This is a genomic window from Granulicella sp. L60 (genome assembly GCF_009765825.1).
GTDB lineage: Bacteria > Acidobacteriota > Terriglobia > Terriglobales > Acidobacteriaceae > Edaphobacter.
Genome location: NZ_LMUR01000018.1, coordinates 574,666 through 755,154, shown reverse-complemented (window position 1 = coordinate 755,154; position 180,489 = coordinate 574,666). Strand labels below are relative to the sequence as shown.

The following is a 180,489-nucleotide window of genomic DNA, read 5'->3' as shown; positions in this document are numbered from 1 at the left end:
TCGTATGTCTGGCCCTGCCGTTCCCGAATCGCATGCATGGCAAACGTGGCGATGAATTCTGCATACGTGATGATCGGAAACGGAAAGAGCTTCTGAAATTCCGCATCAAGTTCAAACTTGAGAAGGTGCGACGGTATCCGCGGAATGATCTTCGTCAGCCAGATATAGAACCTCAGAAAGCTGAACATCGGGTCCGTAGGCGATGTGAACTCGTACGACGGAAGGAATTCGGCTGCGATGTTGGCGTATCCATCCAACTCGTCGTAGACGACGACATGCTTCTTGTAAAGCAACTCACCCGCCTTCAGCATCAGTTCGCCGAACTGATTGTTTTGCGGCCCCTTTTCGGGATCTTCAGGAACGGGATGTTCCGGCAGCAAACGCACTGTCTCGGCTGCAAGATAACGCAATTGCCCATTGAAGAACGGTAGTCGACCCTCGTGGTGGATCCACCAATTGACGTGAGGGACCATCGCTGAAGGAAAGACAATCGGCATGTGCAAATCCACGACCTGATCGGAGGGTACAGTGCACGCATCAGGCCCATAGCCGAAGCCGACGCTCAACTTCGTACAGGCAATCAAGATGCTGGATTTCGGGTACTTCGCGAGCTGCTCTTGAAACTGCTCTTTCGTGATGCGCGGACTGTTCGTAAGTTCTGACCACGTCATCCACATTTTCATTTTCGGCGGCGGCACGATCTCTCCAGTCGGACAAACCATTCAATAGAAATATCTTATGCGCTCTCAGGCTGAGCAAGACTAGATTTAATGAATGAGCCCTGCCACCCAGAGTCATACAATTCCACCAACACCGGACGATATCGCGATGCGCACATTCGCTAGTCTTACGAGCATGATGCAATTCGACCAGCAGGAAGTTCGCGGCATCGTGCGCAACCTCATCGCACCAACCGAGTTTGTTAGCAAGCCCGTTAGGAGGATTCGTTCATCGCTTGCTCGAGCATCGCAACAAAACCCGGCACATTGACCCTCAATTTAGAAAACAGGAACGGCAGTGTCTGCCCGATCGCTGCCGCCTGGCGCTCTAATGTCTGCATCACGCGAGGCGGATCAAGCTCGTAGAGGTTTTTGAGAAACGTAGACGGACCTTGAGCGACGATCGAATAAGGACTCAAGGATGCTCGTGGGAAATCCTTGAGATTGTAGGTGACGATGACCTCGGAGCGCGCCCGCACAGCGGCGGCCAGTACATGACGATCTTTCTGCTCGTTCGTCATCACCGGAATCAGCTCTTCGTATCCGTCTACCCAGGCTTCGGGGAAGTATCGACGGATCTCGCTCTCCCAGTACTGTGCTTTCTCTGGACTGAGGCCAAAGTTCTCCTGCAGATTGCGGCTTACTTCTGCCATGATCTGATCGGTCCACTTCGGCGAATACAGACGCGGCGCAGACGCCAGGCGCAGAAGTGTATCTGCGAGGGGCATCGGGATCAGAACGCAAGCGTCGAGGAGAACCGGAAAGTAGCCTTTCACTCGTCAGAGCCACCTTCGGGGATTGCGGTACTTTCATACAGACCGGCGCTAAATGCTTCTTGCGATAACCGATCAAGAGCTATTTGACGCTCCTGATCCCTCTTTTTCGCAAACTCGAGGACGTCTCGCAGGTAGACTCGCCGCTGATTTCCAACTCGGTGATGGGCCATGGCGCCAGTCTCTAATAGTTTAATGAAGTACGGACGTGACATTCCCAATAGATCTGCGGCCCTCTGTGTCGTCACGACTTGCTTATCCGGCACGAGTGTAACGGACTCGCCGTGCGCCATCAGCTCGACAACTCTCGTCAAAATCTCGTACACCGTGCTCGGAAGGTTGAAACGTTCACCAGAAGGACCGACAAGCGCTGGTATCCCCAGGTGGAGTATCCGCTCCAGGTCCTGAACCTGTTGCTGCTCTGTCAGCGGAAGTGTTATCGGTTCCTGCGAAGCAAAATTCATAATATTGTGAGCTTATCAGTTACTCGAAATACTCGCAATAGGCGAAATACTCGAATGCTAGTGCAATCGGTCAGTTCCCCTAGAATGGTCCAGCGCGCTACCCTTCCATCGGCACACCGACGCGATCGAGCCGCTGTCGCTCGACGAGGCGTATCTCGACGTAACCGAGAATAAACTCGGCTTGCCGACGGCGACTCTTATTGCGAAGGGATTTCTTCATGAGATGCGCGAACAACTCAACCTCACCATTGCGGTCTTGGCATGTTGCAGGGGCGCCCCCGCCGAATGTTGCATTGCTCCTTCCGGTCAGCCAGGGGGGAGACTTCTCGCACAAGACTGTAGGGCTTGTTTGGGACACTGTAAGGGTTTTCAGGTCTTGCGTCGCCTGAACGACCGATTTCTTTCGGTAACCTTGAAATCATCCTCTATGGAAACCCGCCCTGAAACCCGCATCGTATACGTGGAGAGGCTGGGTGGTGGCGTGGTGATTGGATTTGATAACGGAAAAACCGCGCTCTATTCAGCGACTCTCCTCAACTCTATGTATGAAAACGCCCAGGAACTGCTGGACCCAGCGGAAGACGATTGAGTTCGGCAAGTGTAGTAGTAAACTCGGAGATTGATTCATGGCCACCTACACCCGAACCTCGGGACTGACCTCGATCTGAATCGAGCGAAGCCTATTCCCAATGAGCTTTGATCAAATGAAGTGTGGGGAAACCCCTTGCGCCGCCCGGGGCACGCCCTCGTGGAGATTTGATTCCATTCGTACGCGTCAGCACACAAGGCTCTAAGGGGACCTGCCGGCGGGAGCAGGCCCACTGGGTGGCGGCGGAAAACACAGGGCGGCCGCAGAGGGCGAAGGCTATCTCCTTTCAGAGACAGCTAGAGTAGGCTTTAGCAAGACTCACGGTGTCTAATTCATACTTAGACCATCCAGCCGATCGAATTCCCCGGGTATTGAGTGAGCACCTTCTTTCAGCAAGAGGCTTCCGCGACAGAACGCACAATCAGAATTTTTGGACCTGGCGAGATGGCGGAACGGACCCGCAATTTTGACTGGAGCCGGAGTTCGCTTGGACCTATGGAAGAGTGGCCGGAGTCGCTCCTCATCACCGTCAATACACTGTTGGAATCTCCCCATCCCATGTTTCTCTGGTGGGGCAAGAACCTCGTCCAGTTCTATAATGACGCCTATCGGCCCAGCCTTGGAGATGACAAACATCCGGTTGCACTTGGCCAGAACGGCAGAGAATGCTGGCCCGAGATATGGCCCGTAATCGGCCCCCAAATTGAACAGGTCATGACCACGGGCCTACCCACGGCGAGTGAGGATCAACTGATTCCGATCTACCGTGACGGCAAACTCGAAGATGTGTATTGGACCTATGCATACAGCCCGGTGAGAGACTCGACAGGCAAGATTTGTGGAACGCTTGTGACTGCACTGAGACGACCCAACGTCAGATTACGGAACAGGCTCTGCGGCAAGAACTGAAACGGCTGGCTGATCTGTTTGCGCAAGCCCCGGCGTTCTTTACTGTATTGCGTGGCCCGCAACACATCTTTGAGCGAATCAACCCCTTGTATCAGCAACTCCTTGGACCGCGAAGCCTTATAGGCAAGTCCGTGCGCGAGGCAGTTCCAGAGGTCGAAGAACAGGGGTTCATCGCACTCTTAGACCGCGTCTATCAAACGGGCGAGCCATTCATCGGTCGTGACACTCCCATCCGACTCGCTCGGCACGGCTCCGACGAATTGGAAGAACGCACCCTTGATTTCGTTTACCAGCCGATGCGGGAGGCGGACGGAAGCGTTTCCGGCATCATCGCTCTGGGCATCGATGTCACGGAAGCCAAGCGAGCAGAGAAGGTCTTACTGCAAACTGAGAAGCTCGCGGCGGTAGGACGGCTTGCAAGTTCCATCGCCCACGAAATTAACAATCCCCTCGAATCGGTCACCAACCTGATCTATCTTGCGAAAGGGTCCGCCATCAATGCTGAGACAAAAGAGTATCTGGGGTCCGCTGAGATTGAGTTGCGACGCGTAGCAGCCATCACCAATCAAACGCTTCGATTTCATCGGCAGTCTACTGCTCCACAACTCACGGGTGCTCCTTCCCTGGTTGACAGCACGCTCGCGATCTACCAAGGCCGACTCTCGAACACTGGAGTCACCGTCTTGAGGCGAGACCGGGCCGAACAGTCAATTTATTGTTTCGAAGGTGAGATTCGACAAGTGATGAGTAATCTCATTGGAAATGCGATCGACGCTATGCACGGAACTGGCGGGAAACTTATCGTGCGGACTCGAGAAGCAACCCTCTGGAGCGTAGGCAAGAGAGGGGTCCTAGTCACGGTTGCCGACACAGGGCATGGCATGAGCAATGACACGGCCTCACGAGTCTTCGAGCCGTTTTTTACGACCAAAGGTATGAACGGCACAGGTCTGGGGCTTTGGGTGAGCGAAGACATCGTTAAACGGCATCATGGGCGGCTAAAGTTGAGAACCAGCCGGATCTCAAATCGCTCAGGGACAGTTTTCACGATGTTCCTGCCGTTCGACGCCATTATCCAGCGGGCGCAGGTCTTGGAATGATGGAAGTCTGGGCTGGTGGCCGGTCTCACGGAGAGCGACCACCGAAAGCAGTTCCGACGTTCCGGCGGCGCCATTCTTCCTGATCGATCGGACTGGCAGGTGCTGTGCGGGGCCGGACCTCGCGTCTCGAAGACGCTGAGCAGCACTAATTTTTTCTGTCTATATGGCGCAACTTTGGATTGCATTTTGCGTCAAATCTGGCCGGAAGTTGAATTTCTCATGGAGGTGACAGGCCATGAAAGCACTGTCGAAATTGAACAACTTGAAATACTCCGCAACGCAAATCAAGGCGTTTGGCTGGCTGAAGAAAATCTTTCCTTACGCCCTTCTCATCCTGGGTCTCTCGCCCATTGCGTTGGCCCAATCTGTTCCTTTGACTCCGCCGCAACTTGATCAATTGGTCTCGCGGATTGCTCTGTATCCAGACCCTCTGCTGGCTCAGACTCTGACGGCCTCGACGTTCTGGGGGGAGATACCCGAAGCCGCAACCTGGGCAAACCAACACACCTATCTCACCGGCGATGCTTTGGCACACGCTATCCAGGACGATCATCTCCAGTGGGACCCGAGCGTGCTGGGACTTCTGCCTTTTCCCTCTGTGCTCGACATGATGGCTCATGATCCGGCATGGACCCAGCAACTTGGCAACGCTGTTCTTAATCAGCGCCCGGAGGTGATGGATGCGGTGCAGAGGATGCGGCGTCAGGCGCGGAACTACGGATATCTGGTTCCGAATGGCTACGTCAACGTGGTTGATACCGGTGGCTACCTTGAAATCCTGCCGCTGAATCCTGCGGTATTCTATGTCCCTTACTATGACCCTGTGGTGGTCTTCGCTCGTCCGCGGCCTGGCTTTGTAGTTGGCACTGCCATCCGATTTGGACCGGCGGTCACGATCTCTGCCACCTTCGGGACATGGGGTTGGTGGACGGGACCTGCGTTCTTCTGGCCAGCCCATACCATCGTCATCGGCGGACATCCGTGGGAGCGCGGTTGGGTCAACAGAGGGGTCTACGTTCACCCGTATGCGCATCCCTGGGCTCGTCCGATCGGACCGAGAGTGGAGATCCATCACCACAGATAAGTGACGCACATTAAATCAGTTATCGTACTGGACTGACTGAAGGCCTGCCTGAATATTGGCAGGCCTTTTTTGCGTTGGTGACGCGATCCAGGTCGCCAAGATGTGAGTGTTTTTCTGTCAAATTTCTTGCAACCTTTTTTGCGCGGCTGCGTCATAATTGGCGTGAAGGCAAGACCTTCACAACACTATTGAGGAAGTTATAAGGAGAGTGCTATGACGACCATGACTCGCTTTGTCCCGTTCCGTTCGCCGCTGGAGGGCGTTGCGGTACTCCAGAATCGGTTGAACTCAATCTTCAACGACTTCGCCAGCTCTAACGGCGAACAGCAGAATGAAACCCTCAGTGCCGGCAACTTTATTCCTCCAGTGGATATCTACGAGGACGCGCACAAGCTGGTGCTCAGGCTGGAGGTTCCGGGGATTCCGCAGGAGGATCTGCAGATTAATCTGGAGAACCAGACCTTGACGATCAAAGGCGAACGCAGGTTCGTGAAGGATGAAAAGGAAGAGAACTTCCACCGGATCGAACGCCGCTATGGCAGCTTTGTCCGCAGCTTTACTCTGCCCGCGACAATCGAGACGAACTCGGCTCAGGCGAACTACGAGGACGGCGTTCTCTCGGTCACGCTGCAGAAGAAGGAAGCAGCCAAGCCGAAGCAGGTGAAGATCGAGATCGGCTCCGGCAGCAACTCGAAGCCGGCTCCGAAGCAGGTGGAAGCGTCGCACGCGGCTTGAAAGGCGTAGAGCAGTAACACCAAAATAAAACACAAACTAAACCTTGCGCGGGGAGGGTGTGCTCCTGGGAGCGCGCCCTCCTGTGCGGCGGTACTGAAAGGAGCAGTACCTAAGGAGGACGTCATGAAAAGACTCGCCAATATTGATATACAAAACCGCTGGGGAACGTTTTCGATCTACGAAAAGTTCGAACATCTGATCATTACGCTGCTGACCGCCATCATCGCAGCGATCGTCGGGGCGGCGACGTGGCAGCTCATCCTTCACACCTTCGATCTGGTCCGTAGCCACTTGGTCGATCCCAGAGACTCTCAGGTTTTCCAGACCGTGTTCGGGATGGTCCTTACCGTCCTGATCGCGATGGAGTTCAAGCACTCCTTGCTGGTGGTGCTGCATCAGCAGCGCGATATCGTTCAGATCCGCTCAGTTGTTCTGATTGCCTTGCTTGCGATGGTTCGCAAGTTCATCATCCTCGACATCTATCAAACCCAGCCCGCCGTGGTCTTTGCCCTGGCTGCCGCTTCGCTGTCCCTCGGCATCGTGTTCTGGCTCGTACGCGATCAGGATGAATCTGGACGGCCAACAGAGAGCGCGTCGGAAACAGAGACGCGGGTCGATCGGGGAATCCCGATGGACGCAATCCGCGGCCAGTGATGCAGCACAAGAAAGATAGAAGAACGCTTATAGAAAGGAAGTCATGACCATGCTGACACGAAACCAATTTGTAAAAGTATTGCCACTCTTTCTATGGACCGCTTTGGCTTCCGCTCAATCCCTGCCGACAGGAACCTCTTATCATCGACAGGTTCAAGTCCCCAATCGCCCAGCCGCCCTCTTCACTGGCGAGCAGGGCAAACAACGGACGGAGATCCACTTTGACCCGGCTACGTCCGCTGTCACGATGAAGCTCCTGGTGCAGGACCCGGCAGGCTACTTTATTCCCGACCTTCATCGCGACAACTTTGCCGTTTATGAGAACGGCATCCGACAGCAGAACGCCACCGTGGAGATAGAACATGCCCCGATCACTCTGGGCATCGTCATGGAACATGGAGGCCGCTTTAAAGGCTTCAACAGAACCTCTTCCGACGAAGTCCTCAGAGCGGGCCAGCAAATTCTCGACGAACTCGGACGGGAAGATAAAGTTGCGATCTGGCAGTATGCCGACAGCGTAAATCAGGTTGCCGATTTCACAACCGCTCACGACCGCCTCGATCGGTTCTTTATGACCTCTGGGGTGCCAGATTCATCTGAGACAAACTTTTACGATGCGCTTGTTTCAACTTCAGAGGTCATGAAGGCGGTGACCGGTCGCAAGGCTTTGATCGTCATTACCTCGGGAGTCGATACTTTTAGCAAGGCCAACTATGCCGAGGCTGTGACTGCCGTCCGCGCCTCCGGCACACCGGTCTACATCATCAACCTCGGTCCCGATCTGCGCGAGGCTGCTAAGAATTACGCGAATACCGGTCCCTACGCGCACCTGGACTGGAAAAAGGCCGAAGATCAACTTCGGGATATCGCCAGGGTATCTGGAGGCCGGATGTACGCCGAAAGCAGCACCATTAACCTCACCGGAGTGTATGACGACCTGATGGAAAATCTGAGAGTCCGCTATGTGATTAGCTATCGGTCCACGGGCAGCGCATCATTAGATGCCAAGAGAACTGTCCGGGTCGAACTGGTTGATTCCAAGACGAATGGACCACTAGAGATCGTTGACGCGAACGGCAAGGTCATTCGGTCGACGGTGATCGTAGAGAACAGTTACATGCCCAACGCTGCGACCTAAGCCAGTACATGGAAGTCGAGGAGAACACCTTTGACGTGGCACTGTCGTTCCATCCTAGGGAAGCCGAACGGTCCATTGGGATTGCCGCTAAGAGCCCTCAAATTACGCAACCAAGCCTTTGGTCGTTGATTCACTTTTGACCCTCGGCGGATGGGCATTTGAGCGGCAATCCCGGACCTCAGGTTGCAGAGACACTCGATGCTCTTGATTCGGAGCTGGCAAATACTGGAGGCGGGCTTAGCCACTCATGCGAAGATGCAATCGTTCAATCAGGCAACCATCGATCAGAAGTCTCAGCTTTACTACGCGACGTGTCTGACTCAAAGGGGCAACGCTACGAGAATTCTGCCGCATCTCTGATTTTATGAAAACTCTTGTTCAACAGATACAGGAAATTATGGAATGTGCAGAACAGCATGTTCAGGTTGTTGAGGTGCGACCGGTTCCCTCAGCAGTTGGAGATCAACAAGACTTCCAAAGCGAGCAAACTGGCAGCATCGTGGCCACCGAAGAAGTTCGGCCGAATTGAGCAGACTTATATCTCAGCAGCACGCAGCGCCTTTCCGGACGGGACGAATTTAAGAAGAGAGGACATGAACGATGATTGCGCCTCCGACAAATGGATACAGGATTCTGATCTATGGTCGAGATTCAACTTTGCTGGAAACCCGCAGGTTGCTTTTGGCGAGTGGGGGATTTCGAGTCAATACCGTCTCAAATTTAATGCAATTCCGAAAATCTGTAGAACAAGAACGCCCAGGATATGAACTATTTATCCTATGTCACACCGTGTCGGATGAGGACCGTCGAATCATTGAGGATATCGCTTCTCGCACGGACGCGGGGTTATATCAGCTAGAACGGATGGAAAGTCCACCTCGATTCGTCGAGAGAACCTCCGAGATGCTCTGCCTATCTTAATAGATCAAGCTACGGCTCCCATCTCATGGGCAGGCAGCTTTCGTAAACATGTCTGATCGGGATGGTCTTCACAAGTGCCCAAACATTTGACATGCAATAAGTCACAGCTATAAGAGAGTAGCTTCACCAGTCTGCAAGGAGAGCTCGGCGCATGCTATCTTCCTGCTGACCTGCGTGATGATTGCTTGCCGTTTGTCCCGATCTCCCAGTCGACATTAAGCATAAGGCGCAGCATGTAGTGTTCATAACCGTCGTGGCCCCGCTAGGTTGGTTTTTTCGGCTGCGTGTATGTCGCTCAGGATCTCCTACTGCGTAAAATACGATCTTTCCGTCGCCGGCGACATCCGAGCGAGACGAGTTCATACGCAATTTCAACTATTTCGAGGCATAGCGATTGCATTTGTGGTCGTTCTGATAATGACTGTCTCCGATCAGCCTGCTTGTCGTCACGTCGTTACCGATCTCATCTCTTGGCTTCCATATGGTTAGCCTCAGGGCCGCCCCTGCACCTATTTGCTGAAGCCGGGCAACTCGACGCGGCGGACGACGTGATCCTGGATCCAGTGGGCGTCCCACCACTCTTTGGGATCGATCTGGACACCATCGAGCTGCATCGCGAAGTGAACGTGGTCTCCACCGGCCATCCCGGTCATCCCGCTCAGTCCCATGATCTGCGAGCGCTTGACCATATCCCCCTCATGTACGTCGATCCGGCTCATATGGCCGTAGATGGTCTGCAGGCCATATCCGTGGTCCACCACGATGCAGTTGCCATAGATGCCAAGGGGTGCAGCCCAGACGACACGGCCGTCATTCGAGGCTTCGACGCCGACATGCTGCGTAACGGCGAGATCGTAGCCGAGGTGCACCTGCTGATCGATCTTTTGGCCATGATAGATATAGCTGCGCACGTCAGCAAAGGTGGCCTCGGCCTGGGCATGCGACTGACGCGTGAAGGGTTGATTCCACAGGAAGTGATCGGCAGTCTTGAGACGCAGGTCGGCCAGAGTCTTGTTATTGGCCTGGCGCATCTCGGTATTGATCTTAACGAAGCGCGCGACGGGATCACCAGAGCCGTTGGGATCAAGCTCGCCCAGCACCTTCTGCATGAACTGATCGGAGATCTGTATCTCATGCTGCGTGTACACGGGCTGCTCCCTCTTTGGGAAGATGACGGTCAGCGGAGTAGTCACGTCGTTTCCAGCCGCGTTCGAAGCATAGGCCAGCGGCGTCGTGCCGGGAGGCATATTCCAGGCAAAGGCGAACAAAGAGAAGAGACCGGGCTTACCGCCTGGCATCGGCCATGCACGGAAGGTCTGGTTGCCGACCCGGATCCCTGCGGAGGTGTAGCTGCCGGTGACGTTCATGGTGGCCAGATCGGCCATGCCGAGGTAGAGGTAGTGCTGGTCGGAGTCCGCGCTGACGACAGGCGGTTGCGTGACCACGTTGACGTCATGCTCCCAGCGGGTGGTGCCATGGAACAGGCTGCCAGACGTGGCTTCAAGAATCAGGTGGGCAGGGCCGTCATGCAGTTGGGGCGTCGTCTTGACGCCGATCTCGAAGTTGAAGGTGGTGTCGGCGTTTTTCGATACAGCGGGAGCCTGCCATACCTGGTATTGCGCGCCGTTCTGCGTCAACGTGGCGGTGAACTTGCTCACTCCGTGAGGATCGTGGACGTGGACAGCGATGGGAGTTGCCTGCCCAATGCTGGTCAGAGATGGGACCACATCCAAAGAGGGCTTACTGCAGCCGGACACGGTCAGCAATAACGGCAACAGAAGGATTCTTGCATTGATGATCGGAGTTCTCACACGTCGATTCTAGCCCCACAGTCCATGGGACTCTACTGGACAAATCACTGGGTAGGATCTTGCAGCGAAGCAGCGACCGTGCCTGCGAGGATGAGTATCCGCTCAACTCGTTCCACCCTTCCGCGATATATCCAGCTTTATGGTTCGGGATACCACCCCTTCTCCCTTGAATGCCATTCGATCACGCCAGCGATTCGAGCTAATGCGTGGATCGTTGAAGCCAAGCACTTTCAGTAGGACGTCCGGGAATAGAGATCGAATGTTTGGGAGCTCAGTGATTTTGATCGATCTCACTTCGCCGCCAACCTCTGTGTGATAGGTGGCATGGAGCTCTCCCCGGTGAAAGAGGGCGTTCCTACATTGCGCAAACTGCCTCGCTTCGTCCTCGCTCACGGTAAACCCAAGGGAGTCAAGAAACGTCTTCATAATCCAGCTCAGCGATTGATGTCTAGTTGGCTTCAACTTCATCCGGGCAAGAAGCTCTAAGCCTGTAAATACGAGGGAAAACGTGACATCGATCGGAGCCGCTCCCATCTTCACAACCTCGACATGACGAAAGAATGCGGATCGAAAACCGGTTTCCGCCTGAAACTCAGCGCTGCCTAGCCTTTCAATAGCGAGGTTCAGAAAGCGAACTCGCATGTCCGGCAGGAAGGCATCAAATTGCAATCGGTGACCTGAAGTGGGGCGCGCCGGCCTTCGAGAGATTAAATTGCTTCCCGTGATGACAAGATCTATGTCCTGTTTCAATTGATGTGGAACCGAGGAGAGAAGCATTTCCACGGGATCTTCTCCTGGAAGCACTTCAGAACAGTTCGATAGCGCGACATGTTGCTGCTCACAGAAGGTGAGCGCCGCTTCCAGGTCAAAGAATGTATCTCTGCGCGCTCGGAATGCGAACAATGAGTTCACGGGGACGTGCAGCAACCCTGTGAGGTGAAACGAGTCCTTATCACGCGCCATCTTGACTGCTTCTGTGTGGGTTTCGTACAGAGGCTCGAAAGACATGTCGCCCACGTCAAAGGGGCGCGTAAACCTTGACCGGCACCAACGTGGGTGCCACAACCTCGCACTCAACGCCCAGTTCCGCGAGCTGCCAGTACACGACGTAACCAGTCGGTCCCGCCTCATAACAGGCTCTCAACTTGGCTGCCGGACCAAGCTTCTTGATCAACTTGCGGATAGATTCAGCACGGTTGGGAATCGTTCCCAGGCTCCGCACTTCACCTTCCGGCTCCGCGACCGCTACGGCGATCGTCTCAGCATGGACATCCAAACCTAGAAATCGTACCTTCTCCTTCATGACCGGCTCCCTTCCGCTTGTGGCTCTGAACTGTGCCTCCGTAAGGACGCTCACAGCCTAACCCACGGTCGGCGCATCGGCGCCGGTCACTCCATACTGACTGTTGGCAACAGTTGACCATGTCCATGAGCCAGCCGAAGCCAGAGCCCTTCATGATTTTTCCGGTGGGTCTGCCTGCAACGAGGCCGATCACTATCCAGCCTAGGATGCGGTAGGCCATGAGATTCTCCTGCGAGGTCCTGCTTCAGGAGGTCAAGGTATTGGAGAGGTAGGATGGTCGCCCTGCGCGGACGGCGAGGGTTTTGGTGAACGATGTCATGGGTGAGGCACCAGCCCGCCTCAAATCAACAACTTGTTCTTGCGACTCTGGTTGAAGCGTGCGATGGTGGTAGGCGATCAATATTGACAATAAAAGAAAAGCTGAGCCTAACGGAGACCTACAGTGGAGCAAAACGAGACCTCTCTGCCAGAAAAGCGCGATTACATCGCGGAGATTTTTGCATTATGTTCGACGCTTTCGGATGAGGCGCTTTTCTCAGCGGAAGCAAAAGGAAGGGCAAATGGGTTTGATCTGGATCGCGGCGACATAACATATAGGGAAATCCAGATCAATTTTGTCTCGGGCAGGGACATCATCGAGAATGCGATACGGGATGAAAAGCTAATTCAACTCCCAATCACTGTTCAGAAGCGTCTTCTTTCTAATCTCGAAGCCATTTCGAAGGCGCTTCAAGGATTTATGTCTGATACAGATCAGACCGTTAATCTCGACGCCGCCGTCGAATCTCTCAACGCTTCGATTTGGCAGTATGGTTTGAACCATCTTTCAGACCAAATCTTGGGCTATCAGAAGAAACTGAATCAGCTAAAGCAACAAGAGGTCAAAATAGCTGGGCTTATAGCTCTGCTGGAAAGGGGGAAGCCGAGTGCAGAGGCTATAGCTGTTCTTCGCGAAGAAACCCAATCAAGCAAGGATGCGATAGAAGCGGCAAAGAAAGATGTCGACGAGAATGCCGCCGCCGTGCTGGTTGCTAGGACAAAGAGCGAGGAAGACGCGGAATCGATTTCAGCGAGGTCAACTGCAACACAAAATTCAGAGCGAGATGCTGCTGAGGTCGCCTCAGCGCTCAGAGCGTCACTTGCAAACGTCTCGCCTTTAGAGGAAGACATCAAATCCTTCTTCCAAGAGATCGAGACTTATAGGAAAGCAATGGAGCAGTCTAATGAGGAAGTAGCTAAGTTCTTGACGTCCTCGGAGGCCACGCTAACCTCGAATTTAGCGGAGCATGCGCAGGAGATTTCGCACGAATTAGCGACCCTCTCAGAGACCACTACGACCGCTGGGGAGAAACACGCGGAGGACCTGGCCGCTCGGCTCGGATCGAATAAGTTGGAGATAGAGGAGTTGGTCGCCGCCTTCAATAAGAGCGAAGCACTGCGATTGAAGGCCGCAAAGGCCGAGTCCGACGAAATGCTTGAGGTTGAAACTGCTAAGCATAAGGAACTTGTTGAAACAGTAGGGACCAGGATTGCGGAGCTCGAGACGGAGTTGACCAAACAGACGGACGATTCGCTCGCAAGGAGCAGAGAAGCGGTCGCGGAGCACGTCAAGGAATTAGAGGAACTAAAGGAGAGAGTAAAGGAGCAGGTCGCGCACGCCACCGGGGTGGGCCAATTTGGAGCTTTCAACGCCCGGCAAAAAAGCATCTCCAAGGACAAATATCTTTGGGTTGGCGCGATCACCGTATTAGTGATTGTAGTCGTTGGTTTAACTTATATGATTGCTCTGCATGCGGGACAGGGAGATCTGCACAGTGCTGCTTTTTGGATCAAACTATCGATGAACGTGCCCCTAGGGTTTCTCATCAGCTTTTGCACCATTCAGTACAACCGAGAGCGCCGACTAGAGGAAGAATATGCTTTCAAGGCTAGCATTTCCGTATCTCTTACACCCTATCGAGATTTGATTTACCAGATCCTCGAGAAGGACGATGCGATCAAGGACGGTAGTTACACAACCTTTGTAATTGACAGCGTGCGCAACATTTTCTCGTCGCCGACAGAGAAGATTTTCGACTCCCCTAAACGTTTTGAAGGTGTTTCAGAGAAGTCGTTAAAGGCGGCGGCTGAATTGATCGGAACGGCTGTCAAAGCAGCAAAATAGCCTCAGATTGTGGGCCCGTGCAACCGTCATCATGTCCCTTATTTCTGCGCTAACAGAGATTACCCATAAGACTCTGAACGTCCGAAGTTCACAGCTTAGCGGAAGTCTTCTCGCATCACCAAGATCACCCAGGTAATTAGTGCACTTACCTAAGCCAAACAACCCATAATGTGGCCACATTATGGGTTGCTTGATACGGGCGTAGTTTGAAGTGAGAATCACAGGCGCATCGGCATCACCACATAGCACTGATCGAAGTCCGAGTTCATGCGCTCAGGCTTGATCATGGCCGCCGATTTTGAGTCTTTGAGAGATAGGCGGACCTCGCCCTCCGCTCCGATGGTCTTCAGGAACTCAACGAGGTAATTTCCATTGAAGGCAATGGTAACCTCCGGGAAGGCATAGATGACAGGCAGGGTGTCCTCGGATTCGCCGCTATCCTTGGACGATGCGCTGATCGTCATGGCGTTTGCCGACAGGTGCACCTTCACACCGCTCGAACGTTCCTCCGCAAATTCCAAAACGCGCTGGACGGAGGTCATCAGGTCCAGAGCGCGAACGATGGTGAAATTCGTGTTGTCCCGCGGAAGGATCTGTTCGTACTGGGGAAACTGGCCGATGAGTTTACGAGCGGTCAGTTGGCGCGATCCAATCCGAAAGTAGATGTTCGTTTCGTCCTGGCTGAACTCAATCGACTCGTCTTTACTCGCATTGAGCAGGGACAGCAGGTCCGCCATGCACTCCTTCGGCAAGAGTGTCTTCAGCGTTCCGTCGAACAGCACGTCCTCTTCGAGCACCTCAACGTGGGACAATCGATTGCCATCCGTGGCGACCATTGCCATCCGGTCGACATGCAGGACGAACAAGGCTGCGTTGAAGAGAAACCGGGCTTCCGTGTTGGCTACGGCGAAGAGACTCTGCCGTAACAGCGTCCTCACCCCCCGTCTGCTCAGGCGAATCGTCTCCTTGGCTGGAGACAGCGTGGCAGGAAACTCCGAGGCTGAGCGGCTCGGGATTCTGGTGTTCGAGCGTCCGGACCGAATCTGGATGTGGTCGTTCTCAAGCATTTTCACGCTGACACGCCCCTTGGGCAGGAGCCTGATGTAGTTGAAGAACTTGAGTGCCGGAATAGCAACGGCGCCAGCCACCTTCACGTCCGCCGCAAACTCCGTTCGTAGAGTCTGCTTGAGATCTCTGGCAGTAAGGGTGACGGTGCCGTCCTTCCCTGCTTCGAACAACAGGTGCGTGAGAATGGGAACCGTCGTCTTCGTCTCAGCCACGCGAACAACGGCAGTCAACTCAGTGAGCAATGTCTCCTGCTCGAAGATCAGCTCCATCAGTTTTGCTTCGGCTTTCGCCTCTGCCTTTTTCGCGGCGGGAACGAGCTTGGGGCGGGGACGACGACGGGTTCTTGAACAACAACTTGAGCGGGGGCAGCCATAGTCAGTAACTTCCTTTCGGTCGGAGTAAGGGTGATGTACGGAGATATTCGGTACTCGAATCGGAGGCGGACCACCTTCTGCACGCAGAGCTCTTGACGGAATTGGTGGCCTATACTGGCAATGCCGGAAACGGGTACGAACCTGCCGGCAAGGCTTTCAAAGCGAGACAAGAGGTCGCCGCAGTGATTCTCAAGATCTGTGAAGTTGGCAATCCCGTGCTACGCAAGGTTGCGCGTCATTTATCAGCGGAGGAGATCCGCAGCAACGACATCCAGAATCTGATTGGTTACATGCGCGACACGATGCGCGACGCTCCGGGGGTGGGACTGGCTGCCGCACAGATTGGAGTATCGCTTCAAATTGCGGTGATCGAAGATAAAGCCGGGTACCACAAGACCCTCACGACGGAACAATTGAACGAGCGTCAGCGTGTCCCCATCGATTTCCACGTAATCATCAATCCGCAGATTCAACTTCTCGCCCCTGCCGAGCATTCTTTCCATGAAGGCTGCCTCAGCATTCCGCGCCTGATGGCGATGGTTGCGAGGTCGTCCTTAGTCCGGGTGACCTGTCTGGATGAACATGGTGAACAGCGAGTCATCGACGCCAAAGGTTGGTATGCGCGGATTCTCCAGCACGAGATTGACCACCTTCAAGGACGCCTCTATACCGACGTGATGCAACCGGAGACGCTGACTACGATTGAAAATCACCAGAAACGGATCGCAGCGGCCATCCAGGAGAAAGGGTGACAACGCGAGAGGTCCCGTTTGGCTGCAGTTTGTGGGGGGCATGACGCTAGGCGCCGCTGCCGGACCTTCCCTGGCCTCACATAGCTTCGCGGAAGATTGCCCCGACCAATAGAAGGACGAGGCTTGCGAGTCCGGCAATAACCCGAATGACATGAAACCTCATCCAACGATCGCGAAGGCTTTGCCAGTCCGGCGGAAGCGTGGATACGGTCCATGTCACGATCTCTTCGACGATGGGGACCTCAACCAATATCGTGACGAGAAGAGCGACGATAAATAGCGCAACTACTGTCGCGTTTAGATAGAAGGTAAGTGGTTGATTGCGATACGAGAGGATCAGCACCGGAACGATCGACAAGAGCGTGGCAGGCATTAGGACCGTCATGACTAGAGCCATGTTGCGGTTCATCCGGTCTACGATCGCGAGAAAGACATCTGGCGAGAAGGTACGCATAGATCGACTCAAAGCGATCCAAGGCCCATGGAACATCCCCGCCACCAACGCCGAGAGAACGATGCTTATCAGCTGCCAGCTCTTCACAGTGATACCCATTTTGTAGATCTATCTCAAATTCCAGTTCTCTTGCGCGTTCTGATATCACCCGCGCATGATGACCAACCTCGGACACTCATCCTTATGCCCGTAATGCTAAAGACAGACTGCCCCATGATGCGGAGCGAGGGCATTACGCAATCCTCTTCGCAGCATTCGTCCGATGCGTCATGACGCGTCTGGCGTTTGCCTCGATGTACGAAGTCAGCGCTTCCATTCGTGCCGCAATCTCTCTCCCTAAATCGGTCAAACTGTACTCGACCTTGGGAGGTTTCGTCGCATGAACGGTGCGTAGAACGAATCCATCTTCTTCGAGCGCCCTAAGGGTCTGCGCCAGCATCTTTTCACTCACGCCACCAATCAGGTAAGCAAGTTCGCTGAATCGGTAGCAGGTTTCTCGCAGAAGGAGCACCAGCACAAGCGACCCCCAGCGCGAGGTGACATCGTCGAGTATGTTGCGCGTCGGACAGTCGGCGGAAAACAGGTTTCCCTTTTTGATACGAATCGTCTTCGTACTCTTTGGCCACGGCATACAGACAGCTTACCTTGAGGTATGTACTTACGTAAAGTAAGTCAAAAGGCTACGCTGGTCTTGCTGTCAGATTTGACAGCCAAGGAGAATTGTCATGATCGCCATCACCGGAGCCACGGGCCAGCTTGGAACATTGGTCGTCGAAGGCTTGCTTCAGAAGGTTCCCGCAAACCAGATTATCGCCGTAGTTCGCACGCCGTCCAAGGCCAAGGCGCTCGCGGCTAACGGAGTGCAGGTTCGCGAAGCCGACTACTCTCGCCCCGATACCCTCACCAACGCCTTTCGAGGGGCAACGAAGGTTCTGCTGATATCGAGCAATGAAGTCGGACGGCGGGTACCGCAGCATCAAGCTGTGATCGACGCCGCAAAAACTGCCGGTGTCAGTCTATTGGCTTATACAAGTCTTCTACGTGCAGATACCTCGAAACTCTTGCTCGCGGCGGAGCATCTCTCCACTGAGAAGTACCTTCGAGCGAGTGGCATCGGATTCGTGCTCTTGCGCAACGGCTGGTATGTCGAGAATCTCATCCCTGGCATTGCGCCAGCGTTGCAGCAGGGGGCGTTTATCGGGGCCTCAAATGGCGGGGGCTTTGCCGCCGCGACCAGGGCTGAGTATGCCGCTGCGGCCGTGGCTGTACTCACCGAAGAGGGCCACGAGAACAAGGTATATGAGCTAGGCGGCGACACGCCATTCACCCGCGCAGAACTCGCCGCGGAGGTCAGCAAGCAAACTGGGCAGACCATCGGATATCACGATCTGCCGGAAGCTGAATACGAAAAGATACTGGCGAGCTTTCTTCCCCCGGAGGTTGCACGGATTATCGCGGATGCCGAGATGCATGCCGCTCACGGTGCTCTCGATGACCAGTCGCACACCCTGAGCCGGCTTATCGGACACAGTACGATGCCACTTGGACAAGTAGTTGCGGACGCTTTGCGGGCCTCGTAAACTTTCACCCGGCTCTTGGCGGAGCAGTGGGTGCATTGCTGCTTCGCCAGGCCTGGGTTCACTCAGGTTGAAGTGATCTCAGGCTCTAGTACCGGGTGTGTCATTCCGAGCATAATGTGGCCACATGGCCAGGTTATGCTGCGATTCAGGAGACTCATGCCAGATTCAACGTTCAACGAATGGTCTGGCATGAGCCTAAATTTTAGAGATCGCCTGCATATGATGCGATCCGCTTAGGGACCTTTCGGCCCCGAGTGGGCTGTGATAGATAACATTGTCATCGTCGACTATGACAAACTTCATACCCATCTAAGCGAATCGTCTTGCAAAGCTCAAAACTTTTGGCCGTGCGCCATCTGATAACCGTAAACCCAACCCGAATCTAAAAATCTCGGGCATGTAATATTCGCCATGCAGTTCGGCTACAACTCCTACGCTTTGTAGAAAACGGATATCTTCTGAGGTCAGATTTGCGTCGGTAGCATCGAAGGGAATGCGTAGATCGGCAACACTCTGTAGTTTCAAAAAGATGGCTTTCAGTTGAGGTATTTCTTGTTCAATTTCCTCAATTTTTCTCAAACTGCATGGCTTAATAGCGTTCCTAATGGCGCCCGGACTGAGCACCCTATCCATGTTCGCGCTCTCAATGCTTCCCTCGGCTGCGAAGTGCAGAAAGCGTACAAGATCCCGCGCTTGAATCTGCCCTTTGAAGTCGCTAAGAGCGGCGATAACCCACTCTGCGGACCTCGCTTCGCGAGACTTTTCTGTTCCTAGTTTTCGTCCCCAGACAGCAAGGAGACTTTCCTTGGCTTCTTCGACCGAAAGAAGTTCCGGAGGATTCTGAAGATGGTCTGGACGTTTAACACCCGCTGAATCAGCCAGCCACACAGCTAGGCGGAGAGCTTCTTCTTCGCTCCACTGTAAAGCGAATGCGTCATAAAGCCTTGAGAATTGACCATAATTTTGGGGCACCGCAGCACGCGCCAAGTCCGCCCTCACGAAAATAAGAACTCCTAGGGGACTATCAGGTACAGATTTCAAATAGGACGGTACTCCTTGAATCAATGCTCGGAGTGCCAATTGCTCTGTGTGATTCGTTGCCAGTTCGGGAAACAGATCCTCCAGACCATCAATCATCAATACGAGTTGCTGACCCAATTTCCTAAGATAGTCGACGATCATACCTGCTGCAGCATTGAAAGGCTCGATTGGAAGTCCCATTGATGCTGCGAATATTTCGAACCACTTGTGTCGCCACCATGTCTCGTCCGCCTCTGTTTCCCGAAGCGCGTTTCTAATCAAATCACTGATTTCGAGAAGATTGAGATCTAAAGTAATGCCAAGATTGTTTGCGGTCGCTGTCCGCGCCGTCTCGACGACCTGCATGGCTAAGCTATCGAGGTTTCTAGAGTTCAACACAGGCCATAAAGCAGTTCCCTGAGGTACGGTCTCTCCGTTGACTTTGGTGATAAAGGCGGACCAACTGCCAGCACGCAAGATCTGTAAGTAGGTGTACGTCTTGCCCGCCCCCTTGGCGCCTATGATTACGGCAGTGGGGGGGATTCCTGAATACTGACGGGCTAAGGCTCTCAACGGGGCTATCCGCAGGAATCCGTCGCCTTTTCCGCTTTCGGCATATTCGAGTTCTTTTGCATTTTGCGTCAGTCGCCTGCGAGTGTCATCAATAGCCGTTGGATCAGCGACAATCTCAGATGTTTTAGATGGAAGATCAAATTCGACGAGATCGCTCATCTTTCGAACTAAAGGACTTGTCCCAAGTTTGGTCAATGCCTCACTAAATGAATCTAAGTACAGCAATTCCTGCGAGAACGGTGTAGTCAGAGTCTGAACGCTCGGCCAACTTTCATCTATCTCCAACTCCGGATAGTTCTGTTGGAGCCGCGTGACGATGTTTCGAATGAACTCGCTATCGGACAATTCGGCGAGAACGAAACTCAATATAACAGTTGGATCTGATGCCCCTGACCCCTTTGCCCTTCTTGCGATCTTCCCAAGCTGCTGCAGGATGGTAATTGTCCCATCGACAGACTGAATGGAAGGTGTGGTCACGAGCATCTTTTTGATGCGAGGGTCAAAGAGGAATGGGCTGGATAGCTCGGAATAGCCTGCGCGCAGATCCAAAAGGATCACGTCTACGTCTAGACTCTTCGCCAGTCGCACGAGGAAGGCCCGCAACGACCACTCCTGGCCAGGCCGATTTGTTAAATGCTCGGGTCGGATATCAAGCCGCATTGCCTGCTCTTCTGATCGAAAAGCCGGAATGAAATAATGTTTGGCATCTCCTTCCTGTAATGATGTTGTGAGCACTTGGCGTCGGGTGAGGTGGGTAGCCAAATTCAGAGAATCGTTCGCTTCCGCACTTGGATCACTCTGAATCAAAGCAAGGAGATCAATGAATGACAGACTCGCCGCAGGGACAGAAATCTCGTGGCTCAGCAGTGAAGTTATCCCGGGAGCTTCGAGATCAGCATCAATGACAAGGGCAGAACGTTTCTCTCTTGCGGAAGAAAGTGCCTGTAGGTATGCGAGCAAGTGAGTTGTTCTCCCCACTCCTCCTTTAAACGAATAGAAAGCTATGATTTGCGGACTATCATCTGATGATGAGTCCGGCAGACAGAGCTGGCCTCCTGAGTCTGGAAGAGCGGCGACTCGACGGAATGACGGAGGTGCAGTAATTCCGACTTGAGCCCGTTTTTCAGAATCGTCCACTTCGTTGACATGAACGATTACAAGACGGCCTTGGTCAGGCCCGCTATCAAGGGCGATGGTTCGATCTGGGAGATAGCGAACTCCGAATACCTGGTTCAGAAAAGAGTCGACCTGTTCACCATCCGTTCCACGCAGGATTTCTAAATCTACAACGTCTTGATAAACCGTAGAAGCTAGTAGCCAATTAGGAGATCCATTTTCAGCACGGTAACTCTCAAGAATAAACTCCAAATCCAGCCAGGTGAGGATGCTAATTGCCTTCATTGAATTTCCCTTCGATCCACGCAATTATGCTTCTAATCTCCGTAGATGTTTCGGTTTGAAGAGTCGTTGGAATTCCGTAACGCAGGGCTTGGTGTAAATCTTTCGGGGCAACCCTTTGTTGGGGATCTCTTTCGTGGAGCGTCGAGATTTGCAGTTGATTCATTTTGAAGAGCGTGACGGGCGCCCTGAGAAATTTGAGGCCAGCAACGAGATCGTGACCGAACACTGCATCCGATGGCAGTTTGTCCGTTGATTCCACTCGTTGTTGTTGCATAATTAGGGCCTTCAAACCACATTCGATGCAGTAGAGGGCCAAGAGCTTATATGCGGCGACCGAGAGGTCGATACAGTAGGGTCTGTGGCTCCGGTACGCCTTGGTCAATTCTCGACGTGTTGCTCGCAGCATAGTAGGAAGGATAACCGATCGTCTTCCATCACACACTTAGTAGGCGTTGCCGACACTCGGCGAACCGAATGATCCCTCCGCAACCTCGGTTTTCCCATGAGCTTCCTGATTAACCATTACCGATCGCTGTTACAGCAGGTCCTTCGGTGGCGAGAGGATCTCAAGTTTGGGGAAGTACGTCTGAAAGCGCGCTGCGTCTCGCGTAAGCAATGCCAGATGTTCGATCGCAGCGTGTGCACCAATGTAGAAATCTGGCATCGGGGTGTTTCGCGAGCCTCCGCGTCTGCGATAGGCCAGGAAGCACTTGCCGGCCAGAAACCCCGCCTCCCAGGGGAGCGATTCCCTTTGGTAGACGTTACTCGGGAGTGCCGAATTCAATGCTTCGATGGTCGTATAGCCGATAGAAACTTCGGCGTAGATGATCGGATTGATAACCAATGCCGTCTGCTCGGCACACTCTGAGAGCGCACTTCCCGACCATTCGCCCCACTTCGGATCGTTAGTGGCGATGTCCAGGATAATGTTGCTGTCCACCAGAACCCCTTGGCAGTTGCGAAGACGTGCCACCAAACCGGTGAAAACCGGCTTCACTTGCCCTTCCTGTCGTGGTCAGACTCGTTGCGGGTCAACGCCATGATCTCGTCGGTGCTCATGCGCGTGTTGGCCGTCCCTCGGAGTGCTTCGAGTGCTCTCTTCCCCCTCATCCCCGCACCATGAGTTGGCTTGGCCTTCCGAATCCGGGCGTGATCCCCAGCCAACTCGAACTCGACTTCGGTGTGGGGCAGCAGTCCAAGCCTGGTGCGGACGTTCAGAGGAATGGTCACCTGTCCCTTGCTCGTGATTTGCATAGTAATACTCCTACCAGTAAGTGTAATGATTGCATCTTTCGGGCGCAAGATGTAGCGACATCGCTCTGGGGGCGAGGTTCTCAATCCGGATCGCACCGAAAGGGTGGAAACTGGGATAGTGCCGGAGCGACGAGGTTTTTTCTGCCAGTCCCTGGACTATGGCTTCGCTTCGGCTCCAACGTCGATTCTGCGGCTCATCAACGCGAATAGCAGGTGATGGACTGTAAGGAAGGCCAGCAGAATGCTCTTTTCGGATAAATCGTTCTGATTTACGACGCCGTGCCCCACAGTATGCCTCGAAACTCCGGCTGGATTATCCCAATCGAATCCAGCGAAGATCACCCTTTCAAGGTAGGTGACGAAACGGTCGTTCCTTAGGAGTGAAGTAGCAGACCTAGTTGCGAATTCGGGCGGAAAGGCCGTGCTTAGCAACGTGGCTTGCCCCGGCTTTGCAGTGGCGCTAGATAGTTTGTAGAAAGTGCGAAGCATGCCCTCGATGCGTGGATAGAGAACGCTGCCTGCACTGATGCAGTCGCTCTCCAGAAAACGTTCAAGCGCAATCTGGATGAAGCCCGAATGAGCTTTAAAATCCGGGTTTTTCTGTGCAAGGTCAGTGGCGCTGCGACCAATCATCTCAATCTGAGAAACAATCTCAGGCAGGAGTTTGTCGATTTCAATGTCCGTGCGGAGGAAATCGATCATTCTGTGGACGGTCTGATCATTGAGCCCGATAAATGGGAACCAACCTTTGGCAATCAGTTGCTCCCATTCAACGTCGTTTAAAGCGAACCGTTCACTCGCGAGAACGAAGGCGAACGAAGCGCCCAAGGCGCGATTCAAATCAAAGTTACGGATTACACCAGGCTGCGTAGGAGAAAAGTCGAACAGCAACCCTTTTCGCCACCCGACCGAAAAGATATAAAGAAAGCCACAGTCTTTCGGAATTTCAATTCCAAGATCAAGTTCGCGGATATCAGCCAGGTCTGTCTTGTTCACTGGCTGTCCTGCGGTGGTGGAGACCTTCGATTGAACAAGCAAGGTCGGTCTAATCTCGTTGAGATAGATAGTCGCTTCGTTAGCCTGGTTGACGATAACTAAGAGATTGTCCACATGAGATGGTGAAATAGCCACCGCTGATAGAAATTCACCCGTGAGCGATTCCAAAATCCTGAAGAATGTTTCCCCTTCTGAAGAAGAGTGGAATCCCCCTGTTTCAATTGGGACACTTTCGCCCATCACGGCGGAGCTCAGGCATACACCCGCTGTGCGCAACGATAACTTTATCTTCTTCGGCATAGTGGAATATTACCGTGCGATTTGGCTTTCGCTAGTCGCCCATCAGTTTCTCGAAACTGCGTGGCCTGTCCGAAAGAGATCCACGGCAACACGCACTTTCCAATGTCAGGTCTAAACAACATTCAGATTGCTGACCAGCTATCGCAGTTCCTTCTGGACAAGAAGCTGGACCAGTCGGCCTGAGAGGACTCACTCTCAGGCTCTCCCGGTCATTAGTCCTGCGATGTCGGCATAGCGGAAGTGATCGCAGTTCGTTTTGGCCACATGTGGCCAACTTATGCTCGGAATGACAGGGTGGAAGCTTAGGCTGCGATATTATCTTCTTCTGCCTCGCTATCCTCCTCATCGTTGGCTGCGATCTCAGCGATGATCTCCTCTTCTGCCTCCTCTTCCCTGCTTTCGGACGCGTCAGGCTGAACCGGAGGGGCTGCGGGAGGGGCTACAGCGTCCGCAGGCTCGCCAGCCATCGCCATCTCAAAGAGACTCGGCGTCCTCGGTTCGATCGGCTTCTTCTCTTCGACGGTCTTTGTCGAGGTGGCCGTGCCCTTCTTCGTGTCCGTCTTCGGTGTCTCGGTCTTGGATGTCCCCTTCTTGGCCTCTGCCTTTGCGGCCTTCGCTGCGGCAGCCATCTCTTCTTTCGCCTCATCGAGCGTGTTCTTGAGCCCGATATGCGCGGCCACGTACTCGGCGAGGGTCGACGGAAGCTGGGCATCCAGATCTTCGGCGGTTCCCGTGATACTCACTTCGGTGGTCAGCGCCTTGTTTTCGCTGTCGGCCAGCTTCTTTGGAACGACGTTGACGCGGATGCTGTCCGGATTGACGCAGCTAATCGTCATCGTCACAGCACGCTGCAGCAGCAGCGGAGCCAGTTCTTTGAACATGGTCTACCTTTCTGGGGGTACTGAGATATAGGAGGGCGGCTAAACTTCGGGATCGTCCCAGCGCTCGGTGTAGCGCAAGCCGAACGCGACGGACTTCAGATAAGCAGAGCTGTCGTTGGCTCTCTGCCAGAGCAGCGAGTAGACCTTGTTGACCGCCGATTTTATAATCTTCTTCATCTCTTCGTCAGAGATGCGAGAGTACTCGCCGTTCTCTGCGCAGACGGGACACGGCTTCCCGGCGTGCAGTTCCTCGATGAATCCGTTACGGAATGCGAGGGCAACGATTGCCTTGGCTTCGAGCGAGAGTGCGAGGTCGATCTTCGCGGTCATGGAACACCTGTGTGAAGCACATTATGACAAGTTTTGGCGTACCTGGGATAAATGTTTCCGGGAACGCTTCCGAGTCTTGCTCCAAAGCTCAGGATCGACCGGCAGACTGGTCATACGGCCGGTCGAGCCGTTGTAGAAGGCTCCGTGGTGCGTCAATGTTCCATATCGAATGAGGCGCGTCAGCATCACCAGTGCGCTTTGTGCAAGCACCTGATTGATGAATGGCTCCTGCCTATGTAAAGCCTCGGCAGCACTGCAACTGGGTAAAGCATCTTCGCCCACCCCCGGGTCGGCGATCTCAGGGTAGAGTTCCGCCACCGTTCTGAGTCGCTCCTTCTTGCGGGAATTCTGCGAATTCAGCGGTTGTCCCAACACATACTGTCCGCTATCGGCGTTGTTGCCGATGTCGAGCCAATAGACGGCACTGCTGTGGCTTGACGCCACTCCGTTCGCGATGTTTGCTCGCGCTGCGCGCGTGTCGACGCAACCGACAACGATGTGCGGGTTTGCCTGTTCGTTGAGAGAGTCTTTATGGAGATGCTGGGGATACGCCCTCCACGTCACCCCCCAGAACAGATTGACGCGGTTCACTAAGACGACCGCTTTGTTGAGCCCTATATCGGAGGTTGCGAAGGGCTGTCGGACACAGTTGGTGGCTGAGACCGCATCTCCATCAGCAAGCATCACCTCAAGGCCCCGGTGCCCCCAAACCCGCATGGCCTGGTGGAGATACGGAAGTCCAAGCATGATCGCACTGCCGGTTCCTCCAGCGCCAACGACCAGGATTCGAATGGCCTGCTGAGGCCGGAGGAGCGTGTCGTGAAGCTTATGTTCTATCGCCATCGCATCACCTTGTGCCAGAGAGAAACTCTTCCACTGTTTCGGGCAGGTCAATGAGCATCTCGATTGGAAACTCATCCTTACCCACCAAACTCTTCCACAGCCCCTCGAAACCACTCTCGTAGCGGGTCACACGACCCACGTTCCCATGGGTGAATGCACTGTCAAAGAATCCCTGCTCCCATTTGTCGATGGAGGCCACCGTAGAGGCGCCAGGCGCGCGCATGGAACCGAGACATACGCTGCCGTCTGCATATGTATTCCAGTAGGGCGCGACGGAGACCTTAGAGTCAGCGTCCGGTCTTCTACTTTCCTTCAGCGCCCTGACCTCGAGAGCACCTTCACTTGCCATCCAGAGAAGAGCCGGTTGAGGAAAGCTCTTTCCGCTGATTCCGGTCATGCCGCCCTGGGTGTCTCCGAAGTGCATGACGCGCTTCTGCGGTTCGGTCCACCATGCGATGACCTCTCCCGTACGAGCGATCACATTTGCCGGGAGGTACTCCACTTCAACGTGCTCTCCCAGCCCTTTAACCAAAGACTGGACAAACTCGACTGTCAGCGGTGTCGCTGGGCCCAGCACTGGCGAACCTTTGCCGGGCGCCTGATGAATCGCATGGTGCGTGACGAAGGAGGTCTCCCGGCTACTGTATGGGTCGTGCTTCGACCGGTAGATCAACAGAGCCTCTTTGAGTTGGTAGTGCTGGCTGTGCCCGATGCTTACGCTGACGTGCATCTTCCTCCTCATGGTTGTTCAGCAGCTTGATCAGTTCAGCGAGCTCCCGGGTGAGCTTGAGAAAAGTAGCCGAAGTCCGGAGTGCATCGTTGCAGTCTTCTTTGTCTTCGGGAAGAAAGCAGATGGCGCACGTGGGCTCATTGTCTCCCTGGTTGAAGCTGTCTGACTCCTGATCAAAGCAAGCATGGATCGCATCATTCTCACGAAACACGACGAGCAAAAGAGGAAGCGGAGGATAGTCATACTCTCCTTCGAACTGCATCAGACGACGGTTGCTGCGCGAAAGACGATGAATGGCAAGTACCTTCTCGATCCACCCGCCGCAAGGTCCGTTGCGATGTCTTCTGAGAAGCATCCGCATCTCTTTGGCGGTCCAGCCCTCGGACTTCTCCAACGTCTGCACGCACTCGGGAATGGCTTCGTCGAGCCTTGGGAACTCGTATGAGTCCCGATTTTGGGGGTCGTCGCACTCTGCCCACTCATGCAGGGTTTCGTCATACATCTCGGCGTCGTGATGGGTATAGATTCGCGCCCAACGATAGAGAGACTGGCAGAGCAACAGATAGAAGGAGGCGCCAAGAAACCGTTCCTGCTCTTCGAGCGTTCTGATCGCTGCCCCAACCGCCACGTAGCCATACTGCTCTGCTTCGAACAGTACGGCAAGGTGGCCGTCGCCGATTGGCGATCCTCTCCACCTTCCGGTCCCAAGGTTATCGCGGATCTCGCATGAGATCGAGAGTGTGTCCTTGTGGGACTCGCCACAGATCTTGTCGATAAGACCATGAGCTATCGTCTGAACAAAGCCTGCCGGTGCTTCGCCTACCTCCTGCCAAAGCTTCTCATCTCCAAGGCCAAGGGTCACCAGAGCATGACAAAGCGTATAGAGTCGCTTTCCATTTACCTCGTGGACGTACTTTCCTCTCACGCGCCGCATACTTGGAAACTCAAGTCCGGGGTTTTGAGCCAGCAAACTTATGCCAGGGGCGGCAGCAAAGCGCTCGGAACTCGCAGACGAGATTTGCGGCCGTACGACGAGACTCTGATCGCCTCGGAGAGCATGTCGGACAGTTTTTGTGAGGTTGCGCATTTGAGATGTCTCGCTATGAGTCGATTCGCTTTGTTCGGAGGCGCGCTTTCGAGCGCCCGGAGCCGGTCGGTCAGGGTTGACTCTCCGGTCTTGTTCCTGCTCTGCTTGCTCATGGGTCACCATTGCGCCGCCGTAGGATAATGGGTTGGTAATGATCTGCGAGTCACGTGCTATGCGAACCTGCCGCGCAGGCATTCTGTGCGCGGCAGGCCGTATAAACCGCTTTAGCCTTTGGTCCCGATCGCTCGCGTGAACGTATGGCGCATGGCCGTCCCTGTATCTTCCGGCCCTTCGAGCTTTGCGGTCGCGATCTCGGGATAGGTGGTCGTCAACACATCGCGGACCTGTTCGACAGACAAGTCGGGCGAAGGGTCAGGGATGCGCGTGCCGTTGAAGTAAAACTCACGCGGTAGTGCGGTGGCGGTAAGGGTGGCCATCTTGTATCCTCCGAAAAACAGGTTGGGTTATGGGTTGGAACTGCCGGGTAGGGCGGACTGCAATCGACGCTGAAGCCCGGCCCGCGAGCGCAGGACCATCGGACTTAGAGGTCATCCGGGTGAGGCCTGGATTCAGCCAGCGCACTCCAGATGAGATCGGCCAGATGTGTCCCCATGCTACGACGCAGAATCTGCAGCGTCTCCGCTTCGTCGAACACATAGACGAAGAAGTTCTTTCCCTCTCGCAACGATCGCGCGGCGCGATGATTGCCGTCGATGATCGGCTCTCCACAACCTCCGGGCAAAGTTACCTTTAAACCTGGGCCGACGTTGAGCGGAACATGAGTGACGTGTTGAGGGTCGATGCGAGTGTGTTCAAGCCATCGCTTTAAGGCACCCGGTTCTACCCTGACAGGGGTTCGCCCATTCACCATCTCGCGAGCGATATTGATGTTTAAGCGCATCCACTTGAGGTTGTAGTATTCGTCGCTCGGAATATCCTCCGCGCCGAGGACCGGGCACCGCGGGCAGTTATTGTGATAACGCGAGAACGGTCGGGACATGAAGTCTCCAGAAAAATGCCCGACCAAGTGGCCGGGCATGGGATTGAAGTGTGGGGGAGTTAGAAGAGGCTCTGCTGGACTGCTTCGGAGAGAGGGTGACGCTTGGTTTGTCGCTCCGCCACGAAATCAGTCGACGCCGGATGAATCGCGATCTCGGCATCTGTTGCCGGTGGGGCGGGCTTCCGGTACTTCCCTTCCAGGCGTTCGAGCAGGGCCATCTCGGCCGACCGCAGCTCTTCTTCGGATCTCATCCGGTACAGCTCGAGGTAGTTGCGCTTGCGTACCTCAACCTGAATCGCAGCCTCGACATCGCAAAACGTGTGCTCCGGCTGTCCATAACAGGGCCACGCAAGAGTATGGCGAATAAACTCGAAGCGATGCTTCTCGCAGGTGAACCATGTCGCAATGAATCCATTGCGATCAAAGTGAGCAATGTGCCCGAAGCAGTTCGATAGCCGGGTATAGAAGGACTTCGTGAAGAGGCTGTCTTTCCAATCAGAAGCGATGAAGTGCAGGAAGATATTTCCGAATTTTGCTTTCTCTTCCGCGGTCGAGAACCTGGTCGGAATGAAGCTCTGTGCTTCAAACGGTCCTTTAGACATGGGAGTTCTCCGTCCAAAGAAAACGGCCAGCCGAAGCTGACCGTGATCTTTGCCTTTGATGCGAGCTCTGCTTGATAGCAGCCTCGCCGGAACTATTCTCCCTCACGTCACTTTAATAGCTTTCGAACATGAGAGCGACAAGAATCTTTAGCAATACTTCAGATCGTGATGGAGTTCCTATGACGTTCCAGTGACCAGCACTCGGTCTCCCGGTTCGTAGTTGAGCTTGCAACGCACTCCACACTGAGTGCATGCGCCGATCTGAGAGACTTCGGCCGTTCCGTCGCAATCGTCATTTACTCTCCGGTTGCTTACTGCACGGTAAGTCTGACGGTATTCGTCTTCTGTAGCGACCCGCTTGTTGCGGTCACCGTCAACGTGTAAGTCTGGGGTTGTTCGAGAGAGAAGCCGCTACCGGAACCGCAACCCGTGATTGTAGCTAGTCCCACCATGAGCACGACCAACATCAATAGTCCTGTACCCAGCCTCCGCCGCATTTTGTTGTTGACGACGAGCGGCAGTAGCAGCAGAGACAGCATGGCTGGAACCCTGCCGCTGCCCAGCGGACTGGAGTGCATCCGGTTGTTGGCCGTCACAGCTGGTGTCTGAACGGCCATCGTCACTGTCTGTGCGCCTCCGCTGGCTAGAATAGTCGACGGGTTGAAGCTGGCTGTCGCTCCCGGCGGTAGGCCCACGACGCTGAACGTCACCGGACCTGCGTAGTTCACAGAGTTTGGTGAGATGGAGAATGTATACGCCGCCACGCTGCCAGGCGACACTGTCAGCGCATTCGCTCCAGTGCCGGCGAAGGTGAATTGCGGCGCTCCCACGGCTACGGTCACTCCTGTGGCAGAAGTCGAACTCGCGACGAAGTTGGTATCGCCGGAGTAACTGGCCGTAAGGATATGCGTTGTCCCCGGCGAAAGCGTTGGATTGGCAGAGGCGACTCCACCACTGAGTGTCACCGTCTGTAACGCCGCGCCGTTGTCAAAGAAGGTCACACCACCCGTCGGCGTGCCACTGGTCGTGGAAAGCACCGTCACTGTCAGTGTGACGGCCTGGTTTGCGTTGACGGACGGACTACTCGCTGTGATGACGGTTGTTGTGGGTGCCTGTGTAACTGTCAGCGCTCCATCCACCGTCGTCACTACGTAGTCACCCACGTTAGCACCAGAAACCGTGGGAACGATCCCGTAGCTACCGACTGGTGATGTGGGTGTTGCTGTCGTCGCGAAGCCCTCGCTGAACATGTCACCAGACTTCGCGCCCAGTATCGTTCCCGTGAAGACCGGGTTCGCTGCACCATAGAGCCTTGTCGCGTTGTTCGCTGTTACCTGCAATCCTGTTGCGGAAACAATGAAGCTCGCGGTTTTGGTACCGGTGGTGTAGTTGACGTCGGCGGCCTCGGACGCCTGCAACGTCACGGTACCGATACCCGTTAGCGTCAAAGTCGAGCCCCAGAGAATTGCTGGGCCACTCGTCACGGTATAGGTAAACACCCCGGTCGAGTTCGAGCTGGCACTCACACTGAACGCAGCGGCGCCATAGCTCTGGTTCGGTACGGTGAAGCCAATCGTGGGTGTCACCATGGTTACCGTGAAACTCGTGCTCACCGGTGTCGCTGCGGCAAACGTGGCGTTGCCTGCTTGTGTGGCCTGGATAGTGCATGTACCTGCCGAGACCAGATTCACCGTCGATCCGGAGACAGTGCAAACCATTGGAGTCATTGAAGCGAGGGTTACCGTCAGCCCAGAACTCGCGGTTCCGCTCACGTTAAACGCGGCAGTTCCAAAGGGCTGATTCGGGAGCGGTCCAAATGTAATCGTCTGCGCCTGCTCCATAATGTCGATCGCGGCACTCGCGGTCAGCGCGGCTGGTTGAATAGTGGCTCCAACCGCAGTGATAGGCAGACTCACCGAGAGCGTGTTGTTACCCGCCGATGTAATGATGAGGCTGTTGAAGCTCGCGCCCAATCCACTGACAGTGGGCGTAGGCCCCAGCCCATTGACCGTGTTCGAGGCTCCACTGAAGAGAAGCGTAATCAGTACGCCGCCGATACTCTGGCCGTTTTCGGTCAATGAGACCACTGGGGCGGGATTTACCACCTGGTTCTGCACCCCGCTATACCCACCGCCAGGGACGTTCAAGAACTCAATTGACTGATAGTTGGTCTGGACCGCGCCCGCATCCACGCAAACCGTCGGTGTCCCACCAATAGAGTAGCTGGTCGTGCGCGCAAAACCACGCTGATCCGTCGTCAAACCGGTAGCAAGCGCAGCAGACCCGGCACAGATCGTCGAACTCCCCGGCTGCGGCAACATCGTCTGCGTCGGACCGCCATAGTTGCCCAGCAGAGCCAACATCGGGTCGGCGTCGACAGCCTGTATGTTGCTCGTGCAGGAAGCACAGTCGTCTTCTGCGCCCCCGGTATCAAGATTGTTGAAGAACACGTTATCGCTGAGGTTGGCGGTGGAGTCAGCGCCGCTCGTTGCAACGCCCGCTCCAACCCGGGCGGAATTGCCTACGAAGATGTTATTGGTTGCGGTCACCGCCCCGCCAAAGACAAAAATGGCCCCCCCTCCTGCGAAGCCGGAGGAGTTGGCGCTGAAGGTGCTATTGCTGATCGTCGCCGTACCATCCGAGTTACAAATGGCGCCCCCATTGTTGGAGAAATTGGCGCTGAAGGTGCTGTCGTCGACCGTGAGCACGCCACTGTTGTTGATTGCGCCGCCAACACCGGTGTCGCCCGAGCTGGCCGAATTACCGCTAAAGCTGCTCGCGCTCACCACCAGGGTGCCGGAGTTGTTAATTGCCCCACCTTCGTCGCCTGGCGAGGAATTGTCGTTGAAGCTGCTGTTGGTCACCGTCAGCACGCCGTTGTTCGAGATGCCCCCGCCAGGTTCATTGCTATTGCCATTCGCGATCGTCAACCCCGAGATACTCGCGTTCGTCCCCGCACCATTGACGACAAAGACAGCAACCTGATTCGCTCCGGAGATCGTCAAGTTGCCCGCGCCCGGCCCCTGAATCGTCACATTCTGGTTGATCATCAGTGTGCTCGCCAGCGTAATCGTACCCGTAAGCCCCGGGCTGAAGACAATCGTGTCACTCGAATTGGCGGCGGCGAGGGTAGCACGTAGTGATCCCGTTCCGCTGTCGGCCAGTGTAGTCACCGTATCGGTGGAGGCGAACGCACTCGCGCCGAACAGAAGTATCATTCCCGCCGCGATGGCTGGCAGAAGGCCTTGGCGATAGCGGCGCAGTACCAGGCTGGCAAACAAGGCAAAGCTCAGAAGCGAGTTCTGAGCTGGAGTCGAACGTAATGTGGTCACGATGATGGAATCCTCAGCAGAAACGAACGGAGTGCAATGTAAGTCGATGTGCATCAGTAACTTCTGGCCAATAGGGCGCTACGTACAATTGTTCACAGAATCGAACATTTGACCATCCCCCGGAGGATGAATTTACCGAATGCAAATGTCGCCTTCACCTGCGACAGCAGCTCCGTGCCTTAGCCTTCGGATTACTGGCTATTCTTCGGCCGCGCTACGGATGCTCCCGTTCTCAAGCCGCTGGGAGAGCTCGTGATGCAAATCAGAAAGCTGGTCGACCGTATCGGAGCCGCAGACCGGTTCCTGGTCCGATTTGCCGAGCCACGGAAATCGCTGCTCAAGAAGGGCTAACACTTCATCGAGAAAGGCTTGAGGCTTGCTCTCTTCCAGCGTCATAACGACTCCTTCAATTGGGTTTGGTGGGGGAGAGCGGATGCAGACTCTGCATCCGCTCTCGAAGTGAGGAGCAGCGGGATCATCCCGGGGGAATGCGGCGATGGAACACGAGCCTCAACCAAAGAGGCTGAGCTGCTCTCTGGGTTCGACGGCCGCTCTCTCCGAGGATGGCTTCTTTCGCTTCTTGACCGCAGCAGTTGGCGCCACAAGGTGGATTCCGAAGGTGACCGGAATCTGCGAAGGAATAGCCAGAGGAGGTTGCTCCATCTCCGGGACCGAAGTCTCAGTGTCTGGGACCTCCGAACTGTCCTCCACGGCTGTGTGAGGCTGCGTCCGCTCACGTTCGCGGTCGAGGTCTCGCCAGACCGCATCGGCCGATTGACCAACATTCACCTTCTCGACAAGCTCGCGAGCCAGAGCGCTCATGAGATCGTCGTCAATGTCGAACGATTGCAGACCCTCTCCCGAGAACTTGCCTTCCATCATCAACGCGACGAGCATCTTCTTGCCCATCAGCCTAAGGCAGCTCTCCTGCATGGTGCCCTTGTAGACGATGAACTTGACACGGACTGGGAAGCGTTGACCGATACGCCATGATCGGCGACTTGCCTGACGCAGCGTATGGAGCGAGTAGCCCGTTTCGTAGAAGTAGAGAGTGGGAAAGGCCAGTAGGTCCAGCCCTGTTTCCACCAGTTTGGGATGGCAGATGACAACCTCGACTCCCGCCTTGATCTGCCGCTCGTACCAATCCTCACGTTTATCAGTGGGAACGGAGGAGCGGAGGACGGCGACGCGGAAGCCGGCCTGTCGAAGGACGGTCTCGAGCCTGAGATTGACATCCTTTTCCCCGGTAAAGGTCGCGTATACCTGGCAGCGCCTGCCTTGCCGGAGTTCTTCGCGGATGTCGTCGATCAGGGCACGCTCTTTTGCGTAGAGGAAGTCACGCGGCAGGTTCTCCGGCTCCGCGACCACGAACCGCTCGATCTCGTTCGTCTCCGCATTCAGAGCTTTGGCCCAGATCTCCTCGTAGTCGTACGGATGGTCCGGATAGAGGAGAAGCGTGTTGAGCAGGATGCTCATCAGACTTTTATTGCCGCGATGCGCCTTAATCGCATCGTGAATATCCTCTTCAAGCACCTCATATGCGGAGCGAAGCTGGTCGTCCATGTCGACCGAGATCACGCTCTCGTCGTATCGCGGCAGATTGGCCGAGATATCTTCGAGTGCAAGGAAGGCCGTGGTGGTCATCAGGAACTTGCCGAAGAGCAATCGCGAAGCCCCAGGCTTCTTCACAACGCGAACAGTCTTCGTCGTAGCCTTCGAGCAGGCGTTATCCGTGTCACGTACTGTTTCGATTGTTTCGAGGACGCCGTATTGTTCCTGGAAATCGCGGCGCCCCTGACCGCCATAGGCGAACCCCTCGCGCACCATCGTGCGCGACTCCATGCGGTAGAAGATGTTGAAGAGATCGTCCGCATAACCGCCCATCAGAGTTCCGGTCAGAGCGATCAGTTTTCTGGCGGCGCGGGCGAGAACGCCGAGAGCATTGCCTTGCGCCGTATCGCCGGCAAGTTGATGCAGTTCGTCCGCGACGGCCACGTCAAACCAATCAGACATGTATCGGCCGATATACTCGATCGGCGCCATCCGCTGGATGCGGTTACGGTCCGCTTGCCAGAGCGGAGAGAAGCGTGTGCTCCCTCCTTTGGAGGACAGCACCAGTTCTGCGACTTTGATCTTTTCGCGGAAATCGAGCTCGGTAAGCTTCTCCTTCTCGGAGTCGACCACGGCCTCGCCGGTATCGGGATTGATTAGACCGCCAAGGTTCGGCCCCGATTTCGCGTGGAGTTTGGAGACATCGCTGTTTCACAATGCATGGACGAAACTGACCAACTAATTGAAGAGGTAAAGCATGCGCAACGCTCCTAGCAAAAACAGAATTTTCCATAAACTGTCTCGCGAGATGAGTTTTGATCCGCGGTTTCCATCTCCCTCACCCCGATTCATTGCAGAGAGAGAGGCACACTCCCAGATGAGCGAGGAAACTGGCCAGGATGGAACCTCAAGCAATCTTGAAGACGTGGCATTCCTGCGTCTGGCCGGAGTCAAGGAGATGACAGGACTTTCGAAATCCTGCCTGTACCTGTTAATCCGCGAAAACAGCTTCCCAGCCCCCGTACGAATCGGGAACCGCGCAGTAGCGTGGGTGAGATCCGAGGTTAGAGATTGGGCGCTGGAGCGAATTGCCGCGCCCAGGTAAACAAGCGTTACCTAAGACACGGTCAAATCGCCCCGGCGCTTTCACTGGCAGAACTTCATGCGGCCAGCGACCGTCGCCCCAGCGCAAGCTGGCCATCAAGATGGTCAGCCCACCACTGCATCAACATCGTGCGTTGTTTGAGATATTTCGCATGATTGTAGGCGGCAGCGACTTTATTCCGCTTCAGATGGGCAAGTTGCATCTCTACATGCGCCTCGTCGAAGTCATTCTCGTTCAGAATCGTTGATGCCAGTCCACGAAAACCGTGGCCCGTCATGCGATCTTTGTACCCGAGACGGTACAGCGCTCCCAGGATTGTGTTGTTGCTCATTGGCTTGGTCTTATCCATCGCTCCAGGAAAGAGCAGACGCCCGTTTCCGGTTAGCAACTTGAGCGCTCGTAGTACTTCGACTGCCTGCCGAGACAATGGCACGATATGCATCGTACCCATCTTCATGCGTTCGGCTGGAATCACCCACAGGGCGTTGTCCAGGTCGAACTCTGGCCAGGGCGCCTCGATGAGCTCGCTGGTACGCACAAAGGTGTATGCGACAAGCTTCAGGGCAAAGCGGGTGATCGCGTCCCCCCAATAATCGTCCATTTTCGCCAATAGCTCCGGCAAATCTTTCACATCCACGCGTGCAAAGTTTTCGCTCTTAACCTGCAGAAGGATGTCTCTGGGTTTGAAATCGGCAGCCGGATTGCGGGTCGCCTTTCCGTGGGCTATGGCGTACCGGAAGATTTGCCCGGTCGTCTCATGGATGCGTCTGGCAACGTCTCTCGACCCTCGCCCTTCGACTCCCAGCATCACATCCCGGATGTCCGAGGGGGTCACTGTTTCCATGTCTTTGTGGCCGTAGGCCGGGAATACATCGGCCTCCAGACGAAGGATGACAGTTTCTGCATGACGCGGAGACTTGCCAACCTTCCACCACGCCCACCAGGCCCGGGCGACTGATTCAAAGCTGTTCTCGACCTTACGCTGCTCCTCCCGCTCTTTGTTTAGCTTCGCATCGGCAGCCGCTTTGCGTTCGGCGAGCGGATCGATCCCGCTGGACCATAGCTTGCGTGCTTCAGTAAGGCGTTCCCGGGCTTCCTTGAGGCCAACCTCGGGATACTCTCCCAACGACATCATTTTTTCGATGCCCTCGAAGCGATAGCGCCAACGCCAGTACTTCGCCCCTGAAGGCATCACGAGAAGGCAAAGTCCTTTGCCGTCTGCCAGTTTGTACTGCTTGCTTGTCGGTTTTGCAGTTTCGATTTCCCTGACCGTCAGTTCCATAGCGATCTCCCTCAAAAGGGTGGGTAATTTCGTTACCCACATTTTCGGGAAGCTATACCCACATTGTTACCCACACAAACGTTTCGCTCGGGTGGGACTGCAATGGACCTCTTTGGACGCAAAATCAGCTAACTTACTGAAAATAAGCAGTTAGCTGAGTGCGAGGAGGTGCTGGGAAGTGCCGGAAAATACATGATTGGTTGCCCCCCAGGGATTCGAACCCCGATTGATCGGTTCAGAGCCGACTGTTCTACCATTGAACTAGGGGGCAAACTGCTGTGCGCGGTGCGCTTTGCGTCGCGAACTGGTGCTCGCTGGCTGCCTTTTAGAGTGTACGAGGTGGTGAGGATTCGGTCAAACGCAGAGGTAGTACTGCCGTCTTCCGGGACAATAAGGACGAGATAGAATCTCGGGTCATGGAAGCGCCATCAGCGCCATATTTCCGGAGTACTCCTGTCGCCGGCTAGATTAGCTGACGGACGATCTGCGGAGTTGCATGGGCATGCTGTCAGATGAGCAGGTGTGGGAACGGCATGGGGAGCACGAAACGCTGTCTGCAACTTAATACTGCATCCGTGCGGGAAACGCGCAGCAGTGGGTGATCCACGGGGTGGCGGCGAGGCGGATGCGCGCGCACGGGACTTGGAGTTTTCTACACGTAGCGGAGTGAACGGCGCAGAGTTAATGGCGCTGTTTGTGAAGACGAAGGCGGCGGCAAAGGAGGTCATCCGAGCCGTGAGTCAGGAGAGGCTGGCGGAGACTACGGGTCCGCATGACGGCACGGTGGCGGTGATGGAGGCAATTCTTGCGATCAAGTTGTGGGATCAAGGCAGATCGCCCAATGATCCTTCTGATCTTCCTTCCCTTACGGTGAATTTTGGTCGCGATGTGGTGTCTCCATTGCGAATTGTTCGTAGCTTGATGTAACTAAATTCATAGAGTTACATCCCACCTGCAACCGCTTAGTGAAGGTTTCGCAGGTTGCGTAAATTTGTTGTGTCCGGAGAAAACAGATGGATCGTCGAAGCTTTATTGCAACAGGTGGAAGTTTGCTTGCCATAGCCAGCAGCGCCCCCTCTTGTCTTTCACAGGGTTTGTTCGAAGAACGCCGAGGTTCTAAGAGAGGAAAAGCTATGTCAAAGAGTTTAGGAGTTCCGCTAACCACCATTCATCGCATTGAAGCCGATGGGATAAATGTGTTCTATCGTGAGGCTGGTCCGGCGAATGCGCCCGTATTGCTTCTGTTGCATGGCTTCCCCGCCTCTTCGTTTCAGTATCGCGCGTTGATTCCCCGGCTGGCGGATAAATACCGTGTGATCGCACCGGATCTTCCAGGGTTTGGATTTACTGAGGTGCCGGATGCGCGCCAATACAAGTACACCTTCGATGGATTGTCGAAGACGATGCTTGCGTTTACCGACGCGCTTGGTTTGAAGCGGTATGCGTTGTATTTGTTCGATTATGGAGCGCCTACTGGGCTTCGTATGGCGATGGCGCATCCGGAGCGGGTGACGGCGATGATCTCGCAGAATGGGAACGCTTATGACGAAGGGCTTGGCGATGCGTGGGCACCGATTCGGAAGTACTGGAACGACCCTTCGGCGGCCAATCGCGAGGCGGTGCACAACGCTGCCGTAAGCTTCGAAGGGATCAAGTTTCAGTATGAGCATGGGGTGGCGAATCCCGAGGCGGTGGGACCGGAGGCTTACTGGCTGGATTATGCCTTGGTGAGCCGACCAGGGAATACGGATATTCAGCTCGATCTGTTCTTCGATTATCAAAATAACGTAAAGCTGTATCCGAAGTTTCAGCAGTATCTCAGGACATCGAAGCCACCGCTGCTGGCGATCTGGGGGAAGAACGATCCGTTCTTTATTCCTCCAGGGGCTGAGGCTTTCAAGAGAGATATTCCAAATGCTACCGTACAGTTTTTAGATACTGGACACTTTGCGCTGGAGACGCATGTAGAAGAGATTGCGTTAGCGGTGAGGAAGTTGCTTGGCAAGAGTGTCGGATAAGGGTTTCGCTGGTATTGCAGCCAACTACTGAGGAGAATCTACCGGAGAAAACGCGGTTTAAAACGGGTTGCCTCCCATTATCTACAATGCCTTCGGAGAGTTGGGCAACGAGATCAAATGGTGCCTCCGGTGCATCAATAAACGTATAGCCTGAGCTAATCAAGGGTTATACGACCAACTGCAATCGTTCGCCAGGTTGCATAGACCTCCATCCACCCCAATCGTCACGGTTATAAGGCTTACGAGTTGGCCACGATTGTGTGTGGAACCCATCTTGTCCCTTCTGCGCATTTTGCTGAGATTCGAAGAGGGGTAGACGAAAAAATATTCCGCGGCATAGTAAGGTCCGCAAGATTGCGGGGATACACGTTGCCCTGCGCTATTCGACGGGAAGTTTGGCGTTGTAGCCGTCGCGAGCTATGACGGAGTATTTTTGCGGCTTGCCTTTTTCGTCCTGCATACGGAGGGGGTGACCTTCGTTATCGACGAGTAGAACCTTAACCTTACGATAGCTACCGTCATTTTTGTTGTTCGTGGGGCGGTAGGTGAGGATGTATTCGTTGCGGATCGAATCGTTGATGGTGGCAAAGATGTCAGGGAGTTCTCCTTCGAAGATGGGAGCGAAGTAGAGGCCGCCGGTCATAGAGGCGAAGGTCTTGAGCTGATTCTGAGCCTGGAGATAATCGAGCTCTCGGGGACCCCCTCCGCCGCGTAGCTCATTGCGGAAGGCTCCGGTACCGATGGTAAAGATGGTGACGTTGGGTGTGGCTTTGACCTTGGCAAGGATCTTGTCGAGAGTGAGCTTCGAGAAGGTGTCGCGGCCGGAGCCGATGAGGATGATGTACTTGCGGCCTTCGATGCGGCTAGTGCGGTCGAGGGTCTCGTAGAGGGCGTCGAAGACGTTGGTGTCGGAGAAGCCCGGGATCATAAGGGACTGAAGGGACTGGGCGATGAGGTCTTTGTTATTGGTGAAGTCGGTGAGGATGTGAGTGCGGAGATCATAGGTGACGACGGCGACATAATCGTCTTTGCGCAAGGAGCGGAAGAAGCTATAGGAGGCGTTCTGCATGTCGCGGATGAGGAAGTAGCTGTTGGCAGCGAACTCAAGCAGCATGACGGCGGTGATGGGGGTCTGGGTGGTCCTGACGCTGGTGATGGTCTGGGGAACACCGTCTTCGAGGATGAGGAAGTTTTCGGGCTTGAGGCCAGGAACGAACTGGTGGGTCTTGTCAAGGATGACGCTGGCGTCGATGTTGACGATGGGGACGTCGATGCGGAGGGAGTAGGTCGCGTTGTCGGGGTTCTTGACCTTGGGGGCTTCGGGCGCGGGTGGAGGCGGTGGCTCGTCGGCTTCCTTTTTCTTCTTAAGAACGATGGAGCCGTTGTCGGTCTGGGGGCCGGCATCGTCAGGCGCGGGCGGCGTGGGCTTGGTCTGTTGCTGGGCGGGGGGAGCGTCCTGCGCAAGTGCCGAAGGAAGCGCGGGGAGGATGGCGCATAGGAAGAGGAGGAGCAGGGACCGATGGTGAGAAAGGTTTGGCATCATCTGAAACTTTACTCCGAAAATTTAGACGGCTTGACTGTGCAGTGGTGAGGGGTGTGCTTCGGGTTACGTTTGCGATGCTCTAGTAGTCTGGTAGACGTGATCACTGCGGTAAAGATTCGGCGGTGGATGGTCGTCCTGGGGTTGGGTGGGACGCTTGCGGGTGGGGTTCGTGAGGCTTGGGCGCAGGTGCCGGGGGTAAGTGCCGTGGTTGCGGGCGGGGCTGGCTCTTGGGTTCCGGCTGCTATGCCAGCGGCGGCTCCGACGGTGACGAAGTTTTTCCCGCTTAATGAGGTAAAGCGGGGGATGCGGGGGGTGGCGTACACGGTATTCGAGGGGGTGAACCCGGAGCCGATGGAGGTGGAGATTCTGGGGGTGCTGCGGGATGCGCTGGGGCCAGGACAGGACATGATTCTGGCGCGGCTGCGGGGGACGAAGCCGGAGTATACCGGGGTGGTGGCGGGGATGAGCGGTAGCCCAGTGTATATCGACGGGCGGCTGGTGGGAGCGTTGAGTTACAGGATCGGGCAATTTACGAAGGAGCCGATTGCGGGGATCACGCCGATTGAGTCGATGCTGCAGGTTCGGGATGGTGGCGGCACGGTAGGAATGGAACGCGCGGGTGTGGAGGGACAGCCGGAGATGCGTGCGATGGAGACACCGCTGGTGTTCGGCGGGTACAGCCCGGAGACGGTGGAACGGTTTGGGGACAGGTTTCGCGCGATGGGTTTGACGCCGGTGGCTGGGCTGGGCGGGGAGGACTCTGGTGCGGTGCAGCCTGAGCCTCTGGTGCCGGGAAGCGCAGTGAGTGCGGTTCTGGTGCGAGGGGACCTGTCGATGGCGGGAACGTGCACGGTGACGTATATCGATCCGAAACGGTTGCTGGCGTGCGGGCATCCGATTACGCAGTATGGGCCGGTGGATATGCCGATGACGAAGGCTGTGGTGTTAGCTTCGCTGGCGTCGCCTCTGAATGCGTTCAAGATTATCAATACGACAGAGACGGTGGGGGCGTTTACGGAGGACCGGGCTTCGGCGATCATGGGCCAGTTCGGCGTGCGGGCGCGGATGATTCCGGTGGAGGTGGAGGTGGTGCCCCCGGCTGGCGTGGAGAAGACTGGTTCGGCGAAGACATTTCACTTTGAGGTGCTGGATAACCGGCAACTGACTCCTTCAACGATGCTTGTGTCGATATATCAGAGCCTGCAGGTGAACAATACCGCGGCGGAAGAGGTTAGCTACCGGGTGACGGGCGAGATTGGCGTGAAGGGCCTGCCTGCGGTACGGCTGCAAGGAATGATTGCGAAGAGCGATCTGTACCCGGCGACGATCAACGCGGCGCTGCTGGTGAACGACCGCTTCAGCAAGGTGTACGAGAATGCAATGGAGCAGCCGGAGATTACGGGACTTAAGTTGAAGGCGGAGGCAATTCCAGCGAGGATGACGGCGGTGCTGGAGTCGGCACGTCTGAGCACGATGGAGGCCCGGGCAGGAGACGAGATCGAGGTGGAGGCCACGCTGCATCCCTATCAGGCGGAGGCACGGGTGGTGAGGATGAAGGTAAAGCTGCCGTCAGATTTAAGTTCTGGGTCGATGCGTGTGCTGGTGAGCGATGGCGCAACGGTAGACAGGCTGACGACACGGACAGGGGCGGAGCATCCGCTTGGGCTGGCCGATACGGTCTCGGAGCTGAATCGGATGCATGACAACAACCGCATATATGTGACGCTGCTGGACCATGCGGCGCAGGCTGTGCTGGATGGTGAGACGTTACCGGGTGTGCCGATCTCAATGGCAAATGTACTGCAGCCGCTGAAGGAGACGCAGAAGATGCAGTTGACGGGCGAAAGCATGGTGGAGGCGGGTTCGGCTGAGACCGGATATGCAGTGACAGGGTCACAGGTGTTGAACGTGTTGATCCGGTAGCCTGGAAGTCGGGTAAGTCTTGCATGAGCTAGTGTTGCTGGGTTGTGCCGACAGAACAGCCAGAGTAGCGGCGATTTTTTTGCTCGTTGCGGTGTTGTAGCATCAAAGAGCAGCAGCACAGATATACGTCAAACAATGAAACAGGTATGTTGGAGCAGCGGAACAGATACGTTTCGGCGTAGAAGGAAAGATTTCGAATGAGTGAAATACATGGTCTTGCCGTGCATGCGGCCGGTGCACAACTACTGCCATACAAGTTTGATCCGGGGGAGTTGCAGCCTCACGATGTCGAGATCAAGATCTCGCACTGCGGTGTCTGCCACAGCGATGTCCACCTAATCGATAACGATTGGGGGATCAGTAAGTACCCGTTTATTCCGGGTCATGAGATTGTGGGTACGGTAGTTGGGGTGGGCTCGGATGTGACGGACCGCACGATAGGTGAGCGCGTGGGGGTGGGCTGGCAGGCTGATAGCTGCGGGATCTGCGATTGGTGCAGGCGGGGTGAGGAACATCTGTGCGCGAAGTCGCAGCCTACGTGCGTGGGACGGAATGGCGGATTCGCCGATAAGATTCGCGTGAACTCTCGGTTTGCGATTCCGGTGCCGTCGGTGCTGGAGAGTGAGCAGGTAGCTCCACTGATGTGCGCGGGAATTACGGTATATGCGCCGATGCGGAATCATGGGGTGCGGCCCTCCTCGCGGGTGGGCGTGATTGGAATTGGCGGACTTGGACATATTGGAATTCAGTTTGCGAAGGCGTTTGGCGCGGAGGTGACGGCCTTCTCTACCTCGAAGGATAAAGAGGCAGAGGCAAAAGAGCTAGGCGCGCACCACTTCGTGAATACGCGGGATACCGGCGCACTGAAGAAGGTGGCCGGGGCATTCGACTTTTTGCTGTCCACGGTGAGTGCGGACCAGGATTGGCAGGCGTATGTTAATGCACTGCGGCCAAAGGGTATGTTGTGCCTGGTGGGCGCTGCGCCCTCGCCGATGCAGATTCAGGGAGCATCGCTGGTGCTGACGCAGAAGGCAATCTCGGGTAGTCCAACGGGAAGCCCTGGGGATTTGAGCGAGATGCTGGATGTGGCGGCGCGACATGGGGTGAAGGCAATTACCGAGAGATTTGCGATGTCCAAGGCGAATGACGCCGTAACGAAGGTAAAGAAGAATCAGGTTCGATATCGGGCAGTTTTAACGAACTAGTCTTGGCAGGTATGTGAAGTGGGCGAGGGCTTAGGCTCTCGCCCTTTTTGTTGTTGTGCATATGTTCTGTCTTGACGGACGAGGTAGCCGTGCGCGGGTGACGCTCTGCGGTTTTTAACTTGTTTACAAAGATCAGTAGCTGTTGCTCTCTGGCAAGTCGGGATTGAGGTTCTTACTATTGGCGAAAACTGCTTTAGACTCAGGATCAGAATGATACGACGAGTGTTGGTTGCGGTGTTGGTAGTAGGAAGTGGGCTGCTGCCAGGGTTGGCGAGCGCGCAGGGGACGAAGCTTTGGAGCGTGGGGCGCTACGACGAGATGGAACGAGGCACGGCCGAGAGCGTTGCGATTCGCAGCGATGGGCGGCTGGAGGCCGGACCGGCAACGTCGCTGCTCTATGCGACCGGGAAGAGCTATGTGTGGTCGCTGACGAGCGATAGCGCTGGCGATGCCTATGCAGGCTTGGGTGGGACGGCCGCAGGTTCGGCAGTGGTGATGAAGGTGACGCCGGATGGAAGGGCTGCGCAGGTCTTCGAGGGCAAGGAGCTGGCGGTACAGGCGATGCGGGTGGCGGTGGATGGGAACGTGCTGGCAGCGACGTCGCCGGACGGGAAGGTGTATCGGATTCCAAAGGATGGCGGGTCTGCTACGGTGGTGTTCGATCCGGCGTTGACGGAGGAGAAGCCGAAGTATCTGTGGGACCTGGCAGTGGGCAAGGCAGGGGAGGTGTACGTAGCAGCGGGTGCGCCGGCGGTGGTGTATCGCGTGCCTGCGGAGGGAGGCAAGGCGGAGGTTCTCTTCAATACGGCGGACCAGCATATCCGCTGTCTGCTGATGGGGCCGGATGGAACACTGTGGGCAGGGTCGGATGGGTCGGGCGTGATCTACCGGTTCGCGACGGGAACGGCAGGTGCGAAGCCGTTTGCGGCGTATGCGGCGGCCCGGAGGGAGATTACAGCGCTGGCAATGGACGCTGTAGGGAATGTGTATGCCGCAGGAGTGGGAACGAAGGGGCATTCGACGCTGCCACCGCTGCCGGTGACGGGAAATGTGGGTGTGTCGATCACGTTTGTGCAGCCGGGGTCTTCGGCGGCGGCGGGAACGAATGGGCTAGTGCCGGATGGGTCGGAGATATACCGGATTAGTGCGGATGGAAGCCCGGAGAAGCTGCTGACGCTGAAGGACGATGTGGTGTACGCGCTGGCGGTGCGGAGTGGGAGTCTGCTGGCGGCTACGGGGAATCGTGGACGCGTCTATCGAGTGGACACGGACGGGAGCGGACGGTTCAGCGACGTGGCGCACCTGGATGCCTCACAAGGGATGGCGTTTGCGGCGTTGAAGGATGGGCTGCTGGTGGCGACGAGCAATAGTGGGAAGGTGTTTCGACTGGGGGATGCGTTTGCTTCGGCAGCGACGTATACGAGCGAGGTCTTCGATGCACTGAGCTATGCGCAGTGGGGACGCGCCGAGGTGAGAGCAGGGGCTGCGACTGGGTTCGACCTATATGTGCGGAGTGGGAATGTGGAGAATCCGCTGATAGGTTGGAGCGATTGGGTGCAGGTTGGAACGGATGGCGCGGTTACAGTGTCGGCGGGACGGCTTGCGCAGTGGAAGGCGGTGCTGCGGGCAGGTGGTTCAGTGGACGAGGTGGGGTTTAACTACCTGCAAAAGAATCTGGCTCCGGTGGTAGATGAGATTGTGGTGCAGCCGGGAGCGCGGGTGATGGCTGCTCCGATGGCTGCGAATAGCGCAACGGTCCAGGTGGTCTTCCCTGCTCCCTCTGCGCCAGCGGTGAGCTTTGCTACAGATCCCGGAGCGGGACCTTTGACGGCTCAGAAGGATAAGACAGCGGTGACGGTTCGTTGGCAGGCGCATGACGATAACGGCGACGATCTGATGTTTGCGCTGTGGTATCGAGGAGTGGGCGAGCGGAACTGGAGACTATTGAAGGACAAGATCTTGGAGAAGGTCTATAGCTTCGATTCGGCACTGCTGCCGGACGGGAGTTATGAGCTGAAGCTAGTGGCGAGCGATGCTCCAGTGCATACGGATGCAGAGGCGCTGACGGGGAATCGGGTAAGTGAGGTGTTTGTGGTGGATACGACACCGCCGATGCCTGGGATGCTGAAGGCTGAAATGGCGACAGGACCGGGTAGCGGATTGGCGGCAAAGATTCGTGCAACGCTAGAGGCGCGGGATGCTACTTCGCCGATTGCGCACGCGGAATATTCGGTGGATGCGGGACCGTGGCAGTATCTCGAGCCTGTGGGGAAGGTCTCGGATTCGCTGACGGAGCGGTATGACTTTACGGTTGCTGTACCGACGGCTACTGCTGATGCTTCCGTCGCCGATGCGAAAGAGCATGTGCTGGCGGTGAGGGTATACGACCGATATGAGAATGTGGTGGCGGTGAAGGCGGTGGTACGGTGACGGGAGGCTGGACCGCGGTGAAGGTTCGGTTTCCAAAGTACAACCAGGATCTGTTGTTGCTGGTGGTCGATCTGATCGGGACGTTTGTGTTTGCGGCGGAAGGGGCTTTGGCTGGTATCAACGCTGAGCTTGATGTATTCGGGCTGCTGGTGCTGTCGTTTGTAACGGCGTTGGGCGGGGGGACGATTCGCGATCTACTGATTGGAGCGATTCCGCCGAACAGTATTCGCGACTGGAGGTATGGAGCGACTGCGTTTGCGGGCGGCGGCGCGGTATTTTTCTTTCACCCTTTGTTTCAGCGGGTGCCTGCGCATCTGATGATCTCGCTGGATGCCGCAGGGCTGGCTTTGTTTGCTGTGGCAGGGGTGGGAAAGGCGTTGGAGTTTGGAATTACTCCGCTGCTGGCGATCATGATGGGTGCGGTAACGGGAGCTGGAGGCGGCACGGTACGTGATGTGTTGCTGGCGCAGGTTCCGGGAGTGCTGCATTCGGACGTCTATGCGGCGGCAGCTTTGGCGGGTGCCACTGTGGTCGTTGTCGGTTTGAAGATGAAGATGCCGCGCGGTATGGCGATGAGTCTTGGAGCAGGGGCCTGTTTTGCGTTGCGGATGGTGGCGGCCTGGCAGCATTGGAATCTTCCGAAGGTGATTGTGCATTGAAGTGACCGCGGCCCGTTTTTCAGGGGACGATAGTAAGCTTGGACTCGATGCGATTTGAATTTTTTATTGCGGCGCGTTACCTGCGGGCGAAGCGGCGGCAGGCTGTGGTCGGGGTGATTACGGCTATCTCGGTGATTGGCGTGGCGGCGGGAGTGGCGTCACTGATTATTGCGTTGGCGATTACAAATGGGATGCGGAGGGATCTGCAAGAGCGACTGGTGGGGTCGACCTCGCATGTAGATCTGATGCGTGTAGCCGGAGATGGGATACGGGATTGGAGGCCGCTGTTGGAACGGTTGCGCGAGGTTCCGCACGTAGTGGCGGCGGCTCCGGGGCTGTATGGACAGGTGCTGATCTCGAAGGGTGCGCGGAGTGGCGGGGGGCTGATCAAGGGAGTGATCCCAGAGGATGAGAAGACCGTTGGGGATCTCCTGCAAAGTGTGAGTCAGGGTTCCGCAGCGACGCTGGAGCCGGTGGCTTCCACTACGGCTCCTTGCGGGAGCGGGACGAGTGCGCAGAACGATTGCGGGGAAGATGTGCCGCGCATAATTCCGCCGATTGTGATTGGGCAAGATATGGCGGAGACACTTGGCGCGAAGGTGGGCGATGGGGTGCTGGTAACAAGTCCGCAGGGAGAGCTGACTCCGTTGGGGCTGGTGCCGAAGTATGAGCGGTTCGAGGTGGTGGGAATCTTTCGATCGGGGTTTTATCAGTACGACTCGAGCTATGCGTTCACGCGCTTGGCGGATGCGCAGAGGTTGTTCAGCGAGCCGGACCTGATCTCGGTGATCAGCTTCAAGGTGGACGATCTCTACCACGCGGACAAGGTAGGACGGGCGATTGAGGACGCCGCGGGCAAGGGGTTCCAAGCGACCAACTGGATGGAGCAGAATCATGAGTTGTTCAGCGCGCTGAAGCTGGAGCAGGTGGTGACGTTTATTGTGCTGGCACTGATTCTTTGCGTCGCGGCGCTGAATATTCTGATTGCGCTGACCATGATGGTGATGGAGAAGACGCGGGATATTGCAGTGCTGATGAGCTTCGGCGTACGCGCGGACCAGGTGCGGCGGATCTTTTTGATGCAGGGGCTACTGATATCGGCTATTGGAACGGTGCTGGGGATAATTGTGGGATATGGACTGAGCTGGCTGGGAGGACACTATCGTTTCCCGCCGCTGGATCCGGCGGTCTACTCGATCGATCATCTGCCGTTCGCGCCGAAGCTCTGGCATGCGGTGATTGTGGCGGCGGTGAGTCTGGGCGTTAGCTTGATTGCTACGCTTTATCCGAGTGGGAGTGCGGCGAAGGTTTTACCGGCGGAGGCTTTGCGGTATGAGTAACCCGAGATTGAAATATGGGCAGTTGGCGCCAGAGGGCTTGGCGCGGATGCAAGAGTTGGAGCACTACCTGAATACGGGAACGGGGCTTGAGGCTTCGCTGATGGGGTTGGTGAGACTTAAGGTTTCGTTGATGAATGGGTGTGAGTATTGCGTTCGTGTCCACACGTCTGAATTGAAGAAAGAGAATGAGACTGCGGAGCGGGTTGCGGTGGTTGGGAGTTGGCGGGGGTCGGAGGCTTATACGAAGCGGGAACGGGCGGCGCTGGCTTGGGCAGAAGCGGTTACGGATATTCAGGTGGGGCATGCTCCGGATGTGGTGTATGACGAGGTCAGGGCGCACTTCGATGAGGTGGAGACGGTGAACCTCACGCTGGTGATTACGACGATCAATGCATGGAATAGGATCGCCATCTCGCTGGGAGCTTTTCCCGGCCACGGGGACGAGGTGAAGGCTTGATTGATCCATTGGATGGGGACGTGGAGTTTGAGAACGAGGGCACGCTGGAGCCGCTGCCTGTGGTTCGGGAGCGGACGGTAGTGATGCGGGCTGTGGGTCTGACGAAGATTTATGCGGCGGTCTCGGCGGGTGCGGGTGCGGGTTCGGGTTCGGAGCGTCCGGCGCTGGAGCTGTTTCGCGGACTCGACCTGAGGGTACATGCGGGAGAGATGGTTGCGATCGTGGGGGAGAGCGGCGCGGGCAAGAGTTCCCTGCTCCATCTGCTCGCCGCGTTGGATACACCCACGGCGGGTGAGGTGTGGTGCGGGGAGAGCCGAGTGGGTTCGTTTACGCAGAAGCAGGCTGCGGAGTATCGCAACCGGGATGTAGGGTATGTGTGGCAGTTTCACTACCTGCTACCGGAGTTTTCTGCGCTGGAGAATGTGGCGATGCCGTTGCTGGCTCGTGGGATGAGACGAGGGCCCGCGTTGGAGCAGGCTCGAGTGTGGCTGGACGAGGTTGGGCTGGGGGATCGGGCAGAGCATCGTTCGGGAGAGTTGAGCGGAGGAGAACAGCAGAGGGTGAGTCTGGCGCGGGCGCTGGTGACGGAACCGAGGCTTTTGCTGGCGGACGAGCCGACTGGCGACCTGGACGGCAAGACGGCGGAGGCTGTGTTTGGACTGATTCAGCGACTGCATGAGGCGCATGGCCTGACGAGCGTGCTGGTGACACATAATCTTGAGTTCGCGGAGAGGTGTGACCGAGTTTTGCGGCTGCGGGATGGGAAGCTCGTGAACGCTCGGGCTGCGGCATAGCGTCATCCGGGATCACTATTTGAATGTGAGATCTGCGGCGCATAGCATCTTTTGGAACGAAGGATTGCCTCTGGGATGGAACGCACTGCATCCAACGCCGAATCTTATTCGTATCGAAATCATCAGGTACGTAGGTCGTGTTTGGGTGAGTTGCACCTAATTTGGTGCTGGTTTTGCACAGGCTACGTCAAACAAGGGTGCTAAGTTATGCATAACTTTCGAGGGATTTCGAATATTTGGTGCGGACGACTACACTGATAGGAGTGGGATGGGCGCTTTGCAGCTTGGAGTAGCCTGATTTGTCTCCGGGAGCGAGCGGCACGGGGACGGTTGTTGGGACCAACGGCGCTATGGGGCCTTCGGGCTTGCGTGGTGGCTGGCTTGAAGGGGATAACATGTTCGAACGCTATACGGAGAAGGCGCGACGGGTAATCTTTTTCGCCCGTTATGAGGCTAGTCAGTTTGGGTCGCCTTACATCGAAACCGAGCATCTGCTGCTTGGGTTGCTGCGGGAGGACAAGGCGCTGACGAATCGCTTTTTACGGTCACACGCGTCAGTGGAGTCGATACGCAAGCAGATCGAAGGACATACGACGATCCGGGAGAAGGTGTCGACTTCAGTCGATCTCCCTCTATCGAATGAGTGCAAACGGGTGCTGGCCTATGCCGCAGAAGAGGCGGAGCGGTTGTCGCACAAACATATTGGAACGGAACATCTTCTGTTGGGGCTGCTGCGCGAGGAGAAGTGCTTTGCGGCGGAGATTCTGCAGGAGCGCGGGTTGAGGCTGCCTGCGATCCGGGAAGAGCTGCAGCGGACGACGCAGGAGAAGACTCCTTCGTCGCAGGGCGGCAAGGGACAACGCGGCGAACAGAGTATGTTGGCGGAATTTTCGCGCGATCTGACGCAGTCGGCTATGGACCAGCAATTGGATCCGTTGGTTGGGCGCGATACGGAGGTGGATCGGGTGATCCAGATTCTATGCCGCCGGACGAAGAATAATCCAGTACTGATCGGTGAGCCGGGTGTGGGTAAGACGGCGATCGTCGAAGGCCTGGCGCAGAAGATTGCCGATGGCGAGGTGCCGAGCTTTCTTGCGGACAAGCGAGTGCTAGCGTTGGATCTTTCGTTGATCGTTGCGGGTACGAAGTATCGCGGACAGTTTGAAGAACGCCTGAAGACGATCATGAAGGAGCTGATGGAGAATCAGAACTCCATCGTGTTCATCGACGAGCTGCATACGCTGGTGGGAGCTGGGTCGGCGGAGGGATCGCTGGACGCGGCGAACATTCTCAAGCCGGCGTTGAGTCGAGGCGAGATTCAGTGCATTGGCGCGACGACCCCGGCGGAGTATCGGAAGTCGATTGAGAAGGACCGCTCGCTCGAACGGCGTTTTCAGGCGGTGAAGGTTCCGCCGCCGAACGAAGAAGACGCGATCAAGATCATCATGGGGATCAAGGAGAAGTACGAGAAATTCCACGCGGTGAGCTATACCGACGACGCGATTACGTTCTCGGTATCGCACTCGAGCAGATATATTCCGGATCGCTTCCTGCCGGATAAGGCGATCGATCTGATCGACGAGGCGGGGGCAAGGGTGAAGCTGCGCCAGACCTCAATGCCCGAAGAGTTGATCGAAGTACAGAAGCGGATCAAGTTCATCGTGCACAGGATGGAGAACGCGATTGCGAATCACGAGTTCGAGAAGGCACGGTTCTACTCGGATGAGGAGCGCAAGGAGCGTGAGAATCTGCGGGCGCTGCGGGATAAGTATCATCTGGATGATTCTTCGGCGGGAATTGTGACGCGCGGAGATATCGAAGATGTGGTGAGCCGCTGGACGGGTGTGCCGATTACTTCTCTGAAGGAAGAGGAAACGCAACGGCTACTGCGGGTTGAAGAAGAGCTGCACAAGCGCGTGATCTCGCAGGAGAAGGCGATCTCGGCGCTGGCGCGGGCAATTAGACGGTCGCGTGCTGGGCTGAAGAATCCAGCCCGTCCGATCGGCAGCTTCCTGTTTCTCGGGCCTACGGGCGTGGGTAAGACGGAGATGGCGCGAACATTGGCGCAGTTCCTCTTTGGCAGCGAGAAGGCGCTCATTCGCTTCGATATGTCGGAGTTCATGGAAAAGCACTCCGTGAGCAAGTTGATCGGTTCGCCTCCGGGCTATGTTGGCTATGAGGAGGGCGGGCAGCTTACGGAGCGCGTGAAGCGCAATCCATACTGCGTGGTGTTGCTCGATGAGATCGAGAAAGCGCATCCAGACGTATTCAATCTGCTGCTGCAGGTCTTTGAAGATGGGCAGTTGACGGATGGACTGGGCAACACGGTCGACTACAAGAACTGCATCATCATCATGACGTCGAACATTGGAGCGAAGCATCTGCAGAAGAGGCAGGGGCTGGGTTTTCAGAGTGAGAAGGAAGACATGGTGTTGGACAAGATGGAGGAGTTGGTGCGTGGCGAAGTGAAACGCACCTTCAATCCCGAGTTCCTGAATCGTCTGGACGAGATCATCATCTTCACGTCTCTCTCTGACTCCGATCTGATGCAGATTCTCGAGCTACTGGTACAGCAATTGAACGTCAACCTGGTGCATAAGGCGATCACGATCTCAGTGACCGACGATGCGAAGAGGTGGATCATCGAGAAGACTGTTTCGGACCGGAGTTACGGTGCAAGACCTCTGCGCCGTGCGTTGCAGCGGTTTGTTGAGGATCCTCTGTCGGAGGCGCTGATCGGCGGCGGAATCGTGCAGCGGCCGGCGTTTCTTGAGGTGTACATGGAAAACAACATGCTCTTCTACAGACCAATTGCCTCTGATGGGGAAGAAAAGGTTGCTGGATTAGCATTGACGACCGTTTAATCTCATTTGACTAAATGGAATGGGTGCCCCGGTAGAAGCTGCCGGAGCACTTTGTTCTAGGGCGTTGTGAGAGTATTCGTCGCAATCGGGACTCGTTCAAAATAAAGATCCCGGCTTGATTGCCGGGATCTTTGTTCAAAACTCGAAGTTGCTCAGACGAGGGACTGAGCCGACTTTACTGCACTGTTCACCACGTCGCCTGCTTTGTCTACAGCGTAATCAACTTGACTCTTTGTGCGCTTGATGGCCTTATGGGTCTCATCGCTGAGACGCTCTGCCTGGGCTTTGAGATAGTTGCCTGCATCTTCGAGGTAATCTCCTGCTTCCTCGACTCCCTTCCGGAGTTGCTTGCGCGTCCTGACCCCGGTCTGTGGAGCATAGAGTAGAGCGATTGCCGCTCCTGCGCTGACGCCGATGCCGAAGGCGAACCAATAATTCTTTGCGCTCATTTTTTAATACCTCGTGCGTGATTTTCCTTCTCTTTCTAATCTGATTCCATCGGATGGTGATTGGTTGGTTATTTCTTTGATTAGGCAACTGTATCGACCACAGCCACGGAGGGATCATGACAGGTAATGGCTGCCTAGTTCACTGCCGATTGAATGTTCCCGGTCAGCAGGAGGCGCGAGCTAGAGTAAGGGTGAGGTGAAGTGTGAAAGATCTTCTGACTGCGATTCTCTTTGGCGCCATGATCGTGGGACCGGCGTTTGCAGTATTGAATGTGTTTGCAGATAGAAATCGCCTTTAGACAGCAAGACCGGCGAGTTCCCTGGCGCGTAGAAAGATTCGCGCAAACATGGGGCGATTCAGGCGTCCGGTGTTGGTATTGCGTAGCGATGGGTGGTAGCTGCTAAGAAGGTGCAAGCCGTTGGGAAGCTGATAGTACGCTCCGTGTGAGAACTGGTAGTCCGATTTGCGGGTGATGACGCCGGTGTGGAGAAGGTATGCGAGATAACCGTCAAAGGCGATCTTCCCCAGGCAGACAACGACGCGGACGCGTGGCAGAGCCTCGATCTCGGCAGCAAGATGACTGGAGCAGTTGCGGATCTCCGCGGGGAGAGGCTTGTCGCCAGGCGGGGCGCAGCGTACTACCGAGGCGATCCAAGCATGGCGAAGCCTCAGACCATCGTCGCGGCTGACGGCGTCAGGTTTGGTGGCAAGACCAAGGTCGTGCAGGACGGGATACATGAAGTTGCCGGCTCCGTCGCCGGTGAAGGGGCGACCGGTGCGGTTGGCACCGTGTACACCGGGAGCGAGGCCAAGGATGAGGATGCGGGCACGGTGATCGCCAAAGCCCGAGACGGGACGGGCCCAGTAGGTGTGTTCGAGGTAAGCGCGGCGTTTGGTCTCGCCGATTCCGCGGCAGTAGTCGCGCAGGCGGGGGCAGCGTTCGCATTTTGTGATGGTTTCACTAATCTGCAGAAGAAGTGGAGACGTACTGTGTGTAGAGGCAGTCACTGCATCTAATGATAGAGGTTGCGATAGCAGATGCGCACGGAGTTGAAACATTGTCCGGCGTGGTGGATACCATAAAATAATTTTTGCTACGGAATGTGGAATAGGCGGCGAGTTGGAAGATCCGAGATTGAGCAGGATGTACTGGGCGCTTCTAAAACAGGGGTTTGCCGCACGTCGTCGTAAGTTATGGCACGCTGCGTTAATGCGGTCTGGTCTGCTGACGATCGTGTTTCTGATGGTGGTGGTGTCAGTGTTGGCGGTGGGATGGCACGAGCACATCCTGGGACACTTTGCGGAGCTGAAGCATGAACTGAATAAGCGCCCGGAGCCTGAGGCGGTGGCGGTGCGGCCAGGTGGGCAGGACGTGGTGCGGCTGGAGCGTTCCGCGATTGCGGGAGATCCCAACCCCGAGTTCCTATCGGCAACGCTGCTACCTGGCCGCGGAATGAACGTATTTCAGATCACGGCTACGCTACCGTTGAGGGGCGAGGTGAATCTGCTGGATTCCCCCTCTCTGGAAGACGCTGGCCGTCTACTGACGGGGACAGGAGCGGATTCGACCGGATCTCGAAGTCTAAATATGGGCGGGGCTATCGAGGTGCCGTGGGCAGGACGCGTCTCGGGTTCGCCTGCAGCGGAGGGCCAGAATCTAAGCGTGATGTGGCACGGCACGCGGTTGATGCTCCCAGCGGATACGAAGGACAGCTACGATGGCGGGGGGACGATGGCAGCAGGTGGCCTATTGCTGAAGATGCCTTCGGACACCGTGACCAGCAATGTGATGCCGGATGGTGGCCAGGCGCAGGCGGTTTTCCACGCAGGCAACTTCGATGGGCATTGGCCGTCGCATACAGAAATCACGACGACGGTGGAGCTAAGTGGCCGGGCGATCGAGATGAGGGTGATGGCGCGGAATACAGGAACCACCGCAGAGCCGATGGGCATAGGCTGGCATCCGCGCTTCGCAATTCTGAATGGGCATCGCGGCCAGATGATGCTGAGGCTACCATCCGCAATGCGCGTGGACGTAAAGGACCGGCGCAACGGCGATTTAAGCGGGAGGCTAGTGCCGGTAGAAGGGACCGAGTATGACTTCACCCAGCCGAAGGGTGCGAAGCTGGGGGCGCTGAACCTCGACGACAGCTTCGTTCGACTAAAGCGGGGGATGATGGATAACGGTCCGATGGTGGAACTGCGCGATCCGGAGAACGACTATGGACTACGGATCACGGCGGTGACCCCGACGATCAAGGCGATACGGGTATATGCTCCGCTGGATGGCTCGTACATCTCGATCGAGCCTCAGTTCAACTACGACGACCCGTTCGGGCGGCAGTGGGCGAAGGGCGAGGATACCGGAATGGTGGTACTGCAACCGGGAGAGTCGACGCAATGGAAGATCCGGCTGGAGATATTTTCGTTGAGCTCCAACCAGACGGAACACCTATAAGCGGCTGGTTTGCATGGAAGAGGCCGGGCGAGGCTCGAGACGAGGTTTGACCCCCTCTATCGAACCCTCGTACAGTAGTAGAGAGGCGTGGATCGCGCTCGCTCTGCAGATCAGCGAGCGGCGCGGCATATAGAAGCGCTATTTGGAAGGCATGGATTTGACCCCGACTGAGATGACTGAGACGAATGAGACTGCCGAGCTGCAGTCCGAGCTAGCGAATACGGATGAACACCATGAGCATAACGACGCTCACAACCATGTGCATAATCACGCACCTTCGCTGAACCCTGAACTGACTCGAGAGATTGAAGTGGAAGCACCGGCGGAGGAGGTTTCGAAGAGCTTCCGGTCGGTGGTGAAGCGGTATCAGAAGCTGGCCCGTATTCCGGGCTTCCGCGCAGGCAAGGTGCCGGAGTCGCTGGTGCGGACGAAGTTTGCGAAGGAAGTTCGGCAGGAGGTTCTGGAGAGCCTTGTGTCGGATCGGTTCCGTAAGGCGATTGACGAGCAGAAGCTTCGGCCTGTCTCCGAACCACAACTGACTGAGTTGGTACTCTTCGATGGACAGCCGATGAAGTTCAAGGCAGCGTTCGAGGTTGCGCCTGAGATCGACATTGCAGGTTACGACACAGTGCATGTGGCCAAGCCAGATGCCGCTCTGACCGATGACGAGTATCAGGCAGAGCTCGCCCGGGTACTGGACAGTCACGCGACGGTGGAACCTGTGGAACAAGACCGTCCGCTGGTCGATGGAGATTGGGCCGAGATCCAGTTCCGCGGCGAAATGAAGGACCTGGCACAGACAGTGTCTGAGGATGGCTTGGAGAATGTCTCGAACTCCGAACCGATCACCGGCGAGGATGTACTGATCGAGATTGGCGGAAAGAATACGCTGGCGGCCTTCAACGATGCACTGCGCGGAACCAAAGCTGGTCAGGAACTCAAGTTTGAGGTCGACTACCCCGCGGACTTTGGTGAAAAGCGGCTGGCAGGGCAGACCGTGAGCTATAACGTGACCGTGAAGGGTGTCAAACACAAGAGCTATCCCGAGCGTGATGCAGAGTTTGCAAAGCAGCTTGGCAACTATGAGAGCTGGGAGGAGTTCGAGAGCAAACTGCGCGAACATACCTCTGACCGCAAGAAGACGGCGCTCGATAATGGTGCTAAAGATAAGTTGCTGGGCGAGTTGATCGAGCGGTATCAGTTCCCTGTTCCCGAGTCGTTTGTGCAGCAGCAGATCGAAGCTCGCCTGGATCGTGGACTGCGTGCGCTGGCGCAACAGGGGATGAAGGTCGAAGACATGCGTAAGCTGGACTTTGTACAACTGCGTGCCTCTCAGCGCGACCAGGCTGTCAACGAGGTGAAGGCTTCTATGCTTCTGGACCGTATAGCCGAAGCCGAAGGTATTTCGGTCCCGGAGGAAGACGTCGACCGCGAGTTGTTGATGCTTTCAATTCAGTCGCGGGAGCCGCTGGAGACGCTGCGTGAAAGGCTTTCGAACGACGGTGGACTGGACAGGATTCGCGAGCAGATGCGGCGCGAGAAGACTGGAAGCGTGCTCTACGAGAAGCTTGCATCGTAGAGTGAAGTTGTCGGGTTGCTAACGGACAGAAGAAAGAGAGTGTTATGGGATTAGTACCGATGGTGATCGAGCAGACGAGCCGGGGCGAACGCGCCTACGACATCTATAGCCGTCTGCTGCGGGACAACATCATTTTTCTGGGCACACCGATCGATGACAACATCGCCAATGTGATCATTGCGCAGATGCTGTTTTTGAGCCAGGAAGACCCAGAGAAGGATATTCAGCTCTACATCAACTCGCCAGGCGGATCGATCACAGCCGGTCTGGCGATCTATGACACGATGCAGTACCTCAAGAATGACGTCGTGACGTTCTGCATCGGGCAGGCTGCGAGCATGGGTGCTTTCCTTTTGATGGCGGGAAAGAAGGGCAAGCGGTTTGCCCTGCCTAACTCACGGATCCTGATCCACCAGCCTTCGATGGGCGGGCTGAGCGGGCAGGCGACCGATATCGACATTCATGCTCGCGAGATTCTGCGCATTCGTGAGATCACGAACAAGCTGATGAGCGCAAGTACAGGTCAGACACTGGAGCGCATTGAACGGGATGTGGAGCGCGACTTCATCATGACGGCCGCGCAGTCGAAGGAATACGGGATCATCGACGACATCATCGATCGGCCTCGCACGTAGTTGCGAGTATCGCGTAGCTGAGAAGCTCGGACCCACGGTCCGGGCTTCTCGCGCATCCGGTTACTGACGGGGGATTACTTCTGTGTCCATGACCAGATCGGGGTATAGCAGCAAGCACCCGCCCACTGCTTCCAAGGTGAAACAGGTGTAAACTTAACCTATAGACTTTGCTGCGCGGAACACTCAGGAGTTGTCGCACCTATGAAAACGTCACGGGGCTCAGACGAATCTCTTCGTTGCTCGTTCTGCCACAAATCGCAGGATGCCGTTGCCAAACTCATCTCATCTCCTTCGGACTATCCGCGGGCCTACATCTGCGATGAGTGCGTTGCGGTGTGCAACTCGATCCTCGAAGATGACCGCACCGAAGCACAACCAGGAGCCGCGCCTGCCCATCTGCCGAAGCCGCAGGAGGTCAAGGCATTTCTGGATGAGTATGTGATTGGACAGGATCAGACGAAGAAGAAACTTGCCGTGGCGGTGTACAACCACTACAAGCGAATCCAGATGAACAAGACGCGCGGCAACGATGTGGAGCTGGCAAAGTCGAACATTTTACTGGTGGGACCGACGGGATCAGGCAAGACGCTTCTGGCGCAAACCATGGCGAAGATGCTCGACGTGCCGTTTGCGATCGTGGATGCGACGACGCTGACCGAGGCTGGATACGTGGGTGAGGATGTCGAGAACATCATCCTGAAACTGCTGCAGGCTGCGGACGGCGACGTACAGCGTGCGCAGAGCGGGATCATCTACATCGACGAGATCGACAAGATTGGACGCAAAGACGAGAACCCTTCGATCACACGCGATGTGTCTGGCGAGGGCGTGCAGCAGGCGCTTCTAAAGCTCCTTGAGGGCACAGTTGCCAATGTTCCACCGCAGGGTGGGCGCAAGCATCCTCATCAGGAGTTCACTGCGGTAGACACGACGAATATCCTCTTCATCTGTGGTGGGGCATTTGTGGGCCTCGAAAAGGTGATTGGACGACGTATCGGCAAGAAGGCGCTTGGATTCAAGACAGTTGCCGATCCGGATGTGAAGGATGGTGACGTAACGCCGATCCGGGCTCAGCGAGATGCGGAGCTGCTGCGACAGGCGGAGCCACAGGATCTGCTGAAGTATGGGCTGATTCCGGAGTTTGTCGGCCGGCTTCCTGTATTGGGCATCCTGGATGAGCTAGATGAGACGGCATTGATCGAGATTCTGACAAAGCCTCGTAACGCGATTCTGAAGCAGTATGCAAAACTCTTCGAGTACGAGGGTGTGAAGGTAACCTTCACCGACGAGGCGGCAAGGGAGATTGCGCGCGAGGCGCTGCAGCGGAAGGTTGGCGCACGCGGCCTGCGGATGATTTTGGAAGAGTTGATGCTTGATCTTATGTACTACGTTCCGGGCAACAAGAAAGTCAAAGAACTTTCCATCACGGCTGAGATGGTGAAAAAGCACAGTTTGACACTGCCAATGTTGCTCGAAAAGGCAGGCTAGGACGCGGATCGCGGAATAGCGCGTGTAGCTTCTTTGCGCTTTCTTCTCATCCTCTACAGCAGTTATAAGAGCTTTCGCGATCCATATCGACGAACGGTACGAAAGCGTTTTGATTCGCTGAAGTTTGCCGAGCACGTGATAGGTTAGACGATTTACAATGACCTCGAGCCGCTACATCGATGCATCATTCTCGATGTTTTAACGTCTAATTGGAGAGCGATGACAAACCAACCCCATAAAACGCTGAGCGGCGACGTTCGCAAGCTTCCTATGATGCCCATTCGAGACATGGTCATCTTTCCCCACATGATGACGCCGTTTGTTGTTGGACGCGAGTCAAGCGTACGTGCTCTTGAAGAGGCGTTGTCGGGCGACCGGAAGATCTTTCTTGCGACGCAGCATGATGCCTCAGTGGACGAGCCGAATGCGGACGACATCTACGAGACCGGCACGATAGGCAATATCGTCCAAAGCGTGAAGATGCCGGACGGAAACATTAAAGTCCTGGTTGAAGGTGTGGAGCGGGCCCGGGCTACTGAGGTCAATGACGTTGACGGCTTTTTTGTTGCGACCGTCCAGACGGGGCAGACTCAGCTCGATCTGACCCCGCAGGTAGAGCAGTTAATGCAGCGCGTCCACTCGCTGTTTGAGCAGTATGTGAAGTTGCAGCAGAGCTTGAACTACGAGACGATGGCGGCGAGCGTTCGCGCGGATGAGCCTGCCAAGTTGGCGGACACGATCTCTGCCAATCTGCAGCTCTCGATCGAGGAGAAGCAGCAGCTTCTCGAGGTATTCGATCCAGAGAGTCGGCTGTCCAAGGTCGCTGATGTGTTGGATGTGGCGATTGAGAAACTGAATATGGACCGAACCATTCAGTCGCGGGTGAAGCGGCAGATGGAGAAGGCGCAGAAAGAGTACTACCTCAATGAGAAGATTAAGGCTATCCAGAAGGAACTTGGACGTGGGGAGAAGTCCGAGTTCGATGAGCTGAAGAAGAAGATTGAAGCGGCGGCGATGCCGAAAGATGTGATGGAGAAGTCGCTGCAGGAGCTGAAGAAGCTGGAGGCGATGCCGCCGATGTCGGCGGAGTCTACGGTGTCGCGGAACTATCTGGACTGGCTGCTGGCTGTGCCGTGGAAGAAGCGTTCGAAGGAGATTCGTTCGATCGAGCATGCGGAGCAGATCTTGAACGAAGATCACTATGGTCTGGAGAAGATCAAGGAGCGGATTCTTGAGTTTCTCGCGGTTCGGCAGCTGGTGAAGAATCCGAAGGGTTCGATTTTGTGCTTCGTCGGGCCGCCGGGTGTGGGTAAGACGTCGCTGGGTATGTCGATCGCGAAGGCTACAGGACGGAAGTTCGTGCGGATGTCGCTGGGCGGCGTGCGGGATGAGGCGGAGATTCGCGGACATCGCCGGACGTATATCGGCGCGCTGCCGGGCCAGATTATCCAGTCCATGAAGAAGGCTGGGACGAAGAACCCAGTGTTCATGCTGGACGAGATCGACAAGATGGCGTCGGACTTCCGTGGCGATCCGGCGAGCGCGTTGCTCGAGGTTCTGGATCCGGAGCAGAATGGCTCGTTCCAGGATCACTATCTAGACGTCGAGTACGACCTTTCGCAGGTACTGTTTGTCGCTACGGCGAACGTGCTGCATACGATTCCGGGGCCGTTGCAGGACCGCATGGAGATCCTGCGGCTGCATGGTTATACCGAGATCGAGAAGCTGGAGATCGCCAAGCAGTATCTGGTGAAGAAGCAGCGTGAAGGCACTGGACTGACCGAAGAGCAGATCGTCTTTGAGGACGATGCACTGAAGCAGATCATTCGCGGATACACGCGCGAGGCCGGTGTCAGAAATCTTGAGCGCGAGATCGGCAATGTCTGCCGCAAGGTGGCCCGGCGTGTGGTCAAGAACGGCCCGGAGCATAAGGAGCTGATCACGGGCGAGAATATCGGCGATATTCTTGGCGTGGCGAAGTTCCGCGACTCGCAGGTACATGAGAAGAGCGAGGTTGGTCTGGTTACGGGCCTTGCGTGGACGGAGATGGGCGGAACGATTCTCCAGACTGAGGTCCAGGTTCTCGACGGCAAGGGCAAGATGACGGCGACCGGGCAGCTGGGCGACGTGATGCAGGAGTCGGCACAGGCTGCACTTACCTATATTCGTTCGCGTTCGCATCATCTTGGACTGGCGAAGGACTTTTACAAGAACGTCGACATCCACGTACACGTGCCCGAGGGAGCGATTCCGAAGGACGGACCGTCGGCTGGTATTACGCTGGCTACGGGTCTGGCGAGCGCGCTTACGAAGATCAAGGTGCGGCGCGATATCGCCATGACGGGCGAGATCACGCTGCGGGGCAAGGTGCTTCCGATCGGCGGCCTGAAGGAGAAGCTGCTGGCCGCGCACCGTGCGGGCATCTTCGAGGCGATTCTGCCCGAGGAGAACCGCAAGGATCTGGCCGATCTTCCGGAGCTACTGAAGAGCACCATGAAGCTGCACTTCGTGGAGGAGATGGACCAGGTGCTGAAGCTTGCGCTGGAGGGCAATCTTCCAGAGCTGCAGGAGGAGACGCCGGAGGCTTTGGCTTCCGTGCTGCCGCCTACCGGGCTTGAGATTCCTCAGCCTGTGGCTCACCAGTAAATTTTCCACCGCATAATATGAAAGAGGCCGAACCCAAAGGGTTCGGCCTCTTTCTTTGCGCGGACTCGGGCCTATCTCGGGGTACCCCACCCCCTAGGGGTACTATAGGCTAAGTTACTTCTTTGCAACGAGATAAGAAAAACGATCCTTGTAAATATTTCTAAATAAACGGGTTACGGGTAAATATTTCTTTCGAAACGAGTTACGGGTTTTCTTGGGCAAAATACCTTCTTTAGCAGAGACAAAAGCCCCGGTGGATGACCGGGGCTTTTGAATTTGTTCTCTATATCAAGTATAGCGGGTGGGAGATAACTTCTACGCAACGTGAATCTCCTGGATTGGCGCGGGGATTCGTTGCTTAGGGGGTTGACAGGTTTTGATGGCGGATGCGGGAGTTGCCCTGCCCCTTTATGTCGAACAGCAGATTCCTTCGCTGCGCTGCGGAATGACAAATAAAAGAGCGAGCAACAACAAGAGCAACGGCAACCGCAGATTCCTCCGCTGCGCTGCGGAATGACAAATAAAAGAGCGGACAACGGCAAGAACAAAGGCTAGAACAAGAACAAAGGCTAGAACAAGAACAAATGCAAGAGCAAGAACAAATGCAAGAGCAAGAACAAAGGCAAACAAGAATGAGGCAAGGACAAAGCAAAGGCTGTTGGAATGTGAGGTAAGAGGAGCGGGATGGTGAGCGCGGAGTGGCCCTGGTGTGGTGCGATGAGGCCTTTTGGTGGTGAACCGGTGGTGATTTCGCTGTCGTTTTATGGTGCTCGGCGTATCGATTTCCAGACGGCGAAATGGCCGCGTCACATCAAATGTGACGCAGCCATTTAGAGAGAGCAAGGCAGTTTGGTTCTAGACGGCTCGTCTGCCGCTGACGAAGTTCATGATGATGGAGATGACGGCAAAGATGAGCAGCAGGTGGATGAGGAAGCTGCTGACGTGAAGGACAAAGAACCCGCCCAGCCAAAGCAGAACAAGTACAACCGCGAGAATGAGAAACATGTCGATCCTTCTTTCTTGAAGTAAATTGGCGCGACTCGTGCGAATGTTTACAGAACATAAGAGCGGAGATGTGGCGGATTCGTTGCTCCGTGCCTGGATTTTGATGGGAGTGGGGTGGAAAGGGTCTTTTGTGGGGGGGTGCCTGGATAGATCTAGTGGAGGCTGGGGCGGAGATTCCTTCGCTGCGCTTCGGAATGGGGATGGGGAGCGGGCAACGGCAAGAACAACGGCAAAAGGAAAGGCAGCAGCAACCGCAACCGCCAGAAGCAACCACAACAGCAGATTCCTCCGCTACGCTGCGGAATGACAAACAAACGGACAGTCGTTGCGACAGCGGAGACAGAAGCAGCAGAGGGAGCAGTAGCAGGAAGGATGCAACGGCTTGCCGGTGAACGTCAACGGGAGGGTGTGCGCGGCAGCAAAACGTGGTGCTGTGTTTGGTTGCTGCCGACGCAGTGAGTGGCTAGGTGGTATCGACCTATAGCACGATGTGGAACTGGTCCAGATGTGGTGCGAGATATGGAGAAGGTATTGGCACGTTGAGCGAAACGCAGGTCCTTCGACTTCGCCTCTCGCGATGAAACTGCGAGAGGCTTCGCTCAGGATGACAATTTCAATATCAATCCATCCCATCACTTCCGCTCAGGATGACACTCACAGACGCTTAGGACGATACTTTCTATCCATCACTTACCGCTAAGGCTGTATGTTCGCATACTGCCTAGAGGGATCCGCCGGCGATGGAGGGGATGAGCATGACCTCGTCGCCGTCCTGGAAGGCGTAGGTCTCGCCGCCGAGGAAGCGGATGTCTTCGTCGTTGACGTAGATGTTGATGAAGCGGCGGAGCTTGCCTTCTTCGTCCTTGATCTGGGTGGAGAGGGCGGGAAAGGTCTGGTCGATGTCGGCGATGAGGCCGGGGAGGTTGTGGGCGGCGGAGTCGAAGTGCTTGCGGCCATCGGTGTGGCGGATGAAGGCGGTGGGGAGGGTGACTTTGATGGACATTTATCGTGCTCCTGCGGTGGCGAGATCTGGTTCTGCGATGCCGTCGAGCTCGCGTAGGTAGGCATCGAAGTCTGCCAGGCGCGGGCGGACGGCGCGTTCCTGCTGGTAGCGTCCGGCGAGGGCGTCGGTGGTCTTGAGGCCGTTGCCGGTGATGCAGGTTACGGTGATCTGGTCAGGCGAGATGCGACCGTCGGCGTAGAGGCGGGCGGTGACGGCGGTGGTGACGCCGCCTGCGGTCTCGGTGAAGATGCCTTCGGTCTCGGCGAGCTCCTGGATGCCGGAGACGATCTCGACGTCGGAGACATCTTCGGCCCAGCCGCCGGTGTCGCGGATCATCTTGGAGGCTGCGGGGCCGTCGGCGGGGTTGCCGATGGCGAGGGAGCGGGCGATGGTGTTGGGGCGCTGCGGCTCGATGAAGTCGGCACCGGATTTGACTGCGACGGAGATGGGGGAGCAGCCGGTGGCCTGGGCTCCGAAGAAGCGGACGGGCTTGGCTTCGACGAGGCCGAGGTGGATGAGTTCGTTGAAGGCTTTGCGGATCTTGCGGATGAGCGAGCCGCCGGCCATGGGGACGACGACGTTATCGGGCAGACGCCAGCCGAGCTGCTCGGCGATCTCGTAGCCGACGGTCTTGGAGCCTTCGGCGTAGTAGGGGCGGAGGTTGACGTTGACGAGGCCCCAGGAGTATTCGTCGGCGATCTGGGTACAGAGGCGGTTGACGTGGTCGTAGTTGCCGTCGATGCGGATGAGGCGCGCGCCGTAGACGAGGGTGTTGAGGATCTTGGCGGGCTCGAGATCGGCGGGGACGAGGATGGTGGCCTTGAGGCCGAGGCGGGCGGCCTGCGCGGCGACGGAGTTGGCGAGGTTGCCGGTGGAGGAGCAGCCGACGATCTCAAAGCCGAACTTCTGCGCGTTGGCGAGGGCGACGGAGACGACGCGATCTTTGAAGCTGAGGGTTGGGAAGCAGACGGCGTCGTTCTTGATGTAGAGATTGGACGCGCCGATGCGCTTGCCGAGGTTCTTTGCGCGGACGAGCGGGGTGAAGCCTACGGGGAGGTCGGGCTGGAAGCCGTCTGGGATGGGGAGGAGAGCGGCGTAACGCCAGATGTTGGCTGGACCGGCAGAGATGTTTTCTTTGGTGAAGATGCCGCGTACGGCTTCGAGGTCGTAGGCGATTTCTAAGGGGGCGAGGCAGTCCGGGCAGGCGGAGAGGGGTTGGTTGCCGAACCGCTTGCTGCACTCGTTACACTTCAGCTCATACCGGCTACAGGAGTAGTTCATCTTGCTCTTTCCGAGGGGAAAGGGTGTGAACTCTTTGCGCTTACTCTCTGTGGGGATGGCCAGATACGGCCGGGAAGGTGAAATGCGGGGTGCAGGCCTTAATTTTGGACTGCGTGCTCCGAATCTCATGTTCCCTGTAGCAGCCCATAGGGCTCCCAGGAGAGAGTTGACACCGGTACGCGTTTGTTCTGTCCGGTTGTCGTGGCGTCAAAGGGCTCGTCCCTCAACCACTCTGCATGAAATTCAAATCTGCCGAAGCAGACTGGAATACTTCGTTTGTATCACAGGCTTTGCGCGGCTGCAACTTGGGTTCTGCCGGACGGGCCGCCTGCTCGGCGGGAGGTCACTTCGTGACTTGTGTATTCCCTTCGGGTGCGGCTCTCGTTGGTCGCTTGGTGAGGCTTGCGGGCTAGGCTTGCGGTTGGACGATGTCGCGTACGCCCTGGGCGAAGGCGGCGGGGTCGAACTCGGTGCGGAGGATCTCGTCCGGGCAGTCGGTGAGGTTGGCGACGCGCCAGTTGCAGACGAAGGCGATGATCTGCTCGGGCTGCGCGGTCTTGATCTCGGAGCACATGTGTTCCGCGGCGGGGACGCGGCCCTCGCCTTCGACGTCGATGAGGACGAGGTCGTAGTGGCTGGCCCAGAAGAGGCCCAGGCCTTCTTCGTAGCTGAGGGTGGAGTCTACCTCGAAGCCGGAGAGGGTGAGGATGCGGTCGCGAAGGGGGCGGATGGTCTCGCGGGTGCAGATGTGAAGGATCTTTCGTTTGTCGTTCAGCGGCGTGCTCATAGTCTGCCTGACTTTCGTTCGATCGTTGCCCAGGTTCTCAGATCCGCTACCTACTACTGAGTGGGTGCAGAGAGTTTTACCATGTTCGTTTGCCGGTGGCCAAGTACTTTCGACTGGCCGGACTGAGATGGCCTGCCACTGCGCTTCGGCGACTGGATACCTGCCTGAGCGTGGCTGGCGTTGCGATACTTTCGATGTTCGCTAGGCGAGGATTCCGGCCTCGTCTTTGTCCGATTGCACGACGTCGGGAAGCGTGGATGTGATGACCAGCAGATCCTCTTTGCGCATGACGAGGTTGGTGGCGTTGAGAGTGGCGAGCTCGAAGCCGTGACCGTGGGTGATGGCATCGGTGGGGCAGGCTTCGACGCAGTAGCCGCAGAAGATGCAGCGGTTGTAGTCGATGTTGTAGACCTTGGCGTAGCGGTCGGCGCTGGAGATGCGGACCTCGTCGGTGTTGTCCGCGGCCTCGATGTAGATGCAGTTGGAGGGACAGGCGGCGGCGCAGAGGAAGCAGGCGACACACTTTTCCAGGCCGTTCTCGTCGCGCTGGAGCTGGTGCTTGCCACGAAAGCGTTCTTCGAACTTGGCTCCGCGCATGGGACCTTTGCCGTCGGGATAGTTTTCGACTTCGGTCGGCTGGAAGGCCTGCTTCAGCGTGATGCTCATTCCCTTGGCGATGGCGGCGGCGTCGCGGACGATAGACATGCCTTGAGTATACGACGGGGGCGCGATAGGCTGAAAGCCATGAAGAGAGCCTGGTTTTTTCCCTGCTGTCTGGCTGGGTTGTCGGTAGTGATGCTGGGGCCGTTGGGTGTCCGTGCGCAGGATCAGACGATGGCACCGATGACGGAGCATGCGCATGCTCCTACGGTGCCTTCTACCAGCCTGACGCTGGCGGTGGATGGTAAGGCGACGACGCCGACGGTGGCCGAGCTGGAGGCGATGCCGCAGAAGACGGTGACGGTGCATAACGAGCATACGAAACTGGAGGAGACTTACTCCGGCGTGGCGCTGGGCGAGCTGCTGGCGAAGTACGGCTTCCCTGTCGACAAGACGACGCACCGGAAGATGCTGCGGAGCTATATCGTCGCTGAGGGTATGGATAAGTATTGGGTGCTGTACTCGGTGACGGAGGTGGAGGCGTCGGAGCACAACGGGGATGTGATCGTTGCGACGAGCATGGGCGGCAAGCCGCTGGGCGAGGATGGTGCGCTGAAGCTGGTGGATAGCGGCGATAAGAGGCCGGAGCGGTGGGTGCGGAATCTGAGCGCGATTACGGTGAAGAGCGCGGAGTAGCTATTCGGTTGCAGTGTGGATGATGGCCCAGGTGGCGATGACGCTGGCGGCAGTGGTGAGGCCGCCGTACTTTGCATAGATCTGGGCGGCGGTCTTTGCGGCTTCGGTGATGCTGTTGGTCGGGTTTGGAATCTGCGGGTCGGATGCGTTGCGGACGGCGTGCCAGGAGAGATTGGGGATTCCCTGGAGGGCACTGGCGACCATGGCATCGCCCATGTCGCAGGCCTTCCCCAGGCCTTGCAGCTTGTAGTGATCGGTGGAGTCGTCGAAGGAGAAGAAGTCGGTGGTGACGATGGCGTCGCTGGCGGCGCTCCAGATCTTGGGTGTGGTTCTTGCGTTGGGGATGCGAGAGGCGTTCGGCTGGGTGAGTGCAGGAGTGATTGCGGTGAGTACTCCGGCGGGCAGCGTCGATGGGGTAAAGACGGCGTTGTGCCAGGGCTCGGTCTTGAACTGTTCGGTGCAGTCGAAGCGCACGCTTCCGGCGATGACAACGTCGCCGAGGAGAACGTCTGAGCCGATTCCTCCGCCTGTGCCGGTTGTGATGAAAAGCTTGGGAGTGACGGTCTGGGCGATCTCGGTCATCAGTTTCTTGACTGGGGTGGCGGGGCCGTCGTAGTCCAGGTGGAGGCCGCTTTTTATGAGGAGAACCTTCGCGTTGCCGATGCGGCAGGGCAGGTAGAGCGCGAGGGTGTGGTAGTAGCGCGACATAGAGGGGGTGTCGTCGTTGAAAGGCGAATCCTTGCCGGTGACGAGGGGGATATATTCTGCGACGTTGTAGCGGTACGGATACCAGGTGGAGATCGCGTAGCCCGGCGAGAGGAGGGTGGCTAGTGCGGCAGCCTCGGCGGCGGTCCAGGTGACGACGACTGCATCGTAGCCTTTGAAGCGCGAGAGGTCATCGGTGTCGGCGGGCGGAGGAGTGAGTGGAGCGGCTGTGGGAGCGGCACCGGAGGGCCATGGAATCGCGGTGGGAAGCTGTGCGGCGGGATCGAGGAAGGCGGCTTCGAGTCCGGCGTCGCGGAAGCGCTGCTGCGGAGCGGAGGGGTCGTAGTTGAGCCTTACATCTTCTGGCTTGAACGATGCCGACATCTTTTCTTAGCCTCCTGAAGTTGGGACTGGTGAGATTAAGACTCGTCTATAGCGAGCGCGACAAGGTTTGATCCGGCTAGTCGATGCCTAGTTTTTTCCAGATGGCGTCGACTTTGGTTTTTACTTCCTGATCCATGGTGAGCATGGGGGGCCAGGGGCGAGTGAAGCCCTCGGCGGCCCACTTGCGGGTGGCGTCGATGCCCATCTTGCTGCCGTAGTTGGGGAGCCGCGAGGCGTGGTCGAGGGAGTCCACGGGGCCGAGGGTGAACTGGATGTCGCGCTCGGGGTCGATGTTGTTGGCGGTGCGGAGGGTGACCTCGGCGAGGTCCTGCACGTCGCAGTCTTCATCGACGACGATGATGCACTTGGTGAACATGGCCTGGCCCATGGCCCAGATGCCGTTCATGATCTTGCGGGCGTGGCCGGCGTAGGACTTTTTGATGGAGACGATCATGAGGTTGTGGAAGACACCCTCGGCGGGGAGGTTGACGTCGACGATCTCGGGGAGGGTGAGCTGCATAAGGGGGAGGAAGATGCGTTCGACGGCTTTGCCCATCCAGGCGTCCTCCATCGGGGGCTTGCCGACGATGGTGGCCGTGTAGATGGGGTCTTTGCGGTGGGTGATGCAGGTGAGGTGGAAGACGGGGTATTCGTCCTGCATGGTGTAGAAGCCGGTGTGGTCGCCGAAGGGGCCTTCGGTGCGGAGTTCGCCGAGGTTGACGTAGCCTTCGAGGATGTACTCGGCGTGGGCCGGGACTTCGAGGTCTACGGTCTCGGCTTTGACGAGTTCGAGGGGTTTCTGGCGGAGGAAGCCGGCGATTAGATATTCTTCGACGTCAGGGGGGGCGGGGACGATGGCGCTGAAGGTGGTGGCGGGGTCGGTGCCGATGGCGACGGCGACCTCCATGCGGTCGCCGCGGATGCGGGTGACGGTGGAGGTGTTGAGGGTGTCGAGCGAGGAGGCTGCGGTGGTGCCGCCGGCGGTGAGGGCCATGAGGTCGACGCGGGCGGCGGAGTCGGGTGAGGCTTCGCGAAGGCGCTCGCGCATGTGCTCGGCGGCGACCTTCTGGCGCTGCCAGTGCATGCCGGTGGTCTGGCCGTCGTAGACCTGCATGCGGTACATGCCGACGTTGCGCTTGCCGGATTTGGGGTCACGCGTGATGACGCAGGGGAGGGTGATGAAGCGGCCTCCGTCTTGCGGCCAAGTCTTGAGGATGGGGAGTTCGAGGAGATTGACGTCTTCGCCGCGATGGATGACCTGCTTACAGGGGGCTTCCTTGGCGGGGATGACCTTGGGGAAGAAGCTGCCGACCTCGGCGAGCATGGGGAGCATCTTGAGCTTGTCTACAAAGCTTGTAGGTGTCTGCGGTTTCAGCAGGGTGCGGATGCGGTCGGCGATGGCGTCGAGGGAGTCGGTTTCTAGGGCGAGGCGCATGCGGCGTTCGCTGCCGAACTGGTTCATGAGGACGCGGGCGCCGGGATGGCCGGTGACGTTTTCGAAGAGGAGAGCGGGGCCGCCGGCTTTGGATGTGCTGCGGCCTGATTTGGCGGCGCGGTCGGCGATCTCGGCCATCTCGAGGATGGGTGAGACGGGAGCGGTGATGCGTTTGAGTTCGCCGGCTTTTTCGAGCTGCCTGATCCAGTCGCGTAGGTCGTTGTAGGGCAATTCCCTCTCCTGATTCTTTGGGATGGACGGTGTACTCCCCATCCCCATGAAACTGCGCAAAGTCTTCGAACGAGATACTTTAGGTCTGGACTTCAAGGTCGAACGGATGTTGAGCGCCAGACTGCTCTCTCAGTTTAGTCCTTGTGGGAGGGCTGTGCTGTGTCAAGCGTGCGGCGGGAACATCTGGGAGTGCTGGGTGTCTAACGTTGTACGGACGCACTCCTCGCTGGTTGCGCACCTGGATCCGATCTTTGGAGGGTGCTTCTATGTTTGAGGACAGTCTTGTGGAGTCGCGTGTGGGCCAGATGCCTGCGCGTCAACGGTGGACGGCTTTGGCGTCGGTGGGGTTGCAGTTTGGCGTGGTGGCGCTGGTGATTGCGCTTCCGCTGATGCATCCGGAGGCGATGCCGTTTCATGTGGATATGCCGAAGGTGCTGTTGCCGGTGCCGCCTAGGCCTCCGGTGCGGGTGGAGCGGGCTGCGGCTGCTGCTTCGAGTGCGGAGTCTGTTAGTCCTGCTGTCAGCTTGGTGCGGCAGGTGACGGCTGCTTCTTTGCTGTTTGGGAAAAACACGAGCGAGAACGATGCGCCTGCGGCGATTATGACGGGGGTGGTTGGGATGGGTGCGGGTCTGCCGGATGGGGTTGGCGTTGGCGTTGGGGCTGGGCCTGCGGTGTCGGTGGCTCCGGCGCGGACGGCTGCAAGGCCTGTGCCGGTGTCTTCGGGGGTGTCGCAAGGAATGCTGCTTGCGCCGATTGTGCCGGTGTATCCGGCGATTGCGCGGGCGGCGCATGTGGAGGGGACGGTGGTGGTGGAGGCGGTGATCTCAAGGGCGGGGACGATTGAGAGTTTGCGGGTGGTGAGCGGTCCGGCGATGCTGCAGAGTGCGGCGCTGGAGGCGATACGTGGGGCACGGTACAGGCCGTTTCTGTTGAATGGAGAGGCGACGGAGGTGCAGACGCGCATCACGGTGAACTTTCGGATGGGTGGGTGATGAAGTGCGCTCTACGCGGGCGGCGCCCACTTCGTGGGGTGTATACCTCTTCGCGTGGGCCTCCCGTTGGTCGACGGAAAATTTATCAGGCGACCATCGGGAGCGGCGACCGGAGGGGTATGTAAATCACGAAGTGATCGCTGCCCGCGCAGGGCGCATTTATTTCTTTAGTGCGTTGTGACGGCGGTGTTGGCAGTGGTGGCGGGAAGGATCTTCTCCACAACGTCGCTGGAGGGAGTCTCGGTGACGTAGTCGATCAGCGGATAGCCCGCATCCTTCCAGCCGTCGAAGCCTCCGCGCAGAGGACGCACGCGGTAGACGCCCATCTTGTGGAGTTGCAGGGCGAGCTTGGCGGAGGTCTCCTCGCTGGGGCAGGTGCAGTAGAGGATGACGTCGCGGTCGCGCGGGATAATCTCGCTGTGGAGCTTCAGCTCGTTCGGCCCGATGCGGAGCGCGCCGGGGATGACGCGGGGATCGGGCAGGTAGTCGAGCGGATGGCGGAGGTCCACGATGAAGGGCGGGGTGTGGCCGGCGGCGGTGGCGTCATCGAGCATCTCCTTCAGTTCGGCGGGTTCGAGACGCATCTCGCGTACCTGCTGGAGGAACTTGCGCTGCTTGAAGATGCGATAGGCGAGGAAGCCCATGACCATCAAGACGAAGATCACGAAGGCGAAGTGGCCGAGCCAATGGAAGAAGGGCGCGCTCTTTTTGGCGACGTCGCCGAAGAAGCGGCCGGCGAGGATGAAGGTCTCGCCCCAGATGAGCGAACCGGCGAGATCCCACATGAGGAACTTGCCGTAGGGCATGCCGGTCTGGCCGGCGATGGGCGCGGCGACGGTGCTGAGGCCGGGGACGAACTTTGCGAAGAGCAGGGTGACGGAACCGCGGCGGGTGAAGTATCCCTCGGTCTTGCTGACGCAGGTGGAGGCTTCGAAGGAGAGGCGGCAGAGGAGCTTGAGGACGCTGTTGCCGTAGCGGCGGCCGAGGGAGAACCAGATGGTGTCGGCGACGAGGCAGGCGCAGAGGACAGCCATGACGACGTAGAGGTGCGAGACCCGGTGGGTGGCCGAGAGAGTGCCCGCGGTGAGGAGCACCGGGATGCTTGGAATGGGGATGCCGATCTGCTCCACCAGCACCCAGAGGAAGATGATCAGGTAGGCGTAGTGAACGAAGAATACGAGTGCGATTGGCATAAGGGAACCGTAAAAGTTTGGATGAAGCGAGTGGGCCGTTGGATGCGTGTTGGTGTTAAAGATAACAGCCCGGCCGTTGGAGCGGCTGGGCTGCTGTTTGCTGCTGGCTTTTGTGCGGGTGATTGTCCTGCCGGACGGGCCGCCTGCTCGGCGGGAGGTCACTGCGTGACTTTTATACCTTTTAAAAACTTCTTATTTTTCCAGGATCAGGGGCATCTCGACGAGGTGCTGGCCGATGAACCAGGACTGCAGTTCGTTGGGACGGAGGATGTCGCTGACGACGAGGTCGTTGGTGCCCTGATCGCCCGCCTTGTCGGCTGCTTCGGAGATATCGAGGCAGCTCTGAATGATGATCTTGTGAGCTTCCAGCAGACGCGAGATCTGGACGGGAACCTCTTCCCTGCCGCGCGGCGGACGCTGGATGCGGGTGACCTCCGCTACGTCGCCGCCCATGGCGATGGTGACGCCGCCGAGGAGTTGAACGCGCTCCGCGATGGTATCGACCATCTCGACCTGCTCGTCGAAGTGCTTATCGAAGAGGAGGTGAAGCTGGTAGAACGTCGGGCCGGAGACCTGCCAGTGGTGCTTCTTGTACATGTCGCGCAGGACGATGGAGTCCGCCAGAAGCTGGTTCAACTTGGCGACCATGTCGGCGCGCACCTTGGCATCGAGAGGGTGCGGCATGTCCTGAATGACGGAGCCGTACTTCTGGATCTCTTTGGCGTGGGCGTGCCAGTGGGGCGCAACGTTTGCGTCGCCGGTGTTCACTTTTTTCATTGCAACGGCCATATCAAATCTCCCTTTTTGCTTCACTCTTCTGATGCCCGGGAGTGGTTGTCGGTTTCCCGCTTAATTCTTGACGGTGACGTCGGGTGTGACCGACATGCCGGGGCGTAGGGCGTAGTCGCCGTTCTCCTGTTGCACGTTGGTGAAGTCGATGCGGACGGGGATGCGCTGGACGACCTTGACGTAGTTTCCGGTGGCGTTCTCCGGCGGGAAGAGCGAGAGCATGGAGCCAGTGGCGCCGCCGATCTGGGTGACTTTGCCGTGGAACTTGCGTCCGCCGAGGGCGTCGACCTTCAGGGTGACCTCCTGGCCGGGCTTCATCCGGGAGAGCTGCGTCTCCTTGAAGTTAGCGGTGACCCAGAGGTTGGTGAGCGGAATGATGGTGAGGACGTTCTGACCTATGCTGAGGTTGGCACCGATCTGTACGTTCTTCTTGTTCACGATGCCGGTGGTGGGCGCTGTGATGTGGGTGTAGCTGAGGTTAAGCTCGGCTTGATCGACCTTGGCCTGGGCCTGCTTGACGTCGGCGAGGGCAGAGTTGGCGCGGGCCTGCTGGACGCGAACCTGGTCGGGCGCGGTGCGGATGGATTGAGCAGCCTGGAAGCGCGATTGGGCGAGCTTCTGGATGGCCTGGGTGACGGCGGCCTCCTGGGCGATGACGGTGGCTTCGGCCTCGAGCACGGCGGCGGTGTTGGAGGCGTCGGTGGCTACGGCTGCGTCGAACTGCTGCTTGGAGATGACGTCCTTCTGGACGAGCGGGGTGTAGCGCTCGACGTCGAGACGGGACTTGACGGCGTTGGCTTTGGCAGCCGCGACACGGGCCTCGGCGGCCTGGGCCTGCTTCTTGGCCTGATCGACAGCGGCCGTGGATCCCTGAACGTCAGAGCCGGTGGTGCTTACGCTGGTATTAACGTTGACGTTGGTGATGGGAACGTTGACGGTGGCCTGAAGTGCGGAGGCCTGCGAGCTGGCGAGGTTAGCCTGCGCCTGCTCGAGGGCGACCTGGTAGTCGCGGGGATCGATCTCGGCGATGGGTGCGCCGACCTGTACCTGCTGGTTGTCCTCGACGTAGACCTTGATGACCTGGCCGGTGACGCGGGAGCTTACCTGATAGAGGTCACCGTCGACCTGAGCGTCGTCGGTGTCTTCGGAGAAGGTGGAGCGCCAGTAGAAGATGCCTGCGCCGATGACGAGCAGGATGATGACCGCGATGACGACGAACTTGCGACCGGACTTCTTCTGCGTGGCATCATCGTCGTCGTGGCTGTGGTCTTCTGGAGCGCCTTGTCTATCGCCGCCGTTCTGCTGCTTGATCTGGACGGTGCCGCTGATCTGCGCGGTCTGGCCGCCCTGCTGCTGCTCTGATTGGTCTGGCAAGGTTACTTTCCTCCGAGGTAGTCTTTGTAGTTTGTCTGCGCGACGCCGAGGGCACGGGCTAGCGAAAGCTTCGCAATGTTGTGCTGGTAGAGCGCGCTGATGTACTGATCGTTCGCCTGCTCGGTCTGCGATTGAGCCTGCGAGACGGGTAAATTGTCCGAGATGCCGGCATGGAAGCGCTGCTGCGCCTCGCTGAGGGCCTCGTTGGCCAGATCCACGTTGGAGTGGGTGGATTCGACGAGCTTGGCGGCGGTCTCGATGTCGAGGAGGCTGTCGCGCACGTCCTGGTTGACCTGCTGGACCTGGTCGGAGAGCTTGTCGCGGGCCTGTTCGAACTGGGCCTCGGCGACCTGCTCCTGACCGTGGGTCTTCGCTAACTGGAGGACGGGAACGCTGACCTGGCCGGTGGCGGTGAAGGTTCCGTGGGAGTGTGCGGCGGTGGTGCCCTGGTCGCCATAGTCTCCCGAGAAGCTGACGACGGGAAGCTGATAGGCCCAGGCGGAGGTCTTCTCGTCGTTTGCGCCTTTGACGGTCTCGGCGGCGGCCTGAAGGTCTTTGCGGGACTTCAGCGCCTGCTGGAAGGCAGTCTGGGGATCAACGTGGTTGAGGGGCTGGAAGGGCTCGAGGTCGGTGAGGCGGAACTGCTGGTCGAGCGGCAGGCCGATGGTGCGGGCGAGCGCGAGCTTATCCTTCTCAAGATTGTTTTTGGCGGAGATGAGGCTCTGCTCTTCGTTCTGGTAGTCGACCTGGGCGCGGAGGACGTCGAGCTTGGGACTGGTGCCGGCATCGTGGGCGGCGACGGCCTGATCGAGCGAGACCTTAGAGGTGGCGAGCTCGGCGGTGACGGCTTCGATGCGGGCGCCGTCGGCGATGCAGAGCAGATAGGCATTGCCTACGGTGAGGACGACGAGGTCGCGGGCGTCTTCGGCGGTGAGCTTGGCGCCTTCGAAGTTGTGCTTGGCGGAGAGGTAGTTCTTCAGGGCGGAGACGTTGAAGAGGTTCTGGGTGAGGTAGGCGCGGAAGTCGACGACCTGGAATGGCCCAAAGATGGAGGGGACGCCGGGAAACTTCAGTCCGTAGGCGGCGATGTTGATCTGCTCGACCTCGATGCTGGCGTTGGCGGTGACGGTGGGGAGCAGGGCTTGAAGCTCTTCGAGACGCTGGCCGTTGGAGTACTTCTGGGCCGAGGTCTGGAGGATGAGGCCGAGGTTCTGACGGAGGCCGCGCTGGATGGCGTCGTCGAGGGAGAGATCGAACACGCCGCTGGTGGCGGTGCCGGTCATGATACTGCCCTTGAAGGAGTCCTGGGTGACTTTAGCGCCGTTGTCGCCAGAGGCTCCGTAGAGATTCTGCTGCGCGCTGGCGACGGCGGAGCTGCTATTACCGGTGCTGGGGCCGCTGGCAGGGCTGGAAGCCTGCTGCCCTCCGGGAGACTGAGCCTGTGCCTGAACGGCAACCACAACTGCGCAGAGGCCAAGGAGACGCAGCACGTCCTTGGCGTTTTGCATCATTTTGCTTTCAGTCATATGTCTAATCTTAACCTGCATCATGGGTTGCGAATGGATTAGTTTGTGTATACCGCTTTGAATCTTTATCAATCCGTGTAACCAATTTGATGCAGTTAGTTTCAGCAGATCTTCAAAAATAACGTTCGAAAATGTTCGCTACACTCGAACCATTAGAATTGTGCGAGGTTTTTGCGGGATGCTTCTAGGAATTGATGTTGGAACGGGTGGGACGCGGGCGGTACTGATCGACCGTGCGGGGAAAGTAAAGGCTTCCTTTGCGAGTGAACACGCCGGGATTCGCTCCGAGCACATCGGCTGGGCCGAGCAGGAGCCGGAGGACTGGTGGCGGGCGGCGCGGGAGGCGATCGCCGGGGCCATGGCCCAGACGGGGGTGACTGGGAGCGAGATCGAAGCGGTAGGGCTGACCGGGCAGATGCATGGGTGTGTGATGCTGGACGCCGACGGTGCGGTTCTGAGGCCGGCGCTGATTTGGGCGGACCAGAGGACGCAGCCGCAGTGCGACTGGCTGACCGAGAAGATCGGGTTCGAGCGGCTGATTGAGCTGACCTGCAACCCGGCGCTGCCGAACTTTACGCTGACCAAGCTGCTTTGGGTACGGGAGCATCAGCCGGAGATCTTTGCGAAGATCGCCCATGTACTCTGCCCGAAGGACTACGTTCGCTACCGGATGACGGGCGAGTTCGCGATGGATATGCAGGAGGCGAGCGGGACGCTGCTGCTGGATGTGGCGAATCGGCGCTGGTCGGCGGAGGTGGCCGAGGCTGCGGGGATTCCGATGTCCTGGCTGCCACGGCTGTTTGAAGGGCCGGAGATCTGTGCGCGGATCAGTGCGGCTGGGGCAGGCGCTACGGGGCTGGCGGCGGGGACGCCGGTGGCGGCGGGTGCGGGCGATCAGGGCGCGGGCGCTGTGGGGATGGGGATTCTTGCGCCGGGGTCGGTCTCGGCGACGATTGGGACGAGTGGCGTGGTGTTTGCCGCGACCGATGCGCCTACAAAGGATCGGCTGGGCAGGCTGCATACGTTCTGCCATGCTGCTCCGGGACGGTGGCATGTGATGGGAGTGACGAACGGAGCAGGGCTGAGCCTTCGCTACTTCCGCGATACGTTTGCGAAGGAGAGCAGCTACGACGAGCTGAGTGCGCGGGCGGCGGAGGCTCCGGCGGGATGCAATGGGCTGATGTGGGCTCCTTATCTATTTGGAGAGCGGACGCCGCATCTCGATCCTGAGGCTCGTGCGGCGTTTGTGGGGATTACGGCTTCGCATGGACAGCCGCATTTTGTTCGTGCGGTACTTGAAGGTGTAGCGTTCAGCTTGCAGGATACATTCACTTTATTCGCGGAACTTGGTGTTCCAGTGCGGGGTATTCGGCTGGGCGGCGGCGGGGCGCGGGGTCCGTTGTGGAGGCAGATTCAGGCAGATGTGTACGGTCATCCGGTGGATCTGCTGGAGGCGGAAGAGGGTGGCGCATTCGGTGCGGCGCTGCTGGCTGGAACCGGCGTGAAGGTCTGGGAGAGTGTAGAGGCTGCGTGTGCGGCGACGGTGCGGGTGGCGGAGACGATTGCTCCCCGCGATGCGGATGTGATGAAGGATGCTTATGCGCGGTACCGGAGGATCTATCCGGCGCTGCGCGAGATTGCGGGGAGATGAGCGTGAGTGAGATTGGGGTTGCTGTTATCGGATTTGGGCTGGCGGGGCAGGTCTTTCATGCGCCGTTTGTGAGTGCGGTTCCAGGGCTGAAGCTGGAGGCGATTGTGCAGCGCAAGGGCGATGAGGCTGCGAAGGCCTACCCGGCGGTGCGGATTCTTCGCTCGGTGGACGAGGCTCTGCAGGATGCGAAGGTGCAGCTTGTGGTGGTGGGTACTCCTAACGAGACGCACTACGAGATGGCGAAGCAGGCGCTGCTGGCGGGCAAGCATGTGGTGATCGATAAGCCGTTTGCTGCTACCGGTGCGGAGGCAGCCGAGTTGAAGGCGCTGGCGGAGAAGCAGGGGTTGGTGCTTGCGCCGTTTCATAATCGCCGGTGGGATGGGGATTTTCTGACGGTGAAGAGGTTGCTGGCGGAGCAGGCGGTGGGGCGGCTGGTGACGTTTGAGTCGCACTTCGACCGGTTTCGGCCGATGCCGAGGGAGAATACGTGGAAGGAGGGTGCGGGTGCGGCGAATGGGCTGCTGATGGATCTTGGACCGCACCTGGTGGATCAGGCGTTGGCGCTGTTTGGAGTGCCGCAGGGGATCACGGCCAGCGTTCGCAGAGACCGCGATCTGACCGACATTGAGGACGCGTTCGACATTACGCTGGAGTATCCGAGACTACGTGCGCACTGCCGGTCGAGCATGGTGGCTTGCGATGCGGCGCCGAGGTTTTTGCTGCATGGGACTGAGGGCAGCTTTAAGAAGTATGGGCTCGATCCGCAGGAGCCGGCGCTGGTGGGTGGGGCGAAGGTTCCACGCATGGGCGAGGGCGAGTGGCTGGGTGAGGCGGAGGATCTGTGGGGGGCGTTGACGGTGGCGCCGAACCCAGCTGATCCGGCGAGGTTGGTGCGTACTCGGGTGAAGACGGAGTTTGGAGATTACCGGAGGTATTATGCCAATGTTCGCGATGCGATCAACGGGACGGCGAAGCTGGCGGTGACGCCGGAGGATGGGTATCGGGTGATCAAGCTGCTGGAGATGGCTCGGATCAGTAGTGAGCAGGGGCGGACTTTGCCGGTGGAGTTCTAAGGTATATTGGACCGGATATAAAGAGGGGCCATGATCCGTTTGCCGATCAGCAAAGTCCTAGCAACAGCGTCTATCGCGATACTGATCGCTATATTTGTTTTGCATGACTACGCAAGATGGGCGCAGCGAGGGCGGGATGCGTTCCTTAACTATCAGGCCGGGCGTTTTGACCGCTATATCGCCGCGCCCAGTATGACGACAACCTTTCTAGCCGCGCTCCTTGGTGCAGCCATCATCGTCATTGGGTATGAACTTCTTGCGAAGGCATTTTCGAAGGTCCTTCCATCGGGCAAAGCCTAACAACTGAACATCCTTCGACGATTATTGGCCGTAGGTGGCGGCGGCTCCGTGCTTGCGGAAGTAGTGGCGATCGAGAAGGGCCTGCGAGACTCCGGTGTGGTTAGAGACGAGGGTGAGGGTGTTGTAAGCCATCTTGGCTACGGCTTCGAGAACGACGGCGTTGTGGGCTGCGTCGTGGGCGTTGCGGCCCCAGGCGAAGGGAGCGTGGCCGTTGACGAGGCAGGCGGGAACGGCGAGGGGGTCGATTCCGTGCTGCTTGAAGTGGTTGACGATGGCGAGGCCGGTCTCGTGGACGTAGCGGCCAGCGATGGCCTCATCATGCAGGGGCGCAGTGCATGGGACAGCCCCGTAGAAGTAGTCGGCGTGGGTGGTGCCGAGAGGGGGGATGGCGAGGCCAGCCTGGGCAAAGCTGGTGGCGAACTCGGAGTGGGTGTGGACGACGGCGCCGATGGTGAGGAACTCGCGATAGAGGAGGGTGTGGGTGTCGAGGTCGGAGGAGGGCTTGAGGTTGCCGTCGACGATGGTGCCGTGGAGGTCGGTGACGACCATGTGCTCGGGGCGGAGCTGGTCGTAGTCGACGCCGGAGGGCTTGATGACGATGAGGCCCTGGTCGCGGTCGATGCCGCTGGCGTTGCCGAAGGTGTAGAGGACGAGGCCGCGCTTGACGAGTTCGAGGTTGGCTTCGAGGACTTCGGTTCGCAGATCTTTGAGCAGCATGATTTGGTTCTCCGTGGAGATAGAGTAAACGTTTTATAAAGGATGGGAAAGATAATGTCCTGCCGGACGGGCCGCCTGCTCAGCAGGAGGTCACTTCGTGACTTTTATACCCCTTTGGGTGGTCCTCCCGTTGGTCGGAGTCATGATTGTGCCGACCAGCGGGAGGACTTATGGTGTTCGTGGGCGCCACGACCGGTATACGCGTCACGAAGTGACCTCCCGCTGAGTAGGCGGCCCGTCCGGCAGGACTAGCCTTGATAGAGTAAAGAGCATGGAAGATGAACAGATAGCAAAGCCTGAGGCACTGCCGCGTGGGTTCGTATGGGGCGCGGTCAAGGCAGGGATCAAGGCCAGCGGCAAGCTCGATCTGGCGGCGGCGGTGCCGGTGAAGGGTGCGACGGCAGCGGCGATGTTTACCAAAAACCAGCTGGTCGCGGCTCCGGTGACGGTGGGCAGAAAACATCTGCTGGCAACTGGTGGACGCGTTGGCGCGGTGCTGGTGAACGCGGGCAATGCAAACTGCGCGACCGGACAGCCGGGCATCGATGCGTGTACGCAGACGTGCGTGGCGGCGGCGGAGAGATTTCACTGCATCTTCGACGAGGTCTTCCCTTCTTCGACCGGGATTATCGGCGTGCCGTTTCCAGCGGAGAAGGTAGTGGCTGCGATGCCGGCGCTGCAGGCTGCGCTGGGAGATACGCCGGCACATGCGGAGTTGTTTGCGCGGGCCATTATGACCACGGACACGAAGATGAAGGTGATGCGTGCGGTGGTGGATGTGGATGGTGCGGAGGTGAGGATCTTCGGCGCGGCGAAGGGTGCGGGGATGATTCATCCGCAGTTGGGTGCGCCGGTTGGGCCTCCACATGCGACGATGCTGGTCTATTTATTCACCGATGTGGTTGCAGAGAGCGCTGAGTTGCGCGCGCTGTTGGAGCCGGCGGTGGAGATGAGCTTCAATTCGATCTCGATCGATGGGGATACGTCGACCAACGATACGGTGTTGCTGCTGGCGAGTGGGGCGAGTGGGGTGAAGCTGACGGAGCGCAGCAGCGAGGCGTTTGCCAGTGCGCTGAAGCTGGTGTGCGGTTCGTTGGCGCACCAGATTGTGGACGATGGCGAGGGTGTGGGGCATGTGGTGACGCTGCATGTGATGAGTGCGCGGACGGAGGCGGAAGCGAAGCAGGTGGCGAAGGCGATTGCGCACTCGCCGCTGTGCAAGACGGCGTGGTCGAGCGGGGACCCGAACTGGGGTCGGCTGCTCGCGGCTGCGGGGTATAGCGGGGTGGCGTTCGATCCGGCGCTGGTGAAGATCAGGATTGGCGAGCAGCCGGTGTTTGAGCTGGGGGTGCGGGCGGCGGAGTTTGATAAGGATGCGGCGCATGCGGTGATGATGGAGCGGGAGTACACGATTACGCTGGAGATGGGGCTGGGCGAGGCAGAGTGCAGGTTTCTGACTTGCGATCTGACTGAGGAGTATGTGCGGATTAATGCGGACTACTCGACTTAGAGGATATGTCCTGCCGGACGGGCCGCCTGCTCGTGGAGAGGTCACTTCGTGACTTGTATACCACTTCGGGTGGCCCTCCCGTTGGTCGGGATGATGATGGATTCCGACCATCGGGAAGACTTATGTTGGTTGCGCGGGCGTGACAGGTATACGCGTCACGAAGTGACCTCCCGCTGAGCAGGCGGCCCGTCCGGCAGGACAGGATCTTTCCAGGCAGATGACGTTTTCACGCAACCCTTATATCGTTATAAGCGGGGACGGCGAGCGCCAGCCCCGACAGGGGTATTGACGACACTATGACCACGAAACTGGAAGACGCGACGAAGCAGGACTTTTCGGCAGAGGTATCGGAGTGGATTGAGGCGTTTGACGACGTCGTTGCGGCAGACTGGGAGCAGGGCACAGAGTTGCTGGAGGCTCTGCGGCAGCGTGCGCGCGAGGCCGGGGTGCCGACGCCTAGCGAGCTGACGACGCCGTATCACAACACGATCCCGAAGCACGACGAGATTGCGTATCCGGGCGATCGGGCGCTGGAGCAGCGGGTGGAGAGCCTGATCCGGTGGAACGCGATGGCCATGGTGCATGGTCAGAATAAGAAGGACGCCGGGATCGGTGGGCATATCTCGACGTACTCGTCGCTGGCGACGCTGCTGGAGGTTGGCTTCAATCACTTCTTCCACGCGAAGTACGCCGGTGCGGATGGCGTGGAGCAGCCGGGTGACTTTATTTACTTTCAGGGCCACGCATCGCCAGGGGTTTATGCGCGGGCTTATCTGGAAGGTCGTTTCGATGACGATAGACTGAAGAACTTTCGCCATGAGCTGCGCGAGACGCCGGGACTGAGCTCCTATCCGCACCCGTGGCTGATGCCGGAGTTTTGGAACTTCCCGACGGTGTCGATGGGAATTGGGCCGCTGAATGCGATTTATCAGGCGCGGTTTATGCGGTATCTGGAGAATCGGAAGCTGATTCCGGCGAACGAGCGCAAGGTGTGGGCGTTTGTGGGCGACGGGGAGACGGACGAGGTCGACAGCCTGGGCGCGATCTCGGTAGCGTCGCGTGAGAAGCTGGACAACCTGATCTTCGTGGTGAACTGCAATCTGCAGCGGCTGGATGGGCCGGTGCGCGGGAACAAGCGGATCATCGATGAGCTGGAGGGTGTGTTCCGCGGTGCGGGATGGAACGTCATCAAGGTGATCTGGGGTGGAGACTGGGATGCGTTGTTTGAGCGCGACCACACCGGGCTGCTGCTGCGCCGCATGGAAGAGTGCGTGGACGGCGAGTACCAGACCTTCAAGGCGAAGGGCGGGGCTTACCTGCGCGAACACTTCTTCGGCAAGTATCCGGAGCTGCTGGAGCTGGTGAAGGATATGTCCGATGAGCAGCTTGGGGAGCTGCACCGCGGCGGGCACGATCCTGCAAAGATCTACAACGCGTACAAGCGGGCGATCGATCACAAGGGCGGACCGACGGTGATTCTGGCAAAGACCGTGAAGGGTCATGGGCTGGCGTCGGCGCAGGCACGCAATGCAACCCACTCGGAGAAGAAGCTGACCGACGAGGGTCTGGTGGCGTTTGTGAAGCGATTCGACATTCCTGTGCCGGAGGAGGCTGCGAAGCACGGTGAGTTTTATCGGCCTGCGCAGGACGCTCCCGAGATTGCGTACATGCAGGAGCGGCGGCGTTCGTTGGGCGGCTACCTGCCGTCGCGCGAGGTTGCGAAGCTGAACTTCAAAGCGCCTGAGCTGGAGTTGTTCAAGGACTGGCTGGGCGGTTCGAAGGGGCGCGCTGTCTCGACGACGATGGGCTTTGTGAATATGCTGAATGGCCTGTTGAAGAATCCGGCGATCGGGAAGCTGATCGTTCCGATTGTTCCGGATGAGGGGCGCACGTTCGGATTCGAGTCGGTGATGAAGGCAGTCGGGATCTACGCGCCGGAAGGGCAGAAGTACACGCCGCACGACGCGGACATGCTGCTGCGCTACTCGGAGTCGACGGACGGGCAGATTCTGGAGGAAGGAATTACGGAGGCGGGGGCGATGGCCTCGTTTACCGCGGCGGGCACGGCGTATGTGAACTACAAGGTGCCGACAATTCCCTTCTACATGTACTACTCGATGTTTGGATTCCAGCGCATTGGAGATATGGCCTGGGCGTTTGCGGACTCGCGCGGCAAGGGCTTCATGATGGGCGGCACGGCGGGACGGACGACGATGCTGGGCGAGGGGCTGCAGCACCAGGACGGCCACTCGATTGTGCTTTCGAGCACGGTTCCGACGTGTATCACTTATGACCCGGCGTTTGTGTATGAGCTTGCGGTGGTGGTGCAGGACGGCATCAAGCGGATGTATGAGAACGGCGAGGACTGCTTCTACTACATCACGATGTACAACGAAGACTATCCGATGCCCGCGATGCCGGAGGGCTCTGCCGAGGGCATTCTGCGTGGCATGTATAAGGTGAAGCCTGCGGCCGGCGAGGCGACGGTGCAGTTGTTCGGCAGCGGCCCGATCCTGAACGAGGTGCTGCGGGCGCAGGAGATTCTTGCGACCAAGTACGGCGTGGATGCGAATGTGTGGAGCGTGACCAGCTACACCGAACTGCGGCGCGATGCGCTGGCGGTGGAACGTTGGAACAGGCTGCATCCGGCGGAGAAGGAGCGTGTGCCTTACCTGCTGACGGCGCTGGGCGATGCGAAGGGACCGATTATTGCGACGAGCGATTATATGAAGTCGGTGCCGGATCTGCTGTCGCCGTGGCTGCCTACGCGGCTGGTGACGCTGGGAACGGATGGCTTTGGGCGGAGCGACAATCGCGAACATCTGCGGCGGCACTTCGAGGTGAGCGCGGAGTCGGTGGTTGGGGCTACGCTGTCGAAGCTGGCGCGGGATGGGAAGTTCAAGCCAAAGGCCGCGCAGAAGGCGATGGTCGAGCTTGGGCTGGATGTGGAAGCGAAAGATCCCGCGCGCGCTTGAGTTAGATTCGAATGATGTGATGGCGAGAGGGTTCCATGCGGGACCCTCTCGTTTTGTTAATGCGGATTTGGATGGAGGATAGGTTGGGCGAGGCAGAGTTGCACGAGAATCCACTGGTACCGAACAAGAAGCTGCGCCAGATGTATGTGGCCATGGCCGAGATGCGTTTGCTCGATGAGCATGTCGCGAGATTGCAGGCTCGACGGAGGGCGCGGCGAAGGCTGGATTCTACGCATGGGCAGGAGGCGTGCCGCGTGAGCACGGCGATCGACCTTGGGCCGGGCGACCTGGTGAGCGACTCGCGGCCAGGTGTGGCGACGGAGTTTGTGCTGGGAGCGAAGATCGATTCCCTGCTGCGGCGCGTGGTGGAGCTGGGCGCGGAGCCAAAGGAGAAGACGCTGTGGCCGATCGCGAATGGTCTTGCGGGACGGCCGATGCCGTGGGTGAAGGACGCGGGTGATGGTCTGAAGCTGGCCGTGGGCGCGGCGCTTTCTTTCAAGACGTTGAAGCGGCCTAATGTTGTGGTGGCCTACGTTCGCGAGGGCGAGGTTGCGAAGAGCGTGTGGCGCGAGGTGCTGGAGCTGGCGGCGAAGCTGGAGCTGCCGATGATCTTCGTGATTCTGCCGGGCACGGCGAGAAAGAAGAAAGGCAAGGAGATAAGGCTGAGCGCGAGGTCGAGGGCGTACGGCGTGCCGGGAATTCCCGTGGATGCGAGCGATGCCGTTGCACTGTACCGCGTGGCGCAGGAGTCGATGGGGCGGACGCGCGGAGGTGGCGGACCGGTGCTGATCGAGGGCGTGACGCTTCGCGGCGTGGGCGCGGTGACTGACCCTCTGGAGCAGATGCAGACCTTCCTGCTGAGTCGAAAGGTCTGCACCAAGGCGTGGTTGGCGAAGGCTGGGGATTCGCTTCGCCGGCGGATTGAAGCAGTAAAGCTGTAAGGTGCTACGTGGACGACCAGTGGCTATCTGGATTAGCTATCGGATCAGATAGCTAATTCAGATAGCCGATCTAGTTCCACCCAACTAATCCAGGCAGCTCTTGAAGTAGTCGAGGGACTTTTCGAGTCCCTGGCGCAGGCTGATCTTCGGCTCCCAGCCGAGCAGCGTCTTGGCCTTGGTGATGTCGGGGCGGCGGCGCATGGGGTCGTCTTGCGGCAGCGGCTGGAAGAGTACATCGGTCTTCGAGCCGACGAGCGAGAGCACCTCGCGGGCGCACTCGAGGATGGTCCACTCGGTCGGGTTACCGATGTTCACGGGCAGATGCTCGTCGGACTTCGAGAGGCGCCGGATGCCGTCGAGGAGATCGGAGACATAACAGAAGCTGCGTGTCTGGGAGCCGTCGCCGTAGACGGTGAGGGTCTCGCCACGCAGCGCCTGCATCATGAAGTTGGAGATGACGCGCCCGTCGCCTGCCTGCAGCCGCGGGCCGTAGGTGTTGAAGATGCGGACGAGGTGGGTGTTGACGTTGTAGTAGCGGTTGTAGGCGACGACAGCCGCCTCGGAGAAGCGCTTGGCCTCGTCGTAGACCGAGCGCGGTCCGATGGGATTGACGTTGCCCCAGTAGGTCTCCACCTGGGGATGAACGGTGGGGTCGCCGTAGCACTCCGACGTAGAGGCGTGCAGGTATCCGGCGCCGTGCTTGCGTGCGATCTCGAGCGTGTTGATGGTGCCGGCGGAGCCTACGAGTAGGGTTTCAACGCCGAGGCGCGCGTAGTCGACCGGGCTGGCGGGTGAGGCGAAGTTGAAGACATACTCTACTTTGCCGGGATCGAAGGGCTTGCAGATGTCGTGCTCGAGCAGGCGGAAGCGGGACTCGCCGGCGAGGTGCTTGAGATTGTCGGTGTTGCCAGTGCAGAGGTTATCGACGCCGATGACAGAGTTACCTTCGGCTAGCAGCAAGTCGCACAGGTGAGAGCCGAGAAATCCTGCTGCTCCAGTGACAAGAATGGTGTCAGACATCGTGGTTTGTGCCTTTCTTCAAGAGTTCAAGAGGTGCCGCCGCAGGAGGGGGAGGTAGGCGCGCCGCGGGCATACGGCGCGCCGTGTTGTGGTGCGTTCTAACGAGAAGTGGCTACCGCAGTAAGGTCTCGTACGGGGTTGGCTGCGGGCCGTCCGACACTGAGATAGGTGAAGCCCTCCTCCGCCATCACATGAGGATCGTAGAGGTTACGGCCGTCGATCACGATGGGATAGCGCAGGCCCTTGTAGAGACGCTTGAGGTCGAGCTTGGCGAACTCCGGCCAATCCGTGAGGATGAGCAGAGCGTCCGCGTCGTCGGCTGCAGTGTAGGCGTCGTTCACATAGCGAAGATTCGGGCCGGAGGGCAGAACCTCTTCCGTCCTTACCGTCGCCGCCGGATCGAACGCCGCGATGGAGCAGCCCTCGCCGAGCAGCATCTCCACAATGTCGATTGCTGGCGACTCGCGGATGTCGTCGGTATCTCCCTTGAAGGCGAGGCCGAGGACGCCGAGACGCTTGCCGCGCAGGGTCCACAAGGCGGAGCGCACCTTGTTGATGAAACGCTTCTTCTGGTGGGTGTTGATCTTTTCGACTTCGGTGAGGAGGTTGAAGTCGATGCCAAGCTGCTCGGCCACGGAACGGAAGGCGGCGACGTCCTTGGGAAAGCAGGAGCCTCCGTAGCCGATGCCGGGACGCAGGAACTTGGGTCCGATGCGGCTGTCGAGTCCCATGCCGCGCGCCACCTGTTCCACGTTGGCGTCGGTCGCCTCGCAGAGGTTGGAGACGGCGTTGATGAAGGAGATCTTCAGCGCGAGGAAGGCGTTTGAGGCGTGCTTGATGATCTCAGCGCTCTTGGTGGAGGTGAGCAGAAGCGGAGGCGGCTCCTGTACGCTGCATCCGCCGGCGATGAAGCCGTCGCGTTCGTAGTACTCGCCACTGGTGAGGGGCAGGTAGATACGGTTCAGCACGGCGGCGGCGCGGTCGCTGTCGGCGCCGACGACGATGCGGTCGGGATGCAGAAAGTCGGCGACTGCGGTTCCTTCGCGGAGGAACTCAGGGTTGGAGACGACGTCGAAGAGGTGATGCGCGACTCCGTTGCGTTCCATCGAGCGCCTGACCCACTCGTTGGTGTAGACGGGAACCGTGCTCTTTTCGACGATGACTTTATAGGTTGTGAGCGAGCGGGCGATCTCGCAGGCGACAGCTTCGACGTAGGAGAGATCTGCGTCGCCGGTTTCGCTCTGCGGAGTTCCCACTGCGATAAAGATGGCCTCGGACTCACGCGTGGCCTCGGCAAGGTCTGTCATAAAGCGGACCTTGGTGTTGCGATATCGCTCCAGAAGCTCTGGAAGCGAGTTCTCGTGGATAAGCGTATCTCCACCCTGTAAGGCGGCGACTTTACGCTCATCGTTGTCGACGCAAATGACCTCATGCCCCATCTCGGCGAAGCAGACAGCTGCAACGAGACCTACATAGCCTGAACCCACGACGGCAATTTTCACACTTTGGCTGCTCATGCTTTGATGTTATCTCCGACTCATCAGGAATAATCAAATTTTTAAATATTTAAAGCTTGTAACTCGCGGTACTGCATCTTTTGATGCAGAAACCGGCACCATCTAATTCTTTCTTCTTACAGGTACAGTCGGTTAGACTATGAGTAATGGGTTCACAAAACACGCTGCCGCCACATGTGGGCGTTCCGGATTCAAGTCAGACTGGATTCAGCACGACGGTTACAGATACAACACTGTCCGAAGCGCTGATCACGCTGCGGAAGCGGAAGACGGTACTCATTACTGCGCTTATCCTTGGACTGGCCTATGGGATCTTCCAGGCCGAGTCTCAGCCGAAGCTATATGACGCGTACTCGCGTATCCAGGTGCGCTCCGGCTCGTCCAATGAATATCGCGTAAGCGCGGTGCAGGGATATACCAGCGATTCGGCGCAGAAGATGTTGACCGAGATCGAGATCCTGAAGAGCGATACGCTGATGCTCTCGGTGGCTCGCGAGATGGATCTCTCGAACAACGCAGACTTCCTCGAAAAGTCGAAGCCTGTTCCCCACACCTCGATCGACGATCCGGAGACGCGACAGAAGACGGTTCACCGCCTGCAGAGCAATCTGCACATCGCTCTGGTTCCGAAGACGGATATCATTCGCATCAGCTACGCCAGCCTGGACCCGAAGCTCTCCGCGGACATCGTCAACCGGGTCGTCAACGATTACATCCAGCGCAGTTACAAATCAAGATTCGAATCCTCGCAGCGTGTGTCCGACTGGCTCTCCGGCACCTTGAACGACCTGAAGCAGCAGGTGGAGACGTCGCAGGAACAGATGATGGACCTGCAACGGAGGCTTGGAATTCTGGGCTTCGATCCGGCGCACAACCAGATCGCAAGCTCACTCGACGACCTGGCCAAGGCTGCGGGCGAGGCAAAGCTGGCTCGCATCATCGCGGAGGCGCGCTTCCGTGTTTTGAGCGGCATGGACCCGAACAACATCGAAGGCTCCATCGAGACCACTCCCGGAACCTCGGTGGGCGAGTTGCAGATGCTGCGCGGACAGCTTGATAACGCACGCGCAAACTATGCACAACTGACTTCGACGCTTGGACCGAAGCATCCGCAGGCTTTGGCACTGAAGGCGCAGATCGACCAGTTCGTAAAAGAGATCGATGCCGAGCAGACCCGGCTGATGATTCAGGCGAAGCAGAACTTTGTGATCGCCCAGGCCAACGAGGCCCAGACCACCGCGGCGCTCGAGACGCAGAAGACCGACGCCTACAAGCTGCGCGATCAGTTGGTCGAGTACAACCTCCGCCAACGCGAGTTCGAGGCCAACCGAACCCTGTACGACAGCCTGCAGGAGCGTCTGCGCACTGCGAGCGTTCAGTCGGGGCTGGAGTCACTCGAGATCGACGTCGTCGACAAGGCGCTTCCTCCGGCGGAGCCTCTGCTCCGGCCGCAGTCGACGGTCATCCTTACCGCGCTGGTCTTCAGTCTGATCGGCGGCATCGTGGTGGCCTTCGTGATGGAGAGCCTCGACACCGGACTGCGCAGCATCGCGGAGATCGAGAGCATCACCGAGCTTCCGTCGCTTGCGATCATTCCGCGTGCGCGCCGCTCCTCGGTCGACCAGGCCACGCTGACCACGGCGCAGCGAAATATCGGTATCCTCACCCAGCCAAAGTCGCAGTTCGCCGAGGCGTTCCGCTCCCTGCGGACCTCGCTTCTGCTCTCGACCACGGGGCATCCGCCGAAGTACATCGTGCTGACCAGCGCTACGCCCTCCGAAGGCAAGACGACCGCGGCTAGCAATCTCGCGGCGATCCTGGCACAGAAAGATACGCGCGTCCTGTTGATCGACGGCGACCTGCGCAGGCCGAACATTCATCATCGGTTTGGATTGAACGGAAAAATAGGCCTGACGACTGTGCTAACCGGCGCCACTACGCTCGAGGCAACGGTGCAGAGCGTCCCCGAGATTCCGAACCTCGACATCCTTCCCAGCGGACCGGTTCCGCCCTTCCCCACCGAGATGTTGAGCTCCGGCGCGATGGACGAGATTCTGCGCCGGTGCGGAGAGATCTATAACTACATCGTCATCGACTCGCCGCCGATCCTCTCCGTCACCGACGGCGTGATCCTCGCCCGTCAAGCGGATGCGGTGGTGCTGGTCGTGCGTCACGGCAAGTCGAGCAAGCACGTCGTACGTCGCGCCCGCGATCTTCTGCTGCGCTCGGGTGCAACGATCACAGGAATTGTGTTGAATGCAGTGGATCTCAGCTCACCCGAGTACTACGGCTACTACGGCTACTCAGGTTACTCGTACGCCAGCGTGGACTCGGATAGCTGGGAGGCACAGACGACCTCGGGAAGCGAGAAGCGCAAGTCTGGGGAGACAGAGCGATGAGACAGGAACACCAACCTCTGAAGACAACAGCAGCCGCGGCACAGCCCCCCGCTCGACGTCCGTGGCTCGCGATGACGCTCTGTGTTGCGGCGATCGCACTCTGCAGCTCCGCACAGGCTCAGTTCAACGGCCCATCGCTTGGAATCAACACGCCGGTCAATCCGCCCGTGACGATTACGACCGACCCGGCGATTCTGCATCCCGGCCCTCGGGACTTCTATCTCGGCACCGGCGACCTCCTCACCATCCACCTATTCGGCAACGTCGACTACCTGCCGAGCGTGCGCGTGAGCCTCGACGGTTCGGTACAGCTTCCACTCATCGGCACCCTGCATGTGGCCGGCCTTACGCTGGCGCAGGCGCAGGAGCTGATCGCCGCGAAGCTCGTCGCTGCGGGCATGTACCGCGATCCCCAGGTCTCGATTCAGGTGACGGAGTCTCCCAATCAGATCGCCACAGTCATCGGAGAGGTGCACGGCGTCGTGCCGATCATCGGAGAGCGGCGTCTGCTGGACGTGCTGGCCGCGGTAGGAGGCGGCGGCGGACTTGCATCGGGCGGCCCCACCACTGTAGTCGTCGGCGGCGGCGGACTTCCCACGACCGCGAGCCACGTCATCACCATCAACCGTCCCGGTGTAGACGGGCCGATCAGCGTGGACCTCGGAACCGATCCAGCCAAGAGCGCACAGGCCGACATCCCAATCTTCCCCGGCGATACCATCATCGTCTCTCGCGTCGGCGTCGTCTATCTGCTCGGCGCGTTCAAGATTCAAGGCGCCATTCCCCTGCAACAAAACTCCCCGATGACGTTGATGAAGGTAGCGGCGCTTGCTGGCGGCCCCGGCTTTGAAGGCAAGTACAATGACCTTCGCATCATCCGCACTACCGGGCTCGATCGTACGGTGGTGAAGATCGATATCAAGAAGGTGATCAACGGCGATCTTCCCGACCCGGTGCTTCAGTCCGAAGACATCGTCTTCCTGCCGAGCAGCCCAATGAAAGCCGCGATCAAAAACGGCGGAATTCCGACCCTGCTTGGCCTCGCCTCTGTCCTGCTGTACGCGGAACAATCGCGCTAGACTCCCGCTCTCGATCCGCCCGACGCAACCAGCTTTATCCTCTCTATCTTTCAGAAGGCACGAATCACCTATGGTCTTATCGTCATCGGAGAGCGGCAGCGGGGGTAAGCCCAAGGTCAAGCTGGCTTATCTCGTAAGCCATCCGATCCAGTATCAGGCGCCGCTGCTGCGTAGAATCGCACAGGAGCCTGATATCGAACTGACCGTATTCTTCGGGTCCGACTTCTCGCTGCGAGCCTACCAGGACGAGGGCTTCGGCGTGAACGTAAAGTGGGATGTGCCGCTGCTGGATGGCTACCGTCACGAATTTCTTCCAGTACTGAAAGACGATGGAACCCAGACCGTGTTTACGCCGTTGAACTACGGCATCTTCAGCGCACTTCGCGGCCGCGCGGGAGAGCCGCCATTCGACGTTTTATGGACGCATGGGTACGCCATGGTCAACGCGATGCACGGCATCGTAGCGGCGAAGGCTCTGGGGATTCCCGTTCTGCTTCGAGCCGATATGTGGCTGCGCGATCGTCCACGCAGCGGCGCGAAACTCCTGGTCAAGAAACTCTTCTTCCAACTGCTGAAGTCGATGGTGAACGGCGTTCTTCCCGTCGGAACTCTGAACCAGGAGTACTGGGAGCATCATCTCGGAGACGATTTTCCTCTCTTTCTGATGCCATATGCGGTGGACAATGAGTACTTTCAGCGGCTAAGCACTGAGGCGCGCACGAGCCGGTCTGAGTTACAAAAAGAACTCGGCCTCGATCCGGAGAGGCCGGTGATTCTCTTCGCGTCGAAGCTACAGCAGCGCAAATACTGCAGCGACCTGTTGCAGGCCTACGAGATTCTATTAGCCAACACAACGGGCAATGCGCCTTATCTGGTGATCGTCGGCAACGGCGAAGAACGCACCGCGCTGGAGGCGCAGGCGAAGGCCGGCGGGTTGGACGGGGTTCGATTCTGCGGCTTTCGTAACCAGTCGGAGCTGCCGCGATTCTTCGACCTCGCAAGCGTCTTCGTACTTCCGGCACGCCACGAGCCCTGGGGCCTGATCGTCAACGAGGTCATGAACGCAGGCCGTCCGGTGATCCTCTCCGACGAGATCGGCTGCCAGCCCGACCTGATCGCCGACGGCGTCGAAGGCTACGTCTTTCCGGCGCGTGATGTGAACGCACTGGCTGCGGCGCTCCAGGCCGTCTTCGCCACACCACAACGCGCAGAGCAGATGGGACAGCGTGCGCTCGAGCGGATCGATCATTGGTCGTTCGAAGAAGATATCGTGGCGCTGCGCAAGGCCATCGCCCACGTAACCCACAAGCTGAGCGCGTAGAGAGACCAGCCATGACCTCTCCCACCCCCAGCGCGCAAAGCAATCCAAGTCGAAGGGTGAAGTTAGCCTATCTGGTGACGCATCCGATCCAGTATCAGGCTCCCCTGCTGCGGCGCATCGCGCAGGAATACGACATCGACCTCACCGTCTTCTTCGGCTCCACTTTTTCCGTGCGCGAGTACAAGGACAGAGGCTTCGGCGTCGGCATGACCTGGGACGTTCCCCTGCTGGAAGGCTATCGCCACGAGACTCTGCCCGCACTTCGCGACCACGGACGAACCGGCTTCGCGCATCCGTTGAACTACGGCATCTTCAGCCGTCTGCGGCGCGAGGACCACGGCCGCGGATTCGACGTGCTGTGGGTGCATGGATACTCCACGCTGAACGCGCTGCAGGGGATGCTCGCGGCGAAGGCGCTGGGATTGCCGGTGCTGCTTCGCGCAGAAGCTCGGCAGGGCACGCAGCAGCGAAGCGTGCTCAAGCGGGCAGCGAGACGCCTCTTCTTCGCAATCCTCAAACACCTGATCGATGGCGTGCTTCCGATCGGGAGCGCGAACGAGGCGTACTGGAGCCATCACCTCGGCGAGGGCGTTCCCCAGTACCTCATGCCGTACGCGGTGGACAACGACTACTTCCAGACCCGCAGCCGCGAAGCAGTCACAGGACGAGCCGAGCTACGCAACGAGCTGAGCCTCGACGCCTCACGACCCGTAATCCTCTTCGCGTCCAAACTACAGCCGCGCAAGTGCTGCGGCAATCTCCTTGAGGCTTACCTCCAGCTCGTACAAGGGATGGCAGCGCCTCCCTATCTCGTCATCGTGGGCGACGGAGAGATGCGCGCGCAGTTGGAACGGCGCGCAGCAGAGAGCGGCCTCGAGAGCATCCGCTTCTGCGGCTTCCGCAATCAATCCGAGATGCCGAGATTCTTCGATATCGCCTCCGTCTTCGTGCTGCCATCGCGGGACGAGCCCTGGGGACTGGTCGTCAATGAGGCGATGAACGCCGGGCGCGCCGTGATCGTTTCCGACGATGTAGGATGTCAGCCGGACCTGATCGAAGACGGCGTCGAGGGCTGCGTCTTCCCGGCCGGAGATATCGCCTCCCTGACCGATGCGCTGCGCCGCGTGCTGGCCACGCCTGCGATCGCGGCGGCGATGGGCGAGCGCGGTCTGTCGCGCATCCAACAGTGGGGATTTGAGCAGGATATTCATGGGCTGCGGCAGGCGATCGCACAGGTCACGAGGAAGGTAACGGCATAGCGTACAAACCCTTGCAGATACGTCGAGAAGGGGCGAATTCTGCTGCTATGCTCAAGAGGAAATCGGAGACTGATGCGAATTCTTCACATAATCGGAACCCTGAACCCGTCAGCCGGTGGACCCACCGAGTCGGTCAGGGTGCTGCTGAGCTACGGCCCCATCGGCTACACCGGCGAGGTCGTCACGCTCGACGATCCGTCGGCTCCCTATCTGAACGACATCGGCTTCCCCGTTCACGCGCTCGGACCCACCAACACCACCTACGGCTTCAACGCCAAACTGCTGCCCTGGCTTCGCGATAATCGCCATCGCTTCGACGGCGTCGTCGTCAACGGACTGTGGCAGTACTGCGGATACGCTGCGTGGCGCACGCTCGCAGGCAACACCCCTTACGTCGTCTTCACGCACGGCATGCTGGACCCCTACTTCAAACACGCGTTCCCCCTGAAGCACATCAAGAAGTGGCTCTACTGGATACCGGCGGAGTACTGGATTCTGCGCGACGCCTATCGCGTCCTCTTCACCTCCAAGGCCGAGAAGCGGCTGGCCGAGCAGAGCTTCTGGATGCACCGCTGGAACGCCTACGTGGTTCCCTACGGGGCCAGCGGACCCACCGGCGATCCTGAGGTGCAGAAGAGAACCTTCTTCGAGATCTGCCCGCAGGCAAAGGGCAAACGGTACCTTCTCTTCCTCGGAAGAATCCATCGCAAGAAGGGCTGCGACATGCTGATCGACGCCTTCGCGAAGGTTGCTGCGACCGATCCCGATCTGTACCTCGTGATGGCCGGCCCCGACCAGCAGCAGTGGAGTGCGAAGCTGAAGGCGACCGCAGAAAAGTCAGGCATCGCGAGTCGCGTCTTCTGGCCCGGCATGGTTCTGGGAGATGCAAAGTGGGGCGCGTTCTTTGGCTCCGAGGCGTTCATTCTGCCCTCGCACCAGGAGAACTTCGGCATCGCCGTCGCGGAGGCCCTCGCATGCGGCAAGCCCGTACTACTCGCCGATAAGGTCAACATCGCCGAAGATATCGCAGCCGACGGCGCGGGCCTGATGGAGCTCGATACCCCGGACGGCACTCTTCGCCTGCTGCAGCGATGGATCTTCATGACCATCGCAGAGCGGCAGCACATGGCGGAGCTCGCATATCAGTGCTTCCACAGCCGCTACGACATGCGGGAGAACGCCAAGGCCATCATCCGGCTATTTGGAACAGCCACAGTTCTTACCCCAAGCATCGTCGATCCGGAGTAGGTGCCACACCGATGCCAAAGCAGATTCACTACAACGCGGCGGAACACATCTCGGCGGACACAGCGGCGGACCCGTACCTTCGCCCCGCATTTTCCGTCAGCAACAGGCTGCACCGCCTGGTTTGGAACCTCTGCTGGGCTGTCTTCTATAAAATGTCACCGCGACCGTTACACTCCTGGCGAGCGTTTCTTCTGCGCTCTTTCGGGGCCAAGATGGGACCGGGCTGTCACTTCTATCCGGGGTCAAAGATCTGGGCTCCGTGGAATCTCGTATGCGCCGACCAGGTAACGGCGGGCGATGGAGCCGAGATCTACAATCCCGCTCCCATCCACCTCGGCTCGCATGCGATTCTCTCGCAGGATGCCTACGTCTGCGCGGCCACCCACGACTACGACGACCCCGCGTTCCCGCTCATCGCCTACGAGATGAGCATCGGTCCCTACGCCTGGATCTGCGCGCGCGCCTCGGTAGCCCCCGGCGTTAATGTAGGGGAAGGCGCTGTGCTTGGACTGGGATCGGTTGCGACCAGGAATCTTGAGCCGTGGACGGTCTATGCAGGGGTTCCGGCCGTAAAGGTGAAGGAAAGAAAACAGCATCCTGTGGAATCGCCAGAATCCCACGATACCGGGCGATCAACAGACTAACGCAGAACACTCGTTCCGCCTCAATCCGCCAATCGCCCTGTGTTGTTGAACGCCGCCAGCGATGGCGGCGGTTACGTTTAGCCGCGGAGCTTCGCCAGCAGATCGGTTGGATGAACCGGCTTGGCGAGAATCTCAAACTCATGGCCCTGTGTGCGCGCCTTCTCCAGCAGGTCGGCGGTCGCAGCCTGTCCCGAGAAGAGAAGAATCTTGCACTTCGGCAGCTTGTTGCGTGTGATGATCGCCGCTTCAATTCCGGTCATGCCGGTCATGATGACATCGCTGATCAACATATCCGGCTGAAAGCTGTCGAGCATCTCGATCGCCTTCTCTCCGCTGAAGACCGCGCGCGCCTCGAAGCCTGCCTGATTGAGAATAATTGCAAGCGTATTTGCAATAACCTGCTCGTCATCGGCAACCAGTACTTTCGGTTTGGATGCGGCGGTGGATGTCGGATCTGCCATGCTCAGTTTTCCCCAAAGGATGAGTCTTTCATCATCGTTTTTATAAATGTAACGTTCACAGGCGTCGCCTTACTATTACTGCCCACACAGTAATGATACGCTGAGCGCAGTGCTGGTTGACGGACAAACTACACAATTTACGGGGAACTTATATCGTATTACTGAAAACCTATGCAGACAGCGATTATCCGTGCCGAACGTGTCGAAAAATACTATGCGCAACCGAGCGAAAATCGAATCCAGGTCATCTCGCCGACCGACCTGTCGATTAGCACCGGAGAGATCGTCGCGCTGCTGGGTCCATCCGGCTCCGGAAAGTCCACTCTGCTGCGCATGCTGACCGGCCTCTCCGCGCCGTCTGCGGGCGAGGTCTACTGGCACGAAAAACCCATCGCAACCGCCGACGTCAATGTTTCTATTGTGTTTCAAAGTTTCGCGCTCTTCCCCTGGCTCACCGTCCTTGAGAATGTGGAAGCGCCCCTGAAGGCTCGCGGCATGGAGCCCGTAGAGCGGCGCAAACAGAGCCTCAAGATCCTCGAAACCGTCGGCCTCGACGGCTTCCAGGCGGCCTACCCCAAGGAGCTCTCCGGCGGCATGCGCCAGCGTGTAGGCTTCGCGCGCGCCCTCGTCGTGCAGCCCGAGGTCCTCTTCATGGATGAGCCCTTCTCCGCGCTCGACGTCCTCACCGCCGAGAACCTGCGCAGCGAACTGCTCGAGCTCTGGCAGAACAACACCATCCCCACCCGGGCCATCTTTCTCGTCACCCACAACATCGAAGAGGCCGTCCTGCTCGCCGACCGAATCATCGTGCTTGGACGCAACCCCGGCCACGTCCGCACCGACTTCAAGGTGGCAATCGAGCACCCGCGCGACCGCAAGGCGACCGCCTTCACCCAGCTCGTCGACTACATCTACAAGGTGCTCACGCAGCCCGACGCCCAGCCCCCCGCGCTCCCGCAGACCTCCACCGGAAAGCCCGTCCGCGACCAGCGCCAGATGCACTACCAGATGCTCCCCCACGCCCGCCCTGGCGGAATCGCCGGACTGCTCGAACTCGTCCTCGACCACAACGGCAAGGACGACATCTACCGTCTCGCCGACGACCTCGCCTTCCAGATCGACGACCTGCTCCCCATCGTCGACGCCGCGCAGCTCCTCGGCTTCCTCACCGTCACCGAGGGCGACGCTGCCATCACCGCCACCGGCACCGAGTACGCCAACTCTGAGATTCTCCGCCAGAAAGAACTCTTCCGCCACGCCGCCGTAGAGAACGTCCTGCTGCTGCGCCAGATCGTCCGCGCCATCCGCTCCAAGAGCGACCGCAGCGTTCCCGAGGACTTCTTCCACGACATGCTCGACGAGCAGTTCAGCGAAGACGAGACCCTGCGCCAACTCGAGACCGCCATCAACTGGGGCCGGTATGCGGAGCTCTTCGACTTTGACGCCTCCCGCCGTCGCTTCATCCAGTCCGAAAAATTCCATCACGACGTCGGCGCACCCTCCTCCACGGAGATCGACGCATGATGAGGTTGCCGCACAGCTTCAGCAACATTCGTGGACGGGAGACCCTTGCGCGGTCGCAGGTGCTGCAGCGCAGCTGGCCGTTCGTGCTCGATCTCTGCATCGCCGCGATCGGCCTCGCCTGTTTCTACGGCGTCGTTCGCATCGCCATGTTCTGGGCAGGCCGCCCCGAGCCCGGCATCGTCGTCTCGCTCAGCCCCCGCGCCCTTCCGCGCTACGCCTTCTACTCCGTGGTGCGCATCGGCCTGGCGTATCTCCTCAGCCTGTTCTTCGCCATCAGCTACGGCTACATCGCTGCCTACAACCGCCGCGCCGAGAAGGTGATGATTGCGATCCTCGACATCCTGCAATCGATCCCTGTCCTCAGTTTTCTGCCGCCCGTCATGCTCGCCATGATCGCGCTCTTCCCCACTCGCCAGCTTGGCGTGGAGATGGGAGCGATCGTCCTCATCTTCACCGGCTCCGTCTGGAACATGGCCTTCAGCTTCTACTCCTCGCTCAAGAGCATCCCCAGAGAACTAATGGAAGCGACGAGCATCTACTGCTTCTCACGCGTCCAGCGTCTACTCCAGCTCGAGCTGCCCTACGCCGCCATCGGACTTATCTGGAACTCCATCATGTCCGTCGCAGGCGCATGGTTCTTCCTCATGGTCTGCGAGATGTTTCACCTCGGCTCGCGCGACTTCCGCCTCCCCGGCCTCGGCTCCTACCTCCAGACCGCCGCCGACGCGGGCAACGGCGTAGCCATCGCCTGGGGACTCGCCGTCATGATCCTCATTATCGTCGCCACCGACCAGCTCGTATGGCGCCCTCTCATCGCCTGGAGCGACAAGTTCAAGTTCGAGCAGGTCGAGAGCAGCAGCCGCGTCACATCGCCCATCCTGCATCTGCTCACCCAGTCGAACGCCCTCCACAGCATTCGCCAGCACACCATCATGCCCCTCACCGAAGGCCTCTACACCCGCCTCGCAGACAGACGTCTGGCAAAGCTGCACCGGCTCACCGTGGTCAAGCCCGCATCCGGTATCCGAACCCTCGCCGTTCGTGTCCTTGCCCTCATCATCGTCGCCGTCGCCGTCCTCTACGCCGCATTTCAAGCCGTCGTCCTGCTTCGGCCTCTCCCGGGAGCGCAGTACCTTCACATCCTTCAGGGCGCGCTTGCGACCTTTCTTCGTGTCAACTTCTCTCTTCTGCTCGCCTCCGCCTGGACGATTCCCGTCGGGGTCGCCATCGGCTCCAACCCACGCCTCGCGCGCATCGCACAGCCCCTCGCGCAGATCGCCGCATCGGTCCCCGCGGCAGCGCTCTTCCCTGTTCTGCTGCTCGCGCTCGTACGCATCGGCGGAGGCATGGGCATCGGCTCCATCGCCCTCATGCTCCTCGGCACGCAGTGGTACATCCTCTTCAACGTCATCGCTGGAGCCATGGCCATCCCCTCCGACCTCAAAGAAGTCGCGACCCTCTTCCGCTTCAACACCGTTCAACGCTGGAAGACAGTCATCCTCCCCGGCATCTTTCCCTTCCTCATCACCGGCCTGGTCACCGCATCCGGCGGCGCCTGGAACGCAAGCATCATCGCCGAATACTTCCCCATCAAGGGACAGATTCTCCAGACCACCGGCCTCGGCGCAATCATCAGCGAAGCCACGGGCGGCGGCCAGTTCCCCGTCCTTCTGCTCGCCACCATCGTCATGGCCCTGATCGTCGTCACCACCAACCGCCTCGTCTGGCGACCGCTCTATCGACTCGCCGAGACCCGCTACAAACTCGGCGCCTAAAACCCGCACACCTAACCGTGAATCCGTTTCAAGAATCTCAGCGCGGACTCAGCGACCGCCGCCGGAGCCTCTCGATGCGGAAAGTGGCCGACGCCTTCCAAAAGAATCCGCTCATAACCATTCGAAAAAGACTTCTCTTGCCCCTCCGAGGACGATGGAAGGTCACAGAAGTCCGACGCACCGTGAATCATGAGTGTCGGAACTTCAATCCGTTCTATCTTCTTCAGTCTCGCTTGGAGCTGGTCGTAGCGCGGATCAAAATTCTCACCAGAGAGATAACGCGAGCGATAGGCATTCAACGTAATCTCTGCCCAGTCAGGATGATCGAAGTGTTTATTGGCGAAGCTGAACTCCTCCTCTTTGAACCATCCCTTCGGGCTCCATGTCTCCCATTGAATGCGAGCGAATCCAACAGGATCACGACGCACCGCCTCCGATCCTGCCGGAGTGCATTGAAAGAACTGGTACCAGAACTGCCTCGACTGCGTGAAGGTTCCTAAGTGAAATTCACCGCGCGGCTGGTACGCCAAAGCCAGAGTGGCGATGCCACGAACGCGATCTGGAAAGAGCGTCGCCACCGTATAGGCAATACGTGCTCCCCAGTCATGCCCTAGTATCGAGAACCGCTCGATCCCCAATCGGTCCGCCAGATCGATCAAGTCCTGCGCCATCGCAACCGCCCCCGCGAATCTAGGCGTGGCCTGAGATAAAAATTCAGTTGGATAAGACCCACGCAGAAAAGGCGCAATCGTCTTATATCCATTGCCTTGCAGCGTCGAAGCTACGCTCTCCCAGGATGCTGGAGCGTCTGGCCATCCGTGGAGCAGAAATACAGGCGGCCCGGACAGCGCGCCGTCCATCTCAAAGGCAATGTTCAAAAGCTCTGTCTGTTCGAAACGCATTAGCAATCACCTCACTGATATTCGATGCGGCCGGGGCGACATAGAAAAACACATGAAGCCATCGTTCAGAGTGGAGGCGCAGGAGGCGTCTGCTTGCGAAACGCAAACACCACCGCCAACAGCGGAGGCGCAAGCAGCACACCCCAAAACGGAATGATGATCCCCAGCACAATCGGCCCCAGGAACGCAGCCCACCACGGAACCTTCGTCGTGCGATGCAGAACGTACGGCCCAATCACCAGGCCCTCCAGAATTACGATCAGCCCGTAGAGCCCGAGCACCAGCCCCAGCCTCCACTCATCGTGCCCGCTGAAGGCCACCGCCAGCACCGGCCCGATCAGCGCGATCATCCCGCCGAACGTAGGAATAATCTGCAGCAGCCCGCCTAGAATCGCCCACATCGGCGCGAACGGAACGTGTATCAGCTCCAGCCCGACCAGCCACAGAACGCCGACGATCAGCGCATCCAGCGTAGCCGCCCGCCACCAGTTCAGCAGCGCACCGCCCGCCGTCTTCAGATTCGCGGTCGTATTGTTGTTTCGAATGTCCATACCAACCTGACCGTCCTCCACCGCATCAGACCTGCTAAAGCAGAACTATAGCTTAGCGCGCCCCTCCTATCTCAAACGTAGCTTCGGGCCAGTGTAGACACACACATCGGAGATTCACCAATGGCAGTCATGATGCAGGCTTTTTACTGGGATGCGCCGAAGGCAGAGAAGCAAGAGGGCAACTGGTGGAACACAATCGCAGAAAAGATTGAGGACCTCAACAAGGCCGGATTCAACGCCCTCTGGCTTCCGCCCGTCTCGAAGGCCTCCGACCACACCTCCGTCGGATACGACCCATACGATTACTTCGACCTCGGCGACTTCGACCAGAAGGGTGGCGTCAAGACGCTCTACGGCAACCGTGCCGAGCTGGAAGCACTGATCGCCAAGGCGCACGAACATACCATCGGGCTCTACGCAGACATGGTCATCAACCACAACTCCGGAGCCGATGAGGAGGAGGTCAATCCCCTCGACGGACAGAAGCGCTGGACCAAGTTCAATCCGAAGTCCGGCAAGTTTCCCCGCGACTGGAACTGCTTCCATCCCAGCCGCTATGAGCAGGTGATGATGGAGGGCGAAAACTTCGCCGGCTTCCCTCATCTCTGCCATCGCAACCCCGCCGTCTACACCGCCATGTTCGAGTACGCCCGCTTCCTGATCGAAGAGCTCGGCTTCGACGGCTTCCGCTTCGACTTCGTCAAGGGATACGGCGCATGGATGATCGGTCTGCTGGCCAAGTATCGCTACGTCAAAGACGACAAGGAGTTCACACCCTACGTCGTCGGAGAGATGTGGTCAGGCGGCGAAGACATCGAGAAGTGGCTCGACAAAGTAAACAAGATGACCGACACCCAGATCGCAGCCTTCGACTTTCCGCTGCGCTACAAACTGAAGGACGTCTGCGACACGCCGAACTACGACCTGCGCAACCTGACCGACGGCGGCGCGGTCGTGATGAAGCGCCCCCTGCACGCCGCCACCTTCGTCGATAACCACGACATGGGCGACAACGCCATCGTGAACGACAAGATGATGGCCTACTCGTTCATCATGGTGCACGAGGGCTACCCCAGCATCTTCTGGTACGACTACTACAACAACAGTCTCGCCCGCCCTGGCACACCCAACGGAATCGACGCCCTCATCACCGCTCACCACAAGTTCGCCGGCGGCGACTCCCAGATCCTCCACGCCGACCCCGACCTCTACATCATGCAGCGCGTTGGATTCAAGGACGACAAGGTCGATCAGCCTGGCCTCATCTACGTACTCAACAACCTCGGTGACAAGTGGTCCGGCACCTCGGTCAAAACCAAGTGGCCGAATCAGAAGTTCACACCTATCGCCTGGGACGGCCACGACACCGCCCACCCGGACGAGCGCACCACCGACGCCGATGGCAACTCCGAGTTCCCCGCCCCTCCCCGAGGCTTCGCCATCTACGCCCCGGCTTAGAAGATGGTCAAAAAATAAACTTCAAAAACCTGTCGTACTTTTAGCCGTTCGCAGACGTGGTGCCAAATCACCACGTCTGCCACGCTAATCACCACAACTCACCAGCAACAAACCATCAGTTTGCATGGTGGAAACGTACAAACCCCCTCTAAAACCGCACCCTCCACCACAACCCGCTTTTTTCTGCAAAACCATACCGATTTCAAGTCTCCATCGCGCAAAATGCTATCCTTAAAGCATGAAATTTGGCGTTCTGGTCTTCCCCGGGTCCAACTGCGACCATGACACCCACCACGTCGTCGAAGCGATCGCCCAGCAGCCTGTAACCTACCTCTGGCACGCCTCTGAAGACCTCCAGGGCTGCGACGCCATCCTCGTCCCCGGCGGCTTCGCCTACGGCGACTACCTGCGTACCGGCGCTATCGCCCGCTTCGCTCCGGTCATGCAATCGGTCAAGAAGTTCGCCGCCAACGGAGGCCTCGTCATGGGCATCTGCAACGGATTTCAGATCCTCTGCGAAGCCGCTCTGCTACCCGGCGCACTGATGCGAAACGCGCATCAACACTACATCTGCAAGCAGACCCACCTCCGCACCGAGACCGCCGACTCCCCCTTCACGCACGCCCTGAAACAAGGGCAGATCCTGCAGATGCCCATCGGTCACATGGAAGGAAACTACTTCTGCGACGCCGACACGCTGGCCACGCTGAAGAAGGAAGACCGCATCGCCTTTCGCTACGCAACCCCGCAGGGCGATATCAACGCATCCGCAAATCCGAACGGCTCGCTCGAAAATATCGCGGGTGTTCTGAACGAGGGCCGCAACGTGCTCGGACTGATGCCGCACCCCGACCGATCGAGCGAAACCCTGCTCGGCTCCGCGGACGGTCTCCTGCTATTCCAGGCCATGGCAGAGTCCCTCACCGCACTCGCTAAGCACTGATACAGCGCCGTGTACGGTGGTAAGCTTGCAACGCTATGATTGATATTCACCACCATCTACTGTGGGGCATGGACGATGGTGCTTCGAGTCTCGATAACTCGGTTGCCATGGCGAAGATGGCTGCGGCTGACGGCATCACGCACGTCGTATGCTCACCCCACGCGAACGGCCAATACGCCTACGAGCCCGGCATCGTCGCCGACAAGATTCAAGAGCTGCGGCAGCTTCTCGACAGCGAAAACGTAGGGCTGAAGCTTGGCCGCGGATGCGACTTTCACATGTCGTACGAGAACATCCAGGAGGCGAAGCTCGATCCGCAACGCTACAGCATCAACGGCCAGGGATACCTACTGGTCGAAGTCCCCGACTACGGACTGCCACGCGGATTGACCGATATCTTCTACCAGCTCCAGCTCGCAGGACTGACGCCGATCCTGACTCACCCGGAACGAAATCCAACGCTGCAGAGCGACCCAGAGCGGCTGATCGACTGGCTGCGCGGCGGGGTGCTGATCCAGGTGACGGCAGGCTCGGTGGTGGGCCGCATGGGCAAGCACGCCGAGCGCATGGCGCAGAGCCTGTTGGAGAAGCGCTGGGTGCACTTCCTCGCGACCGACGCTCATAACACCAGCTCACGGCCACCCAGGATGCAGGAGGCGTTGGACCTTGTGGCGAAGAGATACGGCCCGGACTATGCGCATCTGCTGTGCGTGTCGAATCCGCTGGCGGCGTTTATAGGCAAGCCGCTGCCGCCGCAGATGGAACCGCTCGAACTCTACGAGGATCTGAAACCGAAGAGCTGGTGGCAACGGCTTGTGGGCGGTAAGGACCGCTGAAGATAATGTCCTGCCGGACGGGCCGCTTACTCAGCGGGAGGTCACTTCGTGACGCATATACCTTGTCGTGGCAGGATCATCAGCAAAGTGGCCTCCCGCTGGTCGGCAATAGGCTAATCCCGACCAACGAGAGGAGCAACCGTAGGGGTACAAAAGTCACGAAGTGACCTCCCCACGAGCAGTGGGCCCGTCCAGCAGGACAGAATCTTGAGTGAGTTTTAGAGGCCTAGCCCACCGTCAACGGCCAGAAGCTGACCGGTGATAAAGTGGGGTGCGGTGGCGAAGAAGAGCGCAGCCGCTGCGACATCCTGCGCAGTCCCATTGCGCTGCATCGGAGTCTTGCGAGCGAAGTGCTCATAGGCCTCATCCACCTCGCCCTGAACGATCATGCCGGGAGCCACGCAGTTAACGCTGATCTCCGGCGCCCAGGCCTTCGCCATCGTCTGCGAGAGCATATGCAAAGCCGCCTTAGACGTGCAGTAGTGCGCGTGGGTCGCCCACGGATGGAGGCCGCCAAGAGAGCCAATGTTCAGGATGCGCCCACGTGCAGCGCGAAGATGCGAATGCGCGGCCTTCGCCATCAGGAAGGGCGCACGCGTATTGGTCGTGAACATGGCATCCCACTGATCGGCTGAGATGTTCTCAAGAGCAACGGACTCGAATACCCCGGCGTTGTTAACCAGGAGATCGAGCTGACCAAACTCTTCAACCACGGAGGAGACCGTCTGCACGATGCTCTCGGGGTCGCGAAGATCGCAGCGAACAGCCAGAGCATCGACGTCGAACGATGCCAGAGCGCGGACTGTCTCTTCCGCCTCCGCCTGAGAGCCGAGGTAGGTGATGGCCACGTTGGCGCCGGCCTCTGCAAGCACAAGCGCGATAGCGCGGCCGATGCGTTTGGCCGCTCCGGTGACGAGCACTGTCTTCCCTTTTAGCGGCTTACTATCCATGATTTTGCTGCCTTACCTGTACTCAAGACTTGAAACGTTGAAGCAGATGAGCTACTGCTGCGGTGGGGTGCTGGGAGCAGGAGGCGCAGGGATGGGCTGAGCCGTCGGCGGTGGCGTCCTCGCAGGCTCCTGAACTCCGGGCTTTCTGGTCGTGGTCTTGCCCTCATTGTCCACGTAGTCGGAGACCTGCTCCTTCGGCCGGAGCAGGGAGACTTCGATCTCGCGGCTGGATTCCGTCACCAGATACTCTTCAGCAAAGGTGGCGAAGCCCGTGGCGATGACCTGCACGCGGACGGTGCTGCCAGTGGGGATCACATCGATGGTGGCCTTGCCATCCGGGTCGGTCTTGACCTCGAGATTGCCCTCGTCCTTGCCATCCTTCTTCGAGTCGAAGATGACGGCGGCGTTCATGATGGGCTTGCCATTGAACTTCTTGCGAACGGTGACCTCAATGTGCGAGGTGGCGGGGGGAGCCTTGTATTTGCGGCCACGCTTGACCACGGGCGCGTCCTGGGTAGGGCTGGCATCCTGAGCGTGGGCCGTAAGACCGGAGGCGAAGGCGATACAGCATGTAAGGGCGAGTGAAAGACAGAAGGTGGAACGTGACCGCATCGTTACATTCTACGACTTTTGCAGTGAATATGGGGCACCCGGAGGCGGGTCTGGCTGGAGAGTTGAAGCGCCGAAAGGCTTGCGTGACTTTCACTCACATTTCACGTAGCGGAGTTGACAGAGAGAATCGAGCTGACTATCGTTAGCAATCGGAGGGCTTGAGTGCTAACCGGCTTTGAGGTTTGAGCGGGAGGCCTTGAGTTCTGGTCCTTGCGGCCATGGCGGCAGCTACTCCACAGTTTTGCGGCAGGTTACGGCTTCGCCGGGACTTGCCGCGTGATGTAACCGCGGACGGAGATCCCGTTCGCCAAAAATTGCACCAAGGAGATGTAAAGCAATGGCGACAACATCGTTTACACCGCTGCATGACCGGATTCTGGTTCGGCGTATTGAAGAGGGCGAGAGCATTCGTGGCGGCATCATCATCCCGGACTCCGCAAAAGAGAAGCCACAGCAGGGCGAGGTCATCTCGGTCGGCAAGGGCAAGTCGAACGACGAAGGCAAGGTATTTCCCCTGGATGTGAAGGCTGGCGACAACATCCTCTTCGGCAAGTACTCGGGCACAGAGATCAAGATCGACGGCGAAGAGCTGCTGATCATGCGCGAAGAAGAAGTCCTCGGCATCCTCAAGAAGTAAGTACCGTATACCGCGGCTTTGCCGCATAATCGGCGCTCGGGCACCTCACTCCAACAAAAACTTTGATCAGCTTGCGGGCTGAAAACAGGAGCAACACAATGGCAAAACAGATTCTGCATGGAGAAGATTCACGTCAGGCTATCCTGCGTGGCGTCAACATTCTGGCTGACGCAGTGAAGGTCACGCTGGGTCCCAAGGGACGCAACGTCGTTATTGAGAAGAAGTTCGGTTCGCCGACGATTACCAAGGACGGCGTCACGGTTGCCAAAGAGATCGAACTGCCGAACTCGCTTGAGAACATGGGCGCGCAGATGGTTCGCGAAGTTGCCTCGAAGACCTCGGACGTTGCCGGCGACGGTACCACGACCGCTACGGTTCTCGCCCAGGCGATCTACCGCGAGGGTGTAAAGACGGTTGCCGCCGGTGCAAACCCGATGGCGCTGAAGCGCGGTATCGACAAGGCTGTCGAGGCCATCATCGGCAAGCGCGATGAGCATGGCGTTGTGGTTGGCGGAGCTCTGAGCAAGCTGTCGAAGCCGGTCTCGGGCGACATGATCGCTCAGGTCGGAACGATCTCGGCTAACTCGGACTCGCAGATCGGCGTGATCATCGCCGAGGCGATGAAGAAGGTTGGCAAGGACGGCGTCATCACCGTGGAAGAGTCGCGCACGATGGAGACTCAGCTGGATGTGGTCGAGGGTATGCAGTTCGACCGCGGCTATCTTTCGCCTTACTTCGTGACGGATGCGGAGCGGATGGAAGTTGCGCTTGAGAATCCGTACGTCCTGATCTACGAGAAGAAGATCTCATCGATGAAGGACCTGCTCCCCCTGCTCGAGCAGATTGCACGGACCGCGAAGCCGCTGGTCATCATCGCCGAAGATGTAGACGGCGAGGCGCTGGCAACCCTGGTGGTCAACAAGCTGCGTGGCACGCTGAACGTGGCTGCAGTAAAGGCTCCTGGCTTCGGCGATCGCCGCAAAGCGATGCTCGAAGACATTGCCACCCTCACGGGGGGTAAGGCGATCACGGAAGACCTCGGCATCAAGCTCGAGGGCGTCAAGATCGAGGATCTGGGCACTGCGAAGCGCGTCACGATCGACAAGGACAACACCACCATTGTCGATGGCGGCGGCGAGGGCAGCAAGATCGAAGGCCGCGTGAAGGAGATTCGCGCGCAGGTTGAGAAGACCACCTCCGACTACGACCGTGAGAAGCTGCAGGAGCGCTTGGCCAAGCTGGTTGGCGGCGTTGCAGTGATCAAGGTCGGTGCGGCAACCGAGACCGAGATGAAGGAAAAGAAGGCTCGTGTTGAGGATGCGATGCATGCGACACGCGCGGCTGTTGAGGAAGGTATCGTCCCGGGCGGCGGTGTTGCCCTGGTTCGTTGCACCTCGGCAGTTGAGGCAGTGATCAAGACTCTCGAAGGCGATGAGAAGATCGGTGCCTCGATCATCCGTCGCGCGATCGAAGAGCCGTTGCGCATGATCGTCTCGAACGCTGGCGAAGAGGGCGCGGTTGTGATCGGCAAGATCCACGAGTCGAAGGAGTCCAACTACGGCTACAACGCCGGAACTGGCGCCTACGAGGACCTGGTAAAGGCTGGCGTAATCGACCCGACGAAGGTAACGCGCACTGCACTGCAGAACGCTGCTTCGATCGCCGGTCTGATGCTGACCACCGAAGCGATGATCGCCGATATCCCGGAGAAGAAGGAAGCTGCGGGCGGCGGACATCAGCATGGCGGCGGCGGTATGGACGGCATGTACTAAGAAGCTGTTTTACGAAAAAAGACGAGCCCCGGAGATCCTCCGGGGCTTTGCTCTTTAAGCATTGGGTTAGGATGGCTGCAGCAGTTTGAAGAGAGGTGACATGAGGATTTCGCGTCGGGATTTTTCTAGACTTGGTGCAATGGGCCTTGCAGCACGGGCGCTGCCATCATCGTCATTTGCCGAAGCTCCGGGTGACGGCAAGGTGGGTTACTGCGTCATCGGACTGGGGGTGATTGCGGACCACTTCATGCGCGCGGTACAGCAGAGCTCCAACTCGAAGATCACGGGTTTGGTGAGCGGGCATCGCGATAAAGCCGAGCGGATCGCCGCGCAATATGGCGTGCCGAAGAGCTCCATCTACAGCTACGAAGACATGGACAAGATGCGCGAGAACAAGACGATCGACGCAGTGTACGTTGCGCTGCCGAACAGCATGCACGCGGAGTACACGATCCGGTCGGCCAAGGCGGGCAAGCATGTGCTGTGTGAGAAGCCGATGTCGACGACGGTGAGCGAGGCCGAGGCGATGATCGCCGCATGCAAGCTGATGCAGGTGAAGCTGATGATCGGATACCGGCTGCACTATGATCCGCTGAATCTGAAGGCGATCAAGCTGATCCGCGATGGTGCGATAGGGACGGTCGAGACCATCAACGGGGCGTTCGGCTTCAATGCGAAGCCGAACCAGTGGAGGCTAAACAAGGCGCTGGCGGGAGGCGGATCGCTGTTCGATGTAGGGATCTACGTGCTGAACGCGAGCCGCTATCTGACAGGCGAGGAGCCGGTAAAGTTTACCGGTGTGGTCTCTACGATCGACCACGACGGGCGATTCGACACGATGGAGGAGAACGTGTCCTGGACGCTGAAGTTTCCTTCAGGAGTACTGGCCACAGGCAGCAGTACATACGGAGCGCAGATGTCGGGGTACTTCAAGGTCTTCGGGAGCAAGGGCAACCTAGAGATGGGGCCGGTATATGACTACTCCGGTGTGCGGCTGCGGGCCAACTACGAGGGCAATAGCCCAGACGCGCCCCGCGTCGTGATCGATGAGACGAGCCAGGATCAGGATCCGGCGCAGTTTACACGGGAGGCGGAACACTTCTCGGAGTGCGTGCTGAAGAACCAGACGCCAACCAGCCCTGGAGAGGAAGGCCTGCGGGACATGCAGTATATCCAGGCAATCTATAGGGCGGCGGGAGTCAATATGTAGGTGCGGGACATTCGTTCTGCGGCATGACGGAGGGACAGATCATGCCGCAGAGCGAAGCCTACGGACTACTGCGAGAGAACAACCGTACCCGGACGGATCTGATCCTGGGTGCGGAACTTGGTCTTTGGCAGGTTTGTGGAGACCCTGAGACCGACCATTTTCTTATCCGCATTGGCGGGGAAGGTGGCGACGTAGGTGTCGGCGACCGCTTGCTGAAACTGCTTGAAAAAGGGAGCCATTGAGACGGGATTTCCCAGACCCTGATAGTAGGCCACGCCGCCTGTCCCCTGAGAGAGCTGGGCAAGGTAGCTCTGACCGCTGAAGCTGCTGCTTCGGCCGCGACCACGGAAGCCCGCGTCAGAGAAGTAGATGGAGTAGACCGGGATTCCGGCACGCTGGGCGTCGGTGACCGTATTGGCGACGTATGGGCTGTCCTGGTTGAGGACGCTGGTGCTGCCGTTAAACAGGTCGACTCCGTTGGTGATCATGAGGACAAAGCGAGCCTTGTGAACGGGCGCAGCAGTCTGGGCGACCGGCTGGTTCTCCGCGCTCCCAGGCCAGTTCTTCACAAAGTCGGAGAGGCTGAAGTAAGGACTGGCGCTGGCGCCGGCCATACCCATGGGAAGACGCACTGCCTGTGCGGCTGCGGCGAGATCGGAGGTGAAGCCGGAGAGTTTGCCGCCGGGAACGACGCGGCCATTCTGCATATAGCCAACGAAGACCTCGGTTCCGGGGAGTAGGCCAGTGACGAACGCCTTCATGTCTTCGAGTTCGCGACCCACACTGGTACGAAGACCGTCGTCGAGCAGCAGGGCAACCTCGACTCCGTTGGATGGGACAGGGGTGAGGCTGCTTAAGGGCGTAACCCGATTGTCAACCTTGAGGACGATATTGGCCGCGGCTACGGTTGCGGGAGACTTGGAGTCGAGCGCGATAAGGGCCTGGGTGGGGGTGGGCCCTTCCTGGGCTTGAGCGGCAGTCGCAGTAAGAAGTGCAAGAGCGAGAAGATATCGGGTCATATTTTTTCCTTCTACCGTTTAGACGGATGAAAACTATCGGCCGCACTCTTCGATGCGAAGAGGACGGCCAAGGCACGCATTACCTTATCAGACCCCGAAGCACGTCGATTGTTCTTCATTGCGGCTTGGGATGACAAGAGTATGACATCTGCCTTAGTCGCCGCCGATCCTGATCTTCATGCCGGCCCGGAAGGTGAATGGCAGGCCTGGGTAGCCGATGGGACCGATGTGTTGCTGGCTAAGGAGATTGTCGAGCTGGGTGAAGACCGTGAAGCGTGAGCTGACCGAGAAGAGCATATTGAGGTCCAGCTTGGCGTAGCCGGAGTCGAGGTTGCGGTTGGGAAGAAGGAGCGTATTGCCACCCTCGCGATCATTGTCTAGCTGAAAGGTGGAGTCATCACTCCGGCTGGAGAGCGCGCCCTTAAACGCCGTGGAGAAACGGTTGACGGTGTACTGGACGGCGAAGAAACCGGTGCTAGGAGCGCGCCGGAAGGGCCGGCTGCCGACAAGCGGGGAGAGAGATCCGATAGCGATACCGGGAATATTTGGATTGGTGACGGGAGTGCCGCTGGTGGCAGCGGTGGCGTCGAAGCTGAAGGATTGCTCGACGATAGAGGCGAGATAGGCATAGCCGCCGCGGAGAAAGAGATGCATGAAAGGCTGATACCGAATCTCTGTTTCAAGGCCCTGGGTGCGGTACGCGAGAGAATTGAGAGATGCAGCGGGAAGTTGTTCGGCGAGGGTGGCGGGAATGTCGAAGTAGTGTTCGAGGCCGTTTACCGCGAGTGATTCGAGCTGATGGTTGAACTGGTTATGGAAGTAACCCGCTGTGAGGATGAGCTTCTGGTTGAGGATGTTCTGGTCGACGGCGATGTCGTAGGTGCGGGATCGCTCGGCGGTGATGGGGTGGACGTTATAAGTGGCGATGGCAGATTCGTTGCCGGTCTGCTGGAGGAGGGTTTCGAGGCTGGTAAGCTCGGCCTCGAGACGCGGCTCCTGCACGCCGGTGGCTACGTTGGCGCGGATGAGGGTTCCGCGGAAGATGCGGTGACCGGGACGAACCGGAGCGTAGGAGAGGCCGATACGCGGTGTCCCGGCGGTACCGTAGAGGTTGTTGCGCTCGATTGCTCCGCCAAGAGAATAGAAGAAGCGGTGCTTGATGTCACCCTGCACCTGCAGGGTATAGAGGAAGTTTGTGCGCTGTGTCTGCTGGTTGGTATCGGCTTCGAGCAGACGGGCGCGCTCGTTCTCATACTGGAAGCTGAAGAGCGCGGCGATGCGGTAGGGGAAGGTGTAGTCGGTCTGATAGTCAAACTCGTTGCGATTGGATACAGCGTCAAAGCTTGGAGTGAAGAAGGCTGCCTGACCAGAGGCGGTGTAACCGTTGGCTCCGCGGAGTGTGACTGGGGCTCCATAGTAGGTGGTGCTGGCGATACCGTCGACTTCTGTGGTCACAGGCTCGCCGGTAGGGGCAAACTGCATGACCTGCTCCCGCCGTCGAGCAATGCCGTACCGGGCGAGGTTGTGCCAGTTCCCTTTCCATTGATTTTCGACCGTCAGGCCGGAGTAGAGGTCCTGGTTGGACTGCTTGCCAGAGGAGGAGAGGTCGTAGATATCATGCGGGCCGGGAAGGCCCGTATCGGAGTCGGTGTTGCGCAGGGTGAAGCGCGCATGCGTGTTGGTGAGGACGCTGTAGCCGATGTCGGCGAGGCTGTTGGTGGTGTGATATTCGTCGAGCGGAAGGGCGTTGGAAGTGTTGAGGCGGCCGAAGCCGGCAAGGTAGTCGAGGCGTTTGCGGGTGCCGGAGAGCGTGGCTTCGTTGCGGTAGGTCGAGAAGTTGCCCGCGTCGCCAGTGTAGTTGAGCACGGGCCATAGAGAGCTGCCATGCGTGGTCGAAAGACGAAGGACAGAGGCTTCGGCCCCAGTGCCGTAGAGAGCGCTGTTGGCTCCGCGGTAGAGCTCCGGACCGATGAGGTCGATGGTGGAGACGGGGCTGAGATCGAAGCGTCCGCCAATGTCAGTCGCGGAGATGCCGTCGATCAGAATCTTGTTGGTTGCAGGACCGCCGCCGCGAACGTAGAGATCGACAGGGCCGCCGGTCTGGCCGGTCTGCACGACCTCCACGCCGGACGACTGGCGGAGATCGTTGGCGATACCGGTCTGCGTGGCGAGGACTGGTTGGGGGATGAGGGTGACAGCAGACGGAACCTGCAGGACAGGTGTGGGTATACCGGACAAAGTGACCGCGAGCTGCGGAGTAATCGTGGCATATTCCATGACGATATTGCGTGTGACTACGTCGGTCCGCCCCCCGTAGAAGTCCTGACCGATGCTGGGCGTGAAAGGCATCGCGGAGGCGAGCAAGATGAACCGGCCGGCAGAGGAGCTGCGGATCTCGTAGGTACCGTCCATCGTGGTGTAACCGAAGGCCGCCACCTGTTGCCCCTGAACCAGCTGAACGCGGACGTTGCCGACCGGGACGCCCATGGGATTGGTGACGGTGCCGCGAACGATGACCGCGTGCGCTGGAAGCGTGAGCAGAAACAGAACGACGAACTGTAACGCAATGGCGGCGAGAGGCGGCAGCAGCGATGCCTGCGCAGAGAGACGCGCTGGGGTGGACATGTTGAGATTGTAAGTTGCCGGATGCTGGAAGAGTTCGTGCGGGATCGAGCCGCCCTGTCGAGGTTATGTCGAAATCGTGACGAAACACCGACAATTCGGTGACAACCAGGCTTAAGTCGATGCCTAGACTCGGAGTTGTTCCTAAAAGATGCGGTTAACAAGCGCAACAGGGACGACGGAGAAGACCTCTTGATGGGACTGATTCAGGAACGCGCGGCCACTCTCAGCGAGTCTTTGCTGGAAGGTTTGAGGATGCCTCTTCGCGCAGTCTTCTATCCGCTGGGCTTCGCTGTCGAGATCACCACAAATGACCAGGCGATTCTGGACGCCGCGGGCGAAAGCTGGAGCTATCTCCCCCAGCGCCACGCGTGCCCGACGCTGCGCATCCGAATTAGGGTCGTCGATGGTAGCGGGAAGGAGTGTCCGCGAGCGCCGGTTGTGCGCACACAGCAACATATTGTTTCGATGGTGGCCGACGCCGATCATCAGGCTATCTGCGATCTCGAAGCGGGAGTCGCAGTGGTATGGCTCAGTCGTGCGTCCCTCGAGTACCGTAGTTATCTGCGGTATCACTTCCTTGAGGCCATTGCACTGGTGTTGATCTCGACGTCCTACGCTACGGCTATCCATGCGGCGTGCGTCAGCCGAGACGGCCATGGCGTGCTGCTGTGCGGAGATTCGGGAGTCGGCAAATCCTCCCTCGCCTACGCATGTGCGCGCGCCGGCTGGACCTATACCTCGGACGATGCGAGCTATCTTCTGCACAACGCACGGCATCCCCGTGTGATCGGCAACGCCAGGCAGGTACGGTTTCGCCCTTCGGCGGCAGATCTCTTCCCGGAGATTCAGGGGCGCGACCTTACCTCACGTATGGAAGGAAAGCCCTCCATCGAAGTGCCGACGCGCGAGCTACCGGGGCTGATTACTGCGGAGGAGGCGTCGATTCATTCGATCGTCTTTCTGAATCGGCGGCCGTCTGCCCGCAGTGAGTTGTCGTCTCTCTCCGAGGATGTCGCATCGCAATACTTTCGTCAGACAATCTACTCCTCCGAAGAGGTACTGCGAAGACAGATAGAGGCGCTCCAGCAACTTTGTTCGGTTGCGGTCTACGAACTCCGCTACCAGAGCTTCGATCAGGCAATCGAACGTCTTGACGAACTTGCTCGTGTGGGACGCTTCTCATCCGTAGGATGAACTACTTGCTCTGGCTATCTCAGCGCCCACAACGGCAGAGACGTACTGTTTTCTCTCGATTCGGCCGCGGCGTACTATGTCTCTGCAGACTCAGTCGCAGATAGCAGATAATTGACGGTAAAGCATATGATGTCAGATCTTTGTCATTTCCATTTTTCGTAGTACATTCACTCTTCTCCTGTTGGAAACTAGAAGAGAGACTTTCAGAAAGCTTCTGCAACTGCTACAGATTGGAGATTTGGTATGAGCTTGATTCTTGTCATCGAAGACGATCCACGGATTCAGCGTGCGCTCCGAAGACAATTCACCGCGGAGGGCTACGAGGTTCACATTGAGGGCGACGGCGCCCTCGGGCTGGCTGCGTGTAAGAACATGCGGCCCGCGACCGTGGTGCTGGACCTGATGCTGCCAGGGCTGTCGGGACGGAGTGTGTGCAAGGAGATCAAGGCGTGGTCGCAGGACACTCCTGTCATCGTTCTCAGCGCAGTGACAGATGTGGCGGATAAGGTCTTGCTGCTGGAGACAGGCGCCGACGACTACATGACCAAGCCGTTCAGTCCACGCGAACTCCTGGCGCGTGTGCAGGCCGCCATGCGACGCGTGAAGAAAAAGATCGAAGGAAGTCCTCTTGGCTTCGGCGACGTCTCCGTTGACTTTCTCAAGATGGAGATTCATCGATCCGGCGTCTTGATTCCCCTTACGGCGCACGAGTTCAAGCTGCTGCGCTACTTTCTGGACAACCCTGGCAGAGCCATCGCACGCGAGGAGCTGCTAAACGACGTATGGGGTTTGAACTTTCACCTCACCACGCGTTCGGTCGACAACCAGATCTTGAAGCTTCGCCAGAAGCTGGAGGTCGATCCGGCCAATCCCATTCACTTCCGTACCGTTCACGGAGTTGGATATAAATTCGTGGCAGAGGCGTAGGATTTGATGTCCTCGCATAGACTGTAACTCAATGAAACAGTGGCGCATGCGCACGACCCTGATGGTCTCGCTCCTGGCGGTCTCGCTTGGGCTGACTGCAACGTGCCTGCTCATCATTCGGCTCAGCGTTCAACAGGAGATCCGCAAGGGTCTCAACTCCGACCTCGATCACTCGCTCAGCACCTTTCACAATATCGCCATGCAGCGTAACCAGATGCTTGCGCGCGAGGCGGCCCTGCTCGCGGACCTGCCTAGCCTGAAGGCGCTGATGTCCACACAGGACGCGCATACCATTCAGGACGGCAGCCAGGAGTTCTGGAGTGTGAGCGGAAGCGATTTTTTCGCGCTTGCCAGCCCAACCGGAAAACTCCTGACCTACTCTAACCGCGGCCCAATGCTGAACGAGGAGCTTGTCAAAAGAGGGCTTCAGTCATGCATGAGCTATCCGGAAGAGTCGTGCATGATCGCGTTCGGACAGAACCTGTACGAGCTGTCGATTCAACCTTTGTACTTCGGACCGCCTGCGAACGCGTCTCAGCTTGGCTATGTCATCATCGGCTACGCCATCGACCACCAGGTAGCCCAGCAGATCAGTGAGGTGGCTTCTGCGGACGTCGCATTTCTCGTTAACGGCGATGTCGCCGCAACCACACTGAACTCGCCCAGACTCTCGGACCTCAGCGCGCTCAGCCAGAGCCTGGATACCGCCAGTGTCATCCCGCAGAGGATCAAGCTCAACCGCGAGACCTACATGGCGGACGCGATCACGCTCCCGGCCGCTGGGCAGGGTGAGGTTCGGCTGGTAGTACTGAAGTCCTACGACAGAGCAAGCGAATATCTGCGCCGGGTCAACCGGTGGGTACTCGCGCTTGGACTGGCGTCGTTGTTGATCGGCCTTCTGCTCGCAGTCTCGATATCGCGTACGGTCACTCGTCCGCTGGAGACGCTGGTTGCGGGCAGCCGTGCTTTGGGCCAGGGAGACTTCAACTATCAACTCAGCGTTGAAGGCGCAACCGAGGTGCGCGAGCTCGCGCTTGCCTTCGACAGGATGCGTAGTGAGCTAAGAAGAACACACCGGGAGCTCATCGAGTCTGATCGTCTCGCAACCATTGGAAGAATGGCAAGTTCGGTCTCACACGATCTCCGCCATCATCTCTCCGCCATCTACGCCAACGCCGAATTTATGAGTCTCGCGCAGACCGGAAGCGACGAGCGTCTTGAACTACATCACGAGGTGAAGGAGGCGGTGCAGAGCATGACCGACCTCATCGAGTCGCTGGTTTTGTTCAGCCAGACCGGGCAGATTCTGCACCTGAACAACGAACGTTTGAACGGCTTGGTTGAACGTGCAATCAGCTCCATCCGGCAGCATCCCGAGGGCCGCGAGGTCAAGGTCTGGGCCGATCATTTGGAGCCCGTCGAGGCATGGGTGGATGGCAAGAAGTTGAGTCGCGTCTTTTATAATCTGCTCCTCAATGCCTGCCAGGCCGCAAAGACAGGCCCTGGCAAACCAGAGGTGATGGTTACACTATCTGAGGACGAAGAGAAGATTCGAATCGACATACGCGACTCCGGCAAAGGGGTTCCCGAGTCGATTCGTCAGACTCTGTTTCAACCTTTTGTAAGCGCAGGCAAGGAGAGCGGCGTCGGCCTCGGTCTGACGCTGGCGCAGCACATCTCTCAGGAGCATGGCGGAGAGGTAAAGCTCCAGGAGTCTGTGCCGGGTAAGACGGTGTTCAGCGTTCTGCTCTACAAGCAGGTTCTGCAGTCGTTCGGCCGCAGACAGTTAGAAGCAGCTAAAGAGACGAAGATGGCAGAGGAAGCTAAAATACAACAACGACAGGAGCAGCTATGAGCGTAGCCCTGGGTTCGCGGTTGATCTTCATGTGCTCGCCGCCCCAACGTCGCTGCGTCTTCTACTTGCTCTCCATCCTGCTTCTCTACACCTCACTTCATGCCCAGACTACGGGGGCGTCTAATCCTGGCTCTGCTCCCCCGGATGCTCAGCGCATCACCGAGATCGAGCAGCGGCTCAACACTGTCACTGACGCGCTGAGCCAGACCCAGCAGGAGCTCGAACGATCGCGCCTCGAGATTCAGAAGTTACGTGCCCAGCTCGACGCGCTGCGAGGCCAACCCTCGGCCAGTACCGGCAATCAGCAAGCCGAAGGACCTCAACCGATCGCGATCGATGTCGAACATCCAACGGTCAGTAGCAGCACCCCAACCAAAGACGACCTCAGAGCGCTCCGCGACGGACAGGATACGATGCAGGCAGAGATCAAACAACACGAACAGATCAAGGTGGAGACTACCTCGAAGTATCCTCTGCGTGTCTCGGGCCTCGCACTGTTCAACGGCTTTTCGAACGTCGGCATCGTGGATAACGTTGAGCTTCCCACCTTCGCTCTCCCGCGCGTTGCAAATGGATCGCATGGCAGCTCCGGCGCCACACTGCGGCAGACTCTGCTTGGTCTCGAAGCTACCGGTCCGAAAATCGGGGGGGCACGCAGCTCCGCGGAGATAAGCCTCGACTTCTTCGGCGGTGTCGCGTCGAACTCCTATGGCTACAGCACCTCCGCAGGCACGGTTCGTATGCGTCAGGCTCAGCTCAGCCTGGCGTGGGATAAGACGACTGTGCAGGGCGGCTACGAAGTTCCACTTATCACGCCGCTGTCGCCGACCTCCTACGCCACCGTCGCGCAGCCCGGTCTCGCAGGCTCAGGAAATCTCTGGACGTGGTCTCCCGAACTTCGTGTCGAGCAACGTATTCCTCTCTCCGATGGAAGCAGGCTCTCCCTCGAGGGCGGACTGGTCGATCCACAGTCTCCTGGCTACACAGCCGACCAGCTCGACAGCCCGGTCGAAGCATCCCGACAGCCCGGCTATGAGGGCCACGTCTCGTATCATGCGCACGATGATCCGGCGAGCGGCGTCTCCCACCCATTTGTTCTTGGCATCGGAGCCTACTCGGCAAATCAGTTTTACAACAGCACGACGCGTGTCCACTCCTGGGCCGCTACCGCCGATTGGCAGATTCCCCTCAGCAGATGGTTCGAGATCACCGGCGAAGCTTATCGCGGCCGTGCTCTTGGAGGCTTCGGCGGCGGCGAATATAAAGACATCCTCATGGGTACGGATCTCACCACCGGCCTGCCGCGAAGCGTAGGCGTCGATACCGTAGGTGGCTGGAGTCAGTTGAAGCTGCGCCTGAGACCGACCATCGAAGCCAATGCCTCCTTCGGCCTGGATAATGCGTTCTCAAGAGACTTCGACGGACTTGATCTATCGAAGTCGACTTATCCGCTACAGTTCAACGCGCGCAACAGTTCCGTCGTTGGCAACATCATCTATCGCCCCAAGACCTATCTGATTCTCTCGCCTGAGTATCGACGCATCCAAAGCTGGAGCTACACCGGCCCGGCCAGTATCGCAAACATCTTCACCCTTACTGCAGGGTTCCAGTTTTGACCGGGGCCGGCATGGCGAACTGGATCGCCGCACAAGCAGACGCAACGACCACCATGAAGCTATCTAGAAAACACCGTACCAGCCTCTCTTTGACGTGCACCCTGCTGTTCGCTTCGTTTGCCTCTTCGCAGACGCTGGACGTATTTGCCCACGTCGATGTGATCCGTCAGCAAAATAAAACTCACACCTCACACATCTCACCTGAGAACGTTGTCGTCTGGCTCACCCCAACTCAGAAGATCGAAACTCCGTTGAATGCTCGGCCCCTGACCGGATACAAGCTTGTTCAAAAGGACAAGCAGTTCGCTCCACACATCCTCGTCGTACCGACCGGAAGCAGCGTCGACTTCCCTAACCTTGATCCGTTCTTCCACAACGTCTTTTCACTCTTCAACGGCAAGCGCTTCGATCTTGGGCTCTATGAAGCGCACACGCACCGTGCGGTGCAGTTCGATCGCGACGGAGTCTCTTACATCTTCTGTAATATCCATCCCGAGATGGGCGCCGTCGTCATCTCGTTGAGCACGCCCTACTACGGAGTCTCCACACACGACGGCTCTGTTGTCATTCATAACGTACCGCCAGGAAGTTACAAGCTCAATATCTGGGCCGAAAACGTAGAGAACGATCGACTCAATGCACTGAGCCGCACCGTCGATATCACTCCGCAAACAAATCAGCTCGGCACCCTCCAGCTGCAGACCAGCGGAGACATCATGACCCATCACCAGAACAAGTTTGGCGAGAGCTACCCTCCTCTTCCAAAAGACACCTACTAGCGCACTGATCTAAAAGCTGAACTTCGCCGCAAGTTGGACGAGCCGTGGAGCAGCCGCACTGACGATCTGGCCGAAGTTACTGTCTTCGATCTGTCCGTCCACCGACGCAGGTCCGTAAAACTGAGTGTGATTAAAGGCGTTGAACGCCTCCACACGAAGTTCAAGTGATCTCGCCTCTGAGAGGTGAAGATCCTTTTGCAGCGTCATGTCAAAGTTATTGATTCCCGGACCGTAGAAGTTTCGGCGCTTCGCATTGCCCAACACGCCCATCTGCTCTTCTGGAAATAACGATGTGTTGAAAGCTGGACGTCCATTGCGGCCATTGGTATTGATCTTGAGCGATCCCGGCAGGTACTGCGGGGTGTCCAGCAGATAGTTGTTCGCGCCATTGCCGAGGGTGCCGAGTAGCGAGTTATCGGAGTTGTCGAACAGCGTCACTGGAAAGCCGCTGGCGAAACGTGCCGTGCCGGAGAGGCTCCAGTCTTCGGTAAGACGATTCGATCTTCGCAGGAGCGTGGCAATCGGCAGAGTCAGCGTATAGCTTCCTACAAAGTCATGCTTGAGGTCCCAAGCAGAGATAGCGCGACTCGCCCTGGGATCGATTGGATTAAGTTGCTCGCCTAGGCTAGAGCCTTGATCGATCGACTTCGCATAGGTGTAGCTGAGGAGGAACTGCGATCCGTGGTGGCTGTAACGCAGCGTGGTTTCAAGTGCGTTGTAGTTCGAGTTGGCCACGGATTTGTCGGCCGTATTCTCTCCGTAGTTCGGACCCTGGCCCACGCGAGTTCCCTGCACCGTCTGCCCGGCGCTGTTTGTGTAGGTGGAGTCTTCTCCGAACGGGCCACACCCGGGGAGGCTGAGGCATAACGCCTGATCGCCGGGATTGGCGGATACAAGCGTAAGGATGTGATGTCCCTGATTGCCGACGTCGCTCATGGTCAACAAGGTGTCCCTGCTGAGCTGCCTCTGAAGCGAGACCATGTAATTGTTGATATAAGGCACACGATTGCGATAGTAGAAAAATGGATCAGCAGAGATCGGCACAAAGTTCGCCCAGTCGACAGCGCTGTCCGGGTTTGATGCGGAGACGCTGTGTGAGGGAAAGGGGAATGGAAAGCGCTGTCCGTTGTTGACGCCGGTGGCTGCTGTGATAAACGGAGTCGCAAGCAGGGGCGGACCAGGACTGAGGTAGTTGTAGCCGAAGGGCGGAACGGAGTACATGATGCCGGCTGCTAGGCCCGGAAATGCGGTGTAGAAGATTCCGTAACTCGCCCGAATACTGCTCTGCCCGTTACCTCCGAAGATGGTCTTTAGGAACCCTTCATCAAAACGAGGAGAGTAGGCGAGGCCGACTCTGGGTGCGAAGTTCTTATAGCTGGTGGGTGCGATTGTCTTCGGAATGCCTGGATCACCGGCGACGAGAAGCCCCGTCGGCGCCCCAGGGTAGAGTGTGGACTGTTGCCCAGCCACATATGTCTGTATCTGGTTATATTTTTCCCACCACGGCATGATAACGTCCCAGCGCAGGCCAACGTTGATCGTGAGATCGCTGCGTGCGCGCCAACTGTCCTGAACGTAGAGTCCGAGATAGCGATTTCGCAGATAGAAGGGTTGACCGGAGGACTGCGTGAAGTTGCTTGGCGTGCCGATCAGGAAGTCAGCGTATGGCGAACCTGTTTCGGTGCCGTTGATATTGAAGGTGCCGTTGAAGGTGGCGTTGGGATGCTCGTTTACCTGATCGATGTGGAGCTGGCCGCCGAACTTGAGCGTGTGAGAGCCGATGGCTCTGGAGAGACCATCGCTGAGATAGAGCGTGTTATTAGCCTGCGTGAGATTCGTGATCGGCACGCCCATGGCGAACGTCGGGAAGGTAATATTCTCTACACCTTCAAACTGTGGAGCCTGCACAAAGATGCCTGGCGTGCCGGCTCCGGTGGTGAAGCCCTGCGAGGCGAGGCTGACGCCCAGACCACCCTTCGGCTGGCCGATGATATTGGCGTTGCGAAGATAGCCGAGATGGAATTCGTTGACGGTCTTCGCGCCGATGACCTTGGTGTCTCCCAGAGACAAGAGTTGGGCACGACCGATAAAGAGCGCGTCGAAGCCGGGAATGCTGGCACCGGCGACCGAGCCGGGATAAGGATTATCGAGGCTGTAATCATCAACGAAGTAGTACGCGGAGAGTTGGCCGAAGCGGCTGTTTGCGTCGATGCGAAACGAGCCTTTATCGTCGCGAACCGTTTGGGAGAACGCCGAGGTAGAAAACTGATTTGCTCCTGTGTTGGGCGATGGAATGTATTGGAGCAGATTCTTTGCAGGGGAAGACCACGCGCTCTGCGGAATAATCAAATTCGGAAAAACGCACTCGGCAGATGAGGCACAGTTGTTTGTATACATGTGCGTAGGATCGGGATCGCCCGCTACATGCTGTCCTTTGACAAAGTAATACGGCTCCCCCGCCGTCACAGCATAGCCAAGGCTCGGAGCCAGAACCTGCGTCGCCAGATAAGGACCGCTGACCGTCGTAGGAACACTGAGCTGCTGGCCGTTTACGGTCGATGTCGTGGCAAACGATGAAGCCTGATCGGAGAAGTTGCCATTGCGTTCGGCAACGGTGGGGACAGAGATATTGCCCGTCGAAATTCCTTGCGTCGTTCGCGTTCCCTGGTAATCGACGAAGAAGAAGATCTTGTCGCGTTTGATGGGGCCACCGATAGCACCGCCAAACTGATTCTGGTTGAAGGCCGAGCGAGTGGGGTCGAAGTATCCTCGCGCATCTAGATTGGTATTGCGGAAGAACTCGAATACTTTGCCGTGAAATGCGTTGCTACCAGACTTGCTGACGACAGTGATGATGCCGCCGTTATAGTTCCCATACTCAGGATCGAAGTTGTTGGTGAGCACGCGGAACTCTTCGATAGAGTCGAGATTAGGAATGATGGACGTGCCTCCATTCATGTGCTCCTGCACGTCAACTCCATTGACGACAAAGCCGTTGGAAGACTCGCGCTGGCCGTCGATGGAGAGATTTCCAGGATTGAGATCTCCCGACGGAGAGATGCCTCCCGTGACACCCGCCATGATGACGGAGTTCGGCAGAAGAGTCGAAATGGGCGCCACTCCGGGCTGAATCGCCAGCAGATCGGTATAGCTTCGTCCATTAAGCGGTAGCGCAGTCATCTGTGCTGCGGAGACGAGCTCGCCAAGATGAGTCGATGCAGTCTCGACCTGAACTCCTGTATCGCTTGTGACCGTCACGGTGTCCGACCGCGCGCCGATGGCAAGGCTGACGTCCACGCGAAGCGCAGAGTCCGTGTCTACCGTGAGGTTTGTCTCGCGCTGCGGGCTGAAGCCGTTGGCTTCGATAGTAAGTTCGTAGTGTCCGACTGGAAGATTCGGGAACGTGTAAAGTCCCTGCTTGTCTGAGAGAACTTGATACGTCGTGTGCTGTGCAGTATTGACCAGCTTCAGCGCTGCACCAGCGACCACGGCTCCGCTCTGGTCCGCCACTGAACCGGAGATACTGCCGCCAGTAGCCGCCCATAAGGAGGCAGAAAAAAAGAAAAGAACTCCAGCAAGAATCAGAAGATGTTTTTTGGGATGCGTGGTGAGAGTCTTCCAGCAACTACGGAAGACAGGTTTCAACTGGAACGGGATACTTAGAATCGTGGCCACGGATAAATCTCCTTGGCCTCGAAGAAGACGAGCGAAGACACATCAGCATCCTCCAAACAGGCAGAATACCCCTGCGACCTCGCCTCCCCCCGGAGGCGTGTGCAAATTCTTCGTGGCAGGTCTTCGGACTTACAGGCAACCTACTTGCTCAGCTTCCCAGCCAACCTCAGGCCAGTGCTATAAAGAGCGTTCGTTCCTGCATACCGCTGCGGGGCAGCTCCGGATTCACACCGGATTCCCATTTTCACCCTGAAGATACGTTCAGAGCACCATGAAGTATCTGAAATATATCACGCCTAAAAAGCTATGCGCTCCTGAGTATGATGGTGCGACGAGAGGTCGAGAGGAATATCCGTGATTAGAAAATCAAACTACGCGAAGTCAGTCAGCCTTATGGCTTGTATCTCCGTGACACTGCTGTCTGGAGTGTTCTGTCAGTCGCAACAGACAACTTCGACGCATCCGCAGACGGATTCAAGCGTCATCGGACCAGATGGAACGGCCTATATCACTCGCGTCGTTCCCGTTCCGGAGACGATCAGCCCCGAGGCCCAGAAGGTGCTCGCAAGACCACAATCCGATGCCGCCGTTCCCGAGACATTAGAGCAGCGACGAAGCAAGACCGATGAATGGCAGAATCGCACCGGCGAGGCCTTTCGCAAACTGTATCCGGTCGACGTAACGCAGCAGACGATCGCCGGCGTTCCCACTCGTGTCATCACTCCACCCGCTATTCCTGCGAACAAGAAAAACCGCATTCTAATCAACCTGCACGGCGGCGGCTTCAACTCCGACTCCGGCTCGCTGACGGAGTCAATTCCTGTCGCTTCCATGACACAGACCAAGATCATCGCGGTGCTGTATCGGCTGTCGCCGGAACACCCGTTTCCCGCTGGACTCGACGATGCTGTCGCGGTCTATCGAGAGTTGTTGAAGACCTATAAGCCAGAGAATATAGGCATCTTTGGAACCTCCGCCGGCGCGATCCTCACCGGCGAGGTCGCCGTGAAGCTCCGCCAGTCGGGGCTTCCTCTACCCAAGGCGCTCGGAATCTTCTCCGGCATGGGAGACTTCAGCAGCAATACCGACTCGCAATCCCTCTACGCTTTGAGTGGATTTTCAGGACACTTGGATCCGCCAAGTTCCACTAAACCTGGCAACACGGAATACGCAGGAAGCCTGGACTTGAAAGATCCTTCCCTATCGATCATGTACGCCGATCTACATGGTCTGCCTGCGACGCTGTTCATCACCAGCGGACGCGATATGCTTCTCAGCGGCACGACCATTCTGCATCGAGCATTCCTTCGCGACGGCGTCGACGCGCAACTGGTCGTGTTCGAAGCCTTGCCGCACGCCTTCTGGAATAATCCCAACCTGCCGGAGACGAAAGAGGCAAACCAGATCATGGCTCGCTTCTTCGACAAACAACTCGGCAAATAATCCGTGAATCAATCTCGCTGAGATAATTTGCGGCAAACCAAAAAACTGATGTTATCCCCGATGATGCTTTAGACCGTCGTGCGACGGGTGCCTAAAGCATCATCTTCATAAAGACATCGGCACGTGCATACTCCATCGCAGGCAGTCGATCCGGCGGCACATGGCTGAAGCCGACGGACTCATACAGGTGGACTGCGTTCTTTAGTTTCGTGCTGCTACCGAGAAACAAAGATCTAGCGCCCTTCTTCCTGGCCTCCGTCACCGCATACTCCAGCAGCCTGCGTCCAACTCCAAGCCCGCGCAACTCCGGCGATACCGCCATCTTGGAGAGCTCATAGACCCCGTCGCCCATGGGAATTAGCGCGACGCACCCCACAGCTCGCTCCCCTAAGTGGACCATGAATATCTCGCCGCCCGTGTGAAGAATCTTCTCCTCGGGCTGGCCGAGCACTTCCCGGTCCTTGTCCTCCAGAACGAAGTAAGCAGTGATCCACTCTTCATTCAGCCTCCTGAATGCATCCGCGTCTTCCCTGCCCCTAAACGATCGGATCGTAATCTGAGGCGGGGCCGCCACGGCCTCCTCGATATCGTTTCCCTCTGCTGCGGCTTGTTCTATAGACATCGCGCACACTCCTCCCATTCAGTCTCTCTCTAGAAGTTCATGACGTCCAATATCTTGTTAGTTCATATTATGATCTTTCAGATATGGATCAGAACATAGAGTTGCGGCATCTTCGGTACTTCGTCGCGGTCGCCGAAGAGCTGCACTTCGGCCGCGCAGCCCAACGGCTCCATCTCGCGCAGCCCCCGCTCTCGCAGCAGATCCGCAAGCTCGAAGAGATCCTCGGATACTCCCTCTTCAACCGCACCTCGCGTTCGGTAAGCCTTACCAATGCGGGCGAAGCCTTTCTTCAGAGAGCGCGCCGCACACTGCGCAACGTCCAGCGCGATATCGAAGAGACGCGCAGCATCGGCCGCGGCGAGGTCGGTTCCCTTCATATCGGCTTCGTTGGCTCAGGTATGCTCACGACCCTGCCGTCGATCTTTCGCTCCTATCGCGAGGCGCATCCACGAGTCCATCTGCATCTGCACGAGTCCTTCACCTCACGCGTAGTGGAAGGCCTGGAAAACGGCGTGCTCGATGCTGGCGTCCTGCGGGACGGCGACCTGGTCGAAGGATTGAACGTCGTTACCATCTTTTCGGAGCCTTACGTTGCAGTTCTTCCGGCCACGCATCGGCTTGCCAAGCACAAGAGCATCTCCGCTGCGGCACTACGCGACGAACCGTTCGTGTACTACCCGCGCAGCGCCGGCGACCGTGCGTTCGAGAAACCGCTGAGCATCTGTGAAGCGCAAGGGTTCCGGCCGCATATTGTGCAGGAAGCTACTCACTGGCTGACCATCATGCGCCTGATCGGTGCTGGGTTCGGAGTGTCGATCGGGCCCGCCTGTGTGAGGCGGATCACCTCCCCGGAAGTCGTATGCATTTCGCTGCGTGGAACAGAGGTCGTCAGCAATATTGAGCTCGCATGGCTGGTCGGTGAGTCGCGTCCAATCGTCAAACGCTTTGCCCAGATCGCCGAAGATGCCTCCCGGATCAAAGGGAAGTCGAATCGATCTATTGTGATCCCATGAAATTAACGTTCCGTACACGATCTACACCAAAAGCGGGATTGACCGAAACTGCGGACTCTTCAGTGTTTACATTGCCACGCGCCCCGTTATACTGAGAGTATCGGGCTATAGCGTTCTTAAACCTTCCCAGCTGGATAACCCGAACCAGCATAATGAACTCAAACCTAAAAAGACATTAAAGGAGCACCTCCCTCATGAAGCTCAAAGGAGAAAAGGCAGTTGTATGCGGTGCCGGTGGTTTCATCGGCGGCCATCTCGTTCAAAGCCTGCTTGCACAGGGCGTCGACGTCGTTCGCGCCGTCGATATCAAACCCCTTGACGAGTGGTATCAGGTCTCCAAGGGCGTCGAGAGTCTTTCGCTCGATCTAAAAGACAAAGATAGCTGCCTCAAGGCTGCGGATGGCACCACCGTCGTCTTTCAGCTAGCCGCAGATATGGGCGGCATGGGCTTCATCGAAAACAACAAGGCTCTGTGCATGCTGTCTGTGCTCACCAATACGCACATGCTGATGGCTGCCCGGGAAAAGGGTGTCGGGCGCTTCTTCTACTCCTCCTCCGCGTGCGTCTACAATGGGGACAAGCAGACCAGCCCGGACGTCGTCGCGCTGAAGGAAGAAGACGCATACCCTGCCATGCCCGAGGACGGCTACGGCTGGGAGAAGTTGTTCTCCGAGCGCATGTGCCGTCACTTCGAAGAGGACTACGGTCTGCAGTGCCGCGTCGCCCGCTACCACAACGTCTACGGTCCGCTGGGCACATGGACCGGAGGCCGCGAGAAGGCTCCCGCTGCCATCTGCCGCAAGGTGCTCGAGGCCAAGCAGTCCGGCAAGCACGAGATCGAGATCTGGGGCGACGGCAAACAGACCCGCTCCTTCATGTACATCGACGACTGCACCAAGGGCACCGCAATGATCACCGAAAGCGAGATCCACGAGCCGCTGAATCTGGGCTCCGATGAGCTGGTAACCATCAACCAGTTGGTCGACCTCGCCGAGGACATTGCAGGCGTCAAGCTGAAGCGCAACTACAATCTGGGCGCGCCGAAGGGCGTCAACGGCCGTAACAGCGACAACACGAAGATCCTGAAGGAGCTGAACTGGGAGCCGTCGATTCGTCTGCGTGAGGGCTTGGCAAAGACCTACGCATGGATCGAAGACCAGATGCTCGTCGGAGCTGCAAAGTAGTGCCAACAGCACCAAAGGCGGAGGTGGCCGGGGAATCCTCGGCCACCTCGTACCATCGCATTCTGGGCATCGACTTCTTCGACGGCTCAGCGGCGGAGGCCATTGCGATCGTTCGTAATGGTGGCCTTTTGGTGGTACCGGCAGCGCCTGCTCTCAAGGATCTCCATCGCGATCCGGACTATCGCGAATCCCTCCTCAATGCGGACCTTGTAATCACCGACTCAGCCTTCATGGTGCTCATCTGGCAGTGTCTGCAACGAAACTCCATTCAACGACTCTCCGGCCTCGAATATCTGCGCGAGCTTCTTCTCGAGCCCTGTGTCCGCGAGTCCGGCAATACGATGTGGATCATGGCCAGCCCTGCCAGTGCGAAATGCAATCTTGATTGGCTCGAACATGAGGGCATCTCGGTTCCCGAAGAGAACATTTACATGGCCCCCATGTACGGGAACGGCGCCATCTCCGATCCGCAACTGCTCGAGCGGCTCAACCGCCTGCAACCGCAGCATGTGATCGTGACCGTTGGAGGTGGAACTCAAGAGCGCCTCGGCCTATACCTGAAGCGCAATCTCGCCTACCGTCCAGCGATTCACTGCATCGGCGCCGCTATCGCATTTCTAAGCGGCGACCAGGTCTACATCCCCGTGTGGGCAGACAAGTTTTACCTCGGATGGTTCTTCCGCTCCATCTCCGATCCACGCCGCTTCGTTCCCCGCTACTGGGCTGCCCGCGAACTGCTCTCACTGATGGTGCGCTACCGCAGCCGCCTTCCCGAACTGAAAGCCTAGCACTACTGAGGCAACCCCGTCCTCCAGCCGTTGCTGGGAGACGAGGGAGCAGCCAGACCATCCGACAGTCCATACCCCTCAATCTGCAGCGCGTTCATCCACACTGCCTCGAGCGCATGGATGTAATCGACCTGAAGTTGAAACAGCGTGCGCTGCGCTATCAGCACCTGTGGGTAAGCCGCCGCCATGTTGCTGTAGTTGGCCTTGTAGAGGTCGTAGGCCTTCTGAGCACGAGGCAGCATACTAGTGCGATAGCGATCCGCCGCCATGCGAGCGGTAGTGTAGTCGCGGAACTGACTGACGACCTTACGCCGGAGATCGAGTTGCAGGCGCTGAATCTCAGCCTGGCTGCGTTCGAGCTCCGCCTTTGCCTCTTCAACATTGCCCTGGTTGCGATTGAAGATGGGAAGCTGCACGCCAACCTGAGCGCCGCTGACCACTCCGGTCCTTCCAAGTGTGGTATCGAGCGGCTCGTTGTCCTGGGAGACGTTCGCGCTGATCTGAATATCCGGGATAGGCACCTTCTTCGACTCGCGCAGAGCAGCCTGGGCACGCTCTGTCTCCTGTTGCGCATACCGGACCTGCGGGCTGCCAGTCAGCACCTTCGTCAGCCACTCCTGCTGGTCAAGTTGAGGAATGTCTTCGAGATTTCCTTCGACACGCCCCCACGTCAGGCCGGGATTACCCGTTGTCGCCGCCAACGTCTGCCACAGCGATAGATAATCCTGCTTAGCAGAATCCAGTGCGAGCCCAGCTTGCTCCGCTTCCACCTCCGCCTGAAGCACGTCTGGCCGATCCGCCTGGCCGACATTTCCAAGCTGATGCGAAGTGTCGACGGCATCGTTGGCAAGCGACAGAAGCTGTCGGCGAACCTCAACCAACCTCTGCGCTGCGAGCACCTGATAGTAGAGGCTGCGGACTGAGCTCAGAACCCGGTAGTGCTGCGCATCGACGTTCGTGACGGCCTGCAGGCGCTGCTGCTCAGCAGTCTCCTTCGCCGCGCCGAGCTTGCCTCCCAAAACAATCGTCTGGCTGACAAACGCTCCTTCTTTACCCGAGTGGTACGAGCCGCCCCGAATCTCGTCACCATAGTAGCCAACTGTCGGGTTGGGATAGAGACCAGCCTGCTTTCTGGCTCCTTCCGCAGCGCGAACGTCGGCACTCACCTGGGCAAGCGTCGGATTGTGAGCAAGCGCCATCTGTTCAAGATCCCCGAGCTTTACCATCGGCCCCGACGGCAGATCCTGCGCATCGTCTCTCTCATCTTTATTAACCTGATCGCCGCCAGACATCTGCATCCCCCGCATATCATGCTGGGAGTCGCTCTGTGGCATCTGCATACCAAGCATGTTGTTTTGCTGACCACTAGCCGACAGGGCCATCGCCAGGGGAAGAAACGACACAAGGATTCGCCGCATAACGCGAGATGTCTTAGCTGCCATGATTCCCTCCCATACCGGGCATGCCCTTCATATCGTCCATGTTGTCACTCGACCGTCTTCGTTTGAGTTCAAGGTATCGGTCGTGAAGATCCGGCGGCATCACGCGCACCAGCGTCATCATGCCTCCGCTATATCCACTCCATCCTGCGGGCAGACCCATGGTCTCCGGCTTCTCCACCATCTTGTCCATCGCCATCATGGGTCCTTCCATGTAAGCGTCCTGCGGGAAGCCGGGCACTCTATTCGCGTCCTTCGCAATCCCAAGCATGTCGGTCATGTTCATCCCCTGCATACCGTGCTCCGACAGAGCGCCGTTAGTGGTAGCGCTCTCCGCGGTCGATCCAACCCCCATGCCTCGGCCTAAACTCGGGCCACGATTGTCGGAGGTAGCACTGCCAGAACCCGTCAGCATCCCCATGCCCGACTCCATGTCCTGACCTGCCATAATGCCTGCACCAACACGGGTCATCGTGCCAACGTTCGAGGACATCTGGTTCATCATGTGATGAGGCAGGTGGCAGTGCAGCATCCAGTTCCCAGGAGTATTAGCCTCGAACTCAATGTCCTGTGCCTGCGCGACGCCCACAAGCGCCGTGTTTCGTCGGATCCACTGAGCCTCCGGCAGCCTGCCACCCTCGTTGCCTGTGATCGCGAAGGTGAAGCCATGAAGATGGACGGGGTGATGATCCATGCCGAGATTAATAAGGCGGATGCGCGCCCGCTCGCCCTGACGAACGATCATCGGCGTCGCGGCTGGACCAGCTTTACCATTGAAGGTGAGCCAGTTGTACTCCATGCTCATCGTGTTCGGCACTGTATTGTTCGGCAGAATCGCGTACTCCTGTAGGAGGATCACATGATCTCTCGCGATAGCAGGAGCGTGCGCTCGTGCGGGATGGAGGATGAACGCACCAAGCATGCCAAGCATCTCCTGCATCGCCATATGCGAGTGGTAAAAGAAAGTTCCCTCCTGATGAAGAGTGAACTCATAGACGAAGCGGCCACCGGGAGCGACCGGCTTCTGGCCGATGCCCGGTACACCATCCATCTCCTCCGGAATCTCCAGACCGTGCCAGTGAATCGAGGTCGGTTCGGGAAGATGGTTGTCGAAGACCACACGCACCCGATCTCCCTGATTCGCCTGAATAGTCGGGCCGGGGGCGCTGCCGTTGTAGCCCCAAAGATCCACGACGCGTCCAGTAAGAATCTCCTGCTTCACCGGCTCTGCTACGAGATGGAAGACCTTCACGGCCCCGTCCATAGTGAACGGAAGTGTCGCCAGATCAGGCGTGTTAACCGGGACCGGAGCGCCCTGCGGATGGAGCGTGTTGCCGTTCATACGTTCGGAGCCGAACAGCTTTGGAGCAGCTGTAAACGCTGCGCCGAGCGCAAGAGCGCTTTGGAGAAAACTTCGCCGATTACTCATGGAAACCTCGTACCTATGATTCGAGACGCTGAGCGCTGGAGGTAATGCAGACCCCAACAAGGACGCAAAGCGTCAAGGGAACCTGCGATCGATCAGAGGAGTGTTCGAGGAAGAAAGATCAGATGCGAAGGACAGCCAAAGGTCGAGGGAGATGATCGGGCGTGGCAACAAAAACGATTGGAGGCGTCGAGGTAACGAGCGCAACAAGCGTCTTCCAGAGCGGCGATTGAGAAGAGACCAGAGGCTGATCGTTGAATGATTTCAACGCAGCAGGCAGACTACAGTCTAATGCGCAATATTCATGGCTGCACACCTGTGCGGTCAACTCGCATGAAGCAGATGAGTGCAAGAGTGGATCCTGCTGCACATGCTGCCGCGAGTGACAGGACGCGGTGTGCATGTCCATCTTCTCCATCGGAGCCGACGCCGTTGCGGCAGCAGCCTGATGATGCCCAGACGCATCGGCACCGAAGCAGCATCGAACATCGCACGCCTGACCGAATGCGCTCACAGGAATGAGCACAAGTAGAAGAACGGCCGAGATGAAGAGTCTCCAGTTCATACCCTGCGTCCATTCTAGCGCGAATCTTCCAGTACTAATGATAAATTTTTATCATTAGAGAATATGTCCTGCCGGACGGGCCCACTGCTCGTGGGGAGGTCACTTCGTGACTTGTATACCCCTTCGGGTGGTCCTCCTGTTGGTCGGCGCGATGATTATTCCGACCAACGGGAGGACTTATATCGTCTGCGTGGGCTTGACAGGTATACAAGTCACGAAGTGACCTCACGCTGAGTAAGCGGCCCGTCCGGCAGGACAGAGCATATAAGATTAGGCGTGAGCACCAGTCCGAGCGCAAAAGCAACATTCATAGGAGCAGTGAAAAGACAGCCTCTGGCAGCAGTCGGCTTACTCCTGCTTGCGCTCTTTGTCATCTGTGCCGTGTTCGCTCCCTGGCTTGCCCCACAAGACCCCGCCCGCCTCGACCTCACAGGACGCCTGCTAAGCCCTACCTGGGCACACTGGTTCGGCACCGACGAACTCGGCCGGGACATCTTTTCGCGGACTCTCTTTGGCGCACGAATCTCTCTCATCGTCGCCGTAAGCGTAGTCGGACTCTCTCTCGGGATCGGACTGGTAGCAGGGCTGCTGGCCGGCTTCTACGGCGGATGGACCGACACCGTAGTGAACGTCTACGTGATGAATGCATTTCTGGCGCTGCCGGGAATTCTGCTGGCAATCGCCTTCGTCGCGTTCATGGGCCCCGGCCTCGGCAACGTAATCCTGGCACTCGCGATCTCAGGCTGGGTAGGCTACGCGCGTCTCGTCCGCGCCCAGGTGATGGCAGTCAAAGAACGTGAGTTTGTCGAAGCAGCACGCGCCCTCGGAGCCTCCGACCTGCGCCTGATGACAAGACACATCCTGCCGAATATTCTTCAGCCCCTCATCGTACAAGCCGCAATCGGAATGGCCGGAGCGGTGCTCGCCGAAGCGACGTTGAGCTTCCTTGGCCTGGGTGTTCCGCCGCCCGCTGCAAGCTGGGGTTCGATGCTCAACGACGCCCGCTCCCACCTCTTCGACTCGCCCCATCTTGTCTTCTTCCCTGCCATGGCAGTAATGCTCTGTGTGCTCTCATTCAACTTTATCGGCGATGCCCTGCGCGATTGGATGGACCCGCGCACCAGGGTAACCGCCGGTCTGTAATAGCGATTCGCCGAAGCAGTCTCCCACAACAGCCGAAGCAGCATCGCCCATTATCGGATATGCTTGGCCCTGGAGCAGAAAGGCCTGAATATGCGGAAGAGCATTGTTTCACCCTCAGCTGCGGCAGCAGTGGAGAAGCGCGAGATATGGCGCGACCTGGAGCGCATTGCACGGGTCGAGATCACCTCGGAGGACGAGCGGTTCCCCATCGAGAACGCGCTGGCCAAAGCAGCCACGACAGGCTGGAGAGCCGCAGGCACAGGCCCCCAGGTTATCCGGTTGCACTTCGACGAGCCCCAGACGATCAAACGCATCCAGCTGCACTTCGTCGATCAGGCAGCCGACCGGTCGCAGGAGTTTGCAGTGTACGCAGGCGCAGGCACGGAGCTGCGCGAAGTCGTGCGCCAGCAGTGGAGCTTCAGCCCTCACGGTTCGACCGAAGAGATCGAGGACTACACCGTAAGCCTCGACGGCGTCAGCACACTCGAGCTGCGCATCGACCCCGACCGCAGCCATGATCCCAAGCAGAGCCGCGACTATGCCTCCCTACAGAGCCTGAAGCTGGCGTAAGAAACATGTTGATCGGCGTCATCTCCGACACCCATGGCCTGCTTCGACCGGAGGCCGTCGCCGCACTTCAGGGCGTAGAGCACATCCTGCACGCCGGAGATATGGGCGATATCGCGATCCTGGATCGTCTACGTGAAATAGCTCCGGTGACAGCCATTCGTGGCAACGTCGACACCGCCGGACCATGCGCGGCACTCCCCGCCACCGACGTCGTCGAACTCGGCGAAAGATTGTTCTACCTCGTCCACTCGGTGCACGACCTGGACATCCATCCCGCAGCCGCCGGAGTCGCGATGGTCGTAAGTGGCCACTCGCATAAAGCCTCGGTCGAGGTGCGCGACGGAGTGATCTACTTCAATCCTGGCAGCGCCGGCCCAAGGCGCTTCTCTCTTCCGGTCACCGTGGGATTTGTAACCGTGGAAGACGGACTCGAAGCAACTGTGCTGGAACTCCATCTCAAATCAGAAGCAGATCAAAAGTAGTCAATCTTACTTAGGGTCGAAGTGGACCGTCTCCAGGATGCGCTGCATGCGCTTGCGTACCGCGTTCAGCTCATCTTCTGTAATATCACGAATGCCGCTGACATCACCCCCGCAGAAGCTGTTGATGACCTCGTCGAACCGGTAGCAGAGATTGTCCCTCTCGGTCGTGTAGATCTCGTCGCGCGACTCCGTGCAGATGCCCCCATGTTCCTCGTACCCGTGCGTAAAGGGGACCCCGTCGATCTGCTCCGTCGTCACAGTACGCGGAGCTCGCGCAGACGCCTGGAAGCTGCACTGCGCCGCAGTAACGTGGGAGGCAACGCTGAAGTAGAACAGCGCCCCGCTAAACGTAGACGTCGGATGTGGATTGAAATTTATATTAGCCACAGCCCGAAGCTGTGCGCTGCGAGCCGCATTGCGCGCATCCAGGCTGAAGGTGCTCACCTCGGAGTCCTTGCGCGTCAGGTTCCAAGCCATGGGCACAGTAAATGAAACCCCATAACGCGCGTCGTAGAACGGACGAGCCTTAGGCGTCGTAGGATCAGGCACCGGACCTTTAGGCCGCAGCATCGGCGGCACCTCTTCGCGCTTGGTCTGCCCCGCACCCTGCGAGGGGGTCGGCACACTCTCCGGCGCAACCTGAGCGGAAGCACCTGCAGAAAGAAGAGTCAGTGCAATGACGGCGAAAGTGCATGGCACGATGGTCTTCAATCTCATGCTTCCCTTCTCTAGATGGTGGTCATGAGCGCCTCTGCAAAGACAATTCATCGCTCCTCCACCGGCTCACAGTGCATGCATTTATGAAAGCACAGATTGCCACCAGAGACACTGCGCCGTTCGTTGTAGTGGTGCGCCACCTGCCATCCCACAGCCCTACCCACGCATACGTGGATTAGCAACCGTATAAGCGATGTCCGTGAAGAGATTCACTCCCACATACGTCAACCCCACAGCCAGGATGCACCCCTGCACCAGAGCATAGTCGCGATTGGAGATAGCCGATAGCGTCAGCCTGCCGATCCCCGGCCAACTGAAGATCGTCTCCGTAACGATCGCTCCGGCCAGCAGGCTGCCAAACTGCAAGCCAACAACAGTCAGCACCGGAATGAGAGCGTTGCGCAGCGCATGCCGATAGACCACCTGGCTCTCCGTCAGTCCCTTGGCCCGAGCCGTACGTATGTAGTCCTGGTTCAACTCCTCCAGCATCGCCGTGCGAACCATCCGCGTAAGGATTGCAGCAAGCGACAGCCCAAGCGTTACGGCAGGCAGAATGAGATGCAGAAGAAAACTCATCGGATCGCCTGCCCCCGCTCCCGACACCGGAAGCCACCCCAGTTGAATGGAGAAGAAAAGGATAAGAATCGGGCCAAGGGCAAAGTTCGGAAACGACAGTCCAACAAGAGATACAACCCCAAGCGTTCGATCCTGCCAGCGGCTCCTATGCAGCGCAGACCACACCCCGGCCGGAATCGACAACGCGACGCCGATCAGAAGAGCCGCAAGCGTAAGCGCCAGCGTGTACGGATATCGCTGCAACACCAGCCGCGTCACCGAATCGTGAAGCCGCAGAGACTGACCGAGATCCGCATGCAAAACCCCGTGCCAGTAGTGGGTGTACTGCTGGCCCAGCGGAGCGTCGAGCCCGTAGGAGTGACGCAGACTCGAAACATCAGCAGCAGTGGCACCTTCCCCCAGCATCTGGACGATCGGATCCCCCGGCACCAGATGGATCAGCAAGAAGACGACCGAGATTACCACCCAAAGCACCGGCAGCGTCACCAGGATGCGGCGTAGCGGCCTCCAAAGTGAATCTGGCCTCATTGGATAGCTTCCGGACTCTCAGCCTCGTCAGCGGCCTCTGTGGACGTAGAGGCCGTATCCTCGACCAGCACGCGGCTGATGCGATGACCAGCCATCTCCGCCACAATGTAGCGCCGCCCGTCCTGCTCGATGCTCTCCCCCACCACAGGAATATGGCCAAAATTCGCAAGCAGAAAGCCAGCCAGAGTCTCGACGCCAGTCTCCCGCGGAAACGTCCAATGCAACTGGTTGCCAAGATCGCGCAGCGTCGTGCTGCCGTCCAGCGACATCACGCCGGTCGTGCTAAGCAGCGGCGACTTGCTGATGTCGAACTCATCCTCCAGCTCCCCGACGATCTGCTCCAGCACATCCTCCGCCGTCACCAGCCCAACCGTACTTCCAAACTCGTCCACCACAATCGCAATATGACGCCGCCGCTCCTGAAACTCTTGCAGCAGCTCCACCGCAAGCTTCGTCTCAGGAACCACCGTAAGCTCGCGCATCACCTGGCGCAGCGTCAGGCTGGACTCGCCCTTGCCGCCAAGCGACAGCGCGACCGAGCGAAAGTGGATCAGCCGCGAGATGTCCTTCGAGTACACGATGCCGATGATGTGCTCCGGCCCGTTCGCGGGATCGTAGACCGGCACGCGGGAGTGCTGCTCATCCACAATGCGCGCAGAGGCCTGCTGCAGCGGCAGGTCCGCCGGCAGAGAAAAAATCTTGCCCCTGGGCGTCATAATCTCCCGAACCGTAACGTGATTCAGCTCAATCGCCCGATGAATAATCTCCTCCTGAAAGATAGGCAGGAGACCCATGCGACGCGTTGCCGTGGCGATGAGTTTCAGCTCCTCCGGGGAATGAACCGCGCCCTCGCCGCGCAGCGGAGCACGAAACAGCTTCAGCACCACCTCCGCCGACGAGTTCATCAGCTTCACCACAGGCCGCGTAATGCGAATGAAGACGTCCATGGGTCCGGCAACAGCCAGCGCGATGCGCTCCGTACGCTGCAACGCGAGTGACTTCGGCACCAGCTCGCCCAGCAGTACCTCGAAGTACGTGATGAGGGAGAACGCAAAGATAATCGCGATGGTATGAGCGTAGAGCAGCGCATGCGGCGGCAGCACATGCAGCCAACTGGAGGCAATCGCAAGGATGATCTGGACAACAGAAGGTTCGCCCACCCAGCCCAACGCAAGCCCCGCGACCGTAACCCCAAGCTGGACAGCCGGAAGAAACTCGTCGATCGAGTGCTTAAGCTTCAGGACCGTGCGCGCCCCCGGACGGCCAAGCGCGATCAACTGCTGGATGCGGGTTTCGCGTACGCTGACCAGGGCAAACTCAGCGGCAACAAAGAAACTGCTGGCCAGAATGAAGAAGGCCACCATAATCACGCGGAAGAGCATCCATTCGAGCATTAAGGCTTGAGTTTAGCAGGGTGGCGTCGCGACGAAATCACGTTAAAATGCGATGACCCGGCAAGAAGTACGCCGGGTCATCGTCTACGTAACAGTCGTTTACGCGAGAACCTTATTCACGGACTTATCAATGGTGTCCTTGGGAACAAAACCAACGATCTGCTCGGCGACCTTGCCACCCTTGAAGATAAGCAGGGCAGGAATGCCGCGGATGCCATACCGCATGGGCGTCGCGGTATTTGAGTCCACATCCATCTTCATCACCTTCAACTTGCCATGATAGTGCGTGGCAACCTCGTCAACCACCGGGGCAAGAGCGCGGCAAGGACCGCACCATGCGGCCCAAAAGTCCACAAGTACGGGCTCTTCCGACTGTAGGACATCCTTTTCAAAGTTTGCATCCGTAATCTCAGTGACGTACTGTCCTGCCATTTAACTTCCTCCAGAGTGCTCTGACCTTATACACCCATGCGGTGCAGGGCAGTCTTCACAATAATAGATGCTCGAGAGTAGCAGGAGTTTCAGAGACGAAAAGGTGCCTGAAAGAGCAAACGCCCGGACCTCTAAAAAAAGAGGTCAACGGGCGGCGTAGCAGCCCTCCCCAGAACTGCCCACATGTGTAAGGTACGGAGATTTTTGCCGAACGTAAAGAACTCTTAAGTAACAATATATAGAGTTACCTTGTTACTCTTTGTGCATATAAGCCATTACAAATGTTATATATAAAGCCTATTCCTGCATTGCGCCCGAGGAGATTCGAGTTTGGAGGATTTCCAAAATGGGATTTCCAGTTACCCTCCGGATCATATCCGTGACGGCATCGGCGTTCTTCTGCTCTGCAATCAGTAATATCGAGGGCCCAGCCCCACTCAGTGCCACCCCCAGAACTGCGGGATCTTCGGCCAACGGCAGGAGCAGAGGAAGTAAAGGGCAAGCCTCCATGCGATAGGGCTGGTGCAGCCTGTCCTGCATCGCCGTGCGCAGCAGATCGGGACGCCCTTGGCAGAACGCAGCCACAAGCAGAGCAGTCGCCTGAATATTCGCCACCGCATCCGCACGAGGATAGTTCGCCGGAAGCAACGCCCGCGCCTTTGAGGTAGCCAGACCGCCGGCAGGAAGCGCAAGCAGAAGGCTCCAATCCAGCTTCTCCCCGCAAGTTGCTGTAACAACAGAATCTTTGAACACCGAAGAGATCGTCATCCCACCCAGATAGCAGGCCGCTACATTGTCCGGATGCCCCTCCCGGCGACAGGCCTCGTCAAGAATCTGCTGCCTGCTCCAGTTCAGGTCTCCAAAGTGATTCGCCAGCAGAACCCCCGCGAGTAACGCCGAAGCGCTCGAGCCACACCCCATCCCGAGAGGTATCTCATTGTGCAGCTTCAGATGCAGCCGCCGCGCCAGGATCCCCTCCGACGCCAGCACGTCGACATAAGTCGTAAGGATCAGGTTGTCTTCGATAACACCGCACTGCTCAGCGTCACGTCCGCTGGCATCGATGTGAAATCCCTCCGCTACCGTGGCCTCGATGGTCAGGTAAAGCGCCATCGCCAGACCCAGAGCGTCGAAGCCCGGTCCAAGATTCGCGGACGTAGCCGGCAGCCGCAGCCGAAGCGGTGTCACGACAGCTTCCCCGTGCGCAGTCATACCGGCAGGGGGTGGCTCATGTGCGCCTCAAGCGTCCGAAGCACGAGGTCAGGATCAGCCTCGAGCACAATCGGCGGCTTGCGCAGCGACGCATGCCCAGCCTGATCGACCGACGTAAACTGACCCTTCTCAGCCTCCGTGAACAGCTCGTCACGATGATAGTCAATGGTGTACTGCGAGTCCTTCAGCGTATGGCCCGTAAGAATCAGCACCACGCGCTCCTCCGGGGTAACCTTCCCCAGCGCAACCAGCTTCTTCAGCCCCGCAAGCGTAACCGCGGACGCCGGCTCGCACCCCACGCCCTCCGCGCCGATCTCGGCTTTCGCCAACGCAATCTCCTGCTCCGACACCTGCTCGCACCAGCCGCCAAGCTCGTCGATCACCGCCGCCGCCTTACGCCACGAAGCTGGGTTCCCAATGCGAATCGCAGTCGCCCGCGTATCCGCCGTCACCGGAGTCATCACCCGATTCGTGTCAATAAACCAGCGATACAACGGATTCGCCCCCTCCGCCTGAATAATGCTGATCCTCGGAACCCGCGCAATCAACCCAAGCTGATGCATCTCCGTAAATCCCTTGCCCAGCGCGGCAGAGTTAGCCAGATTCCCCCCCGGTACGATGATGTGCTCCGGCACCTGCCAGTCCATCTGCTCCACCATCTCAAACGCCGGAGTCTTCTGCCCCTCCAAACGATACGGATTGACCGAATTCAGCAGATAGATCGGAAACTTCCGCACCAGCTCGCCCAGAATCTTCACGCAGCCGTCGAAGTCCGTCTTCAACTGAATCGTCAGCGCCCCATAGTCCATCGACTGCGACAGCTTGCCCCATGCAATCTTGCCCTCAGGAATAAAAACGATACTCCGCAGTCCCGCCCGTGCCGCGTACGCAGCCATCGCCGCCGAGGTATTCCCCGTCGAAGCGCACGCCACCCACTCAAAGCCACGCTGCGCCGCCACCGAAAGCGCAGCCGTCATGCCCGTATCTTTGAACGAGCCCGTCGGATTCATCCCCTGATGCTTCGCCAGCAGCCAGTCGATCCCTGCAGACTTGGCGCATCGCGGCAGATCGTACAGTGGAGTATTCCCCTCCCGCAGCGTAACCACCTTCTCCAGATCGTCCACAATCGGCAGCAGGTCGCGGAATCGCCAAACTCCCGACTGATCGACCGGCATCGTCGAGGTGCGCCGCTCCTCCCACAGATACCGAAGCGCCGACGGATTAGGCAAGCGGCTATCCTGCACCGCATCCGCGCCAGCCTTCACCGCGGACCACGGATAGACCACCTCGTAGAGCCCATTGCAGATCGGGCAGCGAAAATCGCTGCTGACAGCGTCATTTCCGGTAACGGAGGCGCACTCTGTGCATCTAAGCTGATGTGTCGCTACTTTCATTGGTTCTAACAGCCTATCGTAAAGGGCGAAATGCGTCTGCCGCCCTTGCATTCCTCACAGTCGCCATAGGACTGGCCTCCAGTGGAACCAACGCTCTCGGCCAACAGAAAGCCCAGCAAAAAGAACTGCGCATTGCAGCCGCAGCCGACCTCCAGCCCGTCCTCCCAGTACTCGCGGATCAGTACCTGAAGGCCACAGGCGTAAAGCTGATCATCAGCTTCGGCTCCTCAGCCACCCTCGCCACCCAGATCCAGAACGGCGCACCCATCGATCTCTTCATGAGCGCCGACTTCGTCACCCCGGAAAAGATCGTCGCCGCAGGACTAGCCGACGGCACCGCGCCCACCCCCTACGCCAAGGGTAGCTTGGTCCTCTGGACCCGAAAAGACTCCGGCCTCCTTCCCCTGAGCATGGAGCGCCTGACCGATCCCAAAGTCAAGACCATCGCCATCGCCAACGAGCTGCATGCGCCATACGGACGCGCCGCAGCCGACGCGCTCCGCCGCATGAAGATCTTCGATCAGGTCTCGCCGCACTTCGTCATCGGAGAGAACATTACCCAGACCGCCCAGTTCGCAGAGTCAGGCAACGCACAGCTCGGCCTCATCTCCCTGACGACGGCAAGCACCCCACACTTCAAGGAGATCGGAACCTATGTCCTGGTCCCGACCAATCTCTACAACTCCATCCAACAGTGCGCCGTGGTCATCGGCAACTCCGACCGCAAAGCCGAAGCCCACGCCTTTCTCAACTGGGTACTCTCATCCCAGGTCCAGAACGAGCTCAGCAACTTCGGACTAGGCGCAGTCCAGTAATACGCAACACCATAGTCGTCATGTCATAGACTTACGCTGTATGGACATTCAGGCACTCTGGCTGACGTTGCGCCTGGCCCTCGGAACGACCGCCATCCTGCTCGTCATCGCTCTACCCCTCGCCTGGTGGATCTCCTCCGGCCACGGCGCAGGCCGAGCCTTGGTGCAGGCCGTCGTAGCCCTCCCGCTTGTACTCCCCCCCACCGTACTGGGCTTCTATCTTTTAGTTGCAATGGGCCCGCTCACTGCCCCCGGAAGGCTGCTTACGCGGATCTTCGGACATACCCTTGCCTTCAGCTTCAGCGGCCTCCTCGTAGGCTCGGTCATCTACAGCCTGCCCTTCGCCGTACAGCCGCTCGTCGCAGGATTCAGCGCAGTCGATGCAGCCTACACCGAAGCCGCAGCCGGCCTCGGAGCCTCGCCATGGAAGACCTTCTGCACCGTCGTCCTCCCCATGACGCGGGGCTCCCTGCTCACCAGCGCCGTGCTGACCTTCACCCACACCGTAGGCGAGTTCGGCGTCGTCCTCATGCTCGGAGGAAACATCCCCGGCGCCACCCGCACGCTCTCCATCTCGCTCTACGACAACGTGCAGGACTTCAACTACGCAGCCGCCAACCGCACCGCGCTCCTCATGCTGACCGTCTCGCTCGTGGCCCTCGTCATCATCTATCTCTTGCCTGCGATCAAGAGGCTAAGCGGAAGGCAGGCCGACGTTGTCCGATAAAATCTCGCCCGAACAATCAACGTCCGAAAACCTTCTCGCCCTCACCATGAAACACCGCGTCGAAAGCCTCTCGCTCGACCTCACCTTCGCCCTCTCCAAGCCCTGGACGATTCTCTTCGGCCCATCCGGCAGCGGCAAGACCACTGTCCTGCGCACCATCGCCGGCTTCGTCCATCCGCACACCTGCACACTCATCTACGGCCCCCGCGATCGTATCCTCGTCAGCACCGAAGACCGCCTCTTCCTCCCGGCGTATCAGAGACCCATCCGCACCGCAGCCCAGGCCGCGCGCCTCTTTCCCAACCGCAACGTAAAGGACAACGTGAAGTACGGAATGGGAGGATCGTCCCACGCACAAGCCGAGCAAGAGATCCTCGAACAGATCATGCATCTCATGCGCCTCACCACCCTAGCCGACCGCCAGCCAAACGAGCTAAGCGGAGGCGAGAAGCAGAGAGTAACCGTCGCCCGCGCCGTGGCAGCCGCAGTCGCCTTCGATGGCGTCGAAAAGGCGCTCCTCCTGCTCGACGAACCGTTCGCCGGACTCGACAGCGTTCTGCGCGACGAACTCGCGATAGCCCTGAGAGACTGGCTCAGCCGCTGGAAGATCCCTGTGCTCTCCGTCTCGCACGACGTCGGGGAGTGCCACCTGCTGAACGCAGAGGTCATCCGCATGGCGGAGGGTCAGGTCATGGAGCAGGGTCCAGCAGCAACGGTCCTTGCCCAGGAACGCGAGCGGCTACTGGCTCGACTCGGCTAGCTCGCAGCCTTCAGCTACCAAGCTGAACCGGCTCCTGTTCAAGCGCGATGCCGAACCTGCTGCGAACCTCTCGTTGAATAAGATTCCGCAGCGCCGTGATATCAGCCGCAGTAGCGCCGCCCCGATTAATCAGCGCAAGCGTATGCCGGGACGAGATACCCGCCCGTCCCAACGCAAAGCCCTTCGTGAAACCAGCCCGCTCCAGCAGCCACGCCGCCGGAAGTTTGATCAACCCCGATCCACCCGGCCAGTGCGGAATCTCCCCCGGCGCAAGACTCAGATTAGCCGCAATACCGTTCAGCGTGGACCCTGGAACGATGGGGTTCTTGAAGAAAGAGCCGGCGCTGCGACAGTCCACCTCACCCTCCACGATCAACATGCCCTTGCCATGCCGTATCTCACGAACCGCATGGTAGACGTCGATGGGCGTGGGTACCTGCCCCGCAGCAATCTGACCCGCGAAGTGACGCGCAAGATCAGCGTAGGTCAGCCTCGGCGTAGCAGAGCGGTCAAATCTGAAGCTCACTTGAGTGACGATGTAGCGGTTGCGGTGTGTCGTGTTGAAGATGCTGCCGCGATAAGAGAAGCCACACGCCTCGCGCGAGAGCGTCGCAAACGCAAGACTCTCGAGATCGAGGACACGAACCTCACGAATGGTCTCGGCGACCTCCTGGCCATACGCCCCGACGTTCTGCACCGGCGTCCCCCCCACCGTGCCGGGAATCCCTGCAAGACACTCCACCCCGCTGATTCTCTGCTCGCATATCGACAGAACAAACGCATTCCAGTCCGTACCCGCCGCAACGGTCACGTCAAGATCGTTGCCTGCACTGTAGCTCCGCATTGGCGTCCGAAGGTCGATATGAATCACGAGGCCATCGAAGCCGCCGTCCTCCACCAGCAGGTTGCTTCCACCGCCCAGCACGAAGATTTTAAGGCTGCGCTGATGAGCAAAAGCCAAAGCTTCGAGCAGCTCAGCCTCGCTCGTCACCTCGCAGAAGAAACGGGCAGGACCACCGATCTGAAGCGTGGTGTAAGGGGCAAGCGAGACGGACTCCAAAATCTGTAGAGAAGTACTTGGCACCGCTTGAGAGTACAACATCGCCGACGTGCAATCCTCGTCCCGCCTCACTTGACAAAACAGACGTCCAAAACCCGTCGCCAGCTCCAGATAAACCCACCACTTCTCCCGCGATAGAAGACCAGACATACGTGAAGTCCAGAACTATCCCCTTTCGTTCTAAGACTTTGCGCACTTTAGTGCAGGAGGGGGGGGTACTTCGGATCGAGAGTGCCGTAGAATCGAAAGAAGCGCGGCTTTCACCCGCGAGCAACATAAGGGAATGAAGGGGAGAAATCTATGTATCCAGAGATTATGGTGATTCCGATGCGCGAGGAGCTGACGCGCGCTGGCTTGACCGAGGCCCGCAGCGCGGCCGACGTCGATGCAGCAGTCGCACAGTCAGGCACAACCATGGTAGTCGTCAACTCGATCTGCGGTTGCGCAGCCGGCAAGATGCGTCCGGGCGTTCGCCTCGCGATGCAGCACACCGCCAAGCCCGACCACGCAGTAACCGTATTCGCCGGTCAGGACCGCGAAGCCACCGAGAAGGCCCGCAGCTACTTCGGCGGACATCCTCCCACCTCGCCTGCCATCGCCATCCTGCGCGACGGACAGCTGGTGTACCTGATGCAGCGCTCGGCCATCGAGACCTCGACCGCCCCGGCAATCGCCCAGGAGCTAGCCCGAGCCTTCGACACCTACTGCGCCCCCACCACCGCCTAATACAAAAAACATACAAACGAAAGCCGGAGACCGCCGCTGCATGGCGATCTCCGGCTTTCTGCACTTTAGGACTCACAAGTAGACACATTTTGCCGATATAAGGAGGTAAATATGTTCACCTCCACGGCTCATTTCAACGGTGCCCCGCCCTCTCACGACCTGTCCTTCAAAGCCCCTTCCCCAGAAGATGAAATAGCTCTGATTGGAGGCAGTGCAGCGATGCAACGCCTCCGTCTCCAGGTACGCAGAATTGGCCCTCACTTCCGGACTGTCCTGATATGCGGCGAAGCAGGAACAGGCAAAAGACTGGTAGCGAAAGCGCTGCACCGTGCAAGCAATAGCACAGGCAATCCGTTTCTGGTGTGCGACGCCGCAGGCACGAAAGACGTACTCGCTCGATTCGTCTCGAATAACGGTTTTTCGGCAGATACACCAGACTGCCGCAGGAAGATCACCCAGGAAGGAACACTCTTTCTCGACGAGATCGGCGAGATGCCGCTCGACACGCAAGCCCGATTTCTCCGCGTGCTAAAGCAGTATGAACAACTGCACAGTCATGTAGAGACACGGCACAGACGGGACCTGCGTGTGATCGCTTCGACCAGCAGAGACCTGCGCTGCCTGGTTGCTGGCAGTCTGTTTCGACAGGATCTGTATCAGCGACTCTCCGTGGTAGAGATCGCTCTGCCCCCACTAAGGGAGCGGCTCGAAGACATCCCCGAGCTCGTGAAACATCTTCTGGATCGACACACGTCACACTGCAGTGGCATCGCTCACCAAATCACAGCTCAGGCGATGCACCGCCTGATCTGCTATCCGTGGCCGGGCAATGTGCGCGAACTCGAAGAGGTCCTGCGGAAGTCCATATCACGGAGCGATAGTGGGCTGCTGGAATCGAATCATCTGCCTGAGCTGAAGAGTACAGCTCTAATGCCTTCTGAAGGCGCAGACGCAAGCGTGCGGTTGCAGGATGTAGTCGAGCAGCACGTGCAGCGTGTGCTGAGAGAGTGTGGAGGCAATAAGCTGCGTGCATCGGAGCTTCTAGGGATCAGCCGATCGACGCTCTACCGCATGCTGGATGCGAGAACCGCGACACATATCTTGCGATAGATCGGAAACCGCTCGATTCGGCCAATATCGACGTCCACACGATCACCTGTGGAAGCATCCGTCACGATAAACTGACAGGATGGTGAAAAGAGCATCTCCCGTCTGGTTGTGTGGTCTGATGATTGTTGGCAGTTTGGGCGCGGTATCAGTGAGGCTACATGCGCAAGCTGCACCAGCGCCGGTTACGGCTTCGGCCGATGTGCGAGGCAAGGAACTGTCCTCACTGCTGACTCAGATCTGGGAAGACCAGTTGAAGCATTCACCCGAGTTCGCCTCATCTATCGGCGACAAGCGGTACAACGACCAGCTGACCGACTACTCCATCAAGGAGGTGAACGCGTCGCTGCAGCGCGGGCTGGACTTCATTCAACGGCTGGGCGCGATCGACACGACGGGCTTGTCCGAACAAGAGAGGCTGTCCTCCGAACTCATGCTGCGTTCGTTGATCGAGCAACAGGAGGGTGCGAAGTTCAAAGAGTGGGAGATGCCGGTAAGTCAGTTCGGCGGCTTCCACACCGACCTGCCACAACTTGCGAACAGACTCCAGTTCGACACCGTCAAAGACTACGACGATTACATTGAGCGTCTGAAGAAGATTCCAACTGTCTTCTCCCAGATCGAGACGAACATGCAGTTGGGCGCGGACGATGGCCGGATACAGCCGCAGTATCTGATGGAGAAGGTGCTGGTACAGACGACGGCGTTGGCGGATCAGAAACCAGCGGAGAGCCCGTTCGCGCTGCCACTTAAGAAGTTCCCGAAGACGATCAGCGCGGCGGATCAGAAGCGTATCTCGACCGAGATGCTGGACGCCATCGCGAGCAACGTACTGCCTTCGTACAAACGATTCGCCGGATTTCTTCGAGCGGAATATATCCCGAAGGGCCGCAAGGATCCGGGTGTATGGGCTATTCCTGATGGCGACGCATATTATGCGTTTCGTGTTCGCCAGAGTACGACGCTGAACAAGACTGCCGCCGAGATTCACCAGATCGGGCTCGATGAGGTGAAGCGCGATGAGGCCGAGATGCTGGCGGTTGCAAAGAGCTTGGGCTCCGCGGACATCAAGAGCTTCAGCGCGGCGCTCAAAACCAATCCAAAAGAACATGCGACATCGGCCGACGCCATGCTGGATGTCTACAGGGGCTACATCGCAGGGATGAAGCCGAAGCTGCCGGAGCTGTTTGGCCGCTTGCCGAAGGCTCCGCTGGAAGTAGTTGCGGTCCCTGCGTACATGGAGAAGTACCAGGCGCCGGCGTACTACGACAACGGAACGCCGGATGGAAGCAGACCGGGACGCGTGTATGTCAACACGTACAACTTCGCCGACCGATCGCTCACCTCCGCGGAGGCTGTGTCGTATCACGAGGGCATTCCGGGGCATCATCTGCAGATATCCATTGCGCAGGAGATGACGGGAATCCCGGAGTTTCGCAAGTACTCGCAATACACGGCGTACACCGAAGGCTGGGGCTTGTACAGCGAGCGGCTGGGAAAAGATGTTGGGTTCTACAAGGATCCTTACAGCGACTACGGACGGCTGGAGACGGATATCTGGCGGGCGATCCGGCTGGTGGTGGATACAGGCGTCCACTCGCAGCACTGGACGCGACAGCAGATGGTGGACTTCTTCCACGATCACTCCTCGATCGACGACACGCCGGTGCAGGCCGAGGTGGATCGCTACATCGCGCTTCCTGGTCAGGCGCTCGGATACAAGATGGGGCAGTTGAAGATCCTCGAACTGCGAGATCGTGCGAAGACTGCGCTTGGACCGAAGTTCGATATCAGAGCGTTTCACGATGAGGTGATCGACTCCGGCGCGCTGCCGCTGGACGTTCTGGAGCAGCGTGTGGATGCGTGGATCGCGGCGCAGAAGAAGTAACGCTTCTGATAGCCTTTGGGCATGAGCGAGAGTTATGAAGCAATTCTTCCGGCTCCGGCGATGCCGGGGCTGCGCGTGGCGGTGCTTGGTGCGGGCAAGATGGGCGGCATTCTGCTGCAGGCCTTCCTGAAGAACAACCTGCTGGCGCCGGAGCAGATCTGCGCGACGGTGCATCATGCGGAGCGGGCGCAGGTACTGTCGGCGCAGTTTGGCGTCGAGGTAACGACGGACAATCTGGCCGCGGCTCAACACGCGGACGTGATTCTGCTAGGCGTGAAGCCGATACAGGTGCCGGCGCTGATCGAGGAGATCAAGAGTGCGCTGACTCCCGGGAAGACGGTGTTGTCGTTCGCCGCGTCGGTGAAGACGCGGTCGATCGAGGACGGAGCCGGATGCGAGCTGGCGGTGATTCGCGCGATGCCGAACACTCCGGCGATGCTGGCGGCGGGTATCACGGCGCTGTGCGCGGGACGGTTTGTCTCGGCGGAGCAGATGGCGGTGGCGCAGAGAATCTTTCAGACGGTGGGACGGACGGTCGTCGTCGATGAAAAGCACATGGATGCGGTGACCGGGCTTTCGGGTTCGGGTCCGGCGTTTCTCTACATCATCATCGAGGCGCTGGCGGAGGCCGGGGTCAACGTCGGCCTGCCGCGGGACGTGGCGACGCTGCTGGCGGCGCAGACGACGCTGGGCTCGGCACGGATGGTGCTGGAGACGGGCTACCATCCGGCGCTGCTTAAGGACCAGGTGACGACGCCGGCGGGATGCACGGTGGACGGCATTCTGGAGCTTGAAGAGGGCGGCTTGAGGGTGACACTGATCAAGGCGGTGAAGCGGGCGACGCAGCGGGCTAAAGAGTTGGCGAATGGGTAAAGGGGGTACCCCTCCCCCTGGGGGGTTACCCATGCTAAGTCATCTGCATTGAAGGATTTACGATTTTAGCTCCTTGCAAAATATTCATTCCAGATGGTTTACAGCTAAATATTTCTTATGAAACGAGTTAAGGACATAGAAGCGATTCTCCAATGAAAAACCCGGCTTTCGCCGGGCTTTTTTGATTCTGTTTTAAGTATAGCGGTTTGGGAGAAACTACTACGCAAGCTGGATGTTGTTGATTTGGCTGAGGATGAAAGGGTTTAGGGCTTGACATCTTCTTTGGAAGGCAGGGGGCCCGGAAGCCATATAGCACGATGCGGAACTGGGCCGGATTTGGTGCGAGATCGGGGGAAGTATTGGCACGTCGAGCGAGACGCAGGTCCTTCGACTGCGCTTCGCGCGATGAGACTGCGAGAGGCTCCGCTCAGGATGACACTTCCTATATCAATCCATCACTTACGATTGTTCGGCACGAGAGTGAAACTAGATGGTTGATCGATGGTGAAAGGTGGCATGTTCGTGGACTCTTGCTGGTGCTGAGAGACCGCGCTGACAGAGGCGGTATGGAACTACGTAGAATGAGGTATGGCTACGGCTGGGGCAGTGAAGGTTGTGAGCGGTTCTGTTGTGCGGGCTGATGGGTCGCGGGCGCTGGTGCGCTTTGCGTGGTTCGTGGTCGCGTACAACGTGCTTGTGATCCTGTGGGGGGCGCTGGTGCGGGCTACGGGGTCGGGCGCTGGATGTGGGAACCACTGGCCGCTGTGCAATGGACAGGTGATTCCGCTCTCACCACGGGTGGATACGGTGATTGAGTTTACGCATCGCTGCATGACGGGCGGCTCGACGTTTCTTGTGATCGGGCTGCTGGTGTGGACGTTTCGTGGGACGGTGAAGGGACAGGCGGCGCGGGTGCTTGCAGTGGCGTCGATGGTGCTTCTGCTGAATGAGGCTTTTCTGGGTGCGCTGCTGGTGAAGCTTGGGTATGTGACGGGCAATCAGTCGGTGGGCCGGGTGGTGCTGCTGTCGATTCATCTGAGCAATACGCTGGTGCTGCTGGGGGCGCTTACCCTGACGGCGTGGCTGCTGGGAACGCGACAGAGGTGGAGCGAGCTGGGCGTGCGCGGCGGAAGGAAGCTGTGGGCTGTGCTGGGGCTGGTGGCGACGCTGGTGGTTGGAGTGAGCGGATCGCTGGCGGCGCTGGGGGATACGCTCTTCCCTGCCTCTTCGCTGCGGGCTGCGTTCGCGCAGGACTTTGCGGCGGGGTCGCCGTGGCTGCTGCGGCTGCGTGGTGTGCATCCTGTAAGCGCTGTGATTGCGGCGGTGTTTGTCTTCTGGCTGGTTGGTCAGGCGAGACGGGCCGGGGTGGGTCGGCTTGCGGGGCTGGTTGTGGGTCTGCTGGTCTTTCAGTTTGCGTTGGGGCTGGCGGATGTTTTGCTGCTTGCGCCGGTGTGGATGCAGATCATTCATCTGCTGGGCGCGGACCTGTACTGGATTGCGCTGGTGAGTCTGGCGGCGGCGGTGGTGTGGCAGGGTGCGGATGGGGCTGACGCTTCTTATCGGGCGATTTGATTGGCGGGATCGTGCTTCGGTCTGCCTCACGCTTAATACGGCTTACGCCTGCAGTGCGGATGGCTGGGGGCGGATTCTATCTCGGCTGAAGATGTTGATTGAGACAGACAAGACGACAACGCCGCACTGATGTGGGTGTTGTCGGCGATGAACTGCAGATCCTTGCGGGATGACAGACCAAAAAGGGAAACCACCGCAGCGGCGAGAGCGCCGGCAACGGTGGTCTGAGAGGTTCGAGGCTTTTGAAGTTGTGGCGTAATGCTTACTGCGGGGTCGGCTTGCCGACGATCTTGTCGCCGAGCTTCTCGGTGCCGTGTGCGGTATCCTGTGCGGCGACCTTGGTGCCATGGCCTACATCCTTCGCGGCCACCTTGGTACCGTGCGCAGTGTCTGTGGCGGCTACCTTGGTTCCGTGACCAACATCGCGGCCCGCGGTCTTGGTGCCGTCAGCAGTCTTATCAGCGGCGGTCTTGGTGCCACTGGCGGTCTTGTCAGCGACGGTCTTGGTGCCGCTGGCGGTCTTGTGATAGGTCTTTTTGGTTCCGGTTGCGACGCCGTGGCCAGCTTCTTTGGTGGCGTCTTTTGTATCCGTGCCGGCGGTCTTGATGTCCTGCGTGGCGGCATTCTGCGCGAGGGCGATGCCGGCGGACATGGTGAGGCTTAACGAAGAGGCGAGAACGATCGATCCAAATTTATGAAGTTGCATGAAGTCTCCCGAGTCTGGATTATAACCCGCGAGGCAGGATCGTCGGGCTGCGAATCGATGGAGAGACTATCGATTCGCAGGTGAGGCTTGGTCTGGTTTGCGAAGCTGCTGATTCTTGATGAGGAGCTCCGCGACCAGGCGGTGGAGGCGGGAGTTTTCGATCTCGAGTTCGGTAAGACGTTCGTTGATGTGGGCCGTTGCATCAGGTACGGAAGGCAGACGATAACGTGGTGACGGAGATGAGTCTTGGTGGACGGCCTCTCCAGCGTGGGTGGGGGCGGGGTTAAGGTCATTCATATATGCGATGCCTCCTGTGTCTGGCTTGCCTGCTCGGAGGCCCAGGGGGCGCGGCCGCAGCGCATTCCTTTGCGAAACTTCTCGCGCTCCTCCGGGGTCATGTGGTCCCAGCGCTCTTTCATGCGATTTCGCCAGAGGCTGCGTCCGCCGCCGCCGCCGTGACGATGGAAGCCGCCGAAGAGGATTTTGCTGAGCAGAAGCAGACCGAGCGCCTGCCAGTAGGTGATGGTGTGCCATCCGAAGATCGGCGGCATGAGGACGTTCCACAGGCTCTTGACGAGGAAGCCGAAGACGATGCAGCCGATGACGACGAAGAGTGCGATTCTTATTGCTTTGAGTGCGGGATTGCGATGCATAGGGACTCCTTATTTCTTTGCATAATTTTGGTAGATCGACTGCAGACTCTGCCGCAGATGCAGGACGGCGTAGTGCTTGCGCGAGAGCAGCGTGTTGACGCTGAGGCCGGTCTCGGCGGCGATATCTTTGAAGCTCTGGCCCATGAGTTCGTGGGCGACGAAGACCTCGCGCTGGGCTTCGGGTAACTCTTCGAGAGCTTCTTCGAGCGCATCGAGGAGAAGGCTTCTGGCGTAGGCGGCCTCGGGACCTGCGTCTGCTGACGGAAGCAGATCTTCGAGCGTGTCGCCTCCCTCTTCACCAGAGGCGGGGTTGCTGAGCGAACTCGGCTTGTTTCTGCGAAAGACATCGATGATGCGGTTGCGAGCCACGCGAAAGAGCCATGCGGTGACATGCTCTACCGGTTTCATGAGGCGATAGGTTTCGAGAAGCTCGTAGAAGACGTCCTGCAGGATGTCTTCGGCTTCCCCTGTATCGGTTACATGCTTGCGGATGAAGCTGCGCAGCCTGGGTTGCTCCCTCTCCATGGTCTGAGAGATGAGCTGGTCTTGCTCGATGATCGTCCAGTTGGTCGGAGTTTGATTCATCTACAGGTGTAGACGGGGAACGGGGAGAGATATTTTATGTTGTGAGGATTTATTTGCAGGGGGCTCAGAATTGGGTTTGCGGACGGGCTGCCGGGGGAGGGTGCTGCCGCCGATATTTGCTTGTTCTTCATACATATCATTGATCTGAGTGCGGTAAGCTTTAGACCTCTATGACTACTACCACGCGCACTCCTCGAAAGTCTGCACCCGCGAAGAAGGCTTCAGCCAAAGTTGTCGAGAATCTTTTTTTCAGCCGCGATGAGAGCTGGATGCGGTTCAACCAGAGGGTGCTGGAAGAGGCACAGGACGAGACGAATCCGCTGCTGGAACGGGTGAAGTTCCTGGCGATTACGGCGAGCAATCTGGACGAGTTTGTTGAGATTCGCGTGGCTGGATTTCTGCAGCGGATTGAAGATGGCTACAACCTGGCTCAGCCGCCGGATGAGGGTGGACTAACTCCGCAGGAGCGGTTGAAGGTGCTGGTAGAGCGCATTCACAGCTTTGTGGACGACCAGTACCGCTGCTGGAACGAGCAGCTTCTGCCGGCGATGCAGGCGCAGAAGATTCGCGTGCTGCGGTGGAGCGAGTTGAGCGACGGGGCGCGGGCGCAGGCACTGGAGTTCTATGAGAACGAGGTCGACCCGCTGCTGACGCCGGTGACGATCGATCCTTCGCACCCGTTTCCGCGGGTGCTGAACAAGGCGCTGTGCATCGGGCTGTTGTTGAAGCATAAACGCAGCGGGGCGAAGGCGCAGACGGTGCTCGGCGTGGTGACGGTGCCACGGGCGCTGCCGAGGCTGGTGCCGCTGGTCGGCGCGGAGGGATACTGCGACTTTATTCTGCTGCATGAGCTGGTGGAGTCGCAGGTGGAGCGGATGTTTCGAGGCTACGAGGTGCTCTCGCGGTCGGCGTTCCGCGTTACAAGGAACAGCAATCTCTATCTGCAGGAGGAAGAGTCGCGGTCGGTGCTGGAGAGTGTACGCGCTGAGTTACATAATCGGCGCAAGGGCGACGCGGTTCGGATGGAGATTGAGAGTTCGGCCATTGAGGAGATGGTGGAACGGCTACGCACGAACTTCGAACTGGAGCCGTCGCAGGTGTTTCGGACGGATGGGCCGGTGAATCTGTCGCGCCTGATGAATCTCTACTCGGAGGTAAAGCAGCCGACGCTTAAGTATCCCGCATTCACGGCGAAGGAGTTCAAGCTCAGCGCGAAGTGTACCGATATCTTTGACGAGCTTCGAAAGAACGATGTGATGCTGCACCATCCGTTCGACTCTTACGCAGCCGTTGAGGGGTTTATCGAGGCGGGCGCGCTGGATGCGAGTGTGATCTCGATGAAGCAGACGCTGTATCGGACCAGCAAGGACTCGTCGATCTTCAAGGCTCTTACTCAGGCAGGACAGAGTAAAGAGGTGACGGTGGTGGTGGAGCTGATGGCGCGGTTCGATGAAGACTCGAATATTCGCTGGGCGCGTGAGTTGGAGGATGCGGGCGTGGGCGTCTTCCATGGCATCTACGGGTACAAGACACACTGCAAGCTGGCGCTACTGGTACGGCGCGATCCGGACGGCGTGACGCGGAGGTATGCGCACCTGGGCACAGGAAACTACAACCCGGTGACGGCGCGGTTCTACACGGACATCAGCGTGTTGACCTCGAAGCCGGAGCTGACCGCAGCGGTGCAGAAGGTCTTCAACTACCTGACGGCCGAGACCGAGTCCGAGTCGTACAGCCCGCTTATGGTGGCGCCGCTAACTCTGGCCGACCGCCTGGTCACGCTGATCGAACGCGAGGCAGGACATGCGAAGGCGGGCAAGCCGGCGTCGATCATCGCGAAGATGAACGGTCTGCTGGACCGGCGAACGGTGGAGGCGCTGTACACGGCGTCGCAGGCGGGCGTCGAGATCGATCTGATCGTGCGCGGGATGTGCTCGCTGCGGCCGGGGGTGAAGGGGCTGAGTGAACGAATCCGGGTGCGGAGTATCGTCGGGCGGTTCCTGGAGCATAGCCGGATCTTCTGCTTCGAAAACGGCGGCAAAGAGGAGATCTACTGCGGAAGCGCGGACTGGATGCCGCGCAACCTGGTGGAGCGATGCGAGGTCGTCTTTCCGGTCACGCAGGCGGACCTGCATAAACGTCTCCGCAACGAGATTCTCGCGGCCTATATGGCGGACAACACGAAGGCCCGGCTGCTGCAGCCGGACGGCGATTATGTGCGCGCGCCGAAGACAGGTGCGCCGTTCAGCGCGCAGGATTTTCTGATGCGTATCGCGGAGGGCGCGGAGGATAAGGTGCCCGAGGTAAAGGACCACGAGAAGGTTGCAGGCCACTAAGCCGTTTTTCCTTTATGGTGCGGAGCGAGGCGCTTCAACAGAAATACAGGGTTTCTTCGCTTCGCTCAGAGTGACGACGATTTTTACTCAAGAATGACGAAGATCTCTATACAAGAATGACTTCGTAAAAAGAATATGGCCGCGTCTATGAGATAGACGCGGCCATATTACGTAATGCATCTGAAACGTTATGGAACGGTTACAGTTACAAATGTGCTGTGAACCAAGCTTCCCGAGACAGCGGTGATGACAAAAGAGTACGTGCCGGCAGCCGCTGGGGTCACAGTCTGACCGGGATTTGTGGGAGTACCGCCACCGGCTCCGCCTGTGTTCGACGTGTTCGAGCAACCGACGGCGGTGAAAGCCGCTATCGAGATCACTGCTGCGAGCAGGGCTCCCCAACGGCGGCGACGCGGTAAGGCGATCAACAACAGACAGCCAAGTGTCGCACCGGATCCGGCAGCATACCAAGGCATTCTGCCTGAGGGTTGTTGTTTCGCTTTGATCGCTGCGGTGGCTGCTGTGCTGGTCTCAGAGGCCACGATGACGAAGGAGGTCGCAACGCCGGCTGAGGTGGTGATGTTGACCGGAGCCACGGAGAAGGAGGTTGTAGCGGCCATGCCTTCGTTATTGGTGACGGTGAGATTGACGGGGCCGGTGAAGCCGTTGAACGGCGTCACGGTAAAGGCGATGCCGGTTGCGGTAGCGCCTGGGTTGACCGAGATGGGCGCAGTGCATGGCGTGAGCGAGAAGTCAGGTTTGGTGGATGAAACGACGTCGAGCGATGCGATGGCGCCGTTCGGATAGGACTGGCTCGAAGTTCCATTCTGGATAATGACTGGACTCTGGTTGGCTCCTTGGAAGAGCGTGCCTTTTGAGCCGGAGTAGTTTGGATCGCCCAGATAGGCCGCGGTGACCGTATGACCACCCGACGTAAGCGAAGACGTTACGAGATTATAGGTTGCGACACCGTTGCTGAGAGGAGCTGTGCCAACGACTGCGTTATCCACTAAGAACTGGACCGTCCCGGTAGGTATCGTGCCGGAGATGATGCCCGTTACGGTCGCGCTCAGGCCCACGGTTCCGCTCACTCCGCAGAGGGCGGTTGCGGTTGTCGTCAGGCTGGTGGTGGTGATGCAGGTTGAGGTGCCCGTGGTGGGGGTGGTTGGATTGCAGCCGCTGGTGCCGCCGCCGACGCCGGTCGCGGTTGCGCTGCTCCAGCCGCTAACAAGGTTGGCGACGTTAAGGCTGCCGAGACCGGAGGCCTGATCGTAACCTGTACCTGCGTTGAAGCCGATTGCGCCGCCGTTCGGGCAGTTCAACGTCCCTTGCGAGCAAGGAACAGAATTGTTGCCTGTCGTAATGTCGTGGAAGATCGTGCCATAGGTAGGACCGTTCGCCAGACCATATAGGGTGGGACCGATGTTGCCGAGACCGCCCGCTGCGGCGCTGCCAAGCTGCTGCTCAACCCTGGCGAGGATGCCGGCGAAGGTCGGCGCAACAAAGGATGTGCCGCCAAAGACGCTTGGCTGCCCATTGGAGGTGAGGAACCCGGTTGTGCACGGCAGATCGTTCGTACCGGAGCCGGAGGTGCAGACGATATATCCATCGTGGATGGCGGCGGCGTTGAGGGAGAAGTCCGGAACGTCGCGGGCGCCGTCGGCCGGGGTAGCGCCTGCGCCTGTGCCCTGCTGCCATGACGGTTTGCCAAAGAAGACGCTTGCGCCTCCGCCGCCAGATCCAAAGCTACTTGTGACGCCATCGCCAAGGCCTGCTGTGGCGGTGGTCTCGTTCCAGGGCTGCTCGGGAATATACGAGAGAGCGGAGCCGCTGTTGGTCCCGGTAGTAGAGTTTGCAGAGCTCCAGTATGTGCCTGGGGTGGTCACATCGCCACTGAACATGGAGCCGCCAGCGGATATGACGTAGGGAGAGCTGCCGGGGAAGTCGACGGCAAGGCCTTCGGAGGCGAGACCTACGGCATCGCAGTCGGTAGCGCCGGTGTCTCCGGCTGCGGAGATGATGGTCATGCCCTCAACGTTTGCCTGCTGGAACATCTGGTTGTAGCTGTTGATCGAAGAAGCACCGAACGCGCTCTCGCATGCGCCGTAGCTGATGGTGATGATGGGTGCGACCTTGCTATCGATGGCGGTGGTCAGGGATTGGGCGAAGACATCCGGGCCGTAGACGTAAAGGATCGAGGCTCCAGGCGCGGATGCGTTGGACCACTCATTATCCAGGTGGGCTTCATCGACATCGCCTGGGGATATACCTAGGCTGGCGGGAGTTGGAAAGTTGGTCGTTGCGACATACTGTTGCGTTGGGGCCTTGGACGGCAGGCCAGCCGCGGTCTGAAAGGCAGTGATGTCCGCGGGGACGATCTCGGTCTGACCCATGACGGCGATGGTGATGCCGGTTCCAGTAATGCTGCTGGAGGAGGGCGGATAGTTATAGATGGTGTAGAGGTCGGCCGGCGCGATGTAGTGGCTGGTGGTTCCGTTGATGGTCTGGGTGTAGGCAGGCTCCGGCGTCAGGCTGCGGGGGCGCGAATGGGGCTTCGCCTTGAAGTCGTTCAGGCCGGTGATGCCGGTTACCACGTTGGCGACGGCGGAGGGCAAGGTTGGCTCGGTGAGGTTTGCGATGTGCTGCTCGCCGAGGTAAGAGACCTTGTGAATGGTGGTAGAGAAGGCCTGCTGCGCCTGCGCGACGGTTCCGCTGAAGGTGATGAACGTCGAACTGCGGGCGACCGAGTTGATGGTAAAGCCCTGGCTGGTGAGCCAGGCGGTGACCTTGGCCATGTCGCCGCTGCTGAGGCCGAAGCGCGCGCCGTACTGCTCCGGGGTCAGCCACTGGTGGTACTGGGGTGAGCCTGGGGTCTGCTGGGCGGCCGAGAGCTGCGTAATATCGGCCTGTTGCGCGGCCGTCATGCTGAAGCGCAGGGAGAGAGCGTCGAGCTTCTGATTGCTCGGGGCCTGGCCGAGGTCAGCAGAGCGCTTTGCCCGGGGCGAGACGGTGCCCGTTATTGGAACGCGGCTGCCGCTGTTGACGGCGCTGGCGATACGGTCCTGCACCGCCGCGTGAGCGAGTGTCGGAAACGTTGTAAGAAGTAGGGCGGCAGGGAGGAAGGGACGAGAGATCAGGCGGCTACGCATGGATTATGTTCTACCTTACTGCAGGGTTACGGGGTGGCTTGGGGCCCACACACGACGATCTGAGACGGCCAAACGCAGGTACACAAACGACCGCGTACTTGCTTAGACAGACGTTGAGAAGGAAAGTTGCGCCTACAGCTACAGGATAATATTTGAAGTCATCGGCATCCCTTGTAGATACTTTAGCGGCTTTGCCGATAATTCACCGCCTTTGATACCGTGGCTTCCCTTCGGTATCCCATAACGGTATCTTTTTTTTTGAATAAGAATCCAAGGTCGGGGATACCTACTCTACCTGGTACGTTCTGAATTATGCCTTCACTTCCGGCATCCATTTGATGAATGATCACGAACAGATTTGCTCACGCACAAGGAGCGCACCATGACGACACCAACTTCGCTAGTTCCCCCATTCACGCTGGAGACCGCAATCCAAAAGGTACGCAAGGCTGAGGACGGCTGGAACTCGCGCACACCCGGACAGGTGGCCCTGGCCTACACGCTCGACAGTAAGTGGCGCAATCGCGCTGAGTTTGTTACCGGGCGCGAGCAGATTATCGAGTTCCTGACCCGCAAGTGGAACCGGGAGCTCGACTACAGGCTGATTAAGGAGCTGTGGGCGTTCGGGGGCAACCGCATCGCCGTGCGGTTCGCCTATGAGTGGAGGGACGACGCCGGGAGCTGGTTTCGTTCGTACGGGAATGAAAACTGGGAGTTCGACGAGGCGGGCATCATGAAGTTTCGGCATGCGTCGATCAACGACCTGCCGATCAAGGAGTCGGAGCGGCTGTATCACTGGCCGCTGGGACGCCGGCCGGACGATCATCCGGGGTTGAGCGAGCTTGGACTGTAACGCTGCGTGGAAGATCTCCTCATCCGGCGTCTGCGCGGCGCCGGGTGGGGTGTGACGAGGGTCTAGCCGGTAGTGTAGGCTTGGTGCGACGTAAAAGTGGTTTGCTCAGCCGGATTTAAACTTCGACTCGAATAAATTCGCTTAAGTGAAATCGATCGCTCTTTGCTGATACGCCCGTCCCGCAAGCGCAGACTATGACGAAGCCTCTCCAAACGGTTGCTGGACCCACGCAGGATGCGGCCCGGATGCGGTCCGAGATGCGACGGCGCTGGCTGATCATCCTGCCCGCCGTCTTTATCACCTACAGCCTGGCCTATCTCGATCGCGCGAACTACGGCTTCGGCGCCGCAGCGGGGCTGGCACGGACGCTTCATATCAGCGAGTCACGCTCTGCGTTGCTTGGTTCCCTCTTCTTTCTGGGCTACTTTCTCTTCCAGGTTCCGGGCGCGGCCTATGCCAGACGCAAGAGCGCCCGCAGACTCATCTTTGTGGCGCTGATCAGTTGGAGTGTGCTGGCATCGCTGACCGGCGTCATTCACAACTTCTGGCTGCTGGCGTTCGACCGGCTTCTGCTCGGCATCTCGGAGAGCTTCATCCTGCCTGCGATGCTGATCCTGCTGACCAACTGGTTTACGCGTGCGGAGCGGTCCAGGACCAACACGATTCTGATGCTCGGCAATCCGGTTACGGTGCTGTGGATGTCGGCTGCGACGGGGTATTTGATCCGGGCGATCGGCTGGCAGATGACCTTCGTCGTCGAAGGCGTTCCGGCGCTGGTGTGGGCGGTCTTCTGGCTCATCATCATCCGCGACCGGCCGGAAGACGCATCGTGGATGAGCGAAGACACCTGCAGCGAGCTTCGACAGGAGCTAGAGCGCGAGCAGTGGCTTATCCCGCAGGTCGCGGACATGGAGTCGGCGCTGCGCAACCCGAACGTGATCTGGCTCTGCATCCAGTATTTCTTCTGGAGCGCAGGGGTTTATGGATTTGTGCTGTGGCTGCCGAGCGTCATTCAGAAGGGTGCGGCGCGCGGTATCGCGATCACCGGACTGCTGGGTGGGGTTCCGTATCTTCTTGCGGTGATCCTGATGCTTGTGGTCGCGCACTACTCCGACCGCAGCTTTCGCCGCAAACGCTTCGTCTGGCCATTTCTGATGGTTGCGGGGGTCTGTCTCTTCGGCTCTTACGCGACGACGGGGCACAGCTTCTGGTGGGCCTATGGATTTCTGGTCGTCGCGGGCAGCGCGATGTACGCACCCTACGGTCCCTTCTTCGCGATCGTTCCGGAGATGATCTCGAAGAACGTGGCTGGGGAGGTTACGGCACTTGTGAACAGCTGTGGCGCTCTGGGCGGCTTCGTCGGCATCTGGGTGGTTGGCGAACTTACGGCGCGTACGGGCAGTTCTAAAGCGGGCTTTCTGCTGATGTCGATCTCGTTGATGCTCTCCGGTATCATCATCCTGTGCATGCGCGGCGCGTCGAATAATACGCTGGCTACACTTCCTCTCGACGTGGAGACGATCTAGCCTCCGGCGAGGCTCGCCGCCAAAACCAACTTCTTCATAATCAATAAACATTAGGGGCCACCATTCAGGAGATATCCCTCACATCCGTTCTGGAGAGCGCAGACTTCGCACTGAGCGCTGTTGCGACCCATGCACCGGGACCGGCCGGTCTTCTTCCCATTACGCCGGAGATGCTGCTGACGCAGCCTTCGGGGAATCTCTTCGGCCTCAGCATGAATGTCGGCATGGGATGGGACCCGGCTCATGTGCTCGGGCCGGAGGTACTTATTCTCAGCACGCACGGCGGCCTTCGCGCGGAGGACGGCACTCCCATCGCGCTCGGCTTCCACACGGGTCACTGGGAGGTAGGTGCGCTGGTCGCTGAGGCTGCACGCGAGTTGAAGACCATGCGCGCCGTTCCCTTCGCGGGAGCCTGCACCGACCCATGCGATGGCCGCACCCAGGGCACCACCGGCATGCTGGACTCGCTTCCCTTTCGCAACGATGCGGCCATTGTGCTGCGGCGATTGATGCGCTCGCTTCCAACTCGCGTCGGCGTGATTGGCGTGGCGACCTGCGACAAGGGCCTTCCTGCAATGATGATGGCGCTGGCGTCGTCGGATGCTCTGCCCAGCGTGCTGATTCCCGGCGGCGTTACGCTGCTGCCGGAGAACGGAGAAGACGCGGGAAAAGTACAGACGATTGGGGCGCGGTTTGCTCAGCATCAGATCACGCTGGAGTACGCCGCCGAGATCGGCTGCCGTGCGTGTGCGACACCGGGCGGAGGCTGCCAGTTTCTCGGCACAGCGGCTACGTCGCAGGTCATCGCGGAGGCGCTTGGGCTCGCGCTTCCCCACTCTGCGCTGGGGCCGTCGGGTCAGCCTATCTGGCTCGATGCGGCGAAGCGCTCCGCACGCGCGATTCTCAGAATGCTTCAGCTTGGCATGGGTACGGCTGACGTTCTTACCGACGCCTCCGTCAACAACGCTATGGTTGTTCATGCGGCGTTTGGCGGATCGACGAACCTGCTGCTGCATCTTCCTGCGATCGCGCACGCGGCAAAGCTCAAGCGGCCATCTTCTTCTGATTGGGCGCATATCAACCGGCAAGTGCCACGCATCGTGGACGCGCTGCCCAATGGACCGGGTAACTACGCGACCGTGCAGGTCTTCCTCGCAGGCGGCGCACCCGAGGTGATGCTGCATCTGCGCCGTGCGGGGCTTCTGGATGTAAGCGTGAAGACGGTGACGGGAGACACGCTCGACCATGTGCTCGACTGGTGGCAGGACAGCCCGCGCCGCCATACCCTGCGCAAAAATCTGCTTGAGCAGGACGGCATCGATCCTGACAACGTCATCATGTCGCCCGACCGCGCTCGCTCTCGCGGCCTTACTTCTACTGTCTGCTTCCCTGTCGGAAATATTGCTCCTGAGGGCTCTGTGATTAAGAGCACGTCTATCGATCCGAGCCTGATCGATGCGGACGGCACTTACCGTCACGTTGGTCCGGCGAAGGTCTTCATCACGGAGGCTGCCGCGATTCACGCGATCAAGAACGGGGGCATCGTTGAGGATGATGTGCTTGTCCTCATCTGCTGCGGCCCGGCGGGTGCGGGTATGCAGGAGATCTATCAGATCACCTCTGCGCTCAAGGCGCTTCCGTTTGGAAAGCACGTCGCGGTGCTTACCGATGCGCGCTTCAGTGGAGTCTCGACCGGCGCGTGTATTGGGCACATCTCCCCTGAGGCTCTCGCGGGCGGCGCGTTGGGCAGGTTGCAGGATGGCGACCGCATCGAGATTACGATTGATCGCAACAATCTTGTTGGCACCGTCAATCTCATTGGTGATGCTCAGACTACCTACGGTGCAGAGGCGGGCACGCGTGTTCTGGCGCAGCGTCCGTTGCGGCCGGATCTAAGCCCGCATCCGTCTTTGCCCGACGACACTCGCCTGTGGGCAGCGCTGGTGCAGGCCAGCGGAGGCATCTGGGGAGGCTGCGTCTATGACGTCGACGCCATCACAGGCTTACTGGACAAGGGACGAAAAGCATCCGCCGGCACATCGCAAATATCACAAGCAGCATTCCTGGGAAAGGGTTGAAGCCTTGATACTGTATCGAACCGCAGAAGAGTTATTTGTCGCACACGACAATCACGCCTACCGTCTCGAAGAGAGTTCGCTCGATGCGCTGCTCGCTCACGACGATCTGCATCGCTATCTCTCGGCTGCGATTGAGAGGACAGCGCCTACGGATCAGCTTTTGAAGGCGGCACTGTTGGCGCCGATTGAGCATCAGGAGGTGTGGGCTTCGGGTGTGACTTACTATCGCAGCCGCAGCGCACGCATCGAGGAGTCGAAGGATGCTGGAGGCGGGGATTTTTATGATCGCGTGTACTCCGCCGAACGGCCCGAGCTTTTCTTTAAGGCGGTCGCGCACAAGGTCGCTGGACCCGACAGCCACGTCAAGATTCGCCGCGATGCTACGTGGTCCGTGCCGGAGCCGGAGCTTACGCTTGTGATCAATCCTCGCGGCCAGATCATCGGCTACACCGTGGGGAATGACATGAGCTCGCGGGACATTGAGGGCGTGAATCCGCTGTATCTGCCCCAGGCCAAGGTCTACGACCGCAGCTGCGCGCTCGGGCCTGGGATTCTGATTCAGAGGGAGCCGATGCCAACCTCGACTCAGATTCGTCTCGACATTCTGAGGGAGAGCCAAACGGAGTTTTCTGCTGCGACGACGCTGGCGGAGTTGAAGCGCGATCCGAAGGTGTTAGTGGAGTATCTCTTCCGCGACCACAGCTTTCCCTACGGATGTTTTTTGCTGACCGGTACAGGCATCGTACCGCCGGACTCGTTCACGCTGCGGAGCAACGACCAGATCCACATCACCATCGACGGCATTGGGACACTGCGAAACACCGTGGAGTAGTTGCACTCCACGGTGCCCTCGCGGCTACTGGTGCTGGTGCATCTTCCATCCCAGATACTTCGTCGCAGCTTCATAGACCGGAGCGGCCGTCGACGAGAAGTTCGCGGCGACGTGATGCTCGAAGCCGTTCTCGCAGATATAGCGAAGCAGATGCTGCATGTTGGGAATCTCGACCACGCCTGCGCCGCCGAAGGTGTGCAGCGGATCGTTGGTGAACGCGCCCTGTCCGACGTAGCCCGCGATCTGGCCGGTGAAGTCGTCCGTGGAGAAGCGCGCGAAGGTCATGGCTCCGGCCTTCACGGTGCCGTCGAGCGTGCCGTACGTGTTGTCCTTGCCGACGGTGCCCGCGATGATCTGCTGGAAGTCCATCTTGACCTCGTTGAAGAAGTGCTTCGGCAGGTTAGAGCAGTGGAAGCAGACGGCCTTGTCGGGGTTGTCGCCGTAGTTGTTGTTCCAGTCGAGCAAGGCCGACGGCGTCTCGCTGGCGAGTGTAAGCGCATACATGCTCAGCGTGCCCAGAACGTCGACCTCGCAGGCCGATGGAATCAGACTCTCGCTCATCATGCTCATGACCGTGCATGGAACGATGCCGAGGAACTCCTCGATGGAGGTCCAGCACTGCACTGCGCTCACCGTTAGCTCGCTGGCGGTCATCCACTGGTCGATCACCGCACCCAGCTTCGCCATCTTCATCAGCGCAAGCTCCGGTGTCTGGCCGACCGGGATGTACTTCTTGATTGCAGCCAGCTTGGCCTGCGCGGCATCGTCGTTATCGTTCATCCGACCGATGCGTCCCATCACCTCGCTCAGGTCGAGCGTTTCGACGGTGATGCCGGAGCGCTCCAGCAGTTTCTCCGAGTAGCGGACCGTGTTGAATGCGGTGGGGCGTGCGCCGATCGCGCCGAAGCGTACGTTTTTCAATCCGCGGACTATGCGACAGACGCCGGAGAACCACTCCAGATCGGCCTTGAACTCATTCGAGTCGGGCGCTTCGGTGTGCAGGCGGGTGAGTGAGTACGGGATACCATACTGCTTCAAGTTGTTCGAGATCGACATCTTGCCGCAGAAGCTGTCGCGGCGAAACGCAATCGTCATCTTGCCAGCGTGGTCGGGCGTGGCCTGGATAAGCACCGGCACCTGCAGGTTCGAGAGGCGTATCGCATCCGCCAGCCCACGCTCCTCGCCAAAGTTCGGCAGCGTGATGATGATGCCGTCGATCTCCTTGGCGTGCTTTTGAAATAGAGCCGCGCACTTCTTCGCGTCCTCGTAGGTCTCCACGGCACCGTGCGCAGTCTCCTCCGGGGTTAACACAATCGGCTTGATTCCCGCTGCTTCAAGCGCCGCAATCATCTCCAGCCGTCCGCTGGTGGCAAGGTGGCTGGGGAAGAACCCACGGTTGCCCACAATTACGCCCATCGTCATCTGCTTCGCCATAATACTCCCTCAATCCATCTCTGCCCGCACCGGGGTCTTGTTGGTAAAACGCTATCGTCACCATCGCAGCGAAACGCAACGATGCCTTACACATCCACGCGCCAGGACTAGCCGCGGCGTGGGAAGAAGCGGATGGAGTAGAAGCCGCCGAAGACCGTCAGCACGACTCCCCACCACAGCGTAGGGTGCAGTGACTCGAGCCACGGCAGCAGAATCTCGTTCGCCGGCGGATTATGGAATTCGACGAACCCGGTCACGATCAGCACCAGCCCATACGCCAACATCAGTATGCCGCAGAAGAACCAGATTGACAGCTCCGCCGACTCGATCTCACTCTCTTGCTTGTCCATCAATCACCTCTACCAGAAGATCAGGTTAAGAATAAAGAAGACCACGATCACGACGATAGCCCAGAAGATCGGCTTCTCCCACAGGTTCTTCGATCCGTCGTGCGGAATGGGGGTCACGCCGTAGACGAGCCCGGCGAGCTGCTCGCGCGGCACCGGCTTGGTCACCAGGCTGACGACCACCGTCACGACGACGCAGATAATCCAGCTCCAGAGCGCACGATAGAGGTTCTCGGCCATGGGCTTTGCGTCGGGGCTCATCGCGATGTAGCGTAACGCTCCGGCATTGCCCTGGACCCAGAGAAACATTCCGATTGAAGATATTGTGCCTGCGAGCAGCCCAAGGAATCCGCCCCAGTGCGTCGCTCGCTTCCACAGCATTCCAAGAATCACGGTACCGAACAGCGGCGCGATAAAGAAGCTGAACAGCGCCTGCACATAGTCCATGATGCTGGCCGCGTTCATCACCAGGTACGCCGTGGCGATCGAGACAAGCATCCCGATCACGGTGGACCAGCGACCCATGGCGACGTAGTGCTTGTCGCTGGCCTTCTTGCTGATGAATGCACCGTAGAGATCGTAGGTCCACACGGTTGAAAACGCGCTGACGTTCCCGGCCATGCCGCTCATAAATCCCGCGACCAGAGCCGTGATTCCCAACCCAAGCAAACCCGGTCCGCAGTAGCGAATCAGCATTAGCGGAAGCACTTCGTTGTAGCTGTGCTGTCCGGTTGCCGCGGCTACGCTCTCGGGAACCAGGTGCATCATCGTGCCGTCAGGATTCTTGAGCACCGCGAGTGCAAGCAGGCCGGGCACGATCACGATGAAAGGAACAGCCATCTTGAACGCCGCGCCGATCACCGGAGCCATCTTGGCCGCGCGCAGGTTGTTCGCGCTCAGCACACGCTGAACGACGAGGAAGTCAGTCGTCCAGTATCCAAAGCTGATGACAAATCCCAGGCCGAAGACGATACCCGTCCAGTGGACACCCATCGGGTTGTCTTTGAAGCTGCCGAGCGTGCTCCACATGTGGCCGTAGTCGGTCGTTCCGACGTTCACGGCGATCTGCGCCTTCAGCTTCGTCCATCCTCCGGCTTCGATCAATCCGAGGATCGGAATCATCGCCGCGCCAGCCCAGATCAGCACAAACTGCAGTACCTCGTTGATGATCGCCGACCGCAGGCCGCCCAGCATCACATAGAGCGCCACCGTGGCCGCGCCCACCCAGATGCTGAAGCTGATGTTCCATCCGAGCACGGTCTTCATCACCAGCGCCATGGCGTACATGTTCACGCCGCTCATCAAGATGGTCATCATCGCGAACGAGACCGCCGAGACTGCGCGTGCGCCCTCGCCGAACCGCAGCTGCAGATAGCCCGGAACCGAGTGCGTCTTCGAGATGTAGTAGAACGGCATCATCACGATGCCCAGGAAGAGCATGGCCGGAATCGCGCCGATCCAGTACCAGTGGGCCGCCAGCATGCCGTACTGATACGCCGCCCCGGCCCAGCCCATCAGCTCCAGAGAGCCGAGATTTGCTGAGACAAAGCTCAATCCGGCGATCCACGCCGTCATCTCGCGGCCGGCGAGGAAGAAGTCTTCGCTTGTGTTCGCCTTACCCTTTGCGTAAAACCCGATAAATACAACTAGCGCAAAGTACAGCACCAAGATCAGGATATCGACTGGAGCTAATCGCGTAAGCTGACGATTGAAGAGCAGCATTCCGGAAAACGTTATCAGCGGCATAGAACTAGAAGTAGACCAGAAAAAACATTCCGTTGGAATTGAATTTACGAAACAGTGAAAACAGGATTTTATTTTCGTCCCGAACTATATTGGTCGCGCACAACCGTTGTCAATCCATAACATCCCCACCGCTGCATGTCGCTGGCATTACGCTAGAAGTGAACGCAGCCGTGCGCCGTCAGGGAGTGGTTGCGTGCTCGGAGCTATCTCTTATGGACGGGGACGGTAGCCGTGTTCCGCCATTCGCTTCCCCATCTCGAGGTACATCTCGTCGTTGCGCGGCTGCCATGTTTGCAGGCCGTCGACGTAGCGGTTGTACATACAGAAGGCTGCAGCGATGAGCACGGTGTCGTGAATGTCGAGATCGGTGGTGCCGTGTTGACGCGCTTCGTCTACGAGATGCGCCGTCACGTTCTTGCCGTCGATCTGGACCTGCTCCGCTATCGCGAGGAGTGCCTTCAACTTCTCCGGTATCGCTGCGGTCTTGTAGTCTCGGCAGACCGACTCTGCGAGATCCGTGTCTCCACCGTTTAGATGGCTTGCGGCAGCGCCGTGGCTGGTCTGGCAGAAGTAGCAGGTATTCTTCGATGACACGAAGGCTGCGATCAACTCGCGGTCCCGAGAACTGAAGCCATCGTTTCCGGAGGTATGCAGCAGGACATTCGCAAGTTCGAGCATGGGGCGAGCGGTCTCCGGGCGAAAGGCTAAGCCAGCGGTGATTCCTGGCATGTCTGCAGGCAGGGCGATGTGCGGCATGGTTACTCCTCCAACGAGATAGTGGGTGCGGTTAGGTTGTCATCACTTGCGTGATAGGGATTGCGATCGCTTCGCAGGAACAGGCTGATCGCCGCGGCGAGTAGTGTGGTGCAGGCGAGCCCGACGATGCAGCGGGGCTGATAGGCTCCGGCGCGGTCGTAGAAGTGTCCGACGACCATGGGGCCGGTTGCGCCTCCGATCGCGTAGGCAGTCCACGTGAGGCCGTAGAGCACGGAGAAGTGCTTCCGTCCGAAGTAACGAGCCAGCAGATAGGGTGCGACGTCCGCTTCGCTGCCGAGTCCGATGCCGAGCAGAGCCGCTCCAACGAGCGCCATGGCCGAAGTGCCGGAGAAGGCGAGGATGAGCGTGCCGGCGGAAGAGATTAGAAGGATGCCGGTCTGGATTCTCTGCGCGGGAAGCCGGTCGATGAGGAAGCCAGTGAAGAGCCTGCCGAGAATGCCTGCGCCGCCCCTTACCGACAGTGCGAGAGCGGCGGCCTGGATGCTGACGCCGTGCTCGGTGAGCATCGCTGCGAGGTTGGTCACCAGGCCGTTTTCCCCGAAGGCCGAGAGCATGATGATGAAGGCGAGGATCCAGAAGGGAGCGGTGCGGAGTGCGGATGCGACGGTCGATCCGGACAGCAGGCTCTCGTCGATACGCTGCGGCACAGGCCGGTTGTGTACGAGGAGCGCGGTGAGCGGCAGACCAAGCAACGCGATGCCGCCAAGCGTGAGATAGGCGTCGCGCCAACCGTGGTGATCGATCACCCACTGCGTTAGCGGAGGAATCAGAATCGACCCGACACCGCTGCCGGTGAGGAGCAGCGCAAGCGCAATGCCGCGTCGCCTGTTGAACCAGGTGAGGATGGTTCGCGTGTAGGCGAACTGTGCGGTGCCGTTGGCGACGAGTCCCAGAACAAAGTAGGTGAGATAGAAGCGCTGGATGCTGGGGCCGAGCCTGCTGAGCGATGCCAGTGCGAGTGCGAAGACGACGATCGAAGGAAGGATGATGCGGCGCGGCGGGAAGCGGTCGAGCAGAACGCCGATTCCGGGCGAGACGACGGCTACGGTGATCGCAGCCAGAGCGAAGGTGCCGGAGATGGCCTCGCGCTTCCAACCGAAGGCCGCATGCAGGGGGTTTAGAAACAGGCTGAACGTGTAGGGCACGATGGGCGCAAAGCTCACCATGACGCCCACGAATGCGGCAGCGGCTACGTGCCAGCCGGTGTAGCGAATGGAGGATTCCTGCTCCTCCGGGGAGAGGATCGCGGAGCTGCTCATCGGTCACCGCCCTGGTCGCTGGCCGACGCATGCTCGAAGACAGATCGCTTATGTTCGTGTCCCGCGAGAAGATTCTGTGAGGGTAGCCCGAACGCGTTCACTACTCGATTGAAGCAGGCGAATAGTGCGGTTAGATGGATGGCTTCGGCGACCTGTAGATCAGTCCAGCCAGAGCCGCGCATCTGTTCCACATCCTGAGGCGAGATGGAGCTTGAGTCATGGGTGATCTTCTGCGCGAAGTGAAGCAGCGCGCTTTGTTGCGGGCTGAGTGATTCGGAGTGAAGATCGCACGTCCTCGCTGCGGCAAGTAGTTCAGAAGAGCCGCCGTTGTTTCTCAGAAAGAAGCCATGGCTGTCCGCGCAGTACTCGCAGTTGTTTTGTGACGAGATGAAGGTGGCGAGCATCTCCTTGTTCTTGCGACCGAGAGCGCCGTCGGAGAAGAGCATGGACTCCGCGAGTCCCATCATGTGCTCGAGCAGGGGCGGGTGCGTGGCAAAGCACTGTAGGATGCCGGGAACCTGCGGACGACCGAAACGTTCGCGAAACTGCGCATAGAGGTGCTTCACTTCGGGCGGAGCTTCATCCTCGCTGACCACGGGCAGGTTCGCTGCTAGGACGGGCGCTGTGTCTTCCTGTTCTGCAAGCTTCCGGTATTCGGGTAACTGCATGACTAGAACTCCAATCGCATTGCAAACTGAAACGTGCGCGGACCACCGGAGCCGAGGAAGCTGCCGGCGTTGGTGTCAGCCTGGTAGAAGTTAATGGGAACCGGAAGAAATCTGCTGCAAACGAATGGCATAAGGTGGAGTTCAGCCGAATGCTATGTGCGGCAAAGCAGCCTGTCATCCACCATTCGGTTGAGATAAAACTCCACCTGTTCCAGTCGTGGATGGTCGCGTATGCTTTACCCGCGCACGAAAACACAGGAGAGTCCATGCCTCACATCAAATTGCCCGAGGGGTTGCAGGGGATACGCAGCGCGATGGCCTTCCGCCCCGAGACGGCGAAGCCCCTCAACGAGCTTGCGGAGGCATTGCTACATGCGCCCAACTCGCTTCCGCAAGGCGATCGTGAACTGATAGCGACTTATGTCTCGTATCTGAACGACTGCTACTTCTGCCAGACTGTTCACGGCTCGATTGCGGCTGCTTGCCTTAACGATGACCACGAGTTGGTGAAGCGCGTGAAGGCTGACTTTCAGGCGGCGGAGATCTCGGAGAAGCTCAAGGCACTACTTATCATTGCGGCGAAGGTGCAAAAGGGCGGCAAGCAGGTGACTTCAGCCGACGTCGAAGCCGCACGTGCACAGGGCGCGACCGATATGGAGATTCACGACACGGTTCTTATTGCAGCCGCCTTCTGCATGTTCAACCGCTACGTCGACGGGCTGGACACATGGCAGCCGCGCAACGAGGAGATGTACCGGGAACGCGGCAAGAAGACGGCACGCGAAGGTTACGTCTCTATAAGCCGTGAGTATCTGCCTGCGCAGACGACTGGAGTTGGAGCAGAGAGTTAAAGCAGCCTACCGCGGGGAGAACGATGTCACAAGAAGCTAAGCTGCAAGGTATCAAACGCAGACCTTACACTCCGAATCCGGAGACGCTTGCGCTGCTGCGAGTCTCTGGCAATCCGATCAATGGAGTCGGCGAGACCGCCGTTCGCAGAGCTTCGCCGTTCTTCTGGCATCCTGCGGACCAGCATCCATACGGCGACCTGCAGATCGTGGCGCGGCAGAGTTCGCGCAGGTGTCCCGGAGCTGCAGAGGCCTTCGCGGCTGCGTACAACCACCCGGAGCTTTGTCCTGTAGCAGAGCGAAAGAATGGGGCTCCAGCGGAACAGCTTGCGTCTGAGATGAAGGCGTTCGCGCTCTCCCACGAGGCCGATGCAGTCGGCGTTGCGGCAATGGATCCCTTATATGTCTTCGAGGGTTACACCGTCCAAGAGCCGTGGGTCATCGTGCTTGCTTTCGCGCACAACTATGAGCGGCTTCGAGAGGTTCCTTCGGATGAAACAAATGGGATCGGCGTGAGCGACGTCGGCGATCAGTACGCCCGAGGCACACGGGCTTCCTATGCGCTTGCGAACTGGATCCGCTCGCAGGGATACAACGCACACGCGTATCCAGGCCCGATGGCGGATGCGGTGCTGCTCGTTCCACCCGCAATCGCATCCGGTTTAGGCGAGTTGGGCAAGCACGGCTCTCTCATTAGTCCGCAGTTCGGAGCCGGGGTACGCCTGGCTGGTGTCACGACGGATATGCCCCTCATCGCAACGGCTCCAATCCGCTTTGGCGCAGATGAGTTTTGCAAAAACTGCCAGGCATGCACCAACGCCTGTCCTCCCGGTGCGATCCAGGAGCAGAAGCAGACGGTCCGCGGCGTGGAACGCTGGTACGTTGACTTCGACCGGTGTATTCCCTACTTCGCCGAGGCGGCATCGTGTGGAATCTGCATCGCGATATGCCCGTGGACCAGGCCAGATGCACGTCCCAAGCTGCTCGCCACCATGGCACAGCGGCGCGCACAATCGTGAAGAAAGTACGCGCCGCGTCACCAAACGTTCTCTACGCCGGATCCTTGATCACGCGAAAGTCCTCTGCCTCTTCGTCCGACGGCCGATCCCATCCTCCCGGAGGAACGACCTTCCCTTCGACCTCCTTCGGCCCCCACGTGTGTATATCGTAGGGATAGACCGGAGTGTCTGCCTTCAGCACTGGATCGACGATCCGCCACGCCTCTTCGACGTAGTCCTGCCGGGCGAAGAGAGTCGCGTCGCCCGCCATCGCATCGCACAACACGCGCTCGTAGGCCTCCATCTCGCCTGGACGAGGATGCCTGCTCGCGACCAGCTCCACCTCGCCCCGCTTATCCGTCTCGCTCTGCGATGTGACGGAGACCGCCATCGCCACCGTCATCTCCGGGCTGATGCGAAATCGCATATAGTTTTGCGGCGTTCCCGGCTCTGTGATGTTGGTCGTGGGCGGCTTGCGGAATCGTGCGATCACCTCCGTGCAGGTGACAGGCATCGTCTTCCCCGAGCGGATGTAGAACGGAACACCATCCCAGCGCCACGACTTGACCTCAAGCCGCAGCGCCGCGAAGGTCTCCATCTTCGAGTTCGCAGCGACGCCCTTTTCCTCGAGGTATCCGCGAAACTGACCTCGAACCAGGTCCTTCGGATCGATCGGAGGAATCGCCTTCAGCACCTTCACCTTTTCATCCCGCATGGACTCGCTGTCGTTGCGCGCAGGTGGCTCCATGGCAAGGTTGCACAACACCTGAAAGATGTGGTTCTGGATCACATCGCGAATCGTGCCAGTCTGATCGTAGAAACTGCCGCGTCCCTGTATGCCGAAGTCCTCGGCCATCGTGATCTGAATGCTCTCGATGTAGTTGCGGTTCCAGATCGGCTCCAGAATCGCGTTCGAGAAGCGAAACGACACCATGTTATGAACCGGGCCCTTAGCCAGATAGTGATCGATGCGAAAGATCGACGACTCCGGAAACGCAGAGAGCAGAATACGGTTCAGCTCCTGCGCCGACGCCAGGTCGTGGCCGAAGGGCTTCTCCACAATAATGCGAGCGCCCTTCGCCGAACCCGACTTCACCAGCTGCTCCACGACCTCTTCAAAGAGCATTGGAGGAATCGCCAGATAGTGAGCCGGTCTCTCCGCGTTGCCAAGCGCCTTCCGCACAGCAACAAAGGTTGCGGGATCGGCGTAGTCGCCATCGACATAACCCAGCAAGGGACGCAGTTTCCCCCACGCCGCGGCATCGAGGCCACCATGCTGCTCCAGGCTGTCCTTCGCCCGAGCGATCAGCTGGTCGAGATTCCATCCAGCCTTCGCCACGCCGATCACCGGAACGTTCAACGTCCCGCGTTTGATCATCGCTTGCAGGGCAGGAAAGATCTTCTTGTAGGCAAGATCGCCGGTCGCGCCGAAGAACACAAGTGCATCGGAATGACTATTGCTCACGTGTTGTCTCCTCCAAACAGCTCAGTCTACTTCTCGGCCGGTTTCTCAAGATGGCCACCGAACTCGTAGCGCATCGCGGACAGCAGCTTGTTTGAAAACTCCGCTTCGCCGCGTGAGCTGAACCGTTCATAGAGCGATGCGGTAAGCACTGGCACCGGAACTCCCTCGTCTATCGCCGCTTTGATCGTCCAGCGACCCTCGCCGGAGTCGGAAACCCTGCCGCCGAACTTTCCGAGCTGCGGGTCTCCCGTCAGCGCCGACGCCGTCAGATCCAGCAGCCACGATGCGATCACGCTCCCCCTGCGCCAAACTTCAGCTACATCCGTCAGATTGAAGTCGTACAGGTAGTGCTCCGGATCGCGCAGCGGCGTCGTCTCAGCATCGATCTCCGCCGTATGCTTGCCGATGTTCGCGGCCTTCAGCACGCCAAAACCCTCAGCGTATGCGGCCATCATGCCGTACTCGATTCCGTTGTGCACCATCTTCACAAAGTGTCCGCCACCGCTCTCTCCGCAGTAGAGGTATCCCTCCTCCGCAGTGCCGCCAAGCTTCTCTCTGCCAGGCGTGAGCGGAATATCTCCCTTGCCCGGAGCGATCGCCTTGAAGATCGGATCAAGATGCTTCACGGTCGTCTCATGTCCACCGATCATCATGCAGTAGCCGCGCTCCAGCCCCCACACGCCGCCGCTGGTTCCAACGTCAACGTAGTTGATGCCCTTCGGCGCAAGCTCTTTCGCACGGCGAATGTCGTCGATGTAGTACGAGTTGCCGCCGTCAATCAGGATATCGCCCGGCTCAAGATGAGGAACGAGTTCAGCGATCGTATCCTCCACCACGCCGGCGGGAATCATCAGCCACAGCGCGCGCGGCTTCTGCAGCTTGCTCACCAAATCTTCCAACGAAGACGAGCCGGTGACTCCCTTCTCCTTCGCCAGATCCCCGACGACCTGCGCCGACCTGTCGTACACCACACACTCGTGTCCATGTACCGCCAACCGTTTCACCATGTTGGCTCCCATCCTGCCCAGACCTACCATGCCAAGTTGCATCGATCGCTCCTTTTTCAACGTTGCTGATTCGCTCAACATCCGGATTGCGCCTGCTCCGAGAGATCTCGAAACCGATGACGGTTACTTATTTTTCCTGTAGCGCTTGATGAGATTTGTCGTCGAGGTATCGTGCGTGAGCGTAGGCTCCGTGGCACTCTCCAGTTCGCCAATAATACGCTGTGCCAGCACCTTACCCAGCTCAACTCCCCACTGGTCGAACGAATCGATACTCCAGATCGTGCCCTGCGTAAACACCGAGTGCTCATACAGCGCGATCAGCTTGCCCAGCACCTCGGGCGTCAGCTTCTCCGCAAGAATCGTGTTCGACGGACGATTGCCCTCAAACACGCGGTGCGGAACCAGCCAGTCCGGCGTGCCCTCCGCCTTCACCTGCTCCGCGGTCTTGCCGAACGCAAGCGCCTCTGCCTGCGCAAACACATTCGCCATCAGCATGTCATGATGCCTGCCCAGCGGATTCAGCGTTTTGTAGAAACCGATGAAGTCGCACGGTATCAGCCGCGTGCCCTGATGGATCAGCTGATAGAACGAGTGCTGTCCGTTCGTGCCCGGCTCGCCCCAGTAGATCGGCCCGGTCTCGGTCTCCACATGTGTCCCGTCCAGCGTTACATGTTTGCCGTTGCTCTCCATCGTCAACTGCTGCAGATACGCCGGAAACCGCTTCAGATACTGCTCATACGGAAGAATCGCAACCGTCTGCGCGTCGAAGAAGTCCGTATACCAGACCGTCAACAAGCCAAGCAGCACAGGCAGGTTCTTCTCAAACGGAGTCGTGCGGAAGTGTACGTCCATCTGGTGAAAACCATCCAGCATCGCGCGGAAGTTGTCCGGCCCGATGGCGATCATCGTCGAAAGCCCGATCGCCGAGTCCATGGAGTAGCGTCCGCCCACCCAGTCCCAGAACTCAAACATATTCGCGGTATCGATACCGAACTTCGAGACCTCCTTCGCGTTCGTCGAGATGGCCACAAAGTGCTTTGCAACCGCCTTCTCGTCTCCGCCCAGGCCAGCCAGCGACCAGTCCCGCGCCGAGTGCGCGTTCGTCATCGTCTCCAGCGTCGTGAAGGTCTTCGACGCAACCAGAAAGAGCGTCTCATCCGCCTTCAGATCCTGTACGGCCTCGGCAAAGTCGGTGCCGTCCACATTCGAGACGAAGCGGAAGTTGATGTCCCGCTGGCTGTAGTGCTTCAGCGCCTCATACGCCATCACCGGCCCAAGATCCGATCCGCCGATACCGATGTTGATCACATTGCGAATCCGCTTGCCGGTATGGCCCTTCCACTCCCCCGAACGAACGCGGTCGGCAAAGCCAGCCATCTTGTCCAGCACCGCATGAACCGGCGGCACCACGTCCTCGCCGTCCACCACGATGGACTCACCCTTGGGCGCGCGCAACGCAACGTGCAGCACCGCACGATTCTCCGTGATATTGATCTTGTCGCCGCGGAACATCGCCTCGATGCGAGCCTTCAGGCCGGACTCCTCCGCGAGCTGGATCAGCAGCTTCAGAGTCTCGTCGGTAATGCGATTCTTCGAATAATCAAGAAAGATTCCCCCGGTCTCAACGGTGAAACGCTCGCCACGCGCGGGATCGTCTGCGAACAACTGGCTAAGCGGAGTGCCTTGAATCTTCTGATGATGCGCACCCAGCGCCTTCCATGCGCTGCGTTCGCTCAGTGGGGTCAATTTCGTGGTCATCTACAAGCTCCTTATTCATCTCCGGCTCAACCAGATTACATCCATTCGACTATAAAAGTTACCCTCACCCATCGCAGCGTGGAGGCTCAGTGTTTATCAGATTTTATTTCGCACCCTCTATTCATTTTTTTGATCTTTGATGCAACTTGGGTGAAAAGAGGTTCTCCTCGCACTATGCATCACAACGGAAATCCTCTCTCAACCATCTCCATTACCCCGCCACCCATGCCGGCAGCGAAGCCAATCGGCGCCTCCATGCTTTACCGCAAAAAATGCAAACTCTAAGCAACTTCCGCCAATATCTCGTCAGCTCCTCTCCGCTACCTTTACTTTGTCCCTGTCAGCTTCACCGCCCACAAGCTCCACGGACGCAGAATTCGATCACACTCTGAACCATCCCTCAGGACTTCAAACCAGATTCAATCCTCTGCCGCACGTTCCTCTTCAACTCACCTTGGTCCAGTCTTAAGCGACAAAAATCTTCCTCAAAAGGCAGACGCGATGAACTCACTGAACCTGGCAACCAATCTGGAAAGTAACGGCCACAAATTCGCTCCCGGCGCCTCGATGATGCCCGAGGAGATTCTCGTCGATGCAGCACAGTCCGGACAGGAGTGGGCGTTCATGGAGCTCAGCCGGCGCCACTCGCCACGCGCCTTCAACACTATCTATAGAGTGACCAAAAATCGCGAGGACGCCGAGGACGCGCTTCAGGATTCGCTGATGAAAGCCTTTCTTCACCTGAAACAGTTCGACGGCAGGTCCAGCTTCTCCACCTGGTTCACCCGGATCGGCATCAACTCTGCCCTCATGATCCTGCGCAAAAAGCGCGGCAGCCGCGAGACCTCCATGGACGTCACGCTGGACGGCGGCGACACCTGGCACTCCTGGGACGTAGCCGACCATGCGCCCGACCCGGAGAAGCGTTACGCGGCAAACGAGAGAACGATGCGCCTCCAGCGGGCCATCGGCCGTCTGCCCAACGCCCTCCGCTCCGTCGTCGAGATCCGCCAGGTGGAAGACCTCTCCATGCGCGAGATCGCCGACGCTGTAGGCATCTCAGTTCCCGCGGCAAAGTCCCGTCTGCTCCGCGCAAGAGCCACACTCAGCCGCTCCCTCAGCTAGCTCGCCAGCCACCCTACGCCATCACAGCTTCAACCGAAGGGTGATGGCGTTCAGGGAACCCTCCCTGAATCAACGCTGCTTTCTCTGAATCGCCACCCATCATGCTCACATCTCATCTTGTGACAATTAAATGATGATCGTCATGATAGGGGCTTGTTCATGCAGCAAGAGCAGCGACGCGTCGTAGTTACGGGTGTAGGGCTGGTAAGCCCTGTAGGCATCGGAACCGAAGAGACCTGGGCTGGACTGATCCGGGGAGACTCAGGCATAGCACCCATTACCCTCTTCGACGCCAAGGACTATGCCTGCAGATTCGCCGGCGAGGTCAAAGGGTTTCGCCCCGAGGACTTCCTCGACCGAAAAGACATCAAGAAGACTGGCCGATTCATCCAGTTCGCTCTCGCCGCCGCGGAGTTCGCCGTCGCCTCCTCGAAGCTGAACCTGACCGCCGAAGACCCGGAGCGCATCGGCGTCTACGTAGGCAGCGGCATAGGCGCCTTCGAGGTCATCGAGCGCGAGTACGAGAAGCTTCTCTCCGGCGGACCCAGCCGCGTCTCACCCTTCTTCATCACCGCGACCATCGCAAACCTCGCCTCCGGCCAGATCTCCATCCGATACGGCGCCAGCGGACCCAGCCTCACCCACGCCACCGCCTGCACCAGCGGCGCACACGCCGTCGGCGAGGCCTTCCGGGCGATCCAGCGCAACGACGCCGACATCATGATCTGCGGTGGAAGCGAAGCAGCCGTCACGCCGCTCTCAGTCGCGGGCTTCGCTGCCATGCGAGCACTCTCCACCCGAAACGACGATCCCGCCACCGCCTCCCGCCCATGGGATCAGGGACGCGACGGATTCGTCGTAGGCGAAGGCGCGGGCGTCCTGCTCCTCGAGGAGTACAACCACGCCGTCCAGCGCGGAGCCCCCATCCTAGCCGAGCTCGTCGGCTACGCAGCCAACTCCGACGCATTCCACACCAACGCGCCACCCGAAGATGGCCGCGGCGTCCGGCGCGTCATGCAGCTCGCACTCAAGGATGCAGACCTGCTCCCCGCCCAGATCCAGTACCTGAACGCACACGCGACCTCGACCCCGTTAGGCGATCGTGCCGAGGCCACCGCCATCGTCCAGGTCTTCGGCGATCATGCAAAGACCCTCCTCGTCAGCTCAACCAAATCGATGACCGGGCACCTGCTCGGTGGCGCAGGCAGCCTGGAGGCAGGCATCACCGTCCTCGCCCTCCGCGATCAGATCGCGCCGCCGGTCACCAACCTCACAGACCCCGACCCAGCCTGCCAGTTTGGCATCGTGCTCGATAAAGGCATCGCCCTGCCCATGGAGTACGCCATGACGAACTCCTTCGGCTTCGGCGGCACCAACGCCTCACTCATCTTCCGCAAGCTCCCGGCAGATAAGACAGGTAAGGACGTATCAGAGTAAGCGCTACCGGACCGCCTCTTCGACGATCACGCGAATCCCCGCGATATTTTTCAGCAACTCCTCGGGAAGATCGTGCCTCTTCTGAAGATATTCAACCGTGTTATACGACACCCGCACCGTCCCTTTCCCATCCTGCCAGACCAGCGCCTTGAGTGGCAGATCGATCGCCACCGTAGGACGCGCAACCATCAGCGGCGTGCCCGACTTTGCACTGCCGAAGATCAGCAACTCCGTAGGCTGCATCGTCAGGCCGGCCTTCGCCGCGTCGCCACTATGGTCGATATGCGCTAGGATCGCGATTCCCTTCGCCAGCACCACCGCCTTCAGACGCTCCACCGTTGCGGGAACCGTATAGGGACTCTCGCGATGATCCATTCCCTTGTCTTTATCGTCCAGCATCTCATCCGCTCCTTATAGCAATCCATCTGACATTAGCCTAACGTAGCCAGTTCAACCCAAAAGAAAACCGAACTTCTACCCAATCTGACTCGCTCCACGCCTCAGAAGTGGACTATAGTTTCCATCAAATTGGTTATTCTCAACCCCCCTTATAGGTGCTTTCGGATTCATGGGCCGCGCCGTAACTTGGTCTCACCACCATTTGCATCTCGCCGGTTCAAACGCTTCCTGGAAAGGTCCTTCCATGCAGAGTCCCGATGCCTCCGTCACCCCCATAGCTCTACGCTATCCCGTCGCCCCCCGGCGAAGTCTTCCTCGTGTCAAAGTCTTCGAAGCACCCTTTGGGGAAGCTAGACAACCCTCCGAAACAGTGGCGTACAGCAGTCGAATCGCCTCTCTATTCAAGCTCCAGGACGTACCAATGGTCGCCGTCAGGACCAGGCAAGATATTCAAATCGCGGTCACGCGCCTTCGCTCAGAGACTGGCCTCCTCGAAAAGACAGCCCTCCCACGCGAACCCGGCTTCAGCATCCAACTCTACCTGCAGCCTGCCTCCGCTGTCAGGCTCTGGTACGACAGCCGCCCCGTAACCGTGGAGCCAAACCGGCAGGAGGGCAGCGTCAGCATCATCGACCTCGATAAAGCGCCCTCCATCTACATCGGCAGCGCCTTCGACATCCTCCAGATCTACATGCCGCGCACCGCGCTGGACGACTTCGCCGACGAGACCGGAGCACGCCGCTGCGACACCCTCTCCTGGCCCTTCGGCAAGATCGACCCCACCCTGCGCAACCTCGGCCTGAGCCTGCTCCCAGCCATGGAGACGCCTGAGATCGCCTGCGATCTCTTCACCGATCATCTTCTCTTCGCCCTCCGCGCCTACATCGCCCGCGCCTACGGCAGCATCACCTCCGGCTCGCCCGTCGTTCGCGGAGGTCTCGCCGCCTGGCAGAAGCATCGCGCCGTCGAGATGCTTCGCGCCAACCTCCACGGCCAGATCTCGCTCGCCCAGGTAGCCGCCGAGTGTCGCCTCTCCGTCAGCCACTTCGTCCGCGCCTTCAAGCAGACCCTCGGACAGCCGCCCTACCGATGGCTCATGGAGCAGCGCATCGAGGCCGCAAAGGGCCTTCTGCGCACCTCCCGCCTGCCTGTCGCCGACATCGCCCTTCGCTGCGGATTCGCCGACCAGGCCTGCTTCATCCGAGCCTTCCGCCGCACCATGCAGACCACCCCCGGCGACTGGAGACGAACCCACGCAACCGCCCCCTCCAACTTCTTCTGCTACAACAACAACGACACCCCGAAGATCTACGCCTAGCCTCCCCAGCCGCAGCCCATCTGCGATTGCATCCGCTGCTTCTTCCGTTACCTATGCCGTGCTTCCTCATCTATCGTTGCCTGCCCTTTTGCTCTGTCATTCCGCAGCGCAGCGGAGGAATCTGCTTCTCCGCCATCCCTTCGCAACCCGTCCAACTTGCCCCCCACCCCAGCCTCTGTTAACCTAACTAGTAGATATGCGTATCCACCGCCAGCTCCGTTGTTGTTGTCATACCAACGTCGAGCAGGCGTGTCCTCTCACGCGCTAGTCTCACCCCCCAGCAAAACCTCATAGCAATGTCATCCCAGCCCAGCCTCATCGCCTGAGATGCATTGCATCCCCAATCTCCTTTGGAGTTTCCCATGGCAGCAACCGCAGTCGCCGCACCCGCTCTCACACACCTTCAGCTCCTCGAAGCCGAGAGCATCCAGATCCTCCGCGAGGTCGCCTCCGAGTTCGAGCGCCCCGTCATGCTCTACTCCATCGGCAAAGACTCCTCCGTCATGCTCCGCCTCGCCCAAAAAGCCTTCTATCCCGCGCCGATTCCCTTCCCGCTCCTCCACATCGACACCGGCTTCAAGTTCCGCGAGATGATCGAGTTCCGCGACCGCATGGCCGCCGACGTAGGCGCCGAGCTCCTCGTCTGGCGCAACGAGCCAGCCATCGCCGCCGGCACCAATCCCATCGCCCTCGACACCAAGCGCTGCTGCGGCCTCCTCAAGACCCAGTCCCTCCTCGACGGCCTCGCCCACTACGGCTTCAACGCAGCCTTCGGCGGAGCCCGCCGCGACGAAGAAAAATCCCGCGCGAAGGAGCGCATCTACTCCTTCCGCGACAAAGCCGGCCAGTGGGATCCCAAAAACCAGCGCCCCGAGCTTTGGAACCTCTACAACTCCCGCATCCACCCCGGCGAATCCATCCGCGTCTTCCCTCTCTCCAACTGGACCGAGATGGACGTCTGGCAGTACATCCTCCAGGAAAACATCCCCATCGTCGATCTCTACTACGCCAAAGAGAGACCCATGTACGTCCGCGGCGACGCACTCCTCCCCACCGAACAAGCCTTCGTAGCCCGCCTCGGCGAGCAGCCCCAGATGGTCAAATCCCGCCTCCGCTCCCTTGGCTGCAGCCCCTGCACCGGCGCCATCCGCTCCGACGCCGACACCCTCCCCAAGATCATCGCCGAACTCCTCTCCTTCCGCTCCTCCGAACGCGCCAACCGCGTCATCGACCACGATCAGGAAGGCTCCATGGAGCTTAAGAAACGCGAGGGCTACTTCTAAATGCCGACCGACGAAGCCACACCCGACATCACCGCCGACTTCTCCCTCTCCGGCTTCCTCGCCGAAGACCACGCCCGCGACCTCCTTCGCTTCTCCACCGCGGGCTCCGTCGACGACGGCAAATCCACCCTCATCGGCCGCCTCCTCTACGACACCCAGAGCGTCTACGACGACCAGCTTCGCTCCATCGAAGGCAAAGGCACCACCGGCACCGGCGTACTCGACCTCGCCCTCCTCACCGACGGCCTCCGCGCCGAACGCGAGCAAGGCATCACCATCGACGTCGCCTACCGCTACTTCTCCACCGCCACCCGTAAGTTCATCATCGCCGACACCCCCGGCCACGAGCAGTACACCCGCAACATGGCCACCGGAGCCAGCACCGCCTCCCTCGCCATCGTCCTCGTTGACGCACGCAAAGGCGTCCTCATCCAGTCCCGCCGCCACGCCTGCATCACCGCGCTCCTCGGCGTTCCCCACATCGTCGTCGCCGTCAACAAGATGGACCTCGTCCAGTACGACGAAGCCGTCTTCAAAGCCATCCGCGCCGACTTCACCGCCTTCTTCGATCAGCTCGGCGACCTCCGCCCACCCAACCTCTACTTCGTCCCCGTCAGTGCCCTCACCGGCGACAACGTCGTCCGCACCACCTCCGCCATGCCCTGGTACACCGGCCCCTCGCTGCTCGAACTCCTCGAGTCCGTCCCCGCCGCCGAGGCCCACGCCGCCGAACCCTTCCGCCTCGCCGTCCAGCGCGTCATCCGCCCAAATCAAAACTTCCGCGGATTCGCTGGCCAGATCGCCGCAGGCACCATCCGCCCCGGCGACCCCATCATGGTCCTGCCCTCACGCCGCACCAGCCGCGTCCGCAGCATCGTCACCTTCGACGGCGACCTCCCCGCCGCGCACTCCCCGCAATCTGTAACCATCACCCTTACAGATGAACTCGACATCAGCCGCGGCGATCTCCTCGTCACCCCCGACTCTCCCGCCGTCACCACCTCGCACTTCACCGCCTCCTTAGTCTGGATGGACGAGCAGCCCCTCGACCTCACCCGCCGCTACCTCCTCAAGCACACCAGCCGCACTGTGCAGGCCCAGG

At 58.6% G+C, this 180,489-nt stretch carries 156 protein-coding genes, 1 tRNA gene, 2 pseudogenes and 2 riboswitches; of the genes and pseudogenes, 81 read left to right on the top strand and 78 right to left on the bottom strand.

The window, feature by feature from the left end; all coding sequences use genetic code 11:
* From GSQ82_RS13555 to GSQ82_RS25365, 4 genes are all read right to left on the bottom strand, one after another.
* Positions 1-671, bottom strand: a 671-nt coding sequence (locus tag GSQ82_RS13555) for a hypothetical protein (protein ID WP_158792778.1), incomplete at its 3' end; no start/stop codon positions are given.
* A 263-nt stretch (positions 672-934) separates the two neighbouring features.
* A complete protein-coding gene (locus GSQ82_RS13550; RefSeq protein WP_158792777.1) occupies positions 935-1,495 on the bottom strand; it encodes a PIN domain-containing protein in 561 nt (186 codons plus the stop codon).
* Positions 1,492-1,956 (bottom strand): excisionase family DNA-binding protein, encoded by a 465-nt coding sequence (locus tag GSQ82_RS13545; RefSeq protein WP_158792776.1) that lies wholly within the window; start codon positions 1,954-1,956, stop codon positions 1,492-1,494. Before GSQ82_RS13545 ends, GSQ82_RS13550 begins: the two co-directional genes overlap by 4 nt.
* Positions 1,957-2,053: 97 nt before the next feature.
* Positions 2,054-2,176, bottom strand: coding sequence for a hypothetical protein (locus GSQ82_RS25365; protein WP_256370083.1), 123 nt, complete (start codon positions 2,174-2,176; stop codon positions 2,054-2,056).
* Between the two features lie 207 nt (positions 2,177-2,383).
* Here GSQ82_RS25365 and GSQ82_RS13540 point away from each other — a divergent pair, with 207 nt between their 5' ends.
* The 7 genes from GSQ82_RS13540 (at position 2,384) to GSQ82_RS13515 (ending at position 8,165) form a co-directional block, all read left to right on the top strand.
* Positions 2,384-2,545 carry a hypothetical protein gene (locus GSQ82_RS13540; protein WP_158792775.1) on the top strand — a complete coding sequence of 54 codons (162 nt, stop codon included), beginning with the start codon at positions 2,384-2,386 and terminating at the stop codon, positions 2,543-2,545.
* Positions 2,546-2,989: 444 nt separating this feature from the next.
* Positions 2,990-3,454: a hypothetical protein gene (locus tag GSQ82_RS25115; protein WP_254061639.1), complete on the top strand. Its 465-nt coding sequence runs from the start codon at positions 2,990-2,992 to the stop codon at positions 3,452-3,454.
* Complete coding sequence (locus GSQ82_RS13535) at positions 3,337-4,554, top strand: nitrogen regulation protein NR(II) (RefSeq protein WP_371417206.1); 1,218 nt, start codon at positions 3,337-3,339, stop codon at positions 4,552-4,554. Before GSQ82_RS25115 ends, GSQ82_RS13535 begins: the two co-directional genes overlap by 118 nt.
* A gap of 235 nt (positions 4,555-4,789) precedes the next feature.
* Entirely contained in the window at positions 4,790-5,638 is an 849-nt protein-coding gene (locus tag GSQ82_RS13530; RefSeq protein WP_158792774.1) for a DUF3300 domain-containing protein, read from the top strand.
* A 213-nt stretch (positions 5,639-5,851) separates the two neighbouring features.
* The gene (locus GSQ82_RS13525) at positions 5,852-6,373 is read left to right on the top strand and encodes an Hsp20/alpha crystallin family protein (RefSeq protein ID WP_158792773.1); all 522 of its coding nucleotides are present in this window, start codon (positions 5,852-5,854) and stop codon (positions 6,371-6,373) included.
* Between the two features lie 123 nt (positions 6,374-6,496).
* Positions 6,497-7,027, top strand: coding sequence for a phosphate-starvation-inducible PsiE family protein (locus GSQ82_RS13520; protein ID WP_158792772.1), 531 nt, complete (start codon positions 6,497-6,499; stop codon positions 7,025-7,027).
* 43 nt (positions 7,028-7,070) lie between these two features.
* Positions 7,071-8,165 (top strand): VWA domain-containing protein, encoded by a 1,095-nt coding sequence (locus GSQ82_RS13515; RefSeq protein ID WP_158792771.1) that lies wholly within the window; start codon positions 7,071-7,073, stop codon positions 8,163-8,165.
* Between the two features lie 1,430 nt (positions 8,166-9,595).
* Here the strand turns inward: GSQ82_RS13515 and GSQ82_RS13510 are convergent.
* The 3 genes from GSQ82_RS13510 to GSQ82_RS13500 all read right to left on the bottom strand — a co-directional run bounded on the left by GSQ82_RS13510 (position 9,596) and on the right by GSQ82_RS13500 (position 12,200).
* Positions 9,596-10,897: a M23 family metallopeptidase gene (locus GSQ82_RS13510; protein ID WP_158792770.1), complete on the bottom strand. Its 1,302-nt coding sequence runs from the start codon at positions 10,895-10,897 to the stop codon at positions 9,596-9,598.
* Positions 10,898-10,999: 102 nt separating this feature from the next.
* Positions 11,000-11,860, bottom strand: a complete 861-nt coding sequence (locus GSQ82_RS13505; protein WP_158792769.1) for a hypothetical protein — start codon at positions 11,858-11,860, stop codon at positions 11,000-11,002.
* A 55-nt stretch (positions 11,861-11,915) separates the two neighbouring features.
* The gene (locus tag GSQ82_RS13500; RefSeq protein WP_216847081.1) at positions 11,916-12,200 is read right to left on the bottom strand and encodes a hypothetical protein; all 285 of its coding nucleotides are present in this window, start codon (positions 12,198-12,200) and stop codon (positions 11,916-11,918) included.
* Between the two features lie 442 nt (positions 12,201-12,642).
* Here GSQ82_RS13500 and GSQ82_RS13495 point away from each other — a divergent pair, with 442 nt between their 5' ends.
* Complete coding sequence (locus tag GSQ82_RS13495) at positions 12,643-14,364, top strand: hypothetical protein (protein ID WP_158792768.1); 1,722 nt, start codon at positions 12,643-12,645, stop codon at positions 14,362-14,364.
* 218 nt (positions 14,365-14,582) lie between these two features.
* On the opposite strand, the gene dnaN is transcribed toward GSQ82_RS13495, so the two are convergent.
* Positions 14,583-15,701, bottom strand: a complete 1,119-nt coding sequence (gene dnaN / locus GSQ82_RS13490; RefSeq protein ID WP_158792767.1) for a DNA polymerase III subunit beta — start codon at positions 15,699-15,701, stop codon at positions 14,583-14,585.
* 197 nt (positions 15,702-15,898) lie between these two features.
* On the opposite strand from dnaN, the gene def reads away from it, so the two are divergent.
* On the top strand, positions 15,899-16,558 hold the full coding sequence (gene def / locus GSQ82_RS13485; protein WP_254061638.1) for a peptide deformylase: 660 nt from the start codon (positions 15,899-15,901) through the stop codon (positions 16,556-16,558).
* A 76-nt stretch (positions 16,559-16,634) separates the two neighbouring features.
* On the opposite strand, the gene GSQ82_RS13480 is transcribed toward def, so the two are convergent.
* Positions 16,635-17,111: a DUF1772 domain-containing protein gene (locus GSQ82_RS13480; protein WP_254061637.1), complete on the bottom strand. Its 477-nt coding sequence runs from the start codon at positions 17,109-17,111 to the stop codon at positions 16,635-16,637.
* A gap of 133 nt (positions 17,112-17,244) precedes the next feature.
* Complete coding sequence (locus tag GSQ82_RS13475; RefSeq protein WP_158792766.1) at positions 17,245-17,643, bottom strand: helix-turn-helix domain-containing protein; 399 nt, start codon at positions 17,641-17,643, stop codon at positions 17,245-17,247.
* Positions 17,644-17,737: 94 nt separating this feature from the next.
* Here GSQ82_RS13475 and GSQ82_RS13470 point away from each other — a divergent pair, with 94 nt between their 5' ends.
* Positions 17,738-18,592 carry an SDR family oxidoreductase gene (locus tag GSQ82_RS13470; protein WP_158792765.1) on the top strand — a complete coding sequence of 285 codons (855 nt, stop codon included), beginning with the start codon at positions 17,738-17,740 and terminating at the stop codon, positions 18,590-18,592.
* Positions 18,593-18,901: 309 nt separating this feature from the next.
* Here GSQ82_RS13470 and GSQ82_RS13465 read toward each other — a convergent pair whose 3' ends face one another.
* The 16 genes from GSQ82_RS13465 to GSQ82_RS13385 all read right to left on the bottom strand — a co-directional run bounded on the left by GSQ82_RS13465 (position 18,902) and on the right by GSQ82_RS13385 (position 35,125).
* Positions 18,902-21,586 (bottom strand): ParA family protein, encoded by a 2,685-nt coding sequence (locus GSQ82_RS13465; protein WP_158792764.1) that lies wholly within the window; start codon positions 21,584-21,586, stop codon positions 18,902-18,904.
* Entirely contained in the window at positions 21,573-21,860 is a 288-nt protein-coding gene (locus tag GSQ82_RS13460) for a hypothetical protein (RefSeq protein ID WP_158792763.1), read from the bottom strand. The genes GSQ82_RS13465 and GSQ82_RS13460 overlap by 14 nt, the downstream gene beginning before the upstream one ends.
* Positions 21,861-22,121: 261 nt before the next feature.
* Complete coding sequence (locus GSQ82_RS13455) at positions 22,122-22,583, bottom strand: type II toxin-antitoxin system VapC family toxin (RefSeq protein ID WP_216847080.1); 462 nt, start codon at positions 22,581-22,583, stop codon at positions 22,122-22,124.
* Positions 22,580-22,840 carry an AbrB/MazE/SpoVT family DNA-binding domain-containing protein gene (locus GSQ82_RS13450; protein ID WP_158792762.1) on the bottom strand — a complete coding sequence of 87 codons (261 nt, stop codon included), beginning with the start codon at positions 22,838-22,840 and terminating at the stop codon, positions 22,580-22,582. Before GSQ82_RS13450 ends, GSQ82_RS13455 begins: the two co-directional genes overlap by 4 nt.
* A gap of 156 nt (positions 22,841-22,996) precedes the next feature.
* Positions 22,997-24,136: a hypothetical protein gene (locus GSQ82_RS13445; RefSeq protein WP_158792761.1), complete on the bottom strand. Its 1,140-nt coding sequence runs from the start codon at positions 24,134-24,136 to the stop codon at positions 22,997-22,999.
* Between the two features lie 302 nt (positions 24,137-24,438).
* Entirely contained in the window at positions 24,439-25,017 is a 579-nt protein-coding gene (locus GSQ82_RS13435; RefSeq protein ID WP_158792760.1) for a PRTRC system protein E, read from the bottom strand.
* A 39-nt stretch (positions 25,018-25,056) separates the two neighbouring features.
* Positions 25,057-25,347, bottom strand: a complete 291-nt coding sequence (locus GSQ82_RS13430; protein ID WP_158792759.1) for a hypothetical protein — start codon at positions 25,345-25,347, stop codon at positions 25,057-25,059.
* A gap of 21 nt (positions 25,348-25,368) precedes the next feature.
* Positions 25,369-26,190: a PRTRC system ThiF family protein gene (locus GSQ82_RS13425; RefSeq protein ID WP_158792758.1), complete on the bottom strand. Its 822-nt coding sequence runs from the start codon at positions 26,188-26,190 to the stop codon at positions 25,369-25,371.
* A gap of 4 nt (positions 26,191-26,194) precedes the next feature.
* Complete coding sequence (locus GSQ82_RS13420) at positions 26,195-26,863, bottom strand: PRTRC system protein B (protein ID WP_158792757.1); 669 nt, start codon at positions 26,861-26,863, stop codon at positions 26,195-26,197.
* Positions 26,829-27,854 carry a hypothetical protein gene (locus tag GSQ82_RS13415; protein WP_158792756.1) on the bottom strand — a complete coding sequence of 342 codons (1,026 nt, stop codon included), beginning with the start codon at positions 27,852-27,854 and terminating at the stop codon, positions 26,829-26,831. The genes GSQ82_RS13420 and GSQ82_RS13415 overlap by 35 nt, the downstream gene beginning before the upstream one ends.
* 377 nt (positions 27,855-28,231) lie before the next feature.
* Positions 28,232-28,444, bottom strand: coding sequence for a PRTRC system protein C (locus GSQ82_RS13410; RefSeq protein ID WP_158792755.1), 213 nt, complete (start codon positions 28,442-28,444; stop codon positions 28,232-28,234).
* 104 nt (positions 28,445-28,548) lie between these two features.
* Positions 28,549-29,007 carry a hypothetical protein gene (locus GSQ82_RS13405; RefSeq protein WP_158792754.1) on the bottom strand — a complete coding sequence of 153 codons (459 nt, stop codon included), beginning with the start codon at positions 29,005-29,007 and terminating at the stop codon, positions 28,549-28,551.
* Positions 29,008-29,066: 59 nt separating this feature from the next.
* Entirely contained in the window at positions 29,067-29,609 is a 543-nt protein-coding gene (locus tag GSQ82_RS13400) for a hypothetical protein (protein WP_158792753.1), read from the bottom strand.
* A gap of 311 nt (positions 29,610-29,920) precedes the next feature.
* Positions 29,921-32,941: an S-layer family protein gene (locus GSQ82_RS13395; protein WP_158792752.1), complete on the bottom strand. Its 3,021-nt coding sequence runs from the start codon at positions 32,939-32,941 to the stop codon at positions 29,921-29,923.
* Positions 32,942-33,139: 198 nt separating this feature from the next.
* Entirely contained in the window at positions 33,140-33,337 is a 198-nt protein-coding gene (locus GSQ82_RS13390) for a hypothetical protein (RefSeq protein ID WP_158792751.1), read from the bottom strand.
* A gap of 114 nt (positions 33,338-33,451) precedes the next feature.
* Positions 33,452-35,125, bottom strand: coding sequence for a DEAD/DEAH box helicase (locus GSQ82_RS13385; protein WP_158792750.1), 1,674 nt, complete (start codon positions 35,123-35,125; stop codon positions 33,452-33,454).
* 124 nt (positions 35,126-35,249) lie between these two features.
* Here GSQ82_RS13385 and GSQ82_RS25360 point away from each other — a divergent pair, with 124 nt between their 5' ends.
* On the top strand, positions 35,250-35,597 hold the full coding sequence (locus GSQ82_RS25360) for a helix-turn-helix transcriptional regulator (protein WP_371417205.1): 348 nt from the start codon (positions 35,250-35,252) through the stop codon (positions 35,595-35,597).
* Positions 35,598-35,652: 55 nt separating this feature from the next.
* Here GSQ82_RS25360 and GSQ82_RS13375 read toward each other — a convergent pair whose 3' ends face one another.
* Both GSQ82_RS13375 and GSQ82_RS13370 read right to left on the bottom strand, forming a co-directional pair.
* A complete protein-coding gene (locus tag GSQ82_RS13375; protein ID WP_158792749.1) occupies positions 35,653-36,879 on the bottom strand; it encodes an integrase arm-type DNA-binding domain-containing protein in 1,227 nt (408 codons plus the stop codon).
* 197 nt (positions 36,880-37,076) lie between these two features.
* Positions 37,077-37,150 (bottom strand) — tRNA-Gln (locus GSQ82_RS13370).
* A 323-nt stretch (positions 37,151-37,473) separates the two neighbouring features.
* Between GSQ82_RS13370 and GSQ82_RS13365 the strand changes: the two genes are divergently transcribed.
* Both GSQ82_RS13365 and GSQ82_RS13360 read left to right on the top strand, forming a co-directional pair.
* Positions 37,474-37,806: a hypothetical protein gene (locus GSQ82_RS13365; protein ID WP_158792748.1), complete on the top strand. Its 333-nt coding sequence runs from the start codon at positions 37,474-37,476 to the stop codon at positions 37,804-37,806.
* A gap of 206 nt (positions 37,807-38,012) precedes the next feature.
* Complete coding sequence (locus GSQ82_RS13360) at positions 38,013-38,897, top strand: alpha/beta fold hydrolase (RefSeq protein WP_254061636.1); 885 nt, start codon at positions 38,013-38,015, stop codon at positions 38,895-38,897.
* Between the two features lie 379 nt (positions 38,898-39,276).
* Here the strand turns inward: GSQ82_RS13360 and GSQ82_RS13355 are convergent, their stop codons facing one another.
* The gene (locus GSQ82_RS13355) at positions 39,277-40,440 is read right to left on the bottom strand and encodes a VWA domain-containing protein (protein ID WP_158792746.1); all 1,164 of its coding nucleotides are present in this window, start codon (positions 40,438-40,440) and stop codon (positions 39,277-39,279) included.
* Positions 40,441-40,536: 96 nt separating this feature from the next.
* Here GSQ82_RS13355 and GSQ82_RS13350 point away from each other — a divergent pair, with 96 nt between their 5' ends.
* The 8 genes from GSQ82_RS13350 to GSQ82_RS13315 all read left to right on the top strand — a co-directional run bounded on the left by GSQ82_RS13350 (position 40,537) and on the right by GSQ82_RS13315 (position 52,112).
* On the top strand, positions 40,537-42,363 hold the full coding sequence (locus tag GSQ82_RS13350; RefSeq protein WP_254061635.1) for a SpoIVB peptidase S55 domain-containing protein: 1,827 nt from the start codon (positions 40,537-40,539) through the stop codon (positions 42,361-42,363).
* Between the two features lie 197 nt (positions 42,364-42,560).
* A complete protein-coding gene (locus tag GSQ82_RS13345) occupies positions 42,561-43,568 on the top strand; it encodes an NAD(P)-dependent alcohol dehydrogenase (RefSeq protein ID WP_158792745.1) in 1,008 nt (335 codons plus the stop codon).
* 210 nt (positions 43,569-43,778) lie between these two features.
* Positions 43,779-45,998, top strand: coding sequence for an SMP-30/gluconolactonase/LRE family protein (locus GSQ82_RS13340; protein WP_254061634.1), 2,220 nt, complete (start codon positions 43,779-43,781; stop codon positions 45,996-45,998).
* Positions 45,995-46,657, top strand: a complete 663-nt coding sequence (locus GSQ82_RS13335; RefSeq protein WP_254061633.1) for a trimeric intracellular cation channel family protein — start codon at positions 45,995-45,997, stop codon at positions 46,655-46,657. Before GSQ82_RS13340 ends, GSQ82_RS13335 begins: the two co-directional genes overlap by 4 nt.
* Positions 46,658-46,704: 47 nt before the next feature.
* A complete protein-coding gene (locus GSQ82_RS13330) occupies positions 46,705-47,997 on the top strand; it encodes an FtsX-like permease family protein (protein WP_158792744.1) in 1,293 nt (430 codons plus the stop codon).
* Positions 47,990-48,454 (top strand): carboxymuconolactone decarboxylase family protein, encoded by a 465-nt coding sequence (locus GSQ82_RS13325; protein ID WP_158792743.1) that lies wholly within the window; start codon positions 47,990-47,992, stop codon positions 48,452-48,454. Before GSQ82_RS13330 ends, GSQ82_RS13325 begins: the two co-directional genes overlap by 8 nt.
* Positions 48,451-49,248 (top strand): ABC transporter ATP-binding protein, encoded by a 798-nt coding sequence (locus GSQ82_RS13320; protein WP_158792742.1) that lies wholly within the window; start codon positions 48,451-48,453, stop codon positions 49,246-49,248. Before GSQ82_RS13325 ends, GSQ82_RS13320 begins: the two co-directional genes overlap by 4 nt.
* Before the next feature lie 395 nt (positions 49,249-49,643).
* Complete coding sequence (locus GSQ82_RS13315) at positions 49,644-52,112, top strand: ATP-dependent Clp protease ATP-binding subunit (protein WP_158793679.1); 2,469 nt, start codon at positions 49,644-49,646, stop codon at positions 52,110-52,112.
* Positions 52,113-52,264: 152 nt separating this feature from the next.
* Here the strand turns inward: GSQ82_RS13315 and GSQ82_RS13310 are convergent, their stop codons facing one another.
* On the bottom strand, positions 52,265-52,561 hold the full coding sequence (locus tag GSQ82_RS13310; protein ID WP_158792741.1) for a YtxH domain-containing protein: 297 nt from the start codon (positions 52,559-52,561) through the stop codon (positions 52,265-52,267).
* Between the two features lie 295 nt (positions 52,562-52,856).
* Positions 52,857-53,570, bottom strand: coding sequence for a uracil-DNA glycosylase (locus GSQ82_RS13305; RefSeq protein ID WP_305794673.1), 714 nt, complete (start codon positions 53,568-53,570; stop codon positions 52,857-52,859).
* A 136-nt stretch (positions 53,571-53,706) separates the two neighbouring features.
* Between GSQ82_RS13305 and GSQ82_RS13300 the strand changes: the two genes are divergently transcribed.
* From GSQ82_RS13300 to lon, 5 genes and pseudogenes are all read left to right on the top strand, one after another.
* The gene (locus tag GSQ82_RS13300; protein WP_254061752.1) at positions 53,707-55,020 is read left to right on the top strand and encodes an aldose 1-epimerase; all 1,314 of its coding nucleotides are present in this window, start codon (positions 53,707-53,709) and stop codon (positions 55,018-55,020) included.
* A 151-nt stretch (positions 55,021-55,171) separates the two neighbouring features.
* Entirely contained in the window at positions 55,172-56,599 is a 1,428-nt protein-coding gene (tig, locus tag GSQ82_RS13295) for a trigger factor (RefSeq protein WP_254061632.1), read from the top strand.
* Between the two features lie 32 nt (positions 56,600-56,631).
* Positions 56,632-57,234, top strand: a pseudogene (clpP, locus tag GSQ82_RS13290) (ATP-dependent Clp endopeptidase proteolytic subunit ClpP); the annotation flags it as partial.
* 201 nt (positions 57,235-57,435) lie between these two features.
* Complete coding sequence (gene clpX / locus GSQ82_RS13285) at positions 57,436-58,722, top strand: ATP-dependent Clp protease ATP-binding subunit ClpX (RefSeq protein WP_158792737.1); 1,287 nt, start codon at positions 57,436-57,438, stop codon at positions 58,720-58,722.
* A gap of 219 nt (positions 58,723-58,941) precedes the next feature.
* Positions 58,942-61,368 carry an endopeptidase La gene (gene lon / locus GSQ82_RS13280; RefSeq protein WP_158792736.1) on the top strand — a complete coding sequence of 809 codons (2,427 nt, stop codon included), beginning with the start codon at positions 58,942-58,944 and terminating at the stop codon, positions 61,366-61,368.
* Between the two features lie 855 nt (positions 61,369-62,223).
* On the opposite strand, the gene GSQ82_RS13275 is transcribed toward lon, so the two are convergent.
* The 5 genes from GSQ82_RS13275 to GSQ82_RS13255 form a co-directional block, all read right to left on the bottom strand.
* A complete protein-coding gene (locus tag GSQ82_RS13275; RefSeq protein WP_158792735.1) occupies positions 62,224-62,373 on the bottom strand; it encodes a lmo0937 family membrane protein in 150 nt (49 codons plus the stop codon).
* A gap of 721 nt (positions 62,374-63,094) precedes the next feature.
* On the bottom strand, positions 63,095-63,376 hold the full coding sequence (locus GSQ82_RS13270) for a MoaD/ThiS family protein (RefSeq protein ID WP_158792734.1): 282 nt from the start codon (positions 63,374-63,376) through the stop codon (positions 63,095-63,097).
* The gene (gene thrC / locus GSQ82_RS13265) at positions 63,377-64,657 is read right to left on the bottom strand and encodes a threonine synthase (RefSeq protein WP_158792733.1); all 1,281 of its coding nucleotides are present in this window, start codon (positions 64,655-64,657) and stop codon (positions 63,377-63,379) included.
* 122 nt (positions 64,658-64,779) lie between these two features.
* Positions 64,780-64,900: riboswitch (SAM riboswitch) on the bottom strand.
* A gap of 166 nt (positions 64,901-65,066) precedes the next feature.
* Positions 65,067-65,444 (bottom strand): hypothetical protein, encoded by a 378-nt coding sequence (locus GSQ82_RS13260; RefSeq protein ID WP_158792732.1) that lies wholly within the window; start codon positions 65,442-65,444, stop codon positions 65,067-65,069.
* A 201-nt stretch (positions 65,445-65,645) separates the two neighbouring features.
* Positions 65,646-66,149 carry an NADH-quinone oxidoreductase subunit I gene (locus tag GSQ82_RS13255; RefSeq protein ID WP_158792731.1) on the bottom strand — a complete coding sequence of 168 codons (504 nt, stop codon included), beginning with the start codon at positions 66,147-66,149 and terminating at the stop codon, positions 65,646-65,648.
* Positions 66,150-66,188: 39 nt separating this feature from the next.
* Here GSQ82_RS13255 and GSQ82_RS13250 point away from each other — a divergent pair, with 39 nt between their 5' ends.
* Entirely contained in the window at positions 66,189-66,740 is a 552-nt protein-coding gene (locus tag GSQ82_RS13250; protein ID WP_158792730.1) for a molybdopterin-dependent oxidoreductase, read from the top strand.
* On the opposite strand, the gene GSQ82_RS13245 is transcribed toward GSQ82_RS13250, so the two are convergent.
* Together GSQ82_RS13245 and GSQ82_RS13240 are read right to left on the bottom strand one after the other, a co-directional pair.
* The gene (locus GSQ82_RS13245) at positions 66,741-67,829 is read right to left on the bottom strand and encodes a hypothetical protein (RefSeq protein ID WP_158792729.1); all 1,089 of its coding nucleotides are present in this window, start codon (positions 67,827-67,829) and stop codon (positions 66,741-66,743) included.
* 76 nt (positions 67,830-67,905) lie between these two features.
* Positions 67,906-69,495, bottom strand: coding sequence for a UbiD family decarboxylase (locus GSQ82_RS13240; protein WP_158792728.1), 1,590 nt, complete (start codon positions 69,493-69,495; stop codon positions 67,906-67,908).
* 266 nt (positions 69,496-69,761) lie between these two features.
* Here GSQ82_RS13240 and GSQ82_RS13235 point away from each other — a divergent pair, with 266 nt between their 5' ends.
* Positions 69,762-70,487 (top strand): energy transducer TonB, encoded by a 726-nt coding sequence (locus tag GSQ82_RS13235; RefSeq protein WP_158792727.1) that lies wholly within the window; start codon positions 69,762-69,764, stop codon positions 70,485-70,487.
* 167 nt (positions 70,488-70,654) lie between these two features.
* On the opposite strand, the gene GSQ82_RS13230 is transcribed toward GSQ82_RS13235, so the two are convergent.
* From GSQ82_RS13230 to GSQ82_RS13215, 4 genes are read right to left on the bottom strand one after another with little or no spacing between them, the layout of a single operon-like run.
* Positions 70,655-71,842 (bottom strand): VTT domain-containing protein, encoded by a 1,188-nt coding sequence (locus tag GSQ82_RS13230; RefSeq protein ID WP_371417204.1) that lies wholly within the window; start codon positions 71,840-71,842, stop codon positions 70,655-70,657.
* Between the two features lie 30 nt (positions 71,843-71,872).
* Positions 71,873-72,469, bottom strand: a complete 597-nt coding sequence (locus GSQ82_RS13225) for a Dps family protein (protein WP_158792726.1) — start codon at positions 72,467-72,469, stop codon at positions 71,873-71,875.
* Positions 72,470-72,529: 60 nt separating this feature from the next.
* Positions 72,530-73,843: an HlyD family secretion protein gene (locus tag GSQ82_RS13220; RefSeq protein ID WP_158792725.1), complete on the bottom strand. Its 1,314-nt coding sequence runs from the start codon at positions 73,841-73,843 to the stop codon at positions 72,530-72,532.
* A gap of 2 nt (positions 73,844-73,845) precedes the next feature.
* The gene (locus GSQ82_RS13215; protein ID WP_158792724.1) at positions 73,846-75,369 is read right to left on the bottom strand and encodes a TolC family protein; all 1,524 of its coding nucleotides are present in this window, start codon (positions 75,367-75,369) and stop codon (positions 73,846-73,848) included.
* A gap of 178 nt (positions 75,370-75,547) precedes the next feature.
* On the opposite strand from GSQ82_RS13215, the gene xylB reads away from it, so the two are divergent.
* From xylB to GSQ82_RS13200, 3 genes are read left to right on the top strand one after another with little or no spacing between them, the layout of a single operon-like run.
* On the top strand, positions 75,548-77,020 hold the full coding sequence (gene xylB / locus GSQ82_RS13210) for a xylulokinase (RefSeq protein ID WP_158792723.1): 1,473 nt from the start codon (positions 75,548-75,550) through the stop codon (positions 77,018-77,020).
* Positions 77,017-78,093 (top strand): Gfo/Idh/MocA family oxidoreductase, encoded by a 1,077-nt coding sequence (locus GSQ82_RS13205; protein ID WP_158792722.1) that lies wholly within the window; start codon positions 77,017-77,019, stop codon positions 78,091-78,093. The genes xylB and GSQ82_RS13205 overlap by 4 nt, the downstream gene beginning before the upstream one ends.
* A gap of 30 nt (positions 78,094-78,123) precedes the next feature.
* A complete protein-coding gene (locus GSQ82_RS13200; protein WP_158792721.1) occupies positions 78,124-78,393 on the top strand; it encodes a hypothetical protein in 270 nt (89 codons plus the stop codon).
* A 21-nt stretch (positions 78,394-78,414) separates the two neighbouring features.
* Here the strand turns inward: GSQ82_RS13200 and GSQ82_RS13195 are convergent, their stop codons facing one another.
* A complete protein-coding gene (locus GSQ82_RS13195) occupies positions 78,415-79,110 on the bottom strand; it encodes an L-ribulose-5-phosphate 4-epimerase (RefSeq protein ID WP_158792720.1) in 696 nt (231 codons plus the stop codon).
* Between the two features lie 271 nt (positions 79,111-79,381).
* Here GSQ82_RS13195 and argJ point away from each other — a divergent pair, with 271 nt between their 5' ends.
* From argJ to GSQ82_RS13180, 3 genes are all read left to right on the top strand, one after another.
* The gene (gene argJ, locus GSQ82_RS13190) at positions 79,382-80,620 is read left to right on the top strand and encodes a bifunctional glutamate N-acetyltransferase/amino-acid acetyltransferase ArgJ (RefSeq protein ID WP_158792719.1); all 1,239 of its coding nucleotides are present in this window, start codon (positions 79,382-79,384) and stop codon (positions 80,618-80,620) included.
* 296 nt (positions 80,621-80,916) lie between these two features.
* Positions 80,917-83,595 (top strand): pyruvate dehydrogenase (acetyl-transferring), homodimeric type, encoded by a 2,679-nt coding sequence (gene aceE / locus GSQ82_RS13185; protein ID WP_158792718.1) that lies wholly within the window; start codon positions 80,917-80,919, stop codon positions 83,593-83,595.
* Between the two features lie 35 nt (positions 83,596-83,630).
* Positions 83,631-84,536, top strand: coding sequence for a thiamine pyrophosphate-dependent enzyme (locus GSQ82_RS13180; RefSeq protein WP_158792717.1), 906 nt, complete (start codon positions 83,631-83,633; stop codon positions 84,534-84,536).
* 84 nt (positions 84,537-84,620) lie between these two features.
* Here GSQ82_RS13180 and GSQ82_RS13175 read toward each other — a convergent pair whose 3' ends face one another.
* Both GSQ82_RS13175 and GSQ82_RS13170 read right to left on the bottom strand, forming a co-directional pair.
* Positions 84,621-85,556: a UDP-glucuronic acid decarboxylase family protein gene (locus tag GSQ82_RS13175; protein WP_158792716.1), complete on the bottom strand. Its 936-nt coding sequence runs from the start codon at positions 85,554-85,556 to the stop codon at positions 84,621-84,623.
* 98 nt (positions 85,557-85,654) lie between these two features.
* Positions 85,655-87,073, bottom strand: a complete 1,419-nt coding sequence (locus GSQ82_RS13170) for a UDP-glucose/GDP-mannose dehydrogenase family protein (RefSeq protein WP_158792715.1) — start codon at positions 87,071-87,073, stop codon at positions 85,655-85,657.
* A 146-nt stretch (positions 87,074-87,219) separates the two neighbouring features.
* Between GSQ82_RS13170 and GSQ82_RS13165 the strand changes: the two genes are divergently transcribed.
* The 6 genes from GSQ82_RS13165 (at position 87,220) to GSQ82_RS13140 (ending at position 95,023) form a co-directional block, all read left to right on the top strand.
* Positions 87,220-89,472: a polysaccharide biosynthesis tyrosine autokinase gene (locus GSQ82_RS13165; RefSeq protein WP_158792714.1), complete on the top strand. Its 2,253-nt coding sequence runs from the start codon at positions 87,220-87,222 to the stop codon at positions 89,470-89,472.
* Positions 89,469-90,551 (top strand): polysaccharide biosynthesis/export family protein, encoded by a 1,083-nt coding sequence (locus GSQ82_RS13160; RefSeq protein WP_158792713.1) that lies wholly within the window; start codon positions 89,469-89,471, stop codon positions 90,549-90,551. The genes GSQ82_RS13165 and GSQ82_RS13160 overlap by 4 nt, the downstream gene beginning before the upstream one ends.
* A gap of 70 nt (positions 90,552-90,621) precedes the next feature.
* Positions 90,622-91,872 carry a glycosyltransferase family 4 protein gene (locus GSQ82_RS13155; RefSeq protein ID WP_158792712.1) on the top strand — a complete coding sequence of 417 codons (1,251 nt, stop codon included), beginning with the start codon at positions 90,622-90,624 and terminating at the stop codon, positions 91,870-91,872.
* Between the two features lie 11 nt (positions 91,873-91,883).
* Positions 91,884-93,131, top strand: coding sequence for a glycosyltransferase family 4 protein (locus tag GSQ82_RS13150; protein WP_158792711.1), 1,248 nt, complete (start codon positions 91,884-91,886; stop codon positions 93,129-93,131).
* Positions 93,132-93,203: 72 nt separating this feature from the next.
* A complete protein-coding gene (locus GSQ82_RS13145) occupies positions 93,204-94,379 on the top strand; it encodes a glycosyltransferase (protein WP_158792710.1) in 1,176 nt (391 codons plus the stop codon).
* An 11-nt stretch (positions 94,380-94,390) separates the two neighbouring features.
* Positions 94,391-95,023, top strand: coding sequence for a putative colanic acid biosynthesis acetyltransferase (locus tag GSQ82_RS13140; RefSeq protein WP_158792709.1), 633 nt, complete (start codon positions 94,391-94,393; stop codon positions 95,021-95,023).
* Positions 95,024-95,100: 77 nt separating this feature from the next.
* Here GSQ82_RS13140 and GSQ82_RS13135 read toward each other — a convergent pair whose 3' ends face one another.
* Complete coding sequence (locus GSQ82_RS13135) at positions 95,101-95,484, bottom strand: response regulator (RefSeq protein ID WP_158792708.1); 384 nt, start codon at positions 95,482-95,484, stop codon at positions 95,101-95,103.
* Between the two features lie 171 nt (positions 95,485-95,655).
* Here GSQ82_RS13135 and GSQ82_RS13130 point away from each other — a divergent pair, with 171 nt between their 5' ends.
* Positions 95,656-97,008 (top strand): nitrate/sulfonate/bicarbonate ABC transporter ATP-binding protein, encoded by a 1,353-nt coding sequence (locus tag GSQ82_RS13130; RefSeq protein WP_158792707.1) that lies wholly within the window; start codon positions 95,656-95,658, stop codon positions 97,006-97,008.
* Positions 97,005-98,783 carry an ABC transporter permease subunit gene (locus tag GSQ82_RS13125; protein WP_158792706.1) on the top strand — a complete coding sequence of 593 codons (1,779 nt, stop codon included), beginning with the start codon at positions 97,005-97,007 and terminating at the stop codon, positions 98,781-98,783. Before GSQ82_RS13130 ends, GSQ82_RS13125 begins: the two co-directional genes overlap by 4 nt.
* An 11-nt stretch (positions 98,784-98,794) precedes the next feature.
* Here the strand turns inward: GSQ82_RS13125 and GSQ82_RS13120 are convergent, their stop codons facing one another.
* Entirely contained in the window at positions 98,795-99,685 is an 891-nt protein-coding gene (locus tag GSQ82_RS13120; protein ID WP_158792705.1) for an alpha/beta fold hydrolase, read from the bottom strand.
* A 65-nt stretch (positions 99,686-99,750) separates the two neighbouring features.
* Positions 99,751-100,236 (bottom strand): AI-2E family transporter, encoded by a 486-nt coding sequence (locus GSQ82_RS13115; protein WP_158792704.1) that lies wholly within the window; start codon positions 100,234-100,236, stop codon positions 99,751-99,753.
* Between the two features lie 120 nt (positions 100,237-100,356).
* Here GSQ82_RS13115 and GSQ82_RS13110 point away from each other — a divergent pair, with 120 nt between their 5' ends.
* The 3 genes from GSQ82_RS13110 (at position 100,357) to GSQ82_RS13100 (ending at position 103,473) form a co-directional block, all read left to right on the top strand.
* Positions 100,357-101,694: an alpha-amylase domain-containing protein gene (locus tag GSQ82_RS13110; RefSeq protein WP_158792703.1), complete on the top strand. Its 1,338-nt coding sequence runs from the start codon at positions 100,357-100,359 to the stop codon at positions 101,692-101,694.
* A 238-nt stretch (positions 101,695-101,932) separates the two neighbouring features.
* The gene (gene purQ, locus GSQ82_RS13105) at positions 101,933-102,637 is read left to right on the top strand and encodes a phosphoribosylformylglycinamidine synthase subunit PurQ (RefSeq protein WP_158792702.1); all 705 of its coding nucleotides are present in this window, start codon (positions 101,933-101,935) and stop codon (positions 102,635-102,637) included.
* Positions 102,638-102,672: 35 nt separating this feature from the next.
* Positions 102,673-103,473, top strand: a complete 801-nt coding sequence (locus tag GSQ82_RS13100) for a tyrosine-protein phosphatase (RefSeq protein WP_158792701.1) — start codon at positions 102,673-102,675, stop codon at positions 103,471-103,473.
* Between the two features lie 218 nt (positions 103,474-103,691).
* Here GSQ82_RS13100 and GSQ82_RS13095 read toward each other — a convergent pair whose 3' ends face one another.
* Together GSQ82_RS13095 and GSQ82_RS13090 are read right to left on the bottom strand one after the other, a co-directional pair.
* On the bottom strand, positions 103,692-104,423 hold the full coding sequence (locus tag GSQ82_RS13095) for an SDR family NAD(P)-dependent oxidoreductase (protein WP_158792700.1): 732 nt from the start codon (positions 104,421-104,423) through the stop codon (positions 103,692-103,694).
* 51 nt (positions 104,424-104,474) lie between these two features.
* The gene (locus GSQ82_RS13090; RefSeq protein WP_158792699.1) at positions 104,475-105,035 is read right to left on the bottom strand and encodes a carboxypeptidase regulatory-like domain-containing protein; all 561 of its coding nucleotides are present in this window, start codon (positions 105,033-105,035) and stop codon (positions 104,475-104,477) included.
* Between the two features lie 337 nt (positions 105,036-105,372).
* On the opposite strand from GSQ82_RS13090, the gene groES reads away from it, so the two are divergent.
* The 3 genes from groES (at position 105,373) to GSQ82_RS13075 (ending at position 108,654) form a co-directional block, all read left to right on the top strand.
* Positions 105,373-105,672, top strand: a complete 300-nt coding sequence (groES, locus tag GSQ82_RS13085) for a co-chaperone GroES (protein WP_158792698.1) — start codon at positions 105,373-105,375, stop codon at positions 105,670-105,672.
* Positions 105,673-105,770: 98 nt separating this feature from the next.
* Positions 105,771-107,444, top strand: coding sequence for a chaperonin GroEL (gene groL / locus GSQ82_RS13080; protein ID WP_158792697.1), 1,674 nt, complete (start codon positions 105,771-105,773; stop codon positions 107,442-107,444).
* Between the two features lie 100 nt (positions 107,445-107,544).
* Entirely contained in the window at positions 107,545-108,654 is a 1,110-nt protein-coding gene (locus GSQ82_RS13075) for a Gfo/Idh/MocA family protein (RefSeq protein WP_254061631.1), read from the top strand.
* Between the two features lie 65 nt (positions 108,655-108,719).
* On the opposite strand, the gene GSQ82_RS13070 is transcribed toward GSQ82_RS13075, so the two are convergent.
* Entirely contained in the window at positions 108,720-109,673 is a 954-nt protein-coding gene (locus GSQ82_RS13070) for a hypothetical protein (protein WP_158792696.1), read from the bottom strand.
* A gap of 153 nt (positions 109,674-109,826) precedes the next feature.
* Entirely contained in the window at positions 109,827-112,298 is a 2,472-nt protein-coding gene (locus GSQ82_RS13065) for a TonB-dependent receptor plug domain-containing protein (RefSeq protein ID WP_158792695.1), read from the bottom strand.
* Between the two features lie 192 nt (positions 112,299-112,490).
* Between GSQ82_RS13065 and GSQ82_RS13060 the strand changes: the two genes are divergently transcribed.
* The 5 genes from GSQ82_RS13060 to GSQ82_RS13040 all read left to right on the top strand — a co-directional run bounded on the left by GSQ82_RS13060 (position 112,491) and on the right by GSQ82_RS13040 (position 118,669).
* Positions 112,491-113,492, top strand: coding sequence for an aldolase (locus GSQ82_RS13060; protein ID WP_158792694.1), 1,002 nt, complete (start codon positions 112,491-112,493; stop codon positions 113,490-113,492).
* Between the two features lie 243 nt (positions 113,493-113,735).
* Entirely contained in the window at positions 113,736-114,419 is a 684-nt protein-coding gene (locus GSQ82_RS13055) for a response regulator transcription factor (RefSeq protein ID WP_158792693.1), read from the top strand.
* 46 nt (positions 114,420-114,465) lie between these two features.
* Positions 114,466-116,274: a HAMP domain-containing sensor histidine kinase gene (locus GSQ82_RS13050; protein ID WP_158792692.1), complete on the top strand. Its 1,809-nt coding sequence runs from the start codon at positions 114,466-114,468 to the stop codon at positions 116,272-116,274.
* Positions 116,271-117,890, top strand: a complete 1,620-nt coding sequence (locus GSQ82_RS13045) for a hypothetical protein (RefSeq protein ID WP_158792691.1) — start codon at positions 116,271-116,273, stop codon at positions 117,888-117,890. The genes GSQ82_RS13050 and GSQ82_RS13045 overlap by 4 nt, the downstream gene beginning before the upstream one ends.
* A gap of 11 nt (positions 117,891-117,901) precedes the next feature.
* Positions 117,902-118,669, top strand: a complete 768-nt coding sequence (locus GSQ82_RS13040) for a hypothetical protein (protein ID WP_216847079.1) — start codon at positions 117,902-117,904, stop codon at positions 118,667-118,669.
* Between the two features lie 9 nt (positions 118,670-118,678).
* Here the strand turns inward: GSQ82_RS13040 and GSQ82_RS13035 are convergent, their stop codons facing one another.
* Complete coding sequence (locus GSQ82_RS13035; RefSeq protein ID WP_254061630.1) at positions 118,679-122,344, bottom strand: carboxypeptidase regulatory-like domain-containing protein; 3,666 nt, start codon at positions 122,342-122,344, stop codon at positions 118,679-118,681.
* Between the two features lie 96 nt (positions 122,345-122,440).
* Positions 122,441-122,633: riboswitch (cobalamin riboswitch) on the bottom strand.
* A gap of 65 nt (positions 122,634-122,698) precedes the next feature.
* Between GSQ82_RS13035 and GSQ82_RS13030 the strand changes: the two genes are divergently transcribed.
* Positions 122,699-123,787 (top strand): alpha/beta hydrolase, encoded by a 1,089-nt coding sequence (locus GSQ82_RS13030; RefSeq protein ID WP_254061629.1) that lies wholly within the window; start codon positions 122,699-122,701, stop codon positions 123,785-123,787.
* A gap of 91 nt (positions 123,788-123,878) precedes the next feature.
* On the opposite strand, the gene GSQ82_RS13025 is transcribed toward GSQ82_RS13030, so the two are convergent.
* On the bottom strand, positions 123,879-124,409 hold the full coding sequence (locus tag GSQ82_RS13025) for a GNAT family N-acetyltransferase (RefSeq protein WP_158792690.1): 531 nt from the start codon (positions 124,407-124,409) through the stop codon (positions 123,879-123,881).
* A gap of 83 nt (positions 124,410-124,492) precedes the next feature.
* Between GSQ82_RS13025 and GSQ82_RS25105 the strand changes: the two are divergent.
* The 4 genes and pseudogenes from GSQ82_RS25105 to GSQ82_RS13010 all read left to right on the top strand — a co-directional run.
* Positions 124,493-124,630, top strand: a pseudogene (locus tag GSQ82_RS25105) (LysR family transcriptional regulator); the annotation flags it as partial.
* Between the two features lie 177 nt (positions 124,631-124,807).
* Positions 124,808-125,422, top strand: coding sequence for a LysR family substrate-binding domain-containing protein (locus tag GSQ82_RS13020; protein ID WP_254061751.1), 615 nt, complete (start codon positions 124,808-124,810; stop codon positions 125,420-125,422).
* Between the two features lie 194 nt (positions 125,423-125,616).
* Positions 125,617-126,606: an NAD-dependent epimerase/dehydratase family protein gene (locus GSQ82_RS13015; protein WP_158792688.1), complete on the top strand. Its 990-nt coding sequence runs from the start codon at positions 125,617-125,619 to the stop codon at positions 126,604-126,606.
* Positions 126,606-127,394, top strand: a complete 789-nt coding sequence (locus tag GSQ82_RS13010; RefSeq protein ID WP_254061628.1) for a WecB/TagA/CpsF family glycosyltransferase — start codon at positions 126,606-126,608, stop codon at positions 127,392-127,394. The genes GSQ82_RS13015 and GSQ82_RS13010 overlap by 1 nt, the downstream gene beginning before the upstream one ends.
* A 2-nt stretch (positions 127,395-127,396) precedes the next feature.
* On the opposite strand, the gene GSQ82_RS13005 is transcribed toward GSQ82_RS13010, so the two are convergent.
* Together GSQ82_RS13005 and GSQ82_RS13000 are read right to left on the bottom strand one after the other, a co-directional pair.
* Complete coding sequence (locus GSQ82_RS13005; protein ID WP_158792686.1) at positions 127,397-128,836, bottom strand: TolC family protein; 1,440 nt, start codon at positions 128,834-128,836, stop codon at positions 127,397-127,399.
* Complete coding sequence (locus GSQ82_RS13000) at positions 128,826-130,262, bottom strand: multicopper oxidase family protein (protein ID WP_158792685.1); 1,437 nt, start codon at positions 130,260-130,262, stop codon at positions 128,826-128,828. The genes GSQ82_RS13005 and GSQ82_RS13000 overlap by 11 nt, the downstream gene beginning before the upstream one ends.
* A gap of 880 nt (positions 130,263-131,142) precedes the next feature.
* Between GSQ82_RS13000 and GSQ82_RS12995 the strand changes: the two genes are divergently transcribed.
* From GSQ82_RS12995 to GSQ82_RS12985, 3 genes are all read left to right on the top strand, one after another.
* Positions 131,143-131,967 (top strand): ABC transporter permease, encoded by an 825-nt coding sequence (locus GSQ82_RS12995; RefSeq protein ID WP_158792684.1) that lies wholly within the window; start codon positions 131,143-131,145, stop codon positions 131,965-131,967.
* Between the two features lie 90 nt (positions 131,968-132,057).
* Positions 132,058-132,537 (top strand): carbohydrate-binding protein, encoded by a 480-nt coding sequence (locus tag GSQ82_RS12990; RefSeq protein WP_158792683.1) that lies wholly within the window; start codon positions 132,058-132,060, stop codon positions 132,535-132,537.
* Positions 132,538-132,542: 5 nt separating this feature from the next.
* Positions 132,543-133,019, top strand: a complete 477-nt coding sequence (locus tag GSQ82_RS12985) for a metallophosphoesterase family protein (RefSeq protein WP_158792682.1) — start codon at positions 132,543-132,545, stop codon at positions 133,017-133,019.
* A gap of 6 nt (positions 133,020-133,025) precedes the next feature.
* On the opposite strand, the gene GSQ82_RS12980 is transcribed toward GSQ82_RS12985, so the two are convergent.
* From GSQ82_RS12980 to thrC (GSQ82_RS12955), 6 genes are all read right to left on the bottom strand, one after another.
* Complete coding sequence (locus tag GSQ82_RS12980) at positions 133,026-133,736, bottom strand: hypothetical protein (protein WP_158792681.1); 711 nt, start codon at positions 133,734-133,736, stop codon at positions 133,026-133,028.
* 156 nt (positions 133,737-133,892) lie between these two features.
* Positions 133,893-134,840, bottom strand: coding sequence for an ABC transporter permease (locus tag GSQ82_RS12975; protein ID WP_158792680.1), 948 nt, complete (start codon positions 134,838-134,840; stop codon positions 133,893-133,895).
* The gene (locus GSQ82_RS12970) at positions 134,837-136,234 is read right to left on the bottom strand and encodes a hemolysin family protein (protein ID WP_158792679.1); all 1,398 of its coding nucleotides are present in this window, start codon (positions 136,232-136,234) and stop codon (positions 134,837-134,839) included. The genes GSQ82_RS12975 and GSQ82_RS12970 overlap by 4 nt, the downstream gene beginning before the upstream one ends.
* A 99-nt stretch (positions 136,235-136,333) precedes the next feature.
* On the bottom strand, positions 136,334-136,666 hold the full coding sequence (gene trxA, locus GSQ82_RS12965; RefSeq protein WP_158792678.1) for a thioredoxin: 333 nt from the start codon (positions 136,664-136,666) through the stop codon (positions 136,334-136,336).
* Positions 136,667-136,963: 297 nt separating this feature from the next.
* Entirely contained in the window at positions 136,964-137,854 is an 891-nt protein-coding gene (thrB, locus tag GSQ82_RS12960) for a homoserine kinase (RefSeq protein ID WP_254061627.1), read from the bottom strand.
* Between the two features lie 20 nt (positions 137,855-137,874).
* Positions 137,875-139,272 (bottom strand): threonine synthase, encoded by a 1,398-nt coding sequence (gene thrC, locus GSQ82_RS12955; protein ID WP_158792676.1) that lies wholly within the window; start codon positions 139,270-139,272, stop codon positions 137,875-137,877.
* Between thrC (GSQ82_RS12955) and modA the strand changes: the two genes are divergently transcribed.
* The 3 genes from modA to GSQ82_RS12940 are packed head-to-tail and all read left to right on the top strand — an operon-like array spanning position 139,257 to position 141,574.
* The gene (modA, locus tag GSQ82_RS12950; RefSeq protein WP_254061626.1) at positions 139,257-140,087 is read left to right on the top strand and encodes a molybdate ABC transporter substrate-binding protein; all 831 of its coding nucleotides are present in this window, start codon (positions 139,257-139,259) and stop codon (positions 140,085-140,087) included. The two genes, thrC (GSQ82_RS12955) and modA, sit on opposite strands and share 16 nt — an antisense overlap.
* Before the next feature lie 40 nt (positions 140,088-140,127).
* Positions 140,128-140,814: a molybdate ABC transporter permease subunit gene (modB, locus tag GSQ82_RS12945; RefSeq protein ID WP_158792675.1), complete on the top strand. Its 687-nt coding sequence runs from the start codon at positions 140,128-140,130 to the stop codon at positions 140,812-140,814.
* A complete protein-coding gene (locus tag GSQ82_RS12940; protein ID WP_254061625.1) occupies positions 140,804-141,574 on the top strand; it encodes an ATP-binding cassette domain-containing protein in 771 nt (256 codons plus the stop codon). The genes modB and GSQ82_RS12940 overlap by 11 nt, the downstream gene beginning before the upstream one ends.
* A 10-nt stretch (positions 141,575-141,584) precedes the next feature.
* Here the strand turns inward: GSQ82_RS12940 and GSQ82_RS12935 are convergent, their stop codons facing one another.
* Positions 141,585-142,784: a UDP-N-acetylmuramate dehydrogenase gene (locus GSQ82_RS12935; protein WP_254061624.1), complete on the bottom strand. Its 1,200-nt coding sequence runs from the start codon at positions 142,782-142,784 to the stop codon at positions 141,585-141,587.
* A 150-nt stretch (positions 142,785-142,934) separates the two neighbouring features.
* Between GSQ82_RS12935 and GSQ82_RS12930 the strand changes: the two genes are divergently transcribed.
* From GSQ82_RS12930 to GSQ82_RS12910, 5 genes are all read left to right on the top strand, one after another.
* The gene (locus GSQ82_RS12930) at positions 142,935-143,360 is read left to right on the top strand and encodes a BrxA/BrxB family bacilliredoxin (protein WP_158792674.1); all 426 of its coding nucleotides are present in this window, start codon (positions 142,935-142,937) and stop codon (positions 143,358-143,360) included.
* A gap of 111 nt (positions 143,361-143,471) precedes the next feature.
* A complete protein-coding gene (locus GSQ82_RS12925; RefSeq protein WP_158792673.1) occupies positions 143,472-144,470 on the top strand; it encodes a sigma 54-interacting transcriptional regulator in 999 nt (332 codons plus the stop codon).
* A gap of 250 nt (positions 144,471-144,720) precedes the next feature.
* The gene (locus GSQ82_RS12920) at positions 144,721-146,355 is read left to right on the top strand and encodes a DUF885 family protein (protein WP_254061623.1); all 1,635 of its coding nucleotides are present in this window, start codon (positions 144,721-144,723) and stop codon (positions 146,353-146,355) included.
* Positions 146,356-146,376: 21 nt separating this feature from the next.
* Complete coding sequence (gene proC / locus GSQ82_RS12915) at positions 146,377-147,228, top strand: pyrroline-5-carboxylate reductase (RefSeq protein ID WP_158792671.1); 852 nt, start codon at positions 146,377-146,379, stop codon at positions 147,226-147,228.
* Between the two features lie 588 nt (positions 147,229-147,816).
* Entirely contained in the window at positions 147,817-148,800 is a 984-nt protein-coding gene (locus tag GSQ82_RS12910; RefSeq protein WP_158792670.1) for a COX15/CtaA family protein, read from the top strand.
* Positions 148,801-149,062: 262 nt separating this feature from the next.
* Here the strand turns inward: GSQ82_RS12910 and GSQ82_RS12905 are convergent, their stop codons facing one another.
* From GSQ82_RS12905 to GSQ82_RS12890, 4 genes are all read right to left on the bottom strand, one after another.
* Positions 149,063-149,506, bottom strand: coding sequence for a hypothetical protein (locus GSQ82_RS12905; protein WP_158792669.1), 444 nt, complete (start codon positions 149,504-149,506; stop codon positions 149,063-149,065).
* 66 nt (positions 149,507-149,572) lie between these two features.
* Positions 149,573-149,803, bottom strand: a complete 231-nt coding sequence (locus GSQ82_RS12900; RefSeq protein WP_158792668.1) for a hypothetical protein — start codon at positions 149,801-149,803, stop codon at positions 149,573-149,575.
* Entirely contained in the window at positions 149,800-150,159 is a 360-nt protein-coding gene (locus tag GSQ82_RS12895; RefSeq protein WP_158792667.1) for a hypothetical protein, read from the bottom strand. Before GSQ82_RS12895 ends, GSQ82_RS12900 begins: the two co-directional genes overlap by 4 nt.
* 9 nt (positions 150,160-150,168) lie before the next feature.
* Positions 150,169-150,744 (bottom strand): RNA polymerase sigma factor, encoded by a 576-nt coding sequence (locus GSQ82_RS12890; protein ID WP_158792666.1) that lies wholly within the window; start codon positions 150,742-150,744, stop codon positions 150,169-150,171.
* Between the two features lie 170 nt (positions 150,745-150,914).
* On the opposite strand from GSQ82_RS12890, the gene ppk1 reads away from it, so the two are divergent.
* A complete protein-coding gene (ppk1, locus tag GSQ82_RS12885) occupies positions 150,915-153,080 on the top strand; it encodes a polyphosphate kinase 1 (protein ID WP_158792665.1) in 2,166 nt (721 codons plus the stop codon).
* A gap of 188 nt (positions 153,081-153,268) precedes the next feature.
* Here ppk1 and GSQ82_RS12880 read toward each other — a convergent pair whose 3' ends face one another.
* Complete coding sequence (locus GSQ82_RS12880; RefSeq protein ID WP_158792664.1) at positions 153,269-156,229, bottom strand: protease pro-enzyme activation domain-containing protein; 2,961 nt, start codon at positions 156,227-156,229, stop codon at positions 153,269-153,271.
* Between the two features lie 382 nt (positions 156,230-156,611).
* Between GSQ82_RS12880 and GSQ82_RS12875 the strand changes: the two genes are divergently transcribed.
* The 4 genes from GSQ82_RS12875 (at position 156,612) to GSQ82_RS12860 (ending at position 161,518) form a co-directional block, all read left to right on the top strand.
* On the top strand, positions 156,612-157,082 hold the full coding sequence (locus tag GSQ82_RS12875) for a nuclear transport factor 2 family protein (RefSeq protein ID WP_158792663.1): 471 nt from the start codon (positions 156,612-156,614) through the stop codon (positions 157,080-157,082).
* Positions 157,083-157,276: 194 nt separating this feature from the next.
* The gene (locus GSQ82_RS12870; protein ID WP_254061622.1) at positions 157,277-158,608 is read left to right on the top strand and encodes an MFS transporter; all 1,332 of its coding nucleotides are present in this window, start codon (positions 157,277-157,279) and stop codon (positions 158,606-158,608) included.
* Between the two features lie 62 nt (positions 158,609-158,670).
* A complete protein-coding gene (locus GSQ82_RS12865) occupies positions 158,671-160,686 on the top strand; it encodes a YjhG/YagF family D-xylonate dehydratase (RefSeq protein WP_158793669.1) in 2,016 nt (671 codons plus the stop codon).
* Positions 160,687-160,690: 4 nt separating this feature from the next.
* Positions 160,691-161,518: a fumarylacetoacetate hydrolase family protein gene (locus tag GSQ82_RS12860; protein ID WP_158792662.1), complete on the top strand. Its 828-nt coding sequence runs from the start codon at positions 160,691-160,693 to the stop codon at positions 161,516-161,518.
* Positions 161,519-161,542: 24 nt separating this feature from the next.
* On the opposite strand, the gene GSQ82_RS12855 is transcribed toward GSQ82_RS12860, so the two are convergent.
* From GSQ82_RS12855 to GSQ82_RS12830, 6 genes are all read right to left on the bottom strand, one after another.
* Positions 161,543-162,952 carry an L-fucose/L-arabinose isomerase family protein gene (locus GSQ82_RS12855; RefSeq protein WP_158792661.1) on the bottom strand — a complete coding sequence of 470 codons (1,410 nt, stop codon included), beginning with the start codon at positions 162,950-162,952 and terminating at the stop codon, positions 161,543-161,545.
* A 107-nt stretch (positions 162,953-163,059) separates the two neighbouring features.
* On the bottom strand, positions 163,060-163,302 hold the full coding sequence (locus tag GSQ82_RS12850; protein WP_158792660.1) for a hypothetical protein: 243 nt from the start codon (positions 163,300-163,302) through the stop codon (positions 163,060-163,062).
* 9 nt (positions 163,303-163,311) lie between these two features.
* Positions 163,312-165,045 (bottom strand): sodium:solute symporter family protein, encoded by a 1,734-nt coding sequence (locus GSQ82_RS12845; RefSeq protein ID WP_254061621.1) that lies wholly within the window; start codon positions 165,043-165,045, stop codon positions 163,312-163,314.
* Between the two features lie 210 nt (positions 165,046-165,255).
* On the bottom strand, positions 165,256-165,801 hold the full coding sequence (locus tag GSQ82_RS12840) for a carboxymuconolactone decarboxylase family protein (protein WP_158792659.1): 546 nt from the start codon (positions 165,799-165,801) through the stop codon (positions 165,256-165,258).
* Positions 165,802-165,803: 2 nt separating this feature from the next.
* On the bottom strand, positions 165,804-167,081 hold the full coding sequence (locus GSQ82_RS12835; protein WP_158792658.1) for an MFS transporter: 1,278 nt from the start codon (positions 167,079-167,081) through the stop codon (positions 165,804-165,806).
* A complete protein-coding gene (locus GSQ82_RS12830; RefSeq protein WP_158792657.1) occupies positions 167,078-167,749 on the bottom strand; it encodes a carboxymuconolactone decarboxylase family protein in 672 nt (223 codons plus the stop codon). The genes GSQ82_RS12835 and GSQ82_RS12830 overlap by 4 nt, the downstream gene beginning before the upstream one ends.
* Positions 167,750-168,015: 266 nt before the next feature.
* Between GSQ82_RS12830 and GSQ82_RS12825 the strand changes: the two genes are divergently transcribed.
* Positions 168,016-168,600 carry a carboxymuconolactone decarboxylase family protein gene (locus tag GSQ82_RS12825; RefSeq protein ID WP_158792656.1) on the top strand — a complete coding sequence of 195 codons (585 nt, stop codon included), beginning with the start codon at positions 168,016-168,018 and terminating at the stop codon, positions 168,598-168,600.
* 23 nt (positions 168,601-168,623) lie between these two features.
* On the top strand, positions 168,624-169,616 hold the full coding sequence (locus GSQ82_RS12820) for a 4Fe-4S dicluster domain-containing protein (protein WP_158792655.1): 993 nt from the start codon (positions 168,624-168,626) through the stop codon (positions 169,614-169,616).
* 31 nt (positions 169,617-169,647) lie between these two features.
* On the opposite strand, the gene zwf is transcribed toward GSQ82_RS12820, so the two are convergent.
* The 3 genes from zwf to pgi all read right to left on the bottom strand — a co-directional run bounded on the left by zwf (position 169,648) and on the right by pgi (position 173,825).
* Positions 169,648-171,060 carry a glucose-6-phosphate dehydrogenase gene (gene zwf, locus GSQ82_RS12815; protein ID WP_158792654.1) on the bottom strand — a complete coding sequence of 471 codons (1,413 nt, stop codon included), beginning with the start codon at positions 171,058-171,060 and terminating at the stop codon, positions 169,648-169,650.
* 26 nt (positions 171,061-171,086) lie between these two features.
* Positions 171,087-172,109: a phosphogluconate dehydrogenase (NAD(+)-dependent, decarboxylating) gene (gene gnd, locus GSQ82_RS12810; protein ID WP_158792653.1), complete on the bottom strand. Its 1,023-nt coding sequence runs from the start codon at positions 172,107-172,109 to the stop codon at positions 171,087-171,089.
* Between the two features lie 81 nt (positions 172,110-172,190).
* Positions 172,191-173,825 (bottom strand): glucose-6-phosphate isomerase, encoded by a 1,635-nt coding sequence (pgi, locus tag GSQ82_RS12805; protein ID WP_158792652.1) that lies wholly within the window; start codon positions 173,823-173,825, stop codon positions 172,191-172,193.
* Between the two features lie 501 nt (positions 173,826-174,326).
* Here pgi and GSQ82_RS12800 point away from each other — a divergent pair.
* Positions 174,327-174,950 (top strand): RNA polymerase sigma factor, encoded by a 624-nt coding sequence (locus tag GSQ82_RS12800; RefSeq protein WP_254061620.1) that lies wholly within the window; start codon positions 174,327-174,329, stop codon positions 174,948-174,950.
* 159 nt (positions 174,951-175,109) lie between these two features.
* Entirely contained in the window at positions 175,110-176,387 is a 1,278-nt protein-coding gene (gene fabF / locus GSQ82_RS12795) for a beta-ketoacyl-ACP synthase II (protein WP_158792651.1), read from the top strand.
* 3 nt (positions 176,388-176,390) lie between these two features.
* Here fabF and GSQ82_RS12790 read toward each other — a convergent pair whose 3' ends face one another.
* Complete coding sequence (locus GSQ82_RS12790) at positions 176,391-176,786, bottom strand: DUF302 domain-containing protein (protein WP_158792650.1); 396 nt, start codon at positions 176,784-176,786, stop codon at positions 176,391-176,393.
* 244 nt (positions 176,787-177,030) lie between these two features.
* Here GSQ82_RS12790 and GSQ82_RS12785 point away from each other — a divergent pair, with 244 nt between their 5' ends.
* From GSQ82_RS12785 to GSQ82_RS12775, 3 genes are all read left to right on the top strand, one after another.
* A complete protein-coding gene (locus tag GSQ82_RS12785) occupies positions 177,031-178,104 on the top strand; it encodes an AraC family transcriptional regulator (RefSeq protein WP_158792649.1) in 1,074 nt (357 codons plus the stop codon).
* A gap of 362 nt (positions 178,105-178,466) precedes the next feature.
* A complete protein-coding gene (cysD, locus tag GSQ82_RS12780; protein WP_158792648.1) occupies positions 178,467-179,387 on the top strand; it encodes a sulfate adenylyltransferase subunit CysD in 921 nt (306 codons plus the stop codon).
* Positions 179,388-180,489, top strand: a 1,102-nt coding sequence (locus GSQ82_RS12775; protein WP_174243074.1) for a sulfate adenylyltransferase subunit 1, incomplete at its 3' end; no start/stop codon positions are given.

Bases quoted from the DNA above. Each gene is read 5' to 3' on its own strand.
- GSQ82_RS13175 (WP_158792716.1), bottom strand. From the start codon at position 85,556: ATGTCTGACACCATTCTTGTCACTGGAGCAGCAGGATTTCTCGGCTCT.
- GSQ82_RS13470 (WP_158792765.1), top strand. From the start codon at position 17,738: ATGATCGCCATCACCGGAGCCACGGGCCAGCTTGGAACATTGGTCGTC.
- GSQ82_RS13500 (WP_216847081.1), bottom strand. From the start codon at position 12,200: ATGAAGGAGAAGGTACGATTTCTAGGTTTGGATGTCCATGCTGAGACG.
- GSQ82_RS13145 (WP_158792710.1), top strand. From the start codon at position 93,204: ATGCGAATTCTTCACATAATCGGAACCCTGAACCCGTCAGCCGGTGGA.
- lon (WP_158792736.1), top strand. From the start codon at position 58,942: ATGACAAACCAACCCCATAAAACGCTGAGCGGCGACGTTCGCAAGCTT.
- GSQ82_RS13540 (WP_158792775.1), top strand. From the start codon at position 2,384: ATGGAAACCCGCCCTGAAACCCGCATCGTATACGTGGAGAGGCTGGGT.
- purQ (WP_158792702.1), top strand. From the start codon at position 101,933: ATGAAATTTGGCGTTCTGGTCTTCCCCGGGTCCAACTGCGACCATGAC.
- GSQ82_RS13150 (WP_158792711.1), top strand. From the start codon at position 91,884: ATGACCTCTCCCACCCCCAGCGCGCAAAGCAATCCAAGTCGAAGGGTG.
- GSQ82_RS13205 (WP_158792722.1), top strand. From the start codon at position 77,017: ATGAGCGTGAGTGAGATTGGGGTTGCTGTTATCGGATTTGGGCTGGCG.
- modB (WP_158792675.1), top strand. From the start codon at position 140,128: ATGGACATTCAGGCACTCTGGCTGACGTTGCGCCTGGCCCTCGGAACG.
- GSQ82_RS13200 (WP_158792721.1), top strand. From the start codon at position 78,124: ATGATCCGTTTGCCGATCAGCAAAGTCCTAGCAACAGCGTCTATCGCG.
- GSQ82_RS13075 (WP_254061631.1), top strand. From the start codon at position 107,545: ATGAGGATTTCGCGTCGGGATTTTTCTAGACTTGGTGCAATGGGCCTT.
- GSQ82_RS12990 (WP_158792683.1), top strand. From the start codon at position 132,058: ATGCGGAAGAGCATTGTTTCACCCTCAGCTGCGGCAGCAGTGGAGAAG.
- GSQ82_RS13140 (WP_158792709.1), top strand. From the start codon at position 94,391: ATGCCAAAGCAGATTCACTACAACGCGGCGGAACACATCTCGGCGGAC.
- GSQ82_RS12825 (WP_158792656.1), top strand. From the start codon at position 168,016: ATGCCTCACATCAAATTGCCCGAGGGGTTGCAGGGGATACGCAGCGCG.
- GSQ82_RS13120 (WP_158792705.1), bottom strand. From the start codon at position 99,685: ATGCGTTTCGAACAGACAGAGCTTTTGAACATTGCCTTTGAGATGGAC.
- GSQ82_RS12970 (WP_158792679.1), bottom strand. From the start codon at position 136,234: ATGCTCGAATGGATGCTCTTCCGCGTGATTATGGTGGCCTTCTTCATT.
- GSQ82_RS13055 (WP_158792693.1), top strand. From the start codon at position 113,736: ATGAGCTTGATTCTTGTCATCGAAGACGATCCACGGATTCAGCGTGCG.
- GSQ82_RS13360 (WP_254061636.1), top strand. From the start codon at position 38,013: ATGTCAAAGAGTTTAGGAGTTCCGCTAACCACCATTCATCGCATTGAA.
- GSQ82_RS13270 (WP_158792734.1), bottom strand. From the start codon at position 63,376: ATGTCCATCAAAGTCACCCTCCCCACCGCCTTCATCCGCCACACCGAT.
- GSQ82_RS12905 (WP_158792669.1), bottom strand. From the start codon at position 149,506: ATGCAACTTCATAAATTTGGATCGATCGTTCTCGCCTCTTCGTTAAGC.
- GSQ82_RS25115 (WP_254061639.1), top strand. From the start codon at position 2,990: ATGGCGGAACGGACCCGCAATTTTGACTGGAGCCGGAGTTCGCTTGGA.
- GSQ82_RS13020 (WP_254061751.1), top strand. From the start codon at position 124,808: ATGCTCACGACCCTGCCGTCGATCTTTCGCTCCTATCGCGAGGCGCAT.
- GSQ82_RS12840 (WP_158792659.1), bottom strand. From the start codon at position 165,801: ATGCCGCACATCGCCCTGCCTGCAGACATGCCAGGAATCACCGCTGGC.
- GSQ82_RS12800 (WP_254061620.1), top strand. From the start codon at position 174,327: ATGAACTCACTGAACCTGGCAACCAATCTGGAAAGTAACGGCCACAAA.
- GSQ82_RS13110 (WP_158792703.1), top strand. From the start codon at position 100,357: ATGGCAGTCATGATGCAGGCTTTTTACTGGGATGCGCCGAAGGCAGAG.
- GSQ82_RS13460 (WP_158792763.1), bottom strand. From the start codon at position 21,860: ATGCAACAACAACGAGTGGAATCAACGGACAAACTGCCATCGGATGCA.
- GSQ82_RS13430 (WP_158792759.1), bottom strand. From the start codon at position 25,347: ATGACCGCGAAGATCGACCTCGCACTCTCGCTCGAAGCCAAGGCAATC.
- GSQ82_RS12895 (WP_158792667.1), bottom strand. From the start codon at position 150,159: ATGCATCGCAATCCCGCACTCAAAGCAATAAGAATCGCACTCTTCGTC.
- GSQ82_RS13325 (WP_158792743.1), top strand. From the start codon at position 47,990: ATGAGTAACCCGAGATTGAAATATGGGCAGTTGGCGCCAGAGGGCTTG.
- GSQ82_RS13025 (WP_158792690.1), bottom strand. From the start codon at position 124,409: ATGTCTATAGAACAAGCCGCAGCAGAGGGAAACGATATCGAGGAGGCC.
- aceE (WP_158792718.1), top strand. From the start codon at position 80,917: ATGACCACGAAACTGGAAGACGCGACGAAGCAGGACTTTTCGGCAGAG.
- groES (WP_158792698.1), top strand. From the start codon at position 105,373: ATGGCGACAACATCGTTTACACCGCTGCATGACCGGATTCTGGTTCGG.
- argJ (WP_158792719.1), top strand. From the start codon at position 79,382: ATGGAAGATGAACAGATAGCAAAGCCTGAGGCACTGCCGCGTGGGTTC.
- GSQ82_RS12820 (WP_158792655.1), top strand. From the start codon at position 168,624: ATGTCACAAGAAGCTAAGCTGCAAGGTATCAAACGCAGACCTTACACT.
- GSQ82_RS13375 (WP_158792749.1), bottom strand. From the start codon at position 36,879: ATGGAACTGACGGTCAGGGAAATCGAAACTGCAAAACCGACAAGCAAG.
- GSQ82_RS13515 (WP_158792771.1), top strand. From the start codon at position 7,071: ATGACCATGCTGACACGAAACCAATTTGTAAAAGTATTGCCACTCTTT.
- GSQ82_RS13450 (WP_158792762.1), bottom strand. From the start codon at position 22,840: ATGCAAATCACGAGCAAGGGACAGGTGACCATTCCTCTGAACGTCCGC.
- GSQ82_RS13275 (WP_158792735.1), bottom strand. From the start codon at position 62,373: ATGTTTCTCATTCTCGCGGTTGTACTTGTTCTGCTTTGGCTGGGCGGG.
- GSQ82_RS13405 (WP_158792754.1), bottom strand. From the start codon at position 29,007: ATGTCCCGACCGTTCTCGCGTTATCACAATAACTGCCCGCGGTGCCCG.
- tig (WP_254061632.1), top strand. From the start codon at position 55,172: ATGGATTTGACCCCGACTGAGATGACTGAGACGAATGAGACTGCCGAG.
- GSQ82_RS13095 (WP_158792700.1), bottom strand. From the start codon at position 104,423: ATGGATAGTAAGCCGCTAAAAGGGAAGACAGTGCTCGTCACCGGAGCG.
- GSQ82_RS13315 (WP_158793679.1), top strand. From the start codon at position 49,644: ATGTTCGAACGCTATACGGAGAAGGCGCGACGGGTAATCTTTTTCGCC.
- GSQ82_RS12880 (WP_158792664.1), bottom strand. From the start codon at position 156,229: ATGCGTAGCCGCCTGATCTCTCGTCCCTTCCTCCCTGCCGCCCTACTT.
- GSQ82_RS13300 (WP_254061752.1), top strand. From the start codon at position 53,707: ATGTACTGGGCGCTTCTAAAACAGGGGTTTGCCGCACGTCGTCGTAAG.
- proC (WP_158792671.1), top strand. From the start codon at position 146,377: ATGAGCGAGAGTTATGAAGCAATTCTTCCGGCTCCGGCGATGCCGGGG.
- GSQ82_RS13435 (WP_158792760.1), bottom strand. From the start codon at position 25,017: ATGTTCAAAGAACTGGCTCCGCTGCTGCTGCAGCGTGCTGTGACGATG.
- groL (WP_158792697.1), top strand. From the start codon at position 105,771: ATGGCAAAACAGATTCTGCATGGAGAAGATTCACGTCAGGCTATCCTG.
- GSQ82_RS13475 (WP_158792766.1), bottom strand. From the start codon at position 17,643: ATGCCGTGGCCAAAGAGTACGAAGACGATTCGTATCAAAAAGGGAAAC.
- GSQ82_RS13165 (WP_158792714.1), top strand. From the start codon at position 87,220: ATGGGTTCACAAAACACGCTGCCGCCACATGTGGGCGTTCCGGATTCA.
- GSQ82_RS13340 (WP_254061634.1), top strand. From the start codon at position 43,779: ATGATACGACGAGTGTTGGTTGCGGTGTTGGTAGTAGGAAGTGGGCTG.
- GSQ82_RS13065 (WP_158792695.1), bottom strand. From the start codon at position 112,298: ATGTCCACCCCAGCGCGTCTCTCTGCGCAGGCATCGCTGCTGCCGCCT.
- GSQ82_RS13425 (WP_158792758.1), bottom strand. From the start codon at position 26,190: ATGGCGATAGAACATAAGCTTCACGACACGCTCCTCCGGCCTCAGCAG.
- GSQ82_RS12785 (WP_158792649.1), top strand. From the start codon at position 177,031: ATGCAGAGTCCCGATGCCTCCGTCACCCCCATAGCTCTACGCTATCCC.
- fabF (WP_158792651.1), top strand. From the start codon at position 175,110: ATGCAGCAAGAGCAGCGACGCGTCGTAGTTACGGGTGTAGGGCTGGTA.
- GSQ82_RS13235 (WP_158792727.1), top strand. From the start codon at position 69,762: ATGTTTGAGGACAGTCTTGTGGAGTCGCGTGTGGGCCAGATGCCTGCG.
- GSQ82_RS13180 (WP_158792717.1), top strand. From the start codon at position 83,631: ATGCGGGACCCTCTCGTTTTGTTAATGCGGATTTGGATGGAGGATAGG.
- GSQ82_RS13130 (WP_158792707.1), top strand. From the start codon at position 95,656: ATGCAGACAGCGATTATCCGTGCCGAACGTGTCGAAAAATACTATGCG.
- GSQ82_RS13410 (WP_158792755.1), bottom strand. From the start codon at position 28,444: ATGGCCACCCTTACCGCCACCGCACTACCGCGTGAGTTTTACTTCAAC.
- GSQ82_RS13005 (WP_158792686.1), bottom strand. From the start codon at position 128,836: ATGGCAGCTAAGACATCTCGCGTTATGCGGCGAATCCTTGTGTCGTTT.
- GSQ82_RS13480 (WP_254061637.1), bottom strand. From the start codon at position 17,111: ATGGGTATCACTGTGAAGAGCTGGCAGCTGATAAGCATCGTTCTCTCG.
- GSQ82_RS13170 (WP_158792715.1), bottom strand. From the start codon at position 87,073: ATGAGCAGCCAAAGTGTGAAAATTGCCGTCGTGGGTTCAGGCTATGTA.
- GSQ82_RS13330 (WP_158792744.1), top strand. From the start codon at position 46,705: ATGCGATTTGAATTTTTTATTGCGGCGCGTTACCTGCGGGCGAAGCGG.
- GSQ82_RS13505 (WP_158792769.1), bottom strand. From the start codon at position 11,860: ATGGCGCGTGATAAGGACTCGTTTCACCTCACAGGGTTGCTGCACGTC.
- GSQ82_RS13310 (WP_158792741.1), bottom strand. From the start codon at position 52,561: ATGAGCGCAAAGAATTATTGGTTCGCCTTCGGCATCGGCGTCAGCGCA.
- GSQ82_RS13530 (WP_158792774.1), top strand. From the start codon at position 4,790: ATGAAAGCACTGTCGAAATTGAACAACTTGAAATACTCCGCAACGCAA.
- GSQ82_RS12830 (WP_158792657.1), bottom strand. From the start codon at position 167,749: ATGCAGTTACCCGAATACCGGAAGCTTGCAGAACAGGAAGACACAGCG.
- GSQ82_RS13445 (WP_158792761.1), bottom strand. From the start codon at position 24,136: ATGCCGAAGAAGATAAAGTTATCGTTGCGCACAGCGGGTGTATGCCTG.
- GSQ82_RS13525 (WP_158792773.1), top strand. From the start codon at position 5,852: ATGACGACCATGACTCGCTTTGTCCCGTTCCGTTCGCCGCTGGAGGGC.
- GSQ82_RS13135 (WP_158792708.1), bottom strand. From the start codon at position 95,484: ATGGCAGATCCGACATCCACCGCCGCATCCAAACCGAAAGTACTGGTT.
- pgi (WP_158792652.1), bottom strand. From the start codon at position 173,825: ATGACCACGAAATTGACCCCACTGAGCGAACGCAGCGCATGGAAGGCG.
- GSQ82_RS13070 (WP_158792696.1), bottom strand. From the start codon at position 109,673: ATGACCCGATATCTTCTCGCTCTTGCACTTCTTACTGCGACTGCCGCT.
- GSQ82_RS13000 (WP_158792685.1), bottom strand. From the start codon at position 130,262: ATGAGTAATCGGCGAAGTTTTCTCCAAAGCGCTCTTGCGCTCGGCGCA.
- GSQ82_RS13045 (WP_158792691.1), top strand. From the start codon at position 116,271: ATGAGCGTAGCCCTGGGTTCGCGGTTGATCTTCATGTGCTCGCCGCCC.
- GSQ82_RS13520 (WP_158792772.1), top strand. From the start codon at position 6,497: ATGAAAAGACTCGCCAATATTGATATACAAAACCGCTGGGGAACGTTT.
- GSQ82_RS12870 (WP_254061622.1), top strand. From the start codon at position 157,277: ATGACGAAGCCTCTCCAAACGGTTGCTGGACCCACGCAGGATGCGGCC.
- GSQ82_RS13155 (WP_158792712.1), top strand. From the start codon at position 90,622: ATGGTCTTATCGTCATCGGAGAGCGGCAGCGGGGGTAAGCCCAAGGTC.
- ppk1 (WP_158792665.1), top strand. From the start codon at position 150,915: ATGACTACTACCACGCGCACTCCTCGAAAGTCTGCACCCGCGAAGAAG.
- gnd (WP_158792653.1), bottom strand. From the start codon at position 172,109: ATGCAACTTGGCATGGTAGGTCTGGGCAGGATGGGAGCCAACATGGTG.
- GSQ82_RS12890 (WP_158792666.1), bottom strand. From the start codon at position 150,744: ATGAATCAAACTCCGACCAACTGGACGATCATCGAGCAAGACCAGCTC.
- GSQ82_RS12850 (WP_158792660.1), bottom strand. From the start codon at position 163,302: ATGGACAAGCAAGAGAGTGAGATCGAGTCGGCGGAGCTGTCAATCTGG.
- GSQ82_RS13400 (WP_158792753.1), bottom strand. From the start codon at position 29,609: ATGTCTAAAGGACCGTTTGAAGCACAGAGCTTCATTCCGACCAGGTTC.
- GSQ82_RS12975 (WP_158792680.1), bottom strand. From the start codon at position 134,840: ATGAGGCCAGATTCACTTTGGAGGCCGCTACGCCGCATCCTGGTGACG.
- thrC (WP_158792733.1), bottom strand. From the start codon at position 64,657: ATGAACTACTCCTGTAGCCGGTATGAGCTGAAGTGTAACGAGTGCAGC.
- GSQ82_RS13415 (WP_158792756.1), bottom strand. From the start codon at position 27,854: ATGCGGCGCGTGAGAGGAAAGTACGTCCACGAGGTAAATGGAAAGCGA.
- GSQ82_RS13225 (WP_158792726.1), bottom strand. From the start codon at position 72,469: ATGGCCGTTGCAATGAAAAAAGTGAACACCGGCGACGCAAACGTTGCG.
- GSQ82_RS13345 (WP_158792745.1), top strand. From the start codon at position 42,561: ATGAGTGAAATACATGGTCTTGCCGTGCATGCGGCCGGTGCACAACTA.
- GSQ82_RS13100 (WP_158792701.1), top strand. From the start codon at position 102,673: ATGATTGATATTCACCACCATCTACTGTGGGGCATGGACGATGGTGCT.
- GSQ82_RS12855 (WP_158792661.1), bottom strand. From the start codon at position 162,952: ATGGCGAAGCAGATGACGATGGGCGTAATTGTGGGCAACCGTGGGTTC.
- GSQ82_RS13250 (WP_158792730.1), top strand. From the start codon at position 66,189: ATGAAGAGAGCCTGGTTTTTTCCCTGCTGTCTGGCTGGGTTGTCGGTA.
- GSQ82_RS13060 (WP_158792694.1), top strand. From the start codon at position 112,491: ATGGGACTGATTCAGGAACGCGCGGCCACTCTCAGCGAGTCTTTGCTG.
- GSQ82_RS12980 (WP_158792681.1), bottom strand. From the start codon at position 133,736: ATGAGATTGAAGACCATCGTGCCATGCACTTTCGCCGTCATTGCACTG.
- GSQ82_RS12930 (WP_158792674.1), top strand. From the start codon at position 142,935: ATGTATCCAGAGATTATGGTGATTCCGATGCGCGAGGAGCTGACGCGC.
- GSQ82_RS13465 (WP_158792764.1), bottom strand. From the start codon at position 21,586: ATGAAGGCAATTAGCATCCTCACCTGGCTGGATTTGGAGTTTATTCTT.
- GSQ82_RS25360 (WP_371417205.1), top strand. From the start codon at position 35,250: ATGCGCAACGCTCCTAGCAAAAACAGAATTTTCCATAAACTGTCTCGC.
- GSQ82_RS13355 (WP_158792746.1), bottom strand. From the start codon at position 40,440: ATGATGCCAAACCTTTCTCACCATCGGTCCCTGCTCCTCCTCTTCCTA.
- clpX (WP_158792737.1), top strand. From the start codon at position 57,436: ATGAAAACGTCACGGGGCTCAGACGAATCTCTTCGTTGCTCGTTCTGC.
- GSQ82_RS12985 (WP_158792682.1), top strand. From the start codon at position 132,543: ATGTTGATCGGCGTCATCTCCGACACCCATGGCCTGCTTCGACCGGAG.
- GSQ82_RS12900 (WP_158792668.1), bottom strand. From the start codon at position 149,803: ATGAATGACCTTAACCCCGCCCCCACCCACGCTGGAGAGGCCGTCCAC.
- GSQ82_RS13125 (WP_158792706.1), top strand. From the start codon at position 97,005: ATGATGAGGTTGCCGCACAGCTTCAGCAACATTCGTGGACGGGAGACC.
- GSQ82_RS12875 (WP_158792663.1), top strand. From the start codon at position 156,612: ATGACGACACCAACTTCGCTAGTTCCCCCATTCACGCTGGAGACCGCA.
- GSQ82_RS13215 (WP_158792724.1), bottom strand. From the start codon at position 75,369: ATGACTGAAAGCAAAATGATGCAAAACGCCAAGGACGTGCTGCGTCTC.
- GSQ82_RS13115 (WP_158792704.1), bottom strand. From the start codon at position 100,236: ATGGACATTCGAAACAACAATACGACCGCGAATCTGAAGACGGCGGGC.
- GSQ82_RS13195 (WP_158792720.1), bottom strand. From the start codon at position 79,110: ATGCTGCTCAAAGATCTGCGAACCGAAGTCCTCGAAGCCAACCTCGAA.
- thrC (WP_158792676.1), bottom strand. From the start codon at position 139,272: ATGAAAGTAGCGACACATCAGCTTAGATGCACAGAGTGCGCCTCCGTT.
- GSQ82_RS12935 (WP_254061624.1), bottom strand. From the start codon at position 142,784: ATGTCTGGTCTTCTATCGCGGGAGAAGTGGTGGGTTTATCTGGAGCTG.
- GSQ82_RS13015 (WP_158792688.1), top strand. From the start codon at position 125,617: ATGAAGCTCAAAGGAGAAAAGGCAGTTGTATGCGGTGCCGGTGGTTTC.
- GSQ82_RS13545 (WP_158792776.1), bottom strand. From the start codon at position 1,956: ATGAATTTTGCTTCGCAGGAACCGATAACACTTCCGCTGACAGAGCAG.
- GSQ82_RS13090 (WP_158792699.1), bottom strand. From the start codon at position 105,035: ATGCGGTCACGTTCCACCTTCTGTCTTTCACTCGCCCTTACATGCTGT.
- GSQ82_RS13255 (WP_158792731.1), bottom strand. From the start codon at position 66,149: ATGTCTATCGTCCGCGACGCCGCCGCCATCGCCAAGGGAATGAGCATC.
- GSQ82_RS12835 (WP_158792658.1), bottom strand. From the start codon at position 167,081: ATGAGCAGCTCCGCGATCCTCTCCCCGGAGGAGCAGGAATCCTCCATT.
- GSQ82_RS25365 (WP_256370083.1), bottom strand. From the start codon at position 2,176: ATGAAGAAATCCCTTCGCAATAAGAGTCGCCGTCGGCAAGCCGAGTTT.
- GSQ82_RS13050 (WP_158792692.1), top strand. From the start codon at position 114,466: ATGCGCACGACCCTGATGGTCTCGCTCCTGGCGGTCTCGCTTGGGCTG.
- GSQ82_RS13245 (WP_158792729.1), bottom strand. From the start codon at position 67,829: ATGTCGGCATCGTTCAAGCCAGAAGATGTAAGGCTCAACTACGACCCC.
- GSQ82_RS13390 (WP_158792751.1), bottom strand. From the start codon at position 33,337: ATGACGCTGGAAGAGAGCAAGCCTCAAGCCTTTCTCGATGAAGTGTTA.
- GSQ82_RS13040 (WP_216847079.1), top strand. From the start codon at position 117,902: ATGGCGAACTGGATCGCCGCACAAGCAGACGCAACGACCACCATGAAG.
- xylB (WP_158792723.1), top strand. From the start codon at position 75,548: ATGCTTCTAGGAATTGATGTTGGAACGGGTGGGACGCGGGCGGTACTG.
- GSQ82_RS13260 (WP_158792732.1), bottom strand. From the start codon at position 65,444: ATGAGCACGCCGCTGAACGACAAACGAAAGATCCTTCACATCTGCACC.
- cysD (WP_158792648.1), top strand. From the start codon at position 178,467: ATGGCAGCAACCGCAGTCGCCGCACCCGCTCTCACACACCTTCAGCTC.
- GSQ82_RS12925 (WP_158792673.1), top strand. From the start codon at position 143,472: ATGTTCACCTCCACGGCTCATTTCAACGGTGCCCCGCCCTCTCACGAC.
- GSQ82_RS12790 (WP_158792650.1), bottom strand. From the start codon at position 176,786: ATGCTGGACGATAAAGACAAGGGAATGGATCATCGCGAGAGTCCCTAT.
- GSQ82_RS12845 (WP_254061621.1), bottom strand. From the start codon at position 165,045: ATGCCGCTGATAACGTTTTCCGGAATGCTGCTCTTCAATCGTCAGCTT.
- GSQ82_RS13160 (WP_158792713.1), top strand. From the start codon at position 89,469: ATGAGACAGGAACACCAACCTCTGAAGACAACAGCAGCCGCGGCACAG.
- trxA (WP_158792678.1), bottom strand. From the start codon at position 136,666: ATGGCAGGACAGTACGTCACTGAGATTACGGATGCAAACTTTGAAAAG.
- dnaN (WP_158792767.1), bottom strand. From the start codon at position 15,701: ATGGAGCTGATCTTCGAGCAGGAGACATTGCTCACTGAGTTGACTGCC.
- GSQ82_RS12910 (WP_158792670.1), top strand. From the start codon at position 147,817: ATGGCTACGGCTGGGGCAGTGAAGGTTGTGAGCGGTTCTGTTGTGCGG.